Below are 225,865 nucleotides of genomic sequence, written 5' to 3' on the forward strand. Positions count from 1 at the left end.
ATAAGCGACAGTTGTACGACCAAGGTCGGGGCGTTCGCGCCGCTGCTGGCGCTCTATGCTCGATCCCATGACTTTGTCTGGGAGGGCTGTGTCATGGACTACGAAGAAACCTACCGCCGTTCGATCGACGAGCCGGAGGAATTCTGGGGCGAAGAAGCCAATCGCATCTATTGGCACAAGAAGCCACAGCAGGTGCTGGACTACAGCAATCCGCCATTCCGGCGGTGGTACGTCGGCGGGGAAACCAACCTCTGCTACAACGCCGTCGACCGTCACCTGGCCGAACGCCCCGACCAGCTCGCGCTGGTAGCCGTGTCCACCGAAACCGGTACCACGCGCGAAATCACCTACCGCCAGCTGTACCGCGAAGTGAACGACTTCGCCGCCGTGCTGAAGCGGCTGGAGGTCGGTCATGGGGATCGTGTGGTCATCTACATGCCGAACATGGCCGAGGCGGTGTTCGCCATGCTGGCCTGCGCCCGGATCGGCGCCGTGCACTCGGTGGTGTTCGGCGGCTTTGCAGCCCACAACCTGGCCCTGCGCATCGACGATGCGCGGCCGAAGCTGTTGATCGCCGCCGACGCCGGCATGCGTGGGGGCAAGCTCATTCCCTACAAGGGCATGGTCGATGCGGCCTGCGCCGAGGCGCAGAATCCACCACCGCACGTGCTGATCGTGTCGCGCGGGCTGGACCCGGCCGAACCGCGCCAGGCCGGGCGCGACGTGGACTACGCCACCCTGCGTGCCGAAGTCGGCGAAGTCGACGTGCCCGTCCAATGGCTGGAGTCCAGCGAGCCGAGCTACCTGCTGTATACCTCCGGCACCACCGGCAAGCCGAAAGGCGTGCAGCGCGATGTCGGCGGCTATGCGGTGGCGATGGCCCAGTCGATGCAGACCGTGTTCGATTGCCAGCCGGGCCAGGTGATGTTCTCCACCTCCGATGTCGGCTGGGCGGTGGGGCACTCCTACAACGTGTATGGACCGCTGATCGGCGGCTGCACGTCGCTGTTGTACGAAGGCCTGCCGACCCACCCGGACCCGGGCATCTGGTGGGCGCTGTGCGAGCAGTACAACGTGCGCACCCTGTTCTCTTCGCCGACCGCGATCCGCGTGCTGAAAAAGCACGACGTCGACTTCATCCGCCGGCATGACCTGAAAGCGCTGAAGTACATCTTCCTGGCCGGCGAGCCGCTGGACGAGCCCACCGCGCACTGGGCCAGCGAAGCGCTGGGCAAGCCGATCATCGACAACTACTGGCAGACCGAAACCGGTTGGCCAGCCCTCACCCTGCTGCCGGGACTGGACATGAAACCGGTGCGCTTCGGCTCTCCCGGCTTCCCCAACCTGGGTTACCGGATGAAGGTAATCGATGAGAACACCGGGGGGGAGGTCGCGCCCGGGCAGAAGGGCGTGCTGGTGATGACCCCGCCGCTGCCGCCGGGCTGCATGAGCACCGTATGGAACGACGATGCGCGCTTCCTGCAGAGCTACTTCAGCCACTTCAAGGAACTGCTTTACAGCTCGCTGGACTGGGCCATCCGCGATGAGGATGGCTACACGTTCATCCTCGGCCGCACCGACGATGTGATCAACGTGGCAGGACACCGGTTGGGCACGCGTGAGATCGAAGAGGCCATTTCCGGTCATCCGCGGGTGGCCGAAGCAGCGGTGATCGGGGTCAAGGACGAACTGAAGGGGCAGGTGCCGCTGGTGTTCGTGACCCTCAAGCAGGGCCTCAACGGAGAAGACCCGGCCCCGGTGGTGGCGGAAATGATGGCGGCGGTGACCGCCTCGCTGGGGGCGGTCGCCCGGCCAGCGCACATCCACGTGGTCAATGCGTTGCCGAAAACCCGCTCCGGCAAGCTGTTACGGCGTTCGCTGCAGGCACTGGCCGAGCAGCGCGATCCCGGCGATCTGTCGACCCTGGATGATCCTGCGGCACTTGATGAGATCCGGCGTGCGCTGGGACGCTGAACAGTGCGGTGGGGCCGGTGCCGAGGCGGCCCCGGACGCCCGCATGCGGACGTGCTGCACTGCAGCTCCGCCGGCGCGGCGACTGCGCTAAGCTCGGCCTGTCATCGCGCTGCCACACGGCGCTCCGCCTGGGGGAAACAGGCGGGGTTGCCGCAGCCGGTGGTAATGGGAGTCCAGACAGGGGGGAACGCACATGGCACTGCTGCACGCCAAGACGGCCGCTGGCCGTCAGGAAATCGATGATCGCGCACGGCGGCTGCCTGCCGCGCTGCGATCGATCCTTTTGATGGTTGACGGCCAACGCGATGATGATGCACTGCGTGCATTGCTGCCGGGGCTGCGTGCGCCGCCCGACGCGCTGGAACAACTGCTGGCACAGGGCCTGATTGAAAAGGTCGGTGGCACGGCCGCGCCGGCACGCTCCCCGGCGCTGACCGAAGGCCGCGGCCAGGACCCGGAGCTGTACCGACGTCTCTACGACCTGATGAGTGAATCGGTGCGCCGTCACCTCGGCCTCAAAGGCTATTTCATGCAGTTGAAGATAGAGCGTTGCACCGACGCGGCAGCACTCGAACAGCTGCTGCCGGACCTGGTCGCGGCCATCGGCAAGGCACGCAGCACCGCACTGGCCAACCGCTGGCTGGAGGAAACGCGGCAACAGCTAGAGCCCGCCGTGCTCGGCTAGCGCGTGGATGATTCGGATGCGCATGCGTGTAAGGTTGGATCGAACTGAGACCTTTCGGCCAACGTGCCGACACCCGGGTCGGCTAAAGTGAGGCCCCCGGATCGTCCAGGTTCCATTGTGCAGATCGCCTCCGCTTCCGAGCCTGCCACCGCCATGAAGGATGACAACGGCACCCCCGGCTGGGATGCCATCAGCCAGGCGCTGTGCGCCGCGCATCCCGGTCAGGTGCCGCGTCACTTCGGTACGGCATTGCCGTGGACCCTCGGCGGCAAGGACCCGCTGGATGGGGTCAGTGTGTACTGGAGTGGACAGGGTCGCCCCCACTGGCATTACGTCAGCTATGGCCTGTCCGAGCTGTTCGACAAGGAAAGCGACGACGTCGAAGTCAGTGGTTTCGGCTTCGAGCTGACCTTCCGCCTGGCCGCTGCGGAAGGCAGCACCGAGGCGGACGCGCCCCCTACCTGGCCGATGAGCCTGCTGCAGAATCTCGCACGCTACGTGTTCCAGACCGGCAACGTGCTGGAGGCGGGACACCATCTGGACGCCAACGGTCCGATCGCCGCCGGTCACGCCACGGCGCTGCGCCACCTCGCCTTCGTCGACGATCCGCAGCTGCCCTCGCGCGAGACCCCCAATGGGCGCCTGCAGTTCCTGCAGGCGGTGGGGCTGACCGATGGCGAACATGGCGCGATCCTGGCCTGGTCCACCGAGGGAGTGTTGAAGGCGCTGGAACCGACCATGCCTTTGTGGATCACCGACCTCGACCGCGCCTGCGCGCTGTCCGATGCCAAGGTGGCCGCCCGCATCGCCGCCGGGACGCAGGCACAGGGGGCCGCCACCGGTCTGTTGCTGGTGGAGATGCTGGAATGGGAGGACGCAGGTGATCCCGGCGGCACCGCCCTGGTGCTCGGCGCGGGGCAGGTCGAGCGCCTGCGGGAGCTGCTGGAGGTTCGCCTGGGCGCTGGCCTGCCGCTGGAGATCGTCGGCCCGCAGCAACGCTGGGTGTTTGAACCGGGCGAGCAGGACAGCGTGCAGGGCGATGACCTGCAACGGACCTGCGTGCTCACTCCCGATGCGTGGGAGCGCCTGCGCCCTGCGCTCAGGCCCGTGGCGGGCGTGGTGCGGATATCCCAGGCGCTTTCGATCGATATCCGGCGCACGTGCCTGCGCGACAGCCAAGGCAGACCCCTGCGCTTCATCGGCTGAGAGGATTACCCGGTCCTGCTGCATCGCCCGAGGGCCTCAGCCACATTGGCGATGTCCAATGTCAGTGCGGCCATCATCCGGGCGCGTCTGACACAGGAACCCAACTCCATGAAGCGTTCAGCAGGTGCGAGTGCCTTTTCAATGCTCCTTACGGTGGCGTCGGCAATGGGTGGGGGGCTGGCGCCTTGGGACGCACATGCCCACGGCGCCCCTGCTTCGCCGATCGCCCGACAATATCTCTGCTTCAAGGAGCGCGGTTACGACTGGCCCGCCGACGGCAGCAAAATACCAAGCGCGGATTGTCGGCAGGCTTATCGCGAAGTCATGGATGCCTGGCCGTTCCAGCAGTGGAACGAGGTATCAGCGAATCCGCAGGACAAGGGCGACACCCTGGAGAAGGTCAAGGCAGCCGTTCCCGACGGACTGCTCTGCGCCGGTGGCGACGTGCGCAAGCGCGGTCTCGACCAGGCCTCGCAGGCGTGGAGGGCACAGCCGGTCACGACCGATGCGCAGGGCCAACTGGAGGTGGTGTGGGATCTCACCCAAGCGCACAATCCGTCGTGGATGAGGGTATTCCTGTCCAAGCCGTCCTATGACGGCAGCCGGGCGCTGCGCTGGGACGACCTGGAGGAAATCTACAACGAAGCGGCTCCGCCACCCGTACCCGGGACGCCTTTGCCCACTTACACCTTCAACGTGCCCATTCCTGCGGACAGGGCGGGTCGCGCGGTGCTGTATCACTACTGGCAGCGGGACGACAGCGGCAACGAAGGCTTCTTCAGCTGTACCGACATCGATATCCAGCGTTGATGCACACCCACGCGCGGCCACTGCCCGCGCGTGGACTGCAGTCCCGGCTCAGGCCAGGCCTTCCGCCTTCAGTACGGCCTGAACGCCTGCATCGGCATCCATGCGCGTCTTGTACGCGGCAAGATGCTCCAGGCCGGACAGGTCGACCTTCGCTGCGGCGGCCCAGCGCAGGGTGATATAGAAGTAGGGATCGGCGAAGCTGCGGAATCCGGCCAGCCACGGCTTGTCGGCCAGCTGTGCGTCGGCCTGTTCGAAGAGGCCGCGCAGGCGCTTGTGCGCGGCCGCAGCCAGTGCTGCCTTCTGCCCTTCATCAGCCAGGAACTTGCCTGGGGCGAACAGCGGCGAGAACGCCGGGTGCACGTCGGAATTGACAAAGGAAAGCCAACGGGCCGCTTCAGCGCGTTGGCGCGGGCTGCCGTCGCCTGCCAGGCCTGCCTGCGGATGGGTATCGGCGATATAGCCCATGATCGCCGCGTTCTGGGTGAGCACGAAATCGCCATCGACCAGCGCGGGCACCGAACCGACCGGGTTGATCTTCAGGAACGCCGGGCTCTTCAGGGTTTCACGATCCAGCAGTTCAACCTCGAACGGCTGGCCGGTCCATTGCAGGGCGATGTGGTCGGCGGTGGAACAGGCACCGGGCTTGCTGTACAGCTTCATGGGAACTCCGCGCGGGATAGGTGGCAACAGACCAACACTATCGCGGAGCCCGCAGCGCCCGGCAATCACGCGCAGGCACAACAGTGCGTTACGACTGCCGCGGCTTGAGGCTCTGCACCTTGTAGAAGGTGTGGTCGCCGATGGTCGCAACCTGGTAAGCGTTGCGCCAGCTCGGGCTGGCAATGGACAGCGCCGCGAAGTGGCTGGCCCCGGGCACGATTTCCTTGCGCTCGCTGACCGGCAGGGCCCAGTTGCGTTCAGCATCGAAGGCAACGGTCATCGCTTCGCGCCAAGCGGCGTCATTGGCCAGCTGGGTGCCCGGCGCCACGATGGTCGGAGCAAATTGCTTGCGCGCCGTTACCACCTGGCACATCGAGTCACCCCACAGGCCGCTGTCGCGGCGTCGCAGGGCCACCTCGGCGACGGCCTGCTGGCCACGCACCGTCTGGTCGCGGGCTTCAAGGTAAACGGTCGTGCTCAGGCACAACGAATCAGCGGCCGGCTGCGGCAACAACTGCGACAGCCAGAGAATCCAGGCCAGTTTCATATAACTCCTTGCTCCGTATGGGCCGGACCTGGCGCTTCCGCCGGCAGTGTGGCCGGCAGAGGCGGAGGTACGGCTTGGCGTCATGGGGAGGCGACCATCGGGGTCACCCCGTGGGCGGCCACGAAACGTGATCGACGATCGATCAGGTGGGCCGCACCTGCTCACCGGAACTGGGTGGTGAGCGGGAAAGTTGGCGCAAGGTAAGGGGGTATTTCGCAACGCATCCTGAATCAAACAAGTTGACATTCAGGTTCGGGGCAGGGTCGGAAAGCCGATCCCGCTGCCCCTATTCAGCTTTTTCAGAGGGCAGCGGCGACGCGGCTGCCCTGGTCAATCGCGCGCTTGGCATCGAGTTCCGCAGCGACGTCGGCACCACCGATCAGCTGCGCGGAGATGCCGGCCGCGGCGAGTTCCGCATGCAGGGAACGGTTGGATTCCTGGCCTGCGCAGATCACCACGTGATCGACATCCAACAACTGCTCCACCCCCTCCACGCGGATATGCAGACCGGCATCGTCCACGCCCAGGTACTCCACGCCACCCAGCTGCGTCACGCCCTTGGCTTTCAACGTAGCGCGGTGGATCCAGCCGGTGGTCTTGCCGAGCCTCGCGCCCGGACGTCCGGCGCTGCGCTGCAGCAGCCAGAGCTTGCGTGGCGAAGGGACGATGACCGGACGGGCAAGGGCGCCGCGCGCTTCGAAACTCGGATCAACGCCCCATTCGGCCATCCAGCTCGCCGTGTCCAGCGACGGCGACGGACCGGCATGGCTCAGGAACTCGCCGACATCGAAACCGATGCCACCAGCGCCGATGATCGCCGCACGCGGACCCACCGTGACCCGGCCCAGCAGCACGTCCAGGTAGTCCACCACCTTGGCATGTCCGGCGCCGGGGAAATCGACCTTGCGCGGCAGGATGCCGGTCGCCAGCACCACCTCGTCGAAGCCGGCAAGCGTGTCGACAGACACCCGCGTGCCCAGCCGCAGCTGCACGCCGGTTTCCTCCAGCTTGTGGCGGAAGTAGCGCAGGGTTTCGTGGAATTCTTCCTTGCCCGGGATCCGCTTGGCAACGTTGAACTGGCCGCCGATCTCATCGTTGGCGTCAAACAGGCTTACATGGTGGCCGCGTTCGGCAGCGACGGTCGCACAGGCCAGGCCGGCCGGTCCTGCACCGACCACCGCGATGCGCCGCGGCGATGTGGTGGGCCGATAGACCAGCTCGGTTTCATGCGCCGCGCGTGGATTGACCAGGCAGCTGGCCAGCTTGTTCTCGAACACGTGGTCCAGGCAGGCCTGGTTGCAGGCGATGCAGGTGTTGATGCGCTCGGGGCGGCCGGCGCGTGCCTTGTTGGCCCACTGCGGATCGGCCAGCAAGGGGCGCGCCAGCGACACCATGTCGGCGCCGCCGCTGGCCAGGATGCGCTCGGCCACGTCGGGCATGTTGATCCGGTTGGTCGCCACCAGCGGCACCCCGACGTGGGGCTTCAGCTTGGCGGTAACCCCGGCGAACGCCGCGCGCGGGACCGAGGTGGCGATGGTCGGAATGCGCGCCTCGTGCCAGCCGATGCCGGTATTGATGAGCGTTGCGCCAGCTGCTTCGATGGCCTGTGCCTGGGCGACGATTTCCTGCCAGTTGCTGCCATCGCTGACCAGGTCCACCAGTGACAGCCGGTAGATGATGATGAAGTCCGGGCCGCATGCTTCACGGATCCGATGCACGATTTCCACTGCGAACCGCATGCGCTGCGCAGCATCACCACCCCACTGGTCGGTGCGGGTGTTGGTGCGCGGGGCGACGAACTCGTTGATCAGGTAGCCCTCCGAGCCCATCACTTCCACACCGTCATAGCCCGCATCGCGGGCCAGCCGCGCGCTGCGCGCGTAATCGGCGATGTGCCGGTCCACGCCGCGGCTGGACAGGGCGCGCGGGGTGAACGGATTGATCGGGGCCTTCAGCTTGGATGGCGCAACGGACAACGGGTGGTAGGCATACCGCCCCGCATGCAGCAGCTGCAGGCAGATCTTCGCGCCGTGCTGGTGGGCGGCCGCAGTGAGCTGGCGATGCGGACCGACTTCCCATGGCCAGCTGAGTTTGCCGCCGAATGGCTTCAGCCAGCCGACCACGTTGGGCGCGAAGCCACCGGTGACGATCAGTCCGACACCGCCTTCGGCGCGCTCGGCAAAGTAGGCGGCAAGGCGCGGGAAATCGCGGGCGCGGTCTTCCAGCCCGGTGTGCATGGAGCCCATCAGGATCCGGTTGCGCAACTGGGTGAAGCCCAGGTCGAGCGGAGTGAACAGGTGGGGGTAGGCGCTGTCGCTGGCTGGCGTCATCGTGGATACGCTTGCGTACGGAAGCGTCCAGCGTGCCGTGAATCCGCGTCCATCGCAAGACGCGCTGCGGTATTTCCCCCCGATGCGGCGGGGCGTTCGGGGGCGGGCGGGTCAGCCCGGCGGAACCGTCGCGTGCGCCGCGACCCGGGGCCTGCCGATGCCGAACCAGCCCAGGGTCATGCCGCACAGCGGCCCGATCAGCAGCGCGAAGGCCAGCGTGCCCGGTCCCACGTTGCCGCCCAGCAGCCAGCCGGCCAGCAAGGCGCTGCCTTCTATCAGGCTACGCACCTGCCAGATCGGCCAGCCGCTGCGGGCATGCAGGCCCGTCATAAGTCCATCGCGCGGACCGGGCCCCAGGCGTGCGCCGATATACAGGCCGGTGGCTACGGCGATCAGCAGCAGTCCGGCAGCAAACAGTGGCAGCCGCAGCGAAAGGCCTTCCACCACAGGCAGCAGCCACAGTCCGAACTGCGCGGCGGGACCAATCAGCAGCACGTTGAGCACGGTGCCCAGGCCGGGCTTCTGACGCAGCGGCCACCACAGCAGCAGCACCACCGCGCCGATGGCATTGGTGGCCAGGCCGAAGGACAGGGGCGTATGCGCCGCGATGCCCTGCGACAGCACATCCCAGGGCGCCACGCCGATTCCCGCACGCACCATCAGGGCAATCCCCAGCCCGTACAGGCACAGGCCGACAACCAATTGGGTGATGCGCAGCAGCAGGGAGGAGGGCATGGCGGCAGGGGCTCTAGGGTCTGTCGCCACGATAGGCCCGCAGAGGGGGGGCGAACAGGTACAGCACGCCGCAATTCGCGCCATACAGCGGTGCGCACAGCCTCGGCAGTGATTGCTTGATCGGCTCAGTGAATCTACTGCGTAGGCGTTACGCGCATGCACACCCATCGCCGCGTGGCCACGCAGGTGTGTGCCAGTAAATCCGTTTGAGCGTCGTTAACAGCATGCCACTGCCGTTCAGACTGGCCTGGCGTAGAAAGTTCCTCACCGCGCAGGCTGCGGGATGAACGCTTGACTTTCCGCCAAAGCAAAATGTTGCAGCGCGAGACTGAAGCCCGGTAAAACCCTTGCCACGCCTGACTGTTGCGGTTTTTCATGATCCTGTATAGGGTGCAACCGCCGGTCCGGTGGAGGCCCGGCGCCCGTTTTTCACATGTTACGGGACTGTTAACATGGCCTTCACTCCCCTGAGCATAATGTTCGCGGCGGTGGCGTGCTGAATCGGCTGTCGTAGTGCTGGCCCATGCCTCTACCGGTTTCATACCCCCGATATAGGAGCTGTACTCAATGAACAAGAAGATCCTTACCGCCGCGCTGCTGGGTGGTCTGGCTTTCGCCCAGGCTGCTTCGGCACAGGAGTTTGACGACCGCTGGTACCTGACCGGTTCGGCTGGTTTCAACTTCCAGGACAGCGACCGCACCACCAACGATGCTCCGTTCGTCAGCCTGGGCCTGGGCAAGTTCATCAGCCCGAACTGGTCGCTCGACGGTGAGCTGAACTACCAGAACCCGAACTTCGACGCCAACCAGGACCTGAACTGGTCGCAGTACGGCGCCTCGCTGGACCTGCGTCGCCACTTCGTGCAGGAAGGCCGCGGCTGGAACCCGTACCTGCTGTTCGGCCTGGGCTACCAGAAGTCGGAAGAAGAGTTCGCTGCTGTCGACGCCAATGGCCCGCGTGAGCGCAAGGACGGCAGCTTCGCCGCCAAGCTCGGCGCCGGTCTGCAGACCACCTTCGACAAGCGCGTTGCCGTGCGTGCCGAAGTGGCCTACCGCGCTGACTTCGACGACAAGAGCGTTGCCGCTCCGAGCGAAGACTGGTTCGGCGACGTGCTGGCTTCGGTCGGCGTCGTGATCCCGCTGGGACCGGCTCCGGTCGCTGCCGTGCCGGCTCCGGCTCCGGTTGCCCCGAGCTGCGCCGACCTGGATGACGACGGTGACGGCGTCAACAACTGCGACGACAAGTGCCCGGATTCGCAGCCTGGCCAGACCATCGGTCCGGACGGTTGCCCGGTGCCGGTCTCGATCGACCTGAAGGGTGTCAACTTCGACTTCGACAAGGCCAACCTGCGTCCCGACGCGGTTGCGATCCTGAGCGAAGCCTCGCAGATCCTGACCCGTTACCCGGACCTGAAGGTTGAAGTTGCTGGTCACACCGACTCGAAGGGTTCCGACGAGTACAACCAGAAGCTGTCCGAGCGTCGTGCTACCGCCGTGTACAACTACCTGACCTCCAACGGCGTTGCTGCTTCGCGCCTGCAGGGTCCGGTCGGTTACGGCGAGAGCCGCCCGATTGCTCCGAACACCAATGCTGATGGTTCGGACAACCCGGAAGGCCGTGCGAAGAACCGTCGTACCGAGCTGAACGTCCAGAACTGAGTTCTGACGCTTCACCGGTAAGACACACAGCAGGACCCGGCTTCGGCCGGGTCTTGTTGTTTGTGCGCTGTCGTTTTTACCGCTTATCCGAAAAAAACAAAAAAACCAATGAGTTGCCGTATTCATTGAATGTAGGATCTTGAAAGCCGTTGTGTCGCTGTTAAACTCGCGCCACTACCCACTTTTCTGGATGCTCCTCATGCTGCGCACTGCATCGGCCGTCGTCCTGGCCCTGGCCCTGGCTCCCGCCGCCCACGCTGCCGTGGACTGCTCGGTCTCGGCCAGCAGCGCTCCGCTGCCGTTGCCGGCCACCGCGATCGCACCGGTGGCGAGCGAGCTGTTTACCCGCAACTCTCGGCTGGGCATGCCCGCCGGCGTGCTGACCACCAATTACGAACAGGCCCAGTCGCTGGACAGCGTGCTGCGTCGCCTGCGCATCGAAGGTTGCCAGAACGTGGCCAAGGCCATGCCGAGTGCACCGGCGGTGAGTCCGAATGACCCGGCCGCCTACAAGCCGCAGACCGCGTTCGACAACACGCCATGGCGCTTTGACATGAGCCAGAACGGCAAGCGCATGACCGCCGAGGAGTTCGATGCCTGGATGAAGGCGCGTGGCGTTCGCGTGGTCAAGGCCCGTCCGGTGCCGGCCACCGCCGTCGCGCCCGTTGCCCCGGTGGAAGCCTCTGCCGAGACCAAGCCGGCTGACAAGAAGTAAGTGAGGGCGGGGCAGGACATGCGGCCACGGCGCCCGCCTGCCAACCCACCTGCTCGTGCCCGCCCCGGTGGTGGGCGCGCAGCGCCTGCAGCAGGCGGGGGCGTTCGCCACGGACTGGCACGCGTGTTGTCCAAGGCGGGCCTGTGTTCGCGTACTGAAGCCGCGCGCTGGATTGCCGCCGGCCGCGTGAGCGTGGATGGGCGCACCATCCGTGATCCCGAATTCCCGATCCAGGCCGGCCGCCAGCAGGTGCGCGTGGATGGGCAGCCGCTGGATGCCGCGCCGCGCATCTACCTGATGCTCAACAAGCCGCGCGGCCTGGTTACCACCGTCCAGGACGAACAGGGCCGGGATACCGTCTACCGCTGTTTCGATGGGGCCGGCCTGCCGTGGTTGGCGCCGGTCGGACGCTTGGACAAAGCCAGCGAAGGCCTGCTGCTGTTCAGCAATGACCCGCAGTGGGCGGCCGCGCTGATGGATCCGGCCACCGGCCCGGACAAGACCTACCACGTGCAGGTGGATGGCATTCCAGAGGCGTCGATGCTCGCCGCATTCTGCGCTGGCATCGAGGACGAAGGAGAATTCCTGGCCGCGCGCGCGGTGAATCTGCTGCGTACCGGCGAAAAGACCTCGTGGCTGGAAGTGACGCTGGACGAAGGGCGCAACCGGCACATCCGTCGCCTGCTGGCCGCGTTCGACCTGCAGGTACTGCGGCTGGTCCGCATCGGCATCGGCGGGCTGCGGCTCGGCGAACTGCCCAAGGGCCAGTGGCGGATGCTGCAGATGGAAGACCGGCGGCAACTGGAGGCCGCTGCAGGACCGGGCTGAGACCCGCGGCCGACGCCTGGCGTCGGTCCCGCTCCGGGCGCAAGGGGGGCCCGGCTTTGCATTTACTGAAAGAGGTATCCCACCGTGTTGCGTTTCCTGACCTCTCCACTGCGCCTGACGCTGCTGCTGCCTTTGGCGGCCCTGGCCGCATGCAGCCACAAGAAAGAACTGGCCAAGGCCCCGCCACCGCCGCCGCAGGACATCATCGAAGTACGCATCCCCGAGCTGGACGGGCGCGGCAGCTACCGTTTCAACATGAGCGAAGGCGACAAGAAGATGTCCGCCGACGAATTCGACGCCTGGATGAAAGCCAACGGCATCCGCGTGGCCAAGGGCCGCTGACACAAAAAAGGGGACGGAGGGCATTAAGTCGTATCCAGCCTGTACCGGCTGGATACGACTTAATGCCCTCCGTCCCCTTTTTGTCAGATCACCCCGAGTTCGCGGCCGATGCGGGTGAAGGCATCGATGGCGCGGTCCAGGTGCTCGCGCGTGTGCGCTGCGCTGATCTGGGTGCGGATGCGCGCCTGGCCTTTGGGCACCACCGGGAAGAAGAAGCCGATCGCGTAGATGCCTTCCTCCAGCAGGCGCTCGGCGAACTTCTGCGCCAGTGGTGCGTCGTACAGCATCACCGGGCTGATCGGGTGCACGCCGGGCTTCACGTCGAAACCGGCAGCCACCATCTTTTCGCGGAAGTAGGTGGTGTTGGCCACCAGCGTTTCGCGCAGGTCGTCGGCGGCGGCCAGCATTTCAAAGGCCTTGATGCCGGCGGCCACCACGTGCGGCGGCAGCGAGTTGGAGAACAGGTAGGGGCGCGAGCGCTGGCGCAACAGTTCGATCACTTCGGCCTTGGCCGTGGTGAATCCGCCCAGCGCCCCCCCCATCGCCTTGCCGAGCGTGCCGGTGATGATGTCGATCCCGTCCAGCACGCCCTTCACTTCGGCCGAGCCACGGCCGGTCTTGCCGAGGAAGCCGGTGGCATGGCATTCGTCGATATGGACGAGCGCGCCGTACTTCCGGGCCAGCGCCGTGATCTCGTCCAGCGGAGCGATGAAGCCGTCCATCGAGAACACACCGTCGGTGGTGATCAGCTTGGTCCGGCAACCGGCCGCATCGGCGGCCTGCAGCTGCGCTTCCAGATCGGCCATGTCGCAGTTGGCATAACGGAAGCGCTTGGCCTTGCACAGGCGCACCCCGTCGATGATCGAAGCGTGGTTGAGGCTGTCGGAAATGATCGCATCCTGCTCGCCCAGCAGCGGCTCGAACAGGCCGCCATTGGCGTCGAAGCAGGCCGCATACAGGATGGTGTCCTGCTTGCCGAAGAAGTCGGCAATCTGCGCTTCCAGCTGCTTGTGCAGGTCCTGGGTACCGCAGATGAAGCGCACCGACGCCATGCCGAAGCCGTGGCTGTCCAGCGCATCCTTGGCGGCCTGGATAAGGTCCGGGTGGTCGGCCAGGCCCAGATAGTTGTTGGCGCAGAAATTGAGCACCGTGCGGCCGTCTTCCAGGGTGATCTCCGCCGACTGCGGGCTGGTGATGATCCGCTCGGACTTGAACAGGCCCTGGTCGCGGATGGCGTCCAGTTCCTCGGCGTAATGGCGGGTCAGGTCAGGCGAGGATTCGGTCATGGTGGCAGCACGGCTCAACACGGGGAAACGACGATTTTACCCGCCCCGGCCATGGAAGGGCGGCAGGGCAGGGAGCACGAACGTGTTGCGTTGCAATATCAAACAGGTTAAAAAACCGTGAACCGGATGGATTCACGCAGCCGGTCCGCGCCACGCCCCATGTCCCTCCTCCCCGCCATCGCCCCCCGGAGACGCCCATGAAGCACGCCGTCCGCTGTCTTGCCGCTGCTGCTGTCCTGTCCCTCGCCTCGTTCGCCGCCAGCGCGCAGGAAGCTGAGTCGCCCTACAGCTGGAACGTCACCGCCGTGTCCGATTACGTCTTCCGTGGCGTGTCGCAGACCGACGAGGATCCGACCCTGCAGGCCGGCTTCACCTACACCAGCCCGGTCGGCCTGTATGCCGGCGTCTGGGGCTCCGGCGTCGACTTCGGGCCGGGCGACCCGAGTACCGAAGTGGACTTCCTGATCGGTTACGGCTTCGACGTCAGTGACAACGTCAACTTCGACGTGCTGTTCAACCGCTACACCTACCCGGGTGCCAGCGAGCTCAATTACAACGAGCTGATCACCAGCACCACCTTCGCCGAGCAGTACAAGCTCACCGTGGCCTACACCAATGACCTGTCCGGTTCGGATACCAAGAGCTGGTATTACGCCATCGGCGGTGAGTGGGCGCTGCCGCAGGATTTCACCCTGGCGGCCAACGTCGGACGCACCTCGCTTGAGACCGATTTCGGCAAGGACTACACCGATTTCAACATCGGCGTCAGCCGTCAGTTCGGCCTGTTCAACCTTGGCCTGGGCTTCCACGGCACCGATGGCGCCGGCCGTGACAACAACGGCTACCTGGCCGACAACCGCGTGGTGTTCACGGTAGCCATCGGCAAGTAACCAGCGCCCCGCGTGCGACCGTGCAGCGAACGTCATGCACAACGAAAAAGGCGCCCTTGCAGGCGCCTTTTTCAATCATGTGACCCTTTGTTCCCTCTGGTGGAGAGCCCCCTTGTTGTTCAAGGGGGCGCGCCGACAGGCGCGGGGATAAGGAAACATGCGGGAGAACTGATCGGACGCGCTTCGCGCGCTCGATCAGTTCCAGCTGAGGACCACCTTGCCAGCCTTGCCTTCTTCCATCAGGTCAAAGCCCTTCTGGAAGTCATCGATCGGCAGCTGGTGGGTCATCACCTTGCCGAGCGGGAAGCCGGACAACACCAGCTGGGTCATCTTGTACCAGGTCTCGTACATCTTGCGGCCGTAGATGCCCTGCACGGTCAGGCCCTTGAAGATGATCTTGTCCCAGTCGCAGCCGGCGCCGCGGGGCATGATGCCGAGCATGGCGATCTTGCCGCCGTGGTACATGCAGTCCAGCATGTCGTTGAACGCACGCGGATTGCCGCTCATTTCCAGGCCCACGTCGAAGCCCTCCATGTGCAGTTCCTTCATCACGTCCTTCAGCGACTGGTTGGCCACGTTCACCACGCGCGTGGCGCCCATGTCGGCGGCCAGCTTCAGGCGGAAATCATTGACGTCGGTGACCACCACGTTGCGCGCACCGATGTGCTTGCAGATGCCGGCGGCGATGATGCCGATCGGGCCGGCGCCGGTGATCAGCACGTCCTCGCCGATCACATTGAACTCCAGCGCGCAGTGCGCGGCATTGCCGTAGGGATCGAAGAAGGCGGCCAGCTCGGACGGGATCTGGTCCGGGATCGGCCACAGGTTGGTGGCCGGCATCACCATGTATTCGGCGAAGGCGCCGTTCACGTTCACGCCGATGCCGACGGTGTTCGGGCACAGGTGCTGACGGCCGCCGCGGCAGTTACGGCAGTGGCCGCAGACGATATGGCCCTCGGCCGAAACGCGCTGGCCGACCTCATAGCCGGTGACCGCACTGCCGAGCGCGGCGACGCGGCCGACGAACTCATGGCCGATGGTCAGGCCAGGCTTGATGGTGCGCTGGCTCCACTCATCCCACAGGTAGATGTGCAGGTCGGTGCCGCAGATGGCGGTCTTTTCCAGCTTGATCAGCACCTCGTTGGGGCCCGGCACCGGCACCGGCACTTCTTCCAGCCAGATGCCCTTGGCGGCTTCGCGCTTGACCAGCGCCTTCATCGTTTGTGCCATCTCGGTGGAACTCACAGGGGGAAAGATGGCGCGGATTATAAAGCCGCCAGCGCCCGCGCCATGTTGCAGCGCGGGTCAGCCGGCGTAATGCCGCCGACCATGGGTCGGCGCTACCAGGCCACAGTAGCCCCGCCACCCCGCAGCCTGTGAGCCAGGGGAGCATGACCCATGACCTCCGGGCATCCTGCCGGAGCCGGGCGGCGGGCTAGAATCGACGGTTCCATTACCCAAGGGCCGCTTCATGCGCTCGAACCTGCTTGCTTTCTCCATTGTCGCCAGCCTTGGCCTGGTCCAGCTCGCCCATGCCGCAGAAGGCATGTGGGTGCCTCAGCAGTTGCCGGAAATCGCCGGTCCCCTGCAGAAGGCCGGCCTGAAGCTGTCGGCCGAGCAGCTGGCCGACCTGACCGGTGACCCGATGGGCGCGGTGGTCGCCCTCGGCGGCTGCACTGCCAGCTTCGTCTCCCCGCAGGGCCTGGTGGTCACCAACCACCACTGTGCCTACGGCGCCATCCAGCTGAACTCGACGGCCGAAAAGAACCTGATCAAGGACGGCTTCAACGCCCCGAAGACCAGCGACGAACTCAGCGCCGGCCCGAATGCCCGCGTGTACGTGCTGGACCAGATCACCGATGTGACCGCGCAGGCCAAGGCCGCCATCGCCGTGGCAGGCAAGGACCCGCTGGCCCGCACCCGCGCGCTGGATGCCTTCGACAAGTCGCAGGTGGCCGCCTGCGAGGCCGACGCCGGCTTCCGCTGCCGCCTGTACAGCTTCTCCGGCGGCAACACCTACCGGCTGTTCCGCAATCTGGAAATCAAGGACGTGCGGCTGGTCTACGCGCCCCCGGGCAGCGTCGGCAAGTTCGGCGGCGACATCGACAACTGGATGTGGCCGCGCCACACCGGCGACTTCTCCTTCTACCGCGCCTACGTGGGCAAGGACGGCAAGCCAGCCGCCTTCGCAGCCGACAACGTGCCCTACCAGCCCAAGCACTTCCTGAAGTTCGCCGACCAGCCGCTGGGGGCCGATGACTTCGTGATGGTGGCCGGCTACCCGGGCCGCACCAACCGCTACGCACTGGCTGGCGAATTCAACGAAACCGCCGACTGGACCTATCCGACCATCGCCCGCCACTACAACGCCGTGCTGAAGCTGATCGAAGATGCCGGCAAGGCCGACGCCGACGTCAAGGTGAAGTACGCCGCCACCGCGGCCAGCATGAACAACGTCGCCAAGAACTACGCCGGCCAGCTGGAAGGCTTCAAGCGCATCGATGCGGCCGGCCAGAAGCAGGCCGAAGAGGCGCAGGTGCTGGCCTGGTTGAAGCAGCAGGGCACCGCTGGCAAGCCGGCGCTGGCCGCGCACGCGCAGTTGCTCAAGCACCTGGAAACCGGCCGCAGCACGCGCGAGCGTGACCTGTTCGTCAGCCAGTTCAACAACACCTCTGCCGTGGCTTCGGCGATCACCCTGTACCGCACCGCGATCGAGCGCAGCAAGCCGGACGCCGAGCGCGAAGCCGGCTACCAGCAGCGCGACCTGCCGACCATCGAAGGCGGCATCCGCCAGATGGACCGCCGTTACGTGGCGAAGATGGACCAGCAGCTGCAACAGTACTGGCTGGAGCAGTATGTCGCCCTGCCGGCCGCGCAGCGCGACAACGCGGTGCTGAACCAGTGGCTGGCCGGCAGCGATGCCAACGCGGTCAAGGCACTGGTCGGCAAGCTGGGTGGCACCCGGCTGGGCAGCCTGGATGAGCGCCTGAAGTGGCTCACCGCCGACCGTGCCGCATTCGAAGCCAGCACCGATCCAGCCATCCAGTACGCGGTGGCGATGATGCCGGCGCTGCTGAAGCAGGAAGAGCAGAAGAAAATCCGCGAAGGTGAGTCGCTCAGCGCGCGCCCGCTCTACCTGCAGGCCGTGGCGGACTACAAGAAGAGCCAGGGCGGGTTCGTCTATCCCGACGCCAACCTGTCGCTGCGCATCACCTTCGGCAACGTCATGGGCTACGGCAAGGACGGGGTCAACTACACCCCGTTCACCACGCTGGAAGGCATCGTAGCGAAGGAAACCGGCGAAGACCCGTTCGATTCGCCGAAGGCGCTGCTCGATGCGGTCAAGGCCAAGCGGTATGGCGGCCTGGAAGACAAGCGCGTCGGTTCGGTGCCGGTCAATTTCCTGTCCAACCTGGACATCACCGGCGGCAACTCCGGCTCGCCGGTGCTGGACGCGCACGGCAAGCTGGTCGGCCTGGCCTTCGATGGCAACTGGGAATCGGTCAGTTCCAACTGGGTGTTCGATCCGGTCATGACCCGCATGATCGCCGTGGACAGCCGCTACATGCAGTGGATCATGCAGGAAGTGGCGCCGGCGCCGCAGCTGCTGAAAGAACTGAACCTGGCAAAGTAAACGCTCACGGGGCGGATTCCCCATCGGATCCGCCCTGTTTTCCCACGGCGGGGCTTCAGGCGGAGCAGGTATGATGGCGCTCCGGCGTGGTTTCACAGGACGTGAACGAAGCGCCGGACCTCCTCCCCCCAAGGACCCGTACCCCGCATGCGCATCCTGCTTGCCCGTCACGGCGAAACGCCGTGGAACGCCGAAGGCCGTTACCAGGGCCAGATCGATATCCCGTTGTCGCCGATCGGCGAATCCCAGGCGCAGGCGCTTGGCGAACGATTGAAGTCCGTGGACATCACCCGTGCGGTGGCCTCGCCGCTGTCACGCGCGCAGCGTACCGCGCAGCTGGCCCTCGGCGCCCGCGCCGACATGCTGCTGACCGAACCGGAGCTGCAGGAAATCGCCCACGGTGAGTGGGAAGGCCTGTTGGCCAGCGAGATCCATGAAAAAGACCCGTCGCGGCTGCGCGCCTGGCGCGAAGAGCCGGACACCGTGCTGATGCCGGGCGGCGAATCACTGCGCCTGGTGCTGGACCGCAGTTGGCGTGGCCTGGCACGTGCCGCCGAAGGTCTCGGCGAGGACGACACCCTGCTGGTGGTCGCCCACGATGCGGTGAACCGGGTCATCCTGTGCCGGATCCTCGGCCTGCCGATCAGCCGCCTGTGGAGCTTCCGCCAGGCCCCGACCACGCTGAACCTGCTGGAAGGTCCGGACATCGAACAACTGGAAGTGGTGCGCATGAACGACTGCGCCCACCACACGCCGTTCTTCGGCGAAGCCAAGCACCGCGCCCTGTAACCGAAACCGATTGGACGTCCCACCGTGACTGCACTGCCCACTACGCTCAGCGACTGGCTGATGTTCATCGAACGCCAGCACCCGGCCACCATCGACATGGGACTGGAGCGCGTGCGCACCGTTGCCGCCGCCCTGCAGCTGGGCGCCCCTGCGCAGCGCACCATCACGGTGGGCGGCACCAACGGCAAGGGCTCCACGGTGGCTTTCGTCGAAGCGATCGCGCGTGCCGCCGGCTGGAAGGTCGGCGCCTATACCTCCCCGCACCTGCTGCGCTACAACGAGCGCGTGCGCATCAATGGCGAAGAAGCCAGCGACGAAGCACTGGTGGCGGCCTTCAGTGCGGTCGAAGCCGCACGTGGCGACACCACGCTGACCTACTTTGAATACGGCACGCTGGCGGCCTTCTACCTGTTCGCGCAGGCCGGACTGGACCTGGCGGTGCTGGAAGTCGGGCTGGGGGGGCGCCTGGATGCGGTGAACCTGGTCGACGCCGACGTGGCCGTCATCACCACCGTGGACATCGACCACGCCGACTGGCTGGGCGCTGACCGCGAAAGCATCGGCACCGAAAAGGCCGGCATCCTGCGTGGCTGGAAGCCGGCCGTGCTGGGTGAGATCGATCCACCGTCCAGCGTGCTGCGGCGGGCCTACCTGATTGGTGCCAACGCGATCCGCGCCGGCAGCGATTATTTCAACGAAACACTGGACGCGCAGACCTGGGCCTGGCGCGATGTCGCCGTGCGCCTTGAGTTGCCGATGCCTTCGCTGGCCGGCCCGGTGCAGCTGGCCAACGCCGGTGCGGCGATTGCCGCGCTGCGCTCGCTGGAGCCGCCGCCGGGCTGTTCGCTGCCACGCGCCGCCTACGCCGAAGGCATCGCCGCCGCGCGCATCGACGGCCGGCTGCAGCGCGTCGAGCGTAACGGGATCAACGTGCTGGTGGACGTGGGCCACAACCCGCAGGCGGCCACTGCGCTGGCCCGCGCGCTGCAGGCCGAACCGGTCAGCGGGCGCACGCTGGCGGTGTATGCCGGCCTGCAGGACAAGGATGCGGCCGGCGTGGTGCAGGCGCTGGCCGAGGCCGTGAGCGAATGGACGCTGGCCGGGCTGGAAGGCCCGCGCGGCCAGGACGCCGCCGCGCTGGCGGCCCGACTGGCCGGAACCGTTGCCGCGGATGCTTCACGGGCCGATACGGTGGCCCACGCGCTGGCCCAGGTGCTGGCGCAGGCAGTGCAGGGAGACCGCGTACTGGTGTTCGGTTCCTTCCATACCGCCGCCGAAGCGCTGGCCTGGCTGCAGACCGCCACCTGAGCCGCGTTCAGCCGTTGCCGACGCTGCATCACGGCAGGACCGTATAATCATCGGCAGTTCCCACCTGTTGCCTGCCATCCGTGGATACGTCCCTGAAACAGCGTCTGATCGGTGCCATCGTCCTGGTGGCCCTTGCCGTGATCTTCCTGCCGATGCTGGTGACCGGCCCTGCCCGCAACAGCACCGCCGACAGCGTGCCGCTGGAGGTGCCCGGCGCGCCGGCCAATGCCCAGTTCGAAACACGCGAGTTGCCGTTGGCCGCTCCCGCGGGGGGTGACAGTGGCCTGCGCGGCGCCGCGCCGCTGCAGGAACCTGCCGCCAACGCCGCCGCCACGGTGGATACCGGTCCGGCCGTGGCCGCCGGCAATTTCGCGGTCAGCTTCGGCGCCTATGCCAGCAAGGCCGATGCCGATGCGGTGATCGCCCACCTGAAGGGCGCGCAGCTGCCCGGTTTCAGCGAAGCCGCCACGATCAACGGCAAGCAGGCGTGGCGGGTCCGCGTCGGCCCCTTCGTTGACCGCGCACAGGCCGAATCGGCCCGGCTGCAGGCCGTGAAGATCCGCAGCGACGTGCGTGCCGAAGTAGTCACCCTGGATGCCAACGTCGATGGCGCCGCCGCGACCGCACAGGCGCCGGCCGCCACCACCACGCCGCTGGGCGGCAACCCGGTGCAGACCCAGGCGCTGCCGGAAACCGCGCCCCCGGCAGCGGCTGCCGCGCCGGCACCCAAGCCCGAACCGAAGCCGACCCCCGCGCCGGACACCAAGGCGGTCGCCGCCAAGCCGGCGACGCCTGCGCCGGTGGCCAAGCCGGAAGTGAAGCCTGAGGTGAAGGCGCCGGCGGCCCCGGCCGCCAGCGGCGTGGGGTTTGCCGTGCAGCTGGGCGCGTTCGGCCAAGCTGCTGATGCCAACGCCCTGCGCGACAAAGCGCGCGCCGCCGGCTTCAGCGCCTTCGTCGACCAGGTCCGCACTGACAAAGGTGTGCTCAGCCGGGTCCGTGTCGGGCCGGTCGCCAACCGTGCCGAGGCCGACCAGCTGAAGGCGCAGGTCGCCGCCCGGGTCGGCGTGGCCGGCATGGTCAGACCGCACCCCTGATGCCCATTCCCGGCCAGGACGCCCAAGGAAACCCGCCCGCATGATCGACATCGTGCTGGCCTGCGTGATCGCCATCTCGACCCTGCTGGGGTTCGTGCGGGGCTTCGTTGGCATCGTGGTCGGCACGCTGTCCTGGCTGCTTGCCGGCTGGGCGGCGTTCCTGTTCGGCAATGACGTGGCGCACCTGTGGTCAGCGCCGGCACAGCCGGGCAACGGCCACCTGGTCGGCGGCTATGTGACGGTGTTCCTGGCCGTGCTGATCGCCGTCACCGTGCTGGGCATGCTGGTCCGCGCCGGACTGCGCATGGCGCTGCTGGGCGGCGCCGACCGCATGCTCGGCGGCGCACTGGGCCTGGTGCGTGGCGGCTTCATCAGCGCGGTGCTGCTGCTGATGGCCACCTTCACCCCGCTCACCGCCGAACCGGCCTGGCAGCAGTCCCACCTGCGCGCGGTGCTGCAGCCGGTGGTGGGCTGGATGGATGCCCAGCTGCCGGATGTTTCACGGCCGATGCAGAACCTCGAGCGGATGGTGCCCAAGGGCCTGCCATCGTCGCTGGATGGGCTGGTACCGGCTGGCTTGCCCTTGCCGTCCAGCGGTTCGTCCCCATTTGCAGAAAGCCTGTTGGGAAAGCCGACCGCGACAGGCGATAATGGTGTCCTCGGCGAGGTGGTGGCGGGACGCGGATGGCCGCGTAACGTGGACCCGGCCAGGGGCGCGGCGAGCGAGTCCGCGAACGCCCCGGCACTGCCCGCGAACATCGAGTCGGCGCCCGAGCGTCCAGATCCTGCCGCTGTCCCGTAAGGCGGCTCCCCCGGCCAGGCACGGCCAACATCCCTGTAGATGGGCGCAGCCCAGCGGAGATTACGCAACATGTGTGGCATCGTCGGAATCGTCGGCAACCAGAACGTCGCCGGGCAGCTCTATGACGGCCTGACCGTCCTCCAGCATCGTGGCCAGGACGCGGCGGGCATCGCCACCGTCGACGGCACCCGCCTGCGTGTGCAGAAGGCCAACGGCCTGGTCCGCGACGTGTTCGACGCGCGCACCATGTCCACCCTGGAAGGCCGCGTCGGCATCGCCCACGTGCGCTATCCCACCGCCGGTTCCGAAGGCATGGACGAGGCCCAGCCGTTCTACGTCAATTCGCCCTATGGCATCGCGCTGGCGCACAACGGCAACCTGATCAACACCGAAGACCTGCGTCGCCAGGTGTTCGAACAGGACCGCCGCAACGTCAACACCGATTCGGACAGCGAAGTGCTGCTGAACGTGTTCGCCTACGAACTGGATGCACAGAAGCAGCTCAGCCCGGAAGCGGCGATCCGCGCGGTGTCCCACGTGCACCGTCGTTGCAAGGGCGGCTATGCGGTGGTCAGCGTGGTGCTGGGCCTGGGCCTGGTCGCCTTCCGCGATCCGCACGGCATCCGTCCGCTGGTGCTGGGCAAGCGCAGCCACGCCGAAGGCGATGAATACATCGTGGCCTCCGAATCGGCCGCGCTGGACGTGCTGGGCTTCCAGCGCATCCGCGATGTGCAGCCGGGCGAAGCGCTGGTGATCACCGCGCGCGGCGAACTGTTCTCGGAAATCTGCTCGGAGACCGCCGAACACACCCCGTGCATTTTCGAATACGTGTACTTCGCGCGGCCCGATTCGATGATCGACAACGTGTCGGTGCACAAGGCGCGCATGCGCATGGGCATCAAGCTGGGCGAGAAGATCCTGCGCCTGCGCCCGGACCACGACATCGACACCATCATCCCGATCCCGGACACCTCGCGCGATGCCGCGCTGGAGATCTCCAACACGCTCGGGGTGAAGTACCGCGAAGGCTTCATCAAGAACCGCTATATCGGCCGCACCTTCATCATGCCGGGGCAGGGCGAGCGGGTGAAATCCGTGCGCCGCAAGCTCAACCCGATCCACCTGGAGTTCCGCAACCGGGTGGTGCTGCTGGTGGATGACTCGATCGTGCGCGGCACCACCAGCCAGCAGATCGTGCAGATGGCGCGCGACGCCGGCGCCCGCAAGGTCTACCTGGCCAGCGCCGCCCCGCCGGTGCGTTACCCGAACATCTACGGCATCGACATGCCGGCCGCCGAAGAGCTGGTCGCGCACAACCGCAGCGTGGAAGAAATCGAAGCGCACCTCGGTTGCGACTGGCTGATCTACCAGGACATCGAAGACATGGAAGCGGCGGTGCGCGAAGGCAACCCGGCACTGCAGAACTTCGATTCCTCGTGCTTCAACGGGCATTACCCGACCGGCATCGAGCCGGGCTACTTCGAGCGCATCCAGCAACTGCGTTCGGACGACGCCAAGCACAAGCGCCGCGCCTGATCGTGAGCGCCACGGCCCCATGCGACGTCGATCGATCCGACGTCGCCGGTGACCTGCTGCGCGCCGCGCAGCAGTGCCTGGCCGAGGCCGACCCGCTGCGCAAGGTCGCGCTGACCCAGGCCCATGCTGCGGCCTTCCGCGCCGGTCGGCTGAAGCTGCCGGCCGATCCGCCGGCGCCGGCGCCGATCCGCATGCCCGGGCGTCCGGCCACCCTGCAGCAGGTGCACCCGCGCGACGTGCCGCGACGCAAGCTGGGTGGGGCGGAAGGGCGCGCACGTTTCATCCATGCCATCGCGCATATCGAGCTCAACGCGATCGACCTCGCCTGGGACGCGGTGTACCGCTTCCGGGGTCTGCCGTCGGCCTTCTACGCTGACTGGGTCAGTTGCGCGGACGATGAATCGCGGCATTTCCTGATGTTGCGCGGACGGCTGCAGGCGCACGGCCACGACTATGCCGATTTTCCCGCCCACAACGGGCTGTGGGAGATGTGCGAGAAGACCGCCCACGACGGATTGGCGCGCATGGCCCTGGTGCCGCGCGTGCTTGAAGCGCGTGGCCTGGATGTCACCCCGGGGCTGATCGCGAAACTGCGTGGCTGCGGCGACGAAGAGACGGCCGACGTGCTGGAGATCATCCTGCGCGAAGAAGTCGCCCACGTGGCGGCGGGCAGCCGCTGGTACCGCTGGTACTGCGAACGTGCCGGCGTGGACCCGCGTGCCCGTTTCAAGGAACTGCTGGTCGACTACGCCGGGGGCTACCTGCATGGCCCGTTCAACATCCAAGCGCGCCTGCTGGCCGGTTTCGATGCCGATGAACTGGCCGAACTGATGGAACAGGCCGAGCGCGCCGGGTAGCGGGCCTCAGACGTTGCGCAGCACGACGCGCTGGCCGTCGGCGGTGGGGCGGTTGATGTAGAACAGTCCCGGGCCGGGTCGATACGGCAGCTCGCTGACCCCCGCATCGGCGGTGTAGCTGAGTGCGGTGTCACCCAGCGCGTCGAAATTCCAGTGTGCCGACTGCATCAGGTAACGCTGTTTCAGCACTCGTTCCTGCGCCGGCTCCAGCGCTGTGCCGGCCATCAATGCAGCGGCGATCCCGCGCAGGTCCGTGGGCAATGTGCTGTCGATGCAGGCATCGGGTGCGTCCGTCCAGCGCACGCCCGCCGCCGCGGCACGCGCATGCATCAGGCGCAGCGCGATCAGCTGGTAACGCCAGTCGATCGGGCGCTTCAGCACTACCGCCGAATACACGAACAAGGTCGGCGTGGGCAGCGCGCTGTGGCTGCCTGCCTGGCGCTGGCGTACCCACTGGTGCCACGTGTCCACCCACACCACATCGGCGCCCAGCCCCAGCTGCTGCTGCCAGCGGCCGGCTTCGGCCAGTGCACGCTGGTGACTTTCGGTGCGATGCAGCCAGTCTGCCGGGGGAAGGGCGAAGTCATCCAGCCCGTGTCGCCGCACCTGCTGGCTGCGTGGACGGGTGAGCAGCTTGGGGCCCTCTTCCGTCTGGTCGTAGCCGCCACCGATATTGGCGTGTACCCCGGGCAGCCTGATTTCTTCGTGGTCCGGTGCCACCGTGGTCAGGGCAAAGTGTTCGCGATGCTCGTCGCGCGCGCTCAGCTGCAGCACCTTGCCGGCAATCCCCGCAGGCAGGTGCAGGCGCGGCGCTTCATCGGCACGGCCGCCCCTGATCGCCACTACGGTATCGAACAGCCCGATGAAGCCGATCACCGGATGGGGCAGGGTGAACGCCGGATCCACGCGCAGGCCGGCTTCGCGCAGCAGTCCTTGCCAGTGCGGTGATCCCCAGGCCGCGATCTGGTTGGCGACATCACGTGCCGCCGCGGCACCGCGCGAGAACCCGAACAGATCCACCCGGATGCCTCGCAGCGGCTGCTGCCAGTGCCGTGCGAGCTGCGCCAGCGCAGCGGGAAGCTGGGCCTGCAGGGCGCGGTTGATCTTCGCGCGGACACCGCTGGCGCCCACGCCGAAGGCCAGTCCGATCAGGTCATCAGCCTGGCCATCGCGGGTGCCGGTGCCTTCGGTATAGATCGCCACCGACGGGGCGGCGGCGCCCGCCACGCGCCCGTCGGCGTACAGCGCATGCAGCCTCGCCACGTTGGTCAGGCCGTTGTTGAAGCTGCTGGTGATGCGGCTGTGGTACGGCGAGGCGTCATCGGCCTGCCATATCGGTGGCAAGGCCTGCGGCGGACCGGGGTGGTCGCCGCCGGGACCGCGCCCGCGCGCCAGGTTACGTGCGTTGTTGCGCGTGCCGTCGAAGAACAGGCCGATCCGTAACAGGCCGCTATCGCGTGTGCTGCCGTCCCCTCGCACTGTGCTCATGGCCGCCCTCCCTTGCACGGACAGTAGCGCGGGGCCGGGTGCAAGGGAACCCTGCCAGGCCGGTGATGCCAACCACGGGGACACGTCTGCATTGCCACGGCGGTCACGTTGCTGGCGGGCATCGGTTCGATTCCCCGCCCGCGTGGCATGCCGCCACGGACACCCCGCTGCGCTGTTGCCATGCAATCGCTACACCGGTTTCGCCATGACGGGTACGCATCTGGTGCCGCGCCGATCCGTGGCTCATTTATGAAGCGTCGGCAACAGGGGAATCCGCTATGGAGAACGAACCATGTCCCATCATTCGAAATACAAGCCGCTCGCGACCGCGCTGGCCCTGCTGGTCAGCGGAGGCGCCGCTGCAGCGCCCTTGTTCGAACCTGCCGCAGGGCCTGTGACGCGTGCCGGCACCGACGCCGGCTGGGCCCACCTGCAGGCCGAACCCAGCACCGATGTCGTGCAGGCGCTGCGCATGAACGTCGCCGCACTGTCCGATGATCGGCTGGAGCTGCTGCTCGGCGAGCGGGTGCTGCAGGTACGCCGTATCAGGGAAGAAGCGGCAGCCGATGGCAGCCTGGTCTGGTATGGAGCCGAAGAGGACGCCGCCGCGCCGCTCGCCGTGTCTGCGCAAGGGGCTGCGGCGCCTGCATCGGTGATCCTGGTGCGGGCGGTCGACGGCAGCGTTACCGGGACCATCCGCCACCGCCAGCAGCGCTACGACGTGCGTCCGGTGGACAACGGGGAACACGCGCTGGTCAAGGTGGACGAGCATGGGTTGCCGCCGATGCATCCGCTGGGCATGCCGTCGCTGCCGGTGCCGCCGCCCGCGCCGGACGCGCACATCCGCAGCGGAAATCCGGGGGACTGGGCGACGATCCGGGTGCTGGTGATTGCCACCCAGGGGGCCATCAACGCCTATGGGGGCAACATGAGGGCAAAGGCCGAACTGGCCGTGGCCGAATCCAACGAGGGGTTCAAGAATGGCCGGACCAACATCAGCATGGAGCTTGCCGACTACCGCACGACCGGCTTCCCTGATGGGCGCATGGGGGATGACCTGGGAAGGCTGCAGAGCCCGGGCGACGGCCAGCTGGATGAGGTGCACGCCCTGCGCGATGCTGCCCGGGCCGATGTCGTGGTGATGCTGACCGATGGCAAGGATGCATGTGGCGTGGGCTATATCAACGCGCCGGCCTCGCATGCCTTCGCCGTTGTCGGCTGGCGCTGCGCCACCGGAAATTATTCCTTCGCCCACGAAGTCGGCCACGTGCTGGGCGCCAACCATGACCGTGCCAACGCCTCCGGCTCGCCTTATCCCTACGGACACGGCTACCAGTTCAGCCTGGGCAGCGGCGAGCGTTTCCGCACCATCATGTCCTACGACTGCCCGGGCGGCTGTACGCGCATCAATAGCTGGTCCAACCCGGACATCACCTACGGTGGCGCCCGCACCGGTGATGCGGCCACCGCGGACAACCAGCGGGTGCTGGTGCAGCGCAAGCACGTGGTCGCCGGATTCCGCTGAGCTTGCTGCGCCTTTGCTGGAAGGGTCGGGTCCCCGCGTCACGCCTCCGGGCGTGGCGCGCACAGCGCGGCCCCGCTGCGCCCCGGCGTTATCGGGCTGCCAGAGGCGGCGTTTCCTGATGGATCCGCGCCGGCGACCGCCGCGTAATGGCCTCATGCGCGGCGAAGTCCGCAGTGTCCGGAGTCGGATGCTGATTCGCCGTAGTGCCCACAGGAGGCCATCATGCTGCACTCCCGTCTTCTCCCCGGCCTGCTCCTGGCCGGTACATCGTTGGCATCTGCCGCCGCCCCGTCGCTGAGGCTGCAGGAGGCTGCCGCCTCTGCCCTGCATGCCGGGACACCGGCATTGATGCTCGAGATCGAGGGCCGGCCGGTCGCCGTGCGACGCGAACATTCCCGCGCGTTGCCTACGGGGGACGTGGCATGGAGTGGCAGCTGGGACGCCACCGGACAGGCTGCGGGGGGCGAGCTCAGCCTGGTGCGATCCCCGGCGGGAATCACGGCGGTCGTGCACAGGGGCGAAGACCTGCTGCGCATCGTTCCGGTCGGTGGTGGCCGGCACCAGACCCTGCCGCTGGCCACCCGCCAAGTGCCGATGCATCCTCCGGGTGACATCCCGATGGGGCCGCTGGAGCCATCCGCCGTCGACCCGGCAGGCACCGCGCCGACCAGCAGGGTCCGGCTGCTCGTGGTAGCCACGGCCGACGCGGTGGCCGGCTACCCCGGTGACCTGCGGGCACTGGCCGAACTGTCCATTGCCGAATCCAACCTCACCTACCAGCGCAGCGGCGTGGACATGGACCTGGAACTGGCGGGGTACGTGGTCACGCCTTATGAGGAAAGCGGCAACATGGAGCAGGACCTGAGGCGCCTGCGCTCGCCTGGTGACGGCTACATGGACGAGGTACACGCGCTGCGCGACCAGCACGCGGCCGATGTCGTTCTGCTGCTGATGAATCGTGCGTTCGCCTGCGGGCTCGCCGATCAGATCGGGGCGGACGCCGACGGTGCGTTCGTTGCCGTGCTGGAGCAATGCGCTGCGGGAGAGTATGTCCTTGCCCATGAAATCGGGCATCTGGCAGGCGCCCGGCACGACATCAAGCGCGATCCGGCAGCAGCCCCGTTCGCCTTCGGCCATGGGTACTGGTACCAGCCACCGCGTGCACTGGGATGGCGGACGGTGATGTCCTACGACTGCCCGACCGGCTGCCGGCGCATCCCCTACTGGTCCAGCCCGGACCTGTTGCACGAAGGCCAGGCCACCGGGAACCGCAACGAAGCGGACAACCGCCGTGTGCTGGAACTCACCCGCGCGAAGATCGCCGGCTTCCGCTGAGCAGGAGCATCACAGTGCCTGCAGCGACATCCTATCGGAGGTGACCCGCAGCACCGAACCCTGCTCATACCAGTCGCCCAGCACGATGCGCGTGCGTGCCTGGCCGCCTGCCATCAGCGAATGCACGGCGGGGCGATGGGTATGGCCGTGGATCATCGTGTCCACGCCGAAGCGGATGAAGGTCGCATCCACCTCGGCCGGTGCCACGTCGGTGACGGTTTCGAACTGCGCGCGATCTCCCTGCTTCATTTCCGACTGGCGGCTCTGGCTGGCATCGCGTGCCTTCTGTGCGAACGCGATGCGCGCGGCCAGCGGCTGTGCCAGGAACTGGGCCTGGAACGCCGGGTCGCGGGTCTGCGCACGGAACTGCTGGTAAGGCAGGTCATCGGTACACAGCAGGTCGCCATGCTGCAGCAGCACCGGGGTGCCATACAGGTCGATCACGCTGGGATCGGGCAGGATGCGCATGCCGGCGCGGGCGGCGTACTGCTCGCCCAGCAGGAAGTCGCGGTTGCCGCGGATGAAGTACACCGGCACGCCGGCATCGGACACCTCCTTCAGCGCCGCTGCCACCGCATCGGCCGCCGCTGAAGGCGTGTCGTCACCGATCCAGGCTTCGAACAGATCGCCCAGGATGTACAGCGCGTCCGCTTCAAGCGCTTCGCTGCGCAGGAAGGCAAGGAAGAGATCGGTGATGGCCGGACGGCTCGCGTCCAGGTGCAGGTCGGAAATGAACAGCGTGGTCATGCGCCTATTGTAGGCAAGACATCCGATGCGTGTGGGGATGGGGGATCACGCGCCCAACGGCAGCCAGCCCAGGCTGGCCCACGCCAGCAGCAGCGCGATACCGGTGGCGGCCAGGACATCGCTGGGGTAGTGCAGGCCCAGCACCACGCGCGATGCCGCCACGCCCAGCGTGAACGGCACCAGCAGCGGCGCCAGCCACGGGTAATAGAACAGGGCCACAGCAGTGAAGGAGACCGCATGCAGGGTGTGGCCGGAGGGGAAGCTGAACTCGTCCAGCGGGGCCACCCAGGCGCGGATACGCAGGTCGGCCTTGTAGGGCCGCGGGCGCCGGGTCCAGCGCTTGAGCCCCTTGTACATCAACAGCGCGGCCAGGCCGGTGGCGGCCATGTGGGTACTGGCGCGAAGCCCTTCCATGCCATCCAGCAACACCAGCGCACCCATCAGCACGTACCAGAACACGCCATCACCCAGCCGGCTGATCACCGCGAACAGCGAGCGCATGCGACGGCGGCGGCAGTACAGGTTGGCACGGCGGCACCAGCGGGTTTCGCGGCCGATCAACAGGTCAAGCGGCGTGGTGCGCATGCAGCCTCCGGGCGTGGGCGAGTTCGGACAGCAGGGCATCGAATTCGGCTACCACCTGCTGTGGATGCAGGCGCTTCATGTCCCGCGCCGCCTGCTGGCCAAGGCTGGCGCGCAGTGTGTCATCGCCGGCAAAGCGCAGCGCGGCTTCGACGAACTGGTCGTCGGTATCCACCGCCGCGCCATTCTCGCCATCGCGCAGGTATTCGCGCGCGGCGCCGTAATCGAAGGCCACCGTGGCCAGTCCACTGGCCATCGCTTCAAGGGTCACGTTGCCGAACGTCTCGCTGCGGCTGGGAAACAGGAACAGGTCACCACTGGCGAAATGGCGCGACAGCGCTTCGCCGCGCTGCACGCCGCAGAACAGGAAATCAGGATTGTCGTGGGCCAGTTTTTCGCGGGCCGGTCCATCGCCGACCAGCACGAAGCGTGCTTTGGGGCGCTGCTGCTGCAGCCGGCGGAAGGCCTTCACCGCAAGACCCAGGTTCTTTTCCGCGGCGATGCGCCCGACGTAGATCGCGGCAAAACCATTGCCCTCGATACCCCATTCTTCGCGCAGCGCCGGATCGCGCTTGGCCGGATCGAACTGTTGGCTGTCCACCGCGCGGGCCAGCAGCCGGACCCGTTCGAAGCCTTCGCCGGCGAGGAAATCCTGCAGTTCCCGGGTGGGCACCAGGGTGGCATCGGCCTGGTTGTGGAAGCGGCGCATCCAGCGCAGCGCCGCGGCCTGCAGCCATGCCACGCCGTAGTCAGGCAGGTATTCGTCGAAGCGGGTATGGAAGCCGGTGGCGACCGGGATGCCGAGCCGGCGCGCGCAGCGCAGGGCCGACCAGCCCAGCGGGCCCTCGGTTGCGATGTAGACCGCATCGGGGCGTCGGGCCTGCCACTGGCGGCCGAGCCGGACAGGCGCGGGCAGGCCGAAGCGCAGGCCGGGATAACGGGGCAGGGCGGCACCGGGAACCAGCAGCGTGCCGTCCCGCTGCTCGGCGTCGCCGTCGGCGTGCTGGCGCGGTCGCACCAGGTCGACCTCGTGCCCGGCCTGGCGCAGGCCCATCTCCAACCCCTGCACGGTCAGGGCCACGCCGTTCACTTCCGGAGGATAGGTCTCGGTGACGATCGCGTAGCGCATGGGGCTCTCCCGTTTGTGCGCATGCTCGTCGTTGGGCATGTCCCGGGCATGACCGGATTGCGACCGTCGCGTTACCGGGCGAACGGGTGGGAACCCCTCGCGGGTGGCTTTGGAGCTGCATCTGGGGTGGGCCGGGCGGTGGGGCTGTGCGGGGGACGGCAAAAGCCGCTCCTGCGGGCCTCGTTTCGCGCCATCCATGGCGCGGGTACACGTCATCGCATTCGCGCTGCCGCTCCCACGCCTTGCTTCGCAAACCGCAGGCCCCGTCTCACCAGCACCCACACCCCGCCGCTTCGCGGCCGCCCCTGACTCAGGGGCTTCCTCCCCCAGATGGGCTACTGTCATCGGTAGCGCCGACCCATGGTCGGCGAGCGCAGCGGGCCGTTGGCGGGAGAGTCCGCCGACCATGGGTCGGGTCCGCGTCATCGCATTCGCGCTGCCGCTCCCACGCCTTGCTGCGCAAACCGCGGGCCCCGTCTCACCAGCACCCACACCCCGCCGCTTCGCGGCCGCCCCTGACTCAGGGGCTTCCTCCCCCCGAAACGGCACGGCGCCCTGGTAGCGCCGAGCCATGCTCGGAGGAAACCATCAGACCTCATTCCCCCACAATCCGCCGACCATGGGTCGGCGCTACCGATGGTCCCATGGCCGTCATGGACCTGTCGAAGGTGGGGCGGGGTGGCTGTGCAGGACCGTCTTTTCGCAAGGATGCGAAAAGCGAGCCCCCATGGATGGGTTCACGGCGTGTCCTGCACAGCCACCCCGCCCACCAGCAAGCAGCCCTGCAGCTGTTGCCGTTGCCGTTGCCCGCGCTCCCGACTCAGGCCACGAACGGTTTGAACTGCAGCCCCAGGCCGGTCATGCCGTCCACTTCGCCGATCAGGTCGGCGCGCAGCAGCGGCCGTGGGTCGATGAAACTCTGCGGCACGATCAGCGACAGCCGGTCGTCCTCCGCGGTGATTTCCAGCACCGGCAGCGGCGTGGATTCGTGAGCGCGGTTGACCAGCACCGCCAGACGCAGCAACGCGGCCAACCGGCGCGCCGGTACCACCAGGCGCTCGGGAAGTGCCTCGAACGCGCTCTTGGGCACGTTGCGGCGGTGCGTGCGTACCAGTGCGGCCAGCATCTGCTGTTCCTGCCGCGAGAACCCGGCGATGTCCGAGTTTTCCAGCAGGTAGCTGCCGTGGGTGTGGTAACCGCTGTGCGCGATCATCAGCCCCATTTCATGCAGACGCGCAGCCCAGGACAGCATGCGGGCATCATCGGCTTCGAGCTTCCAGCTCTCCCGGACCTGGTCGAACAGAGACAGAGCCGTGCTCTGCACGCGATCGGCCTGCGCCACGTCGATGTCATAGCGCACGGTCAAGGTATCCACCGACACATCGCGTGGATCGTTCTCGCCGGCGCGGCCGACGATGTCGTACAGGATGCCTTCGCGCATGGCCGCCTTGCTGACCAGCAGCTTCTGCAGGCCGAGCGCCTGGAAGGCCGCTTCCAGCACCAGCACCCCACCGGCGATGATCGGCCGGCGGTCGCTGCCCAGCCCGGGCAGCACGATGTCATCGATCTTCTTGGCCTTCAGCAGTTCATCGCGCAGCTGCGGCAGCGCCTCGGCGGTGATCGCGCCCTTGCTCAGCTTCATCGCCGCGCAGATCTCGCTGATCGCCTTGTGGGTGCCCGATGAGCCCAGCGCCTCGTCCCAGCCGAGCGCCCGGTACTTGCTGGCAAATGGCTGGAACTCGCGGCCGATTTCAGCCAGCGCATCCTTCCAGCGCTTGCGGCTGAGCTTGCCACCGGGGAAGAAGCGCCGGGTGCTGGCGATGCAGCCGGCCTGCAGGCTTTCGCGTTCCAGGGTCTGCATGCCCGAGCCGATGATGAATTCGGTGGAGCCGCCGCCGATGTCGATCACCAGCCGGCGCTGGTCGGCCTTGGGCGGCTGCGCATGCGCCACGCCCAGGTAGATCAAGCGCGCTTCTTCGCGCCCGCTGACCACTTCGATGGCATGCCCCAGCGCGGTTTCGGCCGGCATCAGGAACGCCTGCGGCGAGCGCAGCTGGCGCACGGTGTTGGTGGCCAGGGCGCGCACGCGGTGCGAGGGCACGTCGCGGATGCGCTGGCCGAAGCGGGCCAGGCATTCCAGCGCGCGCTGTCGCGCCTCGCTGGACAGGCCGCCTTTGCCATCCAGGCCGTCGGCCATGCGCACGGTCTCGCGCAGGCGGTCGACCACCCGCAGCTGCCCCAGCGTATAGCGGGCGATGACCATGTGGAAACTGTTGGAGCCGATGTCGATGGCGGCCAGCAGGTCGCCATCTTGCAGGGTCGGGGAAGTCGATGTGTGCGGCATGCGCGAATGGTAGCCGAAGGCGGGTGCCGCTCGTCACCGCGCCTTCTTCACGCTGCCGGATCGGCAGCGCTCACAGGCCCTGCATCAGGCCCATCTGTGCCGAATGCGGGGCCTCGTCGTGCGCCGGTGCCAGCTTCACGTAGCGGCCGTCGGCCTGCAGTTCCCACGCGTTGAGGTTGTCGTCCAGGTAGTTCTGCAGCACCTCGCGGTACACCCGTCGTGCCAGTGCCGGGTCGAGGATCGGGAAGGCGGTCTCCACGCGCCGCAGCAGGTTGCGCTCCAGCCAGTCCGCGCTGGCGCAGTACAGTTCCGGTGCGCCGGCATTGCCGAACCAGTAGACCCGGCTGTGTTCCAGGAAGCGGCCGACGATGGAGCGCACGCGGATGTTGTCCGACACCCCCGGCACGCCGGGACGCAGCGTGCAGGCGCCACGCACGATCAGGTCGATCTGCACGCCGGCCTGCGAGGCGGCATACAGCGCGCGTACCACCTGCGGTTCGTTGAGGGCGTTCATCTTGGCGATGATGCGCGCCGGCCGTCCGGATTCGGCGATCGCCTTCTCGCGCTCGATACGCTTGAGCACCCCGGTGTGCAGGGTGAACGGCGATTGCAGCAGGTGCTTCAGCTTGGCCTTCGACGCCAGCCCGGACAGCTGCTGGAACAGCAGGTGCACGTCGTTGCCGATATCCGCATCGGCGGTGATCAGGCTGATGTCGGTGTACGCGCGCGCGGTGCCGCTGTGGTAATTGCCGGTGCCCAGGTGCACGTAGCGGCGCAGCTTGCGGCCTTCGCGGCGCACGATCAGCAGCATCTTGGCGTGGGTCTTGAAGCCCACCACGCCGTACACCACCTGCACGCCGGCTTCCTGCAGGCGATCGGCCAGGCCCAGGTTGGCCTCTTCATCGAAGCGCGCGCGCAGCTCCACCACCACGGTCACGTCCTTGCCATTGCGGGCCGCCTGGATCAGCGCCTCCACGATCAGCGAGTCCTTGCCGGTGCGGTACAGGGTCTGCTTGATCGCCAGTACGTTCGGGTCGGTCGCCGCCTGCTTGATGACGTCCAGCACTGCGGTGAAGGCATCGAACGGATGATGCAGCAGCACGTCCTGGCGCGCGACGATATCGAAGATGCCGTCTGAATCGCGCAGCGTACGCGGGGTCATCGGCGGGTACTTCAGGTCCGGCCGCGGCACCACGTCGTACAGCTGGATGACGCGGTTGAGGTTGACCGGTCCATCGATGTAATACACCGCGTTTTCGGTCAGGCCGAAGTTCTGCAGCAGCGTGCGCACGATGTCGCGCGGGGTGTCCTGGGCGATCTCCAGCCGCACCGCCGGCCGGTAGCCACGGTCCACCAGCTCGTCGCGCAGGGCCAGCGCGAGGTTCTCGACTTCTTCCTCGTCCACCACCAGTTCGGAATTGCGGGTGACGCGGAACTGGTAGGCGCCTTCCACTTCCATGCCCGGGAACAGCTCATCGACGAAGGCCGACAGCATCGAGGACAGGAACACGAAGTTGCGGCCCTCGCCCAGCGATTCGGGCAGTTCGATGATGCGCGGCAGCGAGCGCGGTGCGCGCACGATCGCCAGGTGGCCACTGCGGCCGAACGCATCCACGCCTTTCAGCACCACCACGATGTTCAGTGATTTGTTGAGGATCTTCGGGAACGGATGCACCGGGTCCAGGCCAAGCGGCGACAGCACCGGCATGATCTCGTTGCGGAAGTAGGCGCGCAGCCAGCGCTTCTGGCGGTGGTTCCACGAATGGCGGCCGAGCACGCCGATGCCGGCGTCCTGCAGTGCCGGGCGCAGCACCTCGTTCCAGCAGCGGTACTGCTGGTCCACCAGTTCTGCGGCACGGTCATGGATGGCGGTGAGGATCGCCTGCGGGCTCATGCCATCCGGCGCCGGCGGCAGCCCGAACTCCTGCGCGTGGCGCACCGCCGCGGCGCGGATTTCGAAGAACTCGTCCAGGTTGGTGCAGGAAATGCACATGAAGCGCAGGCGTTCCAGCAGCGGCACCTGCGGGTCGAGCGCCTGCGCCAGTACGCGGAAGTTGAAATCCAGCTGGGAGAGTTCGCGGTTGATGTACAGCGCCGGATCCCGCAGTGAATCGGAGTCCGGCTGCGGCACGACGGGGAGGGATCCTGGGCTGCTCATGGGGTCAATCTTCGGCATGGAGGGAGGCGGCCACATCGCGCGCGCGGACATGCGACGCATCGAAATGGCAGGAGAACGTGGAGCCCTTGCCGACCTCGCTCTGGATCTCCAGGCGGGCGTGGTGCAGGCCAAGGATGTGCTTGACGATGGACAGGCCCAGGCCGGTGCCACCGCTCTCGCGCGAACGGCTGCTGGATACGCGGTAGAAACGTTCGGTCAGTCGCGGCAGGTGGTTGGCCGGGATGCCATAGCCGGTATCGCGCACGGCCAGTACCACGCCGTCGCCTTCGCGGCTGAAGGTCACCCGCACCTGGCCTTCTGCCGGGGTGTAGCGCACCGCATTGGTGACCAGGTTGGAGAATGCGCTGTGCAGTTCCTTGATCGACCCCAGCAGGTCCACCCCGGCGTGGTCTTCCACGGTGATCTGGTGGCGGCCCTGGCTGTGGGCTTCGGCTTCGCGGCGCAGCGTGGCCAGCATCGGCAGCATGGCCACCACTTCGGCATCGCCGGCTTCCTGCGATTCCAGCCGCGACAGGGTCAACAGGTCTTCCACCAGCTGGGCCATGCGCTGGCTCTGCTTGCGCATTTCTTCCAGCATCGGGCCGGTGCCCGGGAAGTCCTCGGGGTCCATCATGTCCAGGTAACCGTGCACCACGGTCAGCGGCGTGCGCAGTTCGTGCGATACGTTGGCCACGAAGTCGCGGCGCACCTGTTCCAGCCGCAGCAGCTTGCTGACATCACGCGCGATCAGCAGCCAGTGATCAGCCGAATAGGGGATCAGGCGCAGGTTGAGGCGGATCGCCGGATCGACCGGCGAGGGCACGTCCAGGATCGGTTCGGCGTTGCGTCCACCGGCCAGCCAGTGGGCCAGCGGCATCGGCTGCAGGCGCTGCACCAGCGCCTGGCCCAGGTCACCGGGATGGTGCAGGCCGAGCAGGGTGGTGGCCGCTTCGTTGAACCACTGCACGCGCTGGCTGTTGCGATCCAGCACCACCACCGCATCGGGCAGCGCGGCCGCCGCGGCACGGTAGCTGCGCAGCATGTCCAGCAGGCGGCGCTTGCGCACGCGCATTTCATGCTGGTTGCGCGATACCACGCGGTCGAGTTCATTCCAGACCCCGGCACCGTCGGCGATCTCCCAGCGCTGGCGCGCGGTCAGCCGGCCGAGCACCCGGCGCAGCCGCCAGTAGTGCCAGGCCAGCGCGCCGATGGCGGCGATCGCCAGTCCCATCCACGCATCACCGAGCGCCCAACCCGCCAGCCCGGACAACACCAGCACCATGGTCAGGGTGGCCAGGGTCTTGAACCAGGCCGAACGGATGTGACGCGGCATTGCGGTACCAGTGATCAGGTGGAAGTGGAGAAGCGGTAGCCTGCACCACGCACGGTCTGCACCATGTTTTCGGCGGCGAACGGTTCCAGCGTCTTGCGCAGGCGGCGGATGTGCACGTCGATGGTGCGCTCTTCCACGTACACACTGCCGCCCCAGACGTGATCCAGCAACTGCGCCCGCGTGTACACGCGCTCGGGGTGGGTCATGAAGAAGTGCAGCAGGCGGTATTCGGTCGGGCCGATCGGCACCGGCTGGTCGTTGGCGAACACGCGGTGAGCGGCGCCGTCGATGCGCACCGAACCGACCGCGACGCTGCCATCTTCGTCGTCGTCGCGCGCCCGGCGCATCACCGCGCGGATCCGCGCCAGCAGCTCGCGGGCGGAGAACGGCTTGACCACGTAGTCGTCCACGCCGGCTTCCAGCCCGCCGACGCGGTCGTTTTCTTCGCCGCGCGCGGTCAGCATGATGATCGGCACTTCGCGGGTCAGCGCCTCTTTGCGCCAACGGCGGGCCAGGTCCAGGCCACTGGTGCCCGGCAGCATCCAGTCCAGCAGGATCAGGTCGGGCACGCGATCGGCGATGGCCGTCTGTGCTTCGCGTGCGTCGCCGGCGTGGATCGGCTCGTAATCGCCCTTGCGCAGGGCAAAGGCCACCATTTCGCGGATCGCGGGTTCGTCGTCGACGATCAGGATGCGTTTCTGCACGAGGCCACCAAGTTGCTCATCAGATCGGGAGTGACGCCAGTAGACTACGATTTGATGACATGTTTGTGACGCCACCGGCGCTGCTGTAACGACCAGCGGTCGGCAGGCCACCCCTGGCAACCTTCAGCGGCGCTCCAGTTCCGGGTCATTGACTCCTTGGCGGCGCATTTCCAGCACGGTGGGGGTGATGGTCTCGATGCGCGCATCGACCCGCGCGCGGGTGACGTAATCCAGGTTGGGCTGGCGTTTCAATGCCTGCAGCTGCATCAGCGACTGTTCCGGACGGCCGTTGAGGTAGGCCGCCTCGGCGTAGGCTTCGCTGGCACGGTGTGCATCGCCGGCCAGTTCACTGGCGCGGGCGAAACGCTGCTGGAAGACCGGATCGTTGCCGCTTTGTGACAGCAGCGGCCGCAGCATGGCCTGCGCGCGCTGGCCGGCGGCCTGGCCGCCCTGTTCGTTGAGGATCTGCGCGAAGGTCAGCGCCACCGGGCGGCTGCCCGGGTGCTGGCGCAGCAGCGCCTCGAAGCGTTCGTTGGCCCTGGCGGCCTGGCCGGAACGCGATTCGGCCTCGCCGAGGGCCAGCGCCACCCACAGGTTGCCGGGGTCGGCGTCGTTGAGCTCGGCCAGGGCGCGGGCAGCACCCGCCGCACCGCCGGTGCCGGTGGTCAGCTGGGCCAGCGCCTGGCCGTAGCGCTGGGCCGGGGTGAGTCCGCCTTTTTGCCGGGCCAGGCCCTGGTACTCGCGGGTCAGCTCGGACGGAGTCACCGCGCTGAGCACCCGCAGGCGCTCGCGGGCCCAGTCGAAATCACCGCTGGAACCGCGGCTGAGCTGGCCCACCGAAACCTGCATGCCCGGTGGCAGCAGCAGGTTGTTGCGGCGGGTGATCGGATCGGACAGGCCCGGATCGCTCGGGTTCACCCGTTCGGTGCGCACGCCACCGGGCACCTCGGTGGTCAGCACCACCGTGTCCTTTTTCATCTGCTCGGCGCGCAGCTTGGCCTCGCTGATGCGGGTGGTGTTCACGGGATGGGTGCGCAGGAAGTCCGGCACCGTGTAGCCGCCGTCGTTGCCACGCATCGAGGCGCTCATGCGCTCGAAGAAGCCGGCCATGGCGTCCACGTCGTAGCCGCTGCGGGCCAGCGTGCGGATGCCCAGGCGGTCGGCTTCGGATTCATTGGAGCGGGTGTAATCGATCTGCCGCTGCTGCATCAGCCCCATGCCCGAGGCGATGCTGGCCATGGTCGCGTTGCCGGCCGAGTTGCCCCCGGCCTGCTGGGACGCGATGACCGCCGCCAGCATGCCCAGCAGGATCGGGATCTGGTCGCGCTGGGCGCGTTCCACGCCGCGCAGCACATGCTGCTGGGTGACGTGGGCGATTTCGTGGGACAGCACCGCAGCCACTTCGTCTTCGCGTTCGGCAGTGAGCACCAGGCCGGCATTGACGCCGATATAGCCGCCCAGCGTGGCGAAGGCATTGATCTGCCGGTCCTTCATCATGAAGAAGGTGTACTGCTGGCGCGGCTGCGCACTGTTGGAACCCAGCCGGGTGCCCATGGTCTGCAGCCACTCGGTGGTGAGCGGATCGTCCAGCAGGTAGCCGTAGTTGCGCAGTTCGCGCAGCATCATGCCGCCGTACTCGGCCTGGCGGGCAGGGGTCAGCAGTTCACCGGCCGACGATCCGATGTCGGGCAGCGAATCCTGGGCCTGGGCCAGCGGCACGGCAAATGCGAGGGTCAGGGCAGCGGAGAGCAGCAGCGGTCGCAAGCGGTCGGTCCTCGGGCAGCGTCCCCCAGCGTGGCAGGCCAGGGGGAAACCTATCGTTAATCCACAGTGTTGCGGCCATGGCGTGGATTTTCCATCAGGCCGCTACCATATACAGACAGTCGAACCGTCGTGGAGTTTCCCGTGAGCCAACTTGAACAGCCTGCCGGTGGCGCCCCCGCCATCACCATTTATTCCACCGCTGTCTGCCCGTACTGCGTGGCAGCCAAGAACTTCCTCAAGAGCAAAGGCCAGCAGTGGACCGAAGTGCGCATCGACCTGGATGCCGCCGAGCGCGAGAAGATGATGGCCAAGACCCGCCGCACCAGCGTGCCGCAGATCTTCGTCGGTGACGTTCATGTTGGCGGCTACGACGACATGATGGCCCTGCACCGTGAAGGCAAGCTGGAGCCGCTGCTGGCCGGGCAGGGCGCAGCGTGAGCACAGCGGACGAAGGCGGCGACCGCCTGGCCGAGTTCAATGCCTACCGCAAGAAGATGAACGAGCGCATCCTGGCTGAACCGAACCAGGTGGTGCGCCGTTTCTTCGCGCTGGATACGCAGACCTACCAGGCCGGCGCGCTGGATGTGAAGACCAAGGAACTGCTGGGCCTGGTGGCTTCGCTGGTGCTGCGCTGCGACGACTGCATCAGCTATCACGTGGCCCAGTGCAAGGCCGCGGGGGTGGAGCGTGATGAGTTCTTCGAAACGTTCTCGGTGGGCCTGGTGGTGGGCGGATCGATCGTGATCCCGCACCTGCGCCGCGCAGTGGACTTCCTGGACCAGCTGGAAGCAGGCGCCGCAGCCCCGGCCGAACACGAGCACTGACGCGCGCCAGATGCGCCGCTGGCCGTCATTTCGTGGTGGGTGACGACCGTTGGTCGTCACGCCCTGCCGCTGCGCTCGCCGAGCATGGCTCGGCGCTACCAAGGCGGCCGGCCCTGCGCCTGGTAGCGCCGAGCCATGCTCGGCGGCTTTCCGCGTGTGGGACCATGGTCTATTTGGGGTCAGGTAGTCGGTTCGGGCATAATTGCGGCTGAAACTTACCTGCGCCGGTGCACCGGGCACCCCCGGACGGCGTTTTTCCCCCTGTTCGGAAATTTGATCAATGACGCAGAAAATCACGGTCATCCGCGGCGATGGCATCGGCCCGGAGATCATGGACGCTACGCTGTACGTCCTGGACAAGCTCAACGCCGGCCTGGAATACGAAGACGCCGACGCCGGCCTGGTCGCGCTGGAAAAGCATGGCGACCTGATGCCGGCTTCCACGCTGGAATCCATCGCGCGCAACAAGATCGCCCTGAAGAGCCCGCTGAGCACCCCGATCGGCGGTGGCTTCACCTCGATCAACGTCAGCCTGCGCCGCCACTTCGACCTGTACGCCAATGTCCGTCCGGCGCACACCTTCCCCAACACCAAGTCGCGCTTTGACAACGTCAACCTGGTGACCGTGCGCGAGAACACCGAAGGTGCCTACCTGGCGGAAGGCCAGGAAGTGTCGGCCGACGGCGAGACCGCGTTCTCCGGTACCCGCATCACCCGCAAGGGCTCCGAGCGCATCGTGCGCTACGCCTTCGAACTGGCCCGCAGCACCGGCCGCAAGAAGGTCACCGCCGTGCACAAGGCCAACATCATCAAGTCGACTTCGGGCCTGTTCCTGGCCGTGGCGCGCGAAGTGGCGGCCAAGTACCCGGACATCGAGTTCCAGGAAATGATCGTCGACAACTGCTGCATGCAGTTGGTGATGCGTCCGGAACAGTTCGATGTGATCGTCACCACCAACCTGTTCGGCGACATCATCTCCGACCTGTGTGCCGGTCTGGTCGGCGGCCTGGGCCTGGCCCCGGGTGCCAACATCGGTGAGAACGCGGCGATCTTCGAAGCCGTGCACGGCACCGCGCCGGACATCGCCGGCCAGGGCAAGGCCAATCCGTGCGCGCTGCTGCTGGCCGCCGCACAGATGCTGGACCATATCGGCCAGCCGGAAAATGCCGAGCGCCTGCGCAAGGCCATCGTCGCCACGATGGATGCGAAGGATTCGCTGACCGGCGACCTGGGCGGCACCGGCAACACGATGAGCTTTGCCCAGGCCATTGCCAGCCGCCTGTAACCGGCGACGGCAAGGCCATGCACTACCAGCGGGGCGCCTTCGGGCGCCTCGTTGCGTTTGAGGGAGCGGCGCACGATCTGTGCGTTTCATGCACAGGTGGAGTGCGCGACAGGGGGTTCTTGGTGCGCACCGTGCACGGCACCATGGCCGCACTCTCCGTAGCCCAGGTTCCTCCCCATGAATATTGCAGCTTTCGGTCTTGCCAGCCTGATCGGCATGGCCGCCGTCGCCCCGGTCGCCGCCGCCGAGCCGGCCCATCCCACCATCCGCCAGATGGCCGGTGCCACACCGATCGACGCCCTGCAGGCAGGCAAGACCGCGGTGATCGTCATTGATTTCCAGAACGAGTACTTCCCCGGTGGTCGCATGGTGATCCCCGATGGTGCCAGCGCCTTGCAGAATACCCGCCGGCTGATCAAGGCCGCCGATGCCAAGGGCATCCGCGTCATCCACGTCCAGCACGTGCTGCCGGCCGGCGCCCCGCTGTTCGCCGAAGGTGGCAAGACCGTGCAGTTCCACCCGGACATGCAGCCGCGGGCGGGGGACAGCGTGGTGCAGAAGGACAACGTGAGCGTCTTCGCCGGCGCCTCGGCTGCGGTGATGGACAGGACCTTGAAGGACGCCGGCATCGACACGCTGATCGTGACCGGGCTGATGACCCATGCCTGCGTGTCCGGCGCTGCCCGCGACGCCGCCGCCGCCCCGCGCGGTTATCGTGTGATCGTGGCCTCCGACGCCACCGCCACCCGTGACCTGGAGCTGGCCACCGGTGCGACCATCGACCACAAGACCCTGCACGCGGCCAGCCTGGCCACGCTGGAAGACACCTATGGCGATGTCATGACCACCGAGGCGATCATCGGCCTGGTCGACAACGCCGGCGCTGCCGCACGCTGATAAGCTGGCCGCGCCCGCAGCACGCGGGTGCCGGCCGGAGCGTGCCCTGGATGGACCATTTCGCTTCCCTGCGAGCGCTGCGTGCCATCGTCGAAGCAGGCAGTTTCACCGCCGCCGCCGAGCGCATGGGCACCACGCACTCGGCGATGTCGCGGCAACTGCGGCAGCTGGAAGATCATCTGGACGTGCGGCTGCTGGATCGCAACAGCCGCCGGTTCGCGTTGACCGAGGCCGGCCGCCAGTACTACGCCGAAGCGGCGGAACTGCTGGACCGGCTGGAACTGGCCGACAACCGCGCCCGCGCTGCACAGGCGCAGCCGAGTGGTCGCATCCGCATCAGTGTGCCGCAGGTGGTCGCCAGCCAGGAACTTCCCCACTGGCTGCCCCCATTCCTGTCGCGCCATCCGCAGATCTCGCTGGACCTGTGCGCGGACGACCAGCTGGTGGACGTGGTAGGCGGCGGCTTCGACCTGGTGCTGCGCATTGCCCATGAACTGCCGGACAGCCAGATGGTGGCGCGTGAACTGGCCTGTTGCTACCGCATCCTGGTGGCCGCACCGTCCTACCTGGCCCGGCATGGCCTGCCGCGCCACGGTAGTGAGCTGGCGCAGCACGCGCTGCTGGCCTTCAGTCCAACCAGCGCGCGGGTGCCATGGCACCTGCAGGGTCCGCGTGGCGCATCGCTTGACGTCGAGGCCGGCCAGCGGCTGGCGGTTGATGCGACGCCGGCGCTTCATGCCGCCGCGCTGGCCGGCATGGGCATCACCCTGTTCACCGCACTCACCGTGCAGGACGATCTGCGCGCGGGACGCCTGATCCGCGTGCTGCCGGACTGGAACGCCGGCCAGCGACGCTATTACGCGCTGTACCCGCACGCCCGCGCGCTGGCACCCAAAGTGCGCGCGCTGGTCGATCACCTGCAGGCGCACTACGCCGCCCTGCAGTCGTCGTTGACCGCGGTAAGACTGCGCCACGCCCGGGGCACCGGATCCGCGCGCGATGTCATGCGGTAGCGCCGAGCCATGCTCGGCGTAGCAATGATCAGGCACGCAACAGCGAAAACCGCCGGGCATGGCTCAGCGCTGCTGGATCTTCGACAGCAGGCGCAGGAATTCCACGTACAGCCACACCAGGGTCACCATCAGCCCGAACGCGCCGTACCATTCCATGAACTTCGGTGCGCCCTGTTCCACGCCGCTTTCGATGAAATCGAAATCCAGCACCAGGTTCAGTGCCGCCACGATCACCACGAACACGCTGAAGGCGATGCCCAGGCCGCTGGCTTCATGGATCACCGGCACGTTGATGCCGAACATGCCCAGCACGATCGACGCCAGGTACAGCAGCGCGATGCCGCCAGTGGCCGCGACCACCCCCAGCTTGAAGTTCTCGGTGGCCTTGATCAGCCCGCTGCGGTACGCCACCAGCAGCGCCACCAGCGTGCCGAAGGTCGCCAGCACGGCCTGGAACACGATGCCCGGGAAGCGCTGTTCGAACATCGCCGAGATCGCGCCCAGGAACAGGCCTTCCACCAGTGCGTACATCGGCGCGGTGACCGGCGACCAGGTCTTCTTGAACACGGTGATGAGCGCCAGCACGAAGCCGCCCAGCGCACCGCCGATCAGGTAGCCCATGCCGGCCGAGGAAAGCGTGCCGGCCGTCTCGCCGCCGGTCACCAGTGCCTGGCTCCACGAGAACGACGCGGTCAGCACGGTCAGCAGCAACAGCAGGCCGGTCTTGTTGACGGTGCCGTTGAGGGTCATCAGCTGGTCGCCGCGGGCCGAAACGGTGCCGCTGCCAAGATCAAGGAAGGTGGATTCGGAAAGAGCCGGGTTGCCGCTGCGCATGTGCGATCTCCGTGCGAAAGGGGGGTAGGGGAGGCCATCCGGCCGTCAACGGCCAGCATAACGCACCCCGTAGCGGTCAAGCTTGCTCGCTCCCACACACCCCCGCGCAGGTTTGACAGAACCGGGGCCGGGTGTTCACAATTCCCGTCTGCTCAAGGGCCCCGCCCTGGCAGCAAGCATCGCCGGGGTATAGCGCAGTCTGGTAGCGCGCCTGCTTTGGGAGCAGGATGTCGGGGGTTCGAATCCCTCTACCCCGACCAACCATCGCCCTGTTGGAGCGGGTTGGTCCACCGGTTCGGGCGCCCGTAGCTCAACTGGATAGAGCACCGGCCTTCTAAGCCGGCGGTTACAGGTTCGATTCCTGTCGGGCGCGCCATTGGAATCAACGCACGGTGATCGCCGCAAACGTTCCAGCACCGCCGCTTTCGGCGCGCCGAATTCCCTTTTTTTCTGATCCCGGATCTACCGCCACTGCGCGCGGGAGCAGGGCGGAGCTGCAGCCCGTTGATCAGGCGGCGCCGCATGTGTGAAGAACCGCTTGCAATTCTGGAGCGACTCCGTAAAAATAGCGGACTTGCTTCGGCATTCGTCGCTTTTCGGCGCGGTGCAGGGCAGAAATCAAGGTTCCAGAGGCACGCAGTTGCCGCCGCTGGATCCGATGTTTCAGTGGTGGCTGTAGCTCAGTCGGTTAGAGTACCGGATTGTGATTCCGGTGGTCGGGGGTTCGAATCCCCTCAGCCACCCCACTGATTCAAGGCAGGTCAGCCGAAAGCAGATCAGCCGTTGCAGAAAGACGCGATGCAGCTTAAAGTATTCGTCTAGTTTTTCGGGCCGTTAGCTCAGTTGGTAGAGCAGTTGACTCTTAATCAATAGGTCCAAGGTTCGAATCCTTGACGGCCCACCAGACAGAAGCCACCAAGCACATGCTTGGTGGCTTTTTTCTTGCCCGCATGGTGCCCATGGCATCACGCGCGAAAAAAAAGCTTGCACGACGCATCGCGACCACGTCATAATTCGCCTCCCGATTTTCGGGCCGTTAGCTCAGTTGGTAGAGCAGTTGACTCTTAATCAATAGGTCCAAGGTTCGAATCCTTGACGGCCCACCAGACAGAAGCCACCAGGTCACCCTGGTGGCTTTTTTCTTGCCTGCGTTATGGAGCTCAGCCTGCCAGCGCGAGCGGAATGGCGGGCATGGCGAACACGAAGCGCGTCCCCCGCGCCGCATCGGATTCCACCGACAGCGTGCCGTTGTGTGCTTTGGCGATTTCCGCGGCGATATACAGCCCCAGTCCCAGCCCGGGACGCGGTTGGTCACCGGCCTCGCGGGAGAACGGGGTGAACAGCTTGCCCAGCTTGTCCGGCGCGATCACGCCGCCGTTGTGGACCTGCAGCACCAATCCATTGGCGTCGGTTTGGATATCCAGCGTGATCGGTTGGTCCGCCGCGCCGTGCACCGCCGCGTTGGTCAGCAGATTGGCAAGCAGCTGCGACAGGCGGTTGGCATCACACAGCAACGGCGCATCCACCGCGATGGTCGCGATGATGTCATTGCGCCCGGTCGCGCCGGCCACTTCGTGCACCACCTGCATCAGTTGCGCGGCCACGTTGGCATCGTAGGTGAGCGCCACCGGGATGCCGCCGCCAAGCCGCCCGCGGGCGAAATCCAGTACGTCCTCCACCAGGCCATCGATGCGGGTGATGCTGTCGCGCACCCGCGTCAGCAGCATGCCGCCACGTTCGGTGTGCGGTTCCAGCTCAAGCATTTCCGTGGCCATGCTGGCCGCCTGCAGGGGGCTGCGCAGGTCGTGGCCCAGCACCGCGATGAACTGGTCGCGCAGCACGGCGGTGTCGTTGGCGGCCGACACGTCGGCGACCGCCTGCTGCAGCCGCTGTTCGGTGTGCAGGTAGTTGCCGATGAGTTCGGCGAACAATTCCAGCGAACGCACCACCTGCGCTTCGTCGAACCTGGCCGGTGCCGAATCGATCGCGCACAGGGTGCCGAAGAAGCTGCCGTCGGGCCGGAAGATCGGCACCGACACGTAGCTTTCCAACCCGTACAGGCGCGGGGTGTGGTGGCTGGCGTAGTGCGGATGCTCGCTCGCATGCCCGAAAATCACCGGCTGTGGCGCCTGGCGGATCTCGTTGCAGATGGTGCTTTCCAGGACCAGCTGTCCACCCACGCCCAAACCGAAGCCGAGCGTGTCGTAAGTAGCGCAGGCGACCCAATGGCTGTCAGTAACCCGGGCCACGGCGGCAAAGCGCGAGCCGGTGATGTGGGCCACGGTTTCCAGGATCCGCGGCACCGCCGCGATGGCGCCGATTTCGGCGATGTCCTGGATGATGTCTGCGCCCAGCGGGGCGGCGGCGGACTGCTGCATGCGGTGCTCGCCTCCTCGGCGGGCGGGTTCAGGCTGGCGTTGTGGAGGATGTGGCGCGCCGGACTTTGGGGGCATTCTAGGCCATGCTGGCCGGGTGCATCGTGCCCGCCCTACCCAAGACCGCCCCGCGCCTGCGACAATACCGGGCTAGACCAGCGAAAGTGGCGGAATTGGTAGACGCCCTGGATTTAGGTTCCAGTGCCTTAACCGGCGTGGGGGTTCGAGTCCCCCCTTTCGCACCATGGTCCGGCCACCCCTGCCAGCCGCGTTTTTCACGCGCGCGCCCGCCTGACCGACCCCCGCTGGCAGTGCCGCCCGTTATCGTCCAAACTAAAGGGCTGCGGCGGGCATGCGTGTCAACGCCGCCGCGTCCGAACAACCGTTTCGTCCATCACATCGAACCGGGGGCCAGCAGGGCCGCCGGTGGCAGGAGTCAACATGCAAGCTTCGATCGAATCCACCGGCAACCTGGAACGCCGCCTGAGCTTCTCGCTGCCGGAAGATCGCCTCAACACCCATATCAGTGGGCGTCTGGGCGAAATCGCCCGCACCACGCGCATCAAGGGCTTCCGCCCGGGCAAGGTGCCGGCCAAGGTGATCGAGCAGCGCTTCGGTGCGCAGGTCCGTGGCGAAGCCGTCGACGGCCTGCTGCGCGAAACCTTCGACGCGGCCATCCGCGAACACGCCCTGCGCGTGGTCGGCAGCCCGCGCATCGACAAGGGCGAGCAGGGCGAACTGTCGTTCGTGGCTACCGTCGAGCTGGTGCCGGAGTTCGGCGAGATCGACGTCTCCAAGCTGAACGTGGTCCGCCACGTGGCTGAAATCGGCGATGCCGACATCGACCAGATGATCGAAAACCTGCGCCAGCAGCGCCGCACCTGGGCCCCGGTCAGCCGTGGCGCGAAGGAAGGCGACCTGGTCGCGCTGGAAACCTTCTCCCAGGCTGGCGATGAGCGCCTGCCGGCCGAAGGTACCGAGAAGGGTACGATCGTCATCGGCCAGAACATGATGTTCGAAACCATTGAAAAGGGCCTGGTCGGCCTGGCCAAGGGTGAAGAGAAGACCCTGGACGTCGAGTTCCCGGCCGATTGGCGCGTTGAAGCGCTGGCTGGCAAGACCGTGCAGGTCACCGTCAAGGTCACCGAAGTGTCCGAAGAGTCGCTGCCGGAAGTGGACGACGCCTTCATCAAGAGCTTCGGCGTCAAGGCGGGTGACGTGGAGCAGTTCCGCAAGGACATCCGCGCCAACCTGGAGCGCGAGCTTAAGGGCGCCCTGATGAACCGCCTGCGTCGCGAAGTCGGCGAGCAGCTGATTGCCGCTTACAGCTCGGTCGAGCTGCCGCCGCGCCTGGTGGAGAACGAAGCCCGTGCGATGCTTGCCCAGCAGATCGAACAGCTTCGTCGCAGTGGCCGTGATCCGGGCCAGGTGCCGGCCGACGCCCATGAGGGCTTCAAGGATGCCGCTGCCAAGCGCGTGCTGGTCGGCCTGCTGGTCGGCGAAGTGGCCCGCATCAACGACCTGAAGCTGGAGCCGAAGCGCCTGAATGAAACCATGCGCCTGATCGCTTCGACCTACGAAGAGCCGGACCAGGTCATTGAGATGTACCGCAACGACCCCCAGCTCATGTCGGGTCTGCAGAACCGCGTGATGGAAGAGCAGGTGATCGACTGGATCGCCGAGCGCGCCCAGCATACCGAGGAAACGCTGTCCTTCCAGGACGCGATCCGCGGCTGAGTCCTGCCAACGCCAGACCCCGCGCCGCAAGGCGTGGGGAGTTCCTCCCAATACAGGTGCCTCACGATATGGACAACCGAACCAAAGCCCTCAATCTGGTTCCGATGGTGGTCGAGCAGACCGCCCGCGGCGAGCGCGCCTATGACATCTATTCGCGCCTGTTGAAGGAGCGCCTGATCTTCCTCGTGGGCCCGATCGACGATCACATGGCCAACGTGGTGGTGGCGCAGCTGCTGTTCCTGGAAGCGGAAAACCCGGAAAAGGACATCAGCATCTACATCAACTCGCCCGGTGGCGTGGTCACCGCCGGCATGGCGATCTACGACACCATGCAGTACATCAAGCCGGACGTGGCCACCATCTGCGTCGGCCAGGCCGCCTCGATGGGCGCCCTGCTGCTGGCGTCGGGCGCAGCCGGCAAGCGGTATGCGCTGCCGAACTCGCGCGTGATGATCCACCAGCCGCTGGGCGGCTTCCAGGGCCAGGCGACCGATATCGACATCCACGCCCGCGAGATCCTCACCTTGCGCGCGCGTCTGAATGAGATCCTGGCCAAGCACACCGGCCAGTCGCTGGAAACGATCGCCCGCGACACCGAGCGCGACAACTTCAAGAGTGCCGTGGAAGCACAGGCCTACGGGCTGGTCGATCAGGTCCTTGAGCGTCGCCCGGAAGAGTCGATCCAGGCGGGTTGATGACAGCAAAACGGTCGGTTTTCCGACTGGACAAGCAGGGTCGGGCAGGGCTGGTGCCCTCTCGGCCCTGTGTTATTCTCGAATTGAACCCCCGTCGAACGGGTGGGGTAACCAGGTAAGCGAAGCATGAGCGAAGACCGACAAGGTCGTTCCACGGACAGCGGCAAGATCCTTTACTGCTCCTTCTGCGGCAAGAGCCAGCACGAGGTGCGCAAGCTCATTGCCGGTCCAAGCGTGTTCATCTGCGATGAATGCGTGGAGCTGTGCAACGACATCATCCGTGAAGAGCTCGAGGAAAAAGCGCAGTCGGCCCGCAGTTCGCTGCCCAAGCCGCGCGAAATCCTCGAAGTCCTGGACCAGTACGTGATCGGCCAGAAGCGCGCCAAGCGCACGCTCGCCGTGGCTGTCTACAACCATTACAAGCGCATCGAGAGCCGGCAGAAGAACGACGAGGTCGAACTGGCCAAGTCGAACATCCTGCTGGTCGGCCCGACCGGTTCGGGCAAGACGCTGCTGGCCGAAACCCTGGCCCGCCTGCTCAACGTGCCGTTCACCATGGCCGACGCCACCACGCTGACCGAAGCCGGTTACGTGGGCGAGGACGTGGAGAACATCATCCAGAAGCTGCTGCAGAAGTGCGACTACGACGTCGAGAAGGCACAGCAGGGCATCGTCTACATCGATGAAATCGACAAGATCTCGCGTAAGAGCGAGAACCCGTCGATCACCCGCGATGTGTCCGGCGAAGGCGTGCAGCAGGCCCTGTTGAAGCTGATCGAAGGCACCGTGGCCAGCGTCCCGCCGCAGGGTGGGCGCAAGCATCCGCAGCAGGAATTCCTGCAGGTGGACACCAAGAACATCCTGTTCATCTGTGGCGGCGCGTTTGCCGGCCTGGACAAGGTGATCCAGCAGCGTTCCACCGAATCGGGCGGCATCGGGTTCGGTGCGAAGGTGAAGTCGTCCGAGCGCAAGCAGGAAATCGGCAAGCTGCTGGCGGAAGTGGAACCGGAAGACCTGATCAAGTTCGGCCTGATTCCCGAGTTCGTTGGCCGCCTGCCGGTGGTCGCGACCCTGGAAGAGCTGGACGAAGCGGCGCTGATCACCATCCTGACCGAGCCGAAGAACGCCATCACCAAGCAGTTCAAGAAGCTGTTCGAGATGGAAAACGTCGAGCTGGAGTTCCGTCCCGACGCGCTGGCCGCCATTGCCCGCAAGGCGCTCAAGCGCAAGACCGGCGCCCGTGGCCTGCGCACGATCGTGGAATCGGTGCTGCTGGACACCATGTACGAGCTCCCCTCACAGGAGAACGTCAGCAAGGTGGTGGTGGACGAATCGGTCATCGAGCACAAGTCCGAACCGTACCTGATCTACCAGACCCCTCCAGCACCTGAACAGAAGGCCGCTGGCGCCGAATGATTCTTTCAATCGATTGATTTGAAAGTATTTTTTAGGAGTGTCTTGCATCCTTGCGCCGATGGCCCCATAACGGGGCCATCGGCTTTTTTGTCTCTGGCCCCGCTGGAGCCGGAGAGGCGTATCCCCCCTTCCTGGAGCCCCCATGGCCCGTTCCCCAACTGAGACTCTCGACCTGCCGGTACTGCCGCTGCGTGACGTGGTGGTGTTCCCGCACATGGTCATCCCGCTGTTCGTCGGCCGTGACAAGTCCATGCATGCGCTGGAAAAGGCGATGGAAGCGGACAAGCGCATCCTGCTGCTGGCGCAGAAGTCGGCCGAGACCGACGATCCGCAGGAAGCCGACCTGTACCACGTCGGTACCCTCGCCCAGGTGCTGCAGCTGCTGAAGCTGCCTGACGGCACCATCAAGGTGCTGGTGGAAGGCCTGTCGCGCGTACAGGTCAGCCAGGTCGGCGAGCGCGATGGCGCGCTGCAGGGCACCGCTGTGGAGATCCAGGCCGAAGACGGCCGCGAAGCGCGTGAGATCGAAGCGATCGCCCGTTCGCTGATGTCGCTGTTCGAGCAGTACGTCAAGACCAACCGCAAGCTGCCGCCGGAGCTGCTGCAGACCCTGGCCGGCATCGAAGAACCCGCGCGCCTGGCCGACACCATCGCCGCGCACATCAGCGTGCGCCTGGCCGACAAGCAGCGCCTGCTGGAAGTGCTGCCGGTGGGCGAGCGCCTGGAGATGCTGGTGGGCCTGGTCGATGGCGAAATCGACGTGCAGCAGATGGAAAAGCGCATCCGCGGCCGCGTCAAGTCGCAGATGGAAAAGAGCCAGCGCGAGTACTACCTCAACGAACAGATGAAGGCCATCCAGAAAGAACTGGGTGACCTGGACGATGCCCCGGGCGAGCTGGAAGAGCTGGCCCGCAAGATCGCCGAAGCGGGCATGCCCAAGCCGGTGGAAACCAAGGCCAAGGCCGAACTGACCAAGCTCAAGCAGATGTCGCCGATGTCCGCCGAAGCGGCCGTGGTGCGCAACTACCTGGACTGGATCCTGGGCGTGCCGTGGAAGAAGCGCACCAAGGTGCGCAAGGACCTGAAGGTCGCCCAGGACACCCTGGACGCCGACCACTACGGCCTGGAGAAGGTCAAGGACCGCATTCTGGAATACCTGGCGGTGCAGTCGCGCGTGAAGCAGATGAAGGGCCCGATCCTGTGCCTGGTCGGGCCGCCGGGCGTGGGCAAGACCTCGCTGGGCCAGTCCATCGCCAAGGCGACCAACCGCAAGTTCGTGCGCATGAGCCTGGGTGGCGTGCGCGACGAGGCCGAGATCCGCGGCCACCGTCGCACCTACGTCGGTTCGATGCCGGGCCGCATCGTGCAGAACCTCAACAAGGTGGGCAGCAAGAACGCGCTGTTCCTGCTCGATGAGATCGACAAGATGTCGATGGACTTCCGCGGCGATCCGTCCTCGGCGCTGCTGGAAGTGCTGGATCCGGAGCAGAACAACTCCTTCAACGACCACTACCTGGAAGTGGACCTGGACCTGTCCGAAGTGATGTTCGTGGCCACGTCCAATTCGCTGAATATTCCCGGCCCGCTGCTGGACCGCATGGAAGTGATCCGCATCCCCGGCTACACCGAGGATGAGAAGCTCAACATCGCCATGCGCTACCTGGTGCCCAAGCAGATCAAGGCGGCCGGCCTGAAGCCGGAAGAGCTGGAAATCGACGGCGCCGCCATCCAGGACATCGTGCGCTACTACACGCGCGAATCCGGCGTGCGCAGCCTCGAGCGCGAAATCGCCAAGATCTGCCGCAAGGTGGTCAAGGAGATCGCACTGGCCGGTCCGGCCGGCCTGCCCAAGCCGAAGGCGGTCAAGGGCAGGAAGGCGAAGAAGGGCGCGCTGGTGACGGTGGACGGCAGCAACGTGGACAAGTACCTGGGCGTTCGTCGCTTCGACTTCGGCCGCGCCGAAGAAGAGAACGAGATCGGCCTGGTGACGGGCCTGGCATGGACCGAAGTCGGCGGCGACCTGCTGCAGATCGAATCCACGCTGGTGCCGGGCAAGGGCCAGCTGATCCTTACCGGCCAGCTGGGCAACGTGATGAAGGAGTCCGCCTCGGCAGCGCTGTCGGTGGTGCGCTCGCGCGCGGTGCAGTTCGGCATCGATGCCGCGTTCCTGCAGAAGCAGGACGTGCACGTGCACGTGCCCGATGGTGCCACGCCCAAGGACGGCCCCAGCGCCGGCGCGGCGATGGTGACCTCGCTGGTGTCCATCCTGACCAAGGTGCCGGTGCGCGCCGACGTGGCGATGACCGGCGAGATCACGCTGCGCGGCCGCGTGACGGCCATTGGTGGCTTGAAGGAGAAGCTGCTGGCGGCACTGCGTGGCGGCATCCGCACGGTGATCATCCCGGAGGAGAACCGCAAGGATCTTGCCGACATCCCCGCCAATGTCACCCGTGATATCGACATCATTCCGGTGAAGTACATCGAGCAGGTACTCGACCTGGCACTGGAGCGTCCCCTGACGCCGAAGAAGACGCGTAAGACTGCGCAGCGCGTCACTGTTCGCAGCAAGACCAAGACACCTTCCGCCACGCGCGTCAAGCACTGAACCGCGCACCGCAAACGGCCGAAACCCGCGTCATTGCTGGGTTTTCGGCTTGCGCGGGTGTGGGGCCACTGGTATAAAAGCAGCACTCGCGAATCAGCTGCATCCAATTCGCCGAACCGAACCGATTTGCCCTCGTGCGTGCTGCACGCAACGATGGCTTCCCTGGCTAATCCGCGGGTCCCCCGCAATAAGGAGCTGTAGAGAATGAACAAGACCGAATTGATCGACGCCGTTGCCGAGACCGCTGACCTGACCAAGGCAGAGTCCGCTCGCGCTGTCGATGCCGTCGTTGCTGCCGTCACCAAGGCACTGAAGAGCGGTGATGCTGTGACGCTGGTCGGCTTTGGCACCTTCCAGGTCCGTGACCGCGCTGCCCGCACCGGCCGCAACCCGAAGACCGGCGACACCATCGCGATCGCTGCTTCGAAGAATCCGTCGTTCAAGGCTGGTAAGGCCCTGAAGGATGCTGTAAACTAAGCGGCTCGCTGGGGTGCTTAGCTCAGCGGTAGAGCGTCTCCTTTACACGGAGAGGGTCGGGGGTTCGAAACCCTCAGCACCCACCACAGCACCGCGGTAAAGTTTGAAATGTGGAGCGGTAGTTCAGCTGGTTAGAATGCTGGCCTGTCACGCCGGAGGTCGCGGGTTCGAGTCCCGTCCGCTCCGCCATTTTCAACGAGGCCTCCGGGTTCATCCTGGGGGCTTTGTTTTCTCCACCGCTTCGGCGGCGTGGAAGGCAAAAAGTTTTGCAGCACGGAGCGGTAGTTCAGCTGGTTAGAATGCTGGCCTGTCACGCCGGAGGTCGCGGGTTCGAGTCCCGTCCGCTCCGCCACTGCAGATTTGGTAACACCTCGTGAAAAACTTCTAAAAAAAGTGTTCATGAGGCTGGGCAATCAGACCATCTTCGGATAGAATGAGCGCCTGCAAAGTTTCAACGCGGAGCGGTAGTTCAGCTGGTTAGAATGCTGGCCTGTCACGCCGGAGGTCGCGGGTTCGAGTCCCGTCCGCTCCGCCACGATTGAAGAGCCCCTGGTGAAAACCAGGGGCTTTTTTTATGCCCCGGATCCGGGCCCGCGCCGCCCCTTGCAGCCGGTGCTTTGGAGCCTGCGCATGAAGCGGGTTACACTGCGCGGCTCGCCACTCAGGCCATGATTTTTCCCATGCTGCAGAAACTTCGCGACAAGACCTCGGGCTGGATCGTCACTGTGATCCTGGGGCTGCTGATGATCCCGTTCCTGTTCGTCATCGATAGCAGCTACCTCGGTGGCGTCGGTGCGCAGAACGTGGCCAAAGTATCGGCACCGCCTTCCTGGTGGTCCTCGGCTCCGTCCTGGTGGCCGGCCCGCCTGCTATGGAAGCACCACGAAATCACCTCGCAGGAATTCCGCGAGCGCTTCGAGCAGGAGCGCGCCCGCGTACGCCAGCAGCAGGGCGAGGACTTCGATCCGCGCGCCTTCGAAAGCACCGAGAACAAGCTCGCCGTGCTCGACCAGCTGATCGACGAACAGGTCGTGCGCCTGGCCGGGGAACAGTCCGGCGTGGTGATCGGCGATGAGGCCGTGCGCGAATACATCGCTGCCATCCCGGCCTTCCTTGGCCCGGACGGCAAGTTCAACGGCGACCAGTACCGCATCGCGCTGGCCAGCGGCAACCCGCCGCGCACGCCGGACATGTTCGCCGAGCTGGTCCGCACCAGCCTGCAGCAGTCGGTCATCCCCAGCGCGCTGCAGAACTCCGGCTTCGTCACCGAAGCCGAAACCGAGCGCCTGCTCAAGCTGCTGGGCGAAACCCGCGACGTCGAGATCGCCATGCTGCCCGAGCAGCCGGCTGACACCGCCCCGGTCACCGATGCGCAGATCAAGCAGTGGTACGACACCCACGCCAAGGACTTCCGCCAGGCCGAGTCGGTCAAGCTGGAATACGTGGAAATCAACGGTGCCACGCTGCCGGCGCCAGCCGCCCCGGACGAAGCCAGCCTGCGCAAGCGCTACGAGGAAGAGAAGGCGCGCTTCGCCACGCCGGAGCAGCGCCTGGCCTCGCACATCCTGATCAGCACCGGTGACGGCGCCGAAGCCAAGGCGGCCAAGCTGGCCGCCGAAGCCAAGGCCGCAGGCGCCGATTTTGCCGCACTGGCCAAGGCCAACTCCGATGACACCGGCTCCAAGGAGCAGGGTGGCGACCTGGGCTGGGTGGATCGCGGTGCGATGGTCAAGCCGTTCGAAGATGCGGTGTTCGCGGCCAAGGCCGGCGACATCATCGGCCCGGTCAAGACCGATTTCGGCTATCACGTGATCCAGGTGCGCGAAGTGCGCGGCGGTGAAGGGCGTTCCTTCGAAGAAGTGCGCGACCAGCTGATGGCCGAGCAGACCAAGGCAGATGCCGAGCGCGGTTACACCGAACTGGCCGGCCGCGTGGTCGATGCGACCAACAAGAGCCCGAGCGATCTGGCCGCTGCCGCCAAGGCGGTGAACCTGCCGCTGCAGACCGTCGGTCCGTTCACCCGCCAGGATGCCACCGGCATCGCGGCCAACCCGGCCGTGCTGCGCGCTGCGTTCTCCGACATCCTGGTGCAGGATGGCACCGCGAGCGATCCGATCGCGCTGGACGAAGCGGGCAACCACAGCGTGGTGATCCGCGTTGCCGAACATACGCCGGAGCAGGCCATCCCGCTGGACAAGGCACGTGAGCAGGTCATCGCTGCCGTGCATGCCGACCGCACCCGCCAGGCTGCCGAGAAGGCCGCTGATGCGCTGCTGGCCAAGCTGAAGGGCGGCCAGACGCTGCAGGCGCTGGCGGAAAGCGAGAAGCTGCAGGTCAGCCCGATGCGGGGCCTGCCGCGCACCCAGCCGGTGCCGACCGCCGAGATCAACCGTGCGGTATTCAGTGCGTCGCTGCCGGCCGAAGGCAAGCCGAGCTACGGCAAGGTCGATGTGCAGGGGCGTGCGGTGGTGTTCGCGGTGACCAAGGTCACCCCGGGCGACGTCAAGGAAGTCACCGCCGAACAGCGCCAGCAGCTCAAGCAGCAGCTGAGCCAGATCGATGGCATGGCCGCGGCCGACGCCTTCGTCAAGTCCACCCGCAAGCGCTTCGTCGTACAGACCACCGAAGCCAACCTGTAAGGGTTGGCAGCGGCGGCAGACAAAAAGCCCGGCACTGCCGGGCTTTTTGTTGTCCGATCGAACTGATGTCCGGTCAGTCTTCGATGCGCAGCACGGCACCCGGCTTCAGCACGGCCTTGCCGGTGAGTCCATTGAGGCTGAGCAGGGCCTTCACCGGCATGCCGTAACGGCGGGCGATGGTCCACGGCGATTCGCCATTGCGCACCGTGTGGCGACGGTTGCGCGGACGATCTGCCGCGCTGGCCACGCTGCGTGCGGCCGCCGGTGCCGGCTGTGCCGACGCAACGGCGACGGCCGGCGTCGCAGCCTCATCCACGCTGGCCACCATCGCCGAGGCATCCACGGCCGGCGTATTGACCGGTGCCAACAGGCGGACGGGGGCGTTCTGCGGGCGGGCACGGCCACTGGCGGCCGGATTCAGGCGGGCAATCCGCGCCGGGTCCAGCGAACGCTGGGCGGCCCACTGCTGCACGCTGGTGCCAGCGGGAAGGGTGTGGCTCTTCAGCACCGGCACGGTGCGGTCCAGCGAGGCCATCACCGAGGGCTGCTCTTCGGCGTTTTCCAGCACGCAGGCCAGGGCATGCAGCTTTTCAACATAGGCGTGGGTGATCGGCGACAGGCCGGGCAGCTCGGCCGGCACCGCGTTGGTGGCATTCATCCCGGCCTTGCGCAGGCCCTGCAGCACCCGGTACTCGCCGGCGTTGTAGGCCATGGTGGCCAAGCGCCAGTCGCCGCCGAACATGCCATGCAGGGTCTTCAGGTAACGCACCGCCGCTTGGGTGGAATCCACCGCCGACAGACGTCCGTCATAGCCTTCGCTCATGGGTACGCGGTGATTGCGCGCCGTGGTGGCGATGAACTGCCACAGGCCGGCTGGGCCGGCCGCGCTGCGCGCGCTGGGGCGGTAGCCGCTTTCCACGAAAGGAATCAGGGCGAACTCGGTAGGCAGGCTGGCCTTGCGCAGCTCTTCCACCACATAGCCGAACAGCACCAGTGCATCGTCGTTCTGGTTGGCCAGCCGGGCAGGCGCGTGGGCGAACTGCTTCTGCCAGCGCGGACTGGTGGCCTCGGCATCGCAGGTGGGTTCAGCCAGGCCTTCGCGGAAGCTGGCGAAGATGTCCTGTCCATTGCGCACGCTGGGGGCCGGCAGGGTTGCCGCGTCCAGTGGCAGTGACGCGGCACCGGCGAGATTCTGGGTCAGGCCTGCGCCCAGCGACTGCGCGTTGGCGGTTCCGGCAAGCCCCAGCATGATCCCCAGGGCGAGCGATGGACTTCGGCGCCTCATGCGCGAAAGCCGTCTTTCCAGTGCCGAAGTCCGGCCATCACGTCGACATCGTCGGTGATTTCCCGCCCCAGATAAGCCGACACCGCCGCACGGATGGGCGCGGTGTGGGTGCGCAGGAACGGATTGCTTTGTAATTCGTCTGCCAACAGCACGGGCAGGGTGGAGCGGTCATCGCGGCGCATGGCCAGTGCCTCCTCATGGCGCTGCCTCAGGGCAGCGTTGGCGGGGTCGACATGCCGCGCGAAGACGGCATTTGACACGGTGTATTCGTGGGCACAGCAGACAAGCAGCTGGCCCGGCAGGGACGCCAGGCTGCGCATGGTGGCGAGCAGCTGGGATGGCGTACCTTCGAACAGGCGCCCACAGCCCAGGCTGAACAATGCATCTCCACTGAAAAGGTGTTCATCAGTGTGAAACGCGACATGGCTGAGGGTGTGCCCGGGCACGGATACTACGTGGAACCTCCGCCCTACTGCCTGAACGTGTTCACCATCGGATACGCGCTCGGTGGCCATCGGAATGCGCGGCTCATGTGGCGCGATCACCCTGATGCCTGGAAAACGGGCCTGCAGCGCGCTCACGCCGCCGATGTGGTCATCGTGGTGATGGGTGAGCAGGATCGCCTGTGGGCGAAGTCCTGCCTCGACGGCGGCCAGCACGGGCGCGGCATCGCCGGGATCGATGACCACGGCCGCGCCGTCGTCGCCGGCCAGGCACCAGATGTAATTGTCCGCCAATGCGGGCAGGGCAGTGAGTCGCATAGAATCGGACCATGCCCGCGCTGCAGAGCCTCCGTCAAGCGACACCCGAAACGTGGTTCGACAGCGAACCGGCGCAGCTGCTGTATCAGCTGGAGCAGCAGCTGCTGCTGCCGCAGCTGGCCAGCCTGCCCGCGCAGCCGTGGTTGTGGATCAGCCCCAGCCCGCGCTGGCTGCAGGGCGCGGCCTTGAGCGGGCGTGGCCTGCGGCTGTACCGGGACGGCACCGGGTATGCCGGTGAGGCCCGCTGTGCGTTGCCGTTGCCGCTGCCCAATGAAAGCGTCCAGGCCATCGTGCTGCAGCACGTGACCGCCGCCGATGCCGCGCTGCTGCTGGCCGAGTGTGATCGCGTGCTGATGCCCGGTGGCAAGCTGTTCCTGAGCATCCTCAATCCGTTCAGCCCCTACCGCACCCTATGGCGGCGGCATGGCATGGTGGTGCGCACCCCGCAGCGCCTTCGCCAGCTGCTGGAGCGGGTCGGCCTGGAATGCGGGCCCACCCGTTACATCGGCCCGCTGTGGCCGTCCGGCGGTGGCGGCGGCACAATGACGCCGCTGCGCGCGGCGTGTCTGTTCAGCGCCGAAAAACGCACCTTTGCCTTGCCGGGGCCGACGCCCCTGAAGGTACGCTGGCAGGGGCCGATGGCCACCCCCGGCATGACCCGATCGATTCTGGAAACGCATGAAAACCATTGAAGTACACACCGACGGCTCCTGCCTCGGTAACCCTGGCCCGGGCGGCTGGGCGGCCCTGCTGCGCTACAAGGCGCACGAGCGTGAACTGAGCGGCGGCGAGCCCAACACCACCAATAACCGGATGGAGCTGATGGCCGCCATCTCCGGCCTGGAAGCGCTGAGCGAACCCTGCCAGATCGTGCTCTTCACCGATTCGCAGTACGTGCGCCAGGGCCTGACCGAATGGCTGCCCGGCTGGATCCGCAAGAACTGGAAGACCGCCGGCGGCTCGCCGGTGAAGAACCGCGAGCTGTGGGAGCGCCTGCACGCAGCGACCCTGCGCCACCAGATCGACTGGCGCTGGGTGAAGGGCCATTCCGGCGACCCGGACAATGAACGCGTGGACGTGCTGGCGCGCGAAGCCGCCACCCGGGTGCGCGACACCGGCATGGCGGTAAACTGAGCCCATGCGTCAGATCATCCTGGATACCGAAACCACTGGCCTGGCCTGGCAGAAAGGCAACCGCGTCGTTGAAATCGGCTGCGTGGAGCTGTTCAAGCGCCGGCCCAGTGGCAACCATTACCACCAATACCTCAAGCCGGACGTCGACTTCGAACCCGGCGCGCAGGAAGTCACCGGGCTGACCCTGGATTTCCTCGCCGACAAGCCGGAGTTCGCACAGGTGGCCGAGGCCTTCCTGGCCTTCATCGACGGCGCCGAGCTGATCATCCACAACGCAGCCTTCGACCTGGGGTTCCTGGACAACGAACTGTCCAGGCTGGGGCCGCAGTTCGGCAAGATCACCGACCGCTGCACCGTGGTGGATACGCTGGCGCTGGCGCGCGAGCGCTTCCCCGGCCAGCGCAATTCGCTGGATGCGCTGTGCAAGCGGCTGGGCGTGGACAATTCGCACCGCCAGCTGCACGGCGCGCTGCTCGATGCGCAGATCCTCGGCGATGTGTACATCGCGCTGACCTCCGGCCAGGACGACCTCGGTTTCGACCTGGGCGAAGAGGGCAGTGCGGCGGCGCTGGCGCTGGCGGGGTTCGACCCGGCCAAGCTGCTGCCGCGCCCGCGCGTGCAGGCCACCGCATCGGAACTGGAAGCCCACGCCGCCCGCCTGGAACGGCTGCGCAAGAAGGCTGGCCACGCCCTGTGGGATGGCCCGAAGCAGGAAGAAGCCGCCGTCGCCTGACCCCGGCCTGGGAGTGCCGACCTTGGTCGGCACCGCCCCGTCAGTGGCAGCGCACCAGCACCACGGTGATGTTGTCCGAACCGCCGCCATCCAGCGCGGCGGCCACCAGCGAATCCACGCATTCCTGCGCGCTGGTGTCATCGAAGGCCAGCGTGCGGGAAATCCCGCTGTCGTCCAGCTCTTCGGTGAGCCCATCGCTGCACAGCAGCAGCTGCATGCCTGGGCGCAGCTCGCCGGCAGTGGTGGCCACGTTCAGATGCGCCGGGTCGGTGACCCCCAGTGCCTGGGTGACCACGTTGCGATGCGGATGCGCGCGCGCCTGTTCCGGGGTCAGGTTGCCCTGGCTCAGCATCTCCTGAACCACGCTGTGGTCCTGGCTGAGCTGGGCCAGCTGGCCGTCGCGCCACAGGTAGGCCCGGCTGTCGCCCACCCAGGCCACTTCGTAACGGTTGCCCTGCACGCGGGCCGCCACCACGGTGGTGCCCATCGGCAGGGTGTCGTTGCGGCGGCGCGAGGCACGGATGATTTCTTCGTCCGCGGTGCGGATGGCCTGGGCCAGTGGCACGCCGCGTCGGATCTCGCGCACGATGGTTTCGCGTGCCAGCGCGCTGGCCACCTCGCCACAGGCGTGACCGCCCATGCCATCGGCGACCAGCCACAGTGCCAGCTCACCGTCCCCGTAGTAGGTGTCTTCGTTCAGCGCACGGCGCAGGCCGGGATGGGTCAGGTGTCCGAATTCGATCATGGGGTCGCGCAGGAAAGGGGATGCAGCAGGGAGAACGCCATCATCGCGGCGGGGCGGACATCCGACAAGCGGCGAAGTCAGCGCAGTTTCACTTTCTTGCCGGTGATGGCTTGTGAATATCCGCGCTTCCTCGTATCATGCGCGTCCCCGGTACGCCGGGGAAACCGGAGAGGTGGCAGAGCGGTTGAATGTACCTGACTCGAAATCAGGCAGGCGTTTATAGCGCCTCGGGGGTTCGAATCCCCCCCTCTCCGCCAGACAAAAAGCAAAGGGCCACCCAACGGGTGGCCCTTTGCTTTTTGCGTGGCCGAGAGCGGGCAGGAAAGAACCCACGCGGGGTTCGACGGTTCTGCAGGAGCAGAACCGGACAGCCGAATGGCTGGCCCCGTAGCGCAGCGCAGGGGCTGGGTGCAGGGATGCACCCAGCAATCCCCCCCTCTCCGCCAGACAAAAAGCAAAGGGCCACCCAACGGGTGGCCCTTTGCTTTTTGCGTGGCCGAGAGCGGGCAGGAAAGAACCCACGCGGGGTTCGACGGTTCTGCAGGAGCAGAACCGGACAGCCGAATGGCTGGCCCGGAGCGCGCAGCGCACTGCATTTATCAGCCGCCCACTCCGTGCGCGTTATCATCCCCCTCTGCTTCCAGAGAGTGCTCCCATGACCGCTGAAATCCTCGTCCCCGTCGCCTTCGGCGAACTGCTCGACAAGATCTCCATCCTGCAGATCAAGTCCGAGCGCATCAGTGACGAGGCCAAGCTGGCCAACGTGCGCACCGAGCTGTCCGCGTTGGAAAAAACCTGGATGGCCCATCCGGCCGGCGGCAAAGACGTGGCCCAGCTGCGTGCCGACCTGAAAGCGATCAACGAAGAGCTGTGGGACATCGAAGACAACATCCGCCTGCAGGACAAGGCCGGTGACTTCGGCGATGCCTTCGTCGCGCTGGCGCGCAGCGTCTACCTGCGCAACGACGAGCGCGCGCGCATCAAGAAGGCGATCAACCTGGCGCTGGGTTCGGCCTACGTGGAAGAGAAGTCGTACAAGGACTACCGCGCTGGCTGACGCGGCGGTAGTGACGGCCGCCGGCCGTCATGCCTCCACGTTGACGGCCGGCGCCTCCGGATGGACGGCCAGCGGCCGTCACTACCGGGCGGCGTAGCGTTCGAACGCGGCGATGCCGTCTTCCACCGTGATCAATTCCATCACGTCGTCGAACTCGATCTTGGTGCCCCATTTCAGCGCGCTGGCCGGCTTGCCCAGGTACTTGCGCGCCGCGTCGTCATAGCGGTCCACGCAGTAACGGCGGTCCGAATACGGCCCGCTGCGGTGCGGATTGCTTGCCGCGTGCAGGCCCAACACCTTCACCCCCATCGCGTTGGCGATGTGCATCGGCCCGGAATCCGGCGTCATCACCAGCGCCGCGCGGGCCAGCAGGGCCGGCAGCTGCTTCAGCGTGTCCTTGCCGACCAGGTCCAGCGCCGGCTGCACCAGCTGCGCCTGGATGGTATCGGCGGTGCGCCGCTCCAGCTCGCTGCGGCCGCCACACAGCACGACCCGCCAACCGCGCGCGCTGGCGTGGTTGGCCACCGCAGCGTAGCGATCGGCATACCAGTTGCGCCGCTCGTGGCTGGAACACGGCGAGATCATCAGCACCGGCCGACCATCGTCCTGCCACTGCGCCTGCGCCCAGGCATGGGCCTGCGCTGGCACCGCCAGGTCCCAGCTGACCTCGGTCTGCTTCAGGCCCAGGGGCTCGCAGAAGCTGCCGATGGCATCCAGTACGTGGATGCCGGGACGGTCCGGGATGCGCTCGTTGATGAACAGTCCATGCAGGTCCTTGGAGCGGCTGCGGTCATAACCGATCCGGCGGCGGGCGGATATGAAGGCCGACAGCACGTTGGCCCGGAACGCCACCTGCATCTGCAGCAGGGCATCGAAGCGCTCGGCCGGCAGCTCCGCGCGCAGGGCTTTCATGCCCGCCAGCCCGGTCTTCTTGTCGTATGCATGGAACGTCACCCCGGGCAGCCCGTCCAGCAGCTTCAGGCCCACCTTGTCGATCACCCAGTGGATCCGGGTGCCCGGCCGCGCCGCCTGCAGGGTGCGTACCAGCGGCACCACATGGGTCACGTCGCCCAGCGCGGACAAACGCAAAAGGCACAGGGAAGAGGACGGTGATGCCATGGTGTTGTTAGACTCGAAGGAATGGTCGCATTCGACGCCAATGAAGCGCTGACGCCTTGCCGTGATGGTCGCGGCATGGGTGCCATTCTGTTCGACCGCGAACGGCTGCGGCAAGCCGACGCCAGTCTGTTCTCGCCGCAGCACTGGGGAGAGCGGGCGCGGCCGGTGGGCGAGGGCGGTCGCGGCAGTGCCTGGTTCGTCGACGCACCGTTTGGCCCCAGCGTGCTGCGGCACTACCTGCGTGGTGGCCTGGTGGCCAAGCTGAGCCACGACCGGTACCTGTGGCGCGGCTCGCAGCACACCCGCAGCTTCGCCGAATTCCGCCTGATGCGCGCCCTGCGCGAACTCAAGCTGCCGGTGCCGCGCCCCATTGCGGCGTACTACATGCGAGAAGGCCTGCGCTACCGCTGCGCGATCCTGATGGAACGCATCGAAGACGTCCGCTCGCTGGCCGACCGTGCGCTGGTCGCGGGCCGTGGCGCGCCATGGGAAGAAACCGGTCGGCTGATTGCGCGTTTTCATCGTGCCGGGCTGGATCATGCCGATCTCAATGCGCACAACATCCTGTTCGATGGCAACGGGCATGGCTGGCTGATCGATTTCGATCGCGGCGTGCAACGCATTCCGGCCACCGCCTGGCGCGAGCGCAACCTCAAGCGCCTGCTGCGTTCACTGCTGAAACTGCGCGGCGAACGCAGCACCGATGAGGTCGAGAAAGACTTCGCCCGCCTGCGCCGTGCCTACGACCTGGCGTGGAACCGGGGAACCTGATGGACTGGTCGCTGCGTTTCCTCGGCGTCGGCAATGCGTCGGCGGTGGAGCTCGGCTCGCCGATGTCGGTGATCGAGCGTGATGGTCGGCCGTGGCTGACCATTGATTGCGGCGGCGAGGGATTGACCGCGTTCCAGGCGCACTACGGCCACATGCCGCAGGCGCTGTTCGTCACCCACGTGCACCTGGACCACGTCGCTGGCTTCGAGCGCCTGTTCGTGGATACCTTCTTCAATGCGCAGCGCCGCGGCAAGGTGCGGCTGTACGTGCCTGCGCCGGTGGTGCCGCTGCTGCACAAGCGGATCGGCGACTATCCGAACGTGCTGGCCGAGGGCGGCGCCAATTTCTGGGATGCCTTCCAGCTGATCGTGGTGGGCGATGCGTTCTGGCACGAGGGCGTGCGGCTGGAGGTGTTCCCGGCCCGCCACCACTGGCCGGAAACAGCCTACGGGCTGCGCCTGAAGGGCGCGCTGACCTGGAGCGGCGATACCCGTCCGATACCTGAAATGCTGGCGCGGTTCGCTGATGACAACGAATTGATCGCGCATGACTGCGGCCTGCACGGCAACCCGTCGCACACCGGCGTGGATGACCTGGAGCGCGAATACAGCGCCGAACTCCAGGCGCGGATGATGCTCTACCACTACGCCAGCGTGGCCGATGGCGATGCGCTGCGTGCACGCGGCCACCGCGTGGCGCTGCCGGGGGAGTGCGTGCCGCTGGCGCCGCCGACAGCGGTGCAGGCGCCATGACGGCCAAGGGCGGCCGCCAGGCACGGCACGCCTTGGCGCGGCTGCCATTTGATCAGGTTTAATGGATGCGTTAAAGTTCGGGCAACGCTTCGGCTGGAGAGCCCATGGACCTCTGCGATGACATCGTTCCGCTGAACCAAGTGCGTGCCCGCTTCACGGCGCTGGCCGAAGACGCCCGCAATGGACATGCAAAAGTCATCACCCGCAATGGCGAAAGCTATGTCGCCATCGTCGACGCGCGGAAGCTGGATTACTACCACCGCCTTGAGCGCGAAGTGCAGCAATTGTCTGCATTGCGCGACGTAGTGGACGGGCTGGAGCGCTTGCGGGCGGGAGAAGCGGGTGCTGACCCGGCCGCGGTACGTGGACGCCTGCAGGACAGAGTGAAGCGTGCCACGCGCGGCTGAACCGCGCGTGCTGGCGGTCCACGCCCATCCTGCCTACGAACGCTCGCTTGAAGCGGCGGTGGATGTCCCGCTGGAACTCGGGGCTGTCGATGCAGCTCAGGCCGTACTCGACCGCGCAGCGGGTTTCCTGCCGGAGCTGCTGCTGCGGTATCCCGAGGCCGGGCGTCAGTTTGATCCGCGCAATCTGGAAGGGGCGCGTGTACTGGCTTTGGCGGCGCGGGTGCGTGAGTTGCTGGGCGATACCATCGAGCTGCGTGAGTACGTGCTGGATGACTACCTGGTGCTTTACGCCATCCATGATCGCGCCGTGCACCTGCTGACGCTGCGCCATCATCGGCAGGACGGCTTCAGCCTGGAGCCGTAATAGACCGTTCGCTGCCGCCGGCGGCGCTGCAGGCGCCCTGACCGCATCCGGCGCGCGCAACGATCAGGTAGCGCCGAGCCACGCTTGGCGGGATCCTTCCGGGGCTTCCGGTCCTGACGCAGGCCGCGCTTCGCGCTCGCCGAGCCATGCTCGGCGATACGGGTACGAGGCTGAAAAGGTGGCGACCCCGCCGGCTGACCTCGGCGCCCGCGTCGATCGATACCGTTGCTGCCTTCCGGCCCTGGCGGGATTTTCGATCTAGCGTCGCGAGGGGCCGACGGGGCCACCATAGAGACGTGGTCACCTTGCTGGCGACCTGTCACGGACGTGGCACGCAGCGCGAAGCGCCTGGAACCCGGTCCGGACTGCACATCGCTGGGCGATGGCAGGCGCGCATTCTAGCGCATGCGCGCATGCGTTAGCCAGCACGCACTCAGCGTCGTTCCCCCTCACCATGATGATGCGTCGCCTGACTTCCGGCGCTGCATTCCATGCCTATGCTGAACAAGGTGCTCGCGCCTGCGTTCAATACGAGATGTATCGTATGGGATGGTGTATGGTGGGATTCAACGAAGCCAAGCAACAGGTCATCCGAGACCTGCAAGCGGGCAACTTCGTCCACGAAGTCCGCCGCAACATCAGCAGCAAGAACCTGCTGCTGACCGGGCGGATCAGTGCGTCGGATCTAGCGGCAATTCTCAAGCGCGCGCGGGGGCAGGATCACCGCAGCTCGCCCCACCACCGGGGCGCCGACATCCAGGTGCACGAGATCCTCGCCGCCGGTTGGTATGTGAAGTTCTACTTCCTTTCCGATACGACGTTCATCAGCGTTCACCGACAAGAGTCCATCAGGCCATGAAGCTCTACCGCGAAGGCGAACACAGGGACGCCCTATGTGACCGGGACGGTCGGGTCACCGCCACCTTTGAATACCGGGACGTGCCCTTTTCAGATGGGCGCGCGATTGCGCGTGACATTCTGGTGGGACGGTGCAACGCCTGCGGTGATGTGATCCTCATCCCGGCGCAGTCAACCCCGGCGGTGGCCAATGCGCGTTCAGCGCAGCAGTGCTCGTTCGAGGTCAACGTGCCTTCGGTGTTCGTCGAGCTGCTGGATGCCGCTGCCGCCCGCATCACGCCGCTGGCGACGCCTGACTTCCGCAAACGCCTGTTCTTTTTCTATGTCAACCGCTACGCGCACGGCCAAGAGACATCAGCCGGGCTTGCGAAGCTGGCCAGACGATCAGCAGAGCTGGAAGCAGGCGGGCCGGCCAAGCGGTTGTCGATGAAGTTGAGTGCCTTTGCCAATGAGCGCATCGAGACCGTTCTGCAGCGCTCCTCGTTGACCAGGACCGAGCTGATCAAATGCGTCGCGTTGAAGGTGGGCGACGATATCGTAGCGCCGGAACGGCCACGGCATGTCGGTCAACTGACCGTGCTCGCTGACATCCTGTATGCCTGACCTGCATGAATCCGTTGTAACCTACCTATGACATGACGCCCCTTTTTTGCTACATACGACGTACAGGGGTGACATGACAGCTCTATTCGATTGGCCACCGAGCCAATTCAATTCCACGGCCCAACATGATAGAAACCGGTAAGAACGGTTTGACCTGACCGCCTCGCGCCAATCCACGCGGCGATCCGAAGGCATACTGAGTACTGGCAGATCAGATCTTGGGAAAACTCAACCACTTTTCACTCGGTCCGATCTCTCGATATATTCGAACCGTTCGCACATGAACGCGGGCTCTAGGCTGCGCCTTGCGAACGATCAAACTCGACGTTGAAGCAGGACGAGACAGGGGGTGCTTGGTGCCGACGGTTGCTCGATTAGTTCTTAAGAATTTCAAAAAATTCAAAGACTTTGATATCTCCTTCGACTCCAAGATGAACATCTTGGCCGGCGGTAACGAGGCTGGGAAGAGCTCGATCATCCAAGCGATCGACATCGCGCTCGGCGCAAGCCGTAACAAAGTCGAGTCGCTGGGAATCGAGTCACTGTTCAATGTCCAGTGCATCGTAGAGTTTTTGGCTGGGAACAGGAAGGTTGAAGACCTGCCTGTACTTCTTATCGAGGTCTACTTCGCTGGTGTCACCGACCAGGATTTTGACGGAAGGAATAACAGCCTACGTCAGGATCACTTGGGGATCCGTGTGACCTGCCAGCCAATGGATGAGTACTCTGTTGACATTGCCACAGCCCTTGGCAGCAGGGAAGGGAGCTTTCCGTTCGAGTACTACGAGTGCCAGTTCAAGACGTTCGCGGGCAAGACTCTTCACCCCTACCGAAAGCCTCTGAAGCACCTGCTTATTGACAGTTCCCTGATCAACAACGAGTACGCAACGCGCGAGTACACGCGCGCGATGTACTCCGCTCGGACTAGCATCGCCGATCGCAGCAAGCATGCTTTCGAATATCGTATGGCGAAGAGGAATTTCAGGGAAACAGCTCTCAAGCCACTCAACGACCAATTGAATGACTACAGGTTTGACATTCGCAGCAGTGCGAAGGCTGGCATTGATACCGACTTAGTCATCACTGAGGATGACATCCCGATCGATGGAAAGGGAAAGGGGCGGCAGTGCTTCATCAAGACCGAATTTGCCCTTCGGCGGAGCGAGGCGGCGCTTGATCTACTTCTGCTGGAAGAGCCGGAAAATCACCTAAGCCATGTGCACATGCACAAACTCATTCAGCGAATCGACGCCTCGCAAGGGAAACAGCTGTTCATCGCAACGCATAGCAGCTTCATTGCCACCCGCTTGAATCTGCGCAATGTGCTGATATTGAGTGAGAGCAGCGCATCTAAGCCCGCCTCGCTAGCGTCGCTGTCGCCGGATACCGCTAAGTTTTTCATGAAGGCTCCCGACAACAATGTCCTTGAGCTCTCGCTCTGTCGCAAGGCCATCCTTGTTGAAGGGGACGCGGAATTCATTCTTCTCGGAGCGCTCTATGCGAGCTGCACTGATGGATCCAGCACTGAGAAAGATGGCATCCACGTCGTGTCTGTCGACGGCACCAGCTTCAAGAGATACCTCGAGCTGGCCAAGGCCCTCGGCATCAAGGTCGCCGTGGTGCGTGACAATGACGAGGACTATCAGCGGAACTGCATAGATAGCTACAAGGACTTCGTTGGCGAGAGCATCCAGGTATTTGCAGACGCTGATCCTGAAAGAAGCACCTTTGAGATCTGCATCTACAGGGACAATTCTGGCACCTGTGACGCGGCGTTTGGCGCCAATCGAAGGGAATTGTCGGTCCAGCAGTACATGCTTAAGAACAAGACCGAGGCGGCTTTCCAGTTGCTTGAGAAGCATGGGAACGCCCTGATTGCGCCTGGCTACATCAGGGAGGCCATTAGGTGGATAAGAGCGTAACTTTTGCAGTTGCCGGGTCGGGAAAGACCTCTCTTCTGGTCGCCAACCTGGACCTTGCCAAGCGCTTCAAGATCGTCACTTACACTGAGGCAAATGCCGATAGCCTTCGACGAAAAATAATTCAGAAGTTTGGGCATCTTCCCAAGAACATCGAGGTCTCGACGTACTTTTCGTTTCTTTATGGATTCTGCTACCGCCCGTTCTTGAGCCTCGAGAAGAAGACAAAGGGAGTCATCTTCGAGTTCCCGACCCGAAACTATGCCCTTAGCGACGAAAGGCGATACATGACGCCCGGAAGGTGGCTCTATTCCAATCGCTTGGCGTCCTACGTGACTCGATGCTGTCTTTTGACAGCGATCCGAAATCGGCTCGAGAAGTACTACGACGCCTTCTTCGTGGATGAAGTTCAAGATTTCGCCGGCCATGACTTCAATCTCCTGATTGAGATCTCAAAGGCGAACGTCGAGATCAACTTTGTCGGAGACTTCTATCAGCACACGTTCGACACGAGCAGAGATGGAAACGTCAACGGAACTCTCCATGACAACTATGATGCTTACCAAAAGAGGTTCCGGGATGCGGGGCTGCGCGTGGACACCGATTCGCTCAGATCCAGTCGACGCTGCTCGAGTACCGTTTGCTCGTTCATCACCGAGCGTCTGGGCATTACGATACTGCCGCACGATGAGCGCGCCAGTGAAGTCAGGCTGGAGAATGATCCAACTGCAGCGGAAGGTCTCTACCGCGATATGCACGTGGTTAAGCTGTTCTTAAAGGAGCACTACAAGTACGAGTGCTTTTCCCAGAACTGGGGCGCTTCCAAGGGAGTGGATCACTACGACCACGTCTGCATCGTTCTGAGCGCAAACAATGCCAAGGCATTGCGCAATGGGAAGTTACAGGAACTCCCCTCCAGCACACGCAACAAGCTTTACGTCGCGTGCTCCCGCGCAAGGGGCAACCTAACCTTTGTGCCAGAGGTTCTGCTCAAACACTACAAAACCGTCTGAGCACGGGGAACGCTCCATTGGCCAGCAAGGGGAAGCAGGTGCATGGGAGGGGGGCGCATTACTCGTTCCACCGACGTGGTGCGTCGAGCTTCCCGCAGATCTGATACTGCTGGACCCGGTAGATCGGATCCTTGCTTTCATCCTCCGATAGCACATGGATCAATCCTTCATTGGCCAGTAGCGAGATTGCAGATCGTACGTGCTTTGCCTGGCAGCCGGCCTTCGATCGAAGGGTTTCGTGCTTAAGGCGTACGACTGCGTTGTTACGCGATCGTGCAGCCAGCAGCGTGAGATAGATCTTCAGCGAAGCCAAGGCCGCATCCCCGCGATGAGGGAGCTTGGGGATTCGAGTACGGATCTCCTCGTTGGGCGCCTTCGCCCAACCTTGGTCCACCTGGCCGGGCCCTTGAAGCAGCGAGAAGGAGGACTTCGTTCGTGGCTTCCCGGCTTCATAAGCAATGTAGCCATGATCGGCGGCTAGGCGCACCCCCTTTAGCACCATCGACCGGCTCAGCTGGGTCAGGTCTTCAAGTTCGTCCAGGCTCAGCTTGGCATCGAAATCTGCGGCGGAACGGTCGGACACCGTAATTGCCAGCAGGATGCGTAGAGCTGCTTGAGACTCGCCGGCTCGGCTGCCACCACGCAACAGGGCGAAAGGGGTGCACTGGAACCCCCCTTCGGAATGCAGGTCGATCCTAGGTGTGCGGACGTACCGATACCACCAGGTTGGCATCTTTGACCAAGGCTTCATTTGCGGCGCTCCCGACTGACGAGGCGCTCGATTACCCCGATGAAATTGCTGAAGAGAAGGTAGAACACGACGAGGAACGCGACAACCAGGAAGGCCAAGACCGCCAGCGGACTGGCTGCATTGAGGGATTGAAGCAGTCCTGCTGCTGATTGGAAAAGGGTGTCCATATGGCTCGTCCGAACTGAGGATGCTTGAATTTTGACTCCTCAACGTTGTTGTTTCTAGAAAGAGCGATAGTGGGTGATCGCGCTAATATTCCGTCCAACCCATTGATATGAAAGGGATGAATAGTGTTCAAAGGCCTTAAAGTTACGGTTCATGGGAGGATCGTAAATTGGGCCTGCGGTGAACCGTAATTGAGACTCTGGTGAACTGTAGCCGATACGCTGGTGAGTCAAAGTCTTAGCTGGTTCCTCTCGGGCCCGTACAGAGACGCTCGGGAGCTGAGCTAGGTTCTCTCGTTAGCGAGCGTCGGCAGAAGGCCAGATCGTCTCATCGCCTAACAGCGCGGGAACTCCGCATTTCAAAGGCGTGAATGGTGGGCAAAGGCACAATCAGTGCAATCACATTTCAACTGCGCTGACGAAGGTAATCCCTTTGAATCTATCTTGATCAAAAGGGCTTCCTGACGGGAAGACAACCAAGTTCTTCCCGCCACCATGGGTCGCACTAGGGAAGACTATGCCGTCGATGGAGGCACTACCTTCGGGGGCAAATGATTGAGCCAAGTACTCGCAGACAATCTGGGATGGGACATAGTCAATATGCTCCCTGCCATCTTTCTCGACAGGGCGAGTGATTGCTCTTACGAATCCACCCAAGAAGAGCGCCCTAACTCGCTCCGCCCTTAGGTCAGTTGCAAAGAAGGATGGGACACTGGGGAGCTCGGAGAAGTCAACAACGGTGAGCGGCCTGTCGTTGCGGAAGATCGCAGCAGCAGGGAACTTGCCGTCAGGTACTCGGCCAATTTCAGCAAGGGCAGTCTGTACATCGAACGCCGCATAGAAGTATGGAATACCTGCGGGATTCATGCGCCCAGCTGTCGCCAACTGATTAGGAGGCGGCCCCATCGTGGAAGCTGAAACCGTCATGGATCCAGCATCCGAGAGGTACCTTGCCCTGTAGAACTCTGTTCCAATCTCGAGCATCTTGATCAGCGAGCTTACTTCATCACCGACGACTTCCAGCATGTATGCAACAGGAATCTCCTGTGAACTTTCGTCGCTACGAACATTTCGGAAATTGAACCGAGTCTGGTGCTTCGCCGCATAGGAAAAACTCTCCCAAGAGTGGAGCAGCAGGTCCTCGTCCTGGACATCCGACCAATGCCCGCGCGCAGCCTCAACCCAGTGCTCAGTCAGATCAGCGTCAACAATTTCCTCGCGCAGCGCGTCAACTGGAAAGAAGCCAAGCTCCTGTAGAACATCATCCGTTTCAACAGTTGGAACGATCCACTCTCCATCCACCCAAGGAGTACCAGCATTTGTGGGCTCTGCGTAATATGTTCCGATCACCTCATAAAGGTGTTCCTGGACGTGCTCAAGAGCCAGGACAGGGATCCCCGAATCGCCACAGTATGCACAATCACCTTTGTGGGACCGCAACAAACGCCAGATGTCCTCCTGATTCAAACAAACCTCACAGGTATTGCCCTCAAGTGAGACCCAGCCCCTTTCTTGAGCTTCCGTCCATTCGTGCTTGACCCGTCCCATCATTGCGCCCTCGCGCGCGCCATAGCTGGCATGAGTATAGCCACGACGCAGCAATCCCTTCTTTGCGCCAACTCGTTAGCCTCTGGTGTCACCCCAAAGCGACGCTCGGTGCTCGAGCTGGCTGTCCGGCGACAGCTACCCCTCACACTGTTCCGGGCGGCTGCGAGTGTCCGCCAGACGGCGGGGGGTCGTTTTTGAGTGGCCGAACACCTAAGACCTGCTGACCGCAGACAATCCCCGCGCCGTCTCATCAACAGCATGAACTGGGAGATACCCGTTGGCTTACATCTTAACGGTGGCACGCCCCCTCCGCCGGTAGCTTTCCAACGAGGCGCTGGCCCCGTTAGAGTCGACGAGCTGGGGCTCAATTGCCCCACGACCGCGCGAACGCGCTGGAGGATTCAGCAGCCGAAGTCTGCTCCACTACTCTCAACATATCCATACCATCGGAAGGTAAGTTCATGATCGACTTTACTAAGCTTGCTCAGAACAGCACTACCAGTAAGCCTAACTCAATACTTGACACGTTCCAGGCTTTAGACAGACAAGTTAGCCATGTGGAGCTACGCCCCTCCCAGATTAAAACGCTGGATGCAATATCTGCCAGAATCGATCAACATGACCTGGTCGTAAAGCTAAACACTGGCGGCGGAAAGACCACTATCGGCTTGCTTTATCTCAAGCACATGATGGATAGGCTGAAGGAGCCAGCAGCTTACTTGGTCCCCAATACACAACTGGTAGAGCAGGTCATCGCGGAGGGGAAGAACATCGGAATCCCCGTGCAGCACTGGAAGGGCGGTGAGCCTCAAGCACCCAATGCAGCCGCGAGGTCAGAGGCGGTGATCGTTTGCACCTACGATAAGTTTTTTAACGGAAAGTCGACCTTCGCCAGGCAGCGAATCACACCTTGCTCCATTGTGCTTGATGACGTTCATTCCGGCATTGAGACAGTGCGTAACAACTTCTCAGCTGAACTACCTAATGCTGCGCGTTCCGCTCTAATCAACCTTCTGGCCTCTGCCCTTGAGGAGCACGACCCTGTGACCTGGTCCGGAGTCAAGCGGGGTGAAGCAGACGCGATACTGGAAATACCCTTCTGGCTGCAACAGCGATTCCAGCCTCAAATTACAGCGATATGTTCTCAGTTTTCATCGTCAGATGAACTAACTTTCAGTTGGCCAAACATCTCCCCGGCGATTGAGCTAGTTCGGATCTATCTCTCCGGTCAGCAAGCCTACATCACCCTCGATCCACCGCAAGTTGAGCGCGTGGGCCACTACGCTAATGTAAAGCACAGGCTGTTCATGTCGGCCTCCGTTCATGATGGCGGCGTCCTAGTACGCGAGCTAGGCTGCAGCCCAGACGCAGCCAAGCACCCTGTCGATGCTTCCGGCGAGTCTTCAATCGGAGAGCGAATGGTGTTAGTTCCATCACTCGTCGATCCAAGCTTTTCCGATAAAGATCTAGTGAACGTAGCCTTGGCCGTCAAGCAGGTCGCCAATGTCGTCGTACTTGTGCCTTCTTTTCCAAAGGCGGAAAAGTGGGTGTCGGCAGGAGCCGTTCTAGCAAAACCTGAATCAATCAGCCAGCTTATCAGTAGCTTGAGGACGACCAGCTCAGGCAACCTCGTGGTCTTCGCACAGAGATACGACGGCGTCGATTTGCCGGACAGTGCGTGCCGCCTATTGATCGTTGACGGCCTGCCAGTCGCTGAAAGCCTTGCAGATCGCCAAGAGGCAGCAAAGACTGGGGTGATCACAGGCATGCGAGGAAAAGTTGCAACTAAGATTGAGCAGGGCTTGGGGCGAGCTGTTCGATCCTCTTCTGACTACTGCGCGGTGATACTCGGCGGGCGAGATATCGCGAGCTTTATCTCCAGGTCCCAGGTCGCGCGCAACCTTTCCCCTTTCACGATTAGACAGCTGGAGATTGGTCGCATAGTTTCAGCGGCTCTAGAGGGCGAGGGAAATGTGTCAACGTCGGTCATCGGCGCCACCAACCAACTGCTTAAGCGCGACCCGGGCTGGAAGGTCTTCTACCAGAAGGAAATGTCTAAAGTGGATGTCTCCGGGGAGGCTCAATACTTCATCGATCGCAAGATCGACGTAGCCGAACTGGAACGCGATGCGAGCCGAAAAGCACTTGCGAGGGACTATTTCAACGCGAGTAGACTTGCTCAGAGGGCCGCCGACGCTATTGATGAAGCTGACCTTCGCGGTGTCGCAAAGCAAGGCGCGGCTCGGTATCAGTATTTCCTAGACCAAGCGGGCGCGATGACACTGCAACTGTCCGCGTTTGGAGACAATCCCAACGTATCGCGCCCACCAATGCTCATGCCTGCGCAATCACGGAAGCTGACGAGCCAGGCAGAGTCAATTGCGCAGTGGCTACGGTCCTTCACGCACCCAAACGGCTGCCTGCTAGCCATCGATGAATTACGAGCGTCGACCCATTTTTCGGGATCCTACAAACTTATCGAGCAGTCGGTACGGCAACTAGGCGAACTGATAGGAGCCGAATCAAGCCGCCCGGACAACCATTTTGATCGAGGACCCGACAACCTTTGGCTATTCGGAACTGAAGCCTTCGTTATCGAGGTCAAGAACGAGAAGACCGCCCCGCTTTCCAAGGGAGACGCCGAGCAGTTGCAATCTAGTGTTCTTTGGCTCAAACAGCATTACCGTGGAATTGAGCAGATAAACGCCATCATCGTGAGCAACTCTGTTAAAGCAGATGTAAGCGAGGACTTCGCGTTTGGCGCAAGGGTATGGACGCAGACCGATCTAGAGCACTTGCTGGCCAACCTCCGCAAGCTCTGTAGTTCAGCCGTTGCGCAAGGGCCGCTTTTTTTGTCCAGTCCGATGAACATTCAAGGACTACTAGGGCCGCACGAATTGTTACCCGGCCAGTTGCGCTCGCTTGGCTCAACTATCAGTTAAGAGTAGGTGGACTGGCCAACATTACATGGCCAGTTTGTCCGAGTCGGCGCCCCCCCCAGCGGAGGGCGCCAGTTGAACAGCACCAGCGGTAGAGTCGCTACTACTTTTCGCGAACTCCGTGCCCCCCCCGTGTGGGCCACTGCTGTTTCTGCAAAAGGGGTTGTGTATGCGCGAGTCAGTGCATTTGACGGATGCCTTGGGCTGGACAGACCAGACTTCCGTAGACATTCATGAGCCGCTTTGGGCGTAGCGCCGTTCAAACTCTACAGGGGCCAGGTTGCCAGCGAAACCATGCCGGCGAATTGGGTTGTAGAACATCTCGATGTAATTGAATACATCCGAGCGTGCCTCGCCCCGGGTCGGGTAGATCCGCCGCTTGATCCGCTCTTTCTTCAGTGCACTGAAAAAGCTCTCAGCCACCGCGTTGTCATGGCAGTTTCCACGCCGACTCATGCTTGGAACCATGCCATGCTGCTTCAGCAACGATAGCCAGTCGCTGCTCGTGAACTGGCTGCCCTGGTCAGAGTGGATGATCAGGCCCGCAGCAGGCTTTCGCTTCCACACCGCCGATACCAGTGCCTGTAGCACAAGGTCGGTGGTCATCTGGGACTGCATCGCCCAGCCAACCACTTGCCGTGAGTAAAGGTCGACGATCACTGCCAGGAAAATCCAGCCTTCGTAGGTGCGGATGTATGTGATGTCGGTGACCCACACCTTGTTTGGTGCAGCGGGCGAGAAGTCGCGATTGACGACGTTTTCAGCTATCCCAGGCGGACCGCCTCGATGCGCGGCTTGGTGCCGTAGCCAATTTCTGCCCTTATTCCCTCTGCCTTCATCAGACGTCGAACACGATGGCGGCTGCAACGTTCACCGGCCTCACGAAGCTCCCGGGTGATCTTGCGGTAGCCGTACACCGTTCCGCTTGCCAGCCAGGCGTGCTTGATTAGGCCGCGCAGACGATCATCCTCACGACGACGCGGCCTGCCCGAATTGCCCGCCCATGCATAGTAGCCACTGCGGTTAACCCCAAGCACTCGAGACATGGCCGTCAGCCTGAACTCGCCCAAGTGATCACGCATGAAAGCGTACTTCGCCATCACCCCTTGGCGAAGTACGCCGCGGCTTTTTTTAGGATGTCACGCTCCTCAGTCAGACGTTTCACCTCGGCCTTCAGGCGCCGCACCTCGGCTGAGTCCTTGGGCGTCGGCAACATCGACCCCTCAGGCGTGCCCGCCAAGGCCTCGCTCCTGGACTTGCGGAGCCATTGGTAAAGGCTGTGGGACGAAACCCCCAGCCGCTTGGCAACCTCGGCTACAGCAAAGCCCCTTTCGGTGACCTGCTTGACCGCTTCGGCCTTGAACTCATCCGTGTACTGCTTGCTCGCCATAGACACATCTCTCGCTTCCATTGATTATGGCTCTGAGATGTCTACGAAATCCTGGCCGGTCCAACTCGCCCTCAGGCGACCTTGCTGCGAGTACCTAAGCGCTAGCTCTACGACTGGCTCTCCATCCTTTACTCACGTCGCTTCTGCCATTGATTCCGATCAAATTTTTGCTGTTCAGCTGTCATGAACTAAGGGGGAATGTCATGTCACTATGGACATCAGTCCTCCGCTGGAACGCTCATGTTCCTATGGGGTACTGCCTCATTTGGTCGCTGTCATGTCACAGGTACACAGCACGAAAGGTCCCGCGTGGAGCGGTGATTCGGCGGTTGCTAGACTCCCTCCCGGAGGAACGGCCTCCCCCACACCGGGTTGAAATGTCCAGGACGGCCTGGCCCCTGCAAAGGAGGCCGCCATGGCCTGGCTCTATCTTCTGTTTGCTGGCTTGCTGGAAATTGTCTGGGCCGTTTCGATGAAACAGTCCGAAGGCTTCAGCAAGCTCACCCCCACGCTCATCACCCTGGTCGGCATGATCGCCAGCTTCTGGCTGCTGGCCGTGGCGATGCGCAGCCTGCCGCTGGGCACCGCGTATACGATCTGGACCGGCATCGGCGCGGTCGGTGCGTTCGTGGTGGGCATCGTGTTCCTGGGCGAGCAGGTCAGTGCGATGCGCATCGGCGCGGCCGTGCTGATCGTGTGTGGACTGGTGCTGATGAAGCTGTCCAGCAGTTGATGTGCGCCAACGAGAAGCGGGGCGTCACGCGCTCCGCTTCACCACGGCAAGCAGGGTCTGCATCAGTTCGTCGCTGGCCTGTGACCTGCTGATATCGCCGTCGGCTGCGGCCTGCGACAACGTATCGGCCGCGCCCAGCACCGCCCACATGCCCGCGTTGGATACTCCCGCCGTGCCCGCGAAGGGGGCGAATATGCGCTGGCACTTTTCGATGAACGCATGCTGGTAACTGCGCTTGACCGCCTGAAGTTCAGGCGAGCCGCCGAGCGCGGCCACGACGGCTGAAATCTCCTGGCCCTGGGTCAGGACGCACTCCACATAACTGGCCGCGACCACCCGCGCTTTTTCGTGCAGCGTGGCCTTGGCAGCGTCAACGGCGGTATCGAAGATCGCCGTCTGTCGCACGTCATAGTCTTCGTAAAGCGCGGCAAGCAGGCCATTGCGGGTGCCGAAGTGATCGTAGGCCACCGGCTTGGTGACCCCCGCCGCTTCGGCCAGCCTGCCCAGCGTCAGCTGGTCGGTGCCCTCCTCGCTGATCAGTGCCCACGCCACGTCCAGCAACTGGCGCGTGCGTGCTTGGCGCGGCAGGCGACGGCGGGGGGCGGGCGTGGCAGTGGCGGAGGACTTCGGCAACGATTCAATTCCCGGGGTTGGCGATGCGGCGTCCGATCGCGTGGGCCGTATCCAGATGCGCGGCCGGGAAGCCGGGATTCGATGCCAACAGGCGCGCCGAACTGGCGACATTGGCACCACAGTAATCGAAAATGCCATGGTCGATCTGCGTGGCCATGGCCTTGGCGTAACCGTGGCGCTCGATCATCCCCGCGTCGGCGCCGCCGTTGGCGACCAGATGCACCTGCAGCCGCTGCAGTTTCTTCTGCAGCTTGCCGTCGGGGCCTTCGTCGTAGGCCCAGCCGTTGCTGAAAACGCGGTCGATCCAACCCTTCAGCAGCCCTGGAAACGACCACCAGTAAATCGGGTAGACCAGCACCAGCGTGTCCGCCCGTTCCAGGCGGGCGTGCTCGCGCGCTACATCGTCAGGAGCCGCAGCGCGCTTCTCGAAATAGGCGAGGTCGTCGCTGTTGAAAACCGGATCGAAGCGTTCGGCGGTCAGGTCCGCGAACTCCGTGGTAGCGGCTGGGTCGGCGCTGGTGATGCCGTCGGCCACGCGGTGGGCGATGGCATGGGTGAGGGAGTCTGGATTGGCGTGCGAGACCACGATCAGTGCGTGCATGGGAGTCTTCTGTTAGTTACTGTGGGTAACCTACTATAAGTAGATATCCCGCCCGCGCCATGCACACTGATGGAACGCTGTCAGCTCACCGGATGTTGATCTTGCGCGCGATGGGGCGGTAGCCCTGCCATTCCGGATGAGGCTGGGTGCCCGATGGGTTGGGCTGCAGGTGCACGTGCAGGCCGCCGAACTCCCCGAGGGCCAGGCAGTTGTCGACCTCGCGCAGGTCATCCTTGTGCAGCTGCTGGGCCCCTTGCAGCAGGCTGCGCCGCGCCTTCGCCTTGGCGCCGGCGGCATCGGCTGCGACGAACAGGCCGAACGCATGCAGCTCCGCCAGGCTGTCTGCGCGGTAGCCGCCCATGTTGACGAAGAACAGCGTGAGCCCGGATGGGTCTGGCTCCGGCGCGAGATGTACGTCGAAGCCATCGGCCCAGTCGATGCGCATGTAGCCATCCAGATGCAGGCTGCCGGGATCGCCGAACCACGCCTCGCGCAGGGCAGGGTAGGCATCCTGCACGCGGGAAACCGCGGCGAACTGGACGTCGTGCAGTTCGATGTTGGCGCGGCCGGCCGTGCCGCCGATGTAGAACTGGTAGAGGTGTCGGCTGCGGGCGAGTGGGGTGGGCATGACGAGAGAGCGTGCTTGCGGGTGACGCGTCAGCGTAGCCGCAGATCGCAATCGATGCCGTGGGAAGCGTCTGTAGTGCCGACCTTGGTCGGCAGATCTTCTCACGGTGCCGACCAAGGTCGGCACTACCGGAGCAGAAGCTGCGCGCTGCAGGGCCAGCCTTCGGCTGTCCGGATCTGCTCCTGCAGATCCGTCGAACCCCGGGGCTTCTCTCTGCCGCTCTCCCCACCAGACAAATAAAAAGGGCCGCCCGATGGGCAGCCCTTTTCATTTGTCTGGCGGAGAGAGGGGGATTGCTGGGTGCATCCATGCACCCAGCCCTTCCGCGCTGCGCGCTGCAGGGCCAGCCTTCGGCTGTCCGGATCTGCTCCTGCAGATCCGTCGAACCCGCAGGGCTTCTCATCTGCCGCTCTCCCCACCAGACAAATAAAAAGGGCCGCCCGATGGGCAGCCCTTTTCATTTGTCTGGCGGAGAGAGGGGGATTCGAACCCCCGAAGCGCGGTTTAGACGCTTACACACTTTCCAGGCGTGCTCCTTCAACCGCTCGGACACCTCTCCGGATTCCCCTGCGGAACGACAATGCCGTTGCAGGGGCCGCAGATTCTAGCTGGCTGCGCGGCTGGACACAAGGCCCTGCAGTTGCCGACGTAGGGGGCTGGACAGGCGTGGCACAATGGTCGTCCTGATGAAGACGGTGGCCTGATGTCCTATCTCGTCCTTGCCCGCAAGTGGCGTCCAAAGCGTTTTGCCGAGCTGGTGGGCCAGGAACACGTGGTCCGCGCGCTTACCAATGCGCTGGACAGCGGTCGCGTGCATCACGCTTTCCTGTTTACCGGTACCCGTGGGGTGGGCAAGACCACCATCGCGCGTATTTTCGCCAAATCGCTGAACTGCGAACAGGGCACCAGTGCCGATCCCTGCGGCCAGTGTCCGGCCTGCCTGGACATCGATTCCGGCCGCTACATCGATCTGCTGGAAATCGATGCGGCGTCCAACACCGGCGTGGACGATGTCCGCGAGGTGATCGAGAACGCGCAGTACATGCCCTCGCGTGGCAAGTACAAGGTCTACCTGATCGACGAAGTGCACATGCTGTCCAAGGCGGCGTTCAATGCGCTGCTGAAGACGCTGGAAGAGCCGCCGGAGCACGTCAAATTCCTGCTCGCCACCACTGATCCGCAGAAGCTGCCGGTCACCGTGCTCAGCCGCTGCCTGCAGTTCAACCTGAAGCGCCTGGACGAAGACCAGATCCAGGGGCAGATGACCAGGATCCTGGCGGCCGAAGAGATCGAAGCCGACGACAGCGCCATCGTGCAGCTGTCCAAGGCCGCCGACGGCAGCCTGCGTGACGGCCTGTCGTTGCTCGACCAGGCCATCGCCTATGCCGGCGGTGCGCTGCGCGAGGACGTGGTGCGCACCATGCTGGGCACGGTGGATCGCACCCAGGTGGCGGCCATGCTCGACGCCCTGGCCGAAGGTGATGGCCAGCGCCTGCTGCAGGTCGTGGCGGCGCTGGCGGAGTTCTCGCCGGACTGGAGCGGCGTGCTGGAAGCGCTGGCCGATGCCCTGCACCGCATCCAGGTGCAGCAGCTGGTGCCCGGTGCCATCGCCGCCGATGGCCTGGACCTGGGCGGCTTTGCTGCGCGGGTGCGCCCGGAAGTAGTGCAGCTCTGGTACCAGATGGCCCTCAACGGCCGCCGCGACCTGCCGCTGGCGCCGAGCCCGCGCGCAGGTTTTGAAATGGCCGTGCTGCGCATGCTGGCCTTCCGTCCGGCCGCTGCGGTGCCGCCGGTGCCGCGTGCACCGGAAGGTGGCGAAGGTCTGCAGTCGGGTGGTTCGACGGGGGCGGCGAGCGGTTCGGCGGGTTCGACCGGCATCGCCGCCGCACCCGTTGCCGCCGCACCGGCGCCGGCCGTGGTAGCCAGCGTGCAGGCCGCAGCGCCCAAGCCCGGTCCGCTGCCGGACACCACGCCGGTGGAAGATCCCGAGCCAGCGCCGCCGGCACCGGTGAAAGATCCGCCGCCGGCCTCGAATGAACCGGATCTGCCCCCGTGGGAGATCGAAGCGGCCGATGACAGCGACCAGCGCGACGATGCACTGGCGGCTGAACTGGCTGGCCCGGACGCGGCCATGCTGGCGCCGTGGCAGCCACCTGCCGAACCGGCACCGCGCGCTGCGCCCGCTGTTGCGGTGGCGGCACCGCCCAAGCCGTTCCGCGCCGAAGGCATCGACATCGCGCCTGCCGCCACGGTGGCAGAAGCCGCAGCCCCGGGCGGTGCTTCGGTGGCATTGGCCTGTGCCGAAGATTGGCTGGAACTGGTGGCTGCCAGTGGCCTGAGTGGGCCTTCGCGGCAGCTTGCCGCCAACGCGGCGTTCATCAGTTTCCAGCACGGGGTCTTGAAACTGGGTTTGTCGCCCGGATTTGAGTACCTGAGTTCCGAACGCGCGCTGGGCGCGCTGGCGGAGATGCTGGGTAAGGCGCTGGGTTCGCCGCCGAAGATCGTGGTCGATGCCACGCAGGCGCCGGCCGAGACCCTGCACCAGCGATCAGACCGTCAGCGGAGTGAACGCCAGCAGGCGGCCGAGGCGTTTTTCATGGCCGATCCGGAAGTGCAGGTGCTGATCCAGAAGCACGGCGCGCGGCTCGTGTCCGATTCCATCCGTCCCTTTGAAGAGTAAAGAACCATGCGCGGCAATATCGCCCAGATGATGCAGCAGGCCCAGAAGATGCAGGAGAACCTGCAGAAGGCCCAGGAAGAAATCGCAAAGCTTGAAGTCACCGGCAGCGCCGGTGGCGGCATGGTCAGCGTCACCCTCACCGGTGCCAAGGAATGCCGCAAGGTGCGCCTGGATCCGTCGCTGCTGGGCGATCAGGAAATGCTGGAAGACCTGGTGGCCGCAGCCTTCAATGATGCGTCCAACAAGATCGATGCCGAGTCGAAGACCCGCATGGGTTCGGCCACGGCCGGCATGCAGCTGCCCCCGGGCATGAAGCTGCCGTTCTGATGCAGCGCAGCCGGGCATGGCCCGGCTCTATCCGAGCCGAATGATGTCCGCACCCCTGCTTGACCAGTTGATTGAAGCGCTGCGCGTGTTGCCCGGCGTGGGCCAGAAGACCGCCCAGCGCATGGCGTACCACCTGCTGGAACGCGAGCGCGAGGGCGGCGAGAAGCTGTCCTCGCTGCTGGCGCAGGCGATGGAGCGCATCGGCCATTGCGCGAAGTGCCGCGATTTCAGTGAAAGCGAACTGTGCGCGACCTGCGCCAACAACAGCCGCGAGCGCAGCCAGTTGTGCGTGGTGGAATCCCCCGCCGACCGGCTGGCCATCGAAAACGCGACCGGTTTCCGCGGCGTGTACTTCGTGCTGCAGGGCCGGCTGTCGCCGCTGGATGGCATCGGTCCGCGCGAACTGGGGCTGGAGCTGCTGGGCCAGCGGCTCGATGCCGGCGAGATCACCGAAATGATCATCGCCACCAGTGCCACGGTGGAAGGCGAAGCGACCGCGCATTACCTCGCCCAACTGGCGCGTGCGCGGCAGGTGCGGCCGAGCCGTCTCGCGCAGGGCCTGCCGCTTGGTGGCGAGCTGGAGTTCGTCGATCGTGGCACGTTGTCGCATGCCTTCGGCACGCGCAGCGAAGTGCGGGAATAAAGACAGAAGCATACCCACGCGCGTAGTGCCGACCTTGGTCGGCACCCCCCAAGAGGCGAAACCCATGACCAGCGAAACGCTCTTCAGCAAGATCATCCGCCGCGAAATCCCGGCCGTCATCGTCTACGAAGACGAGGAGGTGCTGGGCTTCAAGGACATCGCGCCGCAGGCGCCGGTGCACGTGCTGTTCATTCCGAAGAACGAGGTCATTCCCACCTTGGATGACGTAACGCCGGGGCAGGCGCACCTGATCGGCAAGTTGGCGCTGGCCGCCGCACAGTACGCGCGCGAACAGGGCCTGGCCGAGGACGGTTACCGCATCGTCATGAACTGCCGCGAACACGCCGGGCAGACCGTGTTCCATATCCACCTGCACTTGCTGGCCGGCGCTCCGCTGGGCCACTTCGGCGCGCCCGCTCAGTAGCGCCGACCCATGGTCGGCGGATACCCGGGGTTGAGGGGCCTGATCGTTTCCGCCGACCATGGGTCGGCGCTACCGCTTCTGCCTTGTCGTTCGCCCGGCCAGTAAGCGGCGCTACCGCTTCTGCTTTGTCGCCGCGCGCAACAGAAAAAGCCGCCCGAAGGCGGCTTTTTCATTACAGCTCAGGCAGTGCTCACCACCAGCCGTAACGGCCGTAGCCCCACGGGCCCCACGGGCCCGGACCCGGGCCCCACGGACCGTACGGGTAGGGCACCACATCGACCTGGCGCTGTTCCGGCCACAGATAGATCACATCGGCGGCGAGCTTGGGCAGGCGATAGTCGTACTCGCCGATCTTGACGTTCTCATAGCCGTCCACGCGGCCGATGAAGGTCACATCGCGGCCTTCCTCGAACACCGCCGGATCATAGAATCCGGCGCGGCAGGCAACGAAGCGGCCGTCGCTGGCGTCGGTGGAACTGGTGGTCGGGCGACCACTGGCGTTGAGCGGGCGCGACAGCAGCTGGAAGCAGGTCTGGCCCTGGCCCGGCAGCGTTTCGATGATGCGACCGCCCCAACGCACCGGCGCGCCCACCTGCTGGGTCGCCACGGTATCGCGCGGGGTCACGGCGGCGAACTGGCCCTGCAGCGGCTTCGGTGCCGTCGCGCAGGCCGCCAGCGCCAGTGAGGCAGCCAGGGGAAGCAGAATCTTGATGTTCATGATGTGGCTCCGGAAGACGGACGATGCCTGCGCAGGTCGGCCAATAATGAAGCGTGGTCGACATGAGTGCCAGCGTAGCGCGCATGGACGAAACGCTGGCTGAGCGCCAGCAAGGCAGGATCGCTCCGATGGGCGTCAACGCGGCGTGCCCATTCCATCGCCGGCTCGGACGGTTCACGCGCCAGGCCCTGTCTCGCGTAACGGCGGCCCAGTCGGTGCCAGGCGCGCAGCAACGGGTCGCGCTCGCGTTCGCCGCGGGCCAGCACCCAGGCCATCGCCCCCAGCGCCATCAGCGCAATCACCACCAGGCTGGAAATCAGCTGTGCCGGCGACAGGTCCGGCATGCCCAGCGGCCGCAGCAGCTGCTGCTGGCGGGTGGCGTCGAAGGACAGCACCATCTCGTTCCAGCCCCTGCGCAGCCAGTCCATCGCCTGTCCGGTCTGCAGCCAGGCCCCCTGCATGCCGCCCGCTTCGGTGCCCAGGCGATCTTCCAGTGTGTCGTAGATGCGTTCGGGGGCCACCGCGGCGGTGGGGTCCACGCGCACCCAGCCGCGCCCGGGAAGCCACACTTCGGCCCAGGCGTGGGCGTCCATGCGCCGCACCACCCAGTAGTCGCCGATCGGGTTGCGCACGCCACCGGCAAAGCCGGTGACAACGCGCGCCGGCACCCCGGCATTGCGCATCAGCACGACGAATGCCGAGCTGAAGTGTTCACAAAAACCCACCTTCTGATCGAACAGGAATTCATCCACCGCGTTGCGGCCGGGCAACTCGGCATCCAGTGAGTAGGCGAACTCGGCGCGGATCCAGTCCAGGCTGCGACGCACCAGCGCGGCGTCGTCGTTGCCGGCTTCGGCGCGCCACTGGCGAGCGAGCGCAGCGGTGCGCGGATTGAATCCTTCCGGCAACTGCAGCGACAGCTGGCGCTGCCACGGCGACAAGGACGCGGCGAACACCTGCGGCGGCGCCGACTGCAGCGTCCAGCGGCTCAGCGAAGCCAGTGGGCGATCGCTGACCAGGCTGTAATCGGCGGTCAATCGCGCGCCGGCCGGTGCGCTGTTTGGCAGGTCCAGCGCCACCAGCTGGCGGCGGTCGGTGGGTTCGTAGTCGATGGTGTAGTTCCAGCGCTGCGTACCGGCCTGCACCGGAACCGGCGCGCGCCCTTCATTGCGGCGGTCGCGGATCCATGTGCGGCCATCGAAATGGGTCATGACCGGACCGCGCCAGTAGCGCTGTTCTGGCGCTGGCACCGGTCCATGGAACTGCGCGCGCAGCGCCGGGGTGTCGTCGGCCATCAGGTCCAGCCACTGGCCCGGTTCCATGCTGTCGGACAGGCCCGGCCGGCTGACCGCACGGTCCGGCAGGCCCCACAGCGGCTGTGACAGGCGCGGGAACAACCAGAAGGTTGCCATCGCCAAGGGCAGGCCGATCAGCAGCAGGCGCAGCACGCCACGCACCTGCACGCGCAGTGCCGGCGTGGGTGACCGGCCTTCGACCTGCGCCAGCCGCTGCAGCGCGAGCAGCGCGCAGACGCCGGCCAGGGTGGCCAGCAGGGTGGTCATCGGGCCTTGATCCAGCAGGAAAGCGGCGAACGGGGCGAACAGGGCGAAGCCGAGCAGGCTGCGCGCATCGCGCAGGGTATGCAGTTCGCTGGACTTGATCGCCAGCATCGCCGCCAACAGCGCACAGCCGGTATCGCGGCCGGGGCGGACGCCCATCTGCACGTAGATCAGGGCGAGCATCGCCAGCACCAGCAACAGCCGCACGGTCACCGGCAGCAGGCCACGACGTGACACCACGGCAGTCAGCAGCGCGACACCGGCGATGGTGGCAGCGAGCACGCTGGGCAGCTGCAGCAGCAATGGCAGCAGGGCCAGCGCGGTGCTTGCCAGGGCCCAGCCACGGGCATGGCGGTCCAGCAGGGAGGAGGCAGGTTCAGTCATGCGGCAGCAGCGCCAGCGCGCGCAGGCAGAGGTGGTGGTGCGAAGCGCCCTGTGCAGGCCCGATGGCCGGCTGGCCCGGCAGCTTCAATGTATAGCGGCGGCCCTCGCGTTCGGCCAGGTCCACCCAGCGCGCAAGCCGGGCGATGCGTTGTTCGGTGCCCAGTCCATGCAGCTGGCGCCAGTCCAGCATCACTTCGATGCCGGCCGGCTTTTCATACTCCCGCACCAGCAGCGTGTCGCGCCGTGCGGAATGCTTCCAGGCGATGCTGCGGCGGGGGTCGCCTGCGCGATAGGGGCGCAGTTGATGCAGTTCTTCGCCGGCCGCATCCATCCGGCTGTGCAGCGGGTCGCTGCCTTGTTCGGGCAGCCCAGGGCCTTGGGTTTCGGCATGCGGGTACACCAGCAGCGGCTGGTCCGGCCAGAACCATGACCACGCGCGCACCAGTCCCAGGGGCTGCGTGGTGGACAGGCGGATGCGGTCCAGGTCCAGCCAGCCGCGCTGGGTGGTGGGCAGTTCCAGTTCGGCATCCACCCGGCCGCCGGCGGGGACTGCGGTCCAGCTGTGCGCATCGCCGTGGTCAAGTTGCAGGCCCGGCCGGCCGCGCTGTTCGCGCTGGGAAAGTGCAACGCGTACGCGCAGCGGCTGGCCGGCCGCCACCGGTTCGGCGCTGACTGCATCGAGGCTCAGCCCGGACAAGGTCAGGTGTGCGCTGATCGCACTGGCCACGCCGGCGCCGGCCAACAGCAACGCCAGTAACAGGGCAGGGTTGTTGTTGTAGTTCAGCGCGCCGAGCAGCATCGCCGCCAGCACCGCGGCCACGAACAGTCCGAAGCGCGTGGGCAGGACGTAGATGCGGCGGCGGTCCAGCCGTTGCGGCAAGGTTTCCGGCTGGCGCGGGCGCGCCAGGTTCATCAGCCACTGCCGGCGCGTAGGCACGGGCGCGTTCAATCCACCGGCACCGTCTGCAGGATCGCCTTTGCCAGCGCCGTGCCGGCCGACGACTCGGCTTCGCCGACCAGGCGGTGGCCGGCCACGCCGATGAACAAGGTCTGCACGTCTTCGGGAATGACATGCGCGCGGCCCAGCAGCAGCGCGTGCGCCTTCGCTGCACGCAGCAGCGCCAGCCCGGCACGCGGTGACAGTCCAACGCGCACGCCGGCGTGCTGCCGGCTGCGGGTCAGCAGTGCCTGCACGTAATCGATCAGCGCATCGCTGGCATGCACCTGCAGCACGGCCTCGCGCAGTGCGCGCACCTGCTGGTCGTCCAGCTTCGGGGTGGCGCGCGCGATCAGGTCGCGACGGTCCACGCCACGCAGCAGCTCGCGTTCGGCCTCCACGTTGGGATAGCCCATCGCCAGCCGCAGCAGGAACCGGTCCAGCTGCGAATCCGGCAGCGGGAAGGTGCCCGACAGGTCCACCGGGTTCTGCGTGGCGATCACGAAGAACGGATCCGGCAAGGCGTGGGTCTGGCCATCCAGGGTGACCTGCTGTTCGGCCATCGCTTCCAGCAGCGCGCTCTGCGTGCGGGGCGGCGCGCGGTTGATCTCATCGGCCAGCAGCACGTGGGTGAACACCGGGCCAGGATGGAAGGCGAACTCGCGACTGCCCGGATCCAGGATCGACACACCGAGCACGTCGGCCGGCAGCAGGTCGGACGTGAACTGCACGCGTTGGAAGCCCAGTCCCAGGCTGGAGGCGAGTGCGTGGGCGAGGGTGGTCTTGCCCAGGCCGGGCAGATCTTCGATCAGCAGATGCCCGCCGGACAGCAGGGCGACGAAGGCCAGTCGTACCTCGTGGGCCTTGCCCAGCACCAGGGCGTTGACCTGTTGTTGCGCATCAAGCAGAGCCTGACGCAGTTCATCGGTTAGCATGCGGGGCACGGGGGGCGAAGAATCCATCGTCGTCTCTGGCTCGGTCTTCCTTCGATTCTATAGAGCAATGCAGGGCGAACAACGCGCACGCACGATATTTCTGTGGCTATGGACACTGATCACGGCAGTGAAGCTGGTCGTGGCCGCACGCCTGCCGTTGTTCGTCGACGAGGCCTTCTATTGGCAGGAAGGCCAGCACCTGGCCGCCGCCTACTCCGACCTGCCGGGACTCACCGCCTGGCTGGCCCGGCTGGGCGTGGAGATCGGCGGGCACCATGTCCTGGCGTTGCGCCTGCCCTTCCTGGCCATCGGGGCCTGGTTGCCTTGGGCGGTATCGCGCATCGCCACGCGCTGGTTCGGCAACGTGGCCGGCTGGCAGGCCGGCAGCCTGACCCTGCTGATGCCGCTGTCGGCCACGCTGGGCATGTTGGCCGTGCCGGACGTACCGATGGCGATGGCTGCGGTGCTATGCCTGGGGGCCGGCGCGCGCTTGCTGCACACGGTGGATGCCGCAGCTGCGATGCGGTTGGCGCTGGGCCTGCTGATCGGTGCGCTCAGCCATTACCGCTTCATCGGCGTGATCGCCGTCGGTTTCATCGCCCTGCTGATGTTGCCGCAAGGCCGCCGGATGCTGCGCGATCCGCGCATCTGGGTGGCGCTGGCCGTTGGCGTGCTGGCATGGCTGCCGTTGCTGGCATGGAATGCGGACAACCATGAGGCAGGGCTGAAGTTCCAGATGGTCGATCGCCATCCCTGGGATTTCCAGTGGACCGGGCTGTGGTTCCTGGTGATCCAGCCGATGCTGGTGACCCCGCTGCTGTGCGTGGCGATGTGGAAAGTGGCCGTGGCCGGCACGCGTGCCGGGGGCGGTGCGCGCGCGCAATGGCGTTACTTCGGGCTGGTTGGTGGCGTGTCCACGCTGGCGATATTCGTGCTCGGCTTCTTCACCGACGTGGAACGCATCAGTTTCCATTGGCCGCTGCCGGGCTACCTGGCGCTGCTGGTTGCCGTGCCGGTGGTGCTCAATGGCTGGCCGCGCTGGCTGCGCCGCACGGCATGGTGGACCGCCGGGGTGGGCTTGGCGTTGGCTTTCAGCTACTACCTGATGGCGTCTTCGCCGCAGCTGCGCGAGCAGTTGGCCGGTTACAAATATTACCCGCGCAATTTCGCCGGCTGGCAGCCGCTGGCCGATGCCGTGCGCGAGGAATTGCAGCAGATGCCGCCCGGCACCAAGGTGCTGGCCGGCAACTTCAAGGTCGGTGCGGAGCTGGGCTTCCAGCTGGGCGATGCCGATATCGCGGTGCTGCCGCATCCGCTCAACGACAAGCATGGGCGCAGCGTGCAGCTGGGCTTGTGGGGCCAGCTGCACGATGGCAAGCGCGATGGCCCCCTGCTGCTTGTGCTTTCGCCCAGCGACCAGCGTTACCGTGAACTGCTGGACCGCTATCACGCAATCTGCGGCCAGGTCGGTCCGCTGCCGCCGCCGCGCGTGGTCAGCAGCGACCATGGCTTCCAGCGTTTCCTGTTGATCCGCCTGCCGGCCCAGCGCGAGGAGGGGCCGTGCATTACGCCGGCGATGGCCTGGTTCGATGCGCCGTCCTCCGGTGATGTCGTGGCGGCGGACCTGCACGTGCGCGGCTGGGCGTTCAAGGACGGCGTCGGGCTGTCACGCGTGGAAGTGCTGCTGGACGGGCGCGCGGTGGCCGATGCGGTGTACGGGCGGGCCTTCGACATCCGTCCGGCGTGGCCGCAGTCCAATGATCCGCAGCATCCCAACGTGGGCTTCGATGCTCACCTGGACACCCGCAAACTGGCACCGGGACGGCACTGGCTGGGCCTGCGCCTGCATGGCCACGATGGCAGCGTGGAGCTGTGGCAGGAACAGCCGTTCGTGGTGCCCGCGCGCTGACGACCTGATGGGTGACGACCTTTGGTGTCGTGGGTGACGACCGTTGGTGTGGTGGGTGACGACCGTTGGTCGTCGCGCTCTTCGCCGGGGTCGGGAAAGGCCCGGTGACGACCAACGGTCGTCACCCACGGCAGCAGACCTCACACCGCCGCGAACCATCGGCTTCGTAGGTGACGAACTCGGTCGCCACTACGGGATCGGGATTCCCGCTTGGCGCAGCAGTGCGCACAGCGCGATCAGCGGCAGGCCCACCAGCGCGGTCGGGTCGCGGTTGTCGATGGCCTCGAACAGGGCGATGCCCAAACCCTCGCACTTGAAGCTGCCGGCGCAGTCCAGCGGCTGTTCGGCATCCACGTAGCGTGCAATCTCAGCCTCGGTCAACACGCGAAAGCGCACCGTGGTGGTATCCAGCGCCTCCCTGCGTTCTCCGTCGCGCATGAGACAGATCGCCGTATGGAACTGCACCGCGGCCCCGGACATCCCGGCCAGCTGCGTCCGGGCGGCTTCCACCGTGCCCGGTTTGCCCAACGGCTGGCCCGCCAGATCGGCCACCTGGTCCGACCCGATCACCCATGTGCCCGCGTGCCGCCGGGAGACCTCGGCCGCCTTGGCTGCCGCCAGGCGTACTGCCAGCGCGGCCGGGGCCTCGCCGGGTAGGGGGCTTTCATCTACCTGCGGGCGTGCGCAGTCGAAGGGCAGGCGCAGCCGTTGCAGCAGCTCGCGGCGGTAAGGCGATGTAGAGGCCAGCAACAGGGTATTCATGCGTGGAATCAGGGCTCTGGGCCACCCAGTCTGGCGCCTGGCTGACGCCCGCCACAAGCCTGAAGCTGCAGGTAATTGACAGCGGCCGCGACGGTCCTTAACATTCAGCGGCTTATGTCCGCGAACGTGCCCGAAACGCTGGATGCTTGGCGGATGGTCGCAGCGCGAAGGCGCTTCGACGGCCAGGTCGATCTGGCTCAATTCACCCGCCTGCAAGGGCTTGTTGCCGATGCTGAAGGTCAGTGCACGTATGCACTGGAATTCTCGCACGACGACATCCTGCGGGTATCCTATGTGGAATTGACCATCGATACCGAGCTGCCGCTGATCTGTCAGCGCAGCCTGCAGCGTTTCCTGCTGCCGGTGAAGCTGGTGCAGAAGATCGGCCTGATCCGCGAGGAAGACGAGGAATCGTCCCTTCCGGAGGACTTCGAGGCCCTGCTGGTGCCTGAAGATGGCCAGCTTGTGCCGCTGGAGCTGGTCGAAGACGAACTTGTGTTGGCGGTCCCGGTGGTACCCCTCTCGCCCGATGGCGAGGCGGTGGACCAGGAATGGGCCCCGACGAAGGAAGAAACCGACAAGGTCAACCCGTTCGCGGCGTTGGCAGCGTTGAAGAAAAAGTAAGGTCGGGCTGGCCTGACCGAGCGAATATGCAGCCGGGTATCGTCGGCGGCTGCGGCGAAAGCGAAAAGTGTGCTGGGCGCTGGCGTCCTGTGCGACGAAACGACGAAGAACATCGAACCGAGTTTGGAGCAATCCCATGGCTGTGCAGAAATCCCGTGTCACCCCGTCCCGCCGCGGTATGCGCCGTGCGCATGACGCCCTGAGCGCAAAGCAGCTGTCGACCGACCCGACCACGGGCGAAGTGCATCTGCGTCACCACATCACTGCCGATGGTTTCTACCGCGGCAAGAAGGTCATCCAGACCAAGACTTCTTCCGTCGAAGAAGATTGATGTGAGTGAAGGCCGCTGCCGTGCCGGCAGCGGCCTTTGCCGTATCCCTCCGGGCACCGGCAACGGCCGCCCGCGCAACAGGAATGTCGATGAGCAAGCGGATCTACTCGAGGATCGCGGGCACCGGTAGCTATTTGCCGGAGAAAGTGCTGACCAACGCCGACCTGGAAAAAATGGTCGAGACGTCGGACGAGTGGATTGTTTCGCGCACCGGCATCAAAGAGCGGCACATCGCCGCCGCAGAAGAAACCACCAGCGACCTCGGCTACCACGCTGCGGTGAAGGCGCTGGAAGCGGCCGGCATCGATGCCAGCCAGCTGGACATGATCGTGGTCGGTACCACCACACCCGATCTGATTTTCCCGTCCACCGCGTGCCTGATCCAGGCCAAGCTCGGTGCGACCGGTTGCCCTGCCTTCGACGTCAACGCGGCCTGTTCCGGCTTCGTGTTCGCGCTGGGCGTGGCCGATAAATTCATTCGTTCCGGTGATGCACGCCATGTGCTGGTCATCGGGGCGGAAACCCTCACCCGCATCGTCGACTGGAATGACCGCACTACCTGCGTGCTGTTCGGCGACGGTGCCGGTGCGGTGGTGCTGAAGGCCGACGAAGAGACCGGCATCCTCAGCACCCACCTGCATTCGGACGGCAGCAAGAAGGAACTGCTGTGGAATCCGGTCGGCGTCTCGGCCGGTTTCGGCGAAGGCGAGCAGGCACGTGGCGCGATCCTGATGAAGGGCAACGACGTCTTCAAGTACGCGGTGAAGGCGCTGGATTCGGTGGTCGACGAGACCCTGGAAGCCAACGCGCTGAGCAAGGCCGACCTGGACTGGTTGATCCCGCACCAGGCCAACCTGCGCATCATCGAAGCCACCGCCAAGCGTCTGGAGATGTCGATGGACCAGGTAGTGGTGACGGTGGACAAGCACGGCAATACGTCGTCGGCATCGGTCCCGCTGGCGCTGGACCACGCGGTGCGTTCGGGCCGGGTAGAGCGCGGCCAGCTGTTGTTGCTGGAAGCGTTCGGTGGTGGCTTCACATGGGGTTCGGCATTGCTGCGTTACTGATAACGCGAGTGTCCATTTCGTTAGAACGTCGTTACGGCCCCTTGGGGCCGTACTGCGTTATGGAGAATGCCCATGGTTGATCCGATTACCCTTGAGGGGCAGCGGGCGTGGTTGAAGCAGTACGGTGAGGGGAGTCGCGCCGTTGCGCTGGGCCTGCTCAATTTCGTCGCCCGCCGTTTCCACTTGGATGCACTGCGCCCGCCGCCGCACCGCGGCGGGGATGCCGCCCGCCAGACCGAGGCACGTCGGCTGGGCGAACTGCAGGCGCAGGGCGTCAACGTGCCTTCGGTGCTGGGCAGTGGCCATGCCGCACTGGTACTGGGCGACAACGGCAGTTCCTTCAATACCTGCCTGCGCGAGGCCGACGATGCCGGCCGCGATGCGCTGGTGGTCGCCGCCATGCAGGCGATGGCGGCAGCGCATGCGCGCGGCGCGTATTTCGGCCAGCCGCTGCCGCGTAACCTGACCTGGGACGGGCAGCGCGTGGGCTTCATTGATTTCGAAGAAGACCCGCTGGAAGTGATGGACCTGGACCAGGCGCAGGCGCGCGACTGGCTGATGTTCGGCTATGGGGTGGCGAAGTACTACGCCGATCGCCCGCAGCAGCTGCAGGCGATGATGGCCGCCGCGATGGACGGTGCGCAGGCGCCGGTGCGCGAGCACGCGCATGCGGTAACCGGGCGGTTGCAGCGCTTGGCCAAGGCCAGCCTGGGCCTGGGCCGTTCGGCGCGCGCGCTGGCCCATGCCATCCTGATCGTGCATGGCGCCACCACGCTGGGCGTGCTGATGGTGCTGGTGGTGTGCGCGGACTGGTTGGCCGATGGTCAGCTGGACCTGCTGGAACTGCTGACCTGACGCAGGGTAGTGACGGCCCCCGCCGAGCATGGCTCGGCGCTACCGAAAGCCCCATGTGCGTGGTGGGTGACGACCGTTGGTCGTCACGCCCCCGCCCGCCCTGCATACGCGCACGTACAGACGGCAGGCGGCAATCGCCTTTATCATGGCCTGCTTCGATTCAAACCAGGCGGATGACCGCGTGACTGATTCCACTCTTGCTTTCGTTTTCCCCGGCCAGGGCTCACAGTCCGTGGGCATGCTGGCCGAGCTGGCCGAGCTGCACCCGCAGGTGCGTGAAGCCTTCACGGAAGCATCCGATGGCGCCGGCGTCGACCTGTGGGCACTGTCCCAGGGCGGCCCGGAGGAAATGCTCAACCGCACCGAATACACCCAGCCGGCCTTGCTGGCTGCCAGCATCGGCGTGTGGCGTACCTGGAAGGCACTGGGCGGCGCGCAGCCGTCGCTGCTGTCCGGCCACAGCCTGGGCGAGTACTCCGCGCTGGTTGCCGCCGGCGCCCTGAGCCTGCACGACGGTGCGCACCTGGTGCGCCTGCGTGGCCAGTTCATGCAGGACGCCGCACCGGCGGGCGTAGGCGCGATGGCCGCCGTGCTCGGCGCTGAAGACGCACTGGTGCTGGACGTGTGCAAGGAAGCGGCCGGCAGCCAGGTATTGGTGCCCGCCAACTACAACTCGCCCGGCCAGATCGTCATCGGTGGCGACGCCGCCGCGGTGGATCGCGCGCTGGCGCTGCTCGCTGAAAAGGGCGTGCGCAAGGCGGTGAAGCTGGCCGTCAGCGTGCCTTCGCACACCCCGTTGATGCGCGAAGCTGCCAACCGCCTGGCCGAGACCATGGCCGGCCTGTCCTGGCAGGCGCCGCAGCTGCCGGTGGTGCAGAACGTCGATGCCACCGTGCACGAAGGCGTGGACGCCATCGCCGCCGCGCTGGTGCAGCAGCTGTACCAGCCGGTGCAGTGGACCGGCTGCGTGCAGGCGCTGGCCGCGCGTGGCATCACCCGTATCGCCGAATGCGGCCCGGGCAAGGTGCTGACCGGCCTGGTCAAGCGCATCGACAAGACCATCGACGGCCGTTCGCTGGCCACCCCGGGCGACGTCGAAGCCGCCCGCGAGGCATGGTCGGCCTGACTCCCTTCCCGTTGCCCGCCTGCGTCGTGCCCCCCGGCATGGCGCCGCGCGCGGGCGACCGCACCATTCGAGGACAGCATCATGAGCAAGCCCCTGCAGGGTGAAATCGCACTGGTCACCGGCGCAAGCCGCGGTATCGGTGCCGCCATCGCCGACCTGCTGGCCGCCCAGGGCGCCACGGTCATCGGCACCGCCACCACCGATTCCGGTGCCGCCGCCATCGGCGAGCGCCTGGCCGCGCAGGGTGGCCACGGCCGCGCGCTGAACGTCACCGACGGTGCCGCGCTGGATACCGTGCTGGCCGACATCGCCAAGGAATTCGGCGCGATCAGCATCCTGGTCAACAACGCCGGCATCACTCGCGACAACCTGCTGATGCGCATGAAGGACGAGGACTGGGCGTCGATCATCGACACCAACCTGACCAGCGTGTTCCGCACCAGCAAGGCGGTCATGCGCGGCATGATGAAGGCGCGCAAGGGTCGCATCATCAACATCGCCTCGGTGGTGGGCGTGACCGGCAACGCCGGCCAGGCCAACTACGCCGCCGCCAAGGCCGGCATCATCGGTTTTTCCAAGTCGCTGGCCAAGGAAATCGGCTCGCGCGGGGTCACCGTGAACGTGGTGGCCCCCGGCTTCATCGACACTGACATGACCAAGGCGTTGCCCGACGAAGCGCGCGCGGCGCTGGTCAACAACATCGCCCTGGAACGCCTGGGTTCGCCGGAGGACATCGCCCATGCGGTGGCCTTCCTGGCCAGCCCGGCAGCCAACTACATCACCGGAGAGACACTCCATGTGAACGGCGGGATGTACATGCCGTAAGCACGGGGCGCACGGAGCGCGCCGCAAGTGGTTGATCTGGATGGCGTTTTACTTGCATGCAAGGCGCCGCCGGTTTCCACTACACTATCCCACGGCCATCGTCTGCGATGGCGTCTTTTTGAACCACTACTCCATCTGGAGCAATACCCCATGAGCACCATCGAAGAACGCGTCAAGAAAATCGTCGTCGAACAGCTTGGCGTCAAGGAAGAAGAAGTCACCACCAGCGCATCGTTCGTCGATGACCTGGGCGCAGACTCGCTGGACACCGTCGAGCTGGTGATGGCGCTGGAAGAAGAGTTCGAGTGCGAAATCCCGGACGAAGAAGCCGAGAAGATCACCACCGTCCAGGCGGCGATCGACTACATCAAGTCGCACACCAAGGCCTGATGCAAGGCGGCTGGTGCGCGGCGGCGGCTCGGCCGTAACCGCGCACGGCATCCCATGGGGCCGCGAATGCGGCCCTGTGTATTTGCGCTGCTGCATACGGGCGCGGATCCAATTACGTTCCACCCCGTGTCATACCCGCACTACTTTCGGGTCAGGAGAAAGCAATGAAGCGTCGCGTCGTCGTTACCGGCATGGGCATGGTTTCGCCTCTGGGCAATGACCTGGCCAGCAGTTGGCAGGGCATCACCGAAGGCCGTTCGGGCATCGGTCCGCTGACCCACGTTGCCGACGCCTACCTGGACCGTTTCACCACCAAGATTGCAGGTGAGGTCAAGGATTTCGACATCACCGCCGACAACGAACAGTTCGGCAAGTACCGCGTGTCCGGCAAGGACGCCAAGAAGATGGACCCCTTCATCCACTACGGCCTGGGCGCGTCCTTCATGGCGCTGGCCGATTCGGGTCTTGAGATCAACGAAGGCAATGCCGAGCGCATTGGCGCCATCGTCGGCGCCGGCATCGGTGGCCTGCTGGGCATCGAAGAACAGACCATCGACTTCCACGAAGGGAAGAAGATTTCGCCGTTCTACGTGCCCAAGACCATCATCAACATGCTGCCGGGCCAGCTGAGCATCATCGCCGGGCTGAAGGGTCCGTCGTTCTCGGCGGTGTCCGCGTGCGCCACGTCGAACCATTCCATCGGTACGGCGATGCGCATGATCCAGTACGGCGATGCCGACGTGATGGTCGCCGGTGGCGCCGAACGCGGCTCCTCGCCGACCGCGCTGGGCGGCTTCTGTGCGATGAAGGCGATGTCCACCCGCAACGATGACCCGACCGCGGCCTCGCGCCCGTGGGACAAGGACCGCGACGGCTTCGTGCTGGGCGACGGTGCCGGCATCCTGATCCTGGAAGAGTACGAGCACGCCAAGGCGCGCGGCGCGAAGATCTACTGCGAGCTGGCCGGCTTCGGCGCCAGTTCCGATGCGTACCACATGACCGCACCGGCAGAGAGCGGCGAAGGTGCTGCGCGCTGCATGGCCGCGGCGATGAAGGACGCCGGTGTCAACCCGGACCAGATCGGCTACCTCAACGCGCATGGCACGTCCACGCCGCTGGGCGACCTGGGCGAGACCATGGCGATGAAGACCGCCTTCGGCGACCACGCCTACAAGATGCTGGTCAGCTCCACCAAGTCGATGACCGGCCACCTGCTGGGTGCGGCCGGTGGCGTGGAAGCGATCTTCTCCGTGCTGGCGCTGCAGGACGGCGTGATTCCGCCGACCATCAACCTGCACCAGCCGGGCGAAGGTTGCGACCTGGACTACGTGCCCAACGAAGCACGCCAGGCCAAGGTGGACGTGGTGATGTCCAACGGCTTCGGCTTCGGCGGCACCAACGGCACGCTCGTGTTCAAGCGCGTCTGAGGCCGTTCCCGGCCGCTACCGCGTAGTGTCGAGCTTGCTCGACACCCTGGGCCGGCCCCCGTCGCATGGTCCTGGTAGCGCTGAAGGCGGCGGCAGGAGCCGCTGCTGTTGCGGTCGCGTTTGCCGCTGCGCTCGCCGAGCAGGGCTCGGCGCTACCGTCCCGGCGCTCGCCGCCCTACATCCCCTCTTCCAGGCGCTGCGCCGACATGCCCGATCCGATCCTGATCCAGCCCCTGGACACCCCGGCCGACCTGCTGGCCCTGCAGCAGGCCGACCCGGCGCGCTTCCCGCTGCTGATGGAATCGACTGCTTCCGGCACCGCACAGGGCCGCTGGGACCTGCTGCTGGTAGCAGGCGAGGCGTTCCTGCGGCTGGATGCCGATGGCATCGTCCGCGACCATACCGGCCAAGCCCACGCAGGCGCCTTCCTGGACCTGCTGGACAGCGCCTGGCAGGCCGAGCGCCTGCCACCCGCGCGCGCGCCCGCACTGCCCTTCCGGGGCGGCTGGGCGCTGCTGCTGGACTACGAAGTCGCCAGCCAGATCGAGACCGTGCTGCCGCCGATGGCGCGCACCGATGGCCAGCCCACCGCGCTGGCGTTGCGCTGCCCCGCCGCCGTGCTGCATGACCACCTGGAGCAGCGCAGCTACCTGGTGGCTGAAGCCGGCCAGCAGGCGCTGCTGAGCACCCTGCAGGCGCAGCTGGCCGCCGGCGTACCGCCTGCAGGGCAAGGATGGCAGCCACCGATCCGCATGGAAGAAGACGCACCCGCACGCTTCACCGACGGCGTGCGGCGGGTGATCGACTACCTGCTGGCCGGCGATGTGTTCCAGGTGAACCTGTCGCGCCGCTGGTGCGCCCACTTTGCCGATGCGGTGAGCCCGCAGGCCCTGTATGCCCAGCTGCGTCGCGCCAACCCGGCACCGTTCGCCGGCCTGTTCACCGGCCACGGCCGCCACGTGGTGAGCTCATCACCGGAACGGCTGGTGTCGGTGCATGGCGGCCACGCGCAGACCCGTCCGATTGCCGGCACCCGGCCGCGCTTCGATGGTGACGACGATGCCGCGCGCATCCAGGAGCTGGTCGGCCACCCGAAGGAACGCGCCGAACACGTGATGCTGATCGACCTGGAGCGCAACGACCTGGGCCGCATCTGCACGCCCGGCAGCGTGGTGGTGGACGAACTGATGACCGTGGAAAGCTATGCCCACGTGCACCACATCGTGAGCAATGTCAGCGGCACCCTGCGCGATGACGTCACCCCGGGGCAGGTGATCGCCGCGACGTTCCCCGGCGGCACCATCACCGGCTGCCCGAAGGTGCGCTGCATGCAGATCATCAGCGAACTGGAACAGGTTCCGCGCGGCGCCTACACCGGCGCCTTCGGCTGGCTGAACCGCGACGGCGACCTGGACCTGAACATCCTGATCCGCACCGCCGAAGTAGCGGGCAACGAAGTCAGTTTCCGCACCGGCGCCGGCATCGTGGTCGATTCGGACCCGGACAAGGAACTGGACGAAACCCGCGCCAAAGCCCGCGGCCTGATGCGCGCCCTCGGCCAGCAAGGCTGACCCCGCGCCACGGTAGTGACGGCCGCTGGCCGTCTGCCTTTGCCCGGTCCTGGTGGGTGACGACCGCTGGCCGTCTGCTCCTGCTGTTGCCCTGGTGGGTGACGACCGTTGGTCGTCACGCTGTCGCCGTCGCCCCACCCCCGCGCCCGCCGAGCACGGCTCGGCGCTACACGTTCGCGGTATCCTGCACACCTGAATAATTCTTCGAGGTAATCCATGGCGGCAGCCAAGCGCGGATGTCTGATGGTGGTGACCATCCTGGTGCTGCTCGGTGCAATCGCCGTAGGCGCCGGCGCATGGTTCTTCTACCAACAGGGCCAGTTCGCTGACCGCCCGCTGAGTCCCGACCAGCAGAGCATCGTCATCGCCAGCGGTGATGGCTTCAACACGGTGCTCGGCAAGCTGCGCGAAGCCGGCGTGGACGAAGGCCAGGACGCGCAATGGCAGCTGCTCGCCCGCCAAATGGATGCCGCCGGCAAGCTGAAAGTCGGCGAGTACGCGCTGGATGCCACGCTGACCCCGCGCGAGCTGCTGACGCGCATGCGCCAGGGCCGCGTGCTGCAGCACCGTGTCACCTTTATCGAAGGCTGGAACATCCGCCAGGTGCGCGCCGCACTCAAGCGGGCCGAGCCGCTGGTACACACCACCGACGAACTGGATGACGCCGCGCTGATGCAGCGCCTCGGCTTCGGCGGCCAGCATCCTGAGGGCCGCTTCCTGCCGGAGACTTACGTCTACCAGCGGGGCGACACCGACGTGGACGTGCTCAAGCGCGCCCATGAGGCGATGGAAAAGGCCCTCGCCGAAGCCTGGGATTCGCGCGCCGACGGCCTGCCGATCAACTCGCCGTACGAGCTGCTGACGCTCGCTTCCATCATTGAAAAAGAGACCGCGCTGGCCAGCGAGCGCCCGCAGATTGCCGGCGTGTTCGTGCGCCGCCTGAAGATGGGCATGCGCCTGCAGACCGATCCGACCGTGATCTATGGCATCGGCCCGGCCTACGACGGCAACATCCGCCGGGTGCACCTGACCACCGATACGCCGTACAACACCTATACCCGCGCCGGGCTCACCCCCACGCCCATTGCCATGCCCAGCCGCGATGCGTTGAACGCCGCCGCGCAGCCCGCACCCGGCGATGCGCTGTACTTCGTCGCCGTCGGCGATGGCAGTGGCGCACACGTTTTTTCGGCCAGCTATGCAGAGCACAACGTCGCCGTGGCGCGTTACCTGCAGCAGCTGCGCCAGAACCGCATCAAGGAGAACCAAGCGCAATGAGTGCCGCGCTGCTACGCCACCCGCGCCTGATCAGCCTGGAAGGCGGCGAAGGCGCGGGCAAGACCACCGCCATCAATGCCATCCATACCTGCCTGCGCGCCCATGGCCACGAGGTCGTGCTGACCCGCGAGCCGGGGGGCACGCCGCTGGCCGAACGCATCCGCGCGCTGGTGCTGAAGCCTGATGAAGCGATCGCCGCCGAACCGCTGAGTGCCGAAGCCGAACTGCTGCTGGTGTTCGCCGCACGCGCCCAACACGTGCGCCAGGTGGTCCAGCCGGCACTGCGCCGTGGCGCCTTCGTGTTGACCGATCGCTTCACCGATTCCAGTTACGCCTACCAGGGCGGTGGGCGCGGGCTGGACGTCGCGTGGATTGCCGACCTGGAACGCCGGGTGGTCGGCCTGCTGCCGGGCCTGACCCTGCTGCTGGACGTGGACGTGGAAACCGGCCGCGCGCGCGCCAACGGCCGCGACCTGTGGCCAGACCGCATCGAGAGCGAACAGGATGATTTTTTCCAGCGCGTGCGCGCAGTATTCCGCGAACGTGCACAGCAGGATCCGCAGCGCTTCGCACTGGTCGATGCCAGCCAGGTGCAACAGCGCGTAGCGGCTGATGTAGTGGCCCGCGTGGAGCAGTTCCTGCAGAACGGGGAGGGCGCATGAGCGCGACCGGAAAGGCGGCATTTTCACCGTGGCAGCAGCGCGCCTATGACCAGATGATTGCCGCGCTGGATGCGGGCCGGCTGGGCCATGGCCTGCTGATCTGCGGACCGGCCGGGCTGGGCCAGCGTGCCGTGGCCGATGCACTGGCCGAACACGTGCTCACCCAGGGCGGTGGCCCGCAGGCCGACCGCGCGCGCCAGCTGATAGCGGCCGGCACGCATCCGGACCTGCAGATCATCAGCTTCATCCCGAACAAGAGCGGCGACAAGCTGCGCACGGAGATCGTCATCGAGCAGGTGCGCGAGATCGGCCAGAAGCTCTCGCTGACTCCGCAGTACGGCATCGCCCAGGTGGTGATCGTGGACCCGGCCGATGCGATCAACCGCGCGGCCTGCAATGCGCTGCTGAAGACGCTGGAAGAACCGCAGCCCGGCCGCTACCTGTGGCTGGTGAGCAGCGACCCGGCGCGCTTGCCGCAGACCGTGCGCAGCCGCTGCCAGCGGCTGGAATTCAGGCTGCCGCCACGCGAAGAAGCACTGGCGTGGCTGCAGCAGCAGGGCCACCGTGAGGACGATGCAATCGAGGCGCTGGACGCCGCGCGCGGCCATCCCGGACTGGCCGATTCCTGGCTGCGCGAAGAAGGCCTGGAGCTGCGCCGCGAGGTCACCAAGGACCTGGAATCGCTGGCTGCCGGACGCACTGGCGCCGTGGCGCTGGCACAGAAATGGACCGGCGACGAAGACGCCGCGCTGCGGCTGCGCTTTGCCGCCGACCTGGCGCTGGCGATGGCCAGCAGCGATGGCTTGACCGCGCCGGAACGTTTGAACAAGCTGGCAGCCTGGTTCGACGCTGCCAACCGGACCCGCGACCTGCTGCGCACCACCGTGCGCGCGGACCTGGCCGTGGTAGAACTGTTGCTGGCCTGGAACAAGGTCAACGAACGGCAGCACCCAAGGGGTAATCGATGAGCGCCACCAACGCCCGACAGGGCATCCTGTCCCTTGCCGTAAAGGACAAGGCCGCGCTTTACGGCGCCTACATGCCGTTCGTGAAGAATGGCGGGGTGTTCGTGCCCACGCCGAAGCGCTATTTCCTCGGCGACGAGGTGTTCCTGCTGCTGACCCTGCCCGATTCCAGCGAACGGCTGCCGGTTGCCGGCAAGGTGATCTGGGTGACCCCGGCCGGCGCGCAGGGCAACCGGCCTTCGGGCATCGGCGTGCAGCTGGCGGATGGGCAGGAAGGCGAGGCGGTTCGGCACAAGATCGAGACGCTGCTGGCCGGCCTGACCACGTCGGAAAAGCCGACCCAGACGATGTGAAGAAGTGATCTGAAAAGTATTGACGCTCTCGGGAAAGCCCCTATAATGAGCGGCTCAGCAGCATCGGGCGGTTAGCTCAGCGGTAGAGCATTGCCTTCACACGGCAAGGGTCACAAGTTCGAACCTTGTACCGCCCACCATGATCAAGTTGAAAAAGCCTCCGGAAACGGGGGCTTTTTTGCGTTATTCGCCATCCCCGGACTCTGCTTGATGATTGACATCGTTTTCGTCGACGTCATTGGCGATGTTGCGCGCCCGCAGGAGGGTACCAAGGCTGCACCCCGCATCGACCTGCACATCACACATCCAGCTTCAGCCAAGCTACCAGTGCCGTGAACGCGGGCGACGGCTGCCGGCGGTTAGGGTAGTAAAGGTGGTAGCCGGGGAAGGGGACGCACCACTTGTCCAGCACAGCCACCAACCTGCCCTGTGCAATGTGCTCGGCTACCATCGGTTCCGGCGCATAGGCCAAGCCCAGTCCATCCAATGCGGCATTGATTACGTGGGTCATGCTGTTGAAGACCAACGGTCCGTCGCCACGTACGGTGAATTCCTTGCCCTTTTCTTCGAACTCCCAGGCATAAATGGCGCCGTTTGGGCGATGCCGGATGTGCACGCAGCGGTGTCGGGTGATGTCGGCCGGCTTCCTGGGCTTGGGATGCTTCTCGAAGTAATCGGGCGATCCCACCACGACCAAGCGCCAATCGGGGCCAACCCTGACCGCGATCATGTCCTTGCTGAGCGCCTCGCCCAGCCGGATGCCGGCGTCGAAGCGCTGCTCCACCACATTGGTAAAGCCGTAATCCAAGTAGAACTCAAGCGTTATATCCGGGTACTCGGCCAGGAATCCGGCAAGCCGCGGGCGGATGATGGTCTCCATGGAATCGTCCGTGCAGGAGATCCGCAGGGTTCCAGCCGGACGGTCCCGCAGGTCTCCCAGTGCCTCCACGCTGGCACCGATGGCCTCGAAGTGCGGTGCGATGGAGCGCATCAGGCGCTCACCCGCCTCGGTAGGGGAGACGTTGCGGGTGGTCCGCGCCAGCAGGCGGATGCCCAGGCGCTCTTCCAGCAACCGCATCGAATGGCTGAGCGCAGAGGGCGTCACCCCGAGGCGAACCGCCGCTTTGGTGAAGCTCTGCTCCTGTGCCACCACCAAAAAGGCTTGGAGGTCATTGGTCTTCACGGTGCTCATGAGGCAATTGTGAGCTCAACTCATCAATGCATCAACTTTAAGCCGGCTTATCGCAGTAGCGGCCGGGGCCTATCTTGGCGACCTGAGTCCCCACCGAGGCCGCACGCGCATGAAACCCACCACGTTGCTGCTGGCGCTGCTTGCCAGCCACCTCCTCCCGCTTTCCGCGTTGGCCGCTGTCGCGCCGGTGTCAACCCGTCCCGCCGGGGCGGACAACTTCTACCGTAGCCCCACGGTCACTGGTGAGCGCGTCAGTTTCCGCAACCAGTACCAGATGGAAGTGGTAGGCACGTTGTACCGCCCTCAGGGCCTGCCTCGCGGCAGCCGCGCCCCCGCCGTGGTGGTCGGCCACCCGATGGGCGCGGTGAAGGAACAGAGCTCGCAACTCTACGCGCAGAAGCTGGCCGAGCAGGGCTTCGTTACGCTGGCGATCGATCTTTCCTTCTGGGGAGAAAGCGGCGGTGCTCCGCGGCACCTGGTTGCTCCGGAAATCTATTCGGACGACATCAGTGCGGCCGTGGACTTCCTGAGCACGCAATCCTTCGTGGACCCGGATCGGATCGGCGGCCTGGGTATCTGCGGTAGCGGCAGCTTTGTGATCAGCGCGGCCAAGATCGACCCGCGCATCAAGGCCATTGCCACAGTAAGCATGTACGACATGGGGGCGGCGGCACGGCAGGGGCTGAACAACGGGCAATCGCTGGAACAGCGCAAGACGGTGATCCAGTCTGCAACCGACCAGCGCCTGGCCGAGTTCAAGGGCGGGGCGGCTGTGTACGTGCCAGGCACAGTGAACAAACTCGATGCTGACACCCCTGCCATCCAACGCGAGTTCTTCGACTTCTACCGCACCCTTCGCGGCGCCTACACGCCCAAGGGCGATACGGCGGAGCTGACGACCCAGCCGCTCTTCAGCAGCCTGGTCAAATTCATGAACTTCTATCCCTTCAATGACATCGAGACCATCTCGCCCCGGCCGATGCTGTTCGTCTCTGGCGACGCCGCGCATTCCCGCGAGTTCAGCGAAGACGCCTACCAAAGGGCGGGCCAGCCGAAGGAGCTCTACTGGGTGAAAGGTGCGGGGCACGTGGACCTGTATGACCGTACCAACCTGATTCCCCTGGAAAAACTGACGACGTTTTTCCAGCGCGGTCTTGCCTCGAAATGAGCCGCAACGACGCAACTCCAGGTCGCGCCAATTGGGGCGGCGTGCTCGCGATGACGCTGTGCGTCTTCGCGTTGATCGCGTCTGAATTCATGCCGGTGAGCCTGCTTACTCCCCTGGCGGAAGACCTGGGCGTGACCGAAGGTCTTGCCGGGTACGGCATTGCCATATCAGGTGCCTTTGCGGTGCTGACCAGCCTGTCAATCTCCCGGTTGGCAGGCAACATGAACCGACGAACGTTGCTGCTGATCCTCACCGCGTTGATGGCGGTGTCGGGTGTGGTGGTGGCCTTGGCTCCCAACTATCCGGTCTACATGACAGGGCGCGCGCTGATTGGCGTGGTGATCGGTGGGTTCTGGTCACTGTCTGCCGCAACGGCCATGCGGCTGGTGCCTGCTGCAAAAGTCCCGCGAGCCTTGGCGATATTCAACAGCGGCAACGCGCTTGCAACGGTAGTTGCGGCGCCATTAGGCAGCTACCTGGGCGGCATGATCGGCTGGCGCGGTGCTTTCCTGTGCCTTTTGCCGGTGGCTGCCATAGCCCTCGCATGGCAGTGGCTTTGTCTGCCCTCCATGCCCGCAGAGAGCGGGCAGTCGCAAGGCGGGCTGGTCGCGCTGTTCCGGCGGCGTTTGGTGGCAATTGGCATGCTTGCCTGCGGTGCCTTCTTCATGGGGCAATTTGCATTGTTCACCTACGTGCGGCCGTTCCTGGAACGGGTGACCAGTGCGGGAACGTCCGCTGTACCACTGGTGCTGCTGGCCATCGGCGTAAGCGGCTTCGTGGGCACGCTCGTCATTGGCGCGTTCATCAGGCGTGGGCTTTACCGAACGCTTGTGATCATTCCAGCCTTGATGGCGCTCATTGCCGTGGCCTTGGTTGCATTGGGGCCCCACCTTTGGCCGACCGCCGCGCTGCTCTCGGCATGGGGCCTGCTGGCAACGGCAGCGCCAGTGGGCTGGTGGAGTTGGCTGGCCCGCACGTTCACTGACAACGCCGAGGCCGGCGGCGGGCTGATGGTGGCGGTGGTGCAGTGCTCCATCGCACTCGGCTCGACCGTCGGCGGACTGCTGTTAGACAGCGTCGGCTTTGCCAGTACGTTCCTGGCCAGTGCGGGCCTGCTGCTGATTGCCGCACTGCTCGCCTATGTCACGGCGGCCGGCGCCGCGGCCCCGTCCGGGCCGGCGGTCGCCGCGGAGGCCCGGGGCTGATGGGGCGCCTGTCGTCGACCGCAGAGCCCCTGCTGTGCCTTTCTCTTGCATTCGGAGCGGTGTCGGCATGCTCTGCCGAGCACAAACATCCCCCCATCGTGCCCATGAAAGTACGGTCCAATCCGGAGGTCCATTCCATGAAGATTCGACTGATCATCAATGATCAGACGCTGTCGGCCACCCTGGAAGACAGTATCCCCGGACGCGAATTCGCGGCCCAGTTGCCCCTGACGCTGCAGCTTGAGGACTACGCCGCGACTGAAAAGATCGCGCAGCTTCCCCGCCGTCTCAGCGTGGCGGGCGAGCCGGAGGGAATCACGCCAGTGGCAGGCGATATCGCCTTCTATGCGCCGTGGGGAAACCTGGCCATTTTCCACAAGCCCTTTGGATACTCGAAGGGTCTGATCCGACTGGGTCGCATCGAAGGAGGACTGCAGACCCTTCGCACGGAAGGCCCCCTTGAGGCGCGCATCGAGTCCGACCAGCGGTTGGCTGCAAACCCTCTACACACCACAACGAGGTGAGCTACATGGAAATCAAACGCGTTGGTACGCAAGCATCCATCAAGGGGTCGGCGGAATGGTTTACCGGCACCGTCCGCATCGACCCCCTCAATGCTGCGCCTGCGCCATCGAGGGTATCCTGCGCCGCGGTCACCTTCGAGCCGGGTGCGCGCACTGCGTGGCACACCCATCCGTTGGGGCAGACGCTTATCGTTACTGCCGGCTTCGGTTGGACACAGTGCGAAGGCGGCCCGATCGTGGAGATCCGCGCGGGTGACGTGATCTGGTGCCGGCCGGGTCACAAACACTGGCACGGTGCATCGCCCACCACCGCCATGACGCATATCGCAGTCCAGGAGGCGTTGGATGGCAAGAACGTTGACTGGCTGGAGCATGTGACCGAAGCGCAATACCTGGCCGGACCTCCCGCAGCTGACGCACCGGCCCGCTCCGAGGGAGGCGCCTGACATGGTGGTTCGATCCGCGTTTCGCGGGCTCATGGCCCTCTTTGTCTGGGCGCTGCTTGGCCTTCCCCATGGAGCCCAAGCTGCGGCGCCCGAACAGCAGATCACCGCTGCCGGGAATCAGGCTTCGATGAATGGTCCTGCGGAGTACTTCACTGGCAGAGTTCGCATCGACCCGCTCTGGCCCGAGGACGCCGGTATCACCGCCTCCGGCGGGCTGGTGACGTTTGAGCCGGGTGCGCGATCAGCGTGGCACACCCATCCCGCGGGCCAGCGTCTGGTGGTCACCTCTGGCGTTGGGCGCGTACAGGAGTGGGGTAAGCCCCTTCAGGTCGTTCGTCCCGGGGATGTAGTGTGGTGCCCGCCAAGGGTGAAGCACTGGCATGGAGCTGCCCCCGGTACCGCTATGACGCACCTTGCCGTAACCGGCGTGCGCGAGGGTCAGAACGTGAACTGGTTGGAGAAGGTGACCGATGCCCAGTACCAAGGCGATTGATTGGAAATGGCGGTCCAGTCGTCTCGCCTGCCTGTTGGGTGCGGCGATGCTTGCCTCCGGTCCGGGACAGATGGCTTTCGCATATGAAGGAGCAGCTATGAACGTCAAATCATACGGGGGTTCTACCACCGAACTGGACACCCGCCAGCAGGCCATTATTCCGATAAGCGCCTCAGCAGCGGCTGGCAACATGGATAGCCTTCGGGGCGCGCTGAATCAAGGCTTGGACGCGGGACTGAGTCTGGCCGAAGCAAGAGAGATCCTCGTGCAGGTTTACGCCTATGCGGGCTTTCCACGGAGCCTGAACGCATTGAGCGAACTGATGAAGGTGGCGGAGGCGCGCAGGCAGAGGGGCATCCAGGATGAAGCCGGGCGCGAGCCCGGCAAGCCGATTCCCAAGGGCGACGCGTTGCTCGCTGCAGGCACCGCGAACCAGACCCAGTTAGTTGGTGGTCCGGTCTCAGGGCCATTGTTCGATTTCGCACCGCAGGCAAATGAGTATCTGCGTACGCATCTCTTCGGCGACATCTTCGAGCGCGACAACCTTGATTGGCAGAGCCGCGAGCTGGCCACGGTCAGCATGCTGGCTGCCATGTCCGGGGTGGAAACTCAGTTGCAGTCCCACATAGCTATCAGCATGAACATAGGCGTGCGCCCTGAGCAGCTGTCCAGGCTGGCCGATGTTCTAGAAGCGCGCTTCGATTTGGAAGCAGCGGAGCGTGTTCGGGTCGGTATTCAACGCCAGCTCGAAGCCCGGCAGGAATGAGGTGCCGGAAAACTCTGCGCCGACTGGCGCGCGCACATCGGAGGCTTGATTGAAAATAAAACTCATCGGAACCTTGATCGGAATGGCTGCATGTTCCTTCAGTGTTGGAGCTGAGGAGTTGCAGATGACAAGGCTGTCAAAGATCACCGTAAACGCGGACCATTTGCCCGCCTATCGAGACGCCCTGGCTGAAGAGGTTCGCGCCTCGATGGAGCTCGAGCCAGGCGTGCTGTCGTTGTACGCCGTCTTCGACAAGAAGGACCCGACCAGACTGACGATTCTTGAAATATATGCGAGCCGGCAGGCATACGAACAGCACGTGAAGAGTCCCCATTTCCTCAAGTACAAGAACGGGACGCTGCACATGGTCAAGTCTCTGGAGCTGGTTGATGTTGATCCTCTTCTGCCGGAGCTGAAGATCAAGTAGCAGTGAACCGTGCTGCGCGGACGTGACCGAAGCAATCATGTGCACGGCGACCTCAAAGCTTACCGACTGCTTTGTAGCGGGAAGCGCCCTGTTGGACAAGGCGTTGCAGTTCTTCCAGCACAGCCGGATCCGAAGAAGTGAAATTGAAGCACGACTTTCCCTGCATTTGCTTTTTCAAGGCTGGACCGAGGTCGCAAAGCAGTTCGGGAAAGTCATACACCGGCATGAAGTGAAACGAATGCTTGCGGCCCGATACCTTAATCGCCCCGAAGAACTGAACCTTGCCCTTCGCATCAAGCTTTCTACAGTTTGCGTAGAAACGCCCATTCTCATCGTGCACAACCGAAAGCTCGCTTCGATAGGCAAGGAACAAGTCGCGCAAAGCAGCGAAAAGCTCAGGCGACGTGCCATCCGCAGCCGGCTCCATATGGGTGGCAGGTACTTGTGGCGTCTTCATGCGCCCAGCCCGGTCGGAAACCCCGATTCTGCACCTATCCGAGGAACCCGGCCCCCTATTCAGCTTCCGTCCAAACTATGAACGCATTCAGCTGTTAAGGTTTCTCCTTGCTTAGTTCGCGCAGAAGCGCAAGGAGGTTTCATGTCCTTGGAAGCTGTGGTGTACACAAGCCGGGTCAGCAAGCGCATCGACCCGCAGGACCTTCAGGCGCTCGTTGCCGATGCCGCAGCGTTCAACCGTGCTGCCGATGTCAGTGGCGTGCTGCTGTTTGACGGCGGCCGGTTCCTTCAGTATCTGGAAGGCCCCGGCGAGGGCGTGGCACAGGCTTACGGGCGCGTGCGCCAAGCTGGCCTGCACACCGGCATTGCCGAGATCGCCAAGGGCGTGACCGGCAAGCGCCTGTTCCGCCATTGGCCGCTGAAGAAGTTCGAAGTGGACAGCATCGTGCTGGGCTCCATCGCCCGCGCGGACTGGTCCGGTTTCGTGCAGGGCAACCGCCGACCCGGCGCGGTGGACCATCTGCTGGACGTAGTGAACGGACGTTTCAGCCACGCCTGAAACTGCGAAGCGCCGTCCGTGCGGCGCCCGCCATCGGCATCGCGCAGACGAATGCTACGGGAGGCAGGGAGTCCTGGAGCTACACATGGGTCACGGGCGAGGACGCCGCAGCCTTCTGGCAACTCACTGCCTACGACTACAAGAAGGGTGAGTCAGACCCCGGGACGATCAGCGCAAGCGCATCGCCTCGGTGAGCTTGACCCGAGGCGTGTTGTCGGTAGGTCGGCCGGGCAGGGGCGTGACGACCAACGGTCGTCACCCACCAGGGACGGTCGTCACCCACCAAGGACAGTCGTCACCCACCGAGGGCGGTCATCACCCACTCGATGCACCCCACTGCCAATGAGATCAATCAGCGGTAACACGGTCTTCCACCCGTAGCTGCAGGTTCATTGCGCGCATTACACCGAGCACGGTTTCCAGGTATAGCGGGCGGGTGCCGTTCAACTGGCGGCGCAGGGTTACCACGCTCACGCCGCACGCCTGCGCGATGCGTGACATGCCGTGCAGTTCTGCAACCAGCAGCAGGGCGCGCCCGATGCTCGGTTCGTCACATCCCTCCATCCGCATCCGGACGTCCAGGTACTCCGCGCGCTCAGCGTCGCGGGCGGCGGCGCTGTTGATCGGCGGGATCTTGAATTCGATATCACTCATGTTGCACTCCGCATGGATTCGATGGATGAGTTCACCAAGGCGCGGCCGGCGGTGATCAGGCCCTCCACCAGGTGATCGCTCAGCACGGCATGCGTGCCGCCGTCCTGCCTGCCCACTTGCACCGAATGCAGGATTTCAAGGATCGCGCTTATGCCCTGCAGCGTGGCGCGCGGCACGGCTACCTTGCTGTGGCGGTCGGCGTAGCTGTCCAGGTCGAACACACGTGCGTCTCTGGGTAAGTCAGGCACCAGCTGCAGATGCACCACGCCCGCCGGATTTTCGCGGGAGTGTTCGAACTCCTCCAGCTTCCTTTCCAGCCGCTCCATGAACTAAGGCGGAAACTCGTGGATCTCGTCGCCGATCAAGGCGTGCAAGCGTTTGGCACTAAGCGGATTCTGCGATTCCATCGGTCATCCTTCCCAAGGCGTGTGGCCACCTGCGCGGACGCGCGAGGTGGCGGGCGATGCGGGTTGGCATACCGGGGCAAGTTCAAAAAATGGCCGGCGGATCAGGGATCCCCTCACATCGCCCACCATGAAACCGGCACGCGATGCAGTGCATTCTCCGCCGTGCCCAGAGGGCAAAACAGAGCCAAAATTGAACTTGCCGAACAGGATGCCAATCCCGACTGACGCTTCTACGTCGCCAGCATCTACATACCAACAGCCGCAGGCATCCACGTACATGGGCCGATCTTCAAAAGCACAGCGCTCAGTGGACATCTACGTCACCGCAGGCAGGCAGGGGCGTCACGCCGAACGCATGCTCAGACGTGCACGTGTCGACGATCCGGTAGGCAGCCGATCAAGCCATCACAACGTAGCAGGCTGCGTGTTGAGCAGCTTGCATGCATCGTTGCATTCGGTGGTGTTGAATACAGCAAGCAGGGGTGCAACGAGCGATTCATCTGCATTCGCTACTTGATTGACCTGCTGCTGCACTTTTTGCTGATGTTGCGCACGTGAATGCAGCGATAGCGAGCGAACGGCCATGTCGGCCGCCGGCAATGCCTCGCGCAGGATGGCCTGGCGCTGCAGCAGCGGTGTGTCGGGCGAGGCTACGGTGACGCTCACACGTGCATAGTAGCCAACCAGCAGCTCGGCATGCATGCGCAGGGGCAGCAGATAGTCATCGGTCGGCTTTGCATCTGGCTGTCTTGCCATGGTCGTTCCGCGCAGCGATACGTGCCTGGCGTTGCACTGCAACGCGAACACTTTTGCGTCACTCCACGCCGGCGCCATCTGCTGCAGCAGGGTCCGGTTGGCGCTTTCACCTATCATGTCCGAGGAGACCAGCACGGCGTGTTCGGCGAAGCCACAGATCCGCAGTGCTTGGGTGGGCGTCATGGCGTCCATGCCAACCAGCACATCAGGATTGTTGGCGCTGCGTACTTGGGACGCGATTTCGCTTACTGCGGGTTTCTTGGTAGAAGCGGCCATCGCCTTGAGCGTCTTCATGGCCTGGTATTGCCGTACGGCGGCAGGGGTCTGCACCGGCTGGGCGAGCGCCACGAGTGGTGCCAGCAGTAGGCCGGCGAGCAGGGCAGGGCGGAATGAGCGCGAGCTGGTCATGGCGGCTTCCTTGCATGCGGAGATCAGATTCAGGGCACTCTACACGAAGGCAGGTTGGTAACCGATCAAGCGCTGCCGTTTCCGGACCCGTCCGGGCCGAAGCGCTGCACAACCGATCTGCACGCCGCAACGGCTTGCGGCAGGGCCCATTCGATGGCTTGCTGTATTTCCGGCTCCAGCTCGGAGGTTGCGGCTGATCTGCTCAGACGATCTCTAAGCGCCAGTGGCCCGCGATAATCGACCGTGATCGCGTCGAAAGGCCGCACTCAACTAACGTTTCCCATTGATATGAATAGTGTCAGCACTGCCCCGCCATAACAGGCGAGCAACGCCGCACTTACCAACCGCCGCCTATTTTCGGCAAGCGCAACCGACAAAATTGTACAGATCACGGACGCCAGCAATCCCGCAATGAGGAGCTGCATGCCCGCATACATTCTTGGCCCCGCTGAAGAAGTGAAAAGCAGCCACGCTGAGAGCGCAGCGCAGAGCAATGACAACGCCGCCAGCACGTTCCAAGCCGTTTTCATCCAACGTACTCCAGAGGAAGGCCTGGCTGCACAACGCAGCCGGCAATTAATTTACTGAACGCGTACCGACACGCCCGAGAACGCAGACTCACCACTGCCAATGAAGTAAACCGCATTACCTGCCAAGCCGATGAAGCGGATCGTCTCGACGTTCCCTTGCCGCGTAGAGAACATGTCGTACGATCCGCGCGAGGCCGGACGGCCATCGGCGCCAAACAACGAATTATTCCCTGTGCCACCGTAGCTGAGTACGCTAGTCATTGCGTCATGGCTCTCGTGGCCGATGTGGTGGCTGGTGCCAAACCTTACACCGGCTCCCCAACACGCGCATACCGCGTCGGCGACATTCCCATCTGCCGCGCGAAAGCCACGCTGAAGGTCACCGCGCCCGAATAGCCCACGCGTTCGGCCACCTGTTCCAGACTGAGTTCGCGGGTGCGCAGCAGGCGCTTGGCCAGTGCCATGCGCCAAGTCAGCAGATACTCCATCGGGGCCACGCCGACCACCTTGGTGAACCGCGCCGAGAACGCCGAGCGCGATAGCGCGGCCTGGTCGGCGAGTTCCGCCACTCTCCATCCGTGTTGTGGCCGCGCATGCATCGCACGCAGTGCGACGGCCAGGCGCTCATCGGCCAACCCTCTCACAAGGCCGGTGCCTTCGGCAGGCGTCCCCCGGCTGCGCAATGCCTCGATCAGCAGCACGTCCAGCAGGCGCTCCAGCACCACTTCCCGCGCCGGCCGCCGCGAGCGCGCTTCGTCCCCGACCATCCGCACCAACGCGGTCAGCCGTGCTTCCCCACGCACGTGCACCAGGGCGGGCAGCAGCGCCACCAGCAGCGCGGCATCCGGCGACCCGAACTGGCAGTGGCCGACCTGCATGCGCAGGTCCACCGGTCCGTGCTGGCGGCCGATGCGGAAATGGTCCTCGCCGAGCTGCGTGGGCAGCGTAGCGGGCAGGTCCGGCGCCGCATCCAGGCTGGCGGTCACCAGCGCGTGCACGGCCGGTATCAGCACGAAGTCGCCGGCCTGCAGCCTGATGGGCGCGCCTCCGTCGATCATCAGCTGGCAGCCACCTTCCAGCACGGCGGCGTAGAACGGTTCACCCGGAATGTCGCGTCGAATGCACCATTCACCCGCCCCCTCCACCCGCTTGGAGTAGCGCGCAGTCGGCTGCAACAGGGCGACGACCTCGGACAGGGGATCGGACATGGCAGGACGATCAGAGAGGTTATATGGACGCTGGAGTGTAGCGCGTCCTGCGGACGGGACCGACCATGGACACCTGTTCCCACGTAGAGGTTTGCTGATGTCGACTGTGATGATTACCGGCTGTTCCTCCGGCTTCGGGTTGGAAACCGCCCGTCTGTTCCTGGCACGCGGGTGGGATGTGGTGGCCACCATGCGCACCCCCGACGCCGAGCTGCTGCCTGCTTCCGATCGCCTCCGTGTGCTGGCACTGGATATCACCGATGCTGACAGCATCGCACGCGCCATTGAGCAGGCCGGGCCACTCGACGCGCTGGTGAACAACGCCGGCTTCGGTGCGCCTGTGCCGGTGGAGCTGACGCCGATGGACACCGCACGCGCGCTGTTTGAAACCAACACCCTGGGCACGCTGGCGATGACCCAGTCGGTGCTGCCGCAGCTGCGCGAGCGCGGTGCCGGGGTGATCGTCAACGTGACCTCCTCGGTGACCCTGAAGGCGCTGCCGTTGGTGGGCGTGTACTCGGCCAGCAAGGCCGCGGTGAATGCCTTCACCCAATCACTGGCGATCGAAGTGGAACCCTTCGGCGTGCGGGTGCGGCTGGTGTTGCCGGGGCGCTCGCCGACCACGCGCTTCGGTGCGAATGCGGGCGTGCATCTTGGCGGATTGGAACACCCGGACTACGGACCGATGGTGCAGGGCATCCTGGCAGGTTTCCGCGATACCAGTGGGCCGGTCACCGAGGCGCAGGACGTAGCCGAGGCAGTGTGGCGTGCGGTGACCGACCCGGGCACGCCGCTGCGGACGCCGGCCGGCAAGGACGCAGAGGAATGGATGCGCGAGGCAGGGTGAGGCGGCCGATGGTTTGAACTGGGTCAGATAACGCCCTGCGGATCTCCCATCAGTCTTGGAGCATCGTCGGCAAGCTCAGCGCAGCACGTCCCCGGCATCCACCAGCTGCACGTCGTGCATCAACTGCAGATAGGCCTCGTAATACGGTTTGTGCGACGCGCCGACGATGGCCAGCATGCGCGTGCCGGGCGTCTGCCCGAGCACGTCGCGGATGTTGGCGACCATGCGCAGGTTGCGGGTTTCCCAGTAGCCCACGTAGTTGCGTCCGAATGCCTGCGGCGAAGGCTCCACCAGTGCGGCGCCGAAGTCGGCGTGGAACGCCTGCATCGCCGCTTCTGGGGCGTCGTACGTGCGGTAGATCGCCAGCAGGCCATCGGGCTTGCCCAGGTCGGCGTGCAGTGCAACGTCCGCCTCGGCGCGCGCCTTGTTATACGGGTTGTCCCACGCCTTCATGATCGCCTCGCCGGAGGCCTTTTCCAGTTCCTTGGGCGTGGCCGAATCGGCAGTATGGTCATCCACCGCCCATACCCGTTCCAGGCCGAGCCGCGCGGCGAGCGTGGCCGCCACCAGCAGGGACTCGTCACGACGTTGCAGGCGCTTGTCCAGATAGGCCACCAACTCATCGTTCAAGCCGTCGGCCGCCCTGCGTTGCGCCGTCGGCAGCCGCAGCCATTGCACCAGGGCCGAATTGCGCTCACCGGCCGCAAGGAACACGGCGGCCAGGTGGCGTCGCTGCGCTGCAGTCGGCTCGGTGGGCCAGGTAGCCAGCAGACGTTCTGCTTCCGCGTTGGCCGCCGGCACATCCAGTCCGGTGGCGGCCTGCGCCGGGGCAAGGTCCGGGCAGTAGCTGTCGATGCTGTCCACGTAACGGGTAGGGAACCGGCGCATGTAATCACATTGCATGCCGGATATCGCTTCAACCGCGATCGCGTCCGGTTTCCAGGCTTGAAGGCGCTCCAGCAGGGGCTCCAATTGGGCCGGCGCGAAGGTGTCGGGCAGGGCGGAAAGGTGCGGCGAACCCAGCACCAGCACCTCGTTGGGGCGGCCGGCGGGCGGGCCCTTCAGCTGGTCCGGGTGGAAGCTGGGCTGATAGCCGGGGGTGGCGGCCAGCGCGGTGGCGCTGCACAGCCCCAGAATCAACATAGTGCCGATGCGCCTGATCATGCTGCCGTCCCCGCAAGGACGGGTGCCTTGCCTGCAGCCGATGGTGGCGCACGTGCGGGGGCAGGGCAAAGCCCCGTTGGTCATTGCAACCTTTACGCCGGCTGCTGCATCGGCGGGGAATCAGTCCCCTTCTCGCTGCAGCACGCTGTCGATCCATTCCGCATAGCGCGAAATGCGGACGTTTTGGACCACCTGGCCATAGAATCCCGCCTCCAACGCGTGCTCCGGCACCGCGGTGATCCACGAGCCCAGCCCGATAAGCTGCCAGCCGTCCTCGTCCTGAATCATCAGCGGCCCGCCACTGTCTCCACTGCCCAGCACGCCTTCATGTGGCAGCGCGTGCGGCGGGGCATCAAAGCGATACCAGAGATAACGCGCATTGGCTCCGGTGATAGCATTTTCCGCCCGTCGCAGCGTGTTCCTGTGCGCATCGTGCAGGTTCTGGCCGCGGTCGCCGTTGCCGGTGGCGCCCTTGCCGATGAAGGTGGCGATGCGGGCAACTTCCTCGTTGCCGCGGTATATCTGCATGGGCCGTACGTGTGCTGCGGGCGAGGCGAGCTTGACCAGTGCGATATCGTCCGAGGCTGCGAGGAAGGCATGGATCCGGGACGGGCTTCCCGTCGCCAGCGCTTCCTGACCGAGTAAATCCGGCATGCGCCTGTAGCCAGGATGCACGAACACGCGCTCCACCGCGTAGGCCTGGCCGTCGATCGTCACCTGTGCGTGCATTCCCTCCATCGGCGCTGCGTGCGCTGCGGTAACCACCCAGCGCGGGGCGATGAGGGCTCCGTGGCCTTCGCCGGGCATGTCGGCCAATGCGGGAAATGCCGAACCATCGATACGGTACTCGGCATCATCCACATCGCCGCGGATGACAACCGCCGCGGCGGTGAGGGGCAGGCTGATCACAGCCAGGAAAAGCCAGCGTTTCATGTGTATCTACGTCCCTGTCGGCATTGGGTCCAGAGGAAGCAGCTGTGCGGCGACGGCGCGCCTTGGCTGGCCATCAGGACACGTTAGCGGATCCCGCCCGGACCGGTAGCCGTCATGCGACAAAGCAGAGGTTACGGCGACGAAGCCGGGAAAAGCACGCCTGGAACAGGTGTCTTATCCCGGTACGGGCCGTCATCACTCGCGCATCGGGAAGGTCCATGTCGTGGGCACCGAGCTCCAGCGATAGTGGCGCACCTGCAGCCTGGCGATGGGCCGGGCGGTGGCGATCTCGGTTCGCATCGGCAGGCTGCCGTTCTCCCAGGCCAGTGGCACCTGCGCCAGCCGCGTCGGCTGCGCGGGCTTCAGCGGGGCAATGATCATCTGCTCGGACGGCAACACATTTCCTTCCTCATCCAGCGGCACGACCACGCTGTACAGGCCGGTCTTCGCCTTCCAGGACTGCCTGCCCTGCAGCAGCGTCGCGCGATGGGCAGCGGGGCGCAGCAAGGTGATGTCAGGATTGAGTTTTGAACGCTCACCGGGCTGCAGGATCTCGGTCGTTTCGAATGCATAGACCTCGGCGTCGACGGACATGCGCACCGCTTCGATGCGGCCCAACACATCACGCGGCGCGCCCAGTGGCAGATGGAAGGGGAAGCTCACCTCGTTCTGCGTGGCCGCGTATTTCTCAGGGAAGAACAGCGTCGGGGTGACCCGTTTGGTCGGCAGTCCGGCGATCTCCGCGCCATCCGAATCCAGCATCACCACGCGATGCAGGCGGGACATCAGGATGCGCTCGTGCTGTCCTTGGCCGGCCGCTGGGTCGCGTTCCAGGCTGGAGCGCGCGCCGATCGCCAGCCAGCGTCCTGCGCCGCCCTCTGCGGGAATCCAGAACGAGCCCATGTACGGCATCAGCGCAGGAAGCGAGGCCGCGCCAACCATGTAGTCCTCCAGCTCGCCGAGCACTGCCGCGCGGTGCGTGTAGGCCGAAGGATCCGGCGCGACGCCGCTGTACGGCGGGCGCTGCAGCGTGTGGTTCACCTGCTCGACATAGCTGAGGTAGCTCTCGACATCCTCGCTCATCTGCAGCATCGGGTCGTGCCCGGTATCTGCCAGGTGCACGCGGTGGAGGGAAGCGGGCAGCCCTTGCTGGCCGCGTAGCGCACTTCCATCCGCAGCTCGATCGGCATGCCGTCGCCACGCGCCACCACCAGCCGGCCATCACCCTGCGCGCCGGGGCCTGCAACGGACAGCTCCATCAGCACCGCCTTCGGGGTGACTTCGATAACACTAAGGGTCGTCTCGACGCTGCCGTGGGGTTCGATCCGCAGCGTTCCTGCCAGCACGTCGCCCACCGCCACGGTGGCGGGCAATCGCACCGGCCGCAGTCCCGCTGCCTGTTGCCGGGGGAGCAATGCCTCAGCTGCGTCGGGTGATTTCCGGGACAGTGCAGACCATGCGCTCTGGTCCGCCGCACGCAGCGCGCCGAACTCTCCAGATCGTGTTGCCTCAGCACTGAAGCCTTCGGCAAGCACGGCCAGTTGCGCCGCCTCGGTCGCGTCGTTCGGGTCCAGGTCCATCAGGTAGCTTGCATGACCTGTCGCGTCTCTCTGCTGCGACCAGATGGGCAGGACTCGAAGCTGGCTGCCTGCGCGCGACGCCGGCTGCAATGCCGCTTCGTAATAGCCGGACAGCGTTGTCTCATCGCCTGCATCCGGCCCGCTGCTCACTGCATGGCGCACGTAGTAAACAGACGGCACAGCGGGGTGGGAGTCCACGGTGGCGGCCGACGCGGCAGTGGCAACCATCGCCATCGCCGCCCACGTGATGATGTACAGCCGTTGGAGGAAGTCCATTTGCCCTGCTCCCCATATCCATCGAAAGCGGGGGAGTGTAGCAATGCCGCGGTCTACTGGATCCGGCTCGCGGGGTGGCCCTTGGCCGACTCCGCTGCCCTCACTTCCCGGTACAGTGCGTCGGTGCGGGCCTGGCCTTCTGCACTCGCGCGGGCATCGGCCTCCTTGTTCTGCCGATCCATTTCCTGGTACTGCGCCCAGACCTACGGGGTGATCGTCTTGAGCGTGTTGTCAGGACGAAGCTGGATGGAGGCAGGAACGCCCAGGCTGACGGAAAAGTTGCTGAACAGCCATTGCCTGCGTGCGTCCGGCGAGGCATGAAGCAGATCAGGCTCCGCATAGGTGTTCATCGGCAGGTGCTGCTCGGCAAGCGTTTCGTCTGCGGATATCCGTACGAGCCTGACGATGAGTCGCTCCTTCGCCCGCTCCTCGGCGTACAGCGCCACAACATCGCCCTCTATCCAGAGGACCTGCCAGTAGCCGGTGATCGGATGCACCGCGAAGGGATGGGTACGCACCAGGACCAGGTTGCTGGCTTCATCGTACAGCGTACTCCAGCCCGGCGGCGCCGGCCCCGGGGAGCAATCAACCGTACTGGTGATGATCTTTTCCAGGGTCGCCTTGCCGCCGTGCGCGGACAGATGGGTTGTCCAGCAGGCCGACCCGTCGCGGGTGCGTGATGCCAGCAGGACGGTGTCCTCGGCAACCACGATGGCATCGGTGTGGACGATCTGCTCGTCCCTGGCATCCGCATCCTGCAGCAGGTCTGCGAATGCCTTGTCTGAAAGCTCCGTGCCATCGACGTACAGCGTGTACGTCGTGTAGTGCTGGTACTCGCCGACGTTGATATCCAACCTCGACTCCGTGACGGCCACCACCTTCAGGCTGTCAGTGGAGAGGACCGTCTTCCGCGTCGTTCCGCCACACCCAGCAGCAAGCAAAGCAGCAGACATCGCCAGCACGGCTGAGCACAGCAGGGATGCGTTCTTGACCATCATGGTGCTGCGTCCTGCAGGGTATGGAAGGCGGGTTTGATGCCGCGCCAAGCATAGCGGTTCCTGGGACGGCGATCGGGCGACGTGATGTGCGGCTTACGCCGTGGGGATGGTGCGGCCGCCGGCCAGTTGGAGGTCGAAGTTCATGCCGAGATCTCCAGCGTGGCGATCTTGCCGCGTTCCAGGGTGAAGGCGTAACGCAGGTCGATCGGGCTGCCGGGGAAGTCGCCCACCACGTGGCTGGTGACGAAGTAGGTGCGCTCGTTCTTTTCCACCTTGATGGGTGTGGCGGTGTAGCGGTAGCGGTCGGCGGTGTGCGCTTTCCAGGCCTCGATGGCGGCAAGACCGGTGTGGGTCTTGCCCTCGTCCCGCACCGATCCATCCGGGTTGAAGCAGCGGGCGACGGCACGCCCATCGTTCGCGTCGGCGTTGAAGTAGGCAGTGATCGGCTCGGGCAGGTTCAGGTCTTTCATGGGCAGGCTCCGGTTGAGGACAGGGGCTCAGGATGGCCCGTTCCTGCCGTCAACAGAATCGCCTACTATCTGATCAGCCTATGTAGGAAGCAGGGCACAATGCGCGGCTCCGAATTCGCAGAACTCAAAGCATTCGCGGCGGTGGTCGAACGGGCCAGTTTCGCCCGCGCCGCCGACCATCTAGGGCTGTCCCGCTCTGCGCTCAGCCAGATCGTGCGGCAGTTGGAGGCGCGCTTGGGCGTGCGATTGTTGAACCGCACCACGCGCAGTGTTTCGCCCACCGAGCCCGGACGCCGGCTGCATGAGCGTATCGCCCCGATGCTGCGCGAGATGGATGATGCCGTCGCGCAGGCGCTGGGCAGCACCGCGCGAACTGCAGGAACGCTGCGGATCAACACGCTCAGCATGGCAGCGCACAAGCTCATCGCGCCGCGGCTGGGCCGCTTTGCGCAGGCCCATCCGGATGTAGTGCTCGACATCGTGGTCGATGATGGCTTGAGTGATATTGCCGGCGAGGGCTTCGATGCCGGCATCCGGGTGGGCGGGCGGCTGCAGAAAGACATGATCGCGGTGCGCCTGACACCGGATGTGGAGCTGCTGGCGGTGGCGTCGCCCGACTACCTGGCGCGGCATGGCGAGCCCAAGGTGCCGGCCGATCTGCAGCAGCACGCCTGCATCGGGTGGCGCTACCCGGGCAGTGGCAAGATCGCCGGTTGGGAGTTCCGCAGGAAAGGGAAGAGCGTGGAGTTCGTCCCCGAGGGCAGGGTGCTGTCCAACCACCAGGACATCGTGGTGCCTGCCGCACTGCAGGGGCTGGGGATCCTGTACGCCTACAACGACGACGGCATTGCCGAAGCACTGCGGGATGGGCGATTGAAGCGCGTGCTCGCCGACTGGTCACCCACCGTGCCGGGCCTGTTCCTGTACTACTCCAGCCGTCGCTACCTGCTGCCGGCGCTGCGTGCGTTCATCGATTGTCTGCTTGATCGTGACCTGGGACAGGAGCAGGACATCCAGGCGTAGGTCGCTGCGGGTTGGCATGAAGCATCCATCTGCGTTGGCCGGTGTCGTCCGGGATCTGCGTAGACCCCCTTTGTGGGGTCATCAGTGACGCAGCGTGGCGGACGCCCGAAGGGGCGTTCGTGGGTGTCCGTGACTTCGCTTCCTCCCCCTTCACAGAGGATCTGCCATGGACACTGCCTTCCCTGCTGCTGCAGCACACGCGCCACCGGTTGATGCGCGCATGCCCGGCCCGTCGCGTACCGAAGAGCTCATCGCCGGTGGCGAGGGTGAGCTGTTCATCCGCAGTTGGCGACCGAGTGGACCGTTACGCGCGGTGCTGGTGATCGTGCCGGGATTCAATTCACACAGCGGCCACTACCAGTGGGCCGCCGCGCAGTTCACCGCGATCGGGCTGGCGGTGTACGCCGTCGATCTGCGTGGGCGCGGCAAATCCAGCGGGCTGCGCTTCCATGTGCAGCACTTCGAGGATACCTGGCGGACGTGCAGTCGGTGATGGACGTGGCGCGGTCGCGCGAGCCGGCCGTACCGGTGTTCCTGCTTGGCCATAGTGCCGGCGGGGTGATCGCAAGCGCCTACGCCCTGGAACACCAGGATGAGCTGGCCGGGCTGGTCTGCGAAAGCTTCGCCCTGCAGGTTCCCGCACCGGCCCCGGTGCTGGCGCTGGTGCGCTGGCTCAGCGGACCATTCCCGACGCTGCGGGTGCTGAGGCTGCCTAACAAGGAGTTTTCGCGGATGCCCGATGCGGTCGCCGCGCTTGATGCGGACCCACTTATCGCGGGGGAGAAGCAGACCGCGCTGACGGTGGCGCAGATGCTGGCAGGCAGCGACCGGCTGCGGCGTGGCTTTCCGACGCTGCGCCTGCCGGTATTGATTGCCCATGGCACCGCCGACAAGGTCACCGTACCCGGTGGCAGCCAACTGTTCCATGACACCGCAGGATCTGCCGACAAGACGCTGCGGCTGTACCCGGAGCACGCGCATGACCTGCTCAATGATGTCGGACGGGAGCAGGTGATGCACGAGTTCAAGCAGTGGATCGAAGCGCGCCTTGCTACCCCGGACTGGAGACTGCAATGACCCTGCTCCCGCGTTCCTTGTGCCGCACGTCCTTCGCGCTGGTGGTGCTGCTGGCCATCCAGGCCACCGCGAAGGCCGCCAGACCCGCCGCGATCCAGAGCCACGCGAGACCCCGCTGAAGCTGGTCCACGGCCGTGAGCGCATCTACTTCGAGCACTTCTGGAACGACCTCGCGGCAGACCGCAGCAAGTCGATCCCGGGGGCCGACCGCCAGTTCTACGCTGCCGACTATGCACGGCCCGGTGGCATGCGCTCCGGCTTCGAATACTTCAGGAACTTCGAGCAGGATGCGAAAGATTTCGCAGGCTTCGCAAAGACAGCGCTGCACATGCCGATGTTGGTATTGTCCGGCGAGATGGCTTGCGCTGATAGCTTTCCTGGACCAGCCGCCGGTGCGGCAGAACTGACACCTGCCGAGAGGAATCAGGTGGCCTGGGATTCCGGCCTGCAACCTGCTACCCAGGCAGCGATCCGCTCACGTTGGCATGGCTCCAGCACGCGGTACGGGATCGGTACCTCTGATTCGCTGAGTTCCATCAACATCGCATGCCGGTACCAGTGCAGCTTCTTCACCGCTGTCCACGAAACCGATTGCGGCCCACCCCGGCTGTGGCGGGTGAAGCCTTGCGCGTCCATTTCAAACCGGCAGCGGCCGACCCGGAAGGACTTCCAGGCGAACAGCCCGAGGGCGAAGGTGCCCAGCATCAGGTTCACGAACAGCAGGTTCCACCAGCGGCGGTTCGTCGGCATGATCGTGGTATGGATATGCTCGCGCAGGAGAGCAAGATACTCGCCGGGATGGCATCGAACCTCGAACTGGAAGGGTGCTGGCGGATCCATTCCGGGCTCCGTTTGGGATGGCTCATCTTCAATGCAGCAGCTGGGCGCGTCCAGAGGTTACGTCCGGCATGTGGGTGGATACAGGCTGGGCCGCGCTGCCCGCTGCGCGGAGCCTGCATCGGCCTGAGCACAGCCCGGCAGGCGATCAGCCACCTGCCAACGCGTCAGCTTCCCGCAGGTTCAACAATGACCGCCGTGCCATAGCACAGCACCTCGGTCAGCCCGGTCATGATGTCGGTGGCGTCGTAGCGCATGCCGATGATCGCGTTGGCGCCCAGCATGCGTGCGTGCTTCACCATGTCCCGGTAGGTCTCTTCGCGTGCCTGCTCGCACAGCTGGGTGTAGATGGTGATGTTGCCGCCGAACAGGGTCTGGATGCCGCCGAGGAAGTTGCCGACGATCGAACGCGAGCGCACGGTGATGCCGCGCACCACGCCGATGTTCTGCACCACGCGGAAGCCCGGCAGTTCGAATGCGGTTGTGATCATCGAATCGTCCAGCCGCGCTTCGCCGGCAGGACGTCGGGCCGTGTTGTAGGGGTCAGCCATGGGTGTCTCGAAGTGGTGTGGGTGAGGGGGATGGTTGATCGCGCGGCAGGCGCGGCAACCGGTCGGCGTCAGTCGCGCGCTGCGATCACCCGCAGTGCCAGGGCAGCCTGATACACCCGCCCGGAAGCTTCGTCCAGTGCTTCCATGCCGGCAATCAGGCGGCCGTGCTTGAAGGGTACGTAGTCGTTGAAGCTGCCCATGCCGCCGAACACGGACATGACCGAGCCCGAGAGCATGTTGAGGGAGGGTTGGTCGTGCGGGGTTGCGGCAAGTGCCTCGGCCTGGCGCAGGCAGGAAACGAAATGGCGCCGCCATTCGCACTCGCTGTCGCGTGCCAGCAGGTCGCAGAGCGCACTCAGTTCCATGATCAGCTCATCCAGTTGCGCGGCTCTGTCTTCCATGCGGCTGACTATACTGGCAAGACTGCGGCAGGAGACCCTGCCACGGTCAGTCTTTTGCATCCCACTGCGCGAGGTGCAACAGCACACCTGCGGGATCCCAGACGTAGGTTACCTGCGCTCCATAGGGCTCGCTCCGTGGGGGTGCTACGCGCGCGCCGGGGTACTTGCCGGTGTCCAGCAGTGCGCGGATGGCGTTGAAGCAGGCGGCAGCGTCCTGCACGGCAACATGCAGCATGGTGTTCTCCGCCCATTCCTTCGCATAGCCGCGTTGCAGGTAGAAGCGCGAGGGGCCCAGCTTGAACAGGGCCAGGTTGTCGTCCGCCCACTCGCGCTCGCAGCCCAGCGCTTCGTAGAAGGCTTGCGAGAGTGCAAAGTCCCGGGAAGGAAGAAACATCCGGACGTCGGTGGCCTGGAGATCGATCATGGTCTACGCCTCTGGGGGTGCATGCGGGAGGGTGCCACGGTCCAGTGTGCGCAACCAACTTGCCACGCGGGCTGCCGCTTCCACGGGCTGGGCCTGGAGCAGCAGGTGCGGCCCGTCCAGAAGATGCGACTCGGCGGGCTGCTGCAGTCCATGCTCGATCGATCGCAAGGCGCTGGCCTGCAACAGTCGATCCTCGTTTGCATGCAGGCAAAGGACAGGCGTTGAGACCAAGGGGAGCAACGCCCGAACGTCGATCCGCAGCGTCTCCACTGCGCGTGCACGCAGCACCGACGGCGACGTGCCGGCCAGCGCGTCCCGCAGCGCACCTTCGAGTGATGGCGTCCGCCAGCGTCCAAGCAGAAGCCTGGCCAACGGCGCGACAGGCGGCAGCGGGAGCGGCAACTGCAGCACGCGGGCCAACACAGACGGGGCAGGCACCGGGGCACGTGCAAACGTGGTGGAGAGGATGATGCCGCGAAGCGAGGTCAGTCCGGTCGTCCCGAGCATTATCGCCAAGGGACCCGCAAATGATTCACCGAGCAACACGAAGGGCGGTTGCCGGAGCAACTGGGGGCGAAGCCAATCACGCAGTGCGTCATATCCCATCGCCCGGTCTTTCGGATATGCGATGACCTGGGATTCAACCCCCTGCGCCTCGAGCGCGTGCATGAAAGGGACGGACAGGCGGCCGCTCCCATCGAGCCCTGGCAGGATGATCAGCAGCGGGGCGGAGCTGTTCGTCATTGTCGAGATGAAGAGCCAGGTGGGCCTGTAGCGTGCCATTCTGGCCAGAATGGTTTGGCAATATTCGATGATAGTACGAAGGGAGCTGGCGAGCTCATTGTGTCGAATGCGACGCTTATTCGGCTCATCCGGTGAGCCGAATAGGCCGTCTATTCGGCTCACGGCCTTGCCAGCATTGACTCTACGCCCTTCGATACCCATAACGGATCACCCCTGCCTGTGAACGGTATTGGCCATCGTTGCCGTGCCAGTCCACGCTGTGTGGATGATGGATACTCCCCTTGATTTCAATGGACAGGTCGGCCTGATCACTGGTGCGGCGGGCGGCTTGGGCCTGGCCTATACGCGCCTGCTGGCACGCCTCGGCGCCAGGATCGTGATGCAGGATGTCGGCGCCGACCGCGATGGCGAAGGGCGTGACCCGGGCCGGGTGGCCAGTGCCGCTGCACGCCTGCGCGTGGACGGCCTGGATGTCACCAGCCGCGCGCTTTCCATCGATACGCGCGCGCAGTGCCACGCATTGGTCGACGAGGTTCTGGCCCAGCACGGGCGGCTGGACTTCATCATCCACAACGCCGGTTGGGTGCATTACCAGCGCATCGAAGACATCAGCGAGGTACAGCTGGCGCACATGCTGGATATCGCCACCAAAGCGCCTTTGTGGCTTGCCCAGGCGGCGTGGCCGGCGATGCGTGCGGCAGGAGGGGGGCGCATCGTGCTGACCACCTCCGACCGGGCGTTGTACCCGCAGTACGTGCAGCACGGGCTGGCCAGCTACGCGATGGCCAAGAGCGCCGCCGTGGGCCTGATGAACGTGCTGGCTGCAGAGGGCGAGGCGTACAACATCATCGTCAATGCGGTATCGCCGGTGGCCAAAACACGCATGTGGGGCGTGCACGGCGAGCCCGATGAACTGCATCCGGATACCGTGGCGCCCGGTGTGGCCTGGCTGGCCTCGTCGCGCTGCGTGCAGGGCGGGTGGGTACTGCGCGCCAGCAATGGCCAGTTCCATGCGACGCGCACGCAGGAGCCTGCCGGCGTGAGCTACCCGCGCGATCTGCAGGGTGTGGCTGCCGCCAGCGTGGAGGCTTTCGATGCGGCGTGGCCGGAGATTGCGCTGCCGGCGATCGAGCCGCGGAGCAGGCACCGGGACTGCTAACCTGAGCCGGCCATTCCTCGCGCGGTTGCCATGATTGATCTTCGTTTGCTGCGCCAGTTCGTCGCTGTCGCGGAAGAACAACATTTCCACCGCGCCGCCGCGCGCCTGCATATGTCACAGCCCCCGCTGACTGCGGCGATCCGCCGGCTGGAAGAGCAGATCGGGGCGCTGCTGGTGATACGCGGGCATCGGACCGTGGGACTTATTGCTGCCGGGGAGGTTTTGCTGGTGCAAGCGCGGCACACCCTGCAGCAGGCCGCCCACGCGGTGGAGGCCACGCGCGAGGCCGCGGCAGGACGCAGCGGGCAGGTGCGCGTGGCGTATGTCGGCAGCGCGCTGTACGGCCGCCTGCCGCAGCTGATCCGTGCGTTCAGGCGCAGCCACCCGCAGGTGCGCCTGGAGTTGCGCGAGGCGACCTCGCGCCAGCAGCAGCACGTGCTGGCCAAAGGCGAGATCGACCTGGGCGTGCTCATTCCTCCCATTCCCGTTTCCCCTGGGATGCAGCTGCAGGACTTCGATGTGGACGCGCTGGCTATTGCCTTGCCGCACGCACACCCGTTGGCGTCCGTCGTTTCCTTGCGGATGGAGGATCTTGCCGGTGAGGAGTTTGTCAGCTGGCCCGCCGTGGAAGGGGAGGGATTTCATTCGCATGTGATGCGCCATTGCGTGGCCGCGGGATTCATGCCCAAGGTGGTGCAGGAAGCGCACGGCATGCATGCGGTGCTGTCATTGGTGGCGGTGGAGACCGGTATTGCGATCGTGCCGTCCAGCATGGCGGGATTCCGCGATACGGAGGTCTGTTACCGCCCCGTGCAGTCGGAAGACGCGCACTTCAGCCTGAGTTTCTGCCTGCGCACCGATATGGATAATCCGGCCTTGCATGCGTTCATGGGAATGGCGCGTAGCGGGTGAAGGGCGGAAGGTGTTGCGATACTGCGCGTCGCTTTTGCCTCTTCAATGGCGAATCACCACCCTATAGCGTTTGCACTCACGGTTCTGGTGATCCAAGGAAGATGTGATGAGCGCAAGCTATGACAGTATCGTCGACCAGTACATGGCCTACGCCAATGCCTCGCCGACCCGGCCCATCGAAGTGCGCACGATGCTGCGCTTGTCCGGTGAGGTGAAAGGAAAAAGCGTGCTGGACCTGGCCTGCGGATCGGGCTACTACGGACGCGAATTCCTGCGTCACGGCGCGGGAAGTGCGCATGGCGTGGACCAGTCGCAGGGCATGATCGATTTCGCCCGCGCCCTGTCCACCTATCGCGGCGATGGCATGACCTTCCAGACCCACGATGTGATGGATATGCCATCAGGCAGCGAGCATGACATCGTGCTGGCTGCGTATCTGTTCAACTATGCCGCTTCACTGGAGGAGCTGCGCCGGATGTTCGTCGCGGTGGTTCCGCATGTGAAGCATGGCGGCAGACTGGTGGTGCAGACCTTGAATCCGGACTATCGGCTGGGCTTGGGGGACTACGCGGCGTACGGGGTGAAGGTTCTGGAAGAGACACCCTGGAAGCAGGGTGCGCGGCTGCGGCTGGAGTTTCCGGGTACGCCGCCGGCATTGATCACCAACTACCGCTGGGAGCGTGCACATTACGAGCAGGCCATCCGCGCGGCGGGCTTCAGCGCGGTCAGCTGGCATGAGCCGGTGCTGGAGCAGGCCGATATCGATGCGCGCGCTGAAGGTTACTGGGAGGGCTACGTGCACAACTGCATGTCGGTGAACCTGGTGTGCGAACGTTGAAACGGGCGCGGGCGGTTTCGCTTTCGCCTCTTCAATGCGTAGGCGACGTTGCGTAGCGTGGACACCTCTGTTGAAGAGGATTTCCACGATGAAAGCGCACTACGATGACATCGCAGGCCAGTACGCGGCGTATGCCAACGCATCGCCCACGCGCAGGGTCGAACTGCGGACCATGCAGCACATGGTCGGCGATGTGACGGGCCGCAGTGTGCTGGATCTGGCCTGCGGTTTCGGCTTTTACGGCAGGGCAATGCTGCTGGCCGGCGCCGCCAGCGCGCACGGTGTGGACCAGTCGCCGGAGATGGTGGCAATAGGGAGGCGGGTATCGGCGACTGCCGGCGACGCGATGACCTTCCAGGTCAGTGATTTCCTGCAGTTGGCACCGGTGCGCGAGTACGACCTGGCGGTGGCCGCCTTCCTGTTCAACTACGCGCAGTCGCTGGACGAACTCGCACGGATGGCCGCGGCGGCGTTCGAGCATGTACGCGCCGGTGGCAGGATCGCCGTGGAGACGATGAATCCTGATTACTGCCTGGCGGACGGTGATTGTTCGAAGTACGGCGTGCGGGTGCTGGACGATGTGCCGTGGCAGCAGGGCGCCAGGATGGAGATGGAGTTCCCGGGCGATCCACCGGCGCGCATCACCGTGTTCCGCTGGGCACGCGAGCATTACGAACACGCATTCGCACAGGCGGGTTTCACCGACCTGGTGTGGCAGGCTCCCTGCCTGTTGGAGCAGGACCGGCTGGCCCAGCCGGCGGGGTACTGGGATGACCTGCTGCGCAACGGCTTGGCCGCGTGGTTCTCCTGCACCAAGCCGTAGCGCTGAGCCATGCCCGGCGGGCACGCAGCCTGGCGTGTGTCAGGCATCCCGATGCCGGAACGGAGAGCCGCCGAGCATGGCTCGGCGCTACCAGGATGGGCCGCGCGGCGTGCACTTGGAATCAGCGCATCAGCGCCGGTCGCGCTTCATCCATGCTCGCACGAACAAGGCGATGAGGCCGCTGAAAACCACCCACGAAATGAGGTCGAACAGGCCATCGCCGATCAAGGCACTGACCAGCCCGACCAGGCTGGCCAGCGTGATCCACGCCGGTGCGATGAAGGGGCTCTTCATGCCACCTCCTGCGTCTGCGCGCGTTCGATCTCGGCCACGCGCGTGGCGGTGTTGCCGCGCTTGAACCACAGGTACAGGCCGCTGACCAGCACCGCGATGGTCAACAGGTCCAGCAGCGCCCACAGGATCTTCAACGGCAGCTTGCCGTAGTCACCAAAATGCAGCGGCTGGCTCAGCAGCAGCACGGTCATGTAGGTCGGCAGCTGCGGCTGCGCGGTCAGCGCGCCGGTGCTCGCATCGATCAACACCGGGCGATACAGGCGTTCGGTGAGCGGTGAATTGCCCTGCATGAACACGCCGAAGTGATGATCACCGCTGTAGCCGGTGCCGGGGAAGCTGACGAAGGCCGGGCGCATCTCCGGTTCGGCCGCGCGCGCGGTGTCCACCGCAGCCTGCAGCGAAGCCAGCTGGGTGGGCTTGGGCTGGCCGGCATACCGCGCGGCGAACTCACCCAGCTGCTGGGTTTGCCAGGCCTGTTCCAGCGGCTTGGCCAGGGTGTTGATGGCCCCGGTCAGACCCACCACCAGCGCCCAGCCCAGCGTGACGATGCCGATCACGTTGTGCAGGTCCAGCCAGGCCAGCCGGCGGCTGCGACCGGTGCGCAGGGTGCCGAAGCGCTGCTTGCGCATGAAGGGTCCATACAGCACCAGCCCGGAGATGATCGCCACCACGAACAACAGCCCCATCGCACCCATGAACAACAGGCCGGGCAGGCCGAGGAACAGATCCGTATGCAGGCGGTACAGGAAGTACATCACGCCTTCGTTGAACTGCGGTGCGGGCACCTGTTCGCCACTGACGGTATTGAGCAGCACGGTCTGCATCTGCGCCGGCGGCGTATCGGTGCGCGCGCCGGTGTTGACGTACATCAGCGGGGCGTCCGGATCCCAGCCGACAAACAGCGGCACGTTGCCCGGGAAGTGCTGCAATGCCGTCTGCACCTGCGCGTCCAGGTCGCGCAGCGTGGCATCGGCGGGTGCGGCCGGTACTTCCGGGTCGGCGCCGGTGAGGTGGGCGATCTCGTGGCCGAACACCAGCGGCAGGCCGGTCAGGCACAGCAGCAGCAGGAACAGCGTGCAGACCAGGCTGGTCCATTTATGGACCACGAACCAGGCTTTGATGGCGGAGCGTTGCATGCAGCGGGAATCCTCGGGCGACGGCTGGAGGGAACAGTAGATGGCGCGGATTATCCGCAAGCATATATGCAAATACAAATGATTCGCAGGCGCGAAGCCCGCGACAGCGAAGGCTGCGACCTTGCCTGAAGCGGGAAGCCTGAATCAGTGCGGTGCGCGCGTTCAGCACGGTCATCGCGGTGTCATGGCCGGATCACACGGCAGTCGCCGGGGCGGGGATAGCGTGGACCTGCCCGCCCCCAACGGAGACCTGCCATGTGGCTCATCAACCTTCTGCTTGCCACCCCCTCGTCGCCGTCCACGCCGCCTGCGCCGCAGCCATTGCCGGAAGCGCACGCGCGCCGGCTGACCCTCAAGCGTCCCGCGCGTGCCGGGCGCATGGCGATCTCACCGTGGCAGAAAGTCGCGATGCCGGCGCGCCGCAGCCGCCACTGATGGCCTGTTCGCGGTCCGCCGGATGGTGCACCCCATCGTTGGTCGGCACCTCGCCGAGCGCGAACGGATTGATGCCTTCCAGGCAGGCCACGTTGTAGCCGAACTCGCGTGGATTCGAGCGTCGCCGGTGATGGGTGTAGATGCCGCAGACGCCGCAGAACCAGTGCTCGGCCACATGGGTGTTGAACTGGTACAGCCGCAGCTGCTCGCCGCCGCGCACCACCTGCAGGCCATCCTCTGCAACGGTGGCGGCAATGGCACCGCGCCTTCGACACATCGAACAATCGCAGCGGCGCGGCTCGACGATGCCGTTCGGCAGGTGCAGCCGCAGCTCCACCGCACCGCAATGGCAGGTAGCGGTGTGGTGCTCGTTTACAGGAACTCCGGCAACCGATGTGATTCCCATGGGGTTCTCCAGGGTGACGCACACATTGTGTAGGAGCCCGTACTGGCTGACGACCGTCGGTTCTGATGGATGACGACCGTTGGTCGTCACTCCCTCTCCCCCCAACCTGAACAGGCGGCGATTCCGCCAAAGCGCCGGCTGTGGCTAACTAGGCGCCCCACGGATGAAGTGACAGCACCACAGTGAAGGCAGCAGGACGTTGGACGATTGCGATCATCATGCTGCTTGGCGCCCTGTGGGCCGGCGGACTGCTGTTCTACCAGATGCCTGGCCCGGTCTGGCTCGGCGCGCTGCTGGCGCTGGCCTGGGTGTTCTCTGCCGGCTGGATGGCGCTGCGCTTCGCGCGCGGACGCGCTGGCCGGCGCATCGGATCGGCCTACGTGCTGGGCATGGCCTGTGCCGCCCTGTGGTGGACGGCGCTGAGCCCCAGCCAGGACCGCACATGGGCTGACGACGTGGCCGAGCGCCTGCACGTGGTGGCCTTCGATGGGCACCACGTGGTGCTGGACAACGTGCGCGACTTCACCTGGCGCACCGAGCAGGACTACGACGCGCGCTGGGTGCGGCGGGAGTACGACCTGCAGCAGTTGCGATCCGCCGACCTGGTGATGTCGTACTGGATGGGCCCGGCCATCGCCCACACGCTGGTGTCGTTCGGTTTCGCCGATGGTCGCCAGCTGGTGTTCTCGCTGGAAATCCGCAAGGAACAGGGCGAGTCGTTCTCCGCACTGGGCGGCTTCTTCCGCAAGTTCGAGATGACCCTGGTGGCGTCGGAGGAAACCGACATCATCCGCACGCGTACCAATGCACGCGGCGAGGATGTCTATCTGTACCGCCTGCACGGGATGACGCAGCCACAGCTGCGCACCCTGTTCGCCGGCTATATCGAGCAGGCGCGCAGCCTGGATGCCGCCCCTGCGTTCTACAACACGCTGACCAGCAACTGCACCACCATCGTGTTCGACCTGGCGCGCCACATCGCGCCCGGCCTGCCGCTGGACTACCGCCTGCTGGCATCGGGCTACCTGGACGAATACGCCTTCGACCAGGGCGCGCTGGCGCCGGGTTATCCGTTTGCCACGCTGAAGTCACGTGCGCGGATCACCGAGCGCGCGCTGCAGCCGCAGGCCCAGACTGACTTCTCCGCCTGGATACGCCGCGGCGTTCCCGGTACCGCACAGGAAGACCAACCATGATGGCCGCGGCATACCCCTTCAACTGGCAGCGCAGCCTGCGACTGCTGCTGGCAGCAACCGCGCTGCTGATCGGCAGTGGCTGCGCGATGGTGACGGTCAAGCAGGTCGCCAACACCGATTACCTGACCACCAAGCGGTCCGACGTGCTGACCACCGGCAAGCTGAGTGCGGCTTCGCAGGAGACCCTGAGCGTGGTCGGGCTGGATGCGAGCCAGTGCGAAAAGGATCTGGTCGCGTGCCGCCGGACCCTGCTGGATACCGATGGCGTCAGCGCCGAACAGCGCATGTCCGCGTTGTCCGAGCTGTGGGTGCAGACCGCGCTTGCCCTCAGTCCCAAACCGAAGCACGCCGACAAGGAGCCGATGAGCGATGCGGCGGTGGATGCCTGGCTGGAAGCGGCCCGCTTCGCGTATGCATACCTGTTCTTCAGCGGGCGCGCGCCCTCGGACCGTGCCTTTGAGGACCGCCAGACCCAGGTGCGCGACTACTACAATTACGCCGCCGAACAGACCGCATCGGTGGTGTTCCGGCGCTCGCGCGCCTCCGCGCTGGACGGCGAGGATTACAACGCCCCGGTGGCCGGCGAGCGCTGGACCATCACCTCCGACTACGACCGCCTGTCGATGCCCAGCATCCCGACCCGGTTGGTGTCGGCGGCTACGATCAGTTTCGTCGGCCTGCGCAGCACCTACCGTCGCGATGGCTTCGGCGCGGAGCTGGTGGTGGTGATGGATCCACCGAAGTTGAGCACGCCGCTGCCGGATGCTGATGCGCCGGTGGATGGCGCAGCACCGAAGCGCAGGCATGAGGTGCCCCAGTACAGCGAGATGTCCTCGATCAATGCCACCGCGCTGCTGCGCTTCAAGGGCAACTCGTTGGACGAGGTACTGCAGACCAGTCAGGTGCTGCTGGACGTGTACTCGCCCGAGGCCACCGAGCGCGTGGACCTGCACGGCCAGCAGGTACCGCTGGCCGGCAATTTCACCGCAGCGTATGGGCTGTGGCTGGCGCAGAGCGGCTTTGCCACGCAGGCGCTGCGCACCCTGTTCGGCATGGCCGAAGGTATCAAGGAACCGCACATCTACCTGATGCAGCCGTGGGACCCGGACCGCCGCATCATCTTCATGCTGCACGGCCTGGGCAGCAGTCCCGAAGCCTGGGTGAACGTGGCCAATGAGATCATGGGTGAAGAGGAACTGCGCCGTGAGTTCCAGGTGTGGCAGGTGTATTACCCCACCAACGCCCCGATCGCCCTGAACCGCTATGAGATCTCGCGTGCGTTCAACAGCACGCTGAAGCACTTCGATCCGGGCGGGCAGTCGCGCGCGTCGAAGGATCAGGTGTTCATCGGCCACAGCATGGGCGGCGTGCTCGGCCGCTTGATGCTCAGTTCCTCAGGCGATGTGCTGTGGAATGACCTGTTGGCACGCTATGACCTGAAGGGCGAGCGCCTGCAGCGGGTAAGAACCAAGTTGGGGCCGTTGCTGCAGTTCCAGCCGCAGCCGAACGTGGAACGGGCGATCTTCATTGCCGCTCCGCACAAGGGTACGGACATCGCCGGTAACCGCGTGGGTCGCCTTATCGGCCGCCTGGTGCGCCTGCCGCTGACGATCCTGGGCTCGTTCGAGGATGCCTTCAACACGCTGCAGCAGGCCGATGCGCAGCGCAGCGGCAGCGAGAAGCTGCGCGTGCCGAACAGCATCGACAACCTGAAATCCAGCGATCCGTTCGTGATGGCGGCGGCCTCGCTGCCGATCCAGCCGGGCTTGAAATATCACTCGATCATCGCCCATCGCAAGGCGGATGTGCCGCTGCTGCAGTCCGATGACGGACTGGTCCCGTACTGGAGCGCGCACCTGGACGGTGCGGTGTCGGAGAAAGTGATCATCTCCGGCCACAGCGTGCAGGAGACCCCGCAGGCGGTGCTGGAAATCCGCCGCATCCTGCGCGAGGACGTGGACGAGGTGGGCGCACGGCCCTGATCTGGAATCCGGAGCTGGGTGGGAGCCCGGAGCTGGGTGGGAGTCCGGAGCTGGGTGGGTGACGACCGTTGGTCGTCACAGCGCCGCCCTTGATCAATGGCGTGACGACCAACGGTCGTCACCCACAACCACCGCTCGCCCACCAACCGCAGCTGCGATCAGATGCGCCGCGCGACCACCGTGGCCAGCAGCGCCAGCAGCAGCGTCACGGCGAAGCAGAGCAGGTAGCCCAGCGTCTCGCGGCCGTCGACGAAGGCGGCAAACAACGATCCCGACAACGCCAGCGTGGTCGCCACGCCGACCCCTTCGCTGAGCTGCAGGGCTGAACTGTTCGCGCCCTGTTCGTGCGGCGCCGACATCGACAAGGTGAGCACCGACAGGCTGGGGTAGATCAGGCCCATGCCCAGCCCGGTCAGTGACCAGCCCGCGAGGGCAAGTAACAGCGGCACGCCCTGCTGCAGGGTCAGCGAGGTCAGCAGCAGACCGCCACACATCATCCACGCACCGGCCTGCAACAGGTGGGCGCGGGTCCAGCCGCGGCGCTGGTGTCCCTGCATCCATGAGCCGGCGAACCAGCCCAGCGCGCCCATGCTCAACGCGGCGCCGGCCCACAGCGGTGACAGATGGCGTTCGCGCTGCAGCAGCAGCGGCAGGAACGCTTCGGCCGCGAAGAAGGCCGACGCGGCGATGCCGCGCATCGCGATCACGCTGGGCAGGCCGCGGCCGAGGCGCAGCGTACCGGTGGGCAGCAGGTGGCGTGCGCAGGCCACCAGCAGGACCAGCGCCGCAGCCATCAGCGCCACGGCGACGATGCCCTGCTGCTGGCCGCCCAGGTACAGCAGCAGCGCGGCAAGTGCGGTGCCGATCGCCCAACGCACCACCGGCCGTGATGCGACCCCGGTGCGCGGATGCTGCGCACTGGCGCGCAGTGCCGGCACCAGCAGCAGGGCGGCGGGCAGGGCCAACACCGGTACCGCCAGGAAGACCCAGCGCCAGCCGACGTATTGCACGATCAGCCCGCTGATCGACGGCCCGATCAGCGAAGGCACCACCCAGCCCGCGGAGAATGCAGCGAACACCTTTGGCCGCAGTGCTTCGGGGAAGGTGCGCGCCACCAGCACGTACAACGACACCGATACCGCACCGATACCCACGCCCTGCAGCAGGCGCCCAGCCACCAGTACGCCCATGCGCGGGGCCAGTCCGGCCACGATCAGGCCGGCCAGGAAGAAGCCCAGTCCGAACCACAGCGGACGCGCCGGACCTTGCTGGTCGCACAGACGGCCGGCCACGCTCATGCCGATCACACTGGTCGCCAGTGCACCGCCGAAGGCCACTGCGTACAGGCGCAGGCCATCCAGCGCCTGCGCCACGGTGGGCATGGCGGCGGCCACGGCCAGGGCCTCGAAAGCGACCAGCGCGACCAGCGCGACCATGCCGATGGTGGTGGCGCGATAGCGCGGCGAAAGGATGGAGGCATCATCCGGGGAAGCGATCGAGGCGGCGGGGGCGTTCATGCAGGCACTTGTATTGGCGAAGCGGAGGCGGCAGCATCGCGCCTCAACCAAGGTTGAGGTCAAGGGATGGCGACGCAGGAGCTTAGTGTAGGCGAGGTGGCCAAACGCAGCGGCGTCGCCGTGTCCGCATTGCATTTCTATGAGCGCAAGGGGCTGATCCGCAGCCTGCGCAACGCAGGCAACCAGCGCCGCTTCCCGCGCGATGTGCTGCGGCGGCTGGCGGTGATCCGCGTGGCCCAACGCGTGGGCATGCCGCTGGAAGCGGTGGGTGCGGCGCTGGCCGAGCTTCCCGAAGGACGCACGCCGACCAAGGCCGAATGGGCACGCATGTCCGCGCGCTGGCGTACCGAACTGGATGAGCGCATCCATCTGCTGCAGTTCCTGCGCGACCAGCTGACCGGCTGCATCGGCTGCGGTTGCCTGTCGTTGAAGCGCTGCCGCCTGGCCAACCCGGATGACATGCTGGGTGAGCAGGGCGACGGGCCGCAGCGCTGGGAATAGCGCTGCCTCGTGCCGCCGCCGGTCGGCGCCGCTTGCCTTACCAGACGTTGAGCGTCTGGCCACTCTGGATGCCTTCCAGCGCGCGCTGGTACGCCAGTGCGACGCGGCGTGCAGGTGCCGGTTCAAAGCCGGGGAAATACGGCGCATAGGCGGCGGCCGATTCTTCCAGCACGGTCGGGCTGACGATGTTGATGCGCAGCCCGCGCGCGGCCAGTTCGAACGCTGCAGCGCGCACGAAGCCTTCCAGCCCGGCGTTGACTGCGGTGGCGTTGCTGCCGTCGCGGATGGGTTGGGCGCTGATGATGCCGCTGGTGAGGGTGATGGAGCCGCCCGCGCGCAGGTGGTGCTGGGCGGCCAGTGCCAGCCGCACCTGGCCGAGCAGTTTGTCCTGCAGGCCGCTGTCGAACTGCGCTGCGGACATGTCCTGCAAAGGGCCGAAGTGGACCTGGCCGGTGGTGGCGATCACCGCGTCCAGCGGGCCGGTGGCTTCGAACAGTGCCTGCACGCTGCGGTCGTCGGTGAGGTCGACCTGGTGCTGGCCACTGTGGCGACCGGCCGCCAGGATTTCATGCTGCTGCCCCAGGTGGGCGGCGACGGCTTGGCCGAGGGTGCCGGACGCGCCGACGATCAGGATCTTCATGCAGTTTCTCCGTTGGGGACGCGCTCAGTCTGCTACTTCGTTGAGGTTTCGGTAAGCAGCGTATGATTTGCTCATTCCTAACCTGGGGTTTGCAATGGATACTTTGCGCTGCATGCAGGCCTTCGCGGCGGTGGCCGACCACGGCAGCTTCGCGCGCGCCGCCGAACAGCTGCAGGTATCGGCGGTGATGGTCGGCAAGTACATCCAGCAGTTGGAGAGGCACCTGGGCACGGCGCTGCTGCAGCGGAATACGCGCCGGCAACGGCTGACCGAGGCCGGCGCGGCCTATCTGGCCGGATGCCGGCAGGTGCTGGAGCAGGTGCAGCAGGCCGAAGCGAGCGTGGCCGGCCTGCAACTGCAGCCGCGCGGGCTGCTGCGGGTGAGCGCGCCGAGTACGTGGGGAAGCTGCGTGCTGGCACCGGCGCTGGCATCGTTGCTGCAGGCGCAGCCGCTGTTGAACATCGAGCTGGACCTGAGCAACCGCACCGTGGACCTGATCGAGGATGGCTTCGACGCCGCCATCCGGGTGGGTCCGCTGCCGTCGCGTGAGCTGGTGGCGCGGCCGCTGCCGCCCTATGCGATGAGCCTGTGTGCATCGCCGGCATACCTGCAACGCAGGGGTACGCCGCAGTTGCCGTCCGACCTGGCAGCGCATGATTGCCTGGGCCATCTGGCCTGGCGCGGTGGCCATGGCTGGCAGCTGGCCAGCGGTGAGCCGGTGGACTGGGAGCCGCGGGCGCGGCTGAGCAGCAATGACGGGCAAGCGTTGCGTCAGGCGGCACTGGCCGGTGCTGGGCTGGTGCTGCAGCCGACGGCGCTGCTGGGTGAGGACATCGCCGCTGGGCGGCTGGTCAGCGTATTGGAAGCGTATCTACCGGTGCCACGCCCGATGCATCTGATCTACCTGCCGGACCGCTGGCCGCGTCCGCGCCTGCAGTGTTTCGTGGATTTCCTGGTGGAGCGGTTTCCGGTGGCACCGGAAACCTGGAGCGGTAGCGCCGAGCCACGCTCGGCCAGCGCGCAGCGCGGCGCGGCATGACGGCCAGCGGCCGTCAGTGCCGTCGGGGTTCAATCGTTGGCGGCGGACAGTTCGCGGCCGCGTGCCTGGGCGGCGGCCAGCGCCTTCGCGACCAGCGCCTCGAAGCCGCCGGCCTGGAAGGCCTCGATCGCCGCCTGCGTGGTGCCGCCCGGCGAGGTCACCCGGCGGCGCAGTTCGGCCGGCGCTTCACCGGCTTCATCGAGCATCCGTGATGCGCCCAGCAGGGTCTGCTGCACCAGCGTGCGCGCCGCCTCGGCCGGCAATCCCTGCGCGATGCCGGCCGCTTCCATCGCCTCGGCCAGCAGGAACACGTACGCAGGGCCGCTGCCGGACACCGCAGTGACCGAGTCCATCAGCGCTTCATCGTCCACCCACACCGTGCGTCCGGCGCTGGACAACACCCGATCAGCCTGCGCGCGTTGATCCTCGCTGACCTGGGCGGTGGCGAACAGGCCGGTGACTCCCGCACCCAGCAGGGCAGGGGTGTTGGGCATCGCGCGCACCACGGCGATGTCGCCGCCCAGCCAGCGATCCAGCTGGCTGCTGGTGATGCCGGCGGCGATGGAGACCAGCAGCGGTCGCTGCGCGGCCGCCACGGGCTGCAGCGAGGCACACACTTCAGGCAGCACCTGCGGCTTCACCGCCAGTACCCAGGCGCGGGCCTGGGCAGCGGCCTCACCCGCGGTGGCATACGTGGTGACCCCGAAGTCAGCAGCCAGCGCATCGCGAAGGGCGTCCACCGGCTCGGCGACATGGATGTCGGCGGCCGGGATACCCTGTCGGACCAGGCCGGCAATCAGGCTGCGGGCCATGTTGCCGCCGCCGATGAAAGCGATGGAGGAATCGGTCATGCGGATGCTCCTTTCAGTTCAGGCCGGACGGACGCGCGCGCCGAACAGCGCGGTGCCGATGCGGACCATGGTGGCGCCATCGGCGATGGCCTCGGCGTAGTCGCTGCTCATGCCCATCGACAGCGTGTCGGCCTGCGGGTATCGGCTCTGCAGAGCCTGCTGCAGCGCCTGCATGCGGCTGAACGCCGCGTGGCGTTGCGCAGGATCGGGCCACGGCGCCGGGATGGCCATCAGCCCGCGCAGCTGCAGGGTGGGCTCGGCGGCGATGGCAGCCGCCAGCGCGTCGACCTGCGCAGGCAGGCAGCCGTGCTTGCTGCTTTCATCGTCGATGTTGACCTGGATCAGCACGTTCAAGGGCGGCAGATCAACCGGCCGATGGCGCGCCAGGGCGGTGACCAGCTTGCTCCGGTCCACGCTCTGCACCCATTGGAAATGACGCGCGACAACCTCGGCCTTGTTCGACTGCAGGTGGCCGATCAGGTGCCATTCCAGCCCAAGGCCTTGCAGCGCCTCGATCTTCGCCAGCGCCTCCTGCACGTAGTTCTCGCCGAAAGCGCGCTGGCCTTCGGCCGCCAAGCCAGCAATCGCCGACGCCGGCTGGTTCTTGGACACGGCCAGCAGAGTGGGCACTGGCCGCCCGGCGGCCTGCGCCGCGTTCTGCAGGTTGCTCAGTATTCCGGGCAGGGGACTTTGCACGTGACGCGTTCCGGTCTGACAGGACGCTATACTGACGCCCGGGGAAAGATCCTTCCAGTCGAAGCCGTTATTGGGGAGTAGCCGCTCATGGATATCGCCGAGCTGTTGGCGTTTTCCGTAAAAAACAAAGCATCCGACCTGCACCTGTCCGCAGGCCTGCCGCCGATGATCCGCGTGGATGGTGACGTCCGCCGCATCAACATCCCGGCGCTGGACCACAAACAGGTGCATGCGCTTGTCTACGACATCATGTCGGACAAGCAGCGTCGCGATTACGAAGAGTTCCTCGAGGTCGATTTCTCGTTCGAGATCCCGTCGCTCGCGCGCTTCCGTGTCAATGCCTTCAACCAGAACCGCGGTGCCGGTGCGGTGTTCCGTACCATTCCCTCCGAAGTGCTGACGCTGGAGGACCTGGCCTGCCCGCCGCTGTTCCGCGAGGTGATCCAGCAGCCGCAGGGCCTGATCCTGGTGACCGGCCCGACCGGTTCCGGCAAGTCGACCACGCTGGCGGCGATGATCGATTACATCAACAAGAACGAGTACGGGCACATCCTCACCGTCGAGGACCCGATCGAGTTCGTGCACACCTCGCAGAAGTGCCTGATCAACCAGCGTGAAGTGCACCGTGACACGCACGGCTTCAACGAAGCGCTGCGTTCGGCCCTGCGTGAAGATCCGGACATCATCCTGGTCGGCGAACTTCGCGATCTTGAAACCATCCGCCTGGCCCTGACCGCGGCGGAAACCGGCCACCTGGTGTTCGGCACGCTGCACACCAGTTCGGCGGCCAAGACCATCGACCGCATCATCGACGTGTTCCCGGCTGGCGAAAAGCCGATGGTGCGCTCGATGCTGTCCGAGTCGCTGCGCGCGGTGATCTCGCAGGCCCTGTTGAAGAAAGTGGGCGGCGGTCGTACCGCGGCCTGGGAAATCATGGTCGGCACCCCGGCCATCCGCAACCTGATCCGCGAGGACAAGGTGGCGCAGATGTATTCGGCCATCCAGACCGGCCAGCAGCACGGCATGATGACCCTGGACCAGCACCTGCAGGACCTGGTCAAGCGCAGCCTGATCACGCGCAACCAGGCCAAAGAGTACGCCAAGGACAAGCGCCTGTTCGAGTAAGGCAGGCGACGGCGGGCGGCGCGCGTCGGCTCGGCGCGCACCGCGGGCCGCCGTGCCGAGCCCCCGTCCCGTTTCCTGGAGTCTGCCGTGAACAGTGCCGCCACCAACACCATCGATTTCACTTCCTTCCTCAAGCTGATGGCGCACCAGCGCGCCTCGGACCTGTTCATCACCGCAGGCATGCCGCCGGCGATCAAGGTCAACGGCAAGATCTCGCCGATCACCCAGACCCCGCTGACGCCGCAGCAGAGCCGCGACCTGGTGCTGAACGTGATGACGCCGGCACAGCGCGAGGAATTCGAAAAGACCCACGAGTGCAACTTCGCCATCGGCCTGTCCGGTGTCGGTCGCTTCCGTGTCAGCTGTTTCTACCAGCGCAACCAGGTCGGGATGGTGCTGCGCCGGATCGAAACGCGCATCCCCACCGTGGATGAGCTGGCGCTGCCGCCGATCATCAAGACGCTGGCGATGACCAAGCGAGGCATCATCCTGTTCGTCGGCGCTACCGGCACCGGCAAGTCGACTTCGCTTGCGGCGATGATCGGCTACCGCAACCACAATTCGACCGGGCACATCATCACCATCGAGGATCCGATCGAGTTCGTGCACCGCCATGAGGGCTGCATCATCACCCAGCGCGAAGTCGGCATCGATACCGACAGCTGGGAAGCGGCGCTGAAGAACACCCTGCGCCAGGCGCCGGACGTGATCATGATCGGCGAGGTGCGTACCCGCGAAGGCATGGACCATGCCATCGCCTTCGCCGAAACCGGCCACCTGGTGCTGTGCACGCTGCATGCGAACAACGCCAACCAGGCGATGGACCGCATCATCAACTTCTTCCCGGAAGACCGGCGCAACCAGCTGCTGATGGATCTGTCGCTGAACATCAAGGGCGTGGTCGCGCAGCAGCTGATTCCTTCGCCCGATGGCCGTTCGCGCAAAGTGGCGATGGAGATCATGCTGGGCACTCCGCTGGTGCAGGATTACATCCGCGAAGGTGAGATCCACAAGCTGAAGGAAGTGATGAAGGAGTCCACCCAGCTGGGCATGAAGACCTTCGACCAGAGCCTGTTCGAGCTGTACCAGGCGGGCGAGATCAGCTACGAGGACGCGCTGCGCTATGCGGATTCGCAGAACGAAGTGCGCCTGAAGATCAAGCTGAGCCAGGGCGGCGACGCCCGCACGCTGGCGCAGGGCCTGGACGGGGTGGAGATCTCCGAAGTCCGCTGAGCCCGGACGGGTGGAGGCGGCCCCGGAGGTGCGGACCTCGCTCCGCATGCGCGCAGCGCGGCTTGCCGCGCCCGCCGAGCATGCAGGCGCCGGCTGGGTGCAGGAGTGGGACAAGCCGCGGCAGGCCTTGCGGACCGGCGACGTGGTGTGGATTGCGCTGGGCGTGAAGCGCTGGCACGGCGCGTAGGCGATGGATGGCAGCCCGGTGACCTGGCTGGAACAGGTCACCGATGCGCAGTACGAAGAACGGTAGTGACGGCCGCTGGCCGTCATGGCGCAATGCGGACGACCAGCGGTCGTCACTGCCCTCATTCCATGCCGAGTTTCTTCAGCTTGTAGCGCAGCGCGCGGAAGGTGATGCCAAGCTGCGCGGCGGTGCGGGTCTTGTTCCAGCGGTTCTCTTCCAGCGCGCGCTGGATGGCGGTGCGCTCCATCTGTTCGATGTAGGAGGGCAGGGCGGCACTGCCTGCCGGCAGGTCGACGACCGCTTCCACCGGCGGTGCGGCGTTGCTGCCACCGTTGCGGCCATTGGGCTGCGGCAGGCGCAGGTCAGCCGCGCCGATGCTGTCTCCCTCGGCCAACGCCAGTGCCCGCTCCAGGATGTTTTCAAGTTCGCGCACGTTGCCGGGGAAGCCGTACACAGCGAGCGCTTCCAGTGCCGACGGCGCCAGCAGCGGCACGGCGCAGCCGTGGGTGCGCGCCAGCCGTGCCAGGATCGCAGCAGCCAGTTCGGGCAGGTCTTCATGGCGCTCGCGCAGCGGCGGAACGCGCAGTTCGATCACGTTGATGCGGTAGTACAGGTCGTGCCGGAAGCGTCCTTCGTCCACCAGCTCGGACAAGTCCTTGTGGGTGGCCGACAGGATCCGCACGTCCACCGCGATTTCCGCCGAAGCACCGACCGGCCGGACTGATTTTTCCTGGATGGCGCGCAGCAGTTTGACCTGCATCTGCAGCGGCAGTTCGGCCACCTCGTCCAGGAACAGGGTGCCGCCGTGTGCTGCCTGGAACAGACCGGGTTTGTCGGCGTGGGCGCCGGTGAAGCTGCCCTTCTTGTGGCCGAAGAACTCGCTTTCCATCAGCTCCGACGGAATGGCACCGCAGTTGACCGGAATGAACGGGCCCGCCGCGCGCGCGCCCTGCTCGTGGATGGTGCGCGCGACCAGTTCCTTGCCCACCCCCGATTCGCCAAGGATGTACACCGGTGCCTGGCTGCGCGCGACCTTGCCCAGCGTGCTGCGCAGGGTATCCATCGCCGGTGAACCGCCGAGCAGGCGTCCTTGCTGTTCGGCCGGGGCGGCCGCGGGTGGCCGTTCGGTGTTGTTGAGTTCCAGCGCGTGCTTGACCAGTCCGCGCAGCACGGAGATGTCCACCGGCTTGCTGACGAAATCGAACGCGCCGGCCTTCAGCGCTTCCACGGCCAGGTCCATGCTGCCGAAGGCGGTGATCATCGCTACCGGCGTGCGCGGGTAGTGCTGGGCGATCTCGGTGACCAGTTCGATGCCGTTGCCATCGGGCAGCCGCATGTCGGTGATGCAGAGATCGTACGGATTGCTGGCCAGCAGCTCGCGTGCTTCGGCGAGATTGGCGGCGGTGTTGATACGCAGGCCCATCCGGCCCAGGGTCAGCACCAGCAGTTCGCGGATGTCGCGCTCGTCATCGACGACCAGTGCGCTACGGGTTTCGTTCATGGTTGAGAAGATAGCGGAGGGGGGCGATGCCGACAAATGTTTGACGCATGGTGCAGGCCGTCATCCCGACGACAAGGTATGCGGGGCGGGCAGGATGATGCGGAAACAGGCGCCGCCTGCGGGCACGGGCACGTATTCCAGGCGTGCCTGGTTGGCGCGGCACAGCTCGCGGGCGATGTACAGGCCCAGCCCGGTGCCGTGCTCGGACGTGGTGAAGAAGGGATTGAACAACTGTGCGGCGACAGCGTCGGGAATGCCGGGACCGCGATCCATCACGTCGATCACCGGGCTGCCTTCCAGCCGTGCCAGGCGCAGCCGCACGCGCGCCGGCTGTTCGCCGATGCGGCCATACTTCAGCGCGTTGTGGACCAGCGCGGTCAGCACCTGGTGCAGGTGGCGTGGATCGACCATCGCGGCGACCGAGGTCTCGGAGATGATTGATTCCACGCTGTCCGTTTCCAGCGACAGGCCCTGCTTGTACTCCAGCACGAAGCGGCGGATCAGCGCGGCCAGGTCCACGTTCTCCGGGTTGGCGCGCTCGCGGCGGGCAAGGCCCAGCACGCTTTCCACGATGCCGTTGGTGCGCTGGCACTGCTGGTGGATGATCTGCAGCAGGCGACGGTCGCCCTCGCTGAAGTTGGCGTCTTCTTCTTCCAGCAGCTGCACCGCGTAATTGATCGCCGCCAGCGGATTGCGGATCTCATGCGCCAGGCTGGCAGAGAAACGACCGAGCGCGGACAGGGTCAGCGATTCGGCCCGCTTGGACACCACGCTTGAGTCATCCAGGAACACCAGGGTGAGGTCACTGCCGGCCAGCAGGCGGGCGAATCGCGGCTGGACTTCGGGCTGGTCCGGGGACAGCATCAGCGGCGTCTCTTCCTGGTTCCCGCCGGTGCGCCAGCGGTGCAGCCGGCGCGCCAGTTCAGGCGCTGTGCGGGTCAGGCCCGGCCGCTCACCGCCGCTGCCGCCTTCGTGGTCACCGAGCAGCGCCGATGCGGCTTCGTTGACCAGGGTGATGCGGTTCTGGCCGTCCACCACCATCACCCCGGTGCGCATGCGGCGGATGATCAGCTCATTGATCTGGTAGAGGTTGGCTACTTCGTCGCCGCGCTGGTTGGCCAGCTGCTGGCTGTGGCGGGCGCGGTTGGCGACCTGCGAGCTGATGAACGCCAGCGCCAGGTAGCTGGTGGTGAACATCGCCAGTTCGGCCAGCGTACGGGTGGGGGCGCCGCCTTCCAGCAGCTTCCACAGGTACTCGGCGACGGTGGCGACGCTGGCCCCCACCGCCAGCCCCAGCGCCATCGGGAACGGCAGCATGGTAGCGGCGGCGGCGATGTTGAACAGCAGCGACATCGAGATGCCGGCACTGGCCCCGGGCAGGGCATGGGCCAGCAGCGAAGCGGCGACGATGTCCAGGCTGACGCCGACCAGCACGAACTGCCGCAGCCAGCGCTCGCTGCGCCCCAGCAGCAGCATCAGCACCGAGAACAGCCAGTAGCCACCGGACACGTAAGCGGCCAGTTCGGGGTGGTCGGCCTGCCCCAGCAGGTCGGCCATCGGGCTGAACATCAGCCCGGCGATCGCGGTGGCGATCAGCAGCCGGTACAGGGCAAAGAAATACAGTTCGCGTCGAGGAATGGACTCGATGCGGTCGATCAAGGATGTGGTCGGTGCCACGCCAAAACTCCCCTTCTGGCTTGCGTGCAGTATAGGCATGGATGGGCGCCTGGCCGGCCGATCACTGCGCAACGAACGCCCGCACGTGCCGTGAGCGGTGGCCGGGCAATCCCGGGGGGGTGTCACAAATAACTGAAAAACCAGAAAAATCCGGCGCCATGCGGCGCGTCATCCCGCTGTCTTTGCGCCACGCGCCGGGGTCAGCCACAATAGCGGGCCCGCCGCGGTCCGTGCCGGTGCCCGTGAGGGAGCCTTGGAGGAGATGCGTGCGGTCGTTCCTATTCCCACGGTGACGCATGAATTTCCACGAATACCAGTCAAAACAACTGCTTGCCGAGTACGGCATTCCCGTCCCGGCCGGCAAGGTCGCGGCTACCCCGGACGAAGCAGTCGCAGCAGCGACCTCGCTGGGCCAGGGCCCCTGGATGGTCAAGGCGCAGATCCATGCTGGCGGTCGCGGCAAGGCAGGCGGCGTCAAGTTCTGCAAGACCACCGACGATGTGAAGGCCGCTGCGGCCAAGATGCTCGGCACCAAGATGGCTACCTACCAGACCGCTGGCGTCGAGCTGCCGGTCAACCTGGTGCTGGTGACCACCGCCGGTGAGATCGTCAAGGAACTGTACCTGTCGGTCCTCGTCGACCGCGGCACCAAGACCATCACCTACATCGCTTCTTCGGAAGGCGGCGTGGAAATCGAGCAGGTCGCTGCTGAAACCCCGGAGCTGATCCATTCGCTCAACGTCGACTTCGTTGAAGGCGTGCAGGGTTACCACGGCCGTGATTTCGGCTTCAAGCTCGGCCTGACCGCCAAGCAGGCCGGCCAGTTCGCCAGCATCATGGTCAACCTGTACAAGCTGTTCAACGAAAAGGACCTGGCGCTGGTTGAAATCAACCCGCTGGCGATCCTGGACGATGGCAACCTGTACGCGCTGGACGGCAAGTTCGACAGCGATGACAACGCCGCGTTCCGTCAGAAGGCGCTGGTTGCGATGCGCGACAAGACCCAGGAAGACGAAACCGAAGTGACCGCTTCGGAGCTGGACATCAACTACGTCACCATGGACGGCAACATCGGCTGCATGGTCAACGGCGCAGGCCTGGCCATGGCCACCATGGACGTGATCAAGCTCAACGGCGGCGAGCCGGCGAACTTCCTGGACGTGGGCGGCGGTGCCAACAAGCAGCGCGTCATCGAAGCATTCAAGCTGATCCTGTCCTCGGACAAGGTCGAAGGCATCTTCGTCAACATCTTCGGCGGCATCGTCCGCTGCGACATGATCGCCGAAGGCATCATCGCCGCGGTCAAGGAAGTGGGCGTCAAGGTTCCGGTCGTGGTGCGCCTGGAAGGCACCAACGTGGAAGAAGGCAAGCAGCTGCTGCGTGACAGCGGCATGGCCATCATCCCGGCTGACAACATCAACGACGGCGCCAAGAAGGTCGTTGAAGCTGTCAAGAACGCCGCCTGATCCGACACCGAAGGAAATCCAATGTCAGTTTTGATCAACAAGAACACCAAGGTGATCGTGCAGGGCTTCACCGGCCAGCAGGGCACCTTCCACGCCACTCAGATGATCGAGTACGGCACCCAGGTCGTTGGCGGCGTGACCCCCGGCAAGGGCGGCACCACCCACATCGACCTGCCGGTCTTCAACACCGTGGCCGACGCCGTGCAGAGCACCGGCGCCAACGCCTCGGTCATCTACGTGCCGCCGCCGTACGCCGCTGATGCGATCCTGGAAGCCGCTGCTGCCGGTATCAAGGTCATCGTGTGCATCACCGAAGGCATCCCGGTGCTGGACATGCTGCGCGTCAAGAACGTGCTGACCCGCGCCCATGCGGACACCGTACTGATCGGGCCGAACTGCCCGGGCGTCATCACTCCGGGCGAATGCAAGATCGGCATCATGCCGGGCCACATCCACAAGCCGGGCAAGATCGGCATCGTGTCCCGTTCGGGCACGCTGACCTATGAAGCGGTCAAGCAGACCACGGAAGTGGGCCTGGGCCAGTCGACCTGCATCGGCATCGGTGGTGACCCGATCAACGGCCTGAACTTCGTCGACTGCCTGAAGCTGTTCAACGAAGATCCGCAGACCGAAGGCATCATCATGGTCGGCGAAATCGGCGGTGACGCCGAAGAAGCCGGTGCCGAGTACATCAAGCAGTTCGTGAAGAAGCCGGTGGTCGGCTTCATCGCCGGTGCGTCGGCTCCGGCCGGCAAGCGCATGGGCCACGCCGGTGCGATCGCATCGGGCGGCAAGGGCACCGCGGAAGGCAAGTTCGCCGCCATGGAAGCGGCCGGTGTTGTCACCGTCCGTTCGCCGGGCGACCTCGGCGCTGCCATCGCCAAGCTGGTCAAGTAAGGCCTCTGCCGGCCCCGGCCGGCACGATTCTGTAGCGCCGAGCCATGCTCGGCGGCTGCAGGAGTAAACAGAAAGCCGCCTTCGGGCGGCTTTCTGCGTTTGGGCGCGGCGCTACAATGGCGGCATGGCAACCACAGGCTGGAATCCCTAATGGCTTCGATCCGCATCGCGATGGCGCAGTTTGATTTCCCGGTCGGCGCAGTCGCCGCCAATACCGACCGGATCATCGAGATGATCGAGCAGGCGCGCGACGACCACGGCGCCGACCTGGTGCTGTTCCCCGAACTGGCCGTCAGCGGCTATCCGCCGGAAGACCTGCTGCTGCGGCCGGGTTTCCTGCAGCATTGCGAACAGGCAATGCAGCGCATCGCGCTGGCCTGTACCGGCATCACCGCCGTGGTCGGTTGGCCCGAACCGGCCGGCGCAGTGGTCTACAACGCGGCCAGCGTGCTGCGCGATGGCATCGTGGAAAAAACCTACCGCAAGCGCGAGCTGCCCAACTATGCGGTGTTCGACGAGCGCCGTTACTTCGATATCGACCCGGACGGCCCGAGCTGCGTGTTCGACGTCAACGGCGTGCCGGTAGGCGTACTGATCTGCGAGGACCTGTGGTTCGCCGAGCCGCTGGCCGACACCGTGCGCAATGGCGCGCAGCTGGTGGTGGTCCCCAATGCATCGCCCTATGAGCGTGGCAAGCATGCGCAGCGCGATGCGGTGCTGGCCGCGCGGACGCGCGAAAGCGGGGCCGCCATCGCCTACCTCAACGTGGTCGGTGGCCAGGACGCGCTGGTGTTCGATGGCGCGTCGGTGGTGGCCGATGCCGACGGCACCGTGCACCCGGCCGCCGCGGCCTTCGCCGAACAGTGGCTGGTGGTCGAGTACGAAAGCGAAGCCCGGCGCTTCATGCCGCTGCAGTGGATGGACGACGGCGATGAGAGCATGGACGCGCTGGCATGGCGCGCGGTCACCCGCGGCCTGCAGGACTACTGCAGCAAGAACGGGTTCCGGAAAGTCTGGCTGGGCTTGTCCGGTGGCATCGATTCGGCGCTGGTGCTGGCGATGGCCGTGGATGCACTGGGCGCGGAGAACGTGACCGCCGTGCGGCTGCCTTCGCGTTACACCGCCGGACTGTCCAACGACCTGGCCAGCGAACAATGCGAGGCGCTCGGCGTGAAGCTCGAAGAAATCTCCATCGAGCCTGCGTTCAAGGGCCTGATGGAGGCGCTCGGGCCGATGTTCGAAGGCACCACGCCGGACATCACCGAAGAGAACCTGCAGAGCCGCAGCCGCGGGGTGATCCTGATGGCGCTGGCCAACAAGTTCGGTGGCCTGCTGCTGACCACGGGCAACAAGAGTGAGTACGCGGTGGGTTACGCGACCATCTACGGGGACATGTGCGGCGGATACGCACCGCTAAAGGACCTGTACAAGACCGAAGTGTTCGGGCTGGCCAAGTGGCGCAATACCGTGGGCGGCGCACCGGTGATTCCGCCGGCGGTGATCAGCCGGCCGCCGTCGGCCGAACTGCGTGAGAACCAGACCGACCAGGATTCGCTGCCGGCCTACGACGTGCTGGACGGCATCCTGTACCGCTTCGTGGACCAGGAACAATCGCGCGAGGAAATCATCGCCGCCGGTTATGCCACCGAGGTGGTGGAGCGTGTGCTGCGGCTGGTGCGCATCAGCGAATGGAAGCGCCACCAGGCCGCGCCGGGCCCGAAGGTCTCGCGCCGCGCATTCGGGCGGGAGCGACGCTATCCGATCACCAACGGATACCAGGGTTGAAGGGCGCGAACCCCTGAGAGCAGTGCTCTGAGCGAAATCTGCATGCAGCCACCTGTGATAGCGGCAATCTTGGTAGCCCCGATCAGCAGGAGTGCATTGCATGAATCTGACTCCCACCGTGCCGGTACAGGCGACGATCAGCGCCGTGAGCGCAGCCCCCGCCCGACGGCGCTGTCCCGCCCCCCACGCCGGGTCACTGCCGGGCCGTTTGAAGCAGGTGTCCAACGCGGCGGGGTGCTTGGCGCTGCGGGGCCTGAAGGCGGCATGTCGTGAGCCTGGAAGGGCCCTCACCTGGATGGCGGCGATGCTGGCCGGCCTGCGCCCGGTCGGCGCGGGGCCGTCCGGCTGCCGGTATCCTGGCCTGCCCGGCCCGGTGGGTGTTGCCGATGCACCCGCTTCGACGGCTGCTGACCAGTGGGAACAGACAGGCCGCCACATCGGTGCCGAGGTAGCGCTGTGCATGCGCACGCGCCATCTGGCGGGTATCGTTCCGGCCGCCACCGAGGCGCACTGCATGGGACAGATCGCGTTCAATCGTGCGATGGAGATCCCGTTCGATCCGGATCAGTTCCGCGAGGTAGGGCGTGAGGCGCCTGACCTTGATTCCGAAGCCGGCCAGTATGTCGCCCTGGTCGAGCGTGGCATGCATGCTTCGGTGACGATGGTGAAGCCCACGCCGGTACTGCAGAACATCGAGGATGCGGCGCGCCTCGCCAATGGGCTGCCTGCGGTCCAGCATCGGATCAAACACGCCGCAGGCCGCATCATCAGGGACTGCAACCTTGACGAGCGCGTGGACAATGATGCGCTGGGTCAACCAGGATTGTTCATCCGGGCGGACCTGGACCTGGTCCTGCAGGAAGCGTGCAGCGAAGAGATATTGGTTCCCCCAACCACCATGGAGCTGCGGCGCGCCAATGCGGCGTTGTATTACCAGTCTGACCGCGTGAAGGACGAGCGCGCCTTCCTTGTCGGGCAGCATCGCATCCATGCAGGCCAGGCGTCCGCATCGGCAGAGCGGGCCTTCGAAGCGAAGGTCGTCGATCTGATCGCCGAACGCACCGGGATCTGAGTTCCAGGCGCGCGCCGGTTGAGCGGCGCAGCCTGCTTTCCAGCAGCACGCATGTGCAACCCAGGAGCAACCAGATGAGACTTGCCGAGATGTTCGTCGCCGGCCTTGGCGCCGTGGCCGGGCTGCAGGGCCGAAGTGCCCAGCGGGCCAGCCAGCCTTCCGTCGACTCCAGATTGATGCATCTGCCCATTGCCGATATCTGCAACCACGGCACCCACTGGATGGTGCCGAACGGTGCCGGCCGCCAGCTGCAGGATGCGCCGATCGGCTTGGCGGACGTGGAGGTCGCATTCGAGAATTGCCTGTATCGCATCTCGTCTCGTGGCCTGCCGGAGCAGCGCAGGACTGTGTTGTGCCTGCTCGAGCTGGCAGGCGATGCCTGCGCCGACGGCGACGATGTGTGGTGCGTCGATGCACTGAGGCGATCAGCGATGGATGTGATACCAGAAGCGGGCAGGAGGCTTGCCGCTTCCTTCGAGCCCGGCACGTTGCCCAGGGCGACCTATCGCTCGCTGGACCAGCTGCGCAAGGACGTGCATGCCGAGTTCAGCGGAAAGAGCACGTATCAGGATGCCATGTTGGCGCTGGAGATCGAGTTGGTCGACCGCACTGGACTGGGCCTGGAGCGACTGACGTCGCCGCTGACCGTGGCCGATCTGATGCAGGTACTGAGCGAAAAGGACAGCGGTGAAGTGGTGGGCGCCACCACGATGGATCGTTTCGACTGGGTTGCCAAAGACGAGGGGCTCAAGCTGGGCGAGCCGCTGAGGGCCATCGGGCAGGAGACGATCAACGCCCGGCCCGAGGATTACCCGGAAGATCTTGGCGTCGAGCTGGCGAACTGGCTGGGCCGGAACTTCCCCGATGATCCTGCCGTGCCGCTCACCCCGCACCAGCGGCGGCATGTGCTACGCCTGTTGGTGGACCACATCAATGCACGTATCCCCCAGCGCAGCAGCAGCGCCGAAGCAACCGACTGACTGCGGAAACGGACCGGCCCGCCACAGAAAAGCCCCGCAGCAGAACTGCGGGGCTTTCAGTTTTTCAGCGACGCGTGAGCTGATTACTTGCGGTTCATCGTCGCGTTGCGCATGCCGGTGGTGGCCGACTTCTCGCCCGCGAACGGGTTGAGCTTGCGGATCATCCACGGGTAGTTCGGCCAGTCGTTCTGCAGCCACGGGTGGTCCGGGGCGTTGAGCTCCAGCACACGGCGGGCGTCACCGGCCAGCGTCTCGTTGCCGGCGCGGGTGTAGGCCTCGGCCAGCACCGCCACCGCATCGTACTGGTAGGCACTCTGCGGGTAGGTTTCCAGCAGGTAGTTGGCACGGCCCGCAGCGGACAGCCACGCTTCCCGGCGCAGGTAGTACAGCGCGTTGTCCAGCTCGTGCTGGGCGAACACGTCACGCAGTTCGGTCATCCGGCGGCGTGCATCTTCGGCGTAGCGGCTGTTCGGGTAGCGGTCGATGACGATGTTGAAATCGGCATAGGCCTGGCGCGGCGTGGACAGGTCGCGGCGGCTGGCGTCCAGTGACCATACGCGGCGCAGGAAAACCGTATCGCGGTTGCTGTTGGACAGGCCACGCAGGTAGTACATGTACGCCACGTTGCGATGGGTGGGGTAGGTCCGGATGAAGCGGTCGATGCTGGACACCGCATCGTCGTGCTTGCCGGCCTTGAACTGGGCGTAGGCGGTTTCGATCATCGCCTGTTCGGTGTAGGGGCCGTACGGATACTGGGCCACCAGGCGGCGGAAGCTGGTTTCCGCACCGCTCCAGTTGCCGCCTTCCATCAGGCCGTGGGCCTTCTGGTACAACGTCTCGACCGGTTGGCCTTCATCGGGGTTGTCCCCCTTGGTGCCACGGTTGCAACCAGTGGCGGCGATCACCAGGACCAGCAGCAGGGCGGTCAGGCGGACGGGCGCAAAGAGCGGGGAAGAGCGTCGGATCATGAGGTCAAGGCGGGACGCGGCTGGAATACGAAGGGTCGATGATAGCCTAGTGTCCTGTCCCGCGACTGAAACCTGTCCACGGGACCCCCAATTTCGTCTCCAAAAGTTGCCGCCATGTCCGAATCTGCTGCTGAACAGGCCCGCCAGGCCGTTGTCCCCGATACCGCCGCCGGTCGTCGTTTCGACGCGGTGCTGGCCGAACTGTTCCCCGAATACTCCCGTTCCAAGCTGACCGAGTGGATCAAATCCGGCGACGTGCTGCTGGACGGGGTGACCGTGCGCGGCCGTGACCCGGTGCGCGGCGGCGAGGTCGCCACGCTCAATGCGGTGCTGGAAACCCAGACCCACGCAGAGCCGGAGGACATCCCGCTGGACGTCCTGTTCGAAGACGAACACCTGCTGGTGATCAACAAGCCGGTGGGCCTGGTGGTGCACCCGGGCGCCGGCAATTCCAGCGGCACCCTGGTCAACGCGCTGCTGTTCCGCGATCCGTCGGTGTCGGCGTTGCCGCGCGCGGGCATCGTGCACCGGCTGGACAAGGACACCAGCGGTGTCATGGTGATCGCCCGCACCATCCAGGCACAGACCGCGCTGGTGGAACAGCTGTCCGCACGCCAGGTGCATCGCCAGTACCTGGCGGTGGTGGTCGGTGCGCTGGTGGCCGGCGGTACCGCGGATGCGCCGATCGACCGCCATCCGCGTGACCGCCTGAAGATGGGCGTGCGCGAAGACGGCAAGGAGGCGATCACCCATTACCGCCTGCGCGAGCGCTTCCGTGCCCATACGGCGCTTGAGTGCCGGCTGGAAACCGGCCGCACCCACCAGATCCGCGTGCACATGGCGCACCTGCGCCACGCGATCGTCGGGGACCAGCTGTACGGCGGCGCGCTGAAGCTGCCGAAGGGCGCCAGCGATGAGCTGGTCGCTGCGCTGCGTGGTTTCAAGCGCCAGGCCCTGCATGCCGAAACGCTGGAGTTCGTGCACCCGATCACCGGCGAGATGGTGCGCAACACCGCGCCGGCGCCGGCCGACATGCTGCAGCTGTTGAAAGCCCTGCGCGATGACAGCGAGCTGTTCGCCGAGCGCGAGCGCGGCCGCGACCGCCGCTGATGGACAGCGCGCTGCCCCTGCTGATGCCGCAGTGGCCGGCCCCGGCCGGGGTGCGCGCGCTGACCACGCGGCGGCATGGGGCGGGGGTGTCGTTGCCGCCGTTCGACCAGTTCAACCTGGGCAACCGGCATGCCGCCGATGGCGACCAGCCGGCCCACGTGGAGCGCAACCGCGCGCTGCTGCACGCCGGCCTGGCCTTGCCCTCGCCGCCGCACTGGCTGCGCCAGGTACATGGCACCACGGTGTTGCGGTTCGACGCAGCGCCGGTGGCCGGTGCGAGTGAGCCGGTGGCCGATGCCGCGGTGACCTCGGTGCCCGGCGTGGTGCTGGCGATCCTGACCGCGGACTGCCTGCCGGTAGTGCTGGCCGCTCGCGATGGCAGCGAGGTGGGGGCCGCGCATGCAGGCTGGCGTGGGCTGGCCGATGGCATGCTGGAAGCGACCGTGGCGGCGATGCAGACACCGCCGTCCGGGCTGCTGGCCTGGCTGGGGCCGGCGGCCGGACCGGCTGATTATGAGATCGGCGAAGAGGTCCACCATGCATTCGTGGGTCATGACCCTGCCGCAGCGGCCGCCTTCGTGGCGACGCGTCCGGGCCACTGGAAAGTGGACCTGTACGCCTTGGCGCGGATGCGCCTGCAGGCGGCGGGGCTGAAGGGCGCTGACATCCATGGCGGCACGTACTCGACGATGGCCGACCCGGATCTGTTCTCGCACCGCCGCGACCGCCGAACCGGGCGCATGGCGACCCTGGCCTGGATCGGATAGCGCCGAGCCGTGTTCGGCGGAATGGATCGGCCAACGGCCCGCTGCGCTCGCCGACCATGGGTCGGCGCTACCGGGATGTCAGGCCTCCAGGGCCTGCAGGAAGGTCTGCCGCCAGTGGTTGATGTCGTAGCGGCGCAGGTGGTCCATCATCGCGTTCCAGCGCTCCTGGCGGCGCTTGAGCGGCATGGTGGCCGCGGTGGCGATGGCATCGGCCACACCGTCCAGGTCGTGCGGATTGACCAGCAGCGCCTGCTTCATCTCATCGGCCGCACCGGCCAGCAGTGACAGCACCAGCACGCCGGGGTTGTCCGGGTCCTGCGACGCCACGTATTCCTTGGCGACCAGGTTCATGCCGTCACGCAGGGGTGTCACCAGGCCCACGGCGGCGGCACGGTAGAAGCCGGTCAGCGTGGCGTGGGTGAAGTTCTGGTTGACGTAACGCAGCGGCGTCCAGTCCGGTGCCGCGTGGCCGCCGTTGATGTGCCCGGCGATCTGCTCCAGCTGGCTGCGCAGATCGCGGTACTCGGTGACGTCGCCGCGCGATACCGGGGCGATCTGCAGATAGGTCAGGCTGCCATGCTGGTCGGCATGCCGTTCCAGGTAGCGCTCGAAGCCCTTGAAGCGCTCCGGCAGGCCCTTGGAGTAATCCAGCCGGTCCACGCCGATCGCCAGTTGGCGGTCACGCAGGCTGTTGCGCAGATCCTTCACCGCCGGCTTGTTGGCCGCAGCCTTGGCCTGCTGGGCGATGCGTTCGGTGTCGATGCCGATCGGGAAAGCGGCCGCGCGGAAAGTGCGGCCGTCCGGAGCCTCCAGCTTGCCATCACCCAGCACGCGGCCACCGCCGAACAAGCGCAGGTAGGTCTGGAAGCGGTCCGCATCGCGCTGGGTCTGGAAGCCAACCAGATCGCAGGCGTACAACGCGGAGAACAGCCGCAGGTGGTCGGGCATGGCCTGCAGCAGATCGGCCGAGGGCAGCGGGACATGCAGGAAGAAACCGATACGGCAGCCGATGCCGCGTTCACGCAGCATCGCCGCCAGCGGGATCAGGTGGTAGTCGTGGATCCAGACGATGTCGTCTTCGCGCAGCAGCGGCGCCAGCTTGCTGGCGAACAGCTCGTTGACCCGGTGGTAGGTTTCGCGGGTGCCGCGATCGTAGTCCACCAGGTCCAGGCGGAAGTGCAGCAGCGGCCACAACGTGCGGTTGGCGAAGCCGTTGTAATACCCGTCCACGTCACGCTTGTTGAGGTCCATGGTGACATAGCGGATATCACCGTTGACCTGCTCATGCAGCGCACCGCTGTTGTCCTTCACCGACTTGCCGCTCCAGCCGAACCACAGGCCGCCGCGCTCCTTCAGCGCGGCCAGCAGGCCCACTGCCAGGCCTCCCGGACGGGTATCGCCGGGAATGGCGACGCGGTTGGAAACGACGACCAGACGACTCATGAAGCCTCCTGCCAGGAACGCGAAAGCCGCATCGCGGCGGTGATCAGGCCGACGTGCGAATAGGTCTGTGGGAAGTTGCCCCAGGCCTCGCCGCTTTCGAAGGAAAGGTCTTCGGAGAGCAGGCCCAGGTGGTTGCGCCGCGACAGCAGTACCTCGAACATCGCGCGGGCTTCTTCCATGCGACCGATCGCCGCCAGCGCGTCGATGTACCAGAAGGTGCAGATGGTGAAGCTGGTTTCCGGCTCGCCGAAGTCGTCGGGTGCGACGTAGCGGTACAGCGCGTCGCCGTGCTTGAGGTCACGGCCGATGGCCTCCACCGTGGTGATGAAGCGCGCATCCATGGGTTCGATGAACCCGATGTCGGCCAGCAGCAGCAGCGAGGCATCCAGGCGGTGCCCGCCGAAGGCATCGGTGAAATGGCCAAGCTCCTCGTTCCACGACTCCTTCATGATGCGCTGGTGGATGGTGTCGGCGCGCTCGCGCCAGTAGAACGCGCGGTCGTCCAGCTTCAGGCGCACGGCGATCTTGCACAGGCGGTCACAGGCGGCCCAGCACATCGCGGCGGTGTAGGTGTGCACTTCGGTGCGGCCGCGGAATTCCCACAGGCCAGCATCGGGGACGTCGTGCAGCAGGTAGGCCTGCTCGCCCAGCGGCTCCAGCCGCGCGAACGCGTGTGCGTCGCCGGGGTCCTGCAGGCGGCGGTCGAAGAACAGCTGGGTGGAGGCCAGCACCACGCTGCCGTAGACATCGTGCTGGCGCTGCACCCAGGCCAGGTTGCCGCGGCGCACCGGCCCCATGCCGCGATAGCCGGACAACGAGGGCACCTCGTGCTCGTCCAGGGTGGCCTCAAAGCCGATGCCGTACAACGGCTGCAGGGTGCCATCGGCAGTGGCCAGGTTGAAGATGTAGCCGAGGAACTGCTCCATGGTGCGGGTGGCGCCGAGCCGGTTGAGCGAGCGCACCACGAAGGCGGCGTCACGCAGCCAGCAGTAGCGGTAATCCCAGTTGCGGATGCTGCCCGGCGCCTCCGGGATGGAGGTGGTCATCGCCGCGATGATCGCGCCGCTGTCTTCGTACTGGCACAGCTTCAGGGTGATCGCACTGCGGATCACCGCCTCCTGCCATTCCAGCGGGATGGACAGGTAGCGCACCCACTCGCGCCAGTAATCGCGCGTGCGCTGGAAGGATTCCTGCACGTAGCCGCTCAGCGAGCGGTTGAGTGATTCATCCACGCCCAGCACCAGGTGCACCGGGTGGTTGAGCACGAACGGCAGGCCGTCGCGCACGAAGCGGATCGGCACGTCGGTGGTCAGGCGCAGTACGTGGTCGGGCAGTACCCAGCGCACGTGGTTGCTGCCCCAGGTGGAGTCGGGCACGCGCTGGCCCCAGTCGGCAAGCGGACGCGCCAGTACCCGGATGCGTGGGCTGCCGGCGATCGGGCGCACTTGGCGGATCAGGCTGACCGGGCGGTAAAAGCGGTCGTTCTGGCGCCAGCGTGGAGCGAAATCGATGATCTCCAGCGCGCCGCCGTGGCTGTCGCGCAGCACGGTGCGCAGGATCGCGGTGTTGCTGAGGTATTCCTGTTCGGTGCTGGCCAGGTCTTCCAGTTCGATGGCGAAATCGCCGCCTTCCTGCTGGTTCGGACTGAGCAGCGCGCAGAAGGTGGGGTCGCCGTCGAAGGTGGGCAGGCAGCTCCATACAACGCGCGCCTGGCGGTCGATCAACGCGCCGAAACTGCCGTTGCCGACGACACCGAGGTTCAGATCATGTTGGGACATGGGCGAAGCTTCTCGTCTGCGGCCGTGGGGGCCGGCCTACCACGCATTCTCACGCAACCATGCGTGCACGCTGCGTATGTCCGACAACTGGAAGACCGCCACGCTGGGCTCGCGTTCACCGACCAGCACGCTCCAGCCATGCAGCCCGTTGGAGGCTTCAAAGCCGTGTTCGTCGGTCAGATCATCGCCGATGAACACCGGCAGGCGACCGCGGAAGGGCAGGTACTGCATCATCCGGCGGACCGCGCGTCCCTTGTCGCTGCCGACCGGGACGAATTCGACGACGTGGTCGCCCGGCTGCAGTCGATAGCCGGCATTGCCGCGGATATGGCGGTTGGCGAAGGCGCGGACGTCGCTGGCGGCGTGCGGCGCACCGCGCCAGTGCAGGGCCATGCTGGGGCCTTTGTCTTCGACCAGCACGCCAGGATGGCCGTGGGCGAAGCGCATCGCCTGCTGGTGCAGGGCATGCAGCCATTCGGTGGTGCTTTCGTCCTCGGCGCTGTCGTGCAGCGCGCCGCCGGCATCACGCAGTTGGTGGCCGTGCAGGCCAGCGGCGGGCAGGTGCAGCGGCGCGAACAGCGCATCGAGCTGGTCCAGCGGGCGACCGCTTACCAGCGCCACGGCGCCTTCCAGGCGGTCGCTGATGCGGCCGATGGCCTCACGCACTTCCGGCAGCAGGGTGACCGCGTCGGGGCGGTCGGCGAACTCGATCAGGGTGCCATCCACGTCGAGGAACAATGCGCAGGCATCGTCCAGCAGCGGCGGTGGCGGACGAAGGGGGAGGTCGTTTGCCATGCCCGGCACGATGCCAGCGCAGGCGTGAGCATGGGGTCATCGCAGCGGACTGACCGGAGGGTGAGTTAAAGGGTGAGTGAGTGGGTGGGTGAGGGAGTGGGTGGGTGGGTGACGACCGTTGGTCGTCACCGCTTGGAGGCGTGACAACCAGCGGTCGTCACCCATCAGGCCGTCACCCAGTCCCTGCCCGCGCTTAGAAGGTGTAACGCACGCGGCCGTAGAAATACGCGCCATTGCTGCCGATCGGCGACAGTACGTCGTACGGCAGGTTGCCGTAGTAGTAGATGTCTTCGTTGGACAGGTCCGGGTAGTTGTCGGTCAGGTTCTGTCCGCCGATCGCCACGCTCCACTGCGGGGTGATGCGGTACTCGGCTTCCGCATCCAGCTGCCACTCGGCCTGGTAGGTCTGGGTCGGTTCGAAACCACCGCCGAAGTTGAACACGCGCGTGGCGCTGCCATGGCGGCTGACGCGGCTGGTCAGCGACCAGCGGTCGTTGCTCCACGAAGCAGAGAACTGCGCGCGCGTACGCGGCGTGGCGTCGGTCAGTGTGTTGCTTTCCTCCACGCCGAACAGCACATATGCCGAGTCCAGCGCCTGCAACGCGGCCGGGGTCGGCAGCACGTTCTTCAGCTCGGTCTTGGCGTAGGCCCAGGTGCCGGTCAGCTGAAGCTGGCCATCGCCCAGCGCATGCCGCCAGTTGGCCACCAGTTCGGCGCCACGGGTGCGGGTGTCGGCGGCATTGACGAAGAAGCTGGCGCTTTCCAGGCCGGTCACGCCGTACTGCTGCTGGACGAAACCGGTCAGCGCATCGCCGGTGATCGCTTCGGACAGCGCGATGCGGTCATCGATGTCGATCTGGAACAGGTCCAGCGAGACGTCGAAGTTGTCACCGATGCGGCTGGTGAAGCCCAAGCTGGTGTTGAGCGACTTCTCCGGCTTCAGGTCGGTGGCGCCGAGCCCGCGGGCGATCGGATTGTTCACCGACAGCAGGCGGCCCTGCACCAGCTGGCCGGCCGCGTTGTAGCCGGTGGAAGTCGACTCGTAACCGATCTGCGCCAGCGACGGGGCGCGGTAGTTGTTGGACACCGAGCCACGCAGCGCGAAGGCCGGGCTGAACGCATAGCGCAGGCCCAGCTTGCCGGTCAGTTCGCCACCAAAGTCATCGTGGTGTTCGTAGCGCGCGGCGATATCACTGGAGAAGTTGTCGCCGATCTGGCTGGACACGCTGGCGTAGACGCTGGCCACGTCGCGCGCCAGGTCTGCCGCATCCTGCGGGGTCAGGCCACCGCCGGCCTGCGAGCCGGTGGGACGATCGGTGAACGGACCGGCAGCGTAGCTGCCCGGATCGCCGGGGCGGGTTTCATAGCGTTCATGGCGGGCTTCCGCGCCCAGGCCAAGGGTATGGGTGATGTTCCCGCCCTGCTCGAACACCCGGCCCAGGTCCAGGTTCGCCACCGACTGCGCGTACTGGTAATCGGCGGTCTTGAAGCGCGTCGGGCTGGTCGGGCCGAGCGAAGCGTTCAAGGTGTTGCGCATGCGGTAGGTGAAGTCGTTCTGGCCGAAGTCCAGGCTGGCATCGTAGGTCCACTCGCCCCACTGGCCACGCGCACCGGCCACGGCCTGCACGTCGCGGTTTTCGCCTTCTGACACCGGTCGGTAACCGTTGGGATAGATCTCCTTCCAGTTCGCATCGCCATCCGGATAGCGGAAGTAGTTCGCGCCTTCGCTGTCACGCTGGTTGTAGGTACCGAAGGCGTAGAACGTGCTGGTTTCGCCGAACGGGAGTTCGGTGTTCAACCAGGCGTTGAGGTCCTTGCTGGCACCGTCGCCGAGCACGTAGTTGCGCTGTCCCTGCAGGGCCAGGTTGGCATCGGTCTGGTCCCACGGTGGGATCTGGTCGAAGCCGGCGCGGTTGGTCGCTTCGCGGTTCTTGTATTCCACGCCGACGCGCAGGAAGCCGCCGTCATCGCTCAGCGCGGTGCCGACGTTGGCGCTGAAGTTGCCGGTCTGGCCGTCGGTGAGGGTGCGGCCGATGGGCTTGAGGTCGGTGTGGTGTGCACCGAAGCTGGCTTCGATGGCGCCACCTTCCGGTGTGTTGTCCAGGATGACGTTGATCACGCCGGCCACCGCGTCCGAACCGTACAACGCACCAGCACCGTCGCGCAGCACTTCAATGCGCTTGATCGCGCTGACCGGGATGGCATTGAAGTCCACCGGCGTGGTGCCGCGGCCGATCTTGCTGCCGGTGCTGACCAGGGCGCTGTGGTGGCGGCGCTTGCCGTTCACCAGCACCAGCACCTGGTCCGGCGACAGGCCGCGCAACTGTGCGGCGCGCACGTGGTCGGCGCCGCCGGAGTTGGACTGGCGCGGGAAATTGAACGATGGCAGCAGCGACTGCAGCGCGCTGCCCAGCTCACCGTTGATGACGCCGGCCTTGCGGATGTCTTCGGCAGTCAGCACGTCCACCGGCGATGTCGATTCGAGGACGGTGCGGTCGGAGGCACGGGTGCCGGTGACGATCACCGTGTCCAGGTTGGTGGCGTCCTGTGCCGATGCGGCGAACGGGGAAAGCGCGAGCGCGATGGCGAGGCCAAGCGGCGACGCGGAAAGGCGGTGGGACATGCGGACTCCGGGAGCGACAACGTGGGGAAGGGGAGGGGATGGTTTCAATTACATCCATCCGGATATAGCGATATATTATCTTGGCGTGATGGGTTGTGGGACGCAAGTCCCGTTTTCTTAGGCATCAGCAGGTGACCGCGCGGCATGACGGTGGTTGCAGATGCAACTGGCTGGGCCGTGTACGCTGCTGCGCTGTTTTGCCTGTCGTGCACGGCGCGATGGGCACACCTGCCCTTGGAGAGTGATCGATATGAAGCGTTTGTCCCTTGTTATTGCCGTGTTGCTGGCCACCAGCGGTTGCGCCAGCCTCCCCGCCAGCGGGCCGGGCACGTCAGCGACGACGGCCACGATGCAGGGCGATGCGGCACGGCCGGCGCAGGCTGCGGGCTGGGTGCGCAGTGAGCTGTACTTCGGCGTGGGCGAAGAGCGCGGAGCCGGTGAGCGCGAACAGGCCACTACCATCAGCGACGCGCAGTGGCGTGCCTTCCTGGACAAGGAAGTGACCCCGCGCTTCCCGGATGGGCTGACGGTGTTCGATGCCTACGGCCAGTGGCTGTTCCGCGGTGATCCCGAACCCAACCGCCTGCGCACCAAGGTGCTGGTCGTGTTGCACGAAGACAGCCCGCAGCGCCGGGCCGACATCGAAGCCATCCGCCTGGCCTGGAAGACCGCCACCCAGCACCAGTCGGTGCTGTGGTCGCGCCAGCCGGTGGAAGTGTCGTTCTGAACCGGATGCGCGCAACGCTGCTGATGATGGCGCTGTGCAGCGCCGGCATGGCGAAGCAGGCCCTGGGGGCGGAAAGTGACGGCGTGGCGTTCGACGCTGCACCCGGCGTGCCGGTGCGGGCGCGCATGCTGGACGGCGGTCGCGTGGAAGTACGCATCGGCAAGGACGCCGCATTGCAGCTGCTGGATGGGGTGGCCGATGAAGAAGGCCGCTCGCGGCTGGACCATGAGGACGTCGACTTCGACGGCGTGCAGGACCTGGTGGTGCGCGCCAGCGTCGGCCAGGTCAACGAAGCGGTGGCGGTGTATCGCTACGATGCCCGAACGGCGCGGCTGCAGCCGCTGGCGCCGCCCACCGGCACCCCGGCCAACTGCGATGGATTGTGGTCGCTGAGCGTGGATGCGCCCACCCGCACCCTGGTCAGCACCTGCCGCGGTGGGCCGATGTGGTACACCGATTTCTACCGGTACCAGGGCGAGAAACTCTATCTCTACCGCGCCGAGCAGCTGCTGATGCTCGACCCGCAGGCGCTTGCCGCGGTGCTGGCGCTGGATGAGGGCGGAGATGACGCCGGCCCGCTGGCGGTGTGGACCACCTTCGATGCGGCAGGTCGCGCGTTGGAGCGCGCCATCGGTGATGGCTTGTCACCGCCGGTCAGCGGCGTGCCATTGCGTGGCAGGAACGCGCGGGTGGTGCCGACGCGCCTTGCGCTGTACAGCGCCGTTGGTGATGCCAGCACGCCTCGCTACCTGGTGGCAGGGGACCGGGTGGAGCTGCTGGACGAGCGCGATGGCTGGCTGCAGGTGCGCTACCGCAATCCCACGCGTGGGCCGGTCACGGGCTGGATACAGCTCGGTTTGCCGGAACAGGGGTGATCCCCACGGCGGTGTCACCTGACGCGGTCTAGGCTCAGGCTTCCCCCGTTCCAGGAAGTCCAGGCCATGAGCAAGCGCGTTGCCGATATCGTCGTCGAGACTCTGCAGCAGGCCGGCGTGCGGCGCTGTTACGGCATTGTCGGTGACACCCTCAATCATGTGACCACGGCCATCCACGGCAGTGATATCGACTGGGTGCACGTGCGCCATGAAGAAGTGGCCGCGTTCGCCGCCGGCGCTGATTCGCTGATAAGCGGACAGCTGACGGCCTGCGCCGGCTCCTGCGGACCAGGCAGCCTGCATTTCATCAATGGCGTGTTCGAGAACAACCGCAACAAGGCACCGATGGTGCTGATCGCCAGCCAGGTGGTCACCAGTGAGCTGGGCATGGAGTTTCCGCAGGAAGTGGATTTCAAGTCGGTCTATTCCACGTGCAGCGTGTTCTGCGAACAGGTGTACAGCGCCGAACAGGCGCGCCGCGTGGTGACGCTGGCCTGCCAGGCGGCGATCAGCCGGCGGGGCGTAGCGGTGGTGATCCTGCCGTCGGACATCAGCGAACAGGTGGTCAAGCACGATCCTCCGTTCGCCGTGCATTACACCCGTCCGGTGCTGCGACCGGGCGATGACGAACTGCTGCGCATCGCCGAACTGCTGGGCCAGGGCAAGCGGATCGGCATCTATGCCGGCGCGGGCTGCCAGGGCGCCCACGCGCCGCTGCTGGAACTGGCGCGCAGGTTGCAGGCGCCCATCGCACACACCTCGCGGGCGAAGGATTTCGTCGAGCCGGACAACCCCTTCAACATGGGCATGACCGGTATCTTCGGCATCGAATCCGGCTTCCATGCGGTGATGGAGTGCGACACCCTGCTGCTGCTCGGCGCCGACTTCGCCTGGGGCCAGTACTACCCGGACAAGGCCACCATCATCCAGGTCGACCACGATGGCAGCCACCTGGGCAGGCGCCACCCGGTGACCCTCGGCGTGGTCGGTGACATCGGCCCGACGCTGGAGGCGCTGCTGCCCATGCTGCCGCCGCGCGAGGACGCCGGCTTCCTGGGCGAGTGCATCGGGCACCGTGAAAAGGCCCTGGCCAGGCGCGCCGAAGAAGAAGCGCCCGGCGAGGGCGAGCTGATCCACCCGCAGTACCTCACCGCCCTGCTGGACCAGCACGCCGCAGACGATGCGCTGTTCACCGCCGACTGTGGTTCGCCGATGGTGTGGGTGCTGCGGCATATCCGCGTCAACGGCCGCCGCCGTACGTTGACCAGCCTGCTGCACGGCACGATGGCCAACGCGATGCCGCAGGCGCTGGGCCTGCAGAAGGCCTTCCCCGGCCGCCAGGTGGTCGCGCTGTGCGGTGATGGCGGGCTGAGCATGCTGATGGGCGACCTGCTGACCGCCGTGCAGGAGAACCTGCCGATCAAGATCGTGGTGTTCAACAACGGTTCGCTGAACTTCGTGGAGCTGGAACAGAAGGTCGAAGGTCTGCTGGATTACTACACCGAGCTGAAGAATCCCGACTTCGGCAAGCTGGCCGAAGTGATCGGCTTCCATGGCCGCACCGTGACCCGCAGCCAGGACCTGGCGTTGGCCGTGCAGGACCTGCTGGCCCAGCCGGGGCCGGCCCTGCTGGACGTGCATACCGCCCCGACCGAGCTGGTGATGCCACCGCAGGTGGAGGCGGGGCAGGTGATAGGGACCGCGCGTTACATGGCCAAGGCGGTGCTGGCCGGGCGCATCGGCGAGGTCAAGGAGCTGCTGGCGGACAACTTCCTGAAGCGCTGAATATCCACTGCAGAAGGGGCCGCAGGAGGGGTCAGCAGGAAAAGGAATCCGACCCCTGCCGACCCTCATTGGCATCCACGTGCTGCGGGGCCTACCATCGGCGGTCCCCACACCCCTTCCTGCCCCCACATGTCCGTTCCTGCTCCTGCCGCTCCGCGGCGCTGGTTCGTCGCCGGCGATCTCAATGGTTTCTTCGGCCTGGTGGTCGACAACCTCTCCATCCTCGGCTTCATCGCCATGGCGCTGGTGGGAATGTTCCAGTTCCCGGCCGAGGTGGTGTTCACCCGCATGTTCCCCGGCACCGCCTTCGGCGTGCTGGTCGGCAACCTGCTGTACACGGTGATGGCACGGCGGCTGGCCGCCCGTACCGGCCGCGACGACGTCACTGCGATGCCGCTGGGCCTGGATGCGCCGACCAGCATCGGCATGGCGCTGCTGGTGCTCGGCCCGGCGTTCGTGGCCTTCAAGGCACAGGGACTGGATCCGGACGCGGCGGCGATCGCCACCTGGCAGCTCGGCATGGCCGCGCTGGTGATCATGGGCCTGCTCAAGCTGGTGCTGTCCTTCTTCGGTGAAGCGGTGACCCGCGCACTGCCGCGGGCGGCGCTGCTGGGTTCCATCGCGGGCATCGCGCTGGTGCTGATGGGCCTGCTGCCGCTGCTGGAAACACTGCGCTCGCCGCTGGTCGGCTTCGTGACCCTGGGGCTGCTGCTGTACGTGCTGATCGCCAAGGGCAAGCTGCCGGTGCGGGGTCCGGCAGTACTGCTGGCCTTCGTGTTCGGCACCGTGCTGTATTACGGGCTGGGCCTGGCCGGGCTGGGCGCGCCGGGCTTCCAGGTACCAGTGTGGAACGCCCCGCAGATCGTGCTGCCGCTGCCTTCGCTGGGCTTCCTTGCCGGCATGCCGACGGCGATGACCTACCTGCCGCTGCTGCTTCCGTTCGGCCTGCTGATGGTGGTCGGTGGCATCAACGTTTCCGAAAGCGCACGCGCGGCCGGCGATGACTACCGCACCCGCGACATCCTGCTGGTGGAGGCCATCGCCACGCTGGTGGCCGGTGTCTGCGGCGGCGTGGCGCAGACCACGCCGTACATCGGGCAGCCGGCGTACAAGCACATGGGCGCACGCAGCGGCTACACGCTGCTGACAGGTCTGTTCATCGGCATCGGCGGCATGCTCGGCATCGTCTCCGGGCTGGTGCAGTGGCTGCCGCTTGCGGTGCTGGCGCCGATCATCGTGTACGTGGGCATCGACATCACCACCCAGGCTTTCCAGGCCACGCCGAAGCAGCATGCCGGCGCGATGGTGCTGGGCTTCCTGCCCTCGGCCGCCTACCTGCTGGCGATCAAGGCGCCGGGCTGGATCGCGCCGGAACAGATGGCCGCCATGCTGACCAAGGTGGACGGCCATGGGTTGCCGGAACTGGCGGTGATCTTCGCGCTGGGCAATGGCTTCATCATCACCTCGATGCTGTGGATTGCCACGGTGGCGGCGATGGTGGACGGGCGCCTGCGCCGCGCCTGTGGCTTCCTGCTGGTGGCTGCCGGACTGACCGTGTTCGGGCTGATCCATTCGGTGGACCCGCGCGGTGGCATCTACCTGCCCTGGGACCTGCAGGGCCTGGCGCGGATCATCAGCTGGCAGTTCGCTGGTGCCTATGTGGCGCTTGCGGTGCTGCTGGGGCTGCTGTCATTGCAGAAGCAGCCGGTGGCCGTGCGAGGGTAGCGGTAGCGCCGAGCCATGCTCGGCGAGCGCAGCAGCGGGGGCGTGACGACCAACGGTCGTCACCCACCACGGCGGGGTCATTCCGGGCCGTCCAGCTCCGGGTAATGGCGGAAGATGCCGTTGGCGTTGAACGCCAGCCGGCGATCGGATGCCAGATAAGCGGCCACGCCCGGGCGTTTTTCCACCCGTTCCTTCAACGCCGCCAGCAGCGGCAGCCTGGGCCACAGCGCCCGCATCCGCTGCGGGAACATGTAGTCCAGCCCGGCCAGCAGCTGGAACAGGGAAAGATCGACGTAGGAGTGCTCGCGCAGCGGGTGGCGGCCACCGTTGTCCTTGACCATGTCTTCGAAGTAACCAAGGAACTTCGGCAGGCGTTCGCCACGCATCGAGGCGGCCCGTGCGATGGCTTCGCTTTTCTGGTCTTCGTAGTACTGCGAGGCGGCGATCGGGTGGTGGGTGTCGTGCACTTCGGCCACCAGGTCGGCGATGGTCAGCTGCAGCTGGATGGCCTGCACCCGGCGTGAGGCCGCATGCGGCACCAGGTCCAGGGTCGGGCCGAGGAAATCGAGAATGGCCGCCACCTGGGCCACCACCTGGCGGCCGGCCTTCAGAAAGGGCGGGGCGAACGGGCGACCGCCCTCGGAGGTACCGGCCAGGAACGGATCCATGACGGCATCGCCGTGGACCCGCGCCATGTCGGTGTAGTCGGCACCGGCGTCTTCCAGGGCCAGGCGCACGAACTCGCCGCGTCCCTGGATGCCGGTCCAGTAATAGAGCTCGTAATGCATGTCGGTCCCGTAAGGTGAAGGCCCGGGCAGTATCCCGCGCGCAATGGCAGGGCCCGGTGAGCATGCCCTACACGCGATGTTTCCTTATCGGGGACGATGATCTCAGGGACCCTTGAAACGCGCGGCGGCAGCCGCATCTGATGGGTAGTGCCGGCGTGGCCGGCTTCTCTGATCGAGGATTCGACATGCGGATGGACAAGCTCACCTCGCGTTTCCAGCAGGCGCTGGCCGACGCGCAGTCGCTGGCCGTGGGCCGCGACAATTCCATCGTCGAACCGGTGCACGTGTTCAGTGCCCTGTTCGACCAGCCCGGCGGCAGTACCCGGCCGCTGCTTTCGCAGGCAGGTGTCAACGTGACCGTGCTGCGCGAGCGGCTGGACGAAGCGTTGGCGGCATTGCCGAAGGTCTCCGGGCAGGCCGGCAACCTGTCCATCGGCAATGACCTTAACCGCCTGCTCAACCACACCGACAAGCTGGCCCAGCAGCAGGGCGATGCCTTCATCGCCAGCGAGTGGTTCGTGCTTGCAGCGCTGGAAGACGGCGGCAGCCTGGGCATGGCGCTGCGTGCGGCCGGTGCGGACAAGGCACGGCTGCAGGTCGCCATCGACAAGCTGCGCGGCGGCGAGAAAGTGCAGTCTGAAAGCGCCGAGGAACAGCGCCAGGCGCTGGAAAAGTACACCATCGACCTGACCGCGCGCGCCGAGAGCGGCAAGCTGGATCCGGTGATCGGCCGCGACGAGGAGATCCGCCGGACCATCCAGGTGCTGCAACGACGCACCAAGAACAACCCGGTGCTGATCGGCGAGCCCGGCGTGGGCAAGACCGCGATCGTCGAAGGCCTGGCCCAGCGCATCATCAACGACGAAGTGCCCGAAGGCCTGCGTGGCAAGCGCGTGCTGTCGCTGGACATGGGCGCGCTGATCGCCGGCGCGAAGTTCCGCGGCGAGTTCGAAGAACGGCTGAAGGGCGTGCTCAACGACCTGGCCAAGAACGAAGGACAGGTCATCCTGTTCATCGACGAGCTGCACACCATGGTCGGTGCCGGCAAGGCCGACGGCGCGATGGATGCAGGCAACATGCTCAAGCCGGCGCTTGCACGTGGCGAGCTGCATTGTGTGGGTGCCACCACGCTGGACGAGTACCGCAAGTACATCGAAAAGGACGCCGCGCTGGAGCGTCGTTTCCAGAAGGTGCTGGTCGGCGAGCCCACGGTGGAGGACACCATCGCCATCCTGCGCGGGCTGAAGGAAAAGTATGCCGTGCACCATGGCGTGGAGATCACCGATCCGGCGATCGTGGCGGCCGCCACCTTGTCGCATCGCTACATCAGTGACCGCCAGTTGCCGGACAAGGCCATCGACCTGATGGACGAAGCCGCCTCGCGCATCCGCATGGAGATCGATTCCAAGCCGGAAGAACTGGACAGGCTGGAGCGCCGTCTGATCCAGCTGAAGATCCAGCGCGAGATGCTGAAGAAAGAGAAGGATGAGGCATCGCGACAGCGTCTGGCGGACCTGGAGAACGATATCGATGCGCTGGAACGCGAGTTCTCCGATCTCAACGAAATCTGGAAATCCGAGAAGGCCGCATTGCAGGGCGCAACGAAGATCAAGGAACAGATCGAGCAGGCGAAGCTGGAGCTGGAGTCGGCCCAGCGCCGGCAGGATTTCGGCCGCATGAGCGAGATCCAGTATGGCCAGTTGCCGCAGCTGGAGAAACAGCTGGCGGTCGCGCAGGAAGCGGAGAACACCGAGTTCAAGCTGGTGCAGGACCGGGTAACCGCCGAGGAGATCGCCGAAGTGGTGTCGCGCTGGACCGGTATTCCGGTGAACCGGATGCTTGAAGGCGAACGCGAGAAGCTGCTGCGCATGGAGGATGAGCTGCACCGGCGCGTGGTGGGCCAGGAAGAAGCGATCAAGGTGGTGTCCGATGCGGTGCGTCGCTCGCGCGCCGGGCTGTCCGATCCGGATCGTCCCAGTGGCTCGTTCCTGTTCCTGGGACCGACCGGGGTAGGCAAGACCGAGCTGTGCAAGGCGCTGGCCGAGTTCCTGTTCGACAGCACCGATGCGATGATCCGCATCGACATGAGCGAGTTCATGGAGAAGCACAGCGTGGCGCGGCTGGTCGGTGCGCCCCCGGGCTATGTCGGCTATGAAGAAGGCGGCTACCTGACCGAAGCGGTGCGTCGTCGCCCGTACTCGATCATCCTGCTCGACGAGGTCGAGAAGGCGCACCCGGATGTGTTCAACATCCTGCTGCAGGTGCTCGATGATGGTCGCCTGACGGACGGGCAGGGACGTACGGTCGACTTCCGCAATACGGTGATCGTGATGACCTCCAACCTGGGTTCGCACCAGATCCAGGACATGAGCGGGGATGACTCGCCGGAGGCCTACACGCAGATGAAGGCCGCGGTGATGGGCGTGGTGCAGGCGCACTTCCGTCCGGAGTTCATCAACCGCCTTGACGACATCGTGGTGTTCCACCCGCTGGACAAGCAGCAGATCAAACAGATCGCGCGCATCCAGATGCGTGGCCTGGAATCGCGGCTGGCCGAACGCGGTCTCAGGCTGCAGGTAAGCGATGCGGCGTTTGAACAGTTGGGCACCGTGGGCTTCGACCCGATCTACGGCGCACGTCCGCTCAAGCGCGCGATCCAGGCGCAACTGGAGAACCCGCTGGCGCAGAAAATCCTGTCCGGTGAGTTCAGCAGCGGCGACACCATCGGCGTGGATGCGGGCAGCGGCCAGCTGGTCTTCAGCAGGCAGTGAGCAGTGCAGGGGGCGCCGGGCAGGTCACCGGCGCCATCACCTACAGGAAACGTACCTGTTCGCCCGGCGGGCGCGCCATCGGTGCCCCATCACTGCAGTTGAACACGCGGGCGAAATCGCGAAGATTGGACGGTGCCATGTCCGCGCGCACCTGGCCGGGGGCATGGCTGTCGGTCGCGCGCTCGGCTTCGGCGCGCTCCTTCGTGGTGATCGTGCGGCACATCAGCGCGTAACTGACGAGCAGGCGCTGCTGGCGCGTCAGGCCGTCGATCATCGCATCAGGAGTACCTGCCGTGGCATGCAGCATCGCATCCATCGCAAGGCTCAAGCCGCCCACGTCCGCCAGGTTCTCGTCGAGCGTCAACTCCCCGTCGAGCGCCCGTCCGTCACGCACGTAGGCTGCGTACTGCGCCTTCACCCTGGCTGCGAGAGTGCCCAGCTGCTGCCGGCTCTGTGCCGAGAGCCAATCGTTCTCCTGGCCTTCGGCATCGAAATGGGTGCCGACCGAATCGAATGCGTGGCCCATCTCGTGCCCGATGATGGCGCCGATCGCCCCATAGTTGAGCGGGGCATCGGCGGCGGGATCAAACAGGGGCGGCTGCAGCAACGCGGCAGGTATCACGATCCGGTTGAGCGAGACGTCCTGGTAGGCGTCGACGGTCTGCGGGGTCAGCTTCCAGTGGGTGGCATCCACGGGCTCGCCGAGCTGGGCGACATTGCGGCGCTGCGCATGCGCCCGTACTGCCTGGACATTGGCCAGGAAGCTTGAACGGCTGGTGCCGACATGGTCCCAGGTGGGCCATGTCCGCGGATGGCCGAGGTCGATCTGCAGCGTGGCGGCCTTGTCCAATGCCCGTGCGCGGCTGCTGTCGTCCATCCACTCACACTGCTGCAACCGGCGCCTGAGCGCGGCAGTCATCTGCGCGGTTATTTCTTCGGCAGCGCGGCGCGTGCTCGGCGGGAAGGCGACCTCGGCGTAGGCAGGACCGAGCGCATCGCCGGCGTGCTGCTGGAGGATGCCCATCACGCGGGCAAAACGCGGTACCCGCGATCGGCGGCCCTTCAGGACACCCCCGTGAAAGGCGTCGTGCTGGTCGACGAAGGCACTGGACAGGCAGGGAGCGGCGCTGTCGGTGGCATGGAAGCGCAGGTAGGCCTTCCAGGCAGCGCGCGGAACGCCTTCCAGCAATGCGTCCACGCGTTGGAAAAAGTCCGGCATGCCCAGCGAGAACGTAGCGGGCGGTTGGACGCCCTGGGCCCGGAAAAACTGCTGCCAATCGATGGCAGGCGTCAGCGTGTGTGCCTCTGCGGGGCTTACCGGATTGTGATACGCGCCGGGATCGGCCGCGTACACGGCAAAGGGGAGGGAGGCGGCGGCCAGTGCACGTTCAAGCGAGACGATGTCGTGGGATGAACGTCCTGCTGCTTCGGGCGGCATGCCGGACAGCACGAGGGTGGCGGAGACATGGGCGCGGTAGGCGTCGAGGATGTGCTGTTTTTCCGGGTCGTCGTACCAGGTGCTGTCGGGCAGGCCAAGGCCCGACTGCGCCAGGTAGGCGGTGTTCACCGAGGGATCGAGCTGGTCCGGCAATACGCTGAATTCGAACAGGGGGTTGCTACCGCGCGCGCTTGAATCGAACAGATGGGCGACCAGGCTTGGCAGGTCGCCGATGGCCTCGATCCTGTCCAGCAGCGGCTGCAGCGGGCGCCGCCCGGCGACTTCGATGCCTGCCTCGTCCATGCCCGTCGCCCACAGATCTCCTATCACCTTCGCCGGCGGATCCGGAGCGGGCTGCGCCGCCATCTGCTCGGCCAGTTGCTGGCACTGCAGCAGCGCGATGCTGCGTAGATGGTCCAGCGTCCCGAACCGCGTGCGGCTGGGTTGCAGCGCGCTGGATTGTTCCCATCGCCAGTTGACGTGTGCACCGAGCGAGTCGCACGGCGACAGCGTCATGTCCAGTTCGCTGGCGTTGAAGCGGACGGGCCGAAGCAGGCGGGCTGGATCCAGCGTGTAGTGCGAAGTCGCCGCCAGGTCGGTGGGCAGTGGTCCGGGAGCTGCAGCGGGCACGGCAGGACGATGCAGAAGGTAGCCCGCCGCCGCAGCACCTGCCCAGAACGCGGTGACACCGGCGGCCGTCCACAACGCGGTGCCGCATTGGCGGGGGCTGCGCAGGCACCCGGCCAACGCGGCGTCGGAGACCGCATTGGCGATGCCCGAGGGCGCCATTGCAAGCAGCGGCGCCTGTGCCGGAGACATGGCGGTCGCGGCTGCGGGAGTCTCCATCGGGAACCCGGCCTGCAGCGCCTGCGTTCCCGGGAGCCACCCCCCACCGGCAGCTGAGCCGGGCGCCGGTGCTGGGGGCAGTGAGCATGGCCCGAGCGGAAGCCGCCCGCTCGCAGGCAGGGCGCTACCCATCATCAGGGCGAACGCGAGCTGGTTGCGGATCCCTTCGACATTCAGCCTGGCGGCCGGCCTGCCGAAGCGTCGCTGGCAGGCTGCCGGATGCGATGGCGCAGCCAGGCCGTGATGCTTCCGGTGGTGGGCGCCCTGCTGCTGGCGGGCTTGGGTGGCGTTGATCGGCATACGCTCTCTCTCTCAGCTGGCCAAGGGCACGGAAACGGGCGCGGAATGGGGGATGTCCGGATCCCATTGCAGGTTGCGGATTCCATCCTCGAGTGCGTCGGCCAAGGCCGCCCCCATCACCGGATCGACCCGGTGCAGGCGATCACGTTGGCTGTGGATCATGACCGGCAGCGCGTTGGGGTGTGCATCGCGCAGTTGCCGGTAGGCATGGTACGCATCGCTTGCAGCCCGGTAGGTTTCCTTCAGTGCGCGGGCCTTGTCGGGCGACAGCTCGAGCGTGCCGTTCCGTTGCGCCTGCCAGAGTGTCCAGTCCACCTGCGCATCACGCTGGTTCCATTCCTTGCGCGCATCTTCCACTTGTTTCCATAGCCGCGCATCGTCTGCGCTCATCTGGCTGATGCCTACGCAGGGAATGGAGGCGTTCTGGAACGGGATGTTGTCCGAGGTGAGCCATGGTGTGTCCTGCGCCGGGGCCGGTGTGAAGCCATGCGCGGCGAGGCGCTGCTCCAGCTGCTGGCGTGCGTGTTGCTCGATGGAGGTGACCGGCGGTGCCTGCAGGTACAGCGTCGGCTGGCCCAGGTGCAGCGAGCCGGCCAATGCGTCGGTGCCTGACATTGCGTAGCCATGGCCGCCGCGCCCGGTCATGTCGATGTTGATCACGAACGCAGGACAATCCTGTCGATCCAGGCATTGGTTGACGTATGCACGCGCGCCGATGAAGCCCAGCTCTTCGTAGGAGGTCACCAGCAGCTCTATCTGGGTGCCATCCGGGGCCGGGTTGTCCCGGAACCTGGTGCCCATGAGCAGGAGCGTGGCCAGCCCGGAACCATTGTCCAGAGCGCCTTCGGACCCTGACGAGCGACCGATCATGTCGCCATGGGCGACCAGCAGCACGCGGTGCACGGGCGGCTGTCCGCCGGCCGGGGGAAGGGTGACATGCAGATTGAAGGCGGCAGTGCCTTCGGCGATGCCCAGATGGGCCAGCCCGGACAGGGTGTAGGGAAGGCGGGCTACCGGGCCGACGTCGCGTTCGAGCAGTTCAACCATGGTCTCCTGCCGGCGCAGGTTGGCATCGATCCAGCGCTGCTGGATCGATGCCGGACTGCCCTGGCGGCCGCCGCCGCCGCTCACCGTGCTGGCGACGATGCGCTCGAGGTAATACTGGAAGGCGGCCTGTTCCGGCGAATACAGATTGCTCAGTGCATCCACCAGCGCGAGCAGTTCGCCGCTGGCATCGAACGCTGCCGCCTCGGCCATGGGAGGCCAGGTTGCCTGCGCGGGGCCGGGTCGCACCGGGACAGCAGGTACCAGGATGCGCACCAGGCGCGCCACGTCGCTGGCGGGCAAGCGCTCCAACAGTGGAGTGATGCCGTCGGCGCGACACGTCCGGTTGCCGGCGCAGTGGCGATGGATCCGCAGCAGCGCGGTCTCCAGTGGCTCGGCATCGCCTTCGGCATCCACCACGCTGATCTGTTGCGCGGCTTCCCGCAGCGCCTCGCGCTCCTGGCCTGCAGCGTCAGGGAATGCCGGTTCGTCCGGGCCCACCGGTACCGGGCCACCCAGCGCATCGCGTGCCGCGCAGTACATCGTCGCCGCGATCCCGGTCGCGGCGCCGACGCCCAATGCGGTTCCGCACAGGCGGGGAGAAGCGATGCAGGCGGCGGCCGCACTGTTGGCGATGCCGGTCAGCGCGGTGCAGGGCGCTGTGCGGTGTGCAGTCGTCAGTGGGCGATAGTCCGAGTGTGCGCCGGCGGCCGGCAGCAGCGCCACTGCCGGACCCCCACCCGGTTCGCGGGTACCGCTGGATCCAGTGACCGACAGACCGGGCGGGCGCGACGCGCGCGGCGCGGCCAGGGTGCTTGCAAGCAAGGCGCCGACGAACAGATTGGCTGGCCTGCCGAGAAGGCGCAGGGGCGCTGGGTGTGCTCCCCATGCGGCGTGTTGGCGCGAGGCATGTGAGGGCGGCGCCCCGCCGTCATTCTGGAACTTGCCGCTCACTCGTCTTGCAAGGCTGACATGGTCACATCGCACTGCGCGCGCTCCTCTGGAATCAGCCTGCAGCGTGGCGGCGGAGCGGGCGACTCAGGAAGGGGCGAAAGCGACCCGATGCTGCAGATGCGACGTTTCTGACAGGGCTCCTGTCCAGCGGCCAGGAGGCTTCACGCTTCGCGGCCTGCAAGCGCAGTGCTGATGATTTCCAGCTTGGTCCTCATCGCCGCGCGCCATCACCATCGGCATGGCGCTGCGCTACTCTGGAGCTGCCTCTCCAAGGGCGTGGCAACGCAGTCCCCGGCCGATGCGGGTCGGCCGGGGACAACCTTGTGCAGCCACATGCAGGCGCGCCGGCCCAGCCGCCGGTGGCGGCCAGGCCTCACACCACCGGAATGCTGTGCTGCTGGCCCATCGTGCGATACGGCGGCGTGGCCATGATCATCTCGGCCAGCGAGTACGCCAGCTCGCGTTCGGCCATTACCGTGCCGTCGGCACCATGTTCGAGCAGGTGACGCACTTCGGCGTCGCTGTGCGCACGCGCCAGCAGCGTCAGGCCGGGATTGATCGCGCGCAGCTTGGCCAGCGCCTCGCCGGCTTCCAGCGGCTGCGGAATCGCCAGCACGGCGATCTTGGCGCGCTCCGGGTGTGCTTCGGCCAGCACCCGATCGGCGGCGGCACTGCCGCGGATGGCCGCGATGCCGGCGGCATGCGCGCTTTCCACGTGTTCCTTGTTGTCATCGATGACCAGCACCGGCACACCTTTGTCGCGCAGAACCTGGGACAGTTCGCTGCCGACCCGGCCGTAGCCGATGACGATGGCATGGTCGTGCAGGTCACGCGAGGGGCCGTCGGCCTCTTCCGGCTCCGGCTCGGCCGGCTGCAGCGCGAGCTGGCGCGCCTGCCAGCGATCCAGCAGGCCGAACACCAGGGGGTTCAGCATGATTGATACCAGCGCGCCGGCCAGCACCAGGGACTGACCGGTGGGCGGCAGGATCTGCAGTGCAACGCCCAGGCCGGCGATGATGAAGGCGAACTCGCCGATCTGCGCCAGGCTGGCCGAGATGGTCAGCGCGGTACTGGTCGGGTGGCCAAACGCACGCACGATGAAGAACGCGGCGGCGGATTTGCCGAACATGATGATCAACACCGTCGCCAGCACCTGCCACGGGTGCTCGACGATGATCATCGGGTTGAACAGCATGCCGACCGAGACGAAGAACAACACGGCGAACGCATCGCGCAGCGGCAGTGAATCGGTAGCCGCCTTGTGGCTGAGTTCGGATTCGTTGAGCAGCATGCCGGCGAAGAAAGCGCCCAGCGCGAAGGACACGCCGAACAGCATCGCCGAGCCGAACGCCACGCCGAGGGCGATCGCCAGCACGGCCAGGGTGAACAGCTCGCGCGAGCCGGTGCCGGCGATGCGTTCCAGGATCCAGGGAATGACCCGGCGGCCGACCACCAGCATCACCGCCACGAACAGGCCGAGCTGCACGAAGGTCCAGCCGATGTCGGCCAGCACGCTGCCGATGCTGTGGTTCTGCTTGGCGGCATCGGGTCCGAACACCCCGGCCAGCACCGGCATCATCACCAGGGCCAGCACGCAGGCCAGGTCTTCGACGATCAGCCAGCCCACCGCGATCTTGCCGCGCAGGCTTTCCAGCAGCCGGCGTTCTTCCATCGCCCGCAGCAGCACCACGGTACTGGCGGTGGCCAGCGAGAAACCGAACACGATGCCGTGGATGGCCGGCCAGCCCATCAGGCTGGCCACGCCCCAGCCGAGCAGGGTGGCGACCAGGATCTGGCCGATCGCCCCGGGGATGGCGATGGCCTTCACCGCCATCAGGTCCTTCAGCGAAAAATGCAGGCCGACGCCGAACATCAGCAGCATGACGCCCAGTTCGGCCAGCTGGTTGGCCAGCGCCTGGTCGGCGACGAAGCCGGGAGTGAATGGACCTACGCAGATGCCAGCAACCAGATACCCGACCAACGGAGACAAGCGCAGCTTGTTGGCCAGCGCGCCGAAGATGAAGGCGAGCCCGAGGCCAACGGCAACGATGTTGATCAGGTCGGTGTCATGGTGCATCAGGTCTCGCAGGTGAATCGGGGGATGTCCCGATTTTCACCGATGGGCCCCGATACGGCAAACGCCGGGCATTGCCCGGCGTCTGTTGCAGTTCCATGCGACCGCGCCGGGCCAGGCCCGGCCGGCCCTTACCAGGTGTAGCGGATGCGGCCGTAGACGTAGGCGCCGTTGAAGCCGAACGGCGAGTAATTGCTGTACGGCAGCATGCCCCAGGTGGAGTTCTGCAGGTCCACGGTGCGGTCCGGGTATTCGTCCAGCAGGTTGTCCGCACCCAGGGTCAGGGTCCAGTTCTCGCTGGGCTTGTAGCTGGCCGAAGCATCCAGCACCCATTTCGCATCGTAGGTCTGGTCGCGGGTGGCGGTGGCCGAGTTGCGCACGGTGAAGCTGCCGTAGCGGGTGGCGGCCAGGCCCAGCTCCCAATGGTCCGACCGCCACGTGCCGCTGACGATGGCCTTGTCGCGCGGGAAGCTGTCTTCGATGCGGCCGATCTCATCACGCCCGATCAGCGCCTGGGTGATGCCGAGGGCCTGGAAGGCCGCCGGCGAGGCATCGAACTTCTGCACTTCGGTGTCGTTGTAGCTGTAGGCGGCGGTCAGCTCCAGGCTGCTCGCGCTGAACGGCACGGTGTAGCTGGCCACGGCATCGACGCCGCGGGTGCGGGTGTCCAGGCCGTTGGTGAAGTAGGAGAACGCGGTGACCTGCGGCAGGCCCAGGCCGGTCAGCAGGTCGGCCACGGCGGTGTTGCCGGTGGTGGTGATGTTGGACGACAGCGCAATGCGGTCGTCGATCTCGATCTGGTACGCATCCACGGTCAGGTACAGGCGGTCGATCGGCTGCAGCACCAGGCCGACGCTGTAGGAGGTGGAGGTTTCCGCCTTCAGCGGTGCCGAACCGAGAGCCTGTGCAGCGGCGCTGGCGGCCGGGAAGGTGCCGCGCTCGACGAAGCTGCCGTTGACGATCGTGCTGGTGACCGCCTGGTAGCTCTGCTGGGCCAGCGAAGGCGCACGGAAGCCACTGGAGGCAGTGGCGCGCAGGGCGACCTTGTCAGTGAAGGCGTAGCGCGCCGACAGCTTGCCGGAGAACTTGTCGCCGAAGTCCGAATAGTCCTCGTAGCGACCGGTGACACCGGCGGAGAACTTGTCGGTCAGGTCCGCTTCCAGCCCGGCGTACACCGCGTAGTTGTGGCGGTCCTCGTCGACGGCATTGATCGGGGTGAAGCCGGCGAAGCCCTGCGCACCGCTGCCGGTGTAGGAGTCCGGTTCACCCGGACGCTGCTCCCAGGTCTCGCGGCGGTATTCACCACCGAAGGACAAGGTGACCGGATAGGCCAGGCCCCAGTCCAGCGACTTGGTGAAGTCGGCGTTGAAGATGTCCTGGGTGTACTTCAGGGTGCCGTCGTAGAAGTCGCTCGGGCTGGTGGCGCCGAGGCTGTAATTGATGCTGTTGCGGGTGTGGAAGTCGAGCGTGTTCTCGCCGTGGTTGGCGCTCAGGTCCCAGGTCCAGCCACTTTCGGTGCTGCCCTTGACGCCGGCCACGACCGAACGGTCCTTGGAGTACTGGTTGATCTGCGGCACGTAGCCGTCCGGATAGACCTGGGCCAGCAAGGCGGTCTGGCCGCTGTGGTTGGGCGAGCGGTAGAACGCGAAGGAGGTAATGTCGCGGTTGCTGAGCAGTGCGTTGGCGTAACCGGTGACGTTGTCGCTGAAGGCGAAGCTGGCGTTGGCAGAGACCGCCGATGCATCGACCTGCGGATCGCCGACCACGAAGGTCTTTTCGCCGATGTCGGGGAAGTTGCCGGTATTCGGCGTCGTGCCCAGGTAGGGCCCGGCGCGGTTGCTTTCGTCCTGCTGGCTGTACTGGCCCGCCAGGTGGACCTGGCCGCGGCCGTCGCCGAAGGTGAAACCGGCGTCGCCGGAGAGCTGGTTCTTGTTGCCGTCGCCGGCCGCGTACTGGCCGTGGTCGATGGACAGGCTGCCACCGCTGCCGCTGCCCTTGAGCACGATGTTGACGACACCGGCGATGGCGTCTGAACCGTACTGGGCCGAAGCACCGTCGCGCAGCACTTCCACGCGTTCAATGGCGCCGATCGGGATGGCGTTGATGTCCACCGCCGAGGAGCCACGGCCGATGCTGCCGTTGACATTGATCATCGCCGAGGTGTGGCGGCGCTTTCCGTCCACCAGCACCAGCACCTGGTCCGGGGACAGCCCACGCAGCTGCGCCGGGCGGATGCCGCTGGTGCCGTCAGTGAGCGCCGGCCGCGGGAAATTCAGCGAGGGCAGGGCGCGCGAGAGCGCGGTGGCCAGTTCGGAGGTGCCGGTGGACTGCAGCGCCTCGGGGGTGATGATGTCGATCGGCGACTGCGATTCGGCGACCGTACGGTCGGCCACGCGGGTGCCGGTGACGATCACCGTGTCGAGCGTATTGGCGGTCTGTGCGGCGGCGGAGAAGGCGGACGCGCCGAGCACCAGGGCGACGGCGGCGGCGAGTTGGCTGGTCTTGCGGGTCATCAGGACGTGGCTCCGGTTGGGGGAGGCACCGGGGCGACATCTCGGGGAGCGGGACGGCGTTGTTGCGGTGCGCAATACAGCAATTAACGACAATTTAATCCGCTGTCAAATGACGGTAACGTCAAAAAACCGTTGCAGAAGCAACAATTTAGCCGCAAGGACAGCTTCGTGGGGAGGCGCCCGGAAGGGCGCCGGCCGACCTCCGTGGGAGAGAGAGGAACGACCTTGGCGCGCTGCCGGGATACGTCAAGTATTCGTTAACGTTAGAATTGCGTCGCAGGAAAGGTGCTCACCAGCACATTCCATTCCGTTATATGGACCCCCCGATGATCTCCCTCCGTAATTTCGCCTTGCGCCGCGGCGAGCGGCTGCTGTTGTCCAACGTCGACCTGACCCTGCATGCCGGTTACCGGGTGGGCGTGGTTGGCCGCAACGGTGCCGGCAAGTCCAGTCTGTTCGCCGCCGTGCAGGGCGAACTGGAAGCCGACAAGGGCGATGTCGACCTGCCCGGCAAGGTGCGTATTGCCAGCGTGGCCCAGGAAACGCCCTCACTGCCAGACCCGGCGTTGAGCTTCGTGCTGGGCGGCGACGTGGTGGTGGCCGCAGTGCTGGCCGAAGAAGCCGCCGCGACGGCCCGCGAGGACTGGGAAGCGGTGGCCGAAGCGCATACGAAGATGGCCGAAGTCGGTGCCTACGATGCCGAAGCGCGCGCCGGCAAGCTGCTGCATGGCCTGGGTTTCCCGGCGGATACGCATCACCGTGCGGTGTCCTCGTTCTCCGGCGGCTGGCGCGTGCGCCTGAACCTGGCTCGCGCGCTGATGATGCCCAGCGACCTGCTGCTGCTCGATGAGCCGACCAACCACCTGGACCTGGATGCGGTGTACTGGCTGGAACAGTGGCTGCTGAAGTATCCCGGCACGCTGCTGCTGATCTCGCATGACCGCGAGTTCCTGGACAACGTGGCGACCCACACGCTGCACCTGCATAACGGCGGCGCCAAGCTGTACACCGGCGGCTACACCGACTTCGAACGCCAGCGTTCGGAGCAGCTGCGCCAGCAGCAGATCGCCCACGAGAAGGAACAGAACGAGCGCGCCCACCTGCAGAGCTTCATCGACCGCTTCAAGGCCACCGCGTCCAAGGCCGCGCAGGCGCAGAGCCGCATGAAGCGCCTGGCGAAGATGGCCGGTACGGAAGCTGTGCGGGCCGAGCGCGAGTTCCGCATCGAGTTCGCGCCGCCGGCCAAGCTGCCGTTCTCGCTGATCCGCCTGAACCACGTGGAGGCCGGTTACGGCGCCGATTCGGTGATCCTGCACAACGTCGGCTTCGGCCTGGAAGCGGGCCAGCGCATCGGCCTGCTGGGCCCGAACGGCGCCGGCAAGACGACCCTGGTGAAGACCCTGGTCGGCGAGCTGGATCCGATCAGTGGTGATCGTGCCGCGCATCCGGACCTGAAGATCGGTTACTTCGCCCAGCATACGGTGGAGTCACTGCACGAAGGCCAGTCGCCGATGGAGCACTTCCGCGACATCGCCCCGGACGCGCCGAACCAGTCGTTCCGTGATTTCCTCGGCAAGTGGAATTTCGCCGGTGACCGCGCGTTCGAGTCGGTGGATGGCTTCTCCGGTGGCGAACGTGCACGGCTGGCGCTGGCGTTGATCGCCTACCAGCAGCCGAACGTGCTGCTGCTCGATGAGCCGACCAACCACCTTGACCTGGAAATGCGTGAGGCGCTGGCCGAAGCGCTGAGTGATTTCGAGGGCGCCATCGTGATGGTGTCGCATGACCGGCATCTGATCGGGCTGGTCTGCGACACGTTCTGGCGCGTGGCCGATGGCGTGGTGGAACCGTTCGACGGCGACCTGGATGAGTACGCGGCGTGGCTGCGTACGCGACCGCAGGCGCAGGGCACCAAGGCCAAGCTGGCCGAGGCCGTTGCACCGGTGGCGGTGAAGACCGAGCCGGTGGTGCAGGTGGTGCAGAAGAAGGCGCCCAACCCGCACAAGCTGGCGGCCGCGGAGGGCAAGGTGGCCGAGCTGGAAGCCAGCCTTGCCGAGCTGGACCGGCAGCTGGCCGATCCGTCCAACTACGCCGATGCCACGCGCATGGCGGTGCTGGGGCGCGATCGCGAAGCGACCGCAGCGCTGCTGGAGAAGGCCGAAGCGGCGTGGATGGCGCTGCTGGAAGGTTGACTGCCGTCTGCGCGTGCGGACCAAGGTCCGCACGCACAGGGGCGTCAGGCCGCGCCCTGCAGCCACGCGGCGAACCGCCGCGCGGGCTCGCGTTCGCTGCGTGAACGCAGCCGTGTCAGCCAGTAGCTGCCCAGCTCGACAGTCTGCGCGAACGGTTGCTGCAACCGGCCCTCGGCCAGTTCCTGTTCGAACATGCACAGCGGCAGCAGCGCGATGCCGGCGCCGCTGGTCGCCGCGGCAGCCAGGGTCAACGAGGAGTCGAAAACCGGCCCGCGCGCTTCCAGCCCGGTGATGCCTGCGGCCTGCAGCCAGCGCGGCCATTCATCAGCGCGGTAGGAACGCAGCAGCGGCAGACCGGCGAGGTCGGCGGGCACGCGCAGGCGGCGCGCCAGGCCCGGTGCGCACAATGGCGCGAATGGCGCGGGCAGCACGCGCGTGCAGACCTGCCCCTGCCAGTCGCCCTCGCCGAAGCGGATGGCCAGGTCCAGACCCTCGCCAGCCAGGTCGATGCGGTTGTTGTGGGTCTGCAGGCGCAGCTCGATGTCTGGATGGGCGGCCTGGAAATCGGCAAGCCGCGGCAACAGCCAGCCGGTGGCGAAGGTGCCGACCACGCCCAGCGTCAGGACTTCTTTCTCGCCGCTGCCGGTGAAGCGGGCCAGCGCCAGGCTGATCCGCTGGAAGGCCTCGTTCATCACCGGATACAGCGCCGCGCCCTCATCGGTGAGCGCCACGCCACGGGGCAGCCGATGGAACAGGCGAACGCCCAGCCGGTCTTCCAGGCCGCGGATCTGATGGCTGAGCGCGGCCTGGCTCACGCACAGTTCCAGCGCGGCGCGGGTCAGGTTCTGGTGGCGCGCGGCGGCCTCGAAGGCGCGCAGTGCGTTGAGCGGAAGCGAAGGCGACAACATGCGATGCCGTGTTGAGCTGGATTGATGGCGGATGGTAGCGTGCCGCGGCTATCTGGTCGCGGGGCATGGATCACGAGCGTCCAGCCATGAGAATTTCATGGGGCTTACCCTGAAAGGTCGCGATGGTCGGTAGGTCTGCCGGCGACCACCATGGGGACCTCACCGTCTGGAGAACGCCCATGCTGTCGCGCCGCCATTTCCTGCAGACCAGTGCCCTCGCGCTGGCATCATCACTTGCCGTTCCGGGCCCGGCACGCAGCGCGCCCGGCCCGGCTGCGGCCACCATCGCCACGGCTGCGGACTTCGCCGCGCTGGAAAAAGCCAGCGGCGGGCGGCTCGGGGTGACCCTGCTGGACACCCGCACCGGCAAGCGGGTGGGGCACCGCCAGGACGAACGCTTCCCGATGTGCAGCACGATCAAGTGGATGCTCGCGGCCGCAGCGCTGCACCGCGCCGAGCGGCAGCCGGGCTTCCTCGACGAGCGGCTGCCGATGCGCGCGGAGGACCTGATCGACCATGCGCCGACGACCCGCCGGCACGTGGGCAAGGACCTGAGCGTGCGCGACCTGTGCCGCACGACGATGGTGACCAGCGACAACCCGGCGGCGAACCTGCTGCTGCGCCACCTGGGCGGGCCGCCGGCGCTGACGGCGTTCATGCGTTCCCACGGTGATGCGGTGACCCGCAGTGACCGGTACGAGCCGGAACTCAACCGGTTCACGCTGGGCGACCCGCGCGACACAACCAGTCCCGCCGCCAGCGCGGCCAGCCTGCAGCGGTTCGTGCTCGGCGATGCGCTGCGGCCGGCATCGCGGCAGCAGCTGGCGGACTGGCTGATCGACAACGAGACCGGCGATGCGACGCTGCGGGCCGGGCTGGACAAGCGATGGCGGGTCGGTGACAAGACCGGCAGCAACGGCAAGGACACGCGCAACGACATCGGCGTGCTGTGGCCGCTGGGCGGTGGCACCGCGTGGGTGCTCACCGCTTACCTGCAGGGCGCCAGCGTGGACGGCGGCCAGCGCGATGCGGTGCTGGCCCGGGTGGCCGCGCTGGCGGAGCGGATGACCGGCTGACGCAGGGCGAGCAAGCTCGCCCGCTACGCAAGTAGTGTCGAGCCTGCTCGACACCGGGTGCTAGGCGGCCTTGCCGCTGCCTTCCACTGCTTCCAGGAACTCGCGTCCCCAGCGGTCCACGTCGTAGTACTCCACGATGCCGTGCAGCTGGCGCTGGCGCGCTTCGGCCTCTTCTTCAGGCATCAGCAGCGCCTGCATCAGGCCGGCGGCCAGATCGGCCGGATCATGCGGATTGGTCAATACCGCGCCTTTCAGCTCAGCGGCCGCACCGGCGAACTCGCTCAACACCAGCACCCCGTTGCTGCCTTCGATGCCATGGGTGGCGATGAACTCCTTGGCCACCAGGTTCAGGCCATCGCGCAGCGGGGTGATCCACATCACCTGCGCGGCCGCATAGTGCGCCACCACCTGCTCGAACGGCAGGGCCTTGGCGAAGAAGCGCACCGGCGTCCAGTCCAGCCGGGCGAAGCGGCCGTTGATGCGGCCGACCGCCTGTTCGATCTGGTTCTGCAGGGTGCGGTACACGGTCATTTCGCGTGCGGCCGGCACGCAGACCATCAGCAGGGTGACCTTGCCGCACTGCTCCGGATGCTGCTCCAGCACCCGTTCAAAGGCTTCCAGCTTGGCCAGCGTGCCCTTGGTGTAGTCCAGCCGTTCCACCGACAGCACCAGCTTGCGCGCGCCGATTTCGCGGCGGAGCTTGAAGATGTCGTTGCGCACGTCGCCGCGCGCCAGGGTGTCGTGGATGCGGCCGAGGTCGGTGCCGACCGGATGGGCACCCAAGGCGACATCGCGGTCGCCCACGCGCAGGCGGGTGGTCATGGTGTCCAGCCCCACCGCGCAGCCGTAGGTAAGGAAGCGCGGGGCGCAGTTTTCCCAGGCCAGGCGCTCCACCGGTGCGGCACCGCGGACCACGTCCACGAAGTTCTCCACCTGGCGCGGGATGTGGAAGCCGATGTAATCGCACGAAAGCAGGCTGCCGATGATCTCGCGGCGCCACGGCACCACGTTGAACACATCCGCCGAAGGGAAATAGGTGTGGTGGAAGAAGGCGATCTTGACGTCCGGGCGCAGCTCGCGCAGGTAGGCCGGCACCATCCACAGGTTGTAGTCGTGGATCCATACGGTGGCCCCGTGCGCCGCTTCGGCCGCGGTGGCTTCGGCGAACTTGCGGTTGACCTTCAGGAACACCTGCCAGTCGTCTTCGCGGAAGCGCGCGCGTTCCCAGAACACGTGCAGCATCGGCCAGAACGCTTCCTTGGAAAAGCGCTTGTAGAAGATGTCCACTTCCTGCCGGCTCAGGGGGACGCGGGTGGCGCGCAGGGTGGGGTATTGCGCCTGGTCCACCTGCACGTGGCGCTGGAACGGCCGGTGCTTGGGATCATCGATGCCCCAGGCGATCCAGCTGCCTTTCTGCCCGCCCTTGAAGAAGCTCAACAGCGAGGGAATGATGCCGTTCGGCGAGCGCGGCGGACGCTGCACCAGCTTGCCGTCCTCGATCGCTTCATCGAAGGGCAGGCGATGGTAGACCATCAGCAGCTGGGCGCCGTCGTGCGATACCGGCGCGGGTGCGGCCAGGTGGGGATCGCGGGCGTCGAGCAGCTTGAAATGGGTGATTGCTTCGAGGATGCCGCCGCAGCCGGGGGCCTGCGCGTGCAGGGTGCGCTGTTGCCCGGCGGTGGCCTCCAGCAGTGCCGGTTCGGACTGGCCCACACACACGCCGCGGAACCCGGCGACGTACATGGAAAGGTCGTTGAGGGTGTCACCGGCGACCAGGATGCGCTCCACGGGCAGCCCCAGCGTGCGCGCCAGCGCGGCCAGCGTGCGTCCCTTGTCGGTGCCCGGCGGCAGGATGTCGAGATAACGGTCGGCCGAATACAGCACATCGCAGCCCAGCGAGCGTGCGGTCTGTTCGATCTGCGCGCGCAGCGGTGCGAGCGTCTTCGGATCGCAGAAGTACGAGCAGCGGCGTTCCTGCGGCACGTCCTGGCGCTGCAGCGCGGTGTAGGGGCGCATCGCGGCAGCCACCACGTGCTCGCCGGGCCAGTGCGCTTCGATCATCGACTGAAGCGGCTGCAGGGGTTGCAGGGTGTGGCCATCGACCACGGTGGCACCGACATCGCAGACGATGTAGTCCGGGCGCGGGATCGAGGGATCGGACAGCAGCGGCAACACGGCTTCCAGCCCGCGGCCGGTGATGAAAATGAGCTGGATCCCGGGATGCTGGTCGATCAGCCGGTAGAGGCGGTGGCGCTGTTCGGCGCTGCCTGCCAGGAAGGTGCCATCCAGGTCGGTGGCCAATATCAGTTGCGGCGGTGCTGCGGTTTCAACAGCGGGGATTACGGGTTCGGTAGCAGAGGGAGGGCTTCCAACAGTCAATGCGGTTCCTTTTCAGGGTGGAGGGGAGTTTCGGTTTCGGGCATCAGTTCCAGCGCCGAAGGCGTGGTGCGCAACATCGCGCGGAACGGTGCCGGATGGGTACGCAGGCGGGCGTGCGAAAGCAGCCGCATGCCGGTGAAGACGGCCAGGCAGGTCAACACGGCCGCGAAGTACAGCGGCAGCGCGGGGGCGCCGAAGCGACTCATCAGCGCGCCGGCGATGGCCGGACCGACCGCCGCGCCGACGCCATGCACCAGCAGCAGGCTGCTGCAGCCGGACAGCAGGTCTTCGCTGGCCAGGTAATCGAGCATGTGCGCCACCGCGAACGGGTACAGCGCGAACACCAGCCCGCCGTAGCAGAACACCAGCAGGAACATTACGTGCAGCTGCTGCTGGATCAATGGCATGGCCGCCAGCACCGCCAGTCCGGCGGCGGCCAGGCTTACGGTCATCAGGCCGATACGCCGGTCGTGGCCATCGCTGATGCGGCCGAGCGGCCATTGCAGCAGGGCGCCGCCGGCGATGGCGGCCAGCATGAACAACGGCACGCCATCGCCGCTGAGGCCGATGTCCCCGGCGAATACCGGCAACAGGCCCCAGAACGGACCCATCGCCAGCCCGGACAGGCCGGCGGCCACGGTGGCCACCGGCGCCAGGGTATACAGGTTGCCAAGCTTGAGACGCGGCACGTTGGGCACGTCCGGCTGCTGCAGGCGGGTGGCGGTGACCGGCAGCATCGCCGCGCACACCAGCAGTGCGGTGACGGTGAACATCGCCGCCGCGCCCGCATCGCCAAGCATCAGCAGCACCTGCCCCAGTGCCAGCGCGGACAGGTTGATCATCATGTACAGCGAAAACACCCGGCTGCGCCGCTGCGGATCGGGTTCGGCGTTGAGCCAGCTTTCGATGACGGTATACAGGCCGACCAACGCGATGCCGGTGACCACCCGCAGCAGGCCCCAGCCCCACGGATCCAGCCACAGCGGATGCAGCAGCACCGCCATGGTGGCGAGGGCGGCGTGGAAGGCGAAGGCGCGGCTGTGGCCCATGCGCCGGATCAGCGGCGGGGCAGTGAAAGTGCCAACGAAGAAGCCGGCAAAATAACCGGACATCACCCAGCCCAGCGCGTTGGCGCTGAAGCCTTCCAGCCCGCCGCGCACAGCCAGCAGGGTGCCCAGCAGACCGCCGCCGGTAAGCAGCAAAGCCACGCCAAGCAGCAGTGAAGTCAGCCGCAACATGGGTGCGACCTTCGTGGGGAAGGTTTGGCAAACACGTCACCGACCTTAACACAGGGGGCCTGCCGGGCCGCTTGCAATGCCTTAACATGCGCGCCTGATTTCCTACCTGACAACTACGATGCCGATCTACGGATTCGCCTGCGCCGACTGCGGCTACGCCTTTGACCGCCTGCAGAAGATTGCCGATGCAGACCCGACGCAGTGCCCGTCCTGTGGCAAGGAAACGGTGAAGCGGCAGATCACCGCGCCCTCGTTCCGGCTGGCTGGCGGAGGCTGGTATGAGACCGATTTTGGCTCCAACAAGAAGAACCTGGCGGAAAAGCCCGCAGCGGCGGCACCTGCGAAGAGCGAGTAAGCACAGAGGGTTTGCGCCATGCGGCTTGGCTGGGTAGGGTGGAGCGATGAACCTGCTCCGGACCTCTTCCCTCACTATGCTGCTGGCCCTTGCAGGGTGCAGCGACCCTTCCCCTGATCCGGTGGCGCAGGAAGTGTCCAACGCGCCGGCCGATGCTTTCCTTGCCAGCGTGGCCGCCTACTGTGGCAAGGCCTTTGCTGGACAGGTGGTGGAAGACAACCCGGCCAGCACCGGCCCGGACCCGTTCGCGGGCAAGCGGCTGGTGATGCACGTGCGGGGCTGCGAGGACCCGGCCCACCAGCTGCGGATACCGTTCCACGTCGGCGATGACCATTCGCGCACCTGGGTGCTGAGCCGTACCGAGAGCGGGCTGCGCCTGAAGCACGACCACCGGCATGCCGACGGCAGCCCGGATGCGATCAGCCTGTATGGCGGCGACAGCAGGCGCCCGGGTACGGCACAGCGCCAGGAGTTCCCGGCCGACACCGATTCGGTGGCGATGTTCCGCAAGGCGGACATGCTGGCGTCCACGCATAACACCTGGGCGATGGAGATCGATCCGGATCGGCAGTTCGTCTACGAATTGACCCGGCCCGATGGGCGACGCTTCCGCGTGGTATTCGACCTTTCGCGGCCGGTGGCATTGCCACCAGCACCGTGGGGCGCGCGCACGCCGTCTCCGGAGGGATCCGCCGGGTAGCGCCGAGCCATGCCCGGCGAGCGCAGCGGCAGGGCGTGACGACCAACGGTCGTCACTACCGAAGCAGGGGTAGCGCCGAGCCATGCTCGGCGAGCGCAGCGGCAGGGCGTGACGACCAACGGTCGTCACTACCGAAGCAGGGGTAGCGCCGAGCCATGCTCGGCGAGCGCAGCGGCAATAGCGTGACGACCAACGGCCGTCACCCACCAGGCAGCAGGCCAGCAATCGGACGGCCAGCGGCCGTCACTACCCGGAGCGGGTCAGCGCACGCCGAAGCGCGCGCGGCAGCCGTTGGCGACCCACAGGCTGCCATTGCTGTAGCCCCAGGTCTGGTTTTCGCGACAGGCGCTGCCGGACAGCTGTTCGATCAGCACCGGGCGGCCGCGGCGTGCTTCCCACGCGCAGCTGGAGCGGCGCTTGTCGTTGCTGCTGCAGGTAACACTGTAGTTGTTGTTGGCCCCGCCCCAGCCGCCGCCCCAGTTGCCTCCGCTGGAGCCGCGGGCTTCGGCGAACTCGCCGCGGCAGCCGCCGTTGACCCAGACCGCACCATTACGGGTGCCCCAGGTGCGGCCTTCCACGCAGGCCGTGCCGGAGATCTGCCGGACCAGCCGGGCATTGCGCCAGCCCGTGTTGCAGACCCGCTCGCGGTTGTTCTGGCTCTCGCAGCGGATGTTGCCGCCGTTCTGCCCGCCGCCGCCCCAGTTGCCGCCGTTGCCACCGCTGCCACCTCCGCGCAGCGAGGTGGCGATGTCCTGCTTGATGCGCGAAAAGCCCCATCCGGAGTTGACCTGGGCCAGGTAGAACCGCAGCTGGTCATCGGGAATACGGCGTCCGTTGGACTGTTCGGCATACTCCTGGCTGATCACCCGGGTCCGGTCACTGCTGGAAAGCTGGGTCAGGTTCTCCGGCGCATAGGCACGTGTGCCGATCTGGGCATGGGCGGGAAACAGCGGGGCAGAGCAGGCAAGCGCGGCGGCCAGGCAGGCCAGGGTCCAGCGGTTCATGGCGACATCCCCGAGCGGTCGATGGTGCGCGAATATAGGAACGAACTGGATTAAATCGGCGTGACTGCCGAGGATTTGCCCCCGGTGGGGGCTCGGCCCCAGAATAACGGGCTTTCCGGTCCTTCCTGGCGCCGGCGTACAACAGCGGAGCTTTCCCCCATGCGTACCCACTTCTGCGGCCTGGTCGACGAGACCCTGATCGGCCAGACTGTCACCCTCGCCGGCTGGACCGACGTGGCCCGTAACCAGGGCGGCGTGTGCTTCATCGATCTTCGCGATCATGAGGGCATCGTGCAGGTGACGGTGGAGGTCGACAATGCCGAAGTGTTCGCCGTGGCCGCCTCGCTCGGTTACGAGGACGTGCTGCAGGTGGAAGGCGTGGTGCGTGCCCGCCACGCAGTCAACGACAAGATGGCCACCGGCAAGGTCGAAGTGATCGCCACCGCCATCACCGTGCTCAACAAGGCCGCGCCGTTGCCGTTCCATGCACACGAGAACCCGGGCGAAGAAACCCGCCTGAAGTACCGTTACCTGGACCTGCGCCGCCCGGAGATGCAGCGCATGCAGCGCACCCGCATCAAGCTGGTGCAGGCGCTGCGCCGCCACCTGGACGAGCGTGGCTTCCAGGACATCGAAACCCCGATCCTGACCAAGGCCACCCCGGAAGGCGCGCGGGACTTCCTGGTGCCGGCGCGCATGCACCCGGGCGAGTTCTACGCGCTGCCGCAGAGCCCCCAGCTGTTCAAGCAGATCCTGATGGTGGCCGGCTTCGACCGCTACTACCAGATCGCGCGCTGCTTCCGCGACGAGGCCCTGCGTGCCGACCGCCAGCTGGAGTTCACCCAGCTGGACATGGAATTCGCCTTCGTGCGCGAGCAGGACGTGCAGGATTTCGTCGAGGACATGATCCGCGGCATCTTCAAGGAGGTGGTCGACGTGGAGCTGGCCGCCCGCTTCCCGCGCATGACCTGGGCCGAGGCGATGCGTCGTTATGGTTCGGACAAGCCGGACCTGCGCATCACGCTGGAGCTGGTGGACGTGGCCGAGCTGGTCAAGTCCAGCGGGTTCCCGGTGTTCAGCACGGCCGCCAACGATGCCGACGGCCGCGTCGCCGCGCTGCGCATCCCGGGCGGTGGCAGCCTGAGCCGCAAGCAGATCGACGAGTACGCCGCCCACGCCGCCAAATACGGCGCCAAGGGCCTGGCCTACATCAAGATCAGCGACACCGGCGAGGTCAGCTCGCCGATCCAGAAATTCTTCACCGAAGACGGCTTTGCTGCGCTGCTGGCCCACGTCGGCGCTGGCAATGGGGACATTGTGTTCTTCGGCGCGGGCGGCTACAACAAGGTGTCCGATTTCATGGGCGCGCTGCGTCTGAAGGCGGGCAAGGACTTCGGCCTGGTCGCCGATGGCTGGGCACCGCTGTGGGTGACTGACTTCCCGATGTTCGAATGGGACGAGGAAGCGCAGCGCTACGTCGCCCTGCACCACCCCTTCACCGCGCCTGCGGTGGATGACATCGCCGATCTGCGCGCGCATGCCAGGACCGCGGTGTCGCGCGGCTATGACATGGTGCTCAACGGCAACGAGATCGGCGGCGGCTCGATCCGTATCCACCGTCCGGACATGCAGAGCGCGGTGTTCGAGCTGCTCGGCATCGATGCCGAAGAAGCCCGTGCCAAGTTCGGCTTCCTGCTGGATGCGCTGAACTACGGCGCGCCGCCGCACGGTGGCATCGCCTTCGGCATCGACCGCATCGCCGCGCTGATGGCCGGTACCGAGTCGATCCGCGACGTCATCCCGTTCCCGAAGACCACCGGCGCGCAGTGCCTGATGACCGATGCACCGTCGCCGATCGCCGATGCGCAGCTGGCCGAAGTGCACATCCAGGTACGTCCCAAGAAGGGCTGAGGCCGCTCCAAGGGCTGTCGTGCACAGGCCGGCAGCCTTTCCCAACCACGCCGTCGCGACGGCTCGATGCTACGAGGCAAGCACATGGTCCTGGGTTCCTATGCGATCCGCCGTGCCAGCGTCGACGACGCTGCGATCCTGTCGGTGCTGGCCGCGCGCACCTTCACCGAGACCTTCGGCCATCTGTATCCGCCCCGGCACCTGCAGGATTTCCTCGACGAAAACTATGCGGTGGAGCGCCAGCGGATCATCCTGGCGCACCCGGATTACGCGGTGTGGCTGCTGGAACATGACGGTGTGGCGATCGGCCACGCGGCGGCCGGTCCATGCGGCCTGCCGCATCCGGACGTGCAGCCCGGCGACGGCGAACTGAAGCGGCTGTACCTGATCAAGGCCGAGCAGAGTTGCGGCTGGGGCAGCCGGTTGCTGGAGACCGCGCTGGCCTGGCTGGAGCGCGGCGGCCCGCGCCCGCTGTGGCTGGGGGTGTGGTCGGAAAACTTCGGCGCGCAGCGCTTCTATGCCCGCTACGGCTTCCAGAAAGTGGGCGAGTACCTGTTCCCGGTCGGTGAAACCAACGACCTTGAGTTCATCCTGCGGCGGCCGCTGGTCGCTGCCGCCGATACCCCGGCGACAGCATGAGCACCGTCCAGATCAGCTGGCGCCCGGTGCGGCGCCGAAGGTGCCGGGCAACGCAGCGGTCTGCATCGCCGTTGTACGGCTGCGCGTCATCGCTACCAGCAGTTTCAGTTCGTTGCTGCTGAGGAGGCCGCGGGCCAGGTCGTCCTCCATCCGGGACAGCGACTGCTGCCGATCGGGCCAAGGTCCGTACACCGGATCTGCGGCACCCCGTTCCAGCCTGCGCTGCAGGGTCTCGCTGAGCAGGCTGCGCAGCGCGTTGTCGCGGAAGGTTTCGCTTTCCTTGTTGAGGTAGCCGGTGGTGTGGTTGGTGATCAGCCGGTGGTAGGGAATGACTCCCTGCCAGCAGGCGTGGCGTTCGGGGGTGAACATGTCCTTGTGCTCCAGGTAGATCACCTGGTGTCCCATCAGCGCGAACGGTTCCAGTGCGCCGCTACGGATGCCGATCACCGGGCCACCGACGGTATCCAGCAGCTTGTGCATGAAGTACCACTGATGCTCGCGAGGGGCCAGCACGCGCTCACCATCCAGTTCCGCTGCCCAGAAGCGGCCGATATGGGGATGCAGCTTCGGTCGGTACGGATGGCGGTCGGTGAGACGATCCTCACCGTTCTCATCGCGTGCGCGGTTGATATAAGTATCGGCGATGCAATACACCGGCGAGCCTGCGTGTTCCAGTGCGTCGGCGATCTGCTCGAACATCATTGGCCTTGAAATGGCCTCTGCCTCGCGGGCATTGGCGTATTCGCGATCGGCGATCCACAACGCGGCCGCGCCGGGCTGGATGCCCTGTTCGGCGATGACCGTGTCGACCAGTGCATCGATGCGTTCGCGCTCGACCGGGTGGACCAGCGCGACGAGTTTGTCGCGGACATCGATGCAGCGCGCTTCAGGCGACAGGTCCGGATCGCGGAAGCGACGCGCGATCAGCTCGGTCGTGGCGGATATGTGGAACACGTGCGTGGCCTCATGCTCGTCGCCGCCGACCAGCGGCGAGGGCGCACCCGCCACGTGCTTGAAATCAGCACGCGTAGCGCTGTCGTCCAGCGATTCACGCGCATTCTTCAGGCTTGCACCGGTGTATTCGTACAGCGACACGCGATGCGCTGCATCCTGCTGCCCGCTGGTCCCCAGCGCGCTGCGGATGACCTCGAAGGCTTCGCGGGCATGATGTTGTTCGGCTGCGTTGCCGCGGCTGTAGGCGATGGACACGTTGAGCCGTGGATTGATCAACGTGGCGAGGATCAATGAATAGCGATCACCCGTGGCATAGCCCGGCAGGAAGGTGTGGATTGCTGCATCGGCGGCATCCAGCGCCGCGCGGAACGGCATGTCGCGGGCATGCAGGTACGGCACGCCCTGGCCGGTGGCGGGGTCCATCCGATAGGCCTGTCGTGTCTTGACGTCCTGCAGGGGCACCTGCAGGTCCAGGCGCTGCGCCTGCTCGCGCACCTGGGCCAAGGCGGCCTGGCCAATTTCCTGACGGACGCTCTGGTTGTCATGCGAATGGTTCTGGTAGGCCTGCAGATACAGGTCGCGGGTGGCGCTGTCGGCAGGGTTGGCCGCGGAGAAGAAGGTCGCCGGACGGATCCGCTGTTCTGCGGCAGGGACTTCGACACTGCGGCCCATCATCGTGACGCATGGCCAGCCGGCGATGAACTTCTGCCAATCACGCCCGACGTCGAACTCGGCTGCGGCCCGCGACTGGTTGAGGACCGGCGCGGCCGGTCCGGCCGCGCAGAACAGCAGCGAGGCGTGCTCGTGGATGGGAGACGCCGGTGCATGCGGCGGCGCAGGGGGCAGCAGGGCGGGGGAGGTCTGGGAAATGGTCAACGTCGGCATGTGGGGATCCGAAGGGTCAGAGGGAGGCGAGCAGGTGGCGGCGAATGCACTGCAGGCGCTGCAATGCACCTGGCAGGTCGTCCAGGGCGGGCGACTCGCGGGCATGGGCCTGGATCAGCCGCAGTACACCGCTGCTGATGTCCAGGGCGATGCAGGCGCCGCCCATGGCGTGCGGGTCGTGATGGTGGGCGAGCAGGGCGCGCAGCCGGTGTTCACTGCAGCGCAGCCCGTCATCGGCCAGCTGGCAGTGCAGCAGCAGGTGGTCGTCGGTGACTTCCAGGTGCCATTCCACTCCGCCTTCGTCGAGAAGCGTGTAGGCAGCAGCAGGAACGTCCAAAGGCAGGGGCAGGCGGTGCGCGGCGCGCTGCAGGATCGGCAGCGCCCACGCCTGTGTGTAAGCGGTCATCGTGATACAGCTTCGGGAAACGGAGGCATAGCCTGCGCATTGCGAAGCTGGGAAGCCTGAGTCATGCGTTAACCACTGCGAAATCAATCAAATCGAAGATTTCGAGTGGCAATTTTGGCGGGTAAATCGGCATTACCCATGGTGGAATTACAGGATTCACTCATCTTTCAACACGCGCCATTTCGGAGGCTCGCAGCCTCCTTGGGCGGCGCTTGCTGAAAGCGACATCCCTGCAGCACCTTCAGCGTGGATCCCATGACTACTTCCCCGTCTTCGCCAGCGGAGCCACCCCTCTCTCCCGTGTTCCCTCCCGCGTCGTCGTCCTCGTCTTCCGTGAAATGCCCATGCGTGCTGAAACCTGCCGGCGTGCGCAACCGCAGTCTGGCTGAGGCACGCACGGCCGGGCGCTGGCGCGCCGTGGTGGAGGGCGGGCGCGTGCGACGCGCCATCACTGTCACCACGCTCGCGCCAGGGATGATCGCCGTGCGGCTGGAAGGACCACCGGCGTTGCTGGAAAGGATGGGGCTGCAGGTTGCGGCTGCGCCGCAGGCCGCCCGCACCGCAAAGCAGCTTGCCTGGATAAGCCTGGATCCTCGCCGTTTCAGCGGCAGCGTCGTGCAGGGCGAAGCGTTGCTCGACCCCTGCGCGGCACCTGCCGGCGGTGAGCGTGCAGGCACGTGCGTGCGTATCAACGGCGGCTACTTCAATTACCGCCAGCGCGCCTGCAGCGCCCAGCCCGAACCGCGGCCGATTGGACCGCTGAACACGGCCGGGGGAAGGCAGCAGCCGGCGTTGCCCGTGCCTTCGGCGTTTGCAGGCGACTATCATCAAATGATGTTCGCCGACGGCTCCTCGTTCGCCAGTGCGCCCCTTCTGGCAGAGCGCGGTGAGCCGGTATTCGGGATCAAAGCCGCAGGTAATCCGATGTACCGCCTGCCGCCCGATTTCTGTTTCGAGCGGGGCGATCTGGTTCCGCCCGGTGTGTTGTGGCACGCGCATGATGCCAACCCACGGGCTGCGATCAGCCTGCCATCCAGCGCTGGAAGTGGTCGCATCCGGCTCGTCGCGGCCCCCATGGGCGACCGTAGCTGCGCCGACTCCGGCTGGACACTTACGGCGTTTTCGGCGGCGATGGCCCGGCTGGACCGCCAGCAATCGCCGCCCAACGTTTCCCTGAACCTGGATGGTGGCGAGTCCGTCGCGCTGCTCGCCTGGGTGGGGGGGCGCCCCCTGCTCGACGTCCGGCAGACGCTGCAGCCGCGACGGGTCGGCAACCTGGTCGAGTTCCATGATGGCCCGCCACAGCGGTCGCCCCGGATGGTCAGATGCGTCAAACTGGAAACATGAATCCCTCCGTCCTGCTCCTGCATGGCATCTGGAACGCCCGCGCCTGGGTCGGCCCGCTCGCCTGGCGCCTGCGCGCGCGCGGCTTCCAGGTCGAGACCTTCGGCTATTCAAGCGTGCTGGGCGGCCCCGAAGTGGCCGTCCCGCAGTTGCTGGAACGCCTGCAGCAGCGCGGGCCGGTCTCGCTGGTGGGCCACAGCCTGGGCGGGCTGGTGGCGCTGGAGGCGCTGCGTCAGGCGCCGGACCTGCAGGTGCAGCGGGTGGTCTGCCTGGGATCGCCGCTGCGCGGCAGTGGCACCGCCCGCATCCTGGCCGAACACGGCTGGGCCGCAGCGCTCGGGCGCAGCAGCGGACTGCTGCTGGATGGGCTGCCGGACTGGCAGGGCGAGGCGAAGGTGGGACTGATCGCCGGTTGTGTCCCGCACGGCCTCGGCAGCCTGCTGGGGGCGCTGGAGGGAGACTCCGACGGCACCGTGGCGCTGGCCGAGACCCGCTTGCCGGGACTGGCCGACCATTGTGTCGTGCGCTGTTCCCACAGCGGGCTGGTGTTCTCGCTGGAGGCAGCGCGGCAGACCGCGCAGTTCCTGCGCCACGGACGCTTTCATCCTGGCCAGGCCTCCGCTGCCGCTTGACCGCGCCAGGTCCTGCGGCGGGGTGGACACGGATGTGGCGCCCGATCAGGTAGAATCCGCGCCCTGTTCCTGAAGCTGCCAAACGGAAGCCCCCATGGGTAGAGGTCCCTCCATCGAAGGCCGCAAAAACGCGTCTGACGCGAAACGCGGCAAGATTTTCACCAAGATCATCCGCGAGATCGGCGTTGCCGCGCGTGGTGGCGGAGGCGACCCCAACAACAACCCGCGCCTGCGCGTGGCGATGGACAAGGGGCTGTCCTCGAACATGTCCAAGGACGTGATCGAGCGGGCGATCAAGAAGGCCACCGGCGAGCTGGAAGGCGTCGAGTACGAAGAGATCCGCTACGAGGGCTATGCGCCCGGCGGCGTGGCCGTGATCGTCGACTGCCTGACCGACAACAAGGTGCGCACCGTCGCCGATGTCCGCCATGCGTTCAGCAAGTGCGGCGGCAACATGGGCACCGAAGGCTCGGTGGCGTTCATGTTCAAGCGCCTGGGCGTCATCAGCTATGCGCCGGGCGCAGACGAAGACCGCATCACCGAGGCCGCCATCGAGGCCGGTGCGGACGACATCGTGGTCTACCCCGATGACGCCTCCATCGACGTGGTCACTGCGCCGGACGCCTTCCACGCCGTGCGCGATGCGATGGCGGCCGCCGGGCTGCCGAGCGACCACGCCGAAATCACCTTCCGCGCCGACAACGACATTGCCGTGGAGGGCGACACCGCCCTGCAGGTGAAGAAGCTGCTGGACATGCTGGAAGACCTCGACGACGTGCAGGATGTCTACTCCAACGCCGATCTCGGCGCGCACGCCTAAGCCCGTCGATGACCCGCATCCTCGGCATCGACCCCGGTTCGCAACGTACCGGGGTCGGCATCATCGACGTCGATGCGGCCGGCCGTGTCAGCCATGTCCACCACCAGCCGCTGGTGTTGCTGGGCGCTGACGACTTCCCGCAGCGGATGAAGATCCTGGTGCTGGGACTGGCCGATCTGATCGTCCAGTACCAGCCGCAGGAAGTGGCCATCGAAAAGGTGTTCATGGCGCGCAACCCGGATTCGGCACTGAAACTCGGCCAGGCCCGCGGGGCGGCGATTTCGGCCGTGGTGCTGCGCGACCTGCCGGTCAGTGAGTACGCGGCCAGCGAGATCAAGCTGGCGGTCGTCGGGCGCGGCGGAGCGGAAAAACAACAGGTCCAACACATGGTCGGGCTCATGCTCGGCCTGAAGACGAAGCTGCAGGCCGACGCCGCTGACGCATTGGCCGTGGCCATCACCCATGCCCACGTACGGGCCACGGCCAACCGCCTGGGGCTCAGCGCCCGCCAGGCGTGGGGCCGGAAATGAGGAGCACTGCTGCATGATCGGTCGCCTGCGTGGAATCGTTGCCTACAAGGCGCCGCCGTGGCTGGTGGTGGACGTCAACGGGGTCGGCTACGAGCTGGAAGCCCCGATGAGCACGTTCTATGACCTGCCGGACATCGGCCGCGAGGTGATCCTGTACACGCACTACGCGCAGAAGGAAGACAGCGTGTCGCTGTACGGCTTCCTGCGCGATGGCGAGCGCCGCCTGTTCCGCGACGTGCAGAAGGTCAGCGGCATCGGTGCGAAGATCGCGCTGGCGGTGCTGTCGGCGGCCAGCGTGGAAGAGTTCGTGCGGATGGTGCAGTCCGGGGACGTCACCGCGCTGACCCGCATCCCGGGCATCGGCAAGAAGACCGCCGAGCGCATGGTGTTGGAACTGCGCGACCGTGCCGCCCAGCTGGGCGCAGGCGGCGCACTGCCGTCCAGTAGTGGTCCCGCCGCGGCCGATCCGGTGTCCGAAGCCACCGTTGCGCTGCAGCAGCTCGGCTACAAGCCGGCCGAGGCGGCGCGCATGGCCCGCGATGCCAACGCCGAGGGCGACGACGTCGCCATGGTCATCCGCAAGGCGCTGCAGTCGGCGCTGCGCTGAGCCTGCCCTTTTCCTTTTCGATACTCCCACCGAGCCCCGCCATGTCCACCCCCAGCAACCCGCAAGATGGCAGCCACGGCCATGCCCCCATCGGGAGCAGCATGGCCTTGGTCGTCGGTGCGATCGGCGTGGTGTTCGGTGACATCGGCACCAGCCCGCTGTACACCCTGAAGGAAGCGTTCTCCGGCCACTACGGGCTGACCAGCGACCATGACACCGTGCTGGGCGTGCTGTCGCTGTCGTTCTGGGCGCTGATCCTGGTGGTGACCCTGAAGTACGTCACCATCATCATGCGCGCCGACAACGAGGGCGAGGGCGGGATCATGGCGCTGATGGCGCTGACCCAGCGCACGCTGAGCAAGGGCTCGCGCTCGGCGTACGTGGTCGGCATCCTCGGCATCTTCGGCGCCTCGCTGTTCTTCGGTGACGGGGTGATCACCCCGGCCATTTCGGTGCTGGGCGCGGTGGAGGGCCTGGAAATCGCTGCGCCCGGCCTGCATCGCTTCATCCTGCCGATCACCATCGTGGTGCTGCTGGCGGTGTTTGCCGCGCAGCGCTTCGGCACGGAAAAAATCGGCAAGGCGTTCGGGCCGATCACCAGCATCTGGTTCGTTTCGCTGGCGGCGATCGGCCTGTACAACATCGTCGATGCACCTGAAGTGCTGAAAGCCTTCAACCCGTGGTGGGCGATCCGGTTCTTCATGGACCACGGCTGGCACGGGGTGTTCATCCTCGGCGCAGTGGTGCTGGCGGTCACCGGTGGCGAGGCCCTGTACGCCGACATGGGCCACTTCGGTGCCAAGCCGATCCGCCACGCCTGGTATTTCTTCGTGCTGCCGTGCCTGGTGATGAACTACCTGGGCCAGGGCGCGCTGGTGCTGGAGCATCCCGAAGCGGTGAAGAACCCGTTCTTCGAAGCGGTGCCGGACTGGGCGCTGTACCCGATGATCATCCTGGCCACGATGGCGGCGGTGATCGCCTCGCAGTCGGTCATCACCGGGGCGTTCTCGGTGTCCCGCCAGGCGATGCAGCTGGGCTACATCCCGCGCATGCGGATCAAGCACACCTCGCACGACACCATCGGCCAGATCTACATCCCGGGCATCAACTGGGGCCTGGCGGTGATGGTGATCGGGCTGGTGCTGGCGTTCCAGAGCTCGTCCAACCTGGCGGTGGCCTACGGCATTTCGGTGTCCGGCACGATGCTGATCGATACCCTGTTGCTGGCCCTGGTGGCGCGCAGCCTGTGGCCGAAATCACGGCACTGGATCGTTGCGCTGTGCGTGGTGTTCTTCATCATCGACCTGGGCTTCGTGATCGCCAACGGCGCCAAGCTGATGCAGGGCGCGTGGTTCCCGGTGGTGCTGGGCATCCTGCTGTTCACCCTGATGCGCACCTGGCGGCGTGGCCGCGAGCTGCTGCGCGACGAGATCCGCAAGGACGGCATCCGCCTGGATACCTTCCTGCCGGGGCTGATGCTGGCGCCGCCGGTCCGGGTGCCGGGCACGGCGGTGTTCCTGACCGCCGACCCGACCGTGGCGCCGCATGCGCTGATGCACAACCTGAAGCACAACAAGGTGCTGCACGAGCGCAATGTGTTCCTGCACGTGGTGACCCTGCCGGTGCCGTACGCGCCGGAGGGGCACCGGTTGAAGATCGAATCGGTCGGCGATGATTTCCACCGGGTCTACGTCAAGTTCGGTTTCATGGAGACCCCGGACGTGCCGCTGGCGCTGATGCGTTCATGCGACCACGGCGGGATCTACTTCGACCCGATGGACACCACGTTCTTCGCCAGCCGCGAGACGATCGTGGCCACCGCCAACCGCGGCATGCCGATCTGGCGCGACAAGCTGTTCGCGCTGATGCATCGCAACGCCGCGCCGGCAACCGGGTTCTTCCGGATTCCCGGCAACCGGCTGGTGGAGCTGGGCGCGCAGGTCGAGATCTAAGGGTTTTCTGCGCTGCGCGCGGCTTTCAGGCGAGCAACGGCAACAGCAACAGCTGCGGGGTTGCTTGTTGGCGGAGCGGGGAGGGTTGGCGGGGGACGGCAACAGCCGCTCCGGCGGGCCTCGTTTCGCGCCATCCATGGCGCTCAACGCCCCCGCCAACCCACCCCGCCCCACCTTCGACAGGCCCATGGCGGCCTTGGACCATGCGGTCCTGGTAGCGCCGACCCATGGTCGGCGGGAGGTTTCCGCCAACGGCCCGCTGCGCTCGCCGAGCACGGCTCGGCGCTACCAGGGCCCCGTAGCGTGTCGGGTGGGGGGAGCCCCTGAGTCAGGGGCGGCCGCGAAGCGGCGGGGTGTGGGTGTTGGTGAGGAGGGGCCCATGGTTTGCGCAGCAAAGCGTGGGAGCGGCAGCGCGAATGCGATGACGTGTACCCGCGCCATGCATGGCGCGAAACGAGGCCCGCAGGAGCGGCTTTTGCCGTCCCCCGCGCAGCCCCACCGCCCGGCCCAAACCCAGCTGCGGCTTTCAAGCCACCCGCGAGGGGGCATCACCCGTTCGATCACCCACCAATCGCACGGCGCGCGCCCAATTTGCCGCATAATCGGCAGATGACCGAACACCGCATCATTGGCGCCGACGCCACCCGCGAGGATGACGCCGTCGATGCCAGCATCCGCCCCAAACGCATGGCCGATTACCTCGGCCAGGTGCCGGTGCGCGAGCAGATGGACATCTACATCCAGGCCGCCAAGGCACGCGGCGATTCGCTGGACCACGTGCTGATCTTCGGTCCGCCGGGGCTGGGCAAGACCACCCTCAGCCATGTCATCGCCAACGAGCTCGGCGTGGCGCTGCGGGTGACTTCCGGGCCGGTGATCGAAAAGGCCGGTGACCTGGCCGCGCTGCTGACCAACCTGCAGCCGCACGATGTGCTGTTCATCGATGAAATCCACCGCCTGTCCCCGGTGGTCGAGGAAGTGCTGTACCCGGCGATGGAAGACTTCCAGATCGACATCATGATCGGCGAGGGGCCCGCAGCGCGCTCGATCAAGCTCGACCTGCCACCGTTCACCCTGGTCGGCGCCACCACCCGGGCCGGCCTGCTTACCGCGCCGTTGCGCGACCGCTTCGGCATCGTGCAGCGGCTGGAGTTCTATACCGCCGAAGAACTGACGCGCATCGTGCGCCGCTCGGCGAAGATCCTCGGCATCGACTGCACCGCCGACGGGGCAGGGGAGATCGCACGCCGTTCGCGCGGCACCCCGCGCATCGCCAACCGGCTGCTGCGGCGCGTGCGCGATTACGCCCAGGTCAAGGCCAACGGGCACATCGACCAGGACGTCGCACAGGCCGCGATGGTGATGCTGAAGGTCGATCCGGAAGGCTTCGACGAGCTCGACCGGCGCTTCCTGCGCACCCTGGTGGACTACTTCGATGGCGGCCCGGTGGGCGTGGAATCGATGGCTGCGGCGCTGTCCGAAGAGCGCGGCACGCTGGAAGACGTGGTCGAACCCTACCTGATCCAGCAAGGCTTCCTCGTGCGTACCGCGCGTGGCCGGATGGCCACACATCGTGCGTATCGCCATCTGGGCCTGAAGCCGAAGGCCCCCCCGGTAGACCTTTTCGCCGAGCAATCCGACAATGAGTGAGCCGCGGTTCAGTTGGCCGACACGCATTTACTGGGAAGATACCGACGCAGGTGGGGTGGTCTACCACGCCCGCTACGTGGCTTTCATGGAACGGGCACGCACCGAATGGATGCGCGCGCTGGGCTTCGGCCAGGAGCGCATGCGCAGCGAACACGGCATGGTGTTCGCGGTCCGCTCCATGGAGATGGACTTCATCAAGCCGGCGCGACTGGACGATGCGCTGCAGGTGAGCGCCACGCTGGTGCAGTGCCGGCGCGCCAGCATGGTCTTTGCCCAGCAGGTGCTGCGCGATGGCCAGGTGCTGCTGGACGCGCAGGTCAGGATTGCCGCACTGGATGCGGAATCCTTCCGCCCGCGCGCCATGGACGATGCACTGCTGGCGGTCCTGAAGTCGCACGAACACCCCCTTACTCCACACAATCCTGATTTGCAGACTGAGGAACAACGATGATCGCAATGCTTCTGGGCCTGCAGGCCACGGTGGTCGAGGCGCTGCCGGAGGACGTCACCAGCGCCGCCGCCGAAACCGCCGTACAGGCCTCGCGCAGCGGCATCAATTACTGGGAGCTGATGACCAAGGCCAGCATCCCGGTGATCATCATCGTGCTGCTGCTGCTGGCCGGTTCGTTCATCAGCTGGGTGATCATCTTCCGCAAGGCCCGCGTGTTCTCGCAGGCCACCCGTGAAGCGGATGAGTTCGAGAACCGCTTCTGGTCCGGCGCCGACCTCGGCAAGCTGTACTCCTCGGCCACCGACCGCAACCGCAGCGTGGGCGGCCTGGAAGCCATCTTCGAAGCCGGTTTCCGCGAGTACAACCGTCTGCGCGATCGTCGCGGGCTGGACGGCCGTGCCCTGCTGGAAGGCGCGCAGCGTGCCATGCGCACCACCTACACCCGCGAAGTGGACCGCCTGGAGCGCAACCTGGAGCTGCTGGCCAACATCGGCTCCACCGCCCCCTACGTGGGCCTGGTCGGCACCGTGTTCGGCATCATGGTGACCATGCACGACATGATCAACAGCGGTGAGCAGGCCGGCATCGCGTCGGTGGCGCCGGGCATCTCCGAAGCCCTGTTCGCTACTGCCATCGGCCTGTTCGTGGCCATCCCCGCCGTGTGGGCGTACAACCGTTTCACCACGCGCGTGGAGCGCATGGCGGTGCGGTTTGAAACCTTCGCCGATGAGTTCAGCTCCATCCTGCAGCGCCAGACCGGCGCAGACGACTGAGCCCAGGCGAGGAGCCCACCATGAGTGCCATCGGTCGCCGCAAGCGGCGCAAGCTCAAATCCGAAATCAACGTCGTGCCGTACATCGACGTCATGCTCGTGCTGTTGATCATCTTCATGGTCACCGCGCCGCTGCTGACGCTGAGCTTCGAGGTTGAACTGCCCCGTTCCAACGCGAAGGCGCTGGAGAGCAAGCAGGATCCGATCGTCGTTTCCGTGCGCGCGGACGGCCAGCTGAGCCTGAAGCTGTCCGACGAAAAGCAGCCCACGGCGATGTCCGCCGAAGAGATGCAGGCGCGGCTGGGCGGCATCGTGGCGCAGGACAAGACGGTCCGCGTGATCGTCGCCGCCGACCGTGCCGTGGCCTATGAAAAGGTCGTGGCGGCAATGGACGTGCTGAAGCGCGCGAACGTGGAAAAGGTTGGCCTGGCCACCGATGCACAGTGACGCCTTGCCGCCGCCGCGCGACGAAGAACAGGGCTGGGCCTGGCCGGTAAGCCTTGCCGCGCTGGTCCACCTGCTGCTTGCACTGGTCTTCATCGTGGCCTGGCTGTGGTCGCCCGAGCGCAACACCGAAGCCGCTGCCGGGGACCCGGCGGTGCAGGCCGACATGGCCCTGTCCAGCGCCGAGGCCTCGGCGGCGCGGCAGGCGCTGCGCCAGTCCGAGCGCCTGGAAACCCTGCCCGAGCCGATCCCCGAGCCCATCGCCGAGCCCGAACCGATCCCGGAAGACACCATCCCGCCGCCGCAGCCGACCCCCGAACCGCGCCCGATGGACGCGCCCACGCCGCAGCAGTCGCAGGCGCAGGAGCGCGTGGCGCAGCCGGACAAGGTCGACCAGGACGCGGTCAGCGCGCTGGCCATTTCGCAGGAAAAGGCCAGGCAGGAGCAGGAGGCGAAGCGTCGCCAGGAGCAGATCGACCTGACCGAGCGCAAGCGCCAGGAAGAGGCCGAACAGCGCGCACGACTGGCCAAGCAGCAGGAAGCGGACCGCCAGAAGAAGATCGCCGAGGACGAGCGCAAGGCCAACGAAAGCAAGGCCGAGGCGGACAAGCAGAAGAAGATCGCCGAGCTGCGTTCGCGCCGTGAGCAGGCCGAGAAGGAAGCCAAGCTGGCCGAGCAGCGGCTGCGCCAGGTGGCGGCCGCGCGCAACGCGGCGGCCGCGTCCAATGCCAGTGCCAGCAGTAGTGCGGCCTCGCAGCCGGCGGGTGGGGCAGGCGGCACCAGTGACGACTTGACCGCCAAGTACGCTGCGGCGATCCAGGCCAAGGTGCAGGATGCCTGGATCCGTCCGGACAACATCGCCTCAGGCCAGCGTTGCCAGATCGTGATCACCCAGCTGCGCGGTGGCCGCGTGCTGTCGGCCAAGGTTGGCGCCAGCTGCCCGTACGACGAGGCCGGCAAGCGCTCGATCGAAGCGGCGGTGCTCAATGCCCAGCCGCTGCCGTATGCGGGATTCGAGCAGGTGTTCAACCGCGAGCTGATCCTCAACTTCCGCCCGGATTGACCCGGGCTGGTGGGTGACGACCCTTGGTCGTCACGCCTTGGACAGGAAGAGCGTGACGACCAACGGTCGTCACCCACCGAAGCCCCGGCACCCACCGAAGCCCCGGCACCCATCGAAGCCCCGGCACCCACCGAAGCCCCCGTTACCTCGCACCGACCTTGCTTTCACACCGGTCTGGTTCATGATTGCGAAACCGTTCACCCCGTTCCTGCTATCCCTCGCTGTGGTTCCTTGACTGAGCATTCCATGAAAAAGATGCCCCGCTGGATGGTCGCGTTCGCGGCCCTGTTGCTTCCCTTTGCCGCGCTCGCGCAGCAGAAGGGCCTTGAGATTGACATCGTGGGCGGCAGTGCCTCGGCCACGCCGATCACCGTCGTGCCGATGCCCTACGAGGGTTCGGCCGCTGCGCCGCAGACCGACGTGGCCGCGGTGATCCGCGCCGACCTGGACCGTTCGGGCCAGTTCCGCACGCTGCCCGAAGCGCAGATCGTGGAAAAGCCCACCCGCGGCGGTGACATCCAGTTCCCGACCTGGCGCGCGCTGAAGCAGAACTACATCGTGGTCGGCCGCGTGCAGGACGCCGGTGCCGGCGCGTACCGCGTGGAATACGAGCTGTATGACGTGCCCAAGGGCGAGCGCCTGCTGGGCCTGGCGATGACCGCGCGCGGCAACGCCATGCGCGATGTCGCCCACCAGATGGCCGATGCGATCTACGAAAAGATCACCGGCGTGCGTGGCGCGTTCTGGACCCGGATCGCCTACATCACCGCCAGCGGCCGCGGCGATGCCATGCGCTACGCGCTGATGGTGGCCGATTCGGATGGCTACAACCCGCAGACCATCGTGCGTTCGGCCGAACCGCTGCTGTCGCCGTCGTGGAGCCCGGATGGCGGCAAGCTGGCCTACGTCAGCTTCGAGCGCGGCAATTCGGCGATCTACATCCAGAACATCGCCACCGGCGCACGTGAGCTGGTGACCAGCTTCCGCGGCATCAACAGCGCCCCGGCGTTCTCCCCGGACGGCCGCAAGCTGGCCCTGACGCTGTCGCGTTCGGGCAATCCGGAGGTCTACTCGATGGACCTCGGCAGCAAGCAGCTGACCCAGCTGACCAACCACCTGGCCATCGACACCGAGCCGACCTGGGCCCCGGATGGTAGCGCGGTGTACTTCACCTCCGATCGCGGCGGCCGTCCGCAGGTCTACAAGGTTGCTGCAAGCGGCGGCAGCGCCGAGCGCGTTACCTTCCAGGGCAACTACAACGCCAAGCCGTCGGTTTCCTGGGACGGCAAGAAGATCGCCGTGGCACAGGGTTCGGGCAACAGCTACAAGGTCGCGATGATGGACAGCTCGCTGGGTTCGCCGCGCTGGAGCACGCTCTCCACCGGTTCGCTGGATGAGTCGCCCAGCTTCGCGCCCAACGCCAGCATGGTGCTCTACGCCGCGCGCGAAGGTGGCCGTGGCGTTCTCTACGCGGTGTCGGCCGATGCCCGTGTCCGCCAGCGACTGGTGCTGGCCGATGGCGATGTCCGTGAGCCCGCATGGTCGCCATACCGTACCAAGCGCTAAAAGAGTGTTAATATTTTCCGAGATTTACCCCATTCACCGGCTTAGGAGCCTCAAAGGTATCGCCATGAACAAGACCACCAAAGTTCTGCTTGTTTCCCTGTTGTCCGTGGCCGCCCTGGCCGGTTGCTCGAAGAAAGTGAAGGAAGTGCCGGCCGAGCCGGCCACCACGCCGACCACCACCCAGCCGACCGGTCCGTCGACCTCCGGCCTGTACGGCCCGGGCGACCTGGACACCGATGCCTGCCTGCGCCAGCGCGTTGTGTACTTCGACCTGGACCAGGATTCGGTCAAGGCCGAGTTCCAGGCGATCATGGCCTGCCACGCCAAGTACCTGCGTGACCGTCCGTCCTCGCGCATCACCCTGCAGGGCCACACCGACGAGCGCGGTTCGCGCGCGTACAACCAGGCCCTGGGCGAGCGTCGTGGCAACGGCGTCAGCTCCGCGCTGCAGGCCAACGGTGGTTCGGCTTCGCAGCTGACCGTCGTGTCCTACGGTGAAGAGCGTCCGGTCTGCACCGATTCGAGCGAGTCCTGCTGGTCGCAGAACCGTCGCGTCGAAATCGTCTACACCGCGCAGTAATCCATGCGCATCGGCATCAATCTGATGCTGGTCGTGGCGGCAGCCTTCACGGCTGCCGCCCCGGCGTACGCGCAGCGGCAGAGCCTTGCCGACCGCGTCGGCGCGATCGAGCAGCAGCTGTACAACAACAGTGCCAACACGGACCTGTTGAACCAGATCACCCAGCTCCGCCAGCAGGTCGGGCAGATGCAGGGCACGATCGAACAGTTGCAGCACGATAACGCCCAGCTCAAGCAGGGCAACCAGGACGCATTCCTGGACCTGGACGAACGCCTGAACCGCCTCGAAGGTGGAGCAGCGCCGGTCGTTCCGTCGGCACCCGGCAGCAATGCACCGCTTCCCCCGGTTCCGGCCGTGCAGCCTCCCGCAGCGGCCACTTCAGAGCGGCCGCCTTCGGTACATGGCGACGCAGGCAGCCTGGCGGTCAGCGGCGATGAGCGCACCACCTACAACGTCGCCTTCGATGCATTGAAGGCCGGCAAGTACGATGACTCCGCGCAGCTGTTCCTGAGTTTCCTGGAGTTGTACCCCAGCGGTGTCTACGCCCCCAACGCGCTGTACTGGCTGGGCGAAAGTTATTACGCCACCCGCAATTTCCCGATGGCCGAGCAGCGTTTCCGTGAGCTGATCTCGCGCTATCCGACCCACGACAAGGCCTCCGGTGGCCTGCTGAAAGTCGGTCTTTCCCAGTTTGGCGCAGGCCAGGTGGAGCAGGCCCAGCAGACACTTGAATCGGTCGTGGCGCAGTATCCCGGCTCGGACGCCGCGCGCACCGCGCAGGACCGCCTGCAGTCGATCCGCCTGGGCCAGCAGATCCGCTGAGGCCCGCGTGGGCACCCGCTTTTTGTAGAGCCGAGCCATGCTCGGCTGCTTTCGTTTCAGGTCCCCGGAATTCCGCATGAACGCAACACCCGCCAACGCCGTTGCCACGCCCAGTGACATCGTCCAGTCGCCGCTGCCGCGGCTGAAGATCACCGAGATATTCACTTCGCTGCAGGGCGAGGCGGATACCGCGGGCTGGCCCACCGTGTTCGTGCGCCTGACCGGCTGCCCGCTGCGCTGCCAGTACTGCGACACCGCCTACGCTTTCCATGGCGGTACCTGGTGGGATATCGACGATATCGTGGCCGAGGTGCTCGCCCAGGGCGTGCGCCACGTCTGCGTGACCGGCGGCGAGCCGCTGGCACAGAAGCGCTGCCTGATCCTGCTGCAGAAGCTGTGCGACGCCGGCATGGACGTTTCGCTGGAAACCTCCGGTGCGCTGGATGTGTCCGAGGTGGATCGGCGCGTATCGCGCGTGGTCGACCTGAAGACGCCGGGTTCTGCCGAGATGGCGCGCAACAAACTGGAAAACCTGCCCCTGCTGACCGCGCGCGACCAGGTCAAGTTCGTGATCTGCAGCCGCGAGGACTACGACTGGGCCAAGGCCATGGTCGTCGAGCATGCGCTGTCCGAACGCACGATGGTGCTGTTCTCGCCCAGCAAGGGCGAAATCACCGCCCGCGAGCTGGCCGACTGGATCGTCGCCGACCGGTTGCCGGTACGCTTCCAGATGCAGCTGCACAAACTCCTCTGGAATGACGAGCCGGGCAGGTAAGCTGCCGCGTCGTTCCTGCTTCACCCCGGCGCGGGACAGCGTGCTGGCTCCCCTCCCCAAACCGGATGATTCACCCATGAAGAAGGCAGTCGTGCTTCTCTCCGGCGGCATGGATTCGGCCGCCGTCATTGCCCTCGCCCAGGAACAGGGCTTCGCCGTGCACGCGCTCAGCGTGCGCTACGGGCAACGCCACACCTCCGAACTGGAGGCCGCCGCCCGCGTCGCCGCCGCCCAGGGCGTGGTCCTGCACAAGACCGTCGACGTGGACCTGCGCAGCATCGGCGGTTCGGCATTGACCGATGACATCGACGTGCCCGAGGCGGGCGGCGAGGGCATCCCGGTCACCTACGTGCCGGCGCGCAACACGATCATGCTGTCACTGGCGCTGGGCTGGGCCGAAGTGCTCGGTGCCAACGATATTTTCTGTGGCGTCAACGCGGTGGACTACTCCGGCTATCCCGATTGCCGTCCGGAGTTCATCGCCGCGTTCCAGGCGCTGGCCAACCTGGCCACCAAGGCGGGAGTGGAAGGGGCGGGCATCACCGTGCACGCACCGCTGCAGTTCCTCAGCAAGGCGCAGATCGTCAGCGAAGGCGTGCGGCTGGGCGTGGATTTCGGGCTTACGGTGTCGTGCTACAACGCCAACGCCGAAGGTGCCGCCTGCGGCCACTGCGATGCCTGCCGGCTGCGGGCACAGGGCTTCGACGAGGCCGGTATCGCCGATCCCACCCATTACGCCTGACATGCGCGGGCGCTTCACCTCGGCGCCCGAATCAGGGTAGAATGCTCGCCCCCGGTGCAAAGCCGGGGCAGCAATGGGCCGTTAGCTCAGTTGGTAGAGCAGAAGACTTTTAATCTTTTGGTCGATGGTTCGAATCCATCACGGCCCACCATTGCAGGCAGCACCAGAAAAGCGCCCCGGAGGCGCTTTTTTTTGTGGGCTACAGATGGTCGAAATCGAAATTATCCTGGCGCGGGAGCCCGGAGGTATTGGAGTCGCCCCGCGGGGCGATGTAGTTGATGACCGACCAGAGGGCATAGACCAGTGTCGCGGCACCCAGCACCTTGCTGCCCGCCTGCAGTGCACGTTGCCCGCACGCTATCGGCGTGTCCCTCCGGTTCGGCGGCAGCAGTGTGTTACTGCAGGCTGGCAGGACAAACAGCGACGGCGCTATAAGAAATCGATCTGCGGCAGGCTGGCGGCGTGCACCACTCCGCGCTCCGCCGTGATCGGCCACCCTTCGCTTTGCCGTCTCATTCAGAGCTGACATGGCAGGCGAGTATGGTCAAGGTTGGTTCGGGAGGACAGCGCACAGATGGCGAAGTACGAACGGCAGGACAATTCTGAAACACGTTGGTTGAGTTTCAGGCTGCGCAACGGGCAGTCGATCGCGCCAGCCAAGCTGCGTGCTGGCTGGGCGGCGGCCGCGGCGGTGCCGGGCATCTCGGTGCGTCGCGAAGATATTGAAAGCGGGACGGTGGTCTACGCTTTGTACGGCCCCAGCAGCCTGGGCGCCCCGCAGGTAGCGGAAATGCGCATGCGGCAGTTCCTGATGGACGAAGGCTACACCTTCACCATGGGCACCCTGGGTGCGCGGCCGGGCATCCGGCTCTGATCCGCTGAAAGGCGATGCCGGGTGACGCCCGGCACCGCAGGGCATCACGCCAGATACTTCCGGAACCACCCCAGCGTGCGCTCCCACGCCAGCGCGGCAGCCGCTTGGTCGTAACGCGGCGTCGAGTCGTTATGGAAGCCGTGGTTCGTGCCGGGGTAGACATAGGCCTCGTACGTTGTCCCGGCCTTCTTCAGCGCGGCCTCGTAGGCCGGCCAGGTGGCATTGACGTTGTCATCTTTCTCGGCGAAATGCAGCAGCAACGGCGCCTTGATCCTGACCACATCGTCCGGCTTGGCCTGGCGGCCGTAGAACGGCACCGCCGCATCCAGTTCCGGATAGGCCACGGCCGCCGCGTTGGACACCCCGCCGCCGTAGCAGAAACCGGTGATGCCGACCTTGCCGGTGCCCAGCGGCGAGGCGCGCAGGTACTCGATGGCGGCGAAGAAATCGTTCATCAGCTTTTCCGGGTCGACCTGCGCCTGCAGTTCGCGGCCGCGCACGTCATTGCCCGGATAGCCGCCGACCGAACTCAGCCCATCCGGCGCCAGCGCGATGAAGCCGGCCTTGGCCACGCGTCGGGCGACGTCTTCGATGTACGGATTCAGGCCGCGGTTTTCGTGCACCACCACGATGGCAGGCAGTTTGCCGGCTGCCTTGGCAGGTTTCACCAGATAGCCGCGTACCTGGCCATGGCCATTGGGCGAGGGATAGGTGATGTACTCGGCGACGATGTCCGGATCGGTGAACTGCACCTGCTGGGCCAGCGCGTAATCCGGGCTCAGCGCCGCCAGCAGGGTGGTGGCGGCCACGCCGGCCATCGCATAGGCGGCAGCGCGGTCGAGGAAGTCGCGACGGCTCAGGCGGCCATGTACATAGCCGTCATACAGTTCCAGCAGGTCCGGATGAAAATCCTTGGCAGTCAGTCGGGTCACGGGCGCAGCCTCTGCGAAAGCGGTGCGCTGAATCTAGCATCGCTTCGGCGGGTGCGCCCGTGGCAGGCCGCTCAGGCGGCGCGCGGCGCGTCGTGCGGCAGGCCTTCACCGGAATGGCGGAAGCAGATGCGGATGGCGTCGAGCAGTTCGCTCATGTTGTACGGCTTGGGCAGGAAGTGGATGCCCTGGTGCAGCAGCGGCAACACCTCGTGCTGGCACATGCCGGAGGTGACCAGGATCGGCAGGCGCGGGAAAGCCGCACGCACACGGTTGGCGGCCTCGATGCCGCTGATGCCGCCCAGGCAGACATCGGTGAACAACATGTCGAAGCGCTCGCCGGCATTGAGCAGGCCCAGCGCGGCCTCCGCCGAACTGACCCCCACCACTTCGCAGGCCTGGCTTTCCAGGGTGAGGCGGCTCAGCTCGAGGGTTTCCTCGGAATCTTCGATCAGCAGCACTCGCGGCTGCACATTCTGCTTTGACAACAACATGACGCACGGGCTCCGTGACACGATTGGAACAAGGGCGGCGGAGGCTCCAGGCCCCAGCGGCGCGCAAGTATGCGCGGGCCGTGGGTGAGCCCTGCGTGCAGGAATCGGTAAGGTCTGGTTACAACGGGCCGGTGCGGCGTGCACGGGGCGGAAGCAGCGCCCACAGCACCAGCACGGCCAAGGCGGCCGCGCCAAGGCGCAGGCCGATGCCCTGCCAGCCCATGGCGATGGCATCGGGCACGGCGAGCACGTTCCAGGCCAGGTTGAGCGAAATGTGCAGGGCCAGCCCGCTCCACAGGGTGTAGCCATCCAGGCGGTTCAATACGGCAAACACGAAGCCGCCGATGCCGGTCACCGCGAACACCAGCGCGGCCATCGCCCCGGCTTCCGGACCACCGAACCCGAGCCAGTGGACGGCGCCGAACAGCACCGCCTGCACGCTGGCGGCCAGCCACCAGGGCCACCCCAACACGCGCTGGGCGAACACGAAGCCGAGGCCGCGGAACAGGATTTCTTCGGCGAGCGGAAACAGCAGGGCCAACATCAGCAGCGAAAGCAGATCGATGTCGGTGGCCGGCGCGCCCAGCCACCACAGGCCAAGCCAGCACGGTACGGTGGCCAGCAGCACCAGCAGTGGTCCACGCGCACCGTTCCACTGCAGGCCCAGGCTGCGTGCCAGCGAGCGCCCCGGTGCCAGCAGCACGGCCGCGGTCAGCAGGGCGAGGGCGGTCGCCAGCAGGTTGTCCAGCAGGCTGCCGCCGAAGGGCATCGGCAGGCCGGGGATCGGCGTGCCGATGGCCTTGGCGATATCGCGTACCCACAACCCGAGCGCGACGGCGAGCACCAGCGCGACAGAGGCCGGCAGGACCGGAAAGCGGGAGGTCGTGTTCATCGGGGCATCCTTGCGTGGGTCACGTGGCACTATGCCGCCGCCGCAGCACACCGGCATGCGCCGGAGGTCCATGTGCCGATCGTCAGGGCTGTTGCCATGCAGTCATCGGCGGGCGGTTACAGTGCAGGTCTCCCCCCCTAGCAGGAGTGCCAGCGATGCTGTGCCCCGTTTGCAAGACCCAGGCGCTGACCATGTCCGAACGCCAGGGCATCGAGATCGATTACTGCCCGCAGTGCCGTGGCGTGTGGCTGGACCGTGGCGAACTGGACAAGATCATCGAGCGTTCGGCCTCCGCGCCGGCCGTGCCGCCGCCCGCACCGGTACAGGCTGCGGCCCCGGCTTACAGCCAGCCGCCACCGCCGCCGGTGGCCGTGCAGCACCGCGATACGCGCCACCTGGGCCAGCGCCACAACGACGGCTATGCGCAGCAGGGCCAGTACAACCAGCATGGCTACAGGAAAAAGAAGAAGGAAAGCTTCCTGTCGGACCTGTTCGATTTCTGAGGCAGTCAGGCGGGGCGGTGCAGGATGTACTCGCGGTCACGCGAGTCACCGACGACGAACTCGTACTCGCCCACCTTGTGGCAGCCATGGCGCGCGTAGAAGCGCTGCGCGCCGTGGTTTTCCGACCACACGCCCACCCACAGGGTGCGCGGTGACGGGCTGTCCAGCCACTCAAGGAACGCGGCCATCAGCCGCTCGCCGTGCCCCGCATTCTGGTGGCTGGCCAACACATACAGCCGCTTGAGTTCGATGTCCCCGGCCGCGGCCAGGGGATGCGGCAGGCTGTTCGGGCCGGCGGCCAGATAGCCCACGGCGCGTCCATCGGCTTCCAGCAGCCACGCTGCAGCGTGCGGGTCAGCCAGTTCGGCGCGTTGCGGTTCCAGGCTGTAGTGCGCGTGCAGGAAGGCCTGCAGGTCCTGCGGCGGATACGAATCGCCGAAGGTTTCGGTATAGGTGGCAATGGCGATGTCTGACAGTGCAGCGGCATCGTCCACGCAGGCGCGGCGCAGGGTGGTAGGCATCGCCCATTGTAGAAGGCCCCGGCACACAGGGTGCACCGGGGCCTGCGGCAAGGCGTCCTAGAACCACATCCTGACGCCGGCCACCCAGCGCGTATCACGAACATGGTCAGCCTCGGCCCGGTCGGCGGTTTCGCCGAACAGGCGCTCATGGCTGATGCCGATGTACGGCGCGAAGCGGCGGCTGAACTCATAGCGCAGGCGCACGCCCGCTTCGACCTTGTTGAGTCCGCGCCCGATGCGCTGGGCCGGCTCATCACGTGCGGCCAGCGTGGCCTCGACCATCGGCTGCAGGATCAGCCGGTTGCTCAGCAGCACCTCGTATTCCACTTCCGCAGTGGCCATCACTTGGCCGCCGGAGCCGGCGTACAGCGTGGCGGAGGTTTCGAACTTGTACGGCGCCAGGCCCTGGATGCCCAGTGCCGCCCAGGTGCGCGAGTCCGCCGGCCGGAAGTCCTGCTTCACACCGGCCAGCACGTCCCACCACGGGGAAATGCTGCGGCCGTACAGTACTTCCAGGTCCGCCGCATCGGTGCGGCCGCCGCTGCGTTCGCCTTCGCTGCGCAGCCATACGCGGTTGATGTCCCCGCCGATCCAGCCGCTGGCTTCCCAGGCTTGGCCGGTGCCATGGCGGCCGTCCCAGTGTTCCAGCCGATCCACCAGCAGCAGGCTGTTGATGGAGGGGGCGTGCTGCATGGCGGCGTGGTCGATGGCGGGGAAAGCCGCTGCACGGTCGGCGGCGGTGACCGCGGGAATCGGCTCGTGCGGCAACGCGGCAGCATCATGCTGCGCGTGGCCCATCTGCGAATGATCCATGCCGGAATGGTCCATCTTCGAATGGTCCATCTTCGAGTGGTCCATCGACGCTGCTGGGGCGGCGTGGTGGTCGTGCGACTGCGCCAGCGCGGGCAACGCCGACAGCATCGCCAGGCCCATGGCACTGCGTGCAAGGTGCAAGGAGACGCTCATTCTTCGATCCTCACTTCGCGCATCATGCCCGCTTCCATGTGGTACAGCAGGTGGCAGTGGAACGCCCAGCGGCCCAGTGCATCGGCGCGCACGCGGTAGCTGCGGCGGGTGCCCGGCGGCATGTCCACAGTGTGCTTGCGCAGCTGGAAATCGCCCTGTGCATCTTCCAGGTCGCTCCACACGCCATGCAGGTGGATGGGATGCTGCATCATGGTGTCGTTGACCAGCACGATACGCATGCGCTCGCCGTAGTTGAGCCGCAACGGTTCGGCCCCGGCGAAGGGGATGCCATCGAAGGACCAGGCGAACTTCTCCATGTTGCCGGTGAGGTGCAGTTCCACCTCGCGTCCCGGCTCGCGCCCATCGGGGTCTTCGAACAGGCTGCGCATCGCGCCGTAGGTCAGTACCTGGCGGCCGTTATCGCGCAGGCCGATGCCTGGATCGTCCAGCTTCGGATCGGTGGCGCTGCTCTGCATGTCCACCAGCGGATTGCCGCGCTCGCTGTGCGGGTGGGTGACCTTCGTGGGCATGGCGGCGGCTGCACCGTGCGCCCCGTGGCCGGCGTGTGCGCCGTGATCCATCGCCGGCATCGCGTGGTCCATGCCATGTCCGGACATGCCGCCGTGGTCCATCGCATGCCCCATGTCGTGCCCCATGTCGGCCATGGTCAGCAGTGGACGCGGATCGCGCGCGGGAACCGGTGCCTGCAGCCCGTGGCGCACCGCCAGGGTGCCGGCGGCAAAGCCGGTGCGGCCCATGTCCTGGCAGAAGATCGTATACGCGTCCTGGCCGCTGGGTTCCACCAGCACATCGAAGGTCTCGGCCGGTGCGATGCGGAATTCATCGATGCTGACCGGGTGGATGTACTGCCCGTCGGCGGCGACCACGGTCATCTTCAGGCCAGGGATGCGCACGTCGAAGTAGGTCATCGAGCCACCGTTGATGAAGCGCAGCAGCACTTTCTCGCCGCTGCGGAACAGCCCGGTCCAGTTGCCCGCCGGCGCCGTGCCGTTCATCAGGTAGGTGTAGGTATGCGCGTTGACATCGGAGATGTCGGTCGGGGTCATCCGCATCCGGCCCCACATGCCACGGTCGGACAGCGCCGCGCCCCAGCCATCGCGACGCGCATCGCGCAGGAAATCGGGCAGGGTGCGCTTGTAGTAGTTGTCGTGCTCGGCGAGCTTCTTCATGCGCCGGAACAGCGCGCCGGGATCCAGGTCGGTCCAGTCTGAAAGAAGGATCAGGTGTTCGCGATCAAACGCATACGGCGGCGGCTGCGCCGGGTCGATGATCAGCGCGCCGTACAGCCCGGCCTGCTCCTGGAACATGGAATGGCTGTGATACCAGTAGGTGCCGGACTGCTTGAGGGTGAAACGGTAGTGGTACGCCTCGCCGGGCGCGATGCCGTTGAAGCTGAGGCCCGGCACGCCGTCCATGTTGGCCGGCAGCAGGATGCCGTGCCAGTGGATCGACGTGGGGTGGGCCAGCGTGTTGCGCACGTGGATGTCCACGGTCTGGCCTTCGCGCCAGCGCAGGATCGGCGCGGGCAGGCTGCCGTTGACCGTGATCGCCGGGCGGGTGCGGCCGGTGAAGTTGGCCGCCGATTCGCCGATGGCCAGTTCGATGTGGGAATGACCGAGGACCTGCGGCGCGGTGGCCAGGGCAGGACCGGCGGCAGCCAGCGCGTGCAAGGGAAGGCCGGTGGCGGCGGCCCCGGCGACCACGCCGCCGGCGGCCAGGCCCTGCACGAACAGGCGGCGTGACGGTTGGGCCGGGTGGCCCGGACCATTGGAAGAAGAAAAACGCATTGTAAGGAACTCCAGACGCAGGACATCACCGGTCCGGCGCAGGGGCGCGCGGGCCAGCATCGAGTCACGCCACGGGCGTGGGCGTTGGAATCAGCCGATGGGAGGGCGTTGGATGCGTGGCAGCGCGGGCGTTGGATGGCCCGTTACAGGCTGCTGCGGTGGACGTGTGCCGGCGTAGTCGGCGGCCAACAGGGCGAGCCCTTCGGCAGCCAGTGCCGGTTGCTGCGCGCAGGTCCGCACGCAGTCCTTCAGTTTGCAGTGGGCGTCGTCAGGTGCTGCCAGGGTCTGGTGATCGCTGGCGAGCGGCGGCTGCAGGCCGGCCGGTGCCGCGGCGTGCCCGTGGCATGGAGGCGCTGCAGCGGGCGCCGTTTCAGGCGCGTCCATGCGGTGTTCTCCGGCCATGGCTGCGTTCAGTCCGTTGAGCAACAGACTGATCATCAGCACCACGCGCAGCAGGAGGGAGGCCACGGACATGTCGCTACCTTAGCCGGATCGGTGCGTCGATGCAGCCCCGCCTGAACCGCCGGTTCAACCCTGGAGCAGCACAAGGCACCTGCCGTCAGCCCTCTTCCCGCACCACCTCGATCAGCTGCGGACCATAGCGCGACAGCTTGGTGCCGCCGATACCGCCGACCCGGGCCAGTTCGTCCAGCGACGTCGGGCGCTGTTCGGCGATGTTGCGCAGGGTGCTGTCGTGGAAGATCACGAAGGCCGGCACGTTCTGCTCGCGGGCCAGTTCGGCGCGCAGCCCCCGCAGCGCGTTGAACAGCGCCAGGTCCTGCGGCAGCACCGACAGGCCGCTGCCGCTGCGCTGGGTGCTGCGTTCGCGGCTGCTGCTGGGGGCGCTGTCGCGGCGCATGCTGATCTGCCGCTGGCCCTTGAGCACGTCACGGCTGGCGTCGGTCAGGCGCAGGCCGCCATGGCCGGCGGTGTCCACTTCCAGCACGCTGGTGGCCACTAGTTGGCGGAACACGCTGCGCCAGGTCCGCGCGTCCAGGTCCTTGCCGATGCCATAGGTGCTCAGCTTTTCATGGCCGCTCTGGCGCACCTTGTCGTTCTCGCTGCCGCGCAGGATGTCGATCAGGTGGCCTACGCCATAGCGCTGGCCACTACGGTACACGCAGCTGAGCGCCTTCTGCGCCGGGATGGTGGCATCCCAGGCGGCCGGTGGGGTCAGGCAGTTGTCACAGTTGCCGCAGGCCTGCGGATAGGTCTCGCCGAAGCCAGCCAGCAGCACCTGGCGCCGGCATTGCATGGATTCGCAGTAGCCCAGCAGGTGGTCCAGCTTGGAGCGTTCCAGCTGTTTGCGTTCTTCCCCGGCCTCGGACTGTTCGATCATCTGCTTGAGCAGCACTACATCGCCCAGGCCGTAGCACAGCCAGGCTTCGGCGGGCTCGCCGTCGCGGCCGGCACGGCCGGTTTCCTGGTAGTAGCCTTCCATGGATTTGGGCAGGTCGGTATGGGCGACGAAGCGCACGTCCGGTTTATCGATGCCCATGCCGAAGGCGATGGTGGCGCACATCACGATGCCGTCCTCGCGCAGGAAGCGGCGCTGGTTGGTGGCACGCACTTCGGCCGGCAGGCCGGCGTGGTAGGGCAGGGCGGTGAAGCCTTGGCTGCACAGGAATTCGGCGGTTTCCTCGACCTTGCGCCGCGACATGCAGTAGACGATGCCGGCCTGGTCGCGGTGGCTGCGCAGGAAGCCGGTCAGCTGCTGGCGCGCATTGTCCTTCTGCACCACGGTGTAGCGGATGTTGGGGCGATCGAAGGAGCTGACGAAGTGCCGCGCCTGGGCCAGGTCGAGGCGTTCGGCGATTTCGCGCTGGGTGGGCGGGTCGGCGGTGGCGGTCAGGGCCAGCCGAGGGATCTCCGGCCAGCGCTCGTGCAGGACGGTGAGCTGGCGATATTCCGGCCGGAAGTCGTGGCCCCACTGTGACACGCAGTGCGCTTCGTCGATGGCGAACAGGGCGATCCGGCTGCGCGAGAGCAGGGACAGGAAGCGGCCGGTCAGCAGGCGTTCGGGAGCGACGTACAGCATGTCGAGCTCGCCGGCCAGCAGGTCGCGTTCGACGCGCGCAGCGGTTTCGCCATCCAGGGTGGAGTTCAGGAATTCGGCGCGCACGCCGAGCTGGCGCAGGGCTTCGACCTGGTCCTGCATCAGCGCGATCAGCGGGGAGATGATGATGCCGCAGCCGTCCCGCAGCAGGGCCGGGACCTGGTAGCAGAGCGACTTGCCGCCGCCGGTGGGCATCAGGACAAGGGCATCATGGCCGGCAGCGACGTGCTCGACGATGTCCCGTTGCGGGCCGCGGAAGTCGTCGTAACCAAAGACGCGGCGGAGCAGCTCGTGCGCGGGACTGGAAGGCATCCCGTTAGTTTACCCGTTCGGGCGGAGTGCTGTTCTGCGTTGCGTTCTGCGCGAACGTCAAAAGCGGCAGGGCTGGGTGGTGGGCGGGGCGGGGAGGCTGTGCAGGACACGCCGTGAACCCGTCCATGGGGGCTCGCTGTTGCCATCCATGGCAACAGACGGTCCTGCACAGCCTCCCCGCCCCACCTCCGACAGGTTCATGGCGGCCACGGGCATGCGAGGAATCAACTACCGCCGCAGCGGCCACGGTAGCGCCGAGCCACGCTCGGCGGGCACCATCAGGCACCATGCGCTGCGCCATCCACGCCATCTCACCGTGTGCAAGCCCCCCTTTATTAAGGGGGGCGCGCCGACAGGCGCGGGGATAGGAGGGATGCGGGGGCAGTAAGGCAGCGGGGCTTCGCCCCGCGGCCTTACTGCAGCAGCGAGCGCAGCATCCAGGCGTACTTCTCGTGGGTCTGCAGGCGCTGGGTCATCAGATCTTCGGTGGGGGCGTCGTCGGCGTCGTCGGCCACGTCCAGCACCTGGCGGGCGGTGCGGCAGACCGCTTCGTTGGCGACCACCAGCTGGCGTACCATTTCACGCCAGTCGGCGCTGTTGGTCAGGCCGGGCTCTTCCGGGATGGAGGTCAGCGCGGCGAATTCGCGGTAGGAGCCCGGTGCGTTGAAGCCCAGTGCGCGGATGCGCTCGGCCACTTCGTCCAGCGCGGCCCACTGTTCGGTGTATTGGGTTTCGAACATGGCGTGCAGCGAGTTGAACATCGACCCGGTCACGTTCCAATGGAAGTTGTGGGTTTTCAGGTACAAAGTGAACGCGTCAGCCTGGTAGCGCGACAGACCGTCGGCGATCTTCTTGCGCTCGCCTTCCTTGATCCCGATATCAATGCCAGGTGCGGAAGGTGCTGCCGCGGCGAGCTTCTGCTTGCCGGTCTGGGCGGCCTTCGCGCTGGCCAGTGCCGGGGCCTTGGTGATGCTCTTGGTCTTTGCCATGGGGACGTTTCTCCTTGTGGATGAGATGATCTTCACGATAGACCAGAACTAATGTCTGGTCGCTATCAAGTTTTTAAACGAATCGATTGATGAACTCTATTGAAAAAAACCCGGCCTCCCGCCTGTCGCAGCAGCGGACCGCCCTCGACGGCGCGATGACCCGCGACCGGGGGCGCCTGCTCGGCATGCTCGCGCGCTGGCAATCCAAGCCGCAGGATGCTGGCTTGGCGCAAGCGTTCGAGCAGGCACTGCAGGCGTCGGTACAGCGCCGCCAGGCAAGGGCCAGCCAGAAACCGGCCATTACTCTGGACCCGCAGCTGCCGATCGCGCGTGAAGCCGAGTCGATCATCGCGCTGATCCGTGACCACCAGGTGGTGGTGATCGCCGGTGAAACCGGTTCGGGCAAGACCACCCAGCTGCCCAAACTGTGCCTGGCTGCCGGCCGAGGCGAAGCCGGGATGATCGGCTGCACCCAGCCGCGGCGGATCGCGGCGCGTGCGGTGGCCAGCCGCGTAGCGCAGGAATTGAACAGCGAACTGGGCCAGCTGGTGGGTTTCCAGGTGCGCTTCAATGACAAGGTCAGCGAAGACAGCCGCATCAAATTCATGACCGACGGCATCCTGCTGGCGGAAATCGCCAGCGACCGCTGGTTGTCGCGCTACGACACGATCATCGTCGACGAGGCGCACGAGCGCAGCCTCAACATCGATTTCCTGCTCGGCTACCTGAAGCAGCTGCTGAAGAAGCGGCCGGACCTGAAGTTGATCGTCACCTCGGCGACCATCGATACCGGACGTTTCGCCGAACATTTCGACGATGCGCCGGTGATCAGCGTGGAAGGGCGCACCTACCCGGTGGAGGTGCGCTACCGCGCGCTGGAAGGCGAGGGCGAAGAGCAGGGCGAGCGCACGGTCAACGATGCCATCGTCAGTGCGATCGATGAGATCACCCGGATCGACGCGCGCGGGGATGTGTTGATCTTCCTGCCGGGCGAGCGCGAGATCCGCGATGCCCACCAGTCGCTGGAACGGCGCAAGTACCGCCAGACCGAGGTGCTGCCGCTGTATGCGCGGCTGTCCAACCAGGACCAGGACCGTGTGTTCAACCCGGGCCCGAACCGGCGCATCGTACTGGCCACCAACGTGGCCGAGACCTCGCTGACCGTTCCGCGCATCCGTTACGTGGTCGATCCTGGCTTCGCCCGCGTCAAGCGTTACAGCCCACGGCAGAAGCTGGATCGCCTGCATATCGAGCCGATCTCCCAGGCCAGCGCCAACCAGCGCAAGGGACGCTGCGGACGCGTGGCCGAGGGCATCTGCTACCGGCTGTACGCCGAAGCAGATTTCCAGGCCCGGCCGGACTTCACTGATCCGGAGATCCGGCGCTCCAGCCTGTCCGGGGTGATCCTGCGCATGCTGCAGCTGGGCCTGGGCCGGATCGAGGATTTCCCGTTCCTGGAAGCGCCGGACGAACGCGCGGTTGCCGACGGCTGGCAGCAGCTGGCCGAACTGGGGGCCGTGGATGGCGAGCGTCGCCTGACGGCCGTGGGCAAGCAGATGGCGCGACTGCCGGTGGACGTCAAACTGGCGCGCATGCTGGTAGCCGCGCAGGCGGCCGGCTGCCTGAAGCCGATGCTGGTGATCGCCTCGTTCCTGGGCATCCAGGATCCGCGTGAGCGTCCGCCCGAAGCCCGTGGGGCGGCCGATACTGCGCATGCCCAGTTCGCCGATGGACGCTCTGAGTTCGTCGGCGTGCTGCGGCTCTGGGATGCCTACCGCCAGGCCCATGAAGACCTGACCCAGTCCAAGCTGCGTGACTGGTGCGGGCGCAATTTCCTCGGTTTCCTGCGCATGCGCGAGTGGCGCGAGCTGCACCGTCAGCTGCGCCTGCTGTGCGAGGAACTGGGCTGGACCGAAGAGGCTGCCGAGGCTTCGCTGGCGCCGCTGCTGGCGGGCAGCAAGGCACCGGCCGCGGCCAGTGATGACGCCACCGCGATCAAGGCCACGCGTGGCCAACTGCACCGCGCTGCGCGACTGGCGCGCGAAGGCAAGCCGGCCGAGCAGGCGGCCGTGCCGGTGGCGGTGCGTGCGCAGAAGGAGCAGGCACCGGAAGGCGGTGGCTTCAGCGAGCGCGCACGTTCTGCGGCCTACCAGACACTGCATCGCGCGCTGATCGCCGGGTTGCCTACGCAGATCGGCCACCGTACCGAAAAAGGTGACTTCCAAGCGCCACGACAGCGCCGTTTCCAGCCGTTCCCGGGCTCTACGCTGGCCAAGCGGCCGCCGCCGTGGCTGCTCGCCGCCACCCTGCTGGATACGCAGAAGATCTGGGGCCTGACCAATGCGGCGATCGAGCCGGACTGGGTGATCGCCGAGCTGCCGCACCTGCTGCTGCGCAAGCACTTCGATCCGCACTGGTCACGTGCGCAGGGACAGGTGCTGGCCTCGGAACAGATCAGCCTGTTCGGGTTGGTGCTGGCACCGAAGAAACCCGTGCACTACGGTCGCATCGAACCCGTCGAAGCGCACGACATCTTCGTACGCCAGGCACTGGTGACCGGTGAGATCACTACCCGCGCCAGCTTCGTCGCCGACAACCAGAAAGTGCTGGAACAAGCGCGCGAAGAGGAAGCCAAGCTGCGCCGCGCCGGAATCGTCGCCGACGAAGGCTGGCAGGCGCGCTGGTACCTGGACCGGATTCCGTCGGATATCCACTCTGCAGCCGGACTGGATGCCTGGTGGAAGAGCCTGCCGCCTGCGCAGCGGCATGGCCTGTCCTGGTCACTCGTCGATCTGCTGCCCGGCGAAGGCAGCGAAGAAGACCGGTTCCCGAAGTATTTCGCGCTGGGCGATGCCCGGCTGCCGCTGAACTACCGCTTCGAACCCGGCGCGGACGACGATGGCGTAACGCTGGACGTGCCGCTGCACCTGCTCAACGCACTGGATCCGGTGCAACTGGGCTGGCTGGCGCCGGGCTTCGTGGCGGACAAGGCCACAGCGTTGATCCGCAGCCTGCCCAAGGCCATGCGGCGCAACTACGTGCCCGCACCGGACTTCGCACGGGCCTTCGCCGAAGCGTTCCCGCAGCCCAGTGCCGATGACATCCGCGGCGAGCTGGCACGGTTCCTGTCGCGTGCGACGGGCGCGGCGGTGGCCGCGCTCGACTTCGACCTGGACTCGGTCGATACCCACCTGCACATGAACCTGCGCCTGCGCGACGAGCAGGGCAAGGTACTGGCAACCTCGCGTGACCTGGAGGGGCTGCGCGCACGCTTCGGTGACAAGGCCGGCCATGCCTTCGCTGCACGCGCAGGGCGTGACATGGCAGCAGAAGGGCTGCGCGATTTCCCGTCTGCACCGATCCCCTTGCAGGTGCCCGGCGAAGCCGGCGTACCGGCCTACCCGGCACTGGTGGACGAAGGGGATTCGGCTGCGCTGCGCATCTTCGCCGATCCGCAGCAGGCCGCTGAAGCGCATCCACGCGGCGTACGCCGACTGCTGGAGATCGGCCTGGCCGAGAAGGCCAAGCAGGCGCGCAAACAGTTGCCGGTGTCACCGAAAACCGGCCTGTTGTACGCGGCCATCGAGTCGCAGGAAAGGTTGCGCGGCGACATCGTGGACGCGGCGATGAATGCCGTGCTGGCCGAGGGCCTGGATTCGATCCGGGACCCGCAGGCGTTCGCGCAGCGGCGTGACAGTGCGGGCAAGGCACTGTTCGGCGAGGCGATGGAGCGCCTGAAGCTGGCCGAGTCGATCCTCGGCCTGGTGGCCGAGATCAAACCCGCGCTGGAGGCACCGCTGATGGGCTGGGCGCGCGGCAATCTGGATGACATGGAGCGGCAGCTGGCCGGGCTGGTGCATGCCGGCTTCCTGCGCGACACGCCTGCCGATGCGCTGTCGCAGTACCCGCGCTACCTCAAGGCCATGCTGCTGCGGACCGAGCGCGCCAAGCGCGATCCACCGCGCGACCAGGCCCGCATGCTGGAGCTGCATCCGTTCCTGGAGGCGCTGCAGAAGGGCCGTGAGCAGGGGATGCAGGATCGGCCACAGTGGCAGGCGCTGCGTTGGGACGTGGAGGAACTGCGTGTCTCGTTGTTCGCGCAGGAATTGATCGGGCGGGGTGGCATTTCGGCCAAGAAAGTCGCCCAGCGCGCTGCCGAACTGCACAAGGCGCGCTAGCGCGCGGAGCATGGCCGGGCACTGTCGGCCCGGCCCGCCCTCACTTCACCCGCTTCACCTTGGCGCGGGTGTTGACGCCGGGAATCTGCAGATACCAGGCGCCGCTGACCGACGGGGCGATGCTGACCTGCGGATCCTGCCGACGCACGCCGCCGACATTGGCACTGTCGGTCTGCTCCCAATGCTGGCCGTTGGCCAACACATACACCCGGCCCTGGGCGAAGCCGCGGAACTCGCCCGGCAGCACGCTGGTGATCGGCTCGCGGCTGCCGAAGTCGAAGAAGCCGCGGTGCTCTTCGACGACGGCCTTGCGGCCCTCTTCGCGCGCAGCCTGGATGGCGGCGGCCGACGCGGCTTCCACCTTGCCTTGCAACCAGCGATTCAGGTTGGCCAGCTCGACCGGCTGCAGTCTGTCCAGTCCGGCGGCCTTGAACTCGGCCGGGCTCATCTGCTGCTGCAGGTCACCTTCCACGATGCGCTGGGCCCACGCCGTGGACGAAACGGCCAGCAGGGCCAGCGAGCACGCAAGCAGGCGGGGCGAAGGCAGGGTCATTGGGTGGTTTCCATGGGGATTGGGCCGAGTGTAGGGCAGGCGCGTCGGGAATGAACATCGGCGCGCGGATGTCCTCGCAGCGATTGTCCCTGAACGGGTGCGGCGCTAGTGTAGTTCGTACCCGTCTTATCTGTGATCGTCGTGAACCGCGCTTCCGTGCCTGGCCTGGATACTCTGTTGAACCGCCCCTCCGCCGCGGCGGTCCACGAACCGTTGCGCGAGGCATTGCTCGGCGCATGGGCCCAGGTCGGGCACGGCGAGACGGTCGACGCCAACTGGTCGGTACTGGGCGATACGTTCGACGCCTTGGCGTTGCTCTCGGCCGACGAAAGCTCGCTGGTGGCCGCGCTGCTGTTCGATCTACCCGCATTGCGCGGCCGCGTCGCCGGCCTGCCGCTGGCCAACCCGGCCGCCGTCACCGGCCTGCTGGACGGCCTGGATGCTGCCGACCAGGTGTGGGCGTTGCATGCCGGGCGCGAAGCGGGCCGCAACAGCGAAGGCCTGCGTCGACTGCTGCTGGCGATCATCCAGGACCTGCGCGTGGTGCCCTTGCTGTTGGCCAGGCAACTGGCGCGGATGCGTGCGGCGGACAAGCTGGACGATGAAGAACAGCGCCGCGCGCTGGCCCAGCTGACCCGCGACATCCATGCGCCGCTGGCCAACCGGCTGGGTATCTGGCAGCTGAAATGGGAGCTGGAAGATCTGGCGTTCCGGCATCTGGAGCCGGATACCTACCGGCGCATCGCGCGCGAAGTGGATGAGACCCGCGTTGCCCGCGAACGCTACGTGGAGAACGTCAAGAAACTGCTGTCGCGTGACTTGGCGGCCAACGGCATCAACGCCGAAGTCAGTGGCCGACCGAAACATATCTACAGCATCTGGCGGAAGATGCAGAAGAAGCGCCTGTCTTTCGACCAGCTCTACGACATCCGCGCGGTGCGGGTGATGGTCGACGATGTCGGCGCCTGCTATGCCGCGCTGGGCGTGGTGCACGCACTGTGGGCGCCGGTGCCGAGCGAATTCGATGATTACATCGCCCGCCCCAAGGCCAACGACTACCGATCGTTGCATACCGCCGTGGTGGGGCCGGAAGGGCGCACGATCGAGGTACAGATCCGCACCCATGAAATGCACGCGCAGGCCGAACTCGGCGTGGCCGCCCACTGGAAATACAAGGAAGGCGGCAAGGGCGGCGAGAAGGCGTTCGACCGCAAGATCACCTGGATGCGGCAGCTGCTGGAGCAGGCACAGGAGGCTTCGGCCAGTGGACTGGCCGGTGCGCTGGATGCCGAGCTCACCGAGGACCGGGTGTATGCGCTGAGCCCCAAGGGCGAGGTGATGGACCTGCCTCAGGGCGCCACCCCGCTGGACTTCGCATACCACGTGCACACCATGGTCGGGCACCGGTGCCGTGGTGCGAAGATCAACGGCCGCATCGTGCCGCTGACCTATCGGCTGCGCAGCGGGGATCGGGTGGAGATCCTGACCGCCAAGGAAGCCGACCCGCGGCGCGACTGGCTGCTGCCGGCCAACGGTTACCTCGCCAGCAATCGATCACGCGAAAAGGTGCGCAACTGGTTCCACAAGCTGGATCGCGCGCGCAACGTGCAGGCCGGCCGCGAGCTGCTGGACCGGGAGCTGAAACGCCTGGGCCTGGCGCAGGCTGATCTTTCCACGGTGCTGAGGAAATTCCATGCCGACAGTGCGGACGACTTGTACATCCAGGTGGCACTGGGCGACACCGGCCCCAACCAGGTCAGCCGGGCCCTCCTGGAGGCCGAGCGCGCCGCCAGCCAGCCCCCTGCGCCGCCGGCCCTGCCGCGTCCGACGGCACGCCGCGAGGGCCTGGGCAAGAGCAAGTTCACCGTGCAGGGCGTGGGCAACCTGCTGGTCCAGTTGGCGCGTTGCTGCCAGCCGGTGTCCGGCGAACCCATCGTGGGCTACCTCACGCGCACCCGCGGGGTGACCGTGCACCGCGCCGATTGCCCGTCGCTGGCCCGCCTTTCGGCAACCAGTCCGCAGCGCATCCTGCCGGTGGAGTGGGGCCAGGCCGGCAGCGGCTACGAGGTGGATGTGGTGATCGATGCGGTAGACCGGCGCTGGCTGCTGAAGGACATCACCAACCTGATCGCGCAGGAAGATGCCTATGTGCTGGACATCCACAGCGACAACGTCCGCAACAGTGGCCAGGCCCACCTGCGCCTGCGGCTGAAAGTCAGCGACTTCGACCAGCTTTCCGCGCTGCTGGGCAAGATGGATGCGCTGCCTGGTGTCAGCCAGGTCCGCAGGCTCGGCTGAACTTCACGTCCTCCGGGCTAGTCTTCGCACATGGAAAGGAATTCGCGTCGCGCAGGCGGGCCGGGACACGATGCGCTGCAGCGCGTACGTCAGGAAGGGCGCTGGTGGTGGCTGCAGGCACGGCACACGCACAGGATCTGGCGCTGGGCGCTGCTGGCTGCCGTCGTGCTGTTCCTTGCCCTGATCCTGCTGCGAAGGCCGCTGGCCGACTGGTTCTGGGATGAGCCGCGCATCCAGCAGTTGCTGGAGCAGGGAGATCGTGCCTTGCTGGCGGGCCGCCTGAGCGCAGCCGATGGCAGTGGCGCGCGCGAGTATTTCCAGGCTGCACTGGCGCTGGATGGCGACCGCAGCCAGGCCCGCGAGGGCTTGGCGCGGACCGGCGCGGCGGCGCTGCGGTGGGGCGCGGAGGCGCTGGCCCGGGACGACCTCGGTTCGGCCGCTGAAGCGCTCGCGTTGGCGCGGCAGCTGCAGGTGCCACAGCCGGCCAGCGAGGCCCTTGCGCGCCAGCTTCGCGACCGGCAGGCAGCAGGCGCCGGGCTTGACGTGCTGCTGGGCCAGGCGCGCCAGGCACTGGCTGCCGGACGGCTGGACGACACCCCGGAAGATGCCCTGCCGCTGCTCCAGCGCGTGCTCGAACTGCGTCCTG

205 protein-coding genes, 14 tRNA genes, 1 other RNA gene and 4 pseudogenes (1 of these 224 cut by a window edge) are annotated in these 225,865 nt (G+C 66.0%); 137 read left to right on the top strand and 87 right to left on the bottom strand.

Features of this window, described 5'->3' with window-relative positions:
• Window positions 1-93: 93 nt before the first annotated feature.
• From prpE to CXG43_RS03470, 4 genes are all read left to right on the top strand, one after another.
• A complete protein-coding gene (gene prpE, locus CXG43_RS03455) occupies window positions 94-1,974 on the top strand; it encodes a propionate--CoA ligase (RefSeq protein WP_101098695.1) in 1,881 nt (626 codons plus the stop codon).
• Window positions 1,975-2,167: 193 nt separating this feature from the next.
• Window positions 2,168-2,659: a hypothetical protein gene (locus CXG43_RS03460; protein ID WP_042615051.1), complete on the top strand. Its 492-nt coding sequence runs from the start codon at window positions 2,168-2,170 to the stop codon at window positions 2,657-2,659.
• Between the two features lie 117 nt (window positions 2,660-2,776).
• Complete coding sequence (locus CXG43_RS03465) at window positions 2,777-3,865, top strand: suppressor of fused domain protein (protein WP_232767576.1); 1,089 nt, start codon at window positions 2,777-2,779, stop codon at window positions 3,863-3,865.
• Window positions 3,866-3,916: 51 nt separating this feature from the next.
• Window positions 3,917-4,675 (top strand): lytic polysaccharide monooxygenase, encoded by a 759-nt coding sequence (locus CXG43_RS03470; protein ID WP_101098696.1) that lies wholly within the window; start codon window positions 3,917-3,919, stop codon window positions 4,673-4,675.
• 48 nt (window positions 4,676-4,723) lie between these two features.
• On the opposite strand, the gene CXG43_RS03475 is transcribed toward CXG43_RS03470, so the two are convergent.
• The 4 genes from CXG43_RS03475 to CXG43_RS03490 form a co-directional block, all read right to left on the bottom strand.
• Complete coding sequence (locus CXG43_RS03475) at window positions 4,724-5,335, bottom strand: glutathione S-transferase N-terminal domain-containing protein (RefSeq protein ID WP_101098697.1); 612 nt, start codon at window positions 5,333-5,335, stop codon at window positions 4,724-4,726.
• 88 nt (window positions 5,336-5,423) lie between these two features.
• Window positions 5,424-5,882, bottom strand: coding sequence for a cell wall hydrolase (locus CXG43_RS03480; RefSeq protein WP_042615053.1), 459 nt, complete (start codon window positions 5,880-5,882; stop codon window positions 5,424-5,426).
• A gap of 299 nt (window positions 5,883-6,181) precedes the next feature.
• A complete protein-coding gene (locus tag CXG43_RS03485) occupies window positions 6,182-8,212 on the bottom strand; it encodes an NADPH-dependent 2,4-dienoyl-CoA reductase (protein ID WP_101098698.1) in 2,031 nt (676 codons plus the stop codon).
• Between the two features lie 111 nt (window positions 8,213-8,323).
• Complete coding sequence (locus CXG43_RS03490) at window positions 8,324-8,947, bottom strand: hypothetical protein (RefSeq protein ID WP_101098699.1); 624 nt, start codon at window positions 8,945-8,947, stop codon at window positions 8,324-8,326.
• Between the two features lie 567 nt (window positions 8,948-9,514).
• On the opposite strand from CXG43_RS03490, the gene CXG43_RS03495 reads away from it, so the two are divergent.
• From CXG43_RS03495 to CXG43_RS03510, 4 genes are all read left to right on the top strand, one after another.
• Window positions 9,515-10,606, top strand: coding sequence for an OmpA family protein (locus tag CXG43_RS03495; RefSeq protein WP_101098700.1), 1,092 nt, complete (start codon window positions 9,515-9,517; stop codon window positions 10,604-10,606).
• A 199-nt stretch (window positions 10,607-10,805) separates the two neighbouring features.
• Window positions 10,806-11,321: a hypothetical protein gene (locus CXG43_RS03500; RefSeq protein ID WP_101098701.1), complete on the top strand. Its 516-nt coding sequence runs from the start codon at window positions 10,806-10,808 to the stop codon at window positions 11,319-11,321.
• Between the two features lie 18 nt (window positions 11,322-11,339).
• A complete protein-coding gene (locus CXG43_RS03505; protein ID WP_101098702.1) occupies window positions 11,340-12,149 on the top strand; it encodes a pseudouridine synthase in 810 nt (269 codons plus the stop codon).
• Window positions 12,150-12,233: 84 nt separating this feature from the next.
• The gene (locus CXG43_RS03510; RefSeq protein WP_101098703.1) at window positions 12,234-12,491 is read left to right on the top strand and encodes a hypothetical protein; all 258 of its coding nucleotides are present in this window, start codon (window positions 12,234-12,236) and stop codon (window positions 12,489-12,491) included.
• An 83-nt stretch (window positions 12,492-12,574) separates the two neighbouring features.
• On the opposite strand, the gene kbl is transcribed toward CXG43_RS03510, so the two are convergent.
• Complete coding sequence (kbl, locus tag CXG43_RS03515) at window positions 12,575-13,777, bottom strand: glycine C-acetyltransferase (protein ID WP_101098857.1); 1,203 nt, start codon at window positions 13,775-13,777, stop codon at window positions 12,575-12,577.
• 197 nt (window positions 13,778-13,974) lie between these two features.
• On the opposite strand from kbl, the gene CXG43_RS03520 reads away from it, so the two are divergent.
• Window positions 13,975-14,667: a TorF family putative porin gene (locus CXG43_RS03520; protein WP_101098704.1), complete on the top strand. Its 693-nt coding sequence runs from the start codon at window positions 13,975-13,977 to the stop codon at window positions 14,665-14,667.
• A 195-nt stretch (window positions 14,668-14,862) separates the two neighbouring features.
• Here the strand turns inward: CXG43_RS03520 and tdh are convergent, their stop codons facing one another.
• On the bottom strand, window positions 14,863-15,897 hold the full coding sequence (gene tdh, locus CXG43_RS03525; protein WP_182657610.1) for an L-threonine 3-dehydrogenase: 1,035 nt from the start codon (window positions 15,895-15,897) through the stop codon (window positions 14,863-14,865).
• Window positions 15,898-16,138: 241 nt separating this feature from the next.
• Here tdh and CXG43_RS03530 point away from each other — a divergent pair, with 241 nt between their 5' ends.
• From CXG43_RS03530 to CXG43_RS03560, 7 genes are all read left to right on the top strand, one after another.
• The gene (locus CXG43_RS03530; protein WP_101098706.1) at window positions 16,139-18,301 is read left to right on the top strand and encodes a S46 family peptidase; all 2,163 of its coding nucleotides are present in this window, start codon (window positions 16,139-16,141) and stop codon (window positions 18,299-18,301) included.
• Between the two features lie 147 nt (window positions 18,302-18,448).
• Complete coding sequence (locus tag CXG43_RS03535) at window positions 18,449-19,090, top strand: histidine phosphatase family protein (RefSeq protein ID WP_101098707.1); 642 nt, start codon at window positions 18,449-18,451, stop codon at window positions 19,088-19,090.
• A 24-nt stretch (window positions 19,091-19,114) separates the two neighbouring features.
• A complete protein-coding gene (gene folC / locus CXG43_RS03540; protein ID WP_101098708.1) occupies window positions 19,115-20,398 on the top strand; it encodes a bifunctional tetrahydrofolate synthase/dihydrofolate synthase in 1,284 nt (427 codons plus the stop codon).
• Window positions 20,399-20,478: 80 nt separating this feature from the next.
• A complete protein-coding gene (locus tag CXG43_RS03545; RefSeq protein WP_101098709.1) occupies window positions 20,479-21,492 on the top strand; it encodes an SPOR domain-containing protein in 1,014 nt (337 codons plus the stop codon).
• 40 nt (window positions 21,493-21,532) lie between these two features.
• Window positions 21,533-22,294 (top strand): CvpA family protein, encoded by a 762-nt coding sequence (locus CXG43_RS03550; RefSeq protein WP_101098710.1) that lies wholly within the window; start codon window positions 21,533-21,535, stop codon window positions 22,292-22,294.
• Between the two features lie 69 nt (window positions 22,295-22,363).
• A complete protein-coding gene (gene purF / locus CXG43_RS03555) occupies window positions 22,364-23,830 on the top strand; it encodes an amidophosphoribosyltransferase (protein WP_101098711.1) in 1,467 nt (488 codons plus the stop codon).
• 2 nt (window positions 23,831-23,832) lie between these two features.
• Window positions 23,833-24,687: a ferritin-like domain-containing protein gene (locus CXG43_RS03560; RefSeq protein WP_101098712.1), complete on the top strand. Its 855-nt coding sequence runs from the start codon at window positions 23,833-23,835 to the stop codon at window positions 24,685-24,687.
• Between the two features lie 6 nt (window positions 24,688-24,693).
• Here the strand turns inward: CXG43_RS03560 and CXG43_RS03565 are convergent, their stop codons facing one another.
• A complete protein-coding gene (locus CXG43_RS03565; RefSeq protein WP_101098713.1) occupies window positions 24,694-26,175 on the bottom strand; it encodes a DUF2235 domain-containing protein in 1,482 nt (493 codons plus the stop codon).
• Between the two features lie 292 nt (window positions 26,176-26,467).
• Between CXG43_RS03565 and CXG43_RS03570 the strand changes: the two genes are divergently transcribed.
• The gene (locus CXG43_RS03570) at window positions 26,468-27,700 is read left to right on the top strand and encodes a M12 family metallo-peptidase (protein ID WP_101098714.1); all 1,233 of its coding nucleotides are present in this window, start codon (window positions 26,468-26,470) and stop codon (window positions 27,698-27,700) included.
• A gap of 222 nt (window positions 27,701-27,922) precedes the next feature.
• The gene (locus tag CXG43_RS03575) at window positions 27,923-29,035 is read left to right on the top strand and encodes a M12 family metallo-peptidase (RefSeq protein ID WP_101098715.1); all 1,113 of its coding nucleotides are present in this window, start codon (window positions 27,923-27,925) and stop codon (window positions 29,033-29,035) included.
• A gap of 9 nt (window positions 29,036-29,044) precedes the next feature.
• On the opposite strand, the gene lpxH is transcribed toward CXG43_RS03575, so the two are convergent.
• The 8 genes from lpxH to CXG43_RS03615 form a co-directional block, all read right to left on the bottom strand.
• On the bottom strand, window positions 29,045-29,782 hold the full coding sequence (gene lpxH / locus CXG43_RS03580) for a UDP-2,3-diacylglucosamine diphosphatase (protein ID WP_101098716.1): 738 nt from the start codon (window positions 29,780-29,782) through the stop codon (window positions 29,045-29,047).
• 45 nt (window positions 29,783-29,827) lie between these two features.
• A complete protein-coding gene (locus CXG43_RS03585) occupies window positions 29,828-30,367 on the bottom strand; it encodes a phosphatase PAP2 family protein (RefSeq protein WP_101098717.1) in 540 nt (179 codons plus the stop codon).
• Window positions 30,348-31,493: a glycosyltransferase family 1 protein gene (locus CXG43_RS03590; protein WP_101098718.1), complete on the bottom strand. Its 1,146-nt coding sequence runs from the start codon at window positions 31,491-31,493 to the stop codon at window positions 30,348-30,350. The genes CXG43_RS03585 and CXG43_RS03590 overlap by 20 nt, the downstream gene beginning before the upstream one ends.
• A gap of 820 nt (window positions 31,494-32,313) precedes the next feature.
• Window positions 32,314-33,837, bottom strand: coding sequence for an exopolyphosphatase (ppx, locus tag CXG43_RS03595; RefSeq protein ID WP_101098719.1), 1,524 nt, complete (start codon window positions 33,835-33,837; stop codon window positions 32,314-32,316).
• Between the two features lie 70 nt (window positions 33,838-33,907).
• Entirely contained in the window at window positions 33,908-35,995 is a 2,088-nt protein-coding gene (gene ppk1 / locus CXG43_RS03600; protein WP_101098720.1) for a polyphosphate kinase 1, read from the bottom strand.
• Between the two features lie 4 nt (window positions 35,996-35,999).
• A complete protein-coding gene (gene phoR / locus CXG43_RS03605) occupies window positions 36,000-37,328 on the bottom strand; it encodes a phosphate regulon sensor histidine kinase PhoR (RefSeq protein WP_101098721.1) in 1,329 nt (442 codons plus the stop codon).
• Window positions 37,329-37,342: 14 nt separating this feature from the next.
• On the bottom strand, window positions 37,343-38,032 hold the full coding sequence (phoB, locus tag CXG43_RS03610; protein ID WP_042614802.1) for a phosphate regulon transcriptional regulator PhoB: 690 nt from the start codon (window positions 38,030-38,032) through the stop codon (window positions 37,343-37,345).
• Window positions 38,033-38,155: 123 nt separating this feature from the next.
• Window positions 38,156-39,796, bottom strand: coding sequence for a M48 family metalloprotease (locus tag CXG43_RS03615; protein ID WP_101098722.1), 1,641 nt, complete (start codon window positions 39,794-39,796; stop codon window positions 38,156-38,158).
• 141 nt (window positions 39,797-39,937) lie between these two features.
• Here CXG43_RS03615 and grxC point away from each other — a divergent pair, with 141 nt between their 5' ends.
• From grxC to CXG43_RS03640, 5 genes are all read left to right on the top strand, one after another.
• Entirely contained in the window at window positions 39,938-40,234 is a 297-nt protein-coding gene (gene grxC / locus CXG43_RS03620; protein WP_101098858.1) for a glutaredoxin 3, read from the top strand.
• Window positions 40,231-40,620, top strand: coding sequence for a carboxymuconolactone decarboxylase family protein (locus CXG43_RS03625; protein ID WP_101098723.1), 390 nt, complete (start codon window positions 40,231-40,233; stop codon window positions 40,618-40,620). The genes grxC and CXG43_RS03625 overlap by 4 nt, the downstream gene beginning before the upstream one ends.
• A gap of 280 nt (window positions 40,621-40,900) precedes the next feature.
• A complete protein-coding gene (locus CXG43_RS03630) occupies window positions 40,901-41,905 on the top strand; it encodes an isocitrate dehydrogenase (protein ID WP_042614806.1) in 1,005 nt (334 codons plus the stop codon).
• Window positions 41,906-42,082: 177 nt separating this feature from the next.
• The gene (locus CXG43_RS03635; protein ID WP_101098724.1) at window positions 42,083-42,802 is read left to right on the top strand and encodes an isochorismatase family protein; all 720 of its coding nucleotides are present in this window, start codon (window positions 42,083-42,085) and stop codon (window positions 42,800-42,802) included.
• A gap of 50 nt (window positions 42,803-42,852) precedes the next feature.
• A complete protein-coding gene (locus CXG43_RS03640; RefSeq protein ID WP_101098725.1) occupies window positions 42,853-43,815 on the top strand; it encodes a LysR family transcriptional regulator in 963 nt (320 codons plus the stop codon).
• 63 nt (window positions 43,816-43,878) lie between these two features.
• Here CXG43_RS03640 and CXG43_RS03645 read toward each other — a convergent pair whose 3' ends face one another.
• Window positions 43,879-44,649 carry a Bax inhibitor-1/YccA family protein gene (locus CXG43_RS03645; protein WP_101098726.1) on the bottom strand — a complete coding sequence of 257 codons (771 nt, stop codon included), beginning with the start codon at window positions 44,647-44,649 and terminating at the stop codon, window positions 43,879-43,881.
• A gap of 183 nt (window positions 44,650-44,832) precedes the next feature.
• Here CXG43_RS03645 and CXG43_RS03650 point away from each other — a divergent pair.
• From CXG43_RS03650 to CXG43_RS03670, 5 genes are all read left to right on the top strand, one after another.
• Window positions 44,833-44,909, top strand: a tRNA-Pro gene (locus tag CXG43_RS03650).
• Between the two features lie 39 nt (window positions 44,910-44,948).
• Window positions 44,949-45,025: transfer RNA gene (locus CXG43_RS03655), tRNA-Arg, on the top strand.
• Between the two features lie 293 nt (window positions 45,026-45,318).
• Window positions 45,319-45,395, top strand: a tRNA-His gene (locus CXG43_RS03660).
• 82 nt (window positions 45,396-45,477) lie between these two features.
• Window positions 45,478-45,553, top strand: a tRNA-Lys gene (locus tag CXG43_RS03665).
• A 126-nt stretch (window positions 45,554-45,679) separates the two neighbouring features.
• Window positions 45,680-45,755: transfer RNA gene (locus CXG43_RS03670), tRNA-Lys, on the top strand.
• Window positions 45,756-45,809: 54 nt separating this feature from the next.
• Here CXG43_RS03670 and CXG43_RS03675 read toward each other — a convergent pair.
• Complete coding sequence (locus CXG43_RS03675) at window positions 45,810-47,027, bottom strand: GAF domain-containing sensor histidine kinase (protein ID WP_101098727.1); 1,218 nt, start codon at window positions 47,025-47,027, stop codon at window positions 45,810-45,812.
• Between the two features lie 155 nt (window positions 47,028-47,182).
• Here CXG43_RS03675 and CXG43_RS03680 point away from each other — a divergent pair.
• From CXG43_RS03680 to CXG43_RS03730, 11 genes are all read left to right on the top strand, one after another.
• Window positions 47,183-47,269: transfer RNA gene (locus tag CXG43_RS03680), tRNA-Leu, on the top strand.
• A 196-nt stretch (window positions 47,270-47,465) separates the two neighbouring features.
• On the top strand, window positions 47,466-48,761 hold the full coding sequence (tig, locus tag CXG43_RS03685) for a trigger factor (RefSeq protein ID WP_101098728.1): 1,296 nt from the start codon (window positions 47,466-47,468) through the stop codon (window positions 48,759-48,761).
• A 68-nt stretch (window positions 48,762-48,829) separates the two neighbouring features.
• Window positions 48,830-49,456: an ATP-dependent Clp endopeptidase proteolytic subunit ClpP gene (clpP, locus tag CXG43_RS03690; protein ID WP_042613348.1), complete on the top strand. Its 627-nt coding sequence runs from the start codon at window positions 48,830-48,832 to the stop codon at window positions 49,454-49,456.
• Window positions 49,457-49,582: 126 nt separating this feature from the next.
• Entirely contained in the window at window positions 49,583-50,872 is a 1,290-nt protein-coding gene (gene clpX / locus CXG43_RS03695; RefSeq protein ID WP_042613349.1) for an ATP-dependent Clp protease ATP-binding subunit ClpX, read from the top strand.
• A 142-nt stretch (window positions 50,873-51,014) separates the two neighbouring features.
• The gene (lon, locus tag CXG43_RS03700) at window positions 51,015-53,477 is read left to right on the top strand and encodes an endopeptidase La (protein ID WP_101098729.1); all 2,463 of its coding nucleotides are present in this window, start codon (window positions 51,015-51,017) and stop codon (window positions 53,475-53,477) included.
• Between the two features lie 204 nt (window positions 53,478-53,681).
• The gene (locus tag CXG43_RS03705) at window positions 53,682-53,954 is read left to right on the top strand and encodes an HU family DNA-binding protein (RefSeq protein ID WP_042613351.1); all 273 of its coding nucleotides are present in this window, start codon (window positions 53,682-53,684) and stop codon (window positions 53,952-53,954) included.
• A gap of 11 nt (window positions 53,955-53,965) precedes the next feature.
• A tRNA-Val gene (locus CXG43_RS03710) sits at window positions 53,966-54,040 on the top strand.
• A gap of 26 nt (window positions 54,041-54,066) precedes the next feature.
• Window positions 54,067-54,143, top strand: a tRNA-Asp gene (locus CXG43_RS03715).
• Window positions 54,144-54,229: 86 nt separating this feature from the next.
• Window positions 54,230-54,306 (top strand) — tRNA-Asp (locus tag CXG43_RS03720).
• A 106-nt stretch (window positions 54,307-54,412) separates the two neighbouring features.
• Window positions 54,413-54,489 (top strand) — tRNA-Asp (locus CXG43_RS03725).
• A 145-nt stretch (window positions 54,490-54,634) separates the two neighbouring features.
• Window positions 54,635-56,593, top strand: a complete 1,959-nt coding sequence (locus CXG43_RS03730) for a peptidyl-prolyl cis-trans isomerase (RefSeq protein ID WP_101098730.1) — start codon at window positions 54,635-54,637, stop codon at window positions 56,591-56,593.
• A gap of 73 nt (window positions 56,594-56,666) precedes the next feature.
• Here CXG43_RS03730 and CXG43_RS03735 read toward each other — a convergent pair whose 3' ends face one another.
• Together CXG43_RS03735 and gloB are read right to left on the bottom strand one after the other, a co-directional pair.
• Window positions 56,667-57,878, bottom strand: coding sequence for a lytic transglycosylase domain-containing protein (locus tag CXG43_RS03735; protein ID WP_101098731.1), 1,212 nt, complete (start codon window positions 57,876-57,878; stop codon window positions 56,667-56,669).
• Window positions 57,875-58,639: a hydroxyacylglutathione hydrolase gene (gene gloB, locus CXG43_RS03740; RefSeq protein ID WP_101098732.1), complete on the bottom strand. Its 765-nt coding sequence runs from the start codon at window positions 58,637-58,639 to the stop codon at window positions 57,875-57,877. Before gloB ends, CXG43_RS03735 begins: the two co-directional genes overlap by 4 nt.
• A gap of 11 nt (window positions 58,640-58,650) precedes the next feature.
• Here gloB and CXG43_RS03745 point away from each other — a divergent pair, with 11 nt between their 5' ends.
• The 3 genes from CXG43_RS03745 to dnaQ are packed head-to-tail and all read left to right on the top strand — an operon-like array spanning window position 58,651 to window position 60,506.
• Window positions 58,651-59,331, top strand: coding sequence for a hypothetical protein (locus CXG43_RS03745; protein WP_101098733.1), 681 nt, complete (start codon window positions 58,651-58,653; stop codon window positions 59,329-59,331).
• Window positions 59,318-59,773, top strand: a complete 456-nt coding sequence (gene rnhA, locus CXG43_RS03750) for a ribonuclease HI (protein ID WP_057506972.1) — start codon at window positions 59,318-59,320, stop codon at window positions 59,771-59,773. Before CXG43_RS03745 ends, rnhA begins: the two co-directional genes overlap by 14 nt.
• A 4-nt stretch (window positions 59,774-59,777) precedes the next feature.
• On the top strand, window positions 59,778-60,506 hold the full coding sequence (dnaQ, locus tag CXG43_RS03755) for a DNA polymerase III subunit epsilon (protein WP_101098734.1): 729 nt from the start codon (window positions 59,778-59,780) through the stop codon (window positions 60,504-60,506).
• Between the two features lie 40 nt (window positions 60,507-60,546).
• On the opposite strand, the gene CXG43_RS03760 is transcribed toward dnaQ, so the two are convergent.
• On the bottom strand, window positions 60,547-61,251 hold the full coding sequence (locus tag CXG43_RS03760; protein ID WP_101098735.1) for a protein phosphatase 2C domain-containing protein: 705 nt from the start codon (window positions 61,249-61,251) through the stop codon (window positions 60,547-60,549).
• Between the two features lie 166 nt (window positions 61,252-61,417).
• Here CXG43_RS03760 and CXG43_RS03765 point away from each other — a divergent pair.
• Together CXG43_RS03765 and CXG43_RS03770 are read left to right on the top strand one after the other, a co-directional pair.
• A tRNA-Ser gene (locus CXG43_RS03765) sits at window positions 61,418-61,508 on the top strand.
• Between the two features lie 398 nt (window positions 61,509-61,906).
• Window positions 61,907-62,308: a DUF6165 family protein gene (locus tag CXG43_RS03770; protein ID WP_101098736.1), complete on the top strand. Its 402-nt coding sequence runs from the start codon at window positions 61,907-61,909 to the stop codon at window positions 62,306-62,308.
• An 81-nt stretch (window positions 62,309-62,389) separates the two neighbouring features.
• Here the strand turns inward: CXG43_RS03770 and CXG43_RS03775 are convergent, their stop codons facing one another.
• Window positions 62,390-63,427 (bottom strand): glycosyltransferase family 9 protein, encoded by a 1,038-nt coding sequence (locus tag CXG43_RS03775; RefSeq protein WP_101098737.1) that lies wholly within the window; start codon window positions 63,425-63,427, stop codon window positions 62,390-62,392.
• 21 nt (window positions 63,428-63,448) lie between these two features.
• On the opposite strand from CXG43_RS03775, the gene CXG43_RS03780 reads away from it, so the two are divergent.
• The 4 genes from CXG43_RS03780 (at window position 63,449) to CXG43_RS03795 (ending at window position 65,721) form a co-directional block, all read left to right on the top strand.
• Window positions 63,449-64,198 carry a 3-deoxy-D-manno-octulosonic acid kinase gene (locus CXG43_RS03780; RefSeq protein WP_101098738.1) on the top strand — a complete coding sequence of 250 codons (750 nt, stop codon included), beginning with the start codon at window positions 63,449-63,451 and terminating at the stop codon, window positions 64,196-64,198.
• Complete coding sequence (locus tag CXG43_RS03785; RefSeq protein WP_101098739.1) at window positions 64,198-64,950, top strand: MBL fold metallo-hydrolase; 753 nt, start codon at window positions 64,198-64,200, stop codon at window positions 64,948-64,950. The genes CXG43_RS03780 and CXG43_RS03785 overlap by 1 nt, the downstream gene beginning before the upstream one ends.
• A gap of 104 nt (window positions 64,951-65,054) precedes the next feature.
• Complete coding sequence (locus CXG43_RS03790; protein WP_101098740.1) at window positions 65,055-65,357, top strand: type II toxin-antitoxin system Phd/YefM family antitoxin; 303 nt, start codon at window positions 65,055-65,057, stop codon at window positions 65,355-65,357.
• Window positions 65,341-65,721 (top strand): type II toxin-antitoxin system RelE/ParE family toxin, encoded by a 381-nt coding sequence (locus CXG43_RS03795; protein ID WP_101098741.1) that lies wholly within the window; start codon window positions 65,341-65,343, stop codon window positions 65,719-65,721. The genes CXG43_RS03790 and CXG43_RS03795 overlap by 17 nt, the downstream gene beginning before the upstream one ends.
• Window positions 65,722-65,905: 184 nt before the next feature.
• Here the strand turns inward: CXG43_RS03795 and ffs are convergent.
• An RNA gene (ffs, locus tag CXG43_RS03800) (signal recognition particle sRNA small type) lies at window positions 65,906-66,002 on the bottom strand.
• Between the two features lie 173 nt (window positions 66,003-66,175).
• Here ffs and CXG43_RS03805 point away from each other — a divergent pair.
• The 4 genes from CXG43_RS03805 to CXG43_RS03820 all read left to right on the top strand — a co-directional run bounded on the left by CXG43_RS03805 (window position 66,176) and on the right by CXG43_RS03820 (window position 70,114).
• Window positions 66,176-66,580 (top strand): hypothetical protein, encoded by a 405-nt coding sequence (locus CXG43_RS03805; RefSeq protein ID WP_198551426.1) that lies wholly within the window; start codon window positions 66,176-66,178, stop codon window positions 66,578-66,580.
• A complete protein-coding gene (locus CXG43_RS03810; RefSeq protein WP_101098743.1) occupies window positions 66,577-67,182 on the top strand; it encodes a hypothetical protein in 606 nt (201 codons plus the stop codon). The genes CXG43_RS03805 and CXG43_RS03810 overlap by 4 nt, the downstream gene beginning before the upstream one ends.
• A gap of 305 nt (window positions 67,183-67,487) precedes the next feature.
• On the top strand, window positions 67,488-69,104 hold the full coding sequence (locus CXG43_RS03815) for a TOPRIM nucleotidyl transferase/hydrolase domain-containing protein (protein ID WP_198551425.1): 1,617 nt from the start codon (window positions 67,488-67,490) through the stop codon (window positions 69,102-69,104).
• Window positions 69,089-70,114, top strand: coding sequence for an AAA family ATPase (locus CXG43_RS03820; RefSeq protein ID WP_101098744.1), 1,026 nt, complete (start codon window positions 69,089-69,091; stop codon window positions 70,112-70,114). Before CXG43_RS03815 ends, CXG43_RS03820 begins: the two co-directional genes overlap by 16 nt.
• 58 nt (window positions 70,115-70,172) lie before the next feature.
• Here CXG43_RS03820 and CXG43_RS03825 read toward each other — a convergent pair whose 3' ends face one another.
• The 3 genes from CXG43_RS03825 to CXG43_RS03830 all read right to left on the bottom strand — a co-directional run bounded on the left by CXG43_RS03825 (window position 70,173) and on the right by CXG43_RS03830 (window position 72,580).
• On the bottom strand, window positions 70,173-70,865 hold the full coding sequence (locus tag CXG43_RS03825; protein ID WP_157825188.1) for a hypothetical protein: 693 nt from the start codon (window positions 70,863-70,865) through the stop codon (window positions 70,173-70,175).
• Entirely contained in the window at window positions 70,862-71,032 is a 171-nt protein-coding gene (locus CXG43_RS19040; protein ID WP_157825187.1) for a hypothetical protein, read from the bottom strand. The genes CXG43_RS03825 and CXG43_RS19040 overlap by 4 nt, the downstream gene beginning before the upstream one ends.
• A 396-nt stretch (window positions 71,033-71,428) precedes the next feature.
• Entirely contained in the window at window positions 71,429-72,580 is a 1,152-nt protein-coding gene (locus CXG43_RS03830; RefSeq protein ID WP_101098746.1) for a HEPN-associated N-terminal domain-containing protein, read from the bottom strand.
• A gap of 458 nt (window positions 72,581-73,038) precedes the next feature.
• Between CXG43_RS03830 and CXG43_RS03835 the strand changes: the two genes are divergently transcribed.
• Complete coding sequence (locus CXG43_RS03835; protein WP_101098747.1) at window positions 73,039-75,519, top strand: DEAD/DEAH box helicase family protein; 2,481 nt, start codon at window positions 73,039-73,041, stop codon at window positions 75,517-75,519.
• Window positions 75,520-75,747: 228 nt separating this feature from the next.
• Here the strand turns inward: CXG43_RS03835 and CXG43_RS03840 are convergent.
• A pseudogene (locus tag CXG43_RS03840) lies at window positions 75,748-76,906 on the bottom strand (IS3 family transposase).
• A gap of 415 nt (window positions 76,907-77,321) precedes the next feature.
• Here CXG43_RS03840 and CXG43_RS03845 point away from each other — a divergent pair.
• The gene (locus CXG43_RS03845) at window positions 77,322-77,639 is read left to right on the top strand and encodes a multidrug efflux SMR transporter (RefSeq protein WP_101098748.1); all 318 of its coding nucleotides are present in this window, start codon (window positions 77,322-77,324) and stop codon (window positions 77,637-77,639) included.
• Window positions 77,640-77,663: 24 nt separating this feature from the next.
• Here the strand turns inward: CXG43_RS03845 and CXG43_RS03850 are convergent, their stop codons facing one another.
• From CXG43_RS03850 to CXG43_RS03865, 4 genes are all read right to left on the bottom strand, one after another.
• The gene (locus CXG43_RS03850) at window positions 77,664-78,272 is read right to left on the bottom strand and encodes a TetR/AcrR family transcriptional regulator (protein WP_232767579.1); all 609 of its coding nucleotides are present in this window, start codon (window positions 78,270-78,272) and stop codon (window positions 77,664-77,666) included.
• A 4-nt stretch (window positions 78,273-78,276) separates the two neighbouring features.
• Window positions 78,277-78,873 carry an NAD(P)H-dependent oxidoreductase gene (locus CXG43_RS03855; RefSeq protein ID WP_101098750.1) on the bottom strand — a complete coding sequence of 199 codons (597 nt, stop codon included), beginning with the start codon at window positions 78,871-78,873 and terminating at the stop codon, window positions 78,277-78,279.
• Window positions 78,874-78,958: 85 nt separating this feature from the next.
• Window positions 78,959-79,501 carry a DUF1543 domain-containing protein gene (locus CXG43_RS03860; RefSeq protein ID WP_101098751.1) on the bottom strand — a complete coding sequence of 181 codons (543 nt, stop codon included), beginning with the start codon at window positions 79,499-79,501 and terminating at the stop codon, window positions 78,959-78,961.
• 466 nt (window positions 79,502-79,967) lie between these two features.
• Window positions 79,968-80,060 (bottom strand) — tRNA-Ser (locus tag CXG43_RS03865).
• Window positions 80,061-80,204: 144 nt separating this feature from the next.
• On the opposite strand from CXG43_RS03865, the gene dnaX reads away from it, so the two are divergent.
• From dnaX to CXG43_RS03885, 4 genes are all read left to right on the top strand, one after another.
• The gene (gene dnaX, locus CXG43_RS03870; RefSeq protein WP_101098752.1) at window positions 80,205-82,181 is read left to right on the top strand and encodes a DNA polymerase III subunit gamma/tau; all 1,977 of its coding nucleotides are present in this window, start codon (window positions 80,205-80,207) and stop codon (window positions 82,179-82,181) included.
• A gap of 6 nt (window positions 82,182-82,187) precedes the next feature.
• Window positions 82,188-82,508, top strand: coding sequence for a YbaB/EbfC family nucleoid-associated protein (locus CXG43_RS03875; RefSeq protein WP_042613371.1), 321 nt, complete (start codon window positions 82,188-82,190; stop codon window positions 82,506-82,508).
• Between the two features lie 43 nt (window positions 82,509-82,551).
• Window positions 82,552-83,151, top strand: coding sequence for a recombination mediator RecR (recR, locus tag CXG43_RS03880; RefSeq protein WP_101098860.1), 600 nt, complete (start codon window positions 82,552-82,554; stop codon window positions 83,149-83,151).
• Between the two features lie 64 nt (window positions 83,152-83,215).
• Window positions 83,216-83,575, top strand: coding sequence for a histidine triad nucleotide-binding protein (locus CXG43_RS03885; protein ID WP_101098753.1), 360 nt, complete (start codon window positions 83,216-83,218; stop codon window positions 83,573-83,575).
• Between the two features lie 190 nt (window positions 83,576-83,765).
• On the opposite strand, the gene CXG43_RS03890 is transcribed toward CXG43_RS03885, so the two are convergent.
• From CXG43_RS03890 to CXG43_RS03905, 4 genes are read right to left on the bottom strand one after another with little or no spacing between them, the layout of a single operon-like run.
• Entirely contained in the window at window positions 83,766-84,293 is a 528-nt protein-coding gene (locus CXG43_RS03890) for a Slp family lipoprotein (protein WP_057506959.1), read from the bottom strand.
• Window positions 84,290-86,236: a DUF3488 and transglutaminase-like domain-containing protein gene (locus CXG43_RS03895; RefSeq protein WP_101098754.1), complete on the bottom strand. Its 1,947-nt coding sequence runs from the start codon at window positions 86,234-86,236 to the stop codon at window positions 84,290-84,292. Before CXG43_RS03895 ends, CXG43_RS03890 begins: the two co-directional genes overlap by 4 nt.
• On the bottom strand, window positions 86,229-87,149 hold the full coding sequence (locus CXG43_RS03900; protein WP_101098755.1) for a DUF58 domain-containing protein: 921 nt from the start codon (window positions 87,147-87,149) through the stop codon (window positions 86,229-86,231). Before CXG43_RS03900 ends, CXG43_RS03895 begins: the two co-directional genes overlap by 8 nt.
• Window positions 87,150-87,181: 32 nt before the next feature.
• Window positions 87,182-88,135 (bottom strand): MoxR family ATPase, encoded by a 954-nt coding sequence (locus tag CXG43_RS03905; protein WP_101098756.1) that lies wholly within the window; start codon window positions 88,133-88,135, stop codon window positions 87,182-87,184.
• Window positions 88,136-88,175: 40 nt separating this feature from the next.
• Between CXG43_RS03905 and CXG43_RS03910 the strand changes: the two genes are divergently transcribed.
• Window positions 88,176-90,017: a glycosyltransferase family 39 protein gene (locus CXG43_RS03910; RefSeq protein WP_101098757.1), complete on the top strand. Its 1,842-nt coding sequence runs from the start codon at window positions 88,176-88,178 to the stop codon at window positions 90,015-90,017.
• A 189-nt stretch (window positions 90,018-90,206) separates the two neighbouring features.
• Here the strand turns inward: CXG43_RS03910 and CXG43_RS03915 are convergent, their stop codons facing one another.
• Entirely contained in the window at window positions 90,207-90,779 is a 573-nt protein-coding gene (locus CXG43_RS03915; RefSeq protein ID WP_101098758.1) for a Maf family nucleotide pyrophosphatase, read from the bottom strand.
• Between the two features lie 114 nt (window positions 90,780-90,893).
• On the opposite strand from CXG43_RS03915, the gene CXG43_RS03920 reads away from it, so the two are divergent.
• From CXG43_RS03920 to CXG43_RS03985, 14 genes are all read left to right on the top strand, one after another.
• Window positions 90,894-91,403 carry a YceD family protein gene (locus CXG43_RS03920; RefSeq protein WP_042613379.1) on the top strand — a complete coding sequence of 170 codons (510 nt, stop codon included), beginning with the start codon at window positions 90,894-90,896 and terminating at the stop codon, window positions 91,401-91,403.
• Between the two features lie 136 nt (window positions 91,404-91,539).
• Window positions 91,540-91,734 (top strand): 50S ribosomal protein L32, encoded by a 195-nt coding sequence (gene rpmF / locus CXG43_RS03925; RefSeq protein ID WP_042613380.1) that lies wholly within the window; start codon window positions 91,540-91,542, stop codon window positions 91,732-91,734.
• 89 nt (window positions 91,735-91,823) lie between these two features.
• Entirely contained in the window at window positions 91,824-92,801 is a 978-nt protein-coding gene (locus CXG43_RS03930) for a beta-ketoacyl-ACP synthase III (protein ID WP_101098861.1), read from the top strand.
• Between the two features lie 72 nt (window positions 92,802-92,873).
• Window positions 92,874-93,656: a serine/threonine protein phosphatase gene (locus CXG43_RS03935; protein WP_101098759.1), complete on the top strand. Its 783-nt coding sequence runs from the start codon at window positions 92,874-92,876 to the stop codon at window positions 93,654-93,656.
• Window positions 93,657-93,837: 181 nt separating this feature from the next.
• The gene (gene fabD / locus CXG43_RS03940; protein WP_042613470.1) at window positions 93,838-94,782 is read left to right on the top strand and encodes an ACP S-malonyltransferase; all 945 of its coding nucleotides are present in this window, start codon (window positions 93,838-93,840) and stop codon (window positions 94,780-94,782) included.
• 81 nt (window positions 94,783-94,863) lie between these two features.
• Window positions 94,864-95,607 (top strand): 3-oxoacyl-ACP reductase FabG, encoded by a 744-nt coding sequence (fabG, locus tag CXG43_RS03945; RefSeq protein ID WP_101098760.1) that lies wholly within the window; start codon window positions 94,864-94,866, stop codon window positions 95,605-95,607.
• A gap of 150 nt (window positions 95,608-95,757) precedes the next feature.
• Window positions 95,758-95,997 (top strand): acyl carrier protein, encoded by a 240-nt coding sequence (gene acpP / locus CXG43_RS03950; protein ID WP_057506950.1) that lies wholly within the window; start codon window positions 95,758-95,760, stop codon window positions 95,995-95,997.
• Window positions 95,998-96,161: 164 nt separating this feature from the next.
• Window positions 96,162-97,424, top strand: a complete 1,263-nt coding sequence (gene fabF, locus CXG43_RS03955) for a beta-ketoacyl-ACP synthase II (protein WP_042613385.1) — start codon at window positions 96,162-96,164, stop codon at window positions 97,422-97,424.
• Between the two features lie 206 nt (window positions 97,425-97,630).
• Window positions 97,631-98,995, top strand: a complete 1,365-nt coding sequence (locus CXG43_RS03960; RefSeq protein WP_101098761.1) for an aminodeoxychorismate synthase component I — start codon at window positions 97,631-97,633, stop codon at window positions 98,993-98,995.
• 216 nt (window positions 98,996-99,211) lie between these two features.
• Complete coding sequence (mltG, locus tag CXG43_RS03965) at window positions 99,212-100,273, top strand: endolytic transglycosylase MltG (protein WP_101098762.1); 1,062 nt, start codon at window positions 99,212-99,214, stop codon at window positions 100,271-100,273.
• Window positions 100,270-100,935, top strand: a complete 666-nt coding sequence (gene tmk / locus CXG43_RS03970; protein WP_101098763.1) for a dTMP kinase — start codon at window positions 100,270-100,272, stop codon at window positions 100,933-100,935. The genes mltG and tmk overlap by 4 nt, the downstream gene beginning before the upstream one ends.
• Complete coding sequence (locus tag CXG43_RS03975) at window positions 100,932-101,903, top strand: DNA polymerase III subunit delta' (RefSeq protein WP_101098764.1); 972 nt, start codon at window positions 100,932-100,934, stop codon at window positions 101,901-101,903. The genes tmk and CXG43_RS03975 overlap by 4 nt, the downstream gene beginning before the upstream one ends.
• Entirely contained in the window at window positions 101,900-102,253 is a 354-nt protein-coding gene (locus CXG43_RS03980) for a PilZ domain-containing protein (protein WP_042613390.1), read from the top strand. Before CXG43_RS03975 ends, CXG43_RS03980 begins: the two co-directional genes overlap by 4 nt.
• 65 nt (window positions 102,254-102,318) lie before the next feature.
• A tRNA-Val gene (locus tag CXG43_RS03985) sits at window positions 102,319-102,393 on the top strand.
• Between the two features lie 158 nt (window positions 102,394-102,551).
• Here the strand turns inward: CXG43_RS03985 and CXG43_RS03990 are convergent.
• Entirely contained in the window at window positions 102,552-103,445 is an 894-nt protein-coding gene (locus tag CXG43_RS03990) for a LysR family transcriptional regulator (protein WP_101098765.1), read from the bottom strand.
• 109 nt (window positions 103,446-103,554) lie between these two features.
• Between CXG43_RS03990 and CXG43_RS03995 the strand changes: the two genes are divergently transcribed.
• The 7 genes from CXG43_RS03995 (at window position 103,555) to CXG43_RS04025 (ending at window position 108,474) form a co-directional block, all read left to right on the top strand.
• The gene (locus CXG43_RS03995) at window positions 103,555-104,613 is read left to right on the top strand and encodes an alpha/beta hydrolase (RefSeq protein WP_101098766.1); all 1,059 of its coding nucleotides are present in this window, start codon (window positions 103,555-103,557) and stop codon (window positions 104,611-104,613) included.
• The gene (locus CXG43_RS04000) at window positions 104,610-105,818 is read left to right on the top strand and encodes an MFS transporter (protein ID WP_101098767.1); all 1,209 of its coding nucleotides are present in this window, start codon (window positions 104,610-104,612) and stop codon (window positions 105,816-105,818) included. Before CXG43_RS03995 ends, CXG43_RS04000 begins: the two co-directional genes overlap by 4 nt.
• Before the next feature lie 137 nt (window positions 105,819-105,955).
• Window positions 105,956-106,342, top strand: coding sequence for a cyclophilin-like fold protein (locus CXG43_RS04005; RefSeq protein ID WP_101098768.1), 387 nt, complete (start codon window positions 105,956-105,958; stop codon window positions 106,340-106,342).
• Window positions 106,343-106,347: 5 nt separating this feature from the next.
• On the top strand, window positions 106,348-106,788 hold the full coding sequence (locus CXG43_RS04010; protein WP_101098862.1) for a cupin domain-containing protein: 441 nt from the start codon (window positions 106,348-106,350) through the stop codon (window positions 106,786-106,788).
• Between the two features lie 31 nt (window positions 106,789-106,819).
• Window positions 106,820-107,281 carry a cupin domain-containing protein gene (locus CXG43_RS04015; RefSeq protein ID WP_101098863.1) on the top strand — a complete coding sequence of 154 codons (462 nt, stop codon included), beginning with the start codon at window positions 106,820-106,822 and terminating at the stop codon, window positions 107,279-107,281.
• Window positions 107,282-107,378: 97 nt separating this feature from the next.
• A complete protein-coding gene (locus tag CXG43_RS04020) occupies window positions 107,379-108,047 on the top strand; it encodes a carboxymuconolactone decarboxylase family protein (protein WP_101098769.1) in 669 nt (222 codons plus the stop codon).
• Window positions 108,048-108,096: 49 nt separating this feature from the next.
• Complete coding sequence (locus CXG43_RS04025) at window positions 108,097-108,474, top strand: antibiotic biosynthesis monooxygenase family protein (protein ID WP_232767582.1); 378 nt, start codon at window positions 108,097-108,099, stop codon at window positions 108,472-108,474.
• 52 nt (window positions 108,475-108,526) lie between these two features.
• On the opposite strand, the gene CXG43_RS04030 is transcribed toward CXG43_RS04025, so the two are convergent.
• Window positions 108,527-108,931 carry a hypothetical protein gene (locus CXG43_RS04030; RefSeq protein ID WP_157825186.1) on the bottom strand — a complete coding sequence of 135 codons (405 nt, stop codon included), beginning with the start codon at window positions 108,929-108,931 and terminating at the stop codon, window positions 108,527-108,529.
• Between the two features lie 141 nt (window positions 108,932-109,072).
• Here CXG43_RS04030 and CXG43_RS04035 point away from each other — a divergent pair, with 141 nt between their 5' ends.
• Window positions 109,073-109,489, top strand: a complete 417-nt coding sequence (locus tag CXG43_RS04035) for a BLUF domain-containing protein (protein ID WP_101098772.1) — start codon at window positions 109,073-109,075, stop codon at window positions 109,487-109,489.
• Window positions 109,490-109,837: 348 nt separating this feature from the next.
• On the opposite strand, the gene CXG43_RS04040 is transcribed toward CXG43_RS04035, so the two are convergent.
• From CXG43_RS04040 to CXG43_RS04050, 3 genes are all read right to left on the bottom strand, one after another.
• Window positions 109,838-110,143: a hypothetical protein gene (locus CXG43_RS04040; RefSeq protein ID WP_101098773.1), complete on the bottom strand. Its 306-nt coding sequence runs from the start codon at window positions 110,141-110,143 to the stop codon at window positions 109,838-109,840.
• Window positions 110,140-110,469 (bottom strand): hypothetical protein, encoded by a 330-nt coding sequence (locus tag CXG43_RS04045; RefSeq protein WP_101098774.1) that lies wholly within the window; start codon window positions 110,467-110,469, stop codon window positions 110,140-110,142. The genes CXG43_RS04040 and CXG43_RS04045 overlap by 4 nt, the downstream gene beginning before the upstream one ends.
• A gap of 486 nt (window positions 110,470-110,955) precedes the next feature.
• Window positions 110,956-111,714, bottom strand: coding sequence for a hypothetical protein (locus CXG43_RS04050; RefSeq protein WP_101098775.1), 759 nt, complete (start codon window positions 111,712-111,714; stop codon window positions 110,956-110,958).
• Between the two features lie 423 nt (window positions 111,715-112,137).
• Between CXG43_RS04050 and CXG43_RS19045 the strand changes: the two genes are divergently transcribed.
• Complete coding sequence (locus CXG43_RS19045; protein ID WP_157825185.1) at window positions 112,138-112,302, top strand: hypothetical protein; 165 nt, start codon at window positions 112,138-112,140, stop codon at window positions 112,300-112,302.
• Window positions 112,303-112,549: 247 nt separating this feature from the next.
• Here the strand turns inward: CXG43_RS19045 and CXG43_RS04055 are convergent, their stop codons facing one another.
• Entirely contained in the window at window positions 112,550-113,452 is a 903-nt protein-coding gene (locus CXG43_RS04055) for an AraC family transcriptional regulator (RefSeq protein ID WP_101098776.1), read from the bottom strand.
• A gap of 97 nt (window positions 113,453-113,549) precedes the next feature.
• Here CXG43_RS04055 and CXG43_RS04060 point away from each other — a divergent pair, with 97 nt between their 5' ends.
• Window positions 113,550-114,299, top strand: a complete 750-nt coding sequence (locus CXG43_RS04060; RefSeq protein WP_101098777.1) for an SDR family oxidoreductase — start codon at window positions 113,550-113,552, stop codon at window positions 114,297-114,299.
• A 75-nt stretch (window positions 114,300-114,374) separates the two neighbouring features.
• Here the strand turns inward: CXG43_RS04060 and CXG43_RS04065 are convergent, their stop codons facing one another.
• The 6 genes from CXG43_RS04065 to CXG43_RS04090 all read right to left on the bottom strand — a co-directional run bounded on the left by CXG43_RS04065 (window position 114,375) and on the right by CXG43_RS04090 (window position 119,720).
• On the bottom strand, window positions 114,375-115,463 hold the full coding sequence (locus CXG43_RS04065; RefSeq protein WP_101098778.1) for a DUF5694 domain-containing protein: 1,089 nt from the start codon (window positions 115,461-115,463) through the stop codon (window positions 114,375-114,377).
• A 120-nt stretch (window positions 115,464-115,583) separates the two neighbouring features.
• Entirely contained in the window at window positions 115,584-116,396 is an 813-nt protein-coding gene (locus CXG43_RS04070; protein WP_101098779.1) for a trypsin-like serine protease, read from the bottom strand.
• Between the two features lie 195 nt (window positions 116,397-116,591).
• The gene (locus CXG43_RS04075) at window positions 116,592-117,479 is read right to left on the bottom strand and encodes a hypothetical protein (protein WP_157825184.1); all 888 of its coding nucleotides are present in this window, start codon (window positions 117,477-117,479) and stop codon (window positions 116,592-116,594) included.
• On the bottom strand, window positions 117,476-118,252 hold the full coding sequence (locus CXG43_RS04080) for a hypothetical protein (protein ID WP_101098781.1): 777 nt from the start codon (window positions 118,250-118,252) through the stop codon (window positions 117,476-117,478). The genes CXG43_RS04075 and CXG43_RS04080 overlap by 4 nt, the downstream gene beginning before the upstream one ends.
• Window positions 118,253-118,455: 203 nt before the next feature.
• Entirely contained in the window at window positions 118,456-119,250 is a 795-nt protein-coding gene (locus CXG43_RS04085) for a hypothetical protein (protein WP_101098782.1), read from the bottom strand.
• Window positions 119,251-119,390: 140 nt separating this feature from the next.
• Window positions 119,391-119,720, bottom strand: coding sequence for a nuclear transport factor 2 family protein (locus CXG43_RS04090; protein ID WP_101098783.1), 330 nt, complete (start codon window positions 119,718-119,720; stop codon window positions 119,391-119,393).
• A gap of 99 nt (window positions 119,721-119,819) precedes the next feature.
• Between CXG43_RS04090 and CXG43_RS04095 the strand changes: the two genes are divergently transcribed.
• The 3 genes and pseudogenes from CXG43_RS04095 (at window position 119,820) to CXG43_RS19550 (ending at window position 121,939) form a co-directional block, all read left to right on the top strand.
• A complete protein-coding gene (locus CXG43_RS04095) occupies window positions 119,820-120,743 on the top strand; it encodes a LysR family transcriptional regulator (RefSeq protein ID WP_101098784.1) in 924 nt (307 codons plus the stop codon).
• A gap of 220 nt (window positions 120,744-120,963) precedes the next feature.
• Window positions 120,964-121,820, top strand: a pseudogene (locus CXG43_RS04105) (lysophospholipase).
• Entirely contained in the window at window positions 121,817-121,939 is a 123-nt protein-coding gene (locus CXG43_RS19550; RefSeq protein WP_269801222.1) for a hypothetical protein, read from the top strand. The pseudogene CXG43_RS04105 and the gene CXG43_RS19550 overlap by 4 nt, the downstream one beginning before the upstream one ends.
• Window positions 121,940-122,243: 304 nt before the next feature.
• Here the strand turns inward: CXG43_RS19550 and CXG43_RS19265 are convergent, their stop codons facing one another.
• The 5 genes from CXG43_RS19265 to CXG43_RS04130 form a co-directional block, all read right to left on the bottom strand.
• Window positions 122,244-122,660: a hypothetical protein gene (locus CXG43_RS19265; RefSeq protein ID WP_198551424.1), complete on the bottom strand. Its 417-nt coding sequence runs from the start codon at window positions 122,658-122,660 to the stop codon at window positions 122,244-122,246.
• Window positions 122,661-122,824: 164 nt separating this feature from the next.
• The gene (locus CXG43_RS04115) at window positions 122,825-123,208 is read right to left on the bottom strand and encodes a YbjQ family protein (protein ID WP_101098787.1); all 384 of its coding nucleotides are present in this window, start codon (window positions 123,206-123,208) and stop codon (window positions 122,825-122,827) included.
• Window positions 123,209-123,276: 68 nt separating this feature from the next.
• Window positions 123,277-123,609: a hypothetical protein gene (locus tag CXG43_RS04120; RefSeq protein ID WP_101098788.1), complete on the bottom strand. Its 333-nt coding sequence runs from the start codon at window positions 123,607-123,609 to the stop codon at window positions 123,277-123,279.
• Between the two features lie 46 nt (window positions 123,610-123,655).
• Window positions 123,656-124,033, bottom strand: a complete 378-nt coding sequence (locus CXG43_RS04125; RefSeq protein ID WP_101098789.1) for a hypothetical protein — start codon at window positions 124,031-124,033, stop codon at window positions 123,656-123,658.
• A 3-nt stretch (window positions 124,034-124,036) separates the two neighbouring features.
• Window positions 124,037-124,978 carry an alpha/beta hydrolase gene (locus tag CXG43_RS04130; RefSeq protein ID WP_232767586.1) on the bottom strand — a complete coding sequence of 314 codons (942 nt, stop codon included), beginning with the start codon at window positions 124,976-124,978 and terminating at the stop codon, window positions 124,037-124,039.
• A 67-nt stretch (window positions 124,979-125,045) separates the two neighbouring features.
• On the opposite strand from CXG43_RS04130, the gene CXG43_RS04135 reads away from it, so the two are divergent.
• The 4 genes from CXG43_RS04135 (at window position 125,046) to CXG43_RS04150 (ending at window position 128,509) form a co-directional block, all read left to right on the top strand.
• Window positions 125,046-125,936, top strand: coding sequence for an SDR family oxidoreductase (locus CXG43_RS04135; protein ID WP_101098865.1), 891 nt, complete (start codon window positions 125,046-125,048; stop codon window positions 125,934-125,936).
• A gap of 30 nt (window positions 125,937-125,966) precedes the next feature.
• Complete coding sequence (locus CXG43_RS04140) at window positions 125,967-126,848, top strand: LysR substrate-binding domain-containing protein (RefSeq protein ID WP_101098790.1); 882 nt, start codon at window positions 125,967-125,969, stop codon at window positions 126,846-126,848.
• A gap of 106 nt (window positions 126,849-126,954) precedes the next feature.
• The gene (locus tag CXG43_RS04145) at window positions 126,955-127,686 is read left to right on the top strand and encodes a class I SAM-dependent methyltransferase (protein WP_101098791.1); all 732 of its coding nucleotides are present in this window, start codon (window positions 126,955-126,957) and stop codon (window positions 127,684-127,686) included.
• A gap of 88 nt (window positions 127,687-127,774) precedes the next feature.
• Window positions 127,775-128,509: a class I SAM-dependent methyltransferase gene (locus CXG43_RS04150; protein ID WP_157825182.1), complete on the top strand. Its 735-nt coding sequence runs from the start codon at window positions 127,775-127,777 to the stop codon at window positions 128,507-128,509.
• A gap of 129 nt (window positions 128,510-128,638) precedes the next feature.
• On the opposite strand, the gene CXG43_RS19270 is transcribed toward CXG43_RS04150, so the two are convergent.
• The 3 genes and pseudogenes from CXG43_RS19270 to CXG43_RS04160 form a co-directional block, all read right to left on the bottom strand.
• Window positions 128,639-128,803, bottom strand: coding sequence for a hypothetical protein (locus CXG43_RS19270; RefSeq protein ID WP_198551422.1), 165 nt, complete (start codon window positions 128,801-128,803; stop codon window positions 128,639-128,641).
• The gene (locus CXG43_RS04155; RefSeq protein WP_101098793.1) at window positions 128,800-129,939 is read right to left on the bottom strand and encodes a PepSY-associated TM helix domain-containing protein; all 1,140 of its coding nucleotides are present in this window, start codon (window positions 129,937-129,939) and stop codon (window positions 128,800-128,802) included. The genes CXG43_RS19270 and CXG43_RS04155 overlap by 4 nt, the downstream gene beginning before the upstream one ends.
• A 445-nt stretch (window positions 129,940-130,384) precedes the next feature.
• Window positions 130,385-130,780: pseudogene (locus CXG43_RS04160) on the bottom strand (GFA family protein); the annotation flags it as partial.
• Between the two features lie 218 nt (window positions 130,781-130,998).
• Between CXG43_RS04160 and CXG43_RS04165 the strand changes: the two are divergent.
• Together CXG43_RS04165 and CXG43_RS04170 are read left to right on the top strand one after the other, a co-directional pair.
• Entirely contained in the window at window positions 130,999-131,976 is a 978-nt protein-coding gene (locus tag CXG43_RS04165) for a DUF4105 domain-containing protein (RefSeq protein ID WP_101098866.1), read from the top strand.
• Window positions 131,976-133,958 (top strand): alpha/beta hydrolase, encoded by a 1,983-nt coding sequence (locus CXG43_RS04170; RefSeq protein ID WP_101098795.1) that lies wholly within the window; start codon window positions 131,976-131,978, stop codon window positions 133,956-133,958. Before CXG43_RS04165 ends, CXG43_RS04170 begins: the two co-directional genes overlap by 1 nt.
• Window positions 133,959-134,116: 158 nt before the next feature.
• Here CXG43_RS04170 and CXG43_RS04175 read toward each other — a convergent pair whose 3' ends face one another.
• Window positions 134,117-135,475, bottom strand: coding sequence for an MFS transporter (locus CXG43_RS04175; protein ID WP_101098796.1), 1,359 nt, complete (start codon window positions 135,473-135,475; stop codon window positions 134,117-134,119).
• A gap of 66 nt (window positions 135,476-135,541) precedes the next feature.
• Between CXG43_RS04175 and soxR the strand changes: the two genes are divergently transcribed.
• Window positions 135,542-135,976 (top strand): redox-sensitive transcriptional activator SoxR, encoded by a 435-nt coding sequence (soxR, locus tag CXG43_RS04180; RefSeq protein WP_042613421.1) that lies wholly within the window; start codon window positions 135,542-135,544, stop codon window positions 135,974-135,976.
• 37 nt (window positions 135,977-136,013) lie between these two features.
• Here soxR and CXG43_RS04185 read toward each other — a convergent pair whose 3' ends face one another.
• The gene (locus CXG43_RS04185; protein WP_101098797.1) at window positions 136,014-136,616 is read right to left on the bottom strand and encodes a short chain dehydrogenase; all 603 of its coding nucleotides are present in this window, start codon (window positions 136,614-136,616) and stop codon (window positions 136,014-136,016) included.
• 94 nt (window positions 136,617-136,710) lie between these two features.
• Between CXG43_RS04185 and CXG43_RS04190 the strand changes: the two genes are divergently transcribed.
• The gene (locus CXG43_RS04190; RefSeq protein WP_101098798.1) at window positions 136,711-137,655 is read left to right on the top strand and encodes a LysR family transcriptional regulator; all 945 of its coding nucleotides are present in this window, start codon (window positions 136,711-136,713) and stop codon (window positions 137,653-137,655) included.
• A 29-nt stretch (window positions 137,656-137,684) separates the two neighbouring features.
• Here the strand turns inward: CXG43_RS04190 and proC are convergent, their stop codons facing one another.
• Window positions 137,685-138,506, bottom strand: coding sequence for a pyrroline-5-carboxylate reductase (gene proC, locus CXG43_RS04195; protein WP_101098799.1), 822 nt, complete (start codon window positions 138,504-138,506; stop codon window positions 137,685-137,687).
• Between the two features lie 18 nt (window positions 138,507-138,524).
• Window positions 138,525-139,181 carry a YggS family pyridoxal phosphate-dependent enzyme gene (locus CXG43_RS04200; protein ID WP_232767595.1) on the bottom strand — a complete coding sequence of 219 codons (657 nt, stop codon included), beginning with the start codon at window positions 139,179-139,181 and terminating at the stop codon, window positions 138,525-138,527.
• A gap of 108 nt (window positions 139,182-139,289) precedes the next feature.
• Between CXG43_RS04200 and CXG43_RS04205 the strand changes: the two genes are divergently transcribed.
• From CXG43_RS04205 to CXG43_RS19585, 3 genes and pseudogenes are all read left to right on the top strand, one after another.
• The gene (locus tag CXG43_RS04205) at window positions 139,290-140,327 is read left to right on the top strand and encodes a type IV pilus twitching motility protein PilT (protein WP_042613426.1); all 1,038 of its coding nucleotides are present in this window, start codon (window positions 139,290-139,292) and stop codon (window positions 140,325-140,327) included.
• A gap of 87 nt (window positions 140,328-140,414) precedes the next feature.
• The gene (locus CXG43_RS04210) at window positions 140,415-141,560 is read left to right on the top strand and encodes a PilT/PilU family type 4a pilus ATPase (protein WP_080335115.1); all 1,146 of its coding nucleotides are present in this window, start codon (window positions 140,415-140,417) and stop codon (window positions 141,558-141,560) included.
• A gap of 82 nt (window positions 141,561-141,642) precedes the next feature.
• Window positions 141,643-141,813 (top strand): annotated as a pseudogene (locus CXG43_RS19585) (cupin domain-containing protein); the annotation flags it as partial.
• 55 nt (window positions 141,814-141,868) lie between these two features.
• Here CXG43_RS19585 and CXG43_RS04220 read toward each other — a convergent pair.
• Together CXG43_RS04220 and CXG43_RS04225 are read right to left on the bottom strand one after the other, a co-directional pair.
• Window positions 141,869-143,248, bottom strand: coding sequence for a sigma-54 dependent transcriptional regulator (locus tag CXG43_RS04220; protein ID WP_101098801.1), 1,380 nt, complete (start codon window positions 143,246-143,248; stop codon window positions 141,869-141,871).
• Window positions 143,249-143,308: 60 nt separating this feature from the next.
• Window positions 143,309-144,925: an ATP-binding protein gene (locus tag CXG43_RS04225; protein WP_101098802.1), complete on the bottom strand. Its 1,617-nt coding sequence runs from the start codon at window positions 144,923-144,925 to the stop codon at window positions 143,309-143,311.
• A 296-nt stretch (window positions 144,926-145,221) separates the two neighbouring features.
• On the opposite strand from CXG43_RS04225, the gene sucC reads away from it, so the two are divergent.
• The 5 genes from sucC (at window position 145,222) to CXG43_RS04250 (ending at window position 151,125) form a co-directional block, all read left to right on the top strand.
• On the top strand, window positions 145,222-146,391 hold the full coding sequence (gene sucC, locus CXG43_RS04230; RefSeq protein ID WP_057506903.1) for an ADP-forming succinate--CoA ligase subunit beta: 1,170 nt from the start codon (window positions 145,222-145,224) through the stop codon (window positions 146,389-146,391).
• A gap of 21 nt (window positions 146,392-146,412) precedes the next feature.
• Complete coding sequence (gene sucD, locus CXG43_RS04235; protein WP_042613433.1) at window positions 146,413-147,288, top strand: succinate--CoA ligase subunit alpha; 876 nt, start codon at window positions 146,413-146,415, stop codon at window positions 147,286-147,288.
• A 150-nt stretch (window positions 147,289-147,438) separates the two neighbouring features.
• On the top strand, window positions 147,439-149,073 hold the full coding sequence (locus CXG43_RS04240; RefSeq protein WP_101098803.1) for an NAD+ synthase: 1,635 nt from the start codon (window positions 147,439-147,441) through the stop codon (window positions 149,071-149,073).
• A 304-nt stretch (window positions 149,074-149,377) separates the two neighbouring features.
• Window positions 149,378-150,145 (top strand): hypothetical protein, encoded by a 768-nt coding sequence (locus tag CXG43_RS04245; RefSeq protein ID WP_157825204.1) that lies wholly within the window; start codon window positions 149,378-149,380, stop codon window positions 150,143-150,145.
• A 113-nt stretch (window positions 150,146-150,258) separates the two neighbouring features.
• Window positions 150,259-151,125, top strand: a complete 867-nt coding sequence (locus CXG43_RS04250) for a hypothetical protein (protein ID WP_157825205.1) — start codon at window positions 150,259-150,261, stop codon at window positions 151,123-151,125.
• A gap of 83 nt (window positions 151,126-151,208) precedes the next feature.
• Here CXG43_RS04250 and CXG43_RS04255 read toward each other — a convergent pair whose 3' ends face one another.
• Window positions 151,209-152,093 carry an outer membrane protein assembly factor BamD gene (locus CXG43_RS04255; RefSeq protein ID WP_101098806.1) on the bottom strand — a complete coding sequence of 295 codons (885 nt, stop codon included), beginning with the start codon at window positions 152,091-152,093 and terminating at the stop codon, window positions 151,209-151,211.
• Between the two features lie 114 nt (window positions 152,094-152,207).
• Here CXG43_RS04255 and rluD point away from each other — a divergent pair, with 114 nt between their 5' ends.
• Together rluD and pgeF are read left to right on the top strand one after the other, a co-directional pair.
• Complete coding sequence (gene rluD / locus CXG43_RS04260) at window positions 152,208-153,203, top strand: 23S rRNA pseudouridine(1911/1915/1917) synthase RluD (RefSeq protein WP_101098807.1); 996 nt, start codon at window positions 152,208-152,210, stop codon at window positions 153,201-153,203.
• The gene (gene pgeF, locus CXG43_RS04265) at window positions 153,203-153,970 is read left to right on the top strand and encodes a peptidoglycan editing factor PgeF (protein ID WP_101098808.1); all 768 of its coding nucleotides are present in this window, start codon (window positions 153,203-153,205) and stop codon (window positions 153,968-153,970) included. The genes rluD and pgeF overlap by 1 nt, the downstream gene beginning before the upstream one ends.
• 78 nt (window positions 153,971-154,048) lie before the next feature.
• Here the strand turns inward: pgeF and otsA are convergent, their stop codons facing one another.
• The 4 genes from otsA to CXG43_RS04285 form a co-directional block, all read right to left on the bottom strand.
• A complete protein-coding gene (gene otsA / locus CXG43_RS04270) occupies window positions 154,049-155,413 on the bottom strand; it encodes an alpha,alpha-trehalose-phosphate synthase (UDP-forming) (RefSeq protein WP_101098809.1) in 1,365 nt (454 codons plus the stop codon).
• A complete protein-coding gene (locus CXG43_RS04275; RefSeq protein ID WP_101098810.1) occupies window positions 155,410-157,191 on the bottom strand; it encodes a glycoside hydrolase family 15 protein in 1,782 nt (593 codons plus the stop codon). The genes otsA and CXG43_RS04275 overlap by 4 nt, the downstream gene beginning before the upstream one ends.
• A gap of 36 nt (window positions 157,192-157,227) precedes the next feature.
• Window positions 157,228-157,986: a trehalose-phosphatase gene (gene otsB / locus CXG43_RS04280; protein ID WP_101098811.1), complete on the bottom strand. Its 759-nt coding sequence runs from the start codon at window positions 157,984-157,986 to the stop codon at window positions 157,228-157,230.
• Between the two features lie 193 nt (window positions 157,987-158,179).
• Window positions 158,180-160,609: a TonB-dependent receptor gene (locus CXG43_RS04285; RefSeq protein WP_101098812.1), complete on the bottom strand. Its 2,430-nt coding sequence runs from the start codon at window positions 160,607-160,609 to the stop codon at window positions 158,180-158,182.
• Between the two features lie 250 nt (window positions 160,610-160,859).
• Between CXG43_RS04285 and CXG43_RS04290 the strand changes: the two genes are divergently transcribed.
• The 4 genes from CXG43_RS04290 to CXG43_RS04305 all read left to right on the top strand — a co-directional run bounded on the left by CXG43_RS04290 (window position 160,860) and on the right by CXG43_RS04305 (window position 165,721).
• Window positions 160,860-161,336, top strand: a complete 477-nt coding sequence (locus tag CXG43_RS04290) for a DUF3574 domain-containing protein (RefSeq protein ID WP_182656882.1) — start codon at window positions 160,860-160,862, stop codon at window positions 161,334-161,336.
• A gap of 5 nt (window positions 161,337-161,341) precedes the next feature.
• Window positions 161,342-162,211 (top strand): hypothetical protein, encoded by an 870-nt coding sequence (locus CXG43_RS04295; RefSeq protein WP_101098814.1) that lies wholly within the window; start codon window positions 161,342-161,344, stop codon window positions 162,209-162,211.
• Window positions 162,212-162,277: 66 nt separating this feature from the next.
• Complete coding sequence (locus CXG43_RS04300) at window positions 162,278-163,996, top strand: thiamine pyrophosphate-dependent enzyme (RefSeq protein WP_101098815.1); 1,719 nt, start codon at window positions 162,278-162,280, stop codon at window positions 163,994-163,996.
• A 129-nt stretch (window positions 163,997-164,125) separates the two neighbouring features.
• The gene (locus CXG43_RS04305) at window positions 164,126-165,721 is read left to right on the top strand and encodes a hypothetical protein (RefSeq protein WP_101098816.1); all 1,596 of its coding nucleotides are present in this window, start codon (window positions 164,126-164,128) and stop codon (window positions 165,719-165,721) included.
• 77 nt (window positions 165,722-165,798) lie between these two features.
• Here the strand turns inward: CXG43_RS04305 and CXG43_RS04310 are convergent, their stop codons facing one another.
• Window positions 165,799-166,509 (bottom strand): glutathione S-transferase, encoded by a 711-nt coding sequence (locus CXG43_RS04310; RefSeq protein ID WP_101098817.1) that lies wholly within the window; start codon window positions 166,507-166,509, stop codon window positions 165,799-165,801.
• Between the two features lie 185 nt (window positions 166,510-166,694).
• Here CXG43_RS04310 and clpB point away from each other — a divergent pair, with 185 nt between their 5' ends.
• A complete protein-coding gene (gene clpB / locus CXG43_RS04315) occupies window positions 166,695-169,280 on the top strand; it encodes an ATP-dependent chaperone ClpB (RefSeq protein WP_101098818.1) in 2,586 nt (861 codons plus the stop codon).
• Window positions 169,281-169,320: 40 nt separating this feature from the next.
• Here clpB and CXG43_RS04320 read toward each other — a convergent pair whose 3' ends face one another.
• The 4 genes from CXG43_RS04320 to CXG43_RS04335 form a co-directional block, all read right to left on the bottom strand.
• The gene (locus CXG43_RS04320) at window positions 169,321-171,564 is read right to left on the bottom strand and encodes a M13 family metallopeptidase (RefSeq protein ID WP_198551416.1); all 2,244 of its coding nucleotides are present in this window, start codon (window positions 171,562-171,564) and stop codon (window positions 169,321-169,323) included.
• Window positions 171,565-171,876: 312 nt separating this feature from the next.
• On the bottom strand, window positions 171,877-173,733 hold the full coding sequence (locus CXG43_RS04325) for a M28 family peptidase (protein ID WP_157825006.1): 1,857 nt from the start codon (window positions 173,731-173,733) through the stop codon (window positions 171,877-171,879).
• A 502-nt stretch (window positions 173,734-174,235) separates the two neighbouring features.
• Complete coding sequence (gene ybaL / locus CXG43_RS04330) at window positions 174,236-175,939, bottom strand: YbaL family putative K(+) efflux transporter (RefSeq protein ID WP_101098821.1); 1,704 nt, start codon at window positions 175,937-175,939, stop codon at window positions 174,236-174,238.
• Window positions 175,940-176,067: 128 nt separating this feature from the next.
• On the bottom strand, window positions 176,068-178,449 hold the full coding sequence (locus CXG43_RS04335) for a TonB-dependent receptor (RefSeq protein WP_101098822.1): 2,382 nt from the start codon (window positions 178,447-178,449) through the stop codon (window positions 176,068-176,070).
• Between the two features lie 326 nt (window positions 178,450-178,775).
• Between CXG43_RS04335 and CXG43_RS04340 the strand changes: the two genes are divergently transcribed.
• Window positions 178,776-180,641 carry an ABC-F family ATP-binding cassette domain-containing protein gene (locus tag CXG43_RS04340; protein ID WP_101098823.1) on the top strand — a complete coding sequence of 622 codons (1,866 nt, stop codon included), beginning with the start codon at window positions 178,776-178,778 and terminating at the stop codon, window positions 180,639-180,641.
• A 44-nt stretch (window positions 180,642-180,685) separates the two neighbouring features.
• Here CXG43_RS04340 and CXG43_RS04345 read toward each other — a convergent pair whose 3' ends face one another.
• A complete protein-coding gene (locus CXG43_RS04345) occupies window positions 180,686-181,549 on the bottom strand; it encodes a LysR family transcriptional regulator (RefSeq protein WP_101098824.1) in 864 nt (287 codons plus the stop codon).
• Between the two features lie 179 nt (window positions 181,550-181,728).
• Between CXG43_RS04345 and blaL2 the strand changes: the two genes are divergently transcribed.
• Window positions 181,729-182,625, top strand: coding sequence for a L2 family extended-spectrum class A beta-lactamase (blaL2, locus tag CXG43_RS04350; protein ID WP_101098825.1), 897 nt, complete (start codon window positions 181,729-181,731; stop codon window positions 182,623-182,625).
• Between the two features lie 60 nt (window positions 182,626-182,685).
• On the opposite strand, the gene ggpS is transcribed toward blaL2, so the two are convergent.
• Together ggpS and CXG43_RS04360 are read right to left on the bottom strand one after the other, a co-directional pair.
• A complete protein-coding gene (gene ggpS, locus CXG43_RS04355; protein ID WP_101098867.1) occupies window positions 182,686-184,932 on the bottom strand; it encodes a glucosylglycerol-phosphate synthase in 2,247 nt (748 codons plus the stop codon).
• A 68-nt stretch (window positions 184,933-185,000) separates the two neighbouring features.
• Window positions 185,001-186,242, bottom strand: a complete 1,242-nt coding sequence (locus CXG43_RS04360; protein ID WP_101098826.1) for an MFS transporter — start codon at window positions 186,240-186,242, stop codon at window positions 185,001-185,003.
• Window positions 186,243-186,360: 118 nt separating this feature from the next.
• On the opposite strand from CXG43_RS04360, the gene CXG43_RS04365 reads away from it, so the two are divergent.
• Both CXG43_RS04365 and CXG43_RS04370 read left to right on the top strand, forming a co-directional pair.
• Complete coding sequence (locus tag CXG43_RS04365; protein WP_101098827.1) at window positions 186,361-186,597, top strand: zinc ribbon domain-containing protein; 237 nt, start codon at window positions 186,361-186,363, stop codon at window positions 186,595-186,597.
• 46 nt (window positions 186,598-186,643) lie between these two features.
• Window positions 186,644-187,297 (top strand): hypothetical protein, encoded by a 654-nt coding sequence (locus CXG43_RS04370; protein WP_101098828.1) that lies wholly within the window; start codon window positions 186,644-186,646, stop codon window positions 187,295-187,297.
• Between the two features lie 260 nt (window positions 187,298-187,557).
• Here the strand turns inward: CXG43_RS04370 and CXG43_RS04375 are convergent, their stop codons facing one another.
• On the bottom strand, window positions 187,558-188,301 hold the full coding sequence (locus CXG43_RS04375) for a DUF3011 domain-containing protein (RefSeq protein ID WP_101098829.1): 744 nt from the start codon (window positions 188,299-188,301) through the stop codon (window positions 187,558-187,560).
• 159 nt (window positions 188,302-188,460) lie between these two features.
• On the opposite strand from CXG43_RS04375, the gene aspS reads away from it, so the two are divergent.
• Entirely contained in the window at window positions 188,461-190,212 is a 1,752-nt protein-coding gene (aspS, locus tag CXG43_RS04380; protein WP_101098830.1) for an aspartate--tRNA ligase, read from the top strand.
• Between the two features lie 84 nt (window positions 190,213-190,296).
• Window positions 190,297-190,851: a GNAT family N-acetyltransferase gene (locus CXG43_RS04385; protein WP_101098831.1), complete on the top strand. Its 555-nt coding sequence runs from the start codon at window positions 190,297-190,299 to the stop codon at window positions 190,849-190,851.
• Window positions 190,852-190,863: 12 nt separating this feature from the next.
• On the opposite strand, the gene CXG43_RS04390 is transcribed toward CXG43_RS04385, so the two are convergent.
• Both CXG43_RS04390 and CXG43_RS04395 read right to left on the bottom strand, forming a co-directional pair.
• Window positions 190,864-192,690, bottom strand: coding sequence for a hypothetical protein (locus CXG43_RS04390; RefSeq protein WP_101098832.1), 1,827 nt, complete (start codon window positions 192,688-192,690; stop codon window positions 190,864-190,866).
• Between the two features lie 16 nt (window positions 192,691-192,706).
• Complete coding sequence (locus CXG43_RS04395; protein WP_101098833.1) at window positions 192,707-193,096, bottom strand: hypothetical protein; 390 nt, start codon at window positions 193,094-193,096, stop codon at window positions 192,707-192,709.
• A gap of 255 nt (window positions 193,097-193,351) precedes the next feature.
• Between CXG43_RS04395 and CXG43_RS04400 the strand changes: the two genes are divergently transcribed.
• The 18 genes from CXG43_RS04400 (at window position 193,352) to CXG43_RS04485 (ending at window position 208,720) form a co-directional block, all read left to right on the top strand.
• Window positions 193,352-194,443 (top strand): hypothetical protein, encoded by a 1,092-nt coding sequence (locus tag CXG43_RS04400; RefSeq protein WP_198552982.1) that lies wholly within the window; start codon window positions 193,352-193,354, stop codon window positions 194,441-194,443.
• Window positions 194,440-195,072 (top strand): alpha/beta fold hydrolase, encoded by a 633-nt coding sequence (locus tag CXG43_RS04405; protein WP_101098835.1) that lies wholly within the window; start codon window positions 194,440-194,442, stop codon window positions 195,070-195,072. The genes CXG43_RS04400 and CXG43_RS04405 overlap by 4 nt, the downstream gene beginning before the upstream one ends.
• A gap of 94 nt (window positions 195,073-195,166) precedes the next feature.
• Window positions 195,167-195,892, top strand: a complete 726-nt coding sequence (locus CXG43_RS04410; RefSeq protein ID WP_101098836.1) for a YebC/PmpR family DNA-binding transcriptional regulator — start codon at window positions 195,167-195,169, stop codon at window positions 195,890-195,892.
• A gap of 8 nt (window positions 195,893-195,900) precedes the next feature.
• Window positions 195,901-196,422 carry a crossover junction endodeoxyribonuclease RuvC gene (gene ruvC / locus CXG43_RS04415; protein WP_101098837.1) on the top strand — a complete coding sequence of 174 codons (522 nt, stop codon included), beginning with the start codon at window positions 195,901-195,903 and terminating at the stop codon, window positions 196,420-196,422.
• A 13-nt stretch (window positions 196,423-196,435) separates the two neighbouring features.
• Window positions 196,436-197,029, top strand: a complete 594-nt coding sequence (ruvA, locus tag CXG43_RS04420; protein ID WP_042613465.1) for a Holliday junction branch migration protein RuvA — start codon at window positions 196,436-196,438, stop codon at window positions 197,027-197,029.
• A 101-nt stretch (window positions 197,030-197,130) separates the two neighbouring features.
• A complete protein-coding gene (locus CXG43_RS04425) occupies window positions 197,131-198,981 on the top strand; it encodes a potassium transporter Kup (protein WP_101098868.1) in 1,851 nt (616 codons plus the stop codon).
• A gap of 609 nt (window positions 198,982-199,590) precedes the next feature.
• Entirely contained in the window at window positions 199,591-200,631 is a 1,041-nt protein-coding gene (gene ruvB / locus CXG43_RS04430; RefSeq protein ID WP_101098838.1) for a Holliday junction branch migration DNA helicase RuvB, read from the top strand.
• Window positions 200,624-201,082, top strand: coding sequence for a tol-pal system-associated acyl-CoA thioesterase (ybgC, locus tag CXG43_RS04435; protein WP_101098839.1), 459 nt, complete (start codon window positions 200,624-200,626; stop codon window positions 201,080-201,082). Before ruvB ends, ybgC begins: the two co-directional genes overlap by 8 nt.
• On the top strand, window positions 201,079-201,855 hold the full coding sequence (tolQ, locus tag CXG43_RS04440; protein ID WP_042613823.1) for a protein TolQ: 777 nt from the start codon (window positions 201,079-201,081) through the stop codon (window positions 201,853-201,855). The genes ybgC and tolQ overlap by 4 nt, the downstream gene beginning before the upstream one ends.
• Before the next feature lie 20 nt (window positions 201,856-201,875).
• A complete protein-coding gene (gene tolR / locus CXG43_RS04445; protein WP_042613822.1) occupies window positions 201,876-202,301 on the top strand; it encodes a protein TolR in 426 nt (141 codons plus the stop codon).
• Window positions 202,291-203,361, top strand: a complete 1,071-nt coding sequence (gene tolA, locus CXG43_RS04450) for a cell envelope integrity protein TolA (RefSeq protein WP_101098840.1) — start codon at window positions 202,291-202,293, stop codon at window positions 203,359-203,361. Before tolR ends, tolA begins: the two co-directional genes overlap by 11 nt.
• 246 nt (window positions 203,362-203,607) lie before the next feature.
• The gene (gene tolB / locus CXG43_RS04455; protein ID WP_101098841.1) at window positions 203,608-204,927 is read left to right on the top strand and encodes a Tol-Pal system beta propeller repeat protein TolB; all 1,320 of its coding nucleotides are present in this window, start codon (window positions 203,608-203,610) and stop codon (window positions 204,925-204,927) included.
• A 64-nt stretch (window positions 204,928-204,991) separates the two neighbouring features.
• Entirely contained in the window at window positions 204,992-205,507 is a 516-nt protein-coding gene (gene pal / locus CXG43_RS04460) for a peptidoglycan-associated lipoprotein Pal (protein WP_042613819.1), read from the top strand.
• A 3-nt stretch (window positions 205,508-205,510) separates the two neighbouring features.
• Complete coding sequence (ybgF, locus tag CXG43_RS04465) at window positions 205,511-206,329, top strand: tol-pal system protein YbgF (protein ID WP_057687316.1); 819 nt, start codon at window positions 205,511-205,513, stop codon at window positions 206,327-206,329.
• Window positions 206,330-206,405: 76 nt separating this feature from the next.
• On the top strand, window positions 206,406-207,104 hold the full coding sequence (gene queE / locus CXG43_RS04470) for a 7-carboxy-7-deazaguanine synthase QueE (RefSeq protein WP_101098842.1): 699 nt from the start codon (window positions 206,406-206,408) through the stop codon (window positions 207,102-207,104).
• Between the two features lie 76 nt (window positions 207,105-207,180).
• The gene (gene queC, locus CXG43_RS04475; RefSeq protein WP_101098843.1) at window positions 207,181-207,846 is read left to right on the top strand and encodes a 7-cyano-7-deazaguanine synthase QueC; all 666 of its coding nucleotides are present in this window, start codon (window positions 207,181-207,183) and stop codon (window positions 207,844-207,846) included.
• Window positions 207,847-207,921: 75 nt separating this feature from the next.
• Window positions 207,922-207,997 (top strand) — tRNA-Lys (locus tag CXG43_RS04480).
• Between the two features lie 423 nt (window positions 207,998-208,420).
• Window positions 208,421-208,720: a hypothetical protein gene (locus tag CXG43_RS04485; RefSeq protein ID WP_057687320.1), complete on the top strand. Its 300-nt coding sequence runs from the start codon at window positions 208,421-208,423 to the stop codon at window positions 208,718-208,720.
• 44 nt (window positions 208,721-208,764) lie between these two features.
• Here CXG43_RS04485 and yghX read toward each other — a convergent pair whose 3' ends face one another.
• The 3 genes from yghX to CXG43_RS04500 form a co-directional block, all read right to left on the bottom strand.
• A complete protein-coding gene (gene yghX / locus CXG43_RS04490) occupies window positions 208,765-209,652 on the bottom strand; it encodes a YghX family hydrolase (protein ID WP_101098844.1) in 888 nt (295 codons plus the stop codon).
• Between the two features lie 71 nt (window positions 209,653-209,723).
• Window positions 209,724-210,143, bottom strand: a complete 420-nt coding sequence (locus CXG43_RS04495) for a response regulator (RefSeq protein WP_101098845.1) — start codon at window positions 210,141-210,143, stop codon at window positions 209,724-209,726.
• 118 nt (window positions 210,144-210,261) lie between these two features.
• Window positions 210,262-211,035 (bottom strand): CPBP family glutamic-type intramembrane protease, encoded by a 774-nt coding sequence (locus CXG43_RS04500; RefSeq protein ID WP_101098869.1) that lies wholly within the window; start codon window positions 211,033-211,035, stop codon window positions 210,262-210,264.
• A gap of 155 nt (window positions 211,036-211,190) precedes the next feature.
• On the opposite strand from CXG43_RS04500, the gene CXG43_RS04505 reads away from it, so the two are divergent.
• Window positions 211,191-211,538: a zf-TFIIB domain-containing protein gene (locus CXG43_RS04505; RefSeq protein ID WP_057687323.1), complete on the top strand. Its 348-nt coding sequence runs from the start codon at window positions 211,191-211,193 to the stop codon at window positions 211,536-211,538.
• Window positions 211,539-211,543: 5 nt separating this feature from the next.
• Here the strand turns inward: CXG43_RS04505 and CXG43_RS04510 are convergent, their stop codons facing one another.
• The 6 genes from CXG43_RS04510 to CXG43_RS04535 all read right to left on the bottom strand — a co-directional run bounded on the left by CXG43_RS04510 (window position 211,544) and on the right by CXG43_RS04535 (window position 218,190).
• A complete protein-coding gene (locus CXG43_RS04510; protein WP_101098846.1) occupies window positions 211,544-212,059 on the bottom strand; it encodes a GNAT family N-acetyltransferase in 516 nt (171 codons plus the stop codon).
• Between the two features lie 57 nt (window positions 212,060-212,116).
• Window positions 212,117-213,025, bottom strand: coding sequence for a copper resistance protein B (locus tag CXG43_RS04515; RefSeq protein ID WP_101098847.1), 909 nt, complete (start codon window positions 213,023-213,025; stop codon window positions 212,117-212,119).
• Window positions 213,022-214,833, bottom strand: coding sequence for a copper resistance system multicopper oxidase (locus CXG43_RS04520; RefSeq protein WP_101098870.1), 1,812 nt, complete (start codon window positions 214,831-214,833; stop codon window positions 213,022-213,024). Before CXG43_RS04520 ends, CXG43_RS04515 begins: the two co-directional genes overlap by 4 nt.
• A gap of 90 nt (window positions 214,834-214,923) precedes the next feature.
• Window positions 214,924-215,307 carry a CopL family metal-binding regulatory protein gene (locus tag CXG43_RS04525; RefSeq protein ID WP_101098848.1) on the bottom strand — a complete coding sequence of 128 codons (384 nt, stop codon included), beginning with the start codon at window positions 215,305-215,307 and terminating at the stop codon, window positions 214,924-214,926.
• An 85-nt stretch (window positions 215,308-215,392) separates the two neighbouring features.
• Window positions 215,393-217,201 (bottom strand): DNA helicase RecQ, encoded by a 1,809-nt coding sequence (gene recQ / locus CXG43_RS04530; RefSeq protein ID WP_101098849.1) that lies wholly within the window; start codon window positions 217,199-217,201, stop codon window positions 215,393-215,395.
• A gap of 413 nt (window positions 217,202-217,614) precedes the next feature.
• The gene (locus CXG43_RS04535; RefSeq protein ID WP_232767592.1) at window positions 217,615-218,190 is read right to left on the bottom strand and encodes a Dps family protein; all 576 of its coding nucleotides are present in this window, start codon (window positions 218,188-218,190) and stop codon (window positions 217,615-217,617) included.
• Between the two features lie 89 nt (window positions 218,191-218,279).
• On the opposite strand from CXG43_RS04535, the gene hrpA reads away from it, so the two are divergent.
• Entirely contained in the window at window positions 218,280-222,368 is a 4,089-nt protein-coding gene (gene hrpA / locus CXG43_RS04540; protein WP_101098850.1) for an ATP-dependent RNA helicase HrpA, read from the top strand.
• Between the two features lie 40 nt (window positions 222,369-222,408).
• Here the strand turns inward: hrpA and CXG43_RS04545 are convergent, their stop codons facing one another.
• Complete coding sequence (locus CXG43_RS04545) at window positions 222,409-222,921, bottom strand: hypothetical protein (protein WP_101098851.1); 513 nt, start codon at window positions 222,919-222,921, stop codon at window positions 222,409-222,411.
• 141 nt (window positions 222,922-223,062) lie between these two features.
• Here CXG43_RS04545 and CXG43_RS04550 point away from each other — a divergent pair, with 141 nt between their 5' ends.
• The gene (locus tag CXG43_RS04550) at window positions 223,063-225,219 is read left to right on the top strand and encodes a bifunctional (p)ppGpp synthetase/guanosine-3',5'-bis(diphosphate) 3'-pyrophosphohydrolase (RefSeq protein ID WP_101098872.1); all 2,157 of its coding nucleotides are present in this window, start codon (window positions 223,063-223,065) and stop codon (window positions 225,217-225,219) included.
• 30 nt (window positions 225,220-225,249) lie between these two features.
• On the top strand, window positions 225,250-225,865 hold the start of the coding sequence (locus CXG43_RS04555; protein ID WP_101098852.1) for a hypothetical protein. Its footprint extends 947 nt past the window's final position; the window shows 616 of its 1,563 coding nt (coding positions 1-616); it begins with the start codon at window positions 225,250-225,252; its stop codon lies off the right edge, out of view.

Origin of the sequence: Stenotrophomonas sp. Bg11-02 (assembly GCF_002836635.1) — a bacterium.
In the GTDB taxonomy this organism is placed as follows: Bacteria; Pseudomonadota; Gammaproteobacteria; order Xanthomonadales; family Xanthomonadaceae; genus Stenotrophomonas; species Stenotrophomonas lacuserhaii.

Coding starts and splice junctions, on each gene's coding strand:
- prpE (WP_101098695.1), top strand. CDS start 94: ATGGACTACGAAGAAACCTACCGCCGTTCGATCGACGAGCCGGAGGAA.
- CXG43_RS03460 (WP_042615051.1), top strand. CDS start 2,168: ATGGCACTGCTGCACGCCAAGACGGCCGCTGGCCGTCAGGAAATCGAT.
- CXG43_RS03470 (WP_101098696.1), top strand. CDS start 3,917: ATGTCCAATGTCAGTGCGGCCATCATCCGGGCGCGTCTGACACAGGAA.
- CXG43_RS03475 (WP_101098697.1), bottom strand. CDS start 5,335: ATGAAGCTGTACAGCAAGCCCGGTGCCTGTTCCACCGCCGACCACATC.
- CXG43_RS03480 (WP_042615053.1), bottom strand. CDS start 5,882: ATGAAACTGGCCTGGATTCTCTGGCTGTCGCAGTTGTTGCCGCAGCCG.
- CXG43_RS03485 (WP_101098698.1), bottom strand. CDS start 8,212: ATGACGCCAGCCAGCGACAGCGCCTACCCCCACCTGTTCACTCCGCTC.
- CXG43_RS03490 (WP_101098699.1), bottom strand. CDS start 8,947: ATGCCCTCCTCCCTGCTGCTGCGCATCACCCAATTGGTTGTCGGCCTG.
- CXG43_RS03495 (WP_101098700.1), top strand. CDS start 9,515: ATGAACAAGAAGATCCTTACCGCCGCGCTGCTGGGTGGTCTGGCTTTC.
- CXG43_RS03500 (WP_101098701.1), top strand. CDS start 10,806: ATGCTGCGCACTGCATCGGCCGTCGTCCTGGCCCTGGCCCTGGCTCCC.
- CXG43_RS03505 (WP_101098702.1), top strand. CDS start 11,340: ATGCGGCCACGGCGCCCGCCTGCCAACCCACCTGCTCGTGCCCGCCCC.
- kbl (WP_101098857.1), bottom strand. CDS start 13,777: ATGACCGAATCCTCGCCTGACCTGACCCGCCATTACGCCGAGGAACTG.
- CXG43_RS03520 (WP_101098704.1), top strand. CDS start 13,975: ATGAAGCACGCCGTCCGCTGTCTTGCCGCTGCTGCTGTCCTGTCCCTC.
- tdh (WP_182657610.1), bottom strand. CDS start 15,897: ATGGCACAAACGATGAAGGCGCTGGTCAAGCGCGAAGCCGCCAAGGGC.
- CXG43_RS03530 (WP_101098706.1), top strand. CDS start 16,139: ATGCGCTCGAACCTGCTTGCTTTCTCCATTGTCGCCAGCCTTGGCCTG.
- CXG43_RS03535 (WP_101098707.1), top strand. CDS start 18,449: ATGCGCATCCTGCTTGCCCGTCACGGCGAAACGCCGTGGAACGCCGAA.
- CXG43_RS03550 (WP_101098710.1), top strand. CDS start 21,533: ATGATCGACATCGTGCTGGCCTGCGTGATCGCCATCTCGACCCTGCTG.
- purF (WP_101098711.1), top strand. CDS start 22,364: ATGTGTGGCATCGTCGGAATCGTCGGCAACCAGAACGTCGCCGGGCAG.
- CXG43_RS03565 (WP_101098713.1), bottom strand. CDS start 26,175: ATGAGCACAGTGCGAGGGGACGGCAGCACACGCGATAGCGGCCTGTTA.
- CXG43_RS03570 (WP_101098714.1), top strand. CDS start 26,468: ATGTCCCATCATTCGAAATACAAGCCGCTCGCGACCGCGCTGGCCCTG.
- CXG43_RS03575 (WP_101098715.1), top strand. CDS start 27,923: ATGCTGCACTCCCGTCTTCTCCCCGGCCTGCTCCTGGCCGGTACATCG.
- lpxH (WP_101098716.1), bottom strand. CDS start 29,782: ATGACCACGCTGTTCATTTCCGACCTGCACCTGGACGCGAGCCGTCCG.
- CXG43_RS03585 (WP_101098717.1), bottom strand. CDS start 30,367: ATGCGCACCACGCCGCTTGACCTGTTGATCGGCCGCGAAACCCGCTGG.
- CXG43_RS03590 (WP_101098718.1), bottom strand. CDS start 31,493: ATGCGCTACGCGATCGTCACCGAGACCTATCCTCCGGAAGTGAACGGC.
- ppx (WP_101098719.1), bottom strand. CDS start 33,837: ATGCCGCACACATCGACTTCCCCGACCCTGCAAGATGGCGACCTGCTG.
- ppk1 (WP_101098720.1), bottom strand. CDS start 35,995: ATGAGCAGCCCAGGATCCCTCCCCGTCGTGCCGCAGCCGGACTCCGAT.
- phoR (WP_101098721.1), bottom strand. CDS start 37,328: ATGCCGCGTCACATCCGTTCGGCCTGGTTCAAGACCCTGGCCACCCTG.
- CXG43_RS03630 (WP_042614806.1), top strand. CDS start 40,901: ATGACGCAGAAAATCACGGTCATCCGCGGCGATGGCATCGGCCCGGAG.
- CXG43_RS03635 (WP_101098724.1), top strand. CDS start 42,083: ATGAATATTGCAGCTTTCGGTCTTGCCAGCCTGATCGGCATGGCCGCC.
- CXG43_RS03640 (WP_101098725.1), top strand. CDS start 42,853: ATGGACCATTTCGCTTCCCTGCGAGCGCTGCGTGCCATCGTCGAAGCA.
- CXG43_RS03645 (WP_101098726.1), bottom strand. CDS start 44,649: ATGCGCAGCGGCAACCCGGCTCTTTCCGAATCCACCTTCCTTGATCTT.
- CXG43_RS03675 (WP_101098727.1), bottom strand. CDS start 47,027: ATGCAGCAGTCCGCCGCCGCCCCGCTGGGCGCAGACATCATCCAGGAC.
- tig (WP_101098728.1), top strand. CDS start 47,466: ATGCAAGCTTCGATCGAATCCACCGGCAACCTGGAACGCCGCCTGAGC.
- clpP (WP_042613348.1), top strand. CDS start 48,830: ATGGACAACCGAACCAAAGCCCTCAATCTGGTTCCGATGGTGGTCGAG.
- clpX (WP_042613349.1), top strand. CDS start 49,583: ATGAGCGAAGACCGACAAGGTCGTTCCACGGACAGCGGCAAGATCCTT.
- lon (WP_101098729.1), top strand. CDS start 51,015: ATGGCCCGTTCCCCAACTGAGACTCTCGACCTGCCGGTACTGCCGCTG.
- CXG43_RS03705 (WP_042613351.1), top strand. CDS start 53,682: ATGAACAAGACCGAATTGATCGACGCCGTTGCCGAGACCGCTGACCTG.
- CXG43_RS03730 (WP_101098730.1), top strand. CDS start 54,635: ATGCTGCAGAAACTTCGCGACAAGACCTCGGGCTGGATCGTCACTGTG.
- CXG43_RS03735 (WP_101098731.1), bottom strand. CDS start 57,878: ATGAGGCGCCGAAGTCCATCGCTCGCCCTGGGGATCATGCTGGGGCTT.
- gloB (WP_101098732.1), bottom strand. CDS start 58,639: ATGCGACTCACTGCCCTGCCCGCATTGGCGGACAATTACATCTGGTGC.
- CXG43_RS03745 (WP_101098733.1), top strand. CDS start 58,651: ATGCCCGCGCTGCAGAGCCTCCGTCAAGCGACACCCGAAACGTGGTTC.
- rnhA (WP_057506972.1), top strand. CDS start 59,318: ATGAAAACCATTGAAGTACACACCGACGGCTCCTGCCTCGGTAACCCT.
- dnaQ (WP_101098734.1), top strand. CDS start 59,778: ATGCGTCAGATCATCCTGGATACCGAAACCACTGGCCTGGCCTGGCAG.
- CXG43_RS03760 (WP_101098735.1), bottom strand. CDS start 61,251: ATGATCGAATTCGGACACCTGACCCATCCCGGCCTGCGCCGTGCGCTG.
- CXG43_RS03770 (WP_101098736.1), top strand. CDS start 61,907: ATGACCGCTGAAATCCTCGTCCCCGTCGCCTTCGGCGAACTGCTCGAC.
- CXG43_RS03775 (WP_101098737.1), bottom strand. CDS start 63,427: ATGGCATCACCGTCCTCTTCCCTGTGCCTTTTGCGTTTGTCCGCGCTG.
- CXG43_RS03780 (WP_101098738.1), top strand. CDS start 63,449: ATGGTCGCATTCGACGCCAATGAAGCGCTGACGCCTTGCCGTGATGGT.
- CXG43_RS03785 (WP_101098739.1), top strand. CDS start 64,198: ATGGACTGGTCGCTGCGTTTCCTCGGCGTCGGCAATGCGTCGGCGGTG.
- CXG43_RS03790 (WP_101098740.1), top strand. CDS start 65,055: ATGGACCTCTGCGATGACATCGTTCCGCTGAACCAAGTGCGTGCCCGC.
- CXG43_RS03805 (WP_198551426.1), top strand. CDS start 66,176: ATGATGATGCGTCGCCTGACTTCCGGCGCTGCATTCCATGCCTATGCT.
- CXG43_RS03810 (WP_101098743.1), top strand. CDS start 66,577: ATGAAGCTCTACCGCGAAGGCGAACACAGGGACGCCCTATGTGACCGG.
- CXG43_RS03825 (WP_157825188.1), bottom strand. CDS start 70,865: ATGAAGCCTTGGTCAAAGATGCCAACCTGGTGGTATCGGTACGTCCGC.
- CXG43_RS19040 (WP_157825187.1), bottom strand. CDS start 71,032: ATGGACACCCTTTTCCAATCAGCAGCAGGACTGCTTCAATCCCTCAAT.
- CXG43_RS03830 (WP_101098746.1), bottom strand. CDS start 72,580: ATGATGGGACGGGTCAAGCACGAATGGACGGAAGCTCAAGAAAGGGGC.
- CXG43_RS03835 (WP_101098747.1), top strand. CDS start 73,039: ATGATCGACTTTACTAAGCTTGCTCAGAACAGCACTACCAGTAAGCCT.
- CXG43_RS03845 (WP_101098748.1), top strand. CDS start 77,322: ATGGCCTGGCTCTATCTTCTGTTTGCTGGCTTGCTGGAAATTGTCTGG.
- CXG43_RS03855 (WP_101098750.1), bottom strand. CDS start 78,873: ATGCACGCACTGATCGTGGTCTCGCACGCCAATCCAGACTCCCTCACC.
- CXG43_RS03860 (WP_101098751.1), bottom strand. CDS start 79,501: ATGCCCACCCCACTCGCCCGCAGCCGACACCTCTACCAGTTCTACATC.
- dnaX (WP_101098752.1), top strand. CDS start 80,205: ATGTCCTATCTCGTCCTTGCCCGCAAGTGGCGTCCAAAGCGTTTTGCC.
- CXG43_RS03875 (WP_042613371.1), top strand. CDS start 82,188: ATGCGCGGCAATATCGCCCAGATGATGCAGCAGGCCCAGAAGATGCAG.
- recR (WP_101098860.1), top strand. CDS start 82,552: ATGTCCGCACCCCTGCTTGACCAGTTGATTGAAGCGCTGCGCGTGTTG.
- CXG43_RS03885 (WP_101098753.1), top strand. CDS start 83,216: ATGACCAGCGAAACGCTCTTCAGCAAGATCATCCGCCGCGAAATCCCG.
- CXG43_RS03890 (WP_057506959.1), bottom strand. CDS start 84,293: ATGAACATCAAGATTCTGCTTCCCCTGGCTGCCTCACTGGCGCTGGCG.
- CXG43_RS03895 (WP_101098754.1), bottom strand. CDS start 86,236: ATGACTGAACCTGCCTCCTCCCTGCTGGACCGCCATGCCCGTGGCTGG.
- CXG43_RS03900 (WP_101098755.1), bottom strand. CDS start 87,149: ATGAACCTGGCGCGCCCGCGCCAGCCGGAAACCTTGCCGCAACGGCTG.
- CXG43_RS03905 (WP_101098756.1), bottom strand. CDS start 88,135: ATGGATTCTTCGCCCCCCGTGCCCCGCATGCTAACCGATGAACTGCGT.
- CXG43_RS03910 (WP_101098757.1), top strand. CDS start 88,176: ATGCAGGGCGAACAACGCGCACGCACGATATTTCTGTGGCTATGGACA.
- CXG43_RS03915 (WP_101098758.1), bottom strand. CDS start 90,779: ATGAATACCCTGTTGCTGGCCTCTACATCGCCTTACCGCCGCGAGCTG.
- CXG43_RS03920 (WP_042613379.1), top strand. CDS start 90,894: ATGTCCGCGAACGTGCCCGAAACGCTGGATGCTTGGCGGATGGTCGCA.
- rpmF (WP_042613380.1), top strand. CDS start 91,540: ATGGCTGTGCAGAAATCCCGTGTCACCCCGTCCCGCCGCGGTATGCGC.
- CXG43_RS03930 (WP_101098861.1), top strand. CDS start 91,824: ATGAGCAAGCGGATCTACTCGAGGATCGCGGGCACCGGTAGCTATTTG.
- CXG43_RS03935 (WP_101098759.1), top strand. CDS start 92,874: ATGGTTGATCCGATTACCCTTGAGGGGCAGCGGGCGTGGTTGAAGCAG.
- fabG (WP_101098760.1), top strand. CDS start 94,864: ATGAGCAAGCCCCTGCAGGGTGAAATCGCACTGGTCACCGGCGCAAGC.
- acpP (WP_057506950.1), top strand. CDS start 95,758: ATGAGCACCATCGAAGAACGCGTCAAGAAAATCGTCGTCGAACAGCTT.
- fabF (WP_042613385.1), top strand. CDS start 96,162: ATGAAGCGTCGCGTCGTCGTTACCGGCATGGGCATGGTTTCGCCTCTG.
- CXG43_RS03960 (WP_101098761.1), top strand. CDS start 97,631: ATGCCCGATCCGATCCTGATCCAGCCCCTGGACACCCCGGCCGACCTG.
- mltG (WP_101098762.1), top strand. CDS start 99,212: ATGGCGGCAGCCAAGCGCGGATGTCTGATGGTGGTGACCATCCTGGTG.
- tmk (WP_101098763.1), top strand. CDS start 100,270: ATGAGTGCCGCGCTGCTACGCCACCCGCGCCTGATCAGCCTGGAAGGC.
- CXG43_RS03975 (WP_101098764.1), top strand. CDS start 100,932: ATGAGCGCGACCGGAAAGGCGGCATTTTCACCGTGGCAGCAGCGCGCC.
- CXG43_RS03980 (WP_042613390.1), top strand. CDS start 101,900: ATGAGCGCCACCAACGCCCGACAGGGCATCCTGTCCCTTGCCGTAAAG.
- CXG43_RS03990 (WP_101098765.1), bottom strand. CDS start 103,445: ATGAGCACCGTGAAGACCAATGACCTCCAAGCCTTTTTGGTGGTGGCA.
- CXG43_RS03995 (WP_101098766.1), top strand. CDS start 103,555: ATGAAACCCACCACGTTGCTGCTGGCGCTGCTTGCCAGCCACCTCCTC.
- CXG43_RS04000 (WP_101098767.1), top strand. CDS start 104,610: ATGAGCCGCAACGACGCAACTCCAGGTCGCGCCAATTGGGGCGGCGTG.
- CXG43_RS04005 (WP_101098768.1), top strand. CDS start 105,956: ATGAAGATTCGACTGATCATCAATGATCAGACGCTGTCGGCCACCCTG.
- CXG43_RS04010 (WP_101098862.1), top strand. CDS start 106,348: ATGGAAATCAAACGCGTTGGTACGCAAGCATCCATCAAGGGGTCGGCG.
- CXG43_RS04015 (WP_101098863.1), top strand. CDS start 106,820: ATGGCCCTCTTTGTCTGGGCGCTGCTTGGCCTTCCCCATGGAGCCCAA.
- CXG43_RS04020 (WP_101098769.1), top strand. CDS start 107,379: ATGAACGTCAAATCATACGGGGGTTCTACCACCGAACTGGACACCCGC.
- CXG43_RS04030 (WP_157825186.1), bottom strand. CDS start 108,931: ATGAAGACGCCACAAGTACCTGCCACCCATATGGAGCCGGCTGCGGAT.
- CXG43_RS04035 (WP_101098772.1), top strand. CDS start 109,073: ATGTCCTTGGAAGCTGTGGTGTACACAAGCCGGGTCAGCAAGCGCATC.
- CXG43_RS04040 (WP_101098773.1), bottom strand. CDS start 110,143: ATGAGTGATATCGAATTCAAGATCCCGCCGATCAACAGCGCCGCCGCC.
- CXG43_RS04045 (WP_101098774.1), bottom strand. CDS start 110,469: ATGGAGCGGCTGGAAAGGAAGCTGGAGGAGTTCGAACACTCCCGCGAA.
- CXG43_RS04050 (WP_101098775.1), bottom strand. CDS start 111,714: ATGACCAGCTCGCGCTCATTCCGCCCTGCCCTGCTCGCCGGCCTACTG.
- CXG43_RS19045 (WP_157825185.1), top strand. CDS start 112,138: ATGCCCGCATACATTCTTGGCCCCGCTGAAGAAGTGAAAAGCAGCCAC.
- CXG43_RS04055 (WP_101098776.1), bottom strand. CDS start 113,452: ATGTCCGATCCCCTGTCCGAGGTCGTCGCCCTGTTGCAGCCGACTGCG.
- CXG43_RS04060 (WP_101098777.1), top strand. CDS start 113,550: ATGTCGACTGTGATGATTACCGGCTGTTCCTCCGGCTTCGGGTTGGAA.
- CXG43_RS04065 (WP_101098778.1), bottom strand. CDS start 115,463: ATGATCAGGCGCATCGGCACTATGTTGATTCTGGGGCTGTGCAGCGCC.
- CXG43_RS04070 (WP_101098779.1), bottom strand. CDS start 116,396: ATGAAACGCTGGCTTTTCCTGGCTGTGATCAGCCTGCCCCTCACCGCC.
- CXG43_RS04075 (WP_157825184.1), bottom strand. CDS start 117,479: ATGAGCGAGGATGTCGAGAGCTACCTCAGCTATGTCGAGCAGGTGAAC.
- CXG43_RS04080 (WP_101098781.1), bottom strand. CDS start 118,252: ATGGACTTCCTCCAACGGCTGTACATCATCACGTGGGCGGCGATGGCG.
- CXG43_RS04085 (WP_101098782.1), bottom strand. CDS start 119,250: ATGATGGTCAAGAACGCATCCCTGCTGTGCTCAGCCGTGCTGGCGATG.
- CXG43_RS04090 (WP_101098783.1), bottom strand. CDS start 119,720: ATGAAAGACCTGAACCTGCCCGAGCCGATCACTGCCTACTTCAACGCC.
- CXG43_RS04095 (WP_101098784.1), top strand. CDS start 119,820: ATGCGCGGCTCCGAATTCGCAGAACTCAAAGCATTCGCGGCGGTGGTC.
- CXG43_RS19550 (WP_269801222.1), top strand. CDS start 121,817: ATGACCCTGCTCCCGCGTTCCTTGTGCCGCACGTCCTTCGCGCTGGTG.
- CXG43_RS19265 (WP_198551424.1), bottom strand. CDS start 122,660: ATGGATCCGCCAGCACCCTTCCAGTTCGAGGTTCGATGCCATCCCGGC.
- CXG43_RS04115 (WP_101098787.1), bottom strand. CDS start 123,208: ATGGCTGACCCCTACAACACGGCCCGACGTCCTGCCGGCGAAGCGCGG.
- CXG43_RS04120 (WP_101098788.1), bottom strand. CDS start 123,609: ATGGAAGACAGAGCCGCGCAACTGGATGAGCTGATCATGGAACTGAGT.
- CXG43_RS04125 (WP_101098789.1), bottom strand. CDS start 124,033: ATGATCGATCTCCAGGCCACCGACGTCCGGATGTTTCTTCCTTCCCGG.
- CXG43_RS04130 (WP_232767586.1), bottom strand. CDS start 124,978: ATGGGTATCGAAGGGCGTAGAGTCAATGCTGGCAAGGCCGTGAGCCGA.
- CXG43_RS04135 (WP_101098865.1), top strand. CDS start 125,046: ATGGATACTCCCCTTGATTTCAATGGACAGGTCGGCCTGATCACTGGT.
- CXG43_RS04140 (WP_101098790.1), top strand. CDS start 125,967: ATGATTGATCTTCGTTTGCTGCGCCAGTTCGTCGCTGTCGCGGAAGAA.
- CXG43_RS04145 (WP_101098791.1), top strand. CDS start 126,955: ATGAGCGCAAGCTATGACAGTATCGTCGACCAGTACATGGCCTACGCC.
- CXG43_RS04150 (WP_157825182.1), top strand. CDS start 127,775: ATGAAAGCGCACTACGATGACATCGCAGGCCAGTACGCGGCGTATGCC.
- CXG43_RS19270 (WP_198551422.1), bottom strand. CDS start 128,803: ATGAAGAGCCCCTTCATCGCACCGGCGTGGATCACGCTGGCCAGCCTG.
- CXG43_RS04155 (WP_101098793.1), bottom strand. CDS start 129,939: ATGCAACGCTCCGCCATCAAAGCCTGGTTCGTGGTCCATAAATGGACC.
- CXG43_RS04165 (WP_101098866.1), top strand. CDS start 130,999: ATGCTGCTTGGCGCCCTGTGGGCCGGCGGACTGCTGTTCTACCAGATG.
- CXG43_RS04170 (WP_101098795.1), top strand. CDS start 131,976: ATGGCCGCGGCATACCCCTTCAACTGGCAGCGCAGCCTGCGACTGCTG.
- CXG43_RS04175 (WP_101098796.1), bottom strand. CDS start 135,475: ATGAACGCCCCCGCCGCCTCGATCGCTTCCCCGGATGATGCCTCCATC.
- soxR (WP_042613421.1), top strand. CDS start 135,542: ATGGCGACGCAGGAGCTTAGTGTAGGCGAGGTGGCCAAACGCAGCGGC.
- CXG43_RS04185 (WP_101098797.1), bottom strand. CDS start 136,616: ATGAAGATCCTGATCGTCGGCGCGTCCGGCACCCTCGGCCAAGCCGTC.
- CXG43_RS04190 (WP_101098798.1), top strand. CDS start 136,711: ATGGATACTTTGCGCTGCATGCAGGCCTTCGCGGCGGTGGCCGACCAC.
- proC (WP_101098799.1), bottom strand. CDS start 138,506: ATGACCGATTCCTCCATCGCTTTCATCGGCGGCGGCAACATGGCCCGC.
- CXG43_RS04205 (WP_042613426.1), top strand. CDS start 139,290: ATGGATATCGCCGAGCTGTTGGCGTTTTCCGTAAAAAACAAAGCATCC.
- CXG43_RS04220 (WP_101098801.1), bottom strand. CDS start 143,248: ATGAACGAAACCCGTAGCGCACTGGTCGTCGATGACGAGCGCGACATC.
- sucC (WP_057506903.1), top strand. CDS start 145,222: ATGAATTTCCACGAATACCAGTCAAAACAACTGCTTGCCGAGTACGGC.
- sucD (WP_042613433.1), top strand. CDS start 146,413: ATGTCAGTTTTGATCAACAAGAACACCAAGGTGATCGTGCAGGGCTTC.
- CXG43_RS04240 (WP_101098803.1), top strand. CDS start 147,439: ATGGCTTCGATCCGCATCGCGATGGCGCAGTTTGATTTCCCGGTCGGC.
- CXG43_RS04245 (WP_157825204.1), top strand. CDS start 149,378: ATGCTGGCCGGCCTGCGCCCGGTCGGCGCGGGGCCGTCCGGCTGCCGG.
- CXG43_RS04255 (WP_101098806.1), bottom strand. CDS start 152,093: ATGATCCGACGCTCTTCCCCGCTCTTTGCGCCCGTCCGCCTGACCGCC.
- rluD (WP_101098807.1), top strand. CDS start 152,208: ATGTCCGAATCTGCTGCTGAACAGGCCCGCCAGGCCGTTGTCCCCGAT.
- pgeF (WP_101098808.1), top strand. CDS start 153,203: ATGGACAGCGCGCTGCCCCTGCTGATGCCGCAGTGGCCGGCCCCGGCC.
- otsA (WP_101098809.1), bottom strand. CDS start 155,413: ATGAGTCGTCTGGTCGTCGTTTCCAACCGCGTCGCCATTCCCGGCGAT.
- CXG43_RS04275 (WP_101098810.1), bottom strand. CDS start 157,191: ATGTCCCAACATGATCTGAACCTCGGTGTCGTCGGCAACGGCAGTTTC.
- otsB (WP_101098811.1), bottom strand. CDS start 157,986: ATGGCAAACGACCTCCCCCTTCGTCCGCCACCGCCGCTGCTGGACGAT.
- CXG43_RS04285 (WP_101098812.1), bottom strand. CDS start 160,609: ATGTCCCACCGCCTTTCCGCGTCGCCGCTTGGCCTCGCCATCGCGCTC.
- CXG43_RS04290 (WP_182656882.1), top strand. CDS start 160,860: ATGAAGCGTTTGTCCCTTGTTATTGCCGTGTTGCTGGCCACCAGCGGT.
- CXG43_RS04295 (WP_101098814.1), top strand. CDS start 161,342: ATGCGCGCAACGCTGCTGATGATGGCGCTGTGCAGCGCCGGCATGGCG.
- CXG43_RS04300 (WP_101098815.1), top strand. CDS start 162,278: ATGAGCAAGCGCGTTGCCGATATCGTCGTCGAGACTCTGCAGCAGGCC.
- CXG43_RS04305 (WP_101098816.1), top strand. CDS start 164,126: ATGTCCGTTCCTGCTCCTGCCGCTCCGCGGCGCTGGTTCGTCGCCGGC.
- CXG43_RS04310 (WP_101098817.1), bottom strand. CDS start 166,509: ATGCATTACGAGCTCTATTACTGGACCGGCATCCAGGGACGCGGCGAG.
- clpB (WP_101098818.1), top strand. CDS start 166,695: ATGCGGATGGACAAGCTCACCTCGCGTTTCCAGCAGGCGCTGGCCGAC.
- CXG43_RS04320 (WP_198551416.1), bottom strand. CDS start 171,564: ATGGAGACTCCCGCAGCCGCGACCGCCATGTCTCCGGCACAGGCGCCG.
- ybaL (WP_101098821.1), bottom strand. CDS start 175,939: ATGCACCATGACACCGACCTGATCAACATCGTTGCCGTTGGCCTCGGG.
- CXG43_RS04335 (WP_101098822.1), bottom strand. CDS start 178,449: ATGACCCGCAAGACCAGCCAACTCGCCGCCGCCGTCGCCCTGGTGCTC.
- CXG43_RS04340 (WP_101098823.1), top strand. CDS start 178,776: ATGATCTCCCTCCGTAATTTCGCCTTGCGCCGCGGCGAGCGGCTGCTG.
- CXG43_RS04345 (WP_101098824.1), bottom strand. CDS start 181,549: ATGTTGTCGCCTTCGCTTCCGCTCAACGCACTGCGCGCCTTCGAGGCC.
- blaL2 (WP_101098825.1), top strand. CDS start 181,729: ATGCTGTCGCGCCGCCATTTCCTGCAGACCAGTGCCCTCGCGCTGGCA.
- CXG43_RS04360 (WP_101098826.1), bottom strand. CDS start 186,242: ATGTTGCGGCTGACTTCACTGCTGCTTGGCGTGGCTTTGCTGCTTACC.
- CXG43_RS04365 (WP_101098827.1), top strand. CDS start 186,361: ATGCCGATCTACGGATTCGCCTGCGCCGACTGCGGCTACGCCTTTGAC.
- CXG43_RS04370 (WP_101098828.1), top strand. CDS start 186,644: ATGAACCTGCTCCGGACCTCTTCCCTCACTATGCTGCTGGCCCTTGCA.
- CXG43_RS04375 (WP_101098829.1), bottom strand. CDS start 188,301: ATGAACCGCTGGACCCTGGCCTGCCTGGCCGCCGCGCTTGCCTGCTCT.
- aspS (WP_101098830.1), top strand. CDS start 188,461: ATGCGTACCCACTTCTGCGGCCTGGTCGACGAGACCCTGATCGGCCAG.
- CXG43_RS04385 (WP_101098831.1), top strand. CDS start 190,297: ATGGTCCTGGGTTCCTATGCGATCCGCCGTGCCAGCGTCGACGACGCT.
- CXG43_RS04390 (WP_101098832.1), bottom strand. CDS start 192,690: ATGCCGACGTTGACCATTTCCCAGACCTCCCCCGCCCTGCTGCCCCCT.
- CXG43_RS04395 (WP_101098833.1), bottom strand. CDS start 193,096: ATGACCGCTTACACACAGGCGTGGGCGCTGCCGATCCTGCAGCGCGCC.
- CXG43_RS04400 (WP_198552982.1), top strand. CDS start 193,352: ATGACTACTTCCCCGTCTTCGCCAGCGGAGCCACCCCTCTCTCCCGTG.
- CXG43_RS04405 (WP_101098835.1), top strand. CDS start 194,440: ATGAATCCCTCCGTCCTGCTCCTGCATGGCATCTGGAACGCCCGCGCC.
- CXG43_RS04410 (WP_101098836.1), top strand. CDS start 195,167: ATGGGTAGAGGTCCCTCCATCGAAGGCCGCAAAAACGCGTCTGACGCG.
- ruvC (WP_101098837.1), top strand. CDS start 195,901: ATGACCCGCATCCTCGGCATCGACCCCGGTTCGCAACGTACCGGGGTC.
- ruvA (WP_042613465.1), top strand. CDS start 196,436: ATGATCGGTCGCCTGCGTGGAATCGTTGCCTACAAGGCGCCGCCGTGG.
- CXG43_RS04425 (WP_101098868.1), top strand. CDS start 197,131: ATGGCCTTGGTCGTCGGTGCGATCGGCGTGGTGTTCGGTGACATCGGC.
- ruvB (WP_101098838.1), top strand. CDS start 199,591: ATGACCGAACACCGCATCATTGGCGCCGACGCCACCCGCGAGGATGAC.
- ybgC (WP_101098839.1), top strand. CDS start 200,624: ATGAGTGAGCCGCGGTTCAGTTGGCCGACACGCATTTACTGGGAAGAT.
- tolQ (WP_042613823.1), top strand. CDS start 201,079: ATGATCGCAATGCTTCTGGGCCTGCAGGCCACGGTGGTCGAGGCGCTG.
- tolR (WP_042613822.1), top strand. CDS start 201,876: ATGAGTGCCATCGGTCGCCGCAAGCGGCGCAAGCTCAAATCCGAAATC.
- tolA (WP_101098840.1), top strand. CDS start 202,291: ATGCACAGTGACGCCTTGCCGCCGCCGCGCGACGAAGAACAGGGCTGG.
- tolB (WP_101098841.1), top strand. CDS start 203,608: ATGAAAAAGATGCCCCGCTGGATGGTCGCGTTCGCGGCCCTGTTGCTT.
- pal (WP_042613819.1), top strand. CDS start 204,992: ATGAACAAGACCACCAAAGTTCTGCTTGTTTCCCTGTTGTCCGTGGCC.
- ybgF (WP_057687316.1), top strand. CDS start 205,511: ATGCGCATCGGCATCAATCTGATGCTGGTCGTGGCGGCAGCCTTCACG.
- queE (WP_101098842.1), top strand. CDS start 206,406: ATGAACGCAACACCCGCCAACGCCGTTGCCACGCCCAGTGACATCGTC.
- queC (WP_101098843.1), top strand. CDS start 207,181: ATGAAGAAGGCAGTCGTGCTTCTCTCCGGCGGCATGGATTCGGCCGCC.
- CXG43_RS04485 (WP_057687320.1), top strand. CDS start 208,421: ATGGCGAAGTACGAACGGCAGGACAATTCTGAAACACGTTGGTTGAGT.
- CXG43_RS04495 (WP_101098845.1), bottom strand. CDS start 210,143: ATGTTGTTGTCAAAGCAGAATGTGCAGCCGCGAGTGCTGCTGATCGAA.
- CXG43_RS04500 (WP_101098869.1), bottom strand. CDS start 211,035: ATGAACACGACCTCCCGCTTTCCGGTCCTGCCGGCCTCTGTCGCGCTG.
- CXG43_RS04505 (WP_057687323.1), top strand. CDS start 211,191: ATGCTGTGCCCCGTTTGCAAGACCCAGGCGCTGACCATGTCCGAACGC.
- CXG43_RS04510 (WP_101098846.1), bottom strand. CDS start 212,059: ATGCCTACCACCCTGCGCCGCGCCTGCGTGGACGATGCCGCTGCACTG.
- CXG43_RS04515 (WP_101098847.1), bottom strand. CDS start 213,025: ATGAGCGTCTCCTTGCACCTTGCACGCAGTGCCATGGGCCTGGCGATG.
- CXG43_RS04520 (WP_101098870.1), bottom strand. CDS start 214,833: ATGCGTTTTTCTTCTTCCAATGGTCCGGGCCACCCGGCCCAACCGTCA.
- CXG43_RS04525 (WP_101098848.1), bottom strand. CDS start 215,307: ATGTCCGTGGCCTCCCTCCTGCTGCGCGTGGTGCTGATGATCAGTCTG.
- recQ (WP_101098849.1), bottom strand. CDS start 217,201: ATGCCTTCCAGTCCCGCGCACGAGCTGCTCCGCCGCGTCTTTGGTTAC.
- CXG43_RS04535 (WP_232767592.1), bottom strand. CDS start 218,190: ATGGCAAAGACCAAGAGCATCACCAAGGCCCCGGCACTGGCCAGCGCG.
- hrpA (WP_101098850.1), top strand. CDS start 218,280: ATGAACTCTATTGAAAAAAACCCGGCCTCCCGCCTGTCGCAGCAGCGG.
- CXG43_RS04545 (WP_101098851.1), bottom strand. CDS start 222,921: ATGACCCTGCCTTCGCCCCGCCTGCTTGCGTGCTCGCTGGCCCTGCTG.